The sequence below is a fragment of the Nocardia sp. NPDC059240 genome (genome assembly GCF_042753865.1).
GTDB lineage: Bacteria > Actinomycetota > Actinomycetes > Mycobacteriales > Mycobacteriaceae > Nocardia.
On sequence record NZ_JBHZAC010000001.1, the window covers coordinates 57,336 to 281,382 of the forward strand.

The following is a 224,047-nucleotide window of genomic DNA, read 5'->3' on the forward strand; positions in this document are numbered from 1 at the left end:
GCGCTGGCTCACTGAGCCGGTGCGCCCAGGTACTCCGATTCCAGCACCAGATCCTTGAGTAGCGACTGGTATTCGGTGTGGGTGTGATGCTCGGTCGTGCGCCAGCGAGTGCCCTGAGCCTCCTGCATATAGCGGCGGTAGTCCGGCGCACCCGGGATAGCGACATTGTCGGCGACCACCACGCTGCCCTGATGCAGCCAGCCCGCCTCCAGAATCGTCTTCAGATCCGGCAGGTACGCGCTCTTGTCGTGGTCGACGAACATGAAATCGAGTGTGCCGGGACCGAATCCATGCTCGACGGCCAAGGTCTTGACCGTCTGCCCACCGTCTCCGATGGTTCCGACCACGACGCTCGCCCTGTCCGCCAGCCCCGCATGCGCGATGAGCTCTCGGGCGATCTCGGCATTGTCGGCACTCATCTCGACCGACACCAGCCGGGCGTCCTCGCCGAGCAGGCGGGCGGTACGGATAGCGCTGTAGCCGCAGTAGCCGCCGAGCTCGAGCAGTTGCCGCGGCGCGTACTTCCGTAGTGCCGCATCGAGAATCAGGCCCTTCTCGTCCCCGATGTTCACCAGCAGGCTGTGATTGCGCGCGAAGTCGTCGAACGCGGCCAGCACCGCCTCCGGATCGCCGGCGGGGGAGTGGGCCAGCACATAATCCCTGGCCGCGCGCTCTCGCCCGTCTCCCACCTGCCCCGTTCGCACGAAAGTCGGCCCGCCCAGCAGGAATCGGAGCACCGACCACCGCAGGAACGGCATCCGGTCGCGCAGCGTCCCGGCCATCGACCTGTTGCCCATGGCTCGATTATGGCCCTGTTCAGGGGTGGTAGCGGGCGATAGAAGTAGAAACAAACATACCGTTACGGAAATATGCGCATCTAAACATGAATCACCTTTTCAGACAAAGTCACCTTCGGTGCCCCTCACCTCAAAGACTGCCTAGAGGAGAGGGGCGGTTCGTGAAGGGGAGCGGCTACCAGTTGGAGGGTTCGTAGTCCTTGAGGAAGCAGCCGAACAGATCCTCGCCGGCCTCGCCGCGCACGATCGGGTCGTACACCCGGGCCGCACCGTCGACCAGGTCCAAGGGGGCGTGGAAGCCTTCCTCGGCAAGGCGGATCTTGGTGTAGTGCGGGCGCTCGTCGGTGATCCAGCCGGTGTCGACGGCGGTCATGAGGATGCGGTCGGTCTCGAACATTTCGCGAGCGCTGGTGCGGGTCAACATGTTCAGCGCGGCCTTGGCCATATTCGTGTGCGGATGGCCGGGGCCCTTGTAACCGCGGGCGAAGACGCCCTCCATGGCGGAGACGTTCACGACATACTTGCGCTCGGCGGTCGCGGCGGCCATGGCCGGGCGCAGGCGCGAGATGAGGATGAACGGTGCGACCGAATTGCACAGCTGCACTTCGAGGAGTTCGGTGGCGTCGACCTCGCCGACCGCCTGCACCCAGCTGTTGGTGTGCGCGAGGTCGGGCACGAGTCCGCCCGCGTCGATGGCGACGCCCTGCGAAATGCGTTCGGGGGTGGCCGATCCCGCGACCAGGGCGAGATCGGTGATGTCCGCGGCGGTGAGTCCCGGGGTGAGCGACGCGGTGAGCGCGGTCGGGTGGGCCTGCATGGTCTTGCCGAAGGTGACGACGTCGGGCAGTTCGCCCGCGGGCAGCGGCCCGTTCTCGGCTTCGACGAGTGCGCTGTAGGCGCCGACGCTGCGGCGCACGGTCTGCGCGGCATTGTTGATCAGGATGTCGAGCGGGCCTTGTGCCGCAACATCATCCGCGAGCGCCACGACCTGGGCGGGATCGCGCAGGTCGATGCCGACGACGCGGAGCCGGTGCAGCCAGTCGGCGCTGTCGTGCTGGGCGGTGAAGCGGCGGATGGCGTCATTGGGGAAGCGGGTGGTGATGGTGAGATGTGCGCCGTCGCGCAGGAGTCGCAGTGCGATGTACATCCCGATCTTGGCGCGTCCGCCGGTGAGTAGCGCGCGGCGTCCGTCGAGGTTGGTGGCGGCGTCCCGCTTGGCGTGGCTCTTGGCGGCGCAGTCGGGGCAGAGCTGGTGGTAGAAGGCATCCACACGGGTATAGCGCTGTTTGCATATGTAGCAGGGTCGCGCTTTCAGCAGCGTCCCGGCGCTGGCCCCTGCGGTGGGCGAGCTGATCAGAATTCCGGCGGTTTCGTCGTCGATCCGGTTGGGTGAGCCGGTGGCGGTGGCCGCCACCACTTCCTTGTCGGCCGTGGCGACCGCATCCCGGGCGGCGGTCCGCTTGTTCTGCTTGAACTTCTTGAACATGTGCCCCACGGCCCGCTGCACGGCCACCGAGTCCGGATGGTCCTTGTCGAGCTGCCCGGCGAGTTCGAGTACGCGCAGGCAGGTGGCCAGCTCGTCGGGATCGATGGCCGTTGCGTCGGTCGGTAGTGCCGGGGTCGTCTGGTCGGCCATCGGAGAGAGTGTCGATCCTTCGTGCGGGGGCAAATGACCGACCCATTCTTCCATTAGCTGTGTTCGAGGGATTTCAGGGGTTCGAGCTCGCCGGCGTCGTCGTCGCGGCCGAGTTCGCGGGCGCGTTCGGCGAGGAGTGTCAGGAGGCGGGTGGGGATTTCGTCGCGGACCTGGATGAGGGCCTGCCACACCGCGTTCGGGGTGTCGGGGGTGAGGGCGGAGAGGAATTCTTCGAGGTCGTCCATGCCGTCGAGAATCTCGAGGACGCGGGCGCGGCCGGATTGCTCTTGGGCGAGGGCGATGTCGACGAGGGTGTGGATGTTCTCGCTGCGGGAGGCGGTGAGGACGGCGGTGTGGAGTTGGTCGCGGGTGAGGTCGCCGATGAGGGAGGCGAGGAGGGGTTTGGTGGTGTCGGGGAGGGCGTCGACCAGTGGGAGGGCTTGGGACCAGAGGTCGTGGTCGGCGGTGGCGGTGATGACGGCGGTGAGGACTTCGGGGTCGGTCATGACCGGGAGGCCGGCGAAGCGGCGGCGGTTGTCGTCGGTGAGGGCGAGGGCGACGGGGATCATGGCGGCCCAGAGTTCGGCGGTGTGGGCTTCGCGGATGAGGTCGGTGAGGCGGTTGTCGTCCTGGTCGCCGACGCGGGCGGCGATGAAGGTGAGTTGTTCGGCCGGGAGGTGGGAGGCCAAGGGCAGCAGGTTGATCCATTGGCCGCCGTCGAGGGCGGCGTCCATGATGGCGGCGAGTTTTGTTTCGTCGTGGACGGCGGGGCGTTGGGCGAACAGGCGCAGGCTGTCGGGGCTCATGGCGCTGGTGACGGGCAGCAGGGTGGCCCAGGCGTCTAGTTCGGCGACGGCGGTGATGAGGGAGTCGAGGACCGCGTCGCCGAGTCCTGCGGTGATGTCGCCGATCCAGGCGCGGTTGTGGGGTGCGATGGAGTCGAGCAGGTCGATGCCTTCGGCCCACATGTTTTGTTCGTGGGCGGCGCGGATGACGCCGGCGACGCGGTCGGCGACGATGTGCAGGACGTTGTCGATGGCGGTTTTGTCTTCGAGCAGGAAGCCGATGCGCAGCAGGTCCGGGTCGCTCATGACGGGTGCGGCGGCGCGGAGGGCGGGTTCGGGGACGACGTGGACGAAGCGGCCCATGGTGATGTGGTCGCCGCGTGAGAGTAGTTCGCGTGCAACGTCGGTGACCATTTTCGGGGGCACGGCGGCGATGATGGCGGCGGTGCGGCGGGGGTCGAGTTGCACGGCGCATTCGGCGAGGAATGTCGGCGAGAGGTTCTTGGCGATGTCGACGGCGCGGGTGGGTTCGACGGCGCTGGCGACGGCGGCGCACAGGACGGGTCCGAAGGCGCGTTCGGCCATTTTGGAGCTGATGGCGACGGGCACGATCTTGCTGGCCGAGGCGATGCCCTTCATGCGTTTGGTGTCGCGGTCGAAGAGCAGGTCGGTGACGCGTTCGCGGTAGGCGCGGATGGCGGCGGGTGGCAGGTCGACGAGGTAGTCGAGTTCGGTGGGGTCGGTGATGCCCAGTACGCGTGCGAGTTTGGTGGTCTCGGCGACGGCGGCGAGGTGTTCGCTCATAGTCCGAGTGCTTTCTTGACGGCGGGGCGCATGAGGCGCGGGACGATGTCGAGGGAGTTGCCGATGGCGGTGTCGAGGTTGTCGCCGCGGCGCGCGATGGCGGCCTTCAGCAGGCGGTCGAGGTCGGCCAGGTCGGTGTCGGTGAGCTGGTCGAAGGCGTCGGGCAGGGGTGCCCGCAGGGTGTCGCTGAGTTGGCGTGCTGCGTCTGACATCGGCTGCTTTCCGGTTGTGCGTACTGCCGGTACGGTGATCGATACTGGCAGTACGGTTGGCTGGAATGCAATTGTCCGGTGCGCACTTGTGCTGTGGCTTGTATCACCCGGGTCGGGCGTACCGGCGGTACGTGTATGCTTCGCCCGTGGTTCGTAGCAGTGCCGTCGCGGTGTCCCGGGAGGACATCGTGGACGCGGCGATCCGGGTGATCGATCGGGCGGGGCCGCGTCCGAGCATGGATGACATCGCGCGTGAAGCGCAGATCACCAAGCCGCGGCTGTATCGCCAGTTCGCCGACAAGGGTGATCTTTTCACCGAGATCGCGGCGCGGATGTCGCGGCGGGCGTTCGCGGCGGCGGGTGCGGATATGACGTTGATGCTGCAGCCGCCGCGTCCGGCGTTGCGGCGGGTGTTCTCGGAGTATGCGAACGGAATCCTGGAGCATCCCAACGTGTTCCGGTATCTGGGGCAGGCGCCGCTGTTGCAGCAGTCGGAATCGGGTGTGCTGCAGTTCGATCTGGGCCGGGATGCGGCGCGGCGGCTGGAGAAGCTGGCGCGCTCGGTGGCCGAGGCGGTGCCGTTGGAGACGGCGGGGTTGGACTATCTGTCGCGGGCGCTGGTCGGTGCGGTGGTGTCGATGACGGATCTGTGGTTGGGGGATTCGGCTACCCCCACGTCTGAGCAGACCGAAGAGTTCGTCACGCAGGCGACGGAGTTGGCGTGGGGTCTGATCGATGGCTATCTGCGCCGTCAGGGCATCGAGGCGGAGGCGGACACGCCGATTTTCACGACGTTCGCCGAGGTGAATCAGGCGCGTTCGGTCGACAATTGACGCTTTGTTGACACAACGCCAATAGCCGTGCACGCTGAGGGGCGAGGCGCTGACGCGCACCCGTAGGCAAGCGAAGGATCACACCATGGCACGCCCCGCATGGAGCGACGACGAGGTCGAGGCGGTACGAGGACTGGCCACCACCTTCTTCGAGAAGGAGGTGATCCCGCACGAGGAGAAGTTCATCGCCCAGGGCCATCCCGACCGCGCGCTCTACAACCGCGCCGGCGAACTGGGGCTGCTGTGTGCGTCGATCCCCACCGAATACGGTGGTGGCGGCGGCACTTTCGCGCACGAGGCGGCCATCATCGAGGCCCAGACCCACACCGGCGACGGCGCACTGGGCATGTCGGTGCACTCCTCGATCATCGCGCCCTACATCCACCACTTCGGCTCCGAAGAGCTCAAGACGCGCGTGCTGCCCAAAGCGGCCAGCGGTGAAATGGTGCTCTCGATCGGCATGACCGAACCGGGCACCGGCTCGGATCTGCAGAACATCAAGACCCGCGCGGTGCGTGAGGGCGACGAGTACGTCATCACCGGCTCGAAGATCTTCATCTCCAACGGCTGGCTGTGCGACGGCATCATCATCGCCGCCAAGACCGACCCCACCCAGGGCGCCTCCGGCGTCTCGCTGATCTTCGCCGAGGTCGGCGAGGACACCCCCGGCTTCACCCGCGGCCGCATCCTGTCCAAGATCGGTGGCAAGGGCCAGGACACCGCGGAGCTGTTCTTCGACGGCCTGCGTGTGCCCGCCTCGAACCTGCTCGGCGAGGTCGAGGGCCAGGGCTTTTATCAGATGATGCAGATGCTCGCGCAGGAACGCCTGGTCACCGCGATTCTCGCGGTCGCGATGACCGAGAAGGCCGTCGAGCTGACCATCGACTACACCAAGGGTCGCGAAGCATTCGGCAAGCCGTTGTTCGCGATGCAGAACACCCGCTTCGAACTCGCCGAGTGCGCGACCATCGCCAAGGTCGGGCGCGTGTTCCTGGACGACTGCATCAGCAAGCATCTGCGCGGTGAGCTCGACATTCCCACCGCGGCCATGTCGAAATACTGGTTGACCGATCAACTCGGTAATGTGGTGGATCGCTGCCTGCAGTTCTTCGGCGGCTACGGATACATGACCGAATACCCGATTTCCCAGCTGTACACCGGCGCTCGGGTCCTGCGAATCCTCGCGGGAGCCAACGAGGTGATGAAGGATCTCATTGCCCGCTCACTCTGATACCGACATCGAGCCGACCGCGTCCGAGGACGCCTCGGACGCGCCGTTGCGTCGCCGTCGGCTCGAACCCGACGAACGCCGCGCGCAAATCCTCACCTGCGCGATCGACATGTTCGGTGAACGTCCCTACGCCGCGGTCTCGACCGCGGAGCTCGCACAGCGAGCCGGAGTGGCCCGCGGGCTGATCAATCACTACTTCGGCAACAAACGCGACCTGTATCTGGCGGTGGTGCGGCGCATGGTGACGCTGCCGCGCCCGGAGAAGATGACCGTGCCCGGCGGATCCACCCGGGAGCGGGTGGACGCCAGTGTGGCGTGGCTGCTCGACACCATCAGCGAGCACGGCAGCACCTGGGTGAAGGTCACCGGACACGAAGGCGTGGGCGACGATCCGGAGGTGCAGCGCATCCTGGACGAGGCCGACTACGCCGCCGCCGACCGCATGGTCACGATGATGGGCCTGTCGGAGTCGCTGCACTCGGCCGAATTGCGGGCGCTGGTGCGCTGTTACGGCGGACTGGTCAAGGCCGCCGGGCGCGAATGGATCGTGCGCGGCAGCCTGACCCGCGAGCAGGTGCACCACCTGCTCGCGGACGCCCTGCTCACCCTGGTCGTCGACACCTTCCCGAAGGTCGACGCGGGCAACTAGTTCGATCAGGCGAGCTCCTCGACCTGCCACTTCACTCCCGCGGTGGCGAGCTGGTCGAGGAAGCTCGCCGCTTCGAATGCCTGTGCCGGCGCCAGTGTTCCGGCGGGCGCGCCGTCGGCGACCAGCCGCCGCGCGGCCTCGACCGCGATCACGGCGGTGACGGCGTACGGGTCGAATCCGGTCACCCAGCCGCGTGCGCGACGGCCGTCGACGGCGGTGGCCTCGGCGAGCATGAGCCAATGCGACTCGGCGAGCGCCTGCGGGTCGGGGATCTCCGCAATCGTCTCGGCGACCTCGGCGGTGAGGCTCGCGAACAGGGCACCCGCCGCGGCGCGGATCACGCTGCGTACCTGCGGGGTTCGCACATGGCGGGGCACGGTGTAGATGCCGGGCAGCGCCATCGAGTACACCGCCACCGGGTCGGTCTCGCCGGGCTCGCCGGGCTCGCCGATGGTCGTGGCAGGCTCGCGCACCGGCTGCCACCGACCGTCACGGAATTCGGTCTGTTGATCGATCGTGATCGCGGCCATCGTGCGCGCGGTGCCGCGGGAGGCGGCCCCGGGGCGGCGCAGATCCGCGACCAGCACGTCGCTGATCGGGGCGTCGAGGTGGGCGGCGGTGAGGGCGGCGATCAGATCGCCGGGCACGCCGTCATCGGTGACGGCCGGAATGACCGCGATCCCGGCCTGTTTCGCGGGCTCGTCGAACGTGTCGAGGATGGTGCGCAGGTAGTCGGGTTCGCCGGTGGTGTCGATATAGGGGCGGCGCGCGGCGATCGCGGCCCGCACCACCGGTTCACCCCACAGGGTGAACGGCCCGGCGGCATTGATGACCACGTCACTCTCGGCGAACGCGGCGGCCAGCGCCTCGGAATCGGTGAGCTCGGCGACGCGGATCTCGGCATCGGGGAGACCGGCACGCTGCGCGACGGCGAGCAACCGCGCCGGGTCGCGGCCCACGAGCACGGGGGTGAGGTCGCGGCGGACGAGCTCGGCCACGATGAGCGAACCGGTGAAACCACTGGCGCCGTAGACGGCAAAACGCATGGGAGACAACTCCATCGAGTGAAGGACAGGAGCCGGGAATCGGCTCGCTCTTCACGCTATGAGCGGCGAACCGGACGATCCATGCTCGAAAATCCGGTTCCGATATCCGATCGTCCAGCAACGGCGCGAACGCCGGTACGGTGAAACGGTGGACATACTCAGCGACGCGGTCGCCGCGATGCGATTGGGCACCCCGCACTCCAACCGCACCGTGCACCGCGCGCCCTGGTCCACGTACTTCCCGGCGGCGGGCAACAGCGCGGGATTCCATGTGGTGCTGCAAGGTTCGTGCTGGCTGCTGCCCGACTATGGCGACCCCATCCACCTGCAGGTCGGCGACGTGGCATTCGCGCCACGCAGCCGCGGACACGCCCTCTCCGACAGCCCCACCGGTACGAGCAGGGCCGAGACACCGCGACCCGCCGAAATGTCGAGCGCCGCCGATACATCGAATGCTGCCAATACGTCGAATGCTGCCGATGCTTGGAGTGCCGACACTGCATGGAGTGCCGATGCGGCAGGGCCCGAGACCGTGTTGCTGTGCGGCGCCTACCTTCTCGACGACTCCCGCCCGCACCCCGCCCTGGTCGAGCTGCCCGACGTGATCCACCTGCCCGCGCGGGTCGGGCACAGTCCGCTGCGCGCCGCGATCGATCTGCTCGGCCACGAACTCGACACCCGCGACGGATCCGGGGCGATCGCGCCGCTGCTCGAGGTGCTGCTGCTGTTCATGGTGCGCACCTGGTACGAAGCGCACCCCGCCGAGAGCGGATGGGTTGCCGCACTGCGTGATCCGGCAGTCCATGCCGCGTTGCAGGCCATGCACGCCCAACCGGCCGCGCCGTGGACAGTGGCCGCACTCGCCGCGCAGGCCGGAGTGTCTCGGTCGGTGTTCGCGCAACGCTTCACCGCCACCACCGGCACCGGCCCGCTCAACTACCTCACCTGGTGGCGCATGACCCGCGCGGCACGAATGCTGCGCGAATCCGATGTGCTGCTGCGGGTGGTGGCCGAACAGTGCGGCTACAGCTCCGAATTCGCGTTCGCCAAGGCGTTCAAACGCGAATTCGGTATCGCACCCGGCCAATTCCGGCTCCGAGCCGACGCCGCCTGACCCGAGCCACACCTCCGAAGGGCCGGCCCCACGAAAGGCCGTGGGCCGCCGCCCGCGAACACGAGCAGCGGCCCCGAGCACTGCCATCGACCACGACAGCAGCGATCGGCTAGGGCAGCAGCACCAACCGGCCGCGCACCCCGCCCTTCTCGAACCGCGCGTGCGCGTCGGCGGCCCGCGCGAGCGGATAGGTTTCGGCGACACGCAGACTCAGGGTGCCCGCCTCCACCAGATCCACCAGTTCGGCCAGCCGACGGCCGTCGGGGGACTGCGCCACCGTGGTCACCGTGATACCGCGCTCGGCAGGTGGCGCGAGCGGAGGCAGCAATGCCACGAACGCGCCGCCGTCGCGTACCAGCGGCAGCAGCGTGGCACCCACCAGGGCCGCATCGATGATCGCGTCGATGCGGCCCGCCCCCAGCTGTGACACCAGATCCGCATCGCGCGGCAGGAATTGGCTCGCACCGAGCGAACTCACCAGTTCCGCGTCGTCGGCCCCGGCCACCGCGATCACCGTGGCACCGCGCGCGGCCGCCAACTGCACCGCATACCCGCCGACCCCGCCGGCCGCCCCGGTCACCAGCACCGTCGCGCCGGGCGCGGCGGCCGCGGCCAGATCGGCGGTGATCGCGTTGAGCGGCAACGTCGCCGCCGCACTCAACTCGATACCGCTCGGAGCGGCAGCCACCAGGTCCGCGTCGAGCACCACGTACTCGGCATAGCTGCCCTCGAAGGTCGACAGCCACGGCAGCAGCCCCACCACCGGCTGCCCGATCTCCTTGCGGCTCACGTGCGAGCCGACCTCCTCGATCCAGCCCGCGAACTCGACGCCGGGCACGTAATGATCACGCTCGGGCAGCAACGCGGCGAACGCGCCCGCCCGCGCCCCGATATCGACCGGATTCACCGGTGCGGCAGCGACTTTCACCAACACCTCACCCGGACCCGGGGTGGGCGTGGGCACCTCGAACACCTCGAGGACCTCGGACCCGCCGAAACGGGAGAAACCAACAGCACGCATGACAAATACTCCTGTGATCGGGAAGGAAGGAAGGTCCACCGGTGGAACGCCGCCGCCGATATCCGATCGGCGCGGGGCGTGGTTCCACCGTAGGAGCGCGGGACGGTCTGCGGCCAGTAGGCACCTGAAAGTTCCCAGCTCACCACCCGGAGCGCGGGCCATGACCGAAATCCGCTGGCGCAGGCGGGAATGCCGGGCGCGGCGGGTCGGCTGTAAGAGGGCAGCGATTCGTCGACAGGGGAGCGAGATGACGACCACCACCGCCGGGCAACGCCGCGAACAGGCCAAAACCGACTACAACGCCTTCCTCGCCGCCTGCCCCACCCACAACATGCTCGACACCATCGGCGACAAATGGGTGTGCCTGATCCTGGCCGCACTACGCGACGGCCCGCGCCGCTACGGCGAGATCGGCGCGACCGTCGCCTCGGTCAGCAACAAGATGCTCACCCAAACCCTGCGCACCCTCGAACGCGACGGCCTCGTCACCCGCCGCCTGACTCCCCAGGTCCCCGTGCGCGTCGACTACACCCTCACCCCGCTCGGCGAAAGCCTCGTAGCCGTGGTGTCCCAACTCCAGCACTGGGCCGAAGGCCACATGGACGAAGTCCTCGCCGCCCGCGCCGAATTCGACGAGGCACCCGCGAACGATCCCCGGGAATGACTGCCGCCGCCGAGGTGTTGCTGCCGGACATGACCATCCACGACTTCGGAAAGTTCGGCGTATGGCAGCGATACACGCAGATCACCCCCGAATCCGCGCGTGAAATCGAAGAACTCGGCTACGGCACCGCCTGGCTCGGCGGGTCACCACCCACCGACTGGGACGGCTTCGAGCAACTGCTCGCCGCCACCGACTCCCTCGTGATCGCCACCAGCATCGTCAACATCTGGGCCAGCGCCCCCGACGACGCCGCCGACGACTTCCTACGGCTCGAGGAGAAGTTCCCGGGCCGGTTCCTGCTCGGCATCGGCGCGGGACACCGCGAACACACCGGCACCTACGCCAAACCCTATGACGCACTGGTCGACTACCTCGACGTCCTGGATGCGCGCGGAGTACCGCGCGAAGGCCGAGCCCTGGCCGCGCTCGGTCCGCGCGTCACCGCCCTGGCGCGCGAGCGCAGTGCGGGCGCGCTGCCCTATCTGACCGTGCCCGAGCACACCGCACAACTACGCGAAATCCTCGGCCCCGACGCCCTGCTGGCGGTCGAACACAAGGTGGTTCTCGACGAGGACCAGGCCCGCGCCCGCGCCCTGGGACGGCAGGGGGCCGGTTTCTACGTGGGTCTGAGCAACTACGCCAACAACCTGCGCCGCTGGGGTTTCGACGACACCGACCTCGTCGCCCCCGGCAGCGACCGCTACATCGACGCCGTCGTCGCCCACGGCAACGCCACACAGATCACCGACCGCCTGGCCGAGCATGCGCACGCAGGCGCCGACCACGTGGCCATTCAAGTCCTCGGCGACGACCCACTGCCCTCCCTGCGCACTCTCGCACCCCTGCTGACCGAGCAGCAAGCCTGACCAGGCTCGAATGAACGTCACCGCGCCTCACGTAGTTCCGCTGTGGCGCCGTGCAGATTCGGCACTTCGGCGGCGGCCTGCGCGGCCTCGTAGTTCTCGGCGGCGGTTGCATCGGCGACAGGTGTGCTCGTGGATCGGAAGTCGCCGATCGCCTTGTCCCGGCAGGCCTTGGAGATCCATGCCGAGGGCGACATCCCGGCCTTGGCGGCTTCTTTCCGCGAGGCCCGGCATCGATAGCAATGTGCCGGTTTCAGGGGGATTCGAGCGTCACGACGGCTTTGGACAGTCGCGAAGCGCGTGTTTTCGGGTTGATGGCCCGGTAGAGGTCCAGCACGATCGTGTACTGGCGGGTGCGGTCGAGGGTCTCGTAGGCGGCGCGGGCGGCGGGGTGGGAAGCCAACGCGGCCAGGAGGTCCGGTGGCGGGGTGAAGCTCGATTGCGGGGGATATGCCGCCGCCCAACGGCCGTCGGCCTGTGCGGCCGTTACTTCGGCCAGGCCTGGCGCGCGCATGCGCCCGGCGGCCGTCAGCGCGGCCACTTTGTCGACGTTGACCTGTGACCAGTGGCTGCGTGGGCGGCGGGGGACGTATTTCTGGAGGTAGTGGTCGGCGTCGAAGCTCTTGCGTTGCCCGGAGATCCAGCCCCAGCACAGGCCGACGTCGACCGCCTCGTCCTCGGTCAGTGACGCGATGCCCGAGCCCTTCTTGGCCATGAGGATCCACACTCCCTGGGGGAGTGCATGATTGGCGTGCAACCAGGTGTCGAAGGCGGTGGCGTCGGCGAAGTGGACCGGATCCATGTTCCTACTGTCGCAGAGGGCACCGACAGATCTGTTGCAGAGGACACGGGCAGATCAACCGAACCCCACGACCGAGAATTGTCCCAGACACACCTTGTTTTCGGTGTCGTTCCGCGGTTACCGTGAATCGATGACGACCTCCAGCTCCGCCGCCGACGCCGGACTGCCCACCGGGGTGAGCGGCTGCGCCGACCCCCGATTCGCCTCCGCCGTAAAAACTTTCGCCCGCGTCTTCGCCGGACGCCGCAGCAACGGCGGCGCGCTGGCGGTCTACCAGCACGGCGAGCTCGTCGTCGATGTCTGGGCCGGCGCCTCCGACGCCCACGGCACCCCCTGGACCGCCGACACCGGTGCGATGATCTACTCCGCCTCCAAGGGTGTCTCGGCCACCGTCCTGCACCGCCTCGCCGACCGCGGCATGCTCGACTACACGGCACCGGTCGCCGAATACTGGCCCGAATTCGCCGCGAACGGCAAGGGCCGCATCACCGTCACCGAACTGCTCAGCCACCGCGCAGGCCTCTCGGCGCTCCCGGCCACCAGCGCCGAGGAGGTCCTCGATCACGAACTCATGGAAGCGCGTCTGGCCGCCGCGAAACCCGATCACCTGCTGGGCAAACCGATCTACCACGCCCTGACCATCGGCTGGCTCATGACCGGCCTGGCGCGCGCCATCACCGGCCGCGACATGGCCGCGCTCTACCGCAGCGAAGTCGCCGAACCCCTCGGCGTCGACGGCATCCACCTCGGCCGCCCGCCGCTCGGTGCCCGCACCGTCGGCGCGGACCTGGTCGGCTCGGTGAAAACCCTTGCCGAACGCAACATCCCGGCCCCGGTCGCCACCCTGGTCCCGCGCCTGCCACGCCTGGTGCGCGACCCGCTGGCCTCCCTGTATGTCCCCGGCCTGGAATCCATCTTCCGCGGCCAGGACCCCGCCATCCTGGCCACCTCCCTGCCCGCCGGCAACGCCGTGTGCACCGCGCAAGCCCTGGCCAAGATGTACAGCGCCCTGGCCTGCGACGGCTACCTCGACGGCCGCCCCTACCTGTCGACCAAAACCGTGCGCGAACTCGAACGCATCCGCACCTACCGCCTCGACCACAGCCTGCTGGTCCCCTTCTGGCACTTGGGCTACCACAGCCTCCCCGCCGCCCGAGCCCCCCGCGGCTACGGCCACATGGGCGCCTTCGGCTCCACCGGCTGGACCGACCCCACCTCCGGCATCGCGGTCGGCTTCGTCCACAACCGCATGTCCCTGGCCTGGAGCCCCCTCGACCAAACCTTCGCCGTCCCCCTGCTGCACCTGATCCTGCGCGCCGCCCGAAACCCCGCCGCCTACACCGAACGCCGCACCGCCGGAGCCGCCTGACCGGAAGTCGCTGCCCCGCAGTACTCTCGACGATCGGGAGGGGGATCGATGACAGGTACTGGAACCCGGCCGGGCTACCGCCGTGCGGTGCGCCTGGGCCGGGTCGTCGCAGCGGTGGCGGCGCTGGTCGGGCTGCCACTGTTCGGGATGTATCGGTGTCAGCAATGGCAGGACGTGCCGGTCGAATCGGTGCGGATCGCCCGGCAGGTGCGCGTGGCCGGGTTCGAGCCGGTCGCCGTCGTGAGCTGGTCACCGGGCGACGACCTCCCGGAGGGATTGGCGTATTTCGCTGGGCCGCAACCCTATCCGGACCCTGTCGCGGCGGTGTCGGTGCCCACGATCGCCTTACAGGCCGCCGATTACGTCCCGATGGGTTCGAGCAGCGAGACCCGGACCGCGAGCGGATCGCGCCCCGACCACTGTGCCGCATCGGTGTACTTCAACCCCGACCCATGGGCACACACCCTGGACAAGCAGGAGGTGCGCGCGAAGCTGTCGGATGCCCGCAGCGCCGGGAAGAGCCTGATCCTGGTCGAGATCCGGGGCTGCGGCGTATGACCATCAACGAACAACATCTCGACCGCAGGGCTCAACGCCGCAACACCACCTTCGTGCTGTGCTGGCTGATGGTCGGCCTACTGGTCACTCTGTTCACCGCACTCGTGTCGTTCAGCACTATGGCCAGCTACGAGGACTTCCTCTACGGGGGCAGCGACTGGGATCGATTCACCACGGCCGCATCGAAATCGGAGCCGGCGCAAGCCTGTCTGTGGGTGTCGTGGCTCGTCGCCGGGGTGACCTGCTGGTATCTCGGCGGGCGCGCCATCGAGCGTGACCGGAATCCGCTGTGGGCCTTCGTGATCGCCGTGATCGTCTTCGAGATCGGACTGGATGTGACCTTCGAGATCGCGATGCGGGGAATCGACGCGGCCTACCGGTCTTGAACAAACCTGTCAGGCGCCGTTGTCCTTACGAGCCTTGCTCGGTTGCACCCGCGGCGGTTCGTTGGGCATCTTCGGGTAGACCGGAGGCCACGGGGCGTCCATCAAACCCGCGGCCATGTCCTTGTCCGACATCTCGAGCAGGACGGCGAGGGATTGCGGCGTGCGATCGGCCCACGGGTCACCCAGGTCGGCGACGCGGGCGGGGACCGTGGCGATGGTGAGCTCGTCGGGGACGATGGTTTCCAGGGCTTCCCACGAGATCGGGGTGGAGACCTGGGCGCCGACCTTCGGGCGCACGCACCAGGCACCGAAAACTGTTTTGTGCGGGGCGTTCTGGTTGAAGTCGACGAAGACGCGGGAGCCGCGTTCTTCCTTCCACCAGGCGGCGGTGATGTCGTCGGGATGGCGGCGTTCGAGTTCACGGGCCAACGCGACGGCGGCGGCGCGGACCTGGTAGCCGTCCCAATTCGGTTGCAGCAGCGCGTAGAGGTGCAGGCCGCGCGAACCGGAGGTTTTCACCCGCACATCGATGCCGAGTTCGGTGCACAGGGCACGCACGGCGAACGCGGCGGCACGCAGATCCTCGAAACCGATACCGGGGGAGGGATCCAGGTCGATGCGCAGCTCATCGGTGACACCGGTGGGCGGCAGCACGGTGCCGGCGGCGTCGTGCACGGGCGGGAAGGTGGAGGCGGCCTCGGCGCCGGCGTGGGTGGCCCAGACGTGAAAACCCAAGCAGCCCAGGTTGACCGCCCACAGGATATGCGCCATATCGACAGCCACCAGGGCGTCGCTCTCGGTGCCGTTGGGGGTGGACACGACCGTGGTCTGCAACCAGTCCGGCACCGATTTCGGCACCCGCTTCTGAAACCACGACTTGCCCGACGCCCCATCCGGATAGCGTTCCAGCAGCACCGGCCGACCCCCGATGGTCCGCATGATCGGCTCGGCGACCGCCAGGTAGTAGTTCACCAGATCAAGCTTGGTGTCCCCGCGTTTGGTGAAGTAGATCTTGCCCGGATTGGAGATGGTGACACTGTGCCCAGCCACCTCGATATCCACCGAATCACTCACTGCGGCTTCCCTTTCGCGGCGCGAGCCTCGGCGAAGATATCGGCCAGCTCGGCCGGAGCGACCTCGTCGAGCTGCGCGTAGGTGCACGATTCGGGCGTGCGGTCGCTACGGAAACGCACCAGCCGCCCACCATGACGCAACCGCCCGGCCATCACATGCTCATAGCGCACCTCGGCCACCAACTCCGGCCGCAACGCCTCCCACGACAGATCCTTGCCGCCGGTCCAGCGGCTCACCCCGCCGGGCATCTTCCCGTCGGCCTTGGCCGCCGCGGCCGCATCCGCCCAGGAACGCCACGGGTGATTCTCGAGTGCGTTGTGCCGCAACGGTTCCAGCTCGCCCACGAGCTCCTTACGCCGCGCCGCGGTGAAACTCGACGCCACCCCGACATGATGCAGGCTGCCCTCGTCGTCGAACAACCCCAGCAGCAGCGACCCCACGCCCTCGCCGTCCTTGTGCCAGCGGAATCCGGCGATCACACAGTCGGCGGTCCGCTCATGCTTGATCTTGAGCATCACCCGCTTGTCCTGCAGATACGCCAGATCCGCCGCCTTGGCCATCACCCCGTCGAAGCCCGCGCCCTCGAACCGGGTGAACCAGTCCGCGGCGGTATCGGGATCGGTGGTGATCGGGGTCAGGTGCAGGCGCGAAAACTGGCCGTCGAGTACCGATTCCAGCACCCGGCGCCGCTCGGAGAACGGCCGATCGGTCAGATCCTCATCGCCGAGCGCCAGCAGATCGAAGCCCACGAAACTCGCCGGTGTCTCCACCGCCAGCTTGTTGACCCGCGACGCCGCCGGATGCAACCGGTTCTGCAGCGTGTCGAAATCCAGGCCCTGCTCGGTGACCACGACGATCTCCCCGTCGATCACGCACCGCGGCGGCAGCGCCTGACCCAGTAGTTCCACCAGTTCGGGGAAATACCGGGTCAGGGGCCGATCGTTGCGCGAACCCAGTTCGACCTCGTCGCCGTCACGAAAAACGATGCAGCGGAAGCCGTCCCATTTCGGCTCGTAGAGCAGTCCCGCCTCGCGGGGCAGCTCGGAGACCGATTTGGCCAGCATCGGTTTCACCGGTGGCATGACGGGCAGTTGCACACGGCCTCCTCGGTTCGCGGTGGACCCGCAACCGATCGTAATGCGAACCGGTCAGTTTTCCAGCCACCCGTGCTGATCCGCGAACGCCGTGAGCCGATCGCGGATCGTCACGATCTCCGCCGCCGTCAACTGCGGCGAGGCATCCAGCAGCAGCTCGGTGATCAGCCGCCGATGCTCGTTCGCCGTCATCGCCCCCGTCACACGATGCTTCTCGCCCTTGTGCCGGGGCGGACTCACCTGCTGCCCGGGCACCACCGCCAGGTTGATCGCTTTGGGTCCGCGATCACCCTCGGTCACATCGAATTCGAAAACCCGCCCCTGGCGCAGTTCGTCCTCATCCAGCCCGATGTCATTGACGTGCACGAACACGTCCGGCCCGCCGTCTTCCGGCCGTATGAACCCGAAACCCCGAGAACTGTCGAACGACACCAATTTCCCGATGGACACCTAAACACCCGCTCCTCGTCGCCGCGTCCCTCTCAGACGGCCACTCTAGTCCGCGGGTTGATCATTGTTGGAAGAAAGTGCCTTTTGCAACGAATTGAAGACGGTCAGGCCCTGACCCACCATCCCGTTGACGATCTCGCTGACCCCGTCGGGCCCGTTGAGCACCGTCAGATTCGCCTTCGACAGCCCCAGCGACGCCTGCTTGACGATCTCGGGCAACTGCTCGATCAGCAACTGGTCCAACGCGATCCGGTTGTTGGACGCCGCCGCCTCGGCCTGGATGCGGGTGCGATCGGCCTCGGCGACCGCGAGGATGCGCACCCGCTCGGCCTCGGCTTGGGCGGGCTTGACCACCTCGGTCTGCAGCTGCTGCTCGCGCAGCTCGGCTTCCTTGCGGGCCTGCTCGGCGCGCGCGGCGAGCACCTCCTGCAGGGCGGTGGCCTGCGCGAGCGGACCCGCCTGCGCCGCTTCGGCATTGGCCTTGTCGATATCGCGCTGGTACTGCGCCTTGAGGATCGCGGTCTCGCGCTGATATTCCGCCTGCTTGCGCTGCGACTCCTGCTCGGCCTGGGCGGCGAGCTGCGCGGCGGAGGCCTGCGCGATCTGCGCGTCGCGTTGGATGGCGGCATTGTGCGGGGCGGCCAGGGCGGCGATGTAGCCGAGGTTGCCGTCGTCGATGGACTGGATCTGGAAGGAATCCACCCACAGCCCGATATTGCTCATCTCCACCTTGGAAGCCACCAGCACCTCGTCGGCGAGCTTCTGCCGTTCGCGGATGATCTCCTCGACCGTCATCGAGCCCACGATCGAGCGCAGATGCCCGGAGAAGATGCGCCCGGTCAGCACGCTCATCTCGCGCTGCTGCTCGGACAGGAACCGTTGCGCCGCATTGACGATCGACTGCGTGTCATTGGCGACCTTGAACGCGATCACCGCCCGCACATCCAGCTGGATGGCCTGTTTGGTGACGCAGCGCTCGCCGATCTCGGCCTCGAACATGGCCAGCGACAGATAACTCACCTTGCGGAACAACGGCACCACCCAGGTGCCGTGCCCGATCACCACCCGAAACGGCGTGGACCCGTCCTTGGCGCCGCGCGATCCGCTGACCAGCATCGCCTCATCCGGATCGGGTACGTGGTATCCGAGCATCGCTGTCTCCCTCTACTGGTGAAAGAACTTGACCTATCGATCGCCGGGAAGGGGAATCCACGCAACAACATCGACCACACGCCCCGGATGCACGGCCACGACGAGCACGGTGTCACCGGCGTCGAGGGGCTCCTCGGCCCGCGCGATATAAAGTTCCGTTCCCCCTCGGATGGCGACCAGCACCTCACCGAGAGCTCCCGCCGCCCGGATCGGCGAGGTCAGCGTACCGGTCAATCCGACTACCGGGTCGGTCATCGCGCCGCAACTCCCTGGGATGAATCGCTGAGAACGCCCAGCGTACGCGCGGAGTGCGGATCAACCTGGGACGCCGCAACATTGCTCCACAATTGCTACCGCTCGGTATGATCGGTGGGCTCGGCGCCCCGGCGATTCGTATACCGGGGTGAACCACCGTCCACGACGAGGACGACGGCCGCGCGCCGCCGTCGAAACGAGGTGGCTGCGCATGTGCCGACTCACGGCGATATCAAAAGGTGCTGGTTTCGTGACCGACCGGCTGGCAGGCTGAACCGGTGACCACTCCTCCGGATACGGCGGCGGCCGATTCCGCCGACGACAAACTGGACGCGGGCGTACTGAAAATCGCCGGCGTCGTGGTGCTCGGCGCCATCATGTCCATCCTGGACGTGACGGTCGTGACCGTCGCGATCCCCACCTTCCAGCACGACTTCAACACCACCACCGCCATCGCCGCCTGGTCGATGACCGGCTACACCCTCGCCCTGGCCAGCGTCATCCCGCTGACCGGTTGGGCCGCCGACCGATTCGGCACCAAACGCCTCTACATGATGGCGCTGGTGTTCTTCGTACTCGGCTCGATCCTGTGCTCGACGGCCTGGAACATCGAGTCCCTCATCGCCTTCCGCGTCGTGCAGGGCCTCGGCGGCGGCATGCTGATGCCGCTGGGCATGACGATCATGACCCACGCCGCCGGCCCGCAGCGCATCGGACGCGTCATGGCCGTGCTGGGCGTGCCCATGCTGCTGGGCCCGATCATGGGACCCATCCTCGGCGGCTGGCTCATCGACTCCTTCTCCTGGCACTGGATCTTCCTGATCAACGTGCCCATCGGCGCGATCGCGCTGGCGCTGGCGTTCATCATCTTCCCGCGCGACAACCCCGAACCCTCGCAGACCTTCGACTTCGTCGGCATGCTGCTGGCCTCACCGGGTTTGGCGCTGTTCCTCTACGGCGTGTCCTCGATCCCCGGTGAAGGCACCGTCAAGTCGGCCAAGGTGCTCATCCCGGCGGTGATCGGGCTGATCCTGTTGGTAGCGTTCGTCTTCCACGCGTTGCGCACCGAACATCCGCTCATCGACCTGCATCTGTTCCAGAACCGCTCGCTGCGCTTCGCGGTGCTGACCATGGTGTGTTTCGCCATGGCGTTCTTCGGATCCGGTCTGCTGCTGCCCAGCTACCTGCAGCAGGTGCGCGGGGAATCGACGCTCATGGCCGGTCTGCTCATCGCGCCACAAGGCTTGGGCGCCATGCTCACCATGCCCATCGCGGGCCGGCTGGTCGACAAGATCGGCCCCGGCAAGATCGTGCTCACCGGCATCGTGGTGATGGCCACGGGCATGGCGTTTCTGACCCAGGTCAGCGCCACCACCCCGTACGCGGCACTGTGCGGGGCGTTGTTCGTGATGGGTCTGGGCATGGGCTGCACCATGATGCCGACCATGACTGCCGCCATCCAGACGCTCACCCACGCCCAGGTGGCACGCGGTTCGACCCTGATGAACATCGTCAACCAGACCGCCGGATCCATCGGCACCGCAACCATTTCCGTGGTGCTGACCACCCTGGAAAACCGCGGTGCCAGCCTCTCCGAGCGGGGCGTGCAACTGCCGCCGGGCGCCAAGGATCCCAGCCTGGCCAATGCGGCCATCGGGTCGCGCTACAGCGATCAGCTCGCGCATCTGCCGCAAACGCTGCTCGATGAGGGCTTCGATCTGGCCGCCAAGGCGTTCGCCAACACCTTCGTGGTGTCGCTGTGCATCCTGGTCGCCACGCTGATCCCGGCGTTCTTCCTGCCGCGCAGCAAACCCGCGGTGCCCGCCGACGCGAGCGACGCGCCGATCGTGGTGCACTGACCGCATCCTCGCACCGCGTGAAAATGCGTGTGGCCCATCCGGAGACTCGACTCCGGTTGGGCCACACGGCGTTTCAGGGCAGTTGCGAGCCGGTAGTCGAGAGATGCTCGCCGTAGAAGGCGATCAGTCCGGTCGCCGACGCGATCGCCGAGAGTAACCAGAACCGGATGCTCACCGTCGTCTCCGGCCAGCCCGTCAACTCGAAATGGTGATGGAACGGGGCCATCTTGAACAACCGGGTGCGGGTGGTGCGGAACATGACGATCTGCAAGGCCACCGACAGGATCTCGGCCACGAACAACGCGCCCACCGCGATCATCAACAGCTCGGTACGGCTGGTGATCGACAACCCGGCCAGCAGCCCACCCAACGCCAGGGAGCCGGTATCGCCCATGATGATCTTCGCCGGAGCCGCGTTCCACCACAGGAATCCGACACACGCCGACGCCGCGGCCGCGCACACGATCGACAGATCCAGCGGATCGCGCACCGTGTAGCAGCCGGGCACCGCGCGCGCCTGACACGAATGCGTGTACTGCCAGAACGTGATCAGCACATACGAACCGAGCGCCAGCCCCATCGAGCCCGCCGCCAAACCATCGAGGCCGTCGGTCACATTGACCGCGTTCGACCACGCCACCACCAGCAGGCACGCCGCCGCCAGGAACCCGGTCACCCCGAGTGACACCGTGGAGATGTCCCGCACGATCGACACCTGCCGACTCCCCGGCGTCAGCCCGCCACCACCGCGGAAATGCAACGCCAGCACCCCGAAAATCACGGCGGCACTGAGCTGTCCGACATACTTGCCCGACGCGGTCAAACCCAGACTGCGATGCTTGGACAGCTTGATGTAGTCATCCAGGAACCCGACCCCGCCCAGCGCAGTGGCCAACCCCAACACCAGCAGCCCCGACGCCGAGGGCCCGACGCCGTCGTAATGCGTGCCCACCACGTGCGCGGCCCCGTACCCGGCCCACATGCCGATCAGCAGGGCCAGCCCGCCCATGGTCGGGGTGCCGCGCTTGGCCAGATGGCTGGCCGGACCATCCTCGCGGATCTCCTGGCCGAGGCTGCGGCGCGTGAAGAGCCGAATCAGCAACGGTGTCACCGTGATCGACACCGCCAGCGCCACCATCGCCGCCACCAGAATCTGCCGCATCCGACCCCCTCGAGACCCAATTCGGACACATGCTAGCCGGGTGCGGGACGATGCGGGCGGGCGTCGTTGTTAGCGTGGGGCATGGACAGCGGTGTGCGGCGACGGGAATTGTTGCGAGAGTTCTTGCGCGGCAGACGCGCTCGCGTCACCCCTGAGCAGGTCGGACTGCCCGCCGCCGGACGCCGCCGCACGCCCGGACTACGCCGCGAGGAGGTCGCCGTCGTGGCCGGGGTCGGTGTGAGCTGGTACACGTGGCTCGAACAAGGCCGCGACATCACCGTCTCCCCGGAGGTTCTCGACGCCGTCGCCACCGCCCTGCTGCTCGACGCCACCGAACGCGCCCACCTCTACGTCCTGGCCGGCCTCAACCCACCCTGCCGCGCCGTCGACAGCGGCCCCACCCTGACACCCGAACTACGCAACCTGCTCGACGCCTGGGGTGACCGGCCCGCGGTGTTGCGCGACCGGTACTGGAATGTGCTGGCCTGCAACGACATTGCTCGTACCGTCTTCGGCTACGACGGTCCCGGACACAACTGTCTGATCACCTATTTCACCAACCCCCGCTACCTGGGCATGCGGGAGGTGTGGGCCGCGGCCGCCCCGGCTGTCGTCGCCGCCTACCGCGCCGACACCGCGCTCTGCCCCGACGATCCCGGCTTCCGCACCGTCACCGACGAACTCGCCTCCCGCAGCCCCGAATTCGCCGCCCTGTGGTCACGCCACGACGTCGGCACCGCGCAGCAAGCCCTCAACGCGCTGCAGCATCCGCAGGTCGGTCCCCTCTACTTCGACACCACCACCCTCACCCTCACCGACCAGCCCGACCGCCACATCGTCCTCTACAACCCCAACCCCGCCCACGACACCGCTGCTCGCCTGGCCGACATGCCGCGGCTGCGCCTGGCCCCACCCGCCTGACCGTCCGGGCTTGCAGCCGAAAGCGCTCGCGGGCACGGTGATCGCGGTCAGCGGGCCAGGTCCGGGTGGGCGCGACCGGTGACCACGGGCATCTCGACGAACGTCAGCACACCCGGTTCGGCGGCACAGACGTACGGGATCGAGTTCACGCAGTGCGCCGCGGTCACCACGATGCCCGGATTACGTTGCAGACCGGCCGCCACGCTGCTCGGATGCCATCCGTGAATCGTCACCTGGCAGTCCGGATCACCCTGCACCTCGACCTCGAACCGGACACCACCCTCACCGTAGGTCCAGGGCGGGTCGAGGTGCTGCTCACCCATCAGCCAATTGACCGCCACCCGCACGACCTTGACCTCACCGATGAACGCCTCCCACGCGAAGCGCTGCGCGGCAACCTGCCCCGGCTCGATCACCCCGATCGGCGAGTCGATCGGCGCGGTCGCGACCGCCACCTCGCGGCTGCTGCGGATCTCGGCATCGGCGAAGCCGAGCACATCCAGGCACATCCGCACCGACTGATCGAACCCGTTGTCCAGCAACGCCAGCATCGGACCGCCCATCGCCGCCTCGGGCGACTGACCGAAACCCATCAGGTGGCGCACCACATCGGGGGCGTCGTAGGTGCGGATATCGGAGAACTCCTCACCGCGCACGAACGTGATCGCACTCGAGAGGCCCGTGAAGAACAACGGCTGCTGCTCGGTGGCACCGCCCGGATCGATCCCGGTGCCGTGCAACGTCACCCCGCCCTCGAGCGCCGGCGCCGCCATCCGCTGTTTCTCGTCCTCGGTCGGCCAGAACCAGCCCAGCGGCGTGACCACGTTCTTGCCCGAACGCAACAGCGCCGCTACTTCTTTCGGATTCGGCATCAACGGCGAATACAGCACGCAATCGGCGTCGAGCGCGAGAATCTCCTCGAGACTGTCGGTCGCGGTGACACCGATCGGGCCGATTCCCGCGAGCTCACCGGCATCGCGGCCGACCTTGGCGCGCGAGTGCACCCAGCAGCCGACCAGTTCGAGATCCGGGTGTAGCTGGATCTGGCCGATCGCGGCGCGGCCGAGACCGCCGGTGGCCCACTGGATCACTCGCAACGTCATCGGGCAGCCACGACCTCGGCGGCCACCTCGAGGAACTTCAGGTCGGTGACGGCCGGAACCAGGATGAACTCGTCACACCCCGCCTGTGCCGCGCCGTCGAGAATATCGGCCAGTGCCTCGGGACTCGATGCCCGCGTCGAGGCGGCGACCATATCGGCCAGTTCGGGTCCGAGGAACCCGAGGTAGCGGGCGGTGAAGGCGCGCAATGCTTCCGACGCGTCGGGGACGCCCAAGGCGGTGAAGCAGCCGCCGACCTTGCGCGGGGCCGACCCGCGACCGGCCTCGGCCCAGCAGCGGTCGGCGCGGTCGTTCGTCTTGGCGATCTCCCCGGCATCACCCGCGACGCTGAAGCCGGTGATGCCATCGGCCCACCGTGCCGCCCGCCGCATCGCCTTGGGCCCCATCACCCCGGCGAGAATGCTCGGCCCACCCGGCCGCACACACGCCGGCCCCACTGGATCCGCCCCCTCGAACGGCGGCTCACCGGCCAGCAGCGCCTTCAACTCGGCGACCTTGTCGTCGAGTTGCTGATGCCGCCGGCTGAAATCAGCGCCCAGCGCGCGATAGTCGTGCTCACGACCCCCGACACCGACAGCCACCTCGAGGCGGCCGTTCGCCAGCTGATCGAGCGTGCCGATCTGCTGCGCCACCATCGCCACCGGATGCTGCGGCAGCACGAACAGATTCGCCAACACCCGCACCCGCTCGGTCACCGCCGCACAAGCCGCCAACGTTGCCACCATTTCCGGATTCCCGAACGTCACCCGCTCACCGGCCGAAACACTCGAAAACGGCCCCGCATCGATCGCGCGAGCCCACTCGACCGTCGTCCCCGCCCCGTACCCGAAAGCCATCTGCGGCAGCGCAACACCAATCTCCATCCCTCGACCCTCTCAAACCCACCCGGCCCCGGTCACCGGTTTCCCATTCCCGGCACCGACCACGATCAACCGCGGCAGGGAAAACGATTGGCGGCCACTGCGATACTGAGATTTTCGAACTCTCCCAGGAAGGACCTCCCGGTGGATGCTGCCCCGGTCGTGCCGCTGCACGCACGCCTCGCCCTCGCGGTCGCCGAGGCGATCGGGCGCCTCCGCCCGCACCTGGCGGGGGCCGACCCGGTGCTGCGCCGCTCCGACCGGGCCGACTTCCAATCCAATGCCGCACTGCCCCTGGCCAAACGCCTCGACCTGCCACCGGCACAACTGGCTGCCGAACTCGCCGCCGAGCTCGCGGCAGCAGGTGACCCGGTCATCACCGACGTGGTCGCTTCCGGGCCCGGGTTCCTCAACATCACCGTCACCGACACCGCGCTCTGGACACACTTGGCCGCGCGGCTGCGCGATCCGCGTCTCGGCGTGGGCGAGCCCGCCCGCGGGCAGCGCATCGTCATCGACTACTCCGCGCCGAACGTGGCCAAGGAGATGCACGTCGGGCATCTGCGCACCACCATCATCGGCGACAGTCTCGCGCGCGTGCTGGGATTCCTCGGCGCGGACGTCGTGCGCGCCAACCACCTCGGCGACTGGGGCACCCAATTCGGGATGCTCATCCAATACATCGACGAACACCCCGAACAGCCTTGGCGTGCTGATGATCTCGGGACCGGTTCGACGGTCTCGGCGCTGGACGGTCTCTACCGGGCCGCCCGCGCGGCCTTCGACGCCGACCCCACCTTCGCGCAGCGCGCCCGCACCCGCGTGGTCGCGCTGCAGGCAGGGGAGGCCGCGACCGTGGCGCGCTGGCGGGAGATCGTCGCCGAATCGGAGAAGGCGTTCGCCGCGATCTACGACCGCCTCGGTGTGCTGCTGACCGCCGAGGACTATGCGGGGGAATCGTTCTACAACCCGATGCTGCCCGACACCACCACCGAACTGCTCACCGCCGGGGTCGCCGTCCACAGTGACGGCGCGGTCGTCGTGCAATCGCAGCATGTCGACGGACCCGACGGCACCCCGGTGGTGCTCATGGTCCGCAAGAGCGACGGTGGCTACGGCTACGACAGCACCGATCTGGCCACCATCCGCTACCGCATCACCACCCTGCACGCCGACCGGCTGCTCTACGTCACCGACTCCCGCCAATCCCTGCACTTCGCGCTGATCTTCGAAACCGCCCGCCGCGCAGGCTGGCTCACCGACGCCGTCACCGTCGACCACGTCGCCTACGGCACCATCCTCGGCCCCGACGGCACCCCCTTCAAAACCCGAGCCGGCGGCACCGTGCGCCTGATGGACCTCCTCGACGCCGCCGTAGCCGCCGCCCGCGCGGTAGTAGCAGACAAGAACCCCGATCTGCCTGCCGCCGAACTGGATACGATCGCCGAACAAGCAGGCATCGGCGCAGTCAAATACGCCGACCTGTCCACCAGCCGCGTCAAGGACTACACCTTCGACCCCGCCCGCATGACCGCCTTCACCGGCAACACCGGCGTCTACCTGCAATACGCGCACGCCCGCATCTGCTCGATCCTGCGCAAAGCCGACGATCTCGCCCTGTCGGAGATCGACACCGCCGCGCCCGTCGCCCTGGCCGAACGGGCCCTGCTCCTCACCCTGGACGACTACGCGAGCGTCCTATCCGACGTCGCCACCACCCTCGAGCCACACCGCCTGGCCACCTACCTCTACGACCTGGCACGCACTTTCACCACCTTCTACGACACCTGCCCCGTCCTCGCCGCCCCAGCCCCAGCCCGCACCAACCGAATCGCGCTGTGCCAGTTGACCTCCCACACCCTCGCCCACGGCCTCGCCCTCCTCGGCATCGCCGCCCCCACCCGCCTGTAACCACCCCCTCGACCAAGATCAGGGAGTCCTCAGCGCGGTGAACCGCACAAATTCCCGCACTGAGTACTCCCTGATCGTGAACTGCGCGCGGCACCTACGGTGATCGGGCGGTGTGGGGGAGGATGGCGGTGTGGCGGTGACCCAGCAACTCGCACGGATCTCGCACGGGCAGTTGGTCCGTCTGCAGGAATCCGCGCAGGAGGTCGACCGACTCTGCTCGTTCTCGGCCGCGCCTGCGAGCGACTATTACGACCTCGATTGGGCCGGTCAAGCGTTGCTGCGGGTGTTCGACCTCGCCGGGATGGGATCGGAGCCGCTCAGCACGCTGCGGCACGGGATCGACGGTGGCGACGAACTCAACGCCGACTACCGTGATCACCCCCACAGCATCATGGTGCATCCGGTCACCGTGATCGAGCCCGACATCGTCGCCGAGATCGGGAAAGTACTGCAGGACGTGGATGTCGCACAGACCTTCGCCGCGCTGCCGATCGATGCCGAACAGGCCCGGCAGGCGATCGGCGGGTCGATCACGCAATTGCTGTGGCACCCAGCCGAATACCTGGGCCCACACCTGGGTGCCCTGCGCGAGTTCTATCTCGGGGCGGCGGCGCGGGGGCTGGCCGTTGTCACGTGGTGGGATTGAGATCCCGGGAGCACAGGGCATGGTCGATGAAGGTGGAGGCGGCCGATTCCTGAGCGAGGATGTGCTCAGGGGTATCGCCGAGGGCCTCGGACATCGACACGACGGTGCTGCGGGTGCCGTCGGGGGCGACGCCGTTGAGGGTGATGTAGCCGCCGTCGCCACCCTCGTGGCCGAAATAGATACCGCCACAGGACAACGGGCGTTCGGCCAAGCCGAGGCCGTAGCGGCCGCCGGGCCACATTGGTTGCAGGTCCGTGCTGACGGGGACGGTCTGTTTCATGGCGGCCAGTTGGTGTGGCGGTAGCAGGCGTCCGGAGAGCAAGGCGCGCAAGAAGATGTTCTCGTCGCGGGTGGTGCTGACCCAGGACAAGGTTTCGGGATCGACCGCGATCTGGTCGGTGACGTCGAGTTCTGCACCGGGACCGAAGAATTGGTAGGCCGTGGCGTGCGGGTCGGGCAGGGTGGGGGAGGTGCCGAGCCACCGCGTCCGGTTCATCGCGAGCGGGGTGAGGATGCGGTCCTGAATTTCCCGATGGGAGGCGCGGCCGGTGATGCGCTCGATGAGCATGCTCAACAGCAGATAGCCGGTGTTGGAATACGACCAGCCGGCGCCGGGAGCGAAATCCGGGGCGTGCGACAGGGCGCGGGAGACCAACTGTGCCGAGGTGTAGATGTCGTGACGCTGCCCGTAGTACTCGGCAGCAGTCGTGTAGCCGGGCAGGTCGTCGTGAATTCCGCTGGTGTGCTGCAGGAGTTGGCGGACAGTGATGTGGTCGGCGTCGATCCCGCTGCCGCGCACCACCTCCGGCAGCCAGTGCGCGAGGCTGTCGTCGAGGCTCAGCGTGCCCTCGGCGTCGAGTTGCAGCACCACGGTCGCCACCAGCGTCTTGGCGGTGCTCGCCATCCGGAAGTAGCCCTCGGGATCGACCGGTGCGCCGCTGTGCAACTCCGCGCTGCCGCTGGTGGAGACCAGCTCCCGTCCGTCGGCGGTGATCGTGCGGGCCTGCACACCACTGACGCCGAGGGCATGAATCGCCTCGGCATCACGGTGCAACTGCTCGGCCGGGGACGTCGCAGTGGAGGGGACGCCGCAGGCCACCGCGGTGACCAGCAGTGCCGCGATCAGGCCTTGACCACCTGGGTGCCGTCGGCGAAATTGTCGTGCCAGCCCTGCTTGGTCGGGCTCGCCGAGACCGTCACCGCGATCGCGAGCGCCGCGCAGAACCACAACAGACCACCGATCCACGGAATCACATTCAGCAGCATGTAGGCATTGCGCTTGGCCGAATCAGCCAGGCTCGGTTTGAGAGCACTGTGGGAGCCGTTGACGTGCAAGCCCAGAATCCGCTTACCCGGGGTGGCGCCGGTGAGGACCTCGAAGCCCACGAAGTAGAGGAACCCGAACCCCGCACCGGGCAGGATATCGACCCAGCCCGGCAGGTTCGAGCCGATGTTCAACAGCCAGAACAGGATCGCGCCCACAATCCCGGCGATGATCCAGTCGATGAACCGCGCCGCCGCACGCGACCCGATCCCCGCCGGGGTCACCCCGACCGCCGACCCCAGGTACCCGAACTGCCCGTAACCACCCGTGGTCATCGTTCCTCCTCGTATCGACCACACTTGCCGATTCCATCCTGGCGACACCGACCCCGCGCCCGCATCGGGGACCTCCCTGGAATCGACCCTGATTCGTGCCGGTCAGAACCGGTGCAGAATCCGCGGCGAGAGCGCCGAATTGATCTGCAGGGCAATGATCAGCCCGATGCTCAAATACGTACTCACCGGGCACAGCGCCACACTCACCGCATACAGCATCTGCACCACCACGATCCGATCGCGGATCGCGCGCACGTCACCGGGTTCGGTGGACTCGGCCAGCAGCCCGGCGCGCCGCGCGTAGCGCAGGCTGCCCAACTGCACCAACCCGAGATACAGCAGCCCGACCCAGTACACCCCCAATGCCAGCCGCGACTGCGGAAACGCCGCCAGCAACGCGGTCGCGAACGGCACCATGGCGACCCCGAACAACAGCATCAGGTGAATCCACGCCAACGTGCGGTCGGCGCGCGCGAGCAGATTGAGCTGGGTCTGCTGCCCGATCCAGAACATGCCCAAGGTGAGAAAACCGAGGAAGCAGATCAAGAACTGCGGACCGACATGCGTGAGGGCATGCCACACCGGCTCTTCCGCCGACACCGCCCCCTCGCTCCACAGCACCCGCTCGTGCCAAGCCTGTCCGGCGGGCACATGCAACTCCAACACCAGCAACGTCATGGCGACCGCGAAGATACCGTCGCTCAAAGCCCCCAGCCGACCCAGATCTTGCCCGGCGATGCGGTGATAACGCGTCATGCGCGGCACCCTAACCCGCAAGGGTGGTGGTGACACACCCACCATAAGCACGCACTGTCTACCGATCCCGTACCGCAGCAGGCTGAATGCCATGACACACAACGCATCCCGCTTCGACAACAAGATCGCCCTCATCACCGGCGGCAGCAGCGGCATGGGCCTGGCCACCGCCCACCGCCTGCTCGCCGAAGGCGCCCAGGTGATCATCACCGGCCGCGACAAGACCCGCCTCGACGCCGCCGTCACCGAACTCGGTACGCGCGCAACCGCCATCGCCGGGGACGCCACCGATCCCGAGGATCTCGCCGCCCTGACCCGCATCGTGCGCGAGCAGTTCGGCCGCCTCGACGTGCTGTTCGTCAACGCCGGCATCGGCGCCTTCCAGCCCGTCACCGCCGTCACCCCCGACGAATTCGACCGCGTGGTCGACATCAACTTCAAAGCCGCGTTCTTCACCATCCAGCACGCCCTGCCGCTGCTGAGCGAGGGCGGCGCGATCGTCATCAACGCCTCCTTCGCCCTCTACCGCGGAACCCCGGGCACCGCGCTGTATTCGGCGACCAAGGCCGCCGTGCACAACCTCACCCGCACGCTGGCGGCCGAACTGTCGCCCAAGGGAATTCGCGTCAACTCCGTGAGCCCCGGCTTCATCGACACCCCGGCCTACCGCGCCGAGGTCACCCCCGACGCCCAGGCCGCCGCCTCGACCCTGGTCGCCGCCGGCCGCATCGGCATTCCCGACGAGGTCGCCGCCACCGTCGCCTTCCTCGCCTCGCCCGACGCCTCCTACATCACCGGCCAAGACTTGCTCGTCGACGGCGGCCTCACGACCCTGGTCCCCGCCGCCATGGTGTGAAAGCTTGGCGCCGGAACCGCCCGCGACACCGGACGCGGGCGAGCATACTGGTTCCGCGCGGGCGACAGCGGCTCGAGATCAACTGGCGCACAGCAACTTTCGTGCTGAACCGGCCAGGCTGAGCCTCCCGGGCGGATCGCCGCGCCCGAAAGGAGTATCGGCCATGGCACGCATCAACTCTCCACTGATCAGCGGGCAGATTCTCGTCGCCGAGGATCTACTGGTATCGAGCAACGGCCAGTACGCCGCCTACATGCAGAGCGACGGAAACCTGGTGCTGATCGAGCTCCAGAACAACAACCATCCATACTGGTCGGTCGGCGCCGATGAATCCGGCGGTTACGTCGCGAAGCCCGTTCCCGGCGGCAAATACTTCGTCGCGATGCAAGGCGACGGGAACCTCGTCCTCTACAACGGCACCACCGTCGCCGATGCCGTGGCGAAAAACGCCTACTGGTCATCGCATACGAGCGGGAAAGGAAGCTCCGGCTGGCTGGAGGTACAGAACGACGGGAATCTGTCCATCACCCTGCCCGGACCCGGCAATTCCAGGACCCCCATCTGGAATTCCCACACCTCCTGGGTGAGCATGCGGGTCGACAACGGGGTCACCGCGCTGACGACTAACCAGTGGTTCCGAAACGGAACGTACCTGTTGTCCCCGTTCCACAAATTCGCCGTCCTGCTGCAGAACGACGGGAATCTGGTGGTGTTCCCGACCCTGCCCGAATCGCCGTACACCCCCGACTTCAGCACGCCGCTCTGGTCGGTCTGGCGCGACAAGCTCCCCTTCGTCGGTCAACCGCACGGCGGCAACTATTTCGGTCTCATGCAGAACGACGGCAACTTCGTCCTCTACAACGGCACCGATCCCGCACACATCACCGGTCCGTACTGGGCCACCGACACCGTGCAGAGTGCCCACGGTAATTTCGTCTTCGCGGTCGACGACGGGTTCTTCTCCCCGGAGTACGCGGGCGGCTTCGTCCTGTGCCGGGGGCTTGATCCGACCGGGGACCTGATGCAACGGATCTACCCCTACACCGCCTGGATGGAGGTGATGGGCCCACGCATCGCGAACAAGCCGCTGTACCAAATGGCCATACCGGGAACACACGACTCCGGAACGTACGGGTTGGACCTCACGATGGGGTTCGCGCCGGACTCGGACAGCACCGGGGACATCTTGGACCCGCTGGGGGCGACCACATTACTGTGGGCGAAGGCTCAAGACCACGATATCGCAACGCAATTGAACACCGGTATCCGATTCTTCGACCTCCGCATAGCCGAAACCCTGACCGTTCCGCCGGGCACGAACATGCCCAACCCGCCGTGGGGAAACCGCATCAGGATCGTCCATTCGTTGTACGGCCCGCTACTGGCCGACATCCTCGCTCCGATCGTGAAGTTCGTGGACGCCCACCCCAAAGAATTGGTGATCCTGTACTTCTCGACGAACAAGCAGGGTTTGATGAACAACGAGTCGTGGGCCGGGCTCGCCGAGTACTTGAAGACCGTGTTCACCACCAAGTTGGCGCCCCAGACGGCACAGGGCGCCACCGTCACTCCGAAAGAGCTGTGGGATCAGCATCAGCAGATCATCCTCATCTGGGAGGACGCGAATACGGCCAGTGCGAACGGTTTCTGGTTCGACGGCCACTGCCTGGACAAGGCGTGGTATCACGAAGAAAATCCCAGCCTGGCCAACATGAAGGCCTTCGCTGAGAACGCGTTGAAAGCGCGGACCGACACCAACTTCCTCCTGATACCCGGCGCCATCGGTGCCACCCAAACCCTCATCCTGGCAGGCAAATTCCCCAATATCGACAACAGCAACATGGGACACCCGAAATCGCTCGAGGATATCGCGAAGCAGGTGACACCGGCGGTGTCGGACTGGCTGCGCACCGACTGGGTCGGACTGCCGTGGAACATCATCAGCTGCGACTTCTATGAGCTGGGCAACGAAGTGGACGACGTCCTCTGGCGCAACACCGTCACCTAGACCGACCGAAAGCGGGGCCGATGCCTCCGGCAGCGGCCCCGCGGGTCAGGAGGCGCGCAGATCGGCGGCGGGGTCGGTGGTGATCCGCCCGGAATCGGTGTCGTAGTCGTAAAGCTCGGCGTACCGGCCCCACTCGATGGCCAGATCCAGCTGCCGGCGCGCATCCTCGTCGGAGAACCCGCGCTGCAACAGATCCAGAATGAAATCCGCGCGCACCGTCTCGTTGCTGCTGCCCACCAGCGCACTGCAAATGGTGCGCACCAGCGGGGCACGGCGACGAGCCTGCGCGGCGAAAATGGCCTTACTGGCCTGGATGTCGGCATTGGTGAAGTTCGCGCCCACATTGGTCAGGATCACGTCACCGGATTCCACCAGCAGGAACCCCAGCAGCGCCGCCGCGTCGACCAGCGGCATCAGGTCATCGAGTTCGAAGTTGAGCTCATCGGCCACCACCGGCAGATCCGCGCGACCGCTGTTGCCGTAGACCAGTTCCAGCAGACCCGCGATCCCGCCGACCGACGCATCCGGCAACGGCACCGCGAACGGTGTCGCGGTATCGGTCGGGGTCGCAATGGTTTCGGTGTCGCGCCCGGTGAGCAGCCCGTAGATCTGATCCACCAGCGCCACGAATCCGGGCGCGCGGCGATTGCGCGGGCGCGGCTGCGCGACCGTGACCTCGGCGATGATGCGCCCGGGATTGGAGCCCAGCACCACCACTCGATCCGCCAGCTGCACGGCCTCCTCGATATTGTGGGTGACGATGCAGATGCATTTGGTGGGAAAGTCCTTGGTGGCCCACAAATTCACCAGTTCGGTGCGCAGGTTCTCCGCGGTCAGCACGTCCAGCGCCGAGAACGGCTCGTCCATCAGCAGCAGGTCCGGTTCCAGCACCAGCGCGCGAGCGAACCCGACACGCTGGCGCATCCCGCCGGAGAGCTCCTTGGGGTAGGCGGTCTCGAAACCGTCGAGACCGATCCGGTCGATCGCCTCGAGGGCGCGTTGGCGGCGCGCCTCGGGCGGCACCCCGCGCGCGGCCAATCCCAGCTCCACATTGTCCTGCACGGTCAGCCACGGCATCAGCGCGAAGGACTGGAACACCAGCGCCGCACCGGGATTGGTGCCCCGCAGCGGGCGATCCCGGTAGCTGATCTGCCCGCTGGACGGTGCCAGTAGTCCCGAGATCAGGCGCAGCAGCGTCGACTTGCCCGAGCCCGAACGGCCCAGCAATGCCACGATCTCACCTTCGCGCAGTTGCAGATTCACCTGATCGAGCACGTTGAGTGGCTCACCCGAGGCGCCGGTGAAGGACATGTCGATGTCCTTCAGGTCCATCAGGACCTCGCCGGCGGCAATGGTTTCGGTCATGTGGGGCTCCTCTCAGAGCGAGTAGCGGCGCTGCGCCAGGTCGTAGAGCCGACGCCAGAACAAACGATTGATACCGACCACGAAGGCGCTCATGGCCAGCACGCCGACCAGAATGCGCGGCCAGTCCCCGTCACGGGTGGCCTCGGCGATGTAGGCGCCCAGACCGGTCGCCATCAAGGTGTGCTGACCCGATGACACGATCTCGGCGACGATGGAGGCGTTCCATGCCCCGCCCGCCGCGGTGATCGCGCCGGTGACGAAGCTGGGGAAAATAGCGGGCAGAATCAGCTTGCGCCACCAAAGAAGGCGCGGCAGCCGCAGATTCGCCGCCGCCTCGCGCAGATCGTTGGGCACCGCCGACGCACCGGCGATCACATTGAACAGGATGTACCACTGCGCACCCAGCGCCATCAGCAGGATCGAAGCCCACTGCAAGCTCGCGCCCGTGGCCACCATCACCGCGGCCACCAGCACGAACAGGAAGTTGGCCGGAAAACTGGCCAGTACCTGAACGATCGGCTGCGCCAGCCGCGACACCCGCGGATTGAGCCCGATCCACACTCCGACCGGCACCCACACCACGGTGGAGAAGATCAGCACCACGATCACCCGTGCGAGGGTGATCAAGCCCAGTCCCAGCGCATGCCCGACCTCGCCGAAACCGACCGAATTGTTGATGTAGTCCACGATCGCGACGGTTCCGGCGATCAGACCGGCCGCGACCACGATCGCGAACACCGCGTCCCCGGTACGCCGCCGCGCCGGGGCCACATACAGCGGATGCTCGGCCAGCCCGAACAGACCCATGAACCGGTCGATCGGGTACACCAGCGGCCCGAGCGCCCGGCCCAGCAGCCCGGGAACATGGCTGCGGCGCAACAGATCCAGCATCAGGCTGCGCGGCGCGTCCGCGGATTCGGTGTCCTCCATGCGGAATCGCTCCGCCCACACCGTGAGCGGCCGCCAGAACAGTACATTGAGCCCGATGATCATCACGACCATCACGGCGATGGCCAGCAACACCCGCCCGATCTGCGAATCGGCGTTGGCGGTGGCGACATACGAGCCGATGCCCGGCAATACGTACTGGCGGTTGTTGACGCTGATGGCTTCGGCCGCGGTCAGGAAGAACCAGCCGCCGCCGAAACTCATCATCGCGTTCCACACCAGCGGGAACATGCCCGAGGGGACATCGACCCGCCAGAACCGTTGCCAGCGTGAGAGTCTCAGATTCCGGGCGGCCTCATCGAGTTCACGCGGCTGCGAGACCAGGCTGTGGTGGAACGCGAAGGTCATGTTCCACGCCTGCGAGGTGAAGATCGCGAAGATCGAGGCGCACTCGAGGCCCAGCGAGGAACCCGGGAACAGGGCGATGAACCCCGTCACCGTCACCGACAGGAAGCCCAGGATCGGCACCGACTGCAGAATGTCGAGCAGCGGCAGCAGCACTTTCTCCGCCCGCGGCAGCCGCGCGGCCGCGGTCGCGTAGACGAAGGTGAACAGGATCGACAGTCCCAGGGCCAGCAGCATGCGCAACAGTGACCGCGCGGCATAGTAGGGCAGCTCACCCGGATCGGTGGACACCGTTGTGGGCGCGGAATTCTCGTCGAAGGGCACGTGCATGCCCGCCGAGACCCGCACGATCAGCCAGATCAGAATGGCCGCGCCCGCGAACACCGCGATATCCGCCCACCGCGAGCGCGGCCTATCCAGCACGCCGCGGGTGGGATACGACCGCAGTGACGCGTTCACTGCTCGTCCTCCACCGGCATCGGAACCGTGCGCCACCCGACACTGGTCACCGACGGCTCCAAGCTCAACCGGCTCACCGCCGCCTCCATCTGCCGATCGTCGCGCCGGTCCCCGGTCAACTCCGCACGCACCTGCACCCGCCCGGGTTTGGTGTCGTGGCTCGAGATCGAATTGAGCTGAAAGTCGGTGCGCGTCAACGACTGCACCAGCAGCGCCCGCACATGCGCCTCGTGGTCGTCATCGGTGTCGGCGGTGAACGCATACAGGGCGACCTGCGCCTCGGGACCGTCGGTCACCGGACGATCCACCGTGCGCGCCACCGTGCGCAGCGCGGTGTTCACCACGACCACCGCCACCGTGCCCGCCACCGCGGTCGGATACATACCCGCACCCGCCAACGCGCCCACCGCGGCCGCACACCACAGGGTGGCGGCGGTATTGAGCCCGCGGATATTGAACCCGTCGCGCAGGATGACACCCGCGCCCAGGAACCCGATACCCGAAACGATCTGTGCCGCAACACGAGTCGGATCGGCGTCGCGCCCGCTGAAGCCGTGCGCGGACAACAGCACGAACAGTGTCGCCCCGGCGGCGACGAGCGCGTTGGTGCGCAATCCGGCCATCCGCGCCCGGAACTGGCGCTCGAACCCGATCACCGCACCCAACCCGACACCGGTGCCGAGGCGCAGCAGCATTTCCCACGTGGTCATTGCATTCTCCGAAACAGGGGAGGACGGCGCACGCTACAGATCAGACGCTCCCGATCGGACGCTACAGGGCGTGCGGTAGCGGGCGAGGGATTGCAGCGGTGTCGCCGAGTGAACGATTGGCTAACGGACTTCGATACGGTCCATCGGGCACGACCACCACCTCCTCGGCACAGCGCATACACATGCCAGGGGAGTGGGAACGGCGAAAACCGCCGATTCGGGTACCACCCCTCGTAAGACGTTCAGCACTCCACGGCGTAAACCCACCCGCGGGTGGGAGCCGGTCGGGGCTACCCCTTAACTCGGGGCAACCTGTCCTGATCCGGGGCGTCTCTCGACGTTCGGGATCGCCGGCCTGTATCCGTGAAGGAGCCTCAGCTAACGACGGCACCTTGCGGCGATGAGTAAACACCCGTGCCCGTCGATCGGCAAATCGATGTGACCGCCGTCGCGATGGAGGTGTTCGCGTGAACCAGCTCCCATCATTATTCCGACCGATCGGTCGGATTGTTACGGTGGGCAGGTCCGAACCCCGAACAGAGGAGCTCGCAGATGCCCATCATCAACGTCGGCTACCACCTCGGAGTGGTGGTCAGCGATCTTCGCGCAGCCATGGACGAACTCAGCGAACTGCTGGGCTCCGACTGGGGACCGATCGTGCCCAGCGGGCATCAGTCCGGGCCCGGCGACCCGGCCGATACCGCACCCCGGATGACCATCTCGCGGCAGGGGCCGCCGTATATCGAACTGCTGCAACGCACTCCGGGCACGGTGTGGGATACCCTCGGCCTGCACCACATCGGCTACTGGGCCGCGGACGCGCGAGCCGAATCCGAACGGATGGCCGCGCAAGGCTTCCCTCTCGAGGCGAGCGCCGTCGTGCTGCACGGCGACACCGAGCCCGGTGTCTACTACCACCGCACCGCCGACGGATTGCGCCTCGAACTGGTCGAATTCGGCCGCGGCGGACCGCCACTGGCCCAATATCTCGGCCTGCCCTCCGACTTCGAGATGCCGACCGATGCGGCCTGAACCGGCGTAATTCGCGGACTTCAGCCGCGATACACACCGCGATAGGCGTCGATGGTCTCGACCAGGTGATCCACGATCTGCTCACGCGTGGCGCGCAGCGTGCCGTTGAGCCAGGCCGAGAACATGCCCGCGTTGCCCGAGGCCATGGTGACCGCTGCCAGCCGCCGCTGCACGGGATCGTCGATATGGGCGAAGAGGTGGTCCTGGATCAGCCGGGTGAAGGCGGGCATGACCGCGATCGTGGTCTGCCCCAGCCCCGTCGAGGAATACGGCTCCACCAGGAACAGCCGCGATTTACGCGGATCCTCGAGGACCTTGTCCACCAAGGTTTCCGACAGCATGCGGTCGCGCACCGGATCGTCGACGACGGCGAAGGCGGTCATCGGATCCAGGAACTCCTCGGCGATCTGCCGGTAGAGCACGTCGAGCAGTTCGTCTCGGCTGGCGAAGGATTCGTAGAAGTAGCGGTCGGTCAGGGTGGCGCGGCGGCAGACCGCGCGCATGGTGACCGCGCCCGCCCCGGATTCGCCGATCAGATCCAGTGCGGCCTCGAGCAGCGCGGTCCGGCGCGCCTCACGGCGTTCGGTGAGGGTCGTTCCACCCCAGATGCGGGGCTCGGCGTCGGAGGGCGGTTGCTCGGTCTGCACCGGGTCAAGAGTAATGCCCGGGGCCGGGCGGGCATGCACACCCGGCCCCGGACCGATCGGTATTGATGAGCAGGCGGGTCAGCCGGTGACCACGCAGGCGCTGCCCAGATTGATGCCGGTGCCGACTGTCACCAGCGCCCACTGCGACCCGTTGTAGGACCAGGCCTGCACATAGTGCTGCCCCTTGGCCGTCGGCGTCCAGCTCGAGGTGGCGGTGCCGCCGGTGCCGAGACTGAACTGCTGCGGGTTGAAACTGCCCGACGCGCTGTCGTAGAGCCAGACGTATTCGTTGGGACTGCCGTTCACGGTGACCGTGTAGGAGCAGTTGGTGCCGTAGCCGCCACCGATGCTCGAACCGGTGGCCACCGTGACGCTGGTGACGTACGCCCCGGCGTCGGGTGCGGTGAGCACGAGTGCCGCGCCGGCGGCGGCGAAGGCGGTGAATGCGGTGAGGGCCGACTTCCGTGACCGGATCATCGTCGATCATCTCCCCAGATGAGGGTGAATGCGGGATCTGCGACGCCGTTGGCGCATAAGGGAAGTGTCAGCGTTCAGGGGACCCGACACGCGCGTATCGGACTACTCGTCCGGTAGTGACCGCCGCCGCGGCAGCCGCCATGATCGCCCGCAATCAACGGGTTTCGCCGCAATCGACGCGAAAACCTCGACGCCCCTAACGATCCCCTAATTCGTCCGTCCGATTCGCCGAATAGCTAACGTGCCGCTAACGTTCCGATTGTCCGAATCAGTGGGGAGCGGCAACGCGCAGACGCCCCCGCCGACGGGCACGGCGAGCCGGCTTCCCCGCGGCTCGCACCCGCGTTCCCGCCAGCACAGCGGGTGCCGCGAAACCCGGCGTCGCCGAACCGGACCCGATCCCGCGTTCGGTGACGCCGCCCGCACCGGTACCGGTGGCCGCGCCGATTGTGATCGACCACGATTCCCGCGCAAAGGCTCCGAGATGCGCCCGGCGCTGCCATGATCGACACTGCTCGTACCAGTTTCGATCACCACCGTGAATCCCACTGGCTCCCAGAAACGCTCGCGGTGAGAAGGACCCGCTCATGGCCCGAACTCTCTACGCCGAAGCACCCGCCGCGCCCGAAACCCTCGAACCCTCCGGATGGGGACGGCATCTAGGCGTCAGCGACGACATCGCCGACGGCCTCTACTCCGATCAGCTCGGCGCACTGATCTTCGTGCGCAAACTGGTGCGCTGCGGATACGCGTTCAACGCCGTGATCGCCGTGCTGGTGTGGGCCGGGATCGCCCTGTGGGGCCGCTACTCCGGACCCCGCACCTTCCACGACTGCACCTCGGTGCCGGGCCTGTCGGCCGGGTGCGACCCGGCGGTGCCGGGCTGGATCCTCGGGACCGCCAGCGGATTCGTCTCCGGCGCAGTGCTGTTCGCGTTGATGTCGCTGCCGTGCTTCGTCGTCGGGTACGCCGTGCGCTGGGCCGCGAAAGCGATGGCCGACCGCAACTAGCGTGCGACTAGTCCTGGCCCGGTCCGGTCGCGCCCGCGACGATCTCGCGCAAGGCCGCGATGTGACCGTCGAAGGCGGTGCGCCCGTCCGGGGTGAGGCGGGCGCGGACCTTGCGGCGGCTGCCCTCGAGACGGCGCTCGGTGGCGACATAGCCCGCTTCCTCCAGCGTCGCAAGCTGTTTGGACAGCGCCGAATCCGACAGCCGCAGCCGGTCCTTGAGGAACGCGAACTCCGCCCAATCCGCCGCCGCCAGGGTCGCCACGAGATTCAACCGGGTACTGGGGTGGATCAATTCGTCGAAGCGTGGCGCGGTCATGCGTGCGCCCAGCGGCGCAGCACCCGCAGCAGCTCCGGGCCGCCGAAGCCGATGATCGCCGCGACCACCAGAGCCGACCAGGTGCCGGTGTGCTCGGCTCCGTCGGCATGCAGCGCGAACGCCAGCGCGACGGTGAGGGCGACCAGGCCCAGCAGCATCCCGATCACGACCAGGGGTGTCCGCCGCCCCGCCACATCGGCGCTGACCTGCACCTGACCGGTGCGCCGGCGTCCGTCGAGCCACCGCGAGGCCAGGGCCGAATGCCCCGCGCCGAACGCCAGCGTCGCCACGATGGTCAGCCAGCCGGGCCCGAAGTCGCCGATCATCCCCAAAACCACCCAGCCGCAAGCCATTCCCCACCAGTAGCCGCGTGGCAATCCGACCTCGTCGGCGACCTGTCGTCGGGCGTGCCCGGCCGCGTCGAGCGCGGCGCGGGCCTGGTCCGGAGTGATGCCGTCCATGACTGCTCCTTACTTTCCTACCTGGAAAGTAAGAGTCCACTTTCCAGGTAGGAAAGTCAAGGGTGGGGTGTCAGTCCGCGAAGCGCAGCAGCGTCAGCGAAGGGCGCAGCGCATGACCGATCGGGGTGTCGGCGGCCCAGCGCAGCAGCGGCGACGCCCAGCGCCCGCGACCGCGTGGCGGGATCAGGTCCTGGGCGGCAACGACTCCCGGGATCCGGGCCGCGAGCCGACGGGCCTGCCGCGGGGACTGACTCGTCGGCATCGGCGGGGCGACATAGCTGTCGCTGAGGCGTACCTTGCCGCGCATCGTCATCGCACTGAACAGCCGCGGAATCGAGTCGTAGACCAGGGTGCCGCCGGGGAAGTGGACAGCGAGATCCGTGATCAGCCGGTCGATCTCGGCAGGCGGCAGATACATGAAAAGCCCCTCGGCGGTGATCACCGCCGGACCCGCCGGCACCTGGTCGAGCCAGGAGCGATCCAGCACCGAACACGGCAATCGGGTGATCGCCGACGCGGGCAGCAGTCGCTGCTGGACGGCCACCATCTCCGGCAGATCGAGGGAAAACCACGGCCCGGCCGGCTCACCCAGCCGCCAGTACGTCGTCTGCAGGCCCTCGCCGAGCGCGATCACCGGCCGATTCGGGTGCGCGGCACGGAAATCCGCCACCACCTCGTCGATCACCATCGCCCGCAACGCATGCACCTGACTCGGTGGCCCGAACCGCTCGAAATCCTCCCCGCTCAATGCCCGATACAACCGGACGGCCTCCGCGTCGGCGAACACGGAGTCGGACCGCAGCGCCTCCTCGGCCCGATTGCGCAGCGTCCACAGCGCCGTCTCGGGCACCGCGGTCAATTCGGTTTCCTGCATGGGACTCTCCTCGCTCGGGGATTCGGTGCGCATTCCTGCACTATCGCCGCCGAGGAGGCCCGCTGGATTGGACAAATGTTCCCTGCCGCGATCTCGGTAGCATGGCGGCATGGGGTCCGCGGTGACCGACCTGAACGGCTATCGCTATGCGCACCAAGGGAATGTGGTGAGATCCGGCTCGACCCAGCCCTGCCGCGCCCGCGGCAGGGCTAGCGTCCCCGGACGGTAGAAGCGGTTGAGCAGCCGCTTGTCCAGCAGGGCGCGATGGTGATCGGCGAAGGCCGCGAAATCCTCCTCGCCGGACTCCATCGCGTGATGCCCGACCAACTCCACCCACGCGCGACTGACGGTCACGTGATACTTCTGCGGCGCACCCGCATAGCGCGCCGTGCGCTGAATCCCGTTGCTCACCAACTCGATTGCCGCCGTCACCCCACGGCGTCGCACCGCCAGCCAGGTCAGGTGCACATGCTGGCGATGCCCGAAGCGTTCGGCCTCGGCCATCACCTCGGCCATCAATTCGTCGAATTCGGTGGGTGTTTCGGGATGTGTCGAGGTCATGAGGACACCTCTGTGAGTGCTTGCAGAGCGTCACGCAGTCCTGCCACCGCTTGCGCGGACAAACCGGCCAACGCGCGACGCTCCAATTCGGCCATGCTTTCCCGGATGGTGGCGGCGGTCGTCCGCCCGGACGCGGTGAGTTCGATCAACACGGCCCGGCGATCGCCCGGCCGATTGCCCCGCGTGATGTGGCCGCGCCGCTCGAGCCGATCCAGCACGCTGGTCAGCGTGGTGGGCCGGCTCCCCACGGCGACACCCAGTTCCGACACGGTCCGCCCGCGTCCGTCGGCAAGGTTGGCCAACGCATTGATCTCCGAAGCGGTCAAATCCAGATCGACCAACTCCGCCGCCAGCACCTGCAACGTGGCATGTGTCGCCCGCTGCAACGCCAGCACAGCCGACCATTCGGAAGACAATGAACCAGATCCCACGATTTCGAACTATACGATTTCGTAGTATCTACCGCAAGACCCGTCCCCGCCGGTGAAGGACTTGCGAATCAACGGGATTGAACGCCGGGCTCAGCCGAGCAGTTCGTCCAGGTAGCACCAGCGCCAGGATTCGCCGGGTTCGACGCTGCGCATGACCGGGTGGCCGGTGTTGTTGAAATGGTTGGTGGCGTGGTTGCCGGGGGAGGAGTCACAGCAGGCGACGTGACCGCATTCGAGGCACATGCGCAGGTGGACCCAGACCAGGCCCTCGTCGAGGCATTCGCCGCAGGCGTCGGGGGTATCGGGGGTGCGGACGCAGGGGGCCTCGCGGAGGTGTTCGCAGGCGCCGGGGGTGACGGGAGAACGGAGGGCTACGCCATCGTCGTCGTCGGCTTCGGCCACGCGGTCGATGGTGGATTCCTCGATGTCGAGGGTGGCCATGACCGCCTGCAGGACCTCCTGGTCGATGACGCCGGAATCGCGGACGCGCAGCACGGTTTCGCGTTCGGCGGTGAGCATGGCCAGGCGTAGTCGGCGGTATTCGCCGCTGGGGGTGACGCGCTGGGATTCGGAGCGGCCCAGCAGCTCCCACGCGGATTGGGCGCGCACGACCACACGGTTGCGCAGGGCGTCGACGACATCGGGCGGGGTTTCGGGGGAGATGTTCTCTTCCAGGGCCTTGAGGCCCGCGGTGGTGGCCTGCTGCAGCAGGTTGGCCTCCTGCAGCAGGTCTTCGGCCTGACTGGGGCCGCGCAGGCGCAGCAGCCGCACCAGCGCGGGCAGCGAGAGTCCTTGCAGCAGCAGGGTTCCGCCCACCACGACCACGGCCAGCAACTGCAGGGTCGCCAATTCCGGTGTGTCGCTGGGCAGTAGCAGGGCTGCGGCCAGGGTGACCACGCCGCGCATGCCCGCCCAGCCGACCACGGCGGGGCCGGTCCACTCGGGTTTGGGTTTGCCCTGCCGCCGTCCTTCGATCGCCCAGGCCAGATAGGTGGCCGGGAACGTCCAGACCGGGCGCACCACGATCACCGTCACCAGCACCGCGACGCAGGTCCACACCAGCGTGGTGTGCGGCAGCCCACTGTGCCAGGCAGCCTCGACCAGGTGGCGCACCTGCAGCCCGATCAGCAGGAACACCGCGCTCTCGAGCAGGAACTGGATGGTGCGCCAATTCGTGTGCTCGGCGATGCGCGAGGCCGCGCTCTGCCAATGCGGGGCACCGTGACCCAGGATCAAGCCACAGGTCACCACCGCGATCACGCCCGAGGCGTGCACGGCCTCGGCGGGCAGATACGCGATCCACGGTGCGAGCAGCGACACCGAGGTGTCGAGCACCGGATCGTTGATGCGCCGCCGCAGGAACGCCAGCACCAGGGCCGCCGCTCCACCGATGAGCGCGCCACCACCGGCCGCGCCGACGAAACTGGCCCCCGCCTGCCACATCGTCACGCTGCCCGCCATGGCCGCGACCGCGGTCCGCAACGTCACCAGCGCGGTGGCATCGTTGAACAGGGATTCGCCCTCGAGCAGGGTCACGATCCGGCGCGGCATCCCGACCCGGCGTGCCACCGCGGTCGCCGCGACCGCATCCGGCGGGGCGACGATCGCCCCGATCGCCACCGCCGCCGAGAACGGCACCGGCAGCAGCCAATACACCACACCGCCCACCGCGAACGCGGTGAACAACACCAACCCGACCGACAGCATGGTGATCGAGGTCTTCTTGGGTTTGAAATCGACCAGCGACGCCCGGATCGCGGTCGTGTACAGCAGCGGCGGCAGCAACCCCAGCAACACCAGTTCGGGTTCGATATCGAACTCCGGCACGAACGGCAGATACGAGGCCACCACCCCGGCCACCGTCAGCACGAATGGCTCACCCAACCCCAGCCGTCGCGCACCGGCCGCCAATGCGACCGCCACCGACACCAGCACGACGAGTCCGAAAGCCAACTCCACGCGAATATCCTGCCAGCCGCGACCCCCGAACCCCGCACCGGCTCGCCACGGGCGAACACCCGCGCCCGCAAACCGCGACTAGCGCCCGGAAACCGGAACTATTCGGCGTGCCCGGCGTTGGCCCGCGAGATCGCGAACACCCCGATCCGGGTGATCAACGCCAGCACCCACAACCCGACCCCGACCAGATTCCATTCCGTCCCGGAATTGAAGTACGTGCCCGCGAGGATGGCGACCACCCCCGCACCGAAACTCAAGGCCGTGGCCACATTGCAGACGTTGCGCGTGATGTGCAGGCCGACGGGCAGGCCCGCGGTTGGCTCGATACTGATGGTGAATCTCCCTGCCCGGCTACTGATCTCGACCCGAGGGACCTTAGCGTGTCCTGACCCCGGTTGCCGAGTCGGCTGCAACGGGCGGGTGGGGCAACGATATTCGCGTTCGCCGTCGGCGGACCGACCTGGCGCGATAGTGTGCGCCGCACGCGAACTGCTGCGCGCAGCCAGACCGACGGAGTACCGATGTCCTTGCCACCACAGCGGCGCACGACCGGTCTCGGCGGGCGTGGACTTCGGGTGCTGGGCGTGACGGTGGCGGCGACGCTCAGGCTCGGTCTCCCGGGCCTGGGTGTGGGACCGGCTGCCGCGGAGGCTGATTCGGCGCCGGAATGCGGGGGATCGCACTGGGTCGGGTCCTGGGCGGCCGCGCCCTCGGACTGGTTGGGGCTGGCCGATCCCGCGCTCGTGCCGCAGGTTTCGATCGCTGATCAGACCTACCGGATCGTGGTCACCCCGCATCTGGGCGGTTCGACGCTGCGCATCCACCTCACCAACCGCTATCGCCCGCTGCCGCTCACGATCGGCGCGGTGACGGTCGGGGTGCAGACGAGCGGGGCGGGCGTCGACCCGGAATCGCTTCGCCCGGTGACCTTCTCCGGCCGCACCGGCGCGACCATCGCCGCGGGCGACGACCTGGTCAGCGATCCGATCGAGCTGCCGGTGCAGGCGTGGCAGCGGCTCGCGGTGAGCGTGCACCTGCCGGAGTCCGCGCTGCTGCCGACCGAGCATTTCGACGGCGAGGCCACCAGCTACTACGCGCTGCCCGGTACCGGCGACCACACCGCCGATGCCGCACCCGACACGTTCGCCTTGCGCACGACCGCGGTGCCGCTGGCCTCCGGCATCGACGTGCAGGCTCCCGGTGCGGTGTCGAGCCTGGTCGCCCTGGGTGATTCGATCACCGACGGCTACGTCGCCTCGAATGTGCTGGGCGTCCCGCAGGACTCGGCCGTGGTGGACACCGACTCCCGCTATCCGGACTTCCTGCAGCGCCGGCTCGACGCGGCCGGGCACACGATCTCGGTGCTCGACCTGGGGATCTCCGGCAACCGCGTACTCGCCGGTGGATTCATCCCGCAATTCGGACCCAGCACCCTCGACCGCCTCGACCACGATGTCCTCGCCCAGGCAGGCGTCACCGATGTCATCCTCCTGGAAGGCATCAACGACCTCGGCATCCCCATCGGCGCGGACTACGAGCAGCTCGTCGCCGCCTACACCACGCTGATCGCCCGCATGAAAACCGCGGGCCTGCACGTACATCTGGGCACCCTGACTCCCGCGGCCAACGCGGTGACAGACGGCCTGTCCGCGCCCCTGGCCGATGGTGTGCGCCTGCGTCTCAACGACTGGATCCGCCATCAGACCCTCGCCGACAGTGTCATCGATTTCGCTGCCGCCGTCGCGAACCCGGCCGACCCCAGCACCCTCGATCCGCGCTTCGCCGGTCCGGACAACCTGCACCCCAACCCCGCCGGCTATCAGGCCATGGCCGAGGCCGTCGACCTGAACGTGCTGCACGGCTCCGAGTGCGGCTAGTCGTCCTGATCGGCCGGGAGTTGCATCCCCCGCAGGAGTAGCCCGACCAGTCGGCGCGGGTCGTAGCGCGGATCGTCGTCGCGGCCGATGCAGAGGTTGCCGACGCCGCGCATCAGTTCGAAAGCCTCGGTGCCGGGCGTGATTTCACCGGCCGCCTCGGCGGCGGCGAGCAACTGCGCGCAGACGGGCACCAGCCGGTCGAGGAAATAGGTGTGCAGGGCATCGAAGCCGTCGCTGCGCGGTGCGTCGGCCAGCCCGTGCTTGGTGACCAGGAAATCGATGAACAGATCGATCCACCGGTGCAGGGCGGTCAACGCGGAGTCGTTCTCGGCCAACAGGATCGGGCCCGCGTCCGCGCACGCCTCGACCTGGTGGCGGTACACGGCCACGACCAGCTCCGCCCGCGTCGGGAAATGCCGGTACATCGTCCCGATCCCGACACCCGCGCGGGCGGCGATCTCGCGGATCGGCGCATTGACACCGGAGGTCACGAACACCTCGGCCGCGGCCGCCAGCAACGTCTGTTGATTGCGCACCGCATCGGCGCGTTTACCGCGCCCCGAGGCCTGGTCGGACCCGTCTGTGCTCGACACCGCGCGCACTCCTTCCCACGGACTGTTTACAAAGCGGAACATTGTTCCGTATAGTTCCGGAACATCGTTCCGCTTGTGCAGCTTAGCTCGAGCGGTCACACGATTCAGGGAAGGAATGCAGTCATGAACGAATCACCCTCCGACACCAACCCCGTGGCGGTGGCCTCGGTCGCCCCGGTGGCGCTGGACGCCCCCGGTCGTGCGGTCGATCTGCAGCTGCGGGTCTCCGCGCCCGTCACCGGGAACGACCTGCCGATCGTGCTGTTGTCCCACGGTCTCGGTCACTCCGGCCACCTCTCGTCCCTCGACGGCTATGCCCCGCTCGCTCATTACTGGGCCGCACGCGGCTTCGTGGTGATCCAGCCGACGCATCTGGACTCCATGACGCTCGCCGACCACCCCGCCCTGAAACAGCCTGCGGCCCAAGCAGTTCCGCACTGGCGATCACGCGCCGAGGACATGACGTTCATCCTCGACCGGCTCGAGGCGATCGCCGCCCTGGTCCCGCAGCTCAGCGGCCGCCTGGATCCGAGCCGGGTCGCCGTGGCCGGGCACTCGATGGGCGGGCACACCGCGGGTCTGCTGCTGGGTGCGAGCCTCATCGATCCCGCCGGCGGCAACCCGGTGAGCCTCGCCGAGCCGCGCATCGCCGCGGGCATCCTGTTCGCGGCACCGGGCCGCGGTGACGCGGTCACCGACTTCGTCTCCCAGCACTATCCGTTCCTCGCGACCAGCGACTTCGCCACCATGACGACCCCCGCGCTCGTGGTCGCCGGAGACAAGGACGCCTCACCCCATCTGACCGCGGCGGGCCCGGACTGGCACGTCGACGCCTACACCTTCGCCCCCGGACCCAAATCCCTGCTCACCCTGTACGGGGCCGAACACGGTCTGGGCGGGATCTCCGGCTACGACGTCGCCGAGACCACCGACGAGAATCCCGAACGCGTCGCCACGCTGCAGCGGGTGACCCTGGCCTACCTGCGCTCCGCGCTGACTGGCGACGATTCCGACTGGACGCGAACGCGGGCCGAGATGGCCGACGGATCGCACCCGATCGGCCGCATCGATTCGAAGTAGCCTGACCGAACCAGCCAGGCCGAACTAGCCGGGCCGGGGCGCGGATTCGAGCGGTTTGCCCGCATCCCGCCACGCGGTGAGCCCGCCCGCCAGGCTGAACGCGGCATACCCACTACGGCGGGCCAGGGCCGCGAAACGTAGCGACACCTCACCCACCGGGCACACGAAAACCAGTGGCCGCGAGCGGGAAAACGGCACACCCTGCGCGAACATGTCCTCGAGCTGATCGTCGCGAATGTTCAATGCACCCGGTACGTGTCCGATGCGATAGGCCATCGCGCCCCGGGTGTCGACAATGGTCGGCCGAGATTCGCGGTCCAGCGCTTCGAGGGCGTCGGGGGTGAGGGTCGGGGTGGCGGAAAGCTCACTGCCGGTCGGGGGTTGGGCGCGGCCGGGCTTGCCGAACAGCTCCGGGCGGCGCTTGCGGATGTAGGACAGATACGGTTCGAGCCGGTCGCAGACGATGAACACCGCGACCAGCGGCTCGGTCCGGGGCTCGACGCCGGCCAGGAAATCCAGTGCCGCAGCGTAGGTCGCGCCGCTCGTCGGCCCGGCCAGCACGCCGTGGGTGGTGGCCAGTGCGAGGGTGGCGTCGACCGCGCGCCCGGCCTCTACGGCCAGGATCTGGTCGTAGAAGTCGGGCTGGAACAGCCCCACATCCCACATCTCGGTCTCCGAGCGGATGCCCGGAATGAAGTCGCCGCGTTCGGAGACCACGGCGATCGTCGCGAGATCCGGATTGTGTTTGCGCAGAAAGGTCGCCGTCCCGCGGGTGGATCCGGTGGTGCCGAGCCCGCCGATCAGATAGTCGACACGGGTGATGCCGTCCCGCGAAAGATCCTCGTGGATCTCGCGTCCCGTGCCCTGATAGTGCGCCTCGATGTTCTTCTCGCTCGTGTACTGCGAGGGGTGATACCAAGCCCCCGGCGTACGCGCCATGGTCGATTCGATCACCGAGTAGACGTCGTTGGGCGCGGTCGGATCCGGACATTCCGACAGCCCGGGCAGCTCCTCGATCTCGGTGCCCAACAGCTGCAACAGCTCCCGCACCTCGGCGACCTTGATCCGATTGGTGACCGCCCGCAACCCGACTCCGTGCATCGCCGCCAGAATCCGCAACGCCTTGGCGGTATTGCCGCTCGACGCCTCGATGAGCGTCTTCTTCCCGGCCACGATGTCGTCGAGATCATCGCGGATCATGCCCCACGCCACCCGGTCCTTCACCGACCCGAACGGGTTGTAGAACTCGAGTTTCGCGTACAACTCGACATGCGTGAGCCCGTGCACGGCCGGATCCAGCCGCAGTAGCGGGGTGTTGCCGATCAGTTCGGTGATGTGGTCGTAGCGCATCAGTGCACCTCGTGCCGGTAGTCAACGTCGCGGCACACCCGAAACGTCCCGGACTGTTGCGCCACCGCGAGTTTGGGTGGCACCGAATGCATCGATGCGCGCGCTGCCGATAAATCCATGTGGTAGGCAGCGGTATTGGGGAAGACCAAGAAGTCTCCGGGCGCGGGACAGCGTGGCAGCCACACCTTGTGATTGGTGATCAGGTCCCGTTCCAGGCACAGCCGTCCCGCCAGGAACACCCCGACCGCACCGGAATTCGCGGACTCGGCAGCGGACCCGTTCGCGGGCACCAGGATCGGATCCACCATCACCTCCTGATCGGCCGGTGTGACGGTGTCGCGGCTGAGATCGAGATTGACCAGGGTCGACCCATCGGCGGTCTCCTTCACGAATTCCACCCGCGCCACCGTGATTCCGGCATGATCGACCAGCGACTTGCCCGGCTCCAGCCACACTTCGAGGAGATTCTCCGCCGCCACCGCCGCCAGCCCGCGCCCGCCGTGTGACTCCAGCCCGGTATCGAGCAGATCGGCCAGCATGCGCGCTGCATCCACAGTGTTAGCGTATTTGTGAAAAACCGGTGTCCCGTGTACCGCGCCGTCTTCGAGGTGGAACCCGAAAGTGTTGCCGCCCCAGGTCATCGGCTCCCCGCGACCCAGTAGCGATTCCCGCAGCGCGTGCACGTATGCGTCGAATGCCGTGGCATCGGCAGTGAACACCTGCCGGAAACCGCCACCGATGTTCAGTATCGACGGGGTGAGCCCGGCCGCGTACGCGCGCTCGGTCAACTCCAGGCAACTTTCCACCGCGCGCACCCGCTCGGCCGGTTCCCCCGAGTCCAGGTGAAAGGCGAACCCACGGAACTCGATCCGCTCGCGCTCGGCGGCGAGCACCTTCAGCACGGCATCGATCCGTGCCAGCGGCACCCCGAACCGGCTCACCGGGGTGCCCGCGAAACCGCAGACCCGCACCAGGACCGGTACCCGCGCCCCCGGCTCGGTCAGCGCCGCAATGCGTTCCAACTCCCACGGATTGTCGATATTGATCGTCACCCCGCGCTCGACCAGGTCCGCCACGAACTCCGCACCCTTGGGGCCGGTCACCTCGATACGGTCCGGTGTGAACCCCGCGCCCAGCGCGCTGTCGAGTTCCGCGGCCGAGGCCACATCGATCCCCACTCCGGCGGCCCACGCGGTGAGCACGAACGCCCGCGACTGATTCACCTTGTGCGCGTAGCAGATCCGGAACCCCGGCACCCGCGCCGCCAGCACGCCCCGCAACCCCTCCAGGTTCTCCGCGAACACCTGCGGGAACACCAGATGCGCCGGCGACCCGAACTCGGCGACCGCCGCCTCCACCGCGCCCGGTGACGTCAGGAACGTCCGCACCAGCGCATGCATCTTCGCCGGGAGCCCCGGCGGCGCGGCAGCCGTCATACCGCGGTTTCGCTGGCCGCGGCCGCGGGCGTGACCAGGGTCGGGTTGTAGCCGCCGTCGCGCAAGGCCTCGAAGGCGCGATGCCGGTTGCGGGGACTGCGGAAATCGGCGATCACCCGTTTGCTGACCAGATCGATCTCGGTGACGTCGATGCTCATCGACTCCAGCACCCCGGTCACCGTGCGGATGCAATGCTTGCAGGTCATATCGGGTACGTAGAACACCCGGTCCTCGGTCGCCAGTTCGGCCGTGTCGGAACCGGTTTCGGCCGCCACTTCCGCGACGGTGACCCGGTCCACGATCCGGGTCAACAGGTCGGTGAACTTGTCGATGACCAGCGGCAGGATGCTGTAATGCGCGCCGTCGAGCTGATGCGGCATGGCGGCCAGGCAGGCCGGACGGGTGCCCGGCGGCAGTAGCGCGTACTGACGCGAGATCAGATCCAGTTCGTCGTGATACTTGGCGATCGCCTCGGCCACGCTCAAACCCTCGGCGTGGGTGGCGCGGCGCATGACCCGGTGCGCGTCCTCGATGGTCATGTCCTTCATGGCGCGCAGCGTCGCCACCGTCTCGGCCGAATACCGCACGGTCCCATCGGGTTGGGTGCTCAGGGTGACCGCGATCATGCCGCGCCGATAGCTCGACGCCTGCAACTCCCAGAACCAGCGGGTCGCCACCGCCGAATAGATGCCCGAATCCTTCATCCCGACCGCGAATTCGGCCGGGCTGCGATACGGCGTCCACCGCGCCAGCAACGCGTGCTGGGCCAGCGCGCGGCCCGCCGCCTCGATGCCGACCCGGAAGATCTCGTACGGTTCGTGATCGGTGGTGGTGCCCTCGAGCACCGCCTCGTCGCGCGGGCTCAACTCCGACATGCGCTGCGCCAGCGCGGTATCGGCCTGCAGGGCGTGCCACAGCGTCAGCACCGTCTCGCGCATGGCGATCGGCACGATCGGGCCCAGGCCGCCGCTGCGGAAATGCCCCGTATTGGGGATGCCGTCGCTGTCGGTCCAGGCGATGCGATGGGTGGCGCTGGTGACCTGATCGGCGCGACACGGCCGCATGAACCGCTCCAGATACAGCCGCTGCGACAGATTCAGATGCGAGCCCGGCTCCGGTTGCAGTGCCGCGCAGGTGTATTCGATGCGTCGCGGCGGCGGCAGCACCGGCGGCGCACCCAGCCCGGGACGGGCCAGCACGGCCAGCACCCGCGACGCGGAGCGCCGGTCGTAGCGGGGTTCGGGACCGGTAGTTGTCAAGAGACCTCCTCGGCAATCGTGGCGACACACTCGGTGAACCGGTCGATCTCGTCGAAGGTGTTGTAGAGGTGGGTCGACACCCGCACCGAGTCCTCATCGGTCGGCGCGTGCTCGGCGGGCACGCAGTGTGCGCCGGTGCGGACCAGGAAACCCAGCTCGCTCAGCACGAATCCCAGGTCGGTGGCACTGATCCCGGCCAGCGTGAACGACACGATCCCGTAGCCGGTCTCGCACGGCGCGTACGCGGGCCCGGGCAGGAACTCCAGCCCCGCGATCGGGCGCAGCCCCGCGATCAGCCGCTGCGTCAACGCGCGATTGTGGTCGGTGATGGCGTCCAGTCCCACCTCGTCGAGCACCTCGAGGGCCGCGCCCAGCGCGAGAATGCCGGGAATATTGTGGGTGCCGCCTTCCAATAGTTGCGGCATCGCTCCGGCCAGCAGCCCCGAATCATCCAGCGCCACCGCCGAATTCCCGCCCGGCAAAAACGGCGCGAGTTCGCCGTGGCGTCGGCGGCGGCAGTACAGCACCCCGGTGCCGGGCGCGCCGAACATCTTGTGCGCGGAGAACACCGCGAAATCCGCGTCCAGTTCCTCGACCCGCACCGGCAGGTGCCCGCCGGACTGGCTGCAGTCGAAACACAGCGCGATCGCCGGATCGATGCGCCCGCGCAGCTCTTCGAGGGTGTTGAGCGCCCCGAACACATGATGCAGATGGCTCACGGTGATCAACCGGGTGCGTGCGGTGACGCGGGCGGCAATATCGTCGGTATCGGCCTCACCCAGCGCGGTCACCCGGTACGGCACCAGCGTGACGGTGCGTCCGAACCGTGCCAGCAACTGTCGCACCTGCTGCCACGGATACACATTCGACGCATGATCGCGTGGGCTGTAAAGAATTTCGTCGCCATCGGCAAGATTGGTGAGCGCCCACGACAACGCCACCGCGTTCAGCCCGGCCGTCGCCCCGCCGGTGAACACCACCTCATCCGGTGCGGCCCCGATGAATTCGGCCATCGCCGCACGCACGTCCTCGATGCGGCGGGTCAGGCTCGACGCCCACGGATAGGTGCCGCGTCCGGCGTTGGCGGTGCGCTCGCTGTGATACCCGTGCACCGCGTCGATCACCCGCCGCGGCTTCTGGGTGGTGGACGCGGAATCGAGATACACCTCCGAGGTCGCGCTCAGCGCGGGAAACAGCGAGCGCGCAGCGGCGGACACCGCACTGCTCGACGCTGGTGCAGCGCCGATCGACGCTGGTGCGGAGGCGCGCACCGGTGCCTCCCTCCGAAGAGTTCGCGCTGGACCTCACCAACGATACGCACAATTGCCGCGCGCCTCGAAGGTTCTCGCGGGCAACCGCTTTCGCCGGTACGGCTTCGTTACCGCCTCGAAGAACCGTCGCGGTGCGGGGCCGTCAGCGCTCCGGGCCGCCCGGATTGCACATCGCCGCCACGGTCGCGTCGTAGCCGACGGCGGGTCGCCAGGGCTCGATGTTCCAGCTCGGCTTGTCCGGGGCGACCACGCGGGCCCACTCCCAATGGCAGCGGAATTGGTCGTACATGCCGGGGGTGTCGGCGTCGGGGGCAGCGGTGAGTACCTCTTGCCACGCGCGGCCGAGCGCGGCCGGGAACTTGTCGGTGCGCCCGGCTGCGGTGGGATAGATGTGCAGCCGCCGGCCGTCGATGTCGTCGGTCCACTCGGTGTGGTCGATGAGCGATTGGTCCGGATACGGGTCTGCCGTCGGCACTCCCGCCACCGGCGCGGTGGGCGCGGGCGCGATCGGCGCCGACGATCCGGTGGCGATCGGTGCCGACGACCCGGCCACCGGTGGCGCGCCGGCCGTGCCGGTCTGTGGTGCCAGGGTCAGCGAACTCACCACTACCGGCGCCGACTCCTCGGCCGCACCGCAACCGGTAAGTACCAGTGCCAGCGCGAGCACGGGCGGGCCACCCGCGAGTTTCCAGCGCCGCCGCATGAGCATTGCCCCTTTCGATCCGATCCGTCCCGCCCGGATCCGACGCTACCAGCGGCGATCACAGATACACCGAACCCGCAGGGAGATGGGAACTTCAGCGTTCCGAATTCGCCCTGCGCTGGTGATTGACCCAGACGGCCCCTACGATGGCACGCGCAGGGCGGTTCGTGAAAGAGGGGATCGTCCGGCACCCTTGGTACCGGATGGTTGCTGACTGGTAGGGGCTCAATGAACGCCGCGAACGTGAAATTGCTTGTGTGGGAGTGCGACAACACCCTGTGGGACGGGGTGGTGTCCGACTCGAGTGCCGGTGCGCTGCGCGCCGATGCCGCGCGCTCGCTGCGCATCCTGGCCGAGCGTGGCGTCATGCACGCCATCGCCTCGCGCGGTGAATGGGCCTGGACGGTAGAACAATTGCGCCGCCACGGGGTCGCCGAGCGCTTCGCCGCGGTCGAGGTCGGCTGGGGTCGCAAGTCCGCGGCCATCACCCGGATCGCCGAAACCCTGGGCGTCGGCCTGGACCAGGTCGGCTACATCGATTCCGAGCCGCTCGAGCGCAGCGAGGTCGCCCACGCGTTGCCGCAGGTGCGCTGCTACGCCGCCCGCCACGTGGATGTGCTTGCCGCGCTGCAGGAATTCCGCGCGCCCATCGGTGACGTTCCGCCGCCGACCTCGCCGATGGCTCACATTCACGCCCGCTGAGCGGGACTGTCGGACCACTCACCGGACAGCGAAACGGACCCGCTGAAACCGATCGGCGGGCCCGCTGCTGTATCGAAGGGTGTCAGGCCGGGGTGGACTTGCTCTCGCCGCTGCGGATCTCGACGATCGGCAGCACCAATGCCGCCGGGGCGCTCGCGGGGACCATCGGCTGCTTGGGTGCAATGGGTGCAATGCGGGTGTAGCCCGCGTCCTGTGACGGCCGGGTGTCGGCCTCACCGTTGTTGGGCCACAGCGCCGCGGCGCGCTCGGCCTGCGCGGTGATGGTCAGCGACGGGTTCACGCCCAGGTTCGCCGAGACCGCCGCCCCGTCGACCACGCTCAGCGTCGGGTAGCCGTACACGCGGTGATACGGGTCGATGACCCCGTGGCCGGCATCCGCGCCGATCGCCGCGCCACCCAGGAAGTGCGCGGTCAGCGGGATATTGAACACCTCACCCCAGGAGCCGCCCGCCACGCCGCCGATCTTGTCGGCGACCGCGCGGGTGACCTGGTTGCCCGCCGGGATCCAGGTCGGGTTCGGTTCGCCGTGGCCCTGTTTGGAGGTCAGCTTGCGGCCGAACACACCGCGCTTGGTGTAGGTGGTGATCGAGTTGTCGAGATGCTGCATGACCAGCGAGATGATGGTGCGCTCGCTCCAGTCCTTCACCGACATGAACTGCAGCAGCGTCAGCGGATGCAGCAGCACCGTCCACAGGAACCGCAGCCAGCGCGGCAGCTTGCCGCCGCCGTCGACCATGAGCGTCTGCAGCAGGCCCATCGAATTGGAGCCCTTGCCGTAGCGGACCGGTTCGATATGCGTGTCGGGGGTCGGGTGGATGGAGGAGGTGATGGCCACGCCGCGCGTGAAATCGATGTCCGGGTTCACCTTGCGGGTGGCCGCGCCGACGATGGACTCGGAGTTGGTGCGGGTCAGCACACCCAGCCGCTCCGACAGATTGGGCAGCACGCCCTTGTCGCGCATGGCGAACAACAGCTGCTGGGTGCCGCGGGTACCGGCGGCGAGGATCACGTGCTTGGCGGTGTAGGTCTTGGGCTGCTTGCGCACCCAGGTGCCGGTGCGTTCGGTCTCCACGTCCCAGGTGCCGTCCGCCTGCGGGCGCACGGTGGTCACCGTGGTCATCGGGAACACCTGCGCGCCACCGGATTCCGCCAGATACAGGTAGTTCTTGACCAGGGTGTTCTTGGCGTTGTGGCGGCAGCCGGTCATGCACTCGCCGCATTCGATGCAGCCGGTGCGGCGCGGGCCCGCGCCACCGAAATACGGGTCGTCGACGGTCTTGCCCGCCTCGCCGAAGAACACGCCGACCGGGGTCTGCACGAAGGTGTCGCCCACGCCCATGTCGTCGGCGACCTGCTTGAAGATCTCGTCGGCCGGGGTCATGTGCGGGTTGGTGACCACACCGAGCATCTTGCGAGCCTGCGTGTAGTACGGCATGAGCTCGTCGTGCCAGTCGGTGATGTCACGCCACTGCGGGTCGGCGAAGAACGGCGCGGGCGGGACATACAGCGTGTTGGCGTAGTTGAGCGAGCCGCCGCCCACGCCGGCACCCGCGAGGATCAGCACGTCGCGCAGCGGGTGGATGCGCTGAATGCCGAAGCAGCCGAGCTTGGGTGCCCACAGGAACTTCTTGAGATCCCAGCTGGTCTCGGGCAGCTCGTCGTCGGCGTAGCGCTGACCGGCCTCGAGCACCCCGACGCGATAGCCCTTCTCGGTCAGCCGCAGCGCGCTCACACTGCCGCCGAATCCGGATCCGACGATGAGGACGTCGAAATCGGTGTCGCGTTGGGTCATGGGTTCTCCCTGTGTCGTCGTCGACAGTGTGGCGGCGGTTACGCTAACGCGGACAGTTGCCACTGTCAACGTACGCCGGTAGCGGTATCTATGCTGTTCGCGTGGACCGATACAGCCGACTGCAACTCGCGGAACTCAGCGGGGTCGCCGCCCGCACCATCCGCTACTACCACTCGGTCGGCGTGCTGCCCAAGCCCGGACGCGCGGGCAAGGAAGCCGTCTACGGTCCCGAACATCTCGAACGGCTCTACGCGATCACCGCGATGCAGGCGCGCGGACTGCGACTGGACGCGATCCGCGAGGTGTTCGACGCCGAGGTGCCCGCCGACGGGGACTGGCGTGAGGTCTTCGACCCCCGCTACAGCGGCGACCCGGAGGCCGGAACGGTGCTCGACGACGAGGGCCTGACCGCGTTGCTCGGCGATCGCCGCCCCGAGGTCCTGGAAGATCTGGTCGCCGCGGGCTACCTCGAACCCGACGGTGACCGCTGGCGGGTGCCCGAACCGGCCATGTTGTCGGGCGCGCTCATCCTCTACGACGTCGGTACCGATATCGCGCTGTCGGGCGTGCTGCGCAAGCTGATTCGCACCCACCTCGCCGCCCTGGCCGACGACATGATCCGGGTCATCCGCGAAGCCTCCGGCGCGGAGTACACCGGCGAAGGGGTGGGCTACGACCTCGACCGCTTCCGCGACCGCTTCCGGACAGCGGCGCACGAGGTCGGCGGCGCGACACTGGTGGAGGAAATCGAGCGGGCCGTACGCGAACTGGATCGCTGAGCCCGCCCGCATCAAGGGGCCGGGGTCGCGGTGGGAACGGTGACGGGGGAGTCGCAGCTGGCAGGGGGGTCGACCAGGCGGCAGTCCGCGGGGAAGCGCACCGGCTCATAGGCACTCGGCACGCCACCGGCGGTGATGATCTGGCGGTAGGTGTCCACGCCGTCGGTGGGCTTGCGTGCCAGGTTCGGATCGGTGAGTGCGTCGACGCTGTAGAGGCCGAATCGCGGTGTGTAGGAACCCCACTCGTAGTTGTCGGTGAGCGACCAGTAGTTGTAGCCGACGATGTTCATGCCGTCGGCCTTGGCGCGGGAGAGCCAGTAGACGGTGTCGCGCAGGTGATCGGAGCGGGTGTAGCCGTCGGCGCGCGGCTTGCCGTCCTCGGTCGGCATGCCGTTCTCCACCACCCACAGCGGCTTACCCGGGAACTTCTGTGAATAGTGTTGCAGCGCATAGTAGATGCCCTCGGGCCGGATCGGCAGCTCCCACATCCCGGCCGGCGGTGCGGCCGAGCCGTCGGGCAGGTTCACGGCATTGGATTTCGGCGGGTCGTAGGCGAAGTAGTAATCCACGCCGATGAAGTCGAGCTTGTCGCCGATGCGGTCCATGAGCGGTCCGTTGACCTGCGATTCCGCGCCCGCCACGTAGCCGACATTGCTGGTGACCAGCGCCTTGGGCTGCACCTGGTGGATGTAGTCGTAGATCTGGTTGTGCACCTGGGCGACCTTGTCGAGCATGTCGTCGGCGTTGGTGTCGTTCTGGCGCACCTCGTGCATGATGTAGGCGACCGGCTCGTTCACGGTGACCCACACCGGATTTCGTGAGGTGTAGCGGTCGACGACCTTGCGGGCATTGGCCATCCAGTCCTCGACGATGCCCGGATTGCGCCAGCCGCCGCGGTCGGCCTCCCAGCCGGGATACACCCAATGGTCCAGGGTCAGCATGGGTTCCATGCCGTTGGCCACGATGTCGTCGATGACCTGGTCGTAGAAGGCGAAGCCCTGCTCGTCCCACACGCCCGGTTCGGGTTGCAGCCGCGCCCATTCGATGCCGATGCGGAACACCTTCACCCCGAGGCTCGCGGCCAGCGCGATATCGGTCTGGTAGCGCGAGCGGAAGTCGATGGAGTTGCGGTAGCGGTCCCACCCGGTGTTGGCGTCGATGTAGTGCATCCAGTTGCTGTCGGGCGCATGGCCCTCGGACTGGAATCCCGAGGCGGCCACACCCCACAGGAAATCCGACCCCAGCCCGCCGCGCACGCCGGGCGTGGACGGGGTGGCCGGGGTGGCCTGGGCGACACCCACCGGCAACAGCGTCGCGGCCGCGGCGAGCCCGGCCAGAACGAGGGCGTGCAGGCGTCTGCGCATCGGGGCTTCTCCTCCGGGACGGTGGTCGGAATGTCCCGATTCGGAGCGTAGCTGTCAGTTAGCTGAAATCCGGGGCAGCGCGGGGCGTGTCGCGGGGTGCGATTGCCCGGCCGGTGCGCCGGTCGGAGGACGGATTTCCGGTCCGGAAAACCGGTGCGAGCAACCTACCAGCCGCTTTGCGCGCACTCGTGCGATCGGCGGTGTCGTGGACCACTGCGCCGCGCCTACTGTTCGAGTCGTACCGGCCTGTGGCCCAAGCAGTTCCAGGAGGGGGAGTCACAGTCCGGTGCAAACACTCAGAGAGGGATGGGATATGCCCAGCATCTATGACCGCATCGGCGGCGGCCCCGCGCTCATCGCGGTGGTCGACGACTTCTACCGGCGGGTCCTCGCCGACGCGGATCTGGCCGGCTTCTTCACCGGTGTCGACCTCGAACGCCTCAAACAGCGCCAGGTCGAATACTTCTCGACGGTGCTCGGCGGCCCCGCGGTCTACACCGGGGCGTCACTGCGGCGGGTGCATCAGGGGCTGGGCATCACCCGCCGTCACTTCGACCGGGTGGTGCGGCACCTCACGGCCGCACTCTCCGGCGCCGGGGTGTCGCCGGAGGATGTGGACCTCATTGTCGAGGCGCTCGGGCCGCTGGCCGACGACATCGTGACCACCCGTCCGCCGCGCGGCCGGCACCGCCGCAGCGGATCCCGAATATGGGTGTGGTCGAGCGCGATCGGGAGCTAGTTCGGGGCGGCGACCGGATCGGCGCAGCTGTCGAGGGCGTCGACGAGCGAGCAGGTCGTCGCGGGCCGGGTGGGGAGGTACCCGGCGGGGACGCCGGTGTCGTGGGTGATCGCGCGGTAGGCATCCACGGCATCGGTGGGGTGGCGGGTCAGGGCCGGGTCGGTCAGCACGTCGACGGTGTAGAGGCCGAAACGTGGGGTGTAGGAACCCCATTCGTAGTTGTCGGTGAGGCTCCAGTAGTTGTAGCCGATCACGTTCATGCCGTCGGCCTTCGCGCGCTGCAGCCAGTAGACGGTGTCGCGCAGGTCGTCGGCGCGGGTGTAGCCGTCGGCGCGGGGCGCGCCGTTCTCGGTCGGCATGCCGTTCTCCACGATGTAGAGCGGCTTGCCGGGGAAACGATCGGCGAAGTGGCGCAACGTGTAATAGATGCCGTCGGCCTGCAGCGGCAGCTTCCACAGCTCCGAGGCCGCGAACGCGCTGTACTGGGCCGCGACCGCGGGGGACAGGCCGTAGTAGTAGTCGATGCCGACATAGTCGAGTTTGGCGGCGATGAGATCGAGCATGCCGCCGTTGACGATCGGATCCGCGGCGGGCACGTAGGCGACATTGCTGGTCACCATCGCGTCCGGTTGGCGGGCGTGGATGTAGTCGTAGATGCTGTTGTGCGCCTGGGCCAGTCGCGCCTGCATGGTCAGGATGTCGGTGCTCGGCAGCCCGCCGTTGCGAGTTTCGTTGAGGATGTAGGCGAAGGGTTCGTTGATGGTCACCCACATCGGATCCGCGGCGATGTAGCGGTCCACGACCATGCGCATGTTCGTCAGCCAGTCCTCGACCATGCCCGGGTTTGCCCAGCCGCCGCGATCCGCCTCCCAGCCCGGGTACACCCAGTGGTCGAGAGTGATCATCGGCCGCATGCCCGCCGCACGCACGGCGGCGATCACCTTGTCGTAGAAGGCGAATCCGTTCTCGTCCCACACTCCGGGCTGCGGTTGCACCCGCGCCCATTCGATGCCCAGCCGATAGGTGTTCACGCCCAGATCCTTGGCCAGCGCAATGTCGGCGACATAGCGGTCGTAGAAGTCGACGCTGTCGCCGTAGCGGTCGTAGTCGGGGTGATCGGCCACATAACGTCGCCAATTGCTGTCGGGCGCATGGCCTTCGCTCTGGAAGCCCGACGCCGCCACACCCCAGTGGAAGTCCGCGCCCAGCGCGGGCAGCGATTCCGGCGCGGGACGCGCGGCGGCCGTGCCCGCGAACGACGCGCTCGCGAACAGCGTGGTCGCGGCGACGGTCAGGGCGGCGACAGCGTGGCGGCGGGTGTACGCGCGCATGGCACTCCTCATCCGGCGGAGAGTGAATTGAGCAGGCGACCAGCATTATTGCCGACGTGGGCCCGCCTCAGCCGGGGTTCTCGGGAATCGACCCAGCCGGGCGCGTCGGCCCGTCGGCGCAAGGCTGACGCGGGCGGCGGGCGATGGTGGTTGCCACGGCCGTTGTGGCGACGACGATCTCGGCCCCGTCGCAGTAGCCGCGTAATACGCGAAACCGCGCCCGGCCGTGGCAGGCGGGCGCGGTCTGGTTACCGGATATCGGCACAAATCTCACTCATCGGGCTCGTCGGTGTGCGGTTCCGGGTGGCCGGGGTACACCGGGTGACCCGGGCGGGGCGGCTGATGGCCGCGGCCAGGCGTCAGTGGGCCGGGCGCCAAGAGGTCGGGGCTCGGGGTAAATGCGCCGGGGCCGGGTGCGAAAGGGCCGGGGCCCGGCGCCTGCGGGCCGGGGCCGTGCGGCGGGTGGCCGGGGTTGGCGTGGTCGCCGAAGGGCCAGCCGGGGACCGGCGGCATGCCCGGAATCTGTGGCATCCCCGGCACTTTCGCCCAGTCGGGCAGCTCCGGCATGGGTGGCGGCTCGGGCATGGGTGGCATTTCGGGCATCGGGGGAATCGGGAATCCGCCTGCCGCGCCGCCGAAGCGCTGGAACGCGGCCTGGCGTGAGGTGCCGAAGATGTCGCCGATCTCGGCCCAGGTGCGCCCTTCGTCGCGGGCCTGGCGCACCAGCGAGCGCAGCACGTCGTCAACGACCCCATCCAAGCTGCGAGCCGCGCGCAGGGCCGCCATCACCGAGGGTGCGGCCTTGCCCTCGGCGGGCCGCAGCACCTCGGCGACGAATTCGGCATTGGTGGACAACAGTTTTGCCAGGATCGCGCCCTCGTCGGCGGTATCTCTGTGCGATGGATCACTCATATGTAAATGCTGCCTTTACATGAAACAGCCTGTCAAGAAACGATTTACACCCTCGCGGATACTGGCCATTAGCTGAAAGAGGGGCACCATGTTTGCCCCCGCTATAACGTGTTCGTCAGCGAGCAGGAGGTGCAGGGGTGAGGACACCTATAACATGACCGATCCCGAGAGATATTCGGTCGACCAGGAGCTTTTCGAACTGGTTCGCAAGGCCGGATGTACGGGTCTCGCCTGGAAACTATTGGCGGACAGACTGGTTCGCCACGGGTTGGCGGTGCTCGGGCCGTGGATACGCAGCGGCTGGATTTTCGTGGTGGCCGAGCAGAAGCGCATGCCGCTGCGGCCCACCCCGCAGGAGCGACTCTTGGTGGAGACCCGCTTCGCCGAAGACTTCGTGCAGGAGACCGTCACCCGCGCGCTGGAACGCTTCCGCCGCAACATCATCGACGGCGTCGGGTGGGACCCGGACCAGGGCAGCAGTCTGGCCAGCTATTTCATCGGGGCGTGCGTGCTGGCCTTCGTCGAACAATTCCGGCGCAGCCGCCGCACGGGGGATCTCTACCAGTTCCAGGCCGTCAGCACGGTGTCCATCGTGAGCGAGGACGGCCCGGACCTGATGGCCGTACTGGCCTCCACCGAAGATGTGGCCGGTTCGGTGGTGGAACGGCTGGCCTTCCGCAGCCGCCTCGAGGGGCTGAGCGAACGCGATCGCGGACTGGTGTGGGGCAAAGCGATGGGATTGCGCGGCAGCGAGATCCAGCATCTGTTCGACTTCCCCTCGGTGAAAGCGGTCGAACAGCGCTGGGCCAGACTCAAACGCGACCACGGCTGGATGACCGGCCTCGACGGCAAGGAGGCGGACCGATGAGCTCCGACGCCCCCGACCTGGTGGCCCGCATCGCCGAACTGCTCGAGCGGTCCTCCCTCAACGAGCCCGCCCTGCAACGGCTCTACGAGCGCATCCCGCACCGCATCGTGCCCCCGCCGGCCCCCCGGGACTCGGCGCCCACGGTCGCCCCGGACTTCGCGGTGCGGCTCAACCGGCTCTTCGCGGCCGTGCCCAGCCCCGGCGAACGCCCCCGCACCAACTCCGAGGTGGCCGCCCAGCTGACCGCCTGGGGCCATCCGATCTCCAAGCCCTACCTCAGCCAGTTGCGCGCGGGCACTCGCACCGACCCGTCGGGCGCGACGATTCTGGCTCTGGCACGCTTCTTCCGCGTGCACCCCGATTACTTCGCCGACGAGGACCACGCATCCGTCGCCGAGCAGGACTATCTGCTGTTGACGCGACTGCAGTTCAACAGCCTGCGTGAGCTCTCGACGCGGGCGTTCGACCTGAGTGAGGAATCCCAGAATCTGCTCACCACCATGGCCGATCGGCTGCGCATCACCGAGGGGCTGCCCGAGGTGGGCATCGGCGGGACGGACTGACCGGACCGGCGAAACCGACCAAATGTATTCGATATATCTTCCCGTCGGCGGGTCCCGGGAAAGCGCAGGTCTGGCACTGTAATTGGGTGCCGAACCAGGACCTGATCGATCCCGCCCGCGAACAGACCGCCCCGCTGCCGGGTGCGGTGACGCTGGGTCGTCGGCTGGTCGCGGAATTCGCCGGCACCGCCGCCCTCGCGGCCGTGGTGATCGGTTCCGGCATCGCCGCGGAGCAACTCTCGCCGGGCGATATCGGCCTGCAGCTGCTGGAGAACTCCACCGCCAGCGCACTCGGCCTGGCCGTCCTCATCCTGGCCTTCGCCCCCATCTCGGGCGCTCACTTCAATCCCGTGGTCTCCCTGGCCGATTGGCTCGGCGGCCGCCGCACCCGCACCGGCCTGACCACCCGCGAACTCGGCGCCTACGTGTCGGTGCAATGCGCGGGTGCGGTGCTCGGAGCGCTGCTGGCCAACGCCATGTTCGACCGTCCCGCACTGCAAGTGGCCACCCATCACCGCGTGACCACCGGCCACCTGCTCGGCGAGCTGCTGGCCGCCGCAGGCCTCATCGCCGTCGGCTTCGCCGCCGCCCGCCGCGGCCAAGCCACCACCGCGATCGCCGTCTCCACCTACATCGGCTCGGCCATCTGGTTCACCAGCTCCGGCTCGTTCGCCAACCCCGCCCTCACCCTGGGCCGCATGCTCTCCAACTCCTTCACCGGCATCGCCCCCGCTTCGGTCCCGGCCTTCGTCGCGGCCCAAATCCTCGGCGCTCTAGCCGGTCTCAGCCTCATGACTCTGCTCTATCGTCCAGCTGCGCGATCAGCTCGGTGATGATCTGGACATAGCGCTTCGGGTCGACGGAGTGCAAGCTGTGGGCGGCGTCCGGCAGTGAGATGTAGACGACCGGGTTGCCTGCGGATTCGATGATCCGGCAAGCACTTTGGGCCTGCGGATCGGTGATCGCTCCGAAAAGGCGACCGGTATCGGGATCGATGGTGCGGAAATGGTGGGTGAACCCGACCGGCACGCGGACGTGGGCGAGCATGCTCGCGTGGTCACAGCCGGTGTTCGCGCTGTCGTCGGCCCAGGCCCGAGCCCATTCGGGGTCGTACTCCCGGAGGTTCTGCGGCGCGTCGGGGACCGCGTCGTCGTCGCGCTCCCCGAACATGGCGCTCATTCCGGCGAGCATGTCGGCGGGCAATTCGGTGGGCAGGGCCCGCATCAAACCGGCATAGTCGCCGATCGACCATTGATCGCCCAGCCATTTCGCGCGGACGGCGAACAGCGGGGCGACCGCCTGATACGAGCCCGGCCCGAACTTCGGTGCCGCCTCGGAGGTGAACAGCGGCGGGTCCTCGAGAATGACCGCACGGATCTGACCCGGCTTGGCATAGGCGGCGAGCCACGCGGTGAACACGCCCCCGGCGGAGTTCCCGGCCACCAAGGTCGGGCGGCCGATCACGAGGTCGATGAATCGGACCAGGTCACCGCCGACGTTGTCGATGCTGTAGCGACCGGGCGTCCAGCTCGAGCGGCCATGCCCGCGTACGTCCACCGCGTAAACCTGGAATTCGGGGGACAGCAGGCGAATGGCTTCTTCATACGTCCACCAGGAGTCGCCGTTGCCGGGAACCAGCAACAGCGCCGGTGAGCTCGGGTCGCCTTCGACGACGTAATTCATGCGGACCTCGCCGAGATCGACGATGTGCTCGGCGAAGGCGTGCGGCACGAAAGTGTCGGCGCGGTCCGCGATTTCGAATGTGCGCATCATGGTCGGTCCTCTCGCTGGTTGACCTGCGGTTTCAGGGATCGGCGTACGACACTTACGCTACGAACCAGCTAGGACAGAAACAGTCCTAGCTGCTGCCGGTGAGACGAGGATCGCATCCCGGCCTGTAGTGGACGCCGAGGCTCACCCGCGCCGCGCGAGAATGATTCCCCCGAGTTTGCTCTCGGCCGAGGTGAGGGTTCTGAATGACTCGACGGTGAAACCGGCGTCCTCGAGCCAGGTACACATGCGGTTGACCGGGCGACGATGAACATGAAGGTTGATCGGGTGCCCGCCATAGCCCTGGCTGAGCAGCTGCGACTCGTCTCCGACGTGGAAGCCGAGCAGCAGCGGCCCGCCGGGCGGCAGCACGCGCTGGAAATGCGCGAGGACCGCACCGATCTCGTCATCCGGGATGTGGATTAGCGAATACCACGCGAGCAGCCCCGCCACCGAGGCATCGGGCAGCGCAAGTTCCGTCATGGAGCCGACCTCGAACCGAATGCCGGGATGATCGCGCCGAGCCACCTCGATCATGGCCGGCGACAAGTCGATTCCGAACACATCGACGCCCAGCCGACTCAAATGACCGGCAATCCTGCCTGTCCCACATCCCACATCGGCGACCTCGCCCCGACCCCGCACCAGATCCGCGAACGACGCCAGCACAGCCCGCTCGTCAGGTGTTTCATCCAGCAGATGACGCGTCAGATCCCCGTAACTCTCAGCCACGCTGTCATACGACCACCGCGTATCCTCCAGCCAGGTAACAGATTTCGCTTCGCTCCCCATCATCGCAGGCTACCAACCCCGAACCGGAGCGAGCTCGCGCCCATCGAGGTCGGAAAGGCGATGTGATTATCGGTCGGCGAGACTGGCCAAGGCTGCTGCCATGTGCAGGTTGTCGACGCCGCGTAGGGCGTTGGCGGCGGGTGGCGTGTGGCCGGAGGCTTGGCAGCCATACAGGACGTGGGTGTGCACCGCCCAGGTTAGTAGCGGCGGTTCCGCGAGCAGGGGCAGTAGTGGTTCGATGTGGTCGCCGAGGAGGCGCACCGCCTCGACGCGGACGCTTTCCCGAAGGTCGTTGCGCGCCAACTCGATCAGGCGGTCGTCGAGTTCGCCGGGTGGGGTGTGGGCGGCGCAGGTGGCCAGTGCTTCCCGTCCGCGGGTGCTGGCGACCTCCCCGGAAAGGATCAGATCCCAGGTGAGCGTGGCGATCTCGGGGGAAGGACGCACGAATCGCAAGTCGTAGACCGCGGATTTGCGGACGACTTCGTGCGGGTCCTGGGTCAGGGTGAGCAGTGCATCCACCTCGTTCCAGCTCGATAATGCACGGCAGCACCCTGACCGCACCTGAGGATCCGGGTGGCCGGACAGAAAGGCCGCCAGGGCGGAGCGGTCAGCGGCAGGTATCTCGCTCCAGTGGTCGTGGTGGGGGTGGCCGCTGTGCAGGGCAGCCAGTTTCGGCTGCCACGGGCCGTCGGGATCGGAGTACATGGCGAATATCTCCGCGCTCGACGGCGCGGCGGGTTTGGACCACCGCGGTGCCGGCTGCCCGGGCGTCGGCGCGGCATCGGGTACGGTCGGGCCGAGTAGGTCGGCGACCGGTTCGAGCCACTGCTCGAGTCCCGACCGATGATCCTCGAAATCGCTGAGCAGTCCGGCCGCGGCATCTCGTGCCGCGTCCGCTCGAGCGTCGTCGCCCCGGGCGAGCTCGTGCAACAACCGCAGCGTGGCCCGGCTGCTGTAGTAACGCAGCGAATCGATTGCGGCACAAGCGACCTCGGTGTTGCTTTCGGTGGCGGCCCGGTGCAGGCCCGGCTCGGCAGCCACCGGTTCGTCCCAGCCCAGCTGATAGGCCACGGTCCGCCTGATCGCTGGGTCGGGGTGGTCGAGGGCGGCAATCGAGTACTGCTGCCAGTGCGGTTCCTCAAAGGTGGCGCCGATGCCGATCAGCGCGTACCGATGCAGGACGTGGTTCGGGTCGCGCAGAACCGGTTCGAGCAGGTCGGCTTCCCCGCGAGCAGCCTCTCGCAGCACGCTGGCACGCACTACGTCATCCCCGTTTTCCCACCAGGCGCGCAATTCGGCCCCCTCCGGGAACATCTCGGAGTCCTCCAACGCCCGCAACGCCGCCCGCCGCACCTCGACCGGCCGATCCAGGTCCAGCCCGATCCGGCCCAACGGCACCACCGCGCGCGGGTCCTTGACCTGCGCCAGCGCGTAAACGATCTCCCACCGCTCCGGTTCTCCGACGCCAGGATCGGCAAGCTCCCGAATCAACTCGAAGGTCGCCGACCGATCCTGCTGCTCGGTGATCCGATCCAGTTCCATCCCGATACCCTAGATTCCGCCACTCGACGGCCTACGGATTCGGCTAGGTGGTGCGGGTGGTGGAGGGGACGGCGAAGGAGGTGCGGTCGCCGGACCAGCCGTCGGCGGGGACCAGCTTCTCGAGTTCGGCGAGGTCCTCGGGGGTCAGGTCAACGGTTGCGGCGGTGGCGTTTTCGAGGATTCGGGAGGCGTGCCGGGTGCCGGGGATGGGGACTACGTCGGGGCCCTGAGCGAGGAGCCAGGCCAGGGCCAGCTGGCCGGCGGTGATGCCGAGGCGGGTGGCGAGGTCGCGGAGGGCGGCTACCTGGGTGAGGTTGTCGGTGAGGTGGTCGCCTTGGAAGCGGGGGTCGTTGCGGCGGAAGTCGCTGGTGGCGACGGTGCTCGAGTCGAGGGTGGCGGTGAGGAGGCCGCGGCCGAGGGGGCTGTAGGGGACGATGCCTACGCCTAGTTCGCGGGCTGTGGGAATGATGTCGTGTTCGGGTTCGCGCCAGAGCATCGACCATTCGAATTGAACGGCGGCGATGGGGTGAGCCGACACCGCTTCGCGGAGCTGGGCGGGGGTGGCTTCGGAGATGCCGAGGTGGCGGACCTTGCCCGCGGTGACCAATTCGGCCATGGCGCCGATGGTTTCGGCGACCGGGACCTCGGGGTCGATGCGGTGCAGGTAGTACACGTCGATGATGTCGCGGCCGAGCCGCTGCAGCGAGGCGTCGCAGTAGCCGGCCACGTGCTCGGGCTTGCCGTCGAGGCCGACACCGGCCTCGGTGCGGATGATGCCGAATTTCGTTGCGATGTGGACGTCGGTCCCGGCGAGCGCCTGGCCGACGAGCTGTTCGTTGTGGCCGCGCCCGTAGCTCATGGCGGTGTCGAACAAGGTGATTCCCGCGTCGACGGCGGCGCGGATGGCCGCGGTCGATTCCGCGTCGTCGGCGGCACCGTATCCCTGGGAGAAGCCCATGCAGCCGAGTCCCACGGCCGACACCGTCAAACCGTCTCCGAGCCTGTGTTCACGCATGCCGCCCATGCTGTCAGCATCCGGTCGTCGGCTGCCACTCGATTGCGATGAAAAATGTTGTTCCGCTACCGCATTGGCGCAGCAGGACCCGCCGATGGCGGGCAAGTTCAGCCGGTAGCGAAGCGGGCCGCGATGTCGGCGGCTGTCACCCGGGCCAGATCGACCAGGAAGGGCAGGCGCTCGGGGACCATCAGGGTGGTCGGTCCGCGCAGCCCCAAGGCGAATCGGACGGGGGTGTCGGGGATCAGGATGGGGACGGCCAGCGTGCGGAAGCCCGGATCGAGTTCCTCGTCGTTGTAGGCGTAGCCGTGCTCCCGGGTGATGGTCAGCTCGCGCCGCAATTCGGCTGCGGTGGAGACGGATCGGTCGGTGCCCTCGTCGTAGGGAAGCGCCTCGAGTTCGGTGTCGGAGGCGTCGTTCCACGCCAGCAGGGTCTTGCCGAGCGCGCTCGCGTGCAGCGGCAGTCGCACCCCCTGCAGCCGGTGCCCGTCGGTGTCACGCCAGCGGCTGGTGGCCAGCAATACCGCGTGAATGCTGTGGCGCGAGGCCAGTGAGGCGCTGGCACCGGTGGTAGCCGCGAGCTGTTCGAGCGCGGGCTCGGCCAGATAGATCCGGTGCTGGCGGTAGGCGATCTGACCGTATTCGGCGAGCGCGCCGCCCATGCGGTAGCGACCGGAATCGTCGTGCTTGTCGAGGAATCCGGCCTGCACCAGCGCGGTCAGCAGTCGATGCGTGGTGCTCACCGCGAGCCCCTGCTGCCGCGCCACTTCCGAGACCCCGCGCCATTCACCGTCCCGGAAACAGTCGAGCACCGACAGGGCACGGGCGACGGTCTGCACTCCGGGGGCTTCCACGGCTCGGACGCTAGCACAGCGCCAAGCCATCAGCTTTCCACTATTTGGAAAGCGGAACGCGAAACGGCCATAACGTCTTCGAACAATCCGTGTCAACCCTTCCGATCCTCGGAAAGCATTCCCTCGCCGCGGCCGGTCGCGATCCCTACTGTCCCAGAGCATCGTTGGACAGTTCCGAACGGAAGAGGTGCCCCACCATGTTCCGCACGCGCCGGCCACGCCGTTGGCGTTACGCCCTCGTCTTGGCTCCCGTCGTCGCCCTGGTCGCCGCGTGTGGCTCCGCCTCCACCGACGCGGGCGGGTCCGAGCTGGTGCTCAAGGTCGTCGATCCCGGCAATGCCGGGCCGATGGCCGTCGGCAAACGCGACGGTACCTTCGACAAGGCCCTCGCACCGTTGCACGCCCGCGTCGAATGGGTCACCACCACACCGGGTTTCAGCTCCATGCTCAAGCTGTTCAACACGAGAGAACTCGACGTCTCCGACGCCGCGTTCAGTCCGGTGGTAGGCGCGCTGTCCAAGGACGTCGCCGTGCGCATCGTGTCGGTGTCGGATCCGGCGGGCAAGGATCAGAGCGGCATCCTGGCCGCTGCGGGCTCCGGGATCGCCTCGGTCGCCGATCTGGCGGGTAAGCGCGTCGCGGTGAATCCGGCGGGCAAGGGCGAATACATTCTGCTGCGGGCGCTGGCCCAAGCGGGCGTGCCCGCCGACAAGGTGACCCGAGTTCCGTTGCAGCAGAAGGACGCCGCCACCGCGTTCGCCACCGGCAAGGTCGACGCCTGGGCCTCGTTCCTGGTGCCCTACCAGGAGGCCAAGGCCAATGGCGGCCGCGAGATCGCCACCGAGGCGTCCATCGGCTCCAAGGACAACTCGGTGTTCGTCTTCCGCACCGAGGTCGCCGACAAGCATCCGGATGTCGCGGCCAAGTTCCTGCAGACCGTGCAGCAACTGGTCACCCAGCAGCGCGCCAATCCCGCTGACTTCCAGAACGTTTTCGACAAGACCGGTCCCCGCGCGCTGAGCGGCGACCGCCTCGCCGATGCGATCCGCCTCGGCAGTCAGGCCACCGTGCCGCACCTGCCCACCGACTCCGACGCCGCCGATCTCGCGAGCATCGTCACGCTGTTCCGCGACAACGGCGTCATCGGCCGCGACATCACCGCCGCCGACATCTTCTACGACCTGAAGTCCAAGCTCAGCTCCGAACAGCTGACCGGACTGCAGCCCGGGAGCTGACATGACCGCCTCTTCCGCCACTCGGGCAACACTCCCGGCGCAAAGCGCGCCCGGGGCAAGCGCCGCAGCACATTCCGGCACTACCGACCTCGGGGGCGAGGCCGGTGGATCGGCCGAAGTCCTCGCGTCCGTCGAGAGCATCCCTGCGGACGTGGCAGGCATCACCGACGCACAGGCCACCGTCGACCCAATCGGTGCGGACGTGGCGGGCGTCGTGGACGCCCCGGCCGGGACCGCCGCGCACGCCGACGCGGACGCGACGAGTACGCCCGGGCTGGCCCCGCCGCGCCTGCGTGTCGAACGGCGCAGGCCCGCTTGGCTTTCCGTGCCGCTGCGATTCCTACTGCCCGCCTTGCTCATCGCCGCGTGGTGGATCGGCTCGGCGACCGGTGCCCTGTCCCCGCAGGTGCTGGCCGGTCCGCCCAAGGTGTGGTCGGCGCTGACCGAGCTCGCGCGCAGTGGCCAGCTGGCCGACTTCGCGGCGGCCTCGTTCACCCGCGCCGCGCTCGGAGTCGCGCTGGGGGTGGGGGCCGGGCTGGGGCTCGGCCTGGTCGCCGGACTGTCCACCCTTGGTGAGGAATTGGTGGATTCCACGCTGCAGATCGTGCGCGCGGTCCCGTTCCTGGCGCTGGTGCCGCTGTTCATCGCCTGGTTCGGTATCGACGAGCTGTACAAGGTGCTGCTGATCGCGGTCGCGACTATCGCACCGATGTATGCCTACACCTACCTGGGTGTGCGCAATGTCGACCGCAAGCTGGTGGAGGCCGCGCGCGGGTTCGGGCTCACCGGGCCCCGGCTGGTCCTCGAGGTGATCCTGCCCGCCGCGTTGCCAAGTGTGCTCATGGCCTTGCGAGTGTGCCTGTCCATCAGCATCACCGGGCTGATCGCCGCCGAACAGGTCGGCACCACCGAGGGCGTCGGCTATCTGGTGACCCTCGCGCAGGAATACAACCGAACCGACTACATGGTGCTGTGCGTGGTGCTCTACGCGCTGCTCGGCCTGGTCTTCGACGGCGCGGTCCGCCTGGTGGAACGCTTCGCCATGCCGTGGCGGCGACAGGTGGCCCTGCGATGACCGACGCGCTCGCGGTATCACTCACCGGACTGCGGAAATCCTTCGGCGACAAGGTGATTCTCGACGGCGTCGACCTGAGTATCCGCCGCGGCGAATTCGTGGTGCTGCTCGGCCCCAGCGGTACCGGCAAGACAACCCTGCTGCGCTTGCTGACCGGCCTTGAACAGCCCGACTCGGGCACGGTGCTGGTCCCGCCCGCCCGCACCACCGTCTACCAGGAACCCCGCCTGGTCCCGTCCAAACGCGTGCTCGCGAATGTCACTATCGGGCAACGCCGTTCGCGCGAGAGCCGCGCGGCCGGACTGCGCGCCCTGGCCGAGGTGCACCTCGACGGCAAGGCCCGCCAATGGCCCGCCACCCTCTCCGGCGGCGAGGCCCAGCGTGCCGCGCTGGCCCGCGCCCTGGTCCGCGAACCCGACCTGCTGTTGCTCGACGAACCCTTCGCCGCGCTCGATGCCCTCACCCGGCTGCGCATGCAGGACCTGGTCGGCGACCTGGTGGCCCGCCACCGCCCGGCCGTGCTCATGGTCACCCACGACGTCGACGAGGCGATCCGCCTGGCCGACCGGGTGCTCATCCTCGACCGCGGCCGCTTCGCCGTCGACCAGGTCATCGACCTGCCCCACCCGCGCGACCGCACCGACCCGGCCGCGCTGCGCTACCAGTCCGCGTTCCTCGCCCAGCTCGGCGTCGGCCCCACCGGCATCGACAACCCCAGGAGCACACCATGACCGACACCCTCTGGTACACCCGCTGCCCGGTGCCGACCGCCAGCGGCCTGGCCCACAGCCTGGGCTGGCTCGGCGAGGACGCCGAACGCCACGGCCTGACCTTCGGCGTCCTGCAGGACGCCGGACCCGAACTCGCCGTCCGCCACTTCGACCACGACCTGCCCGGCCTGATCCGCGAGGGCGGCAACGTGCCCGCCCTGGCGGCCCGCGCCAATGGCTCACCCACCCGCCTCATCGGCCTGACCTGGATCGACGAGGCGCAAGCCATTGTGGTGGGCCCGAATTCGCAGGTCTCGACGCCCGCCGAACTCGCAGGGCTGAGGGTCGGCATCCCCGCTTGGGCCCGAGATCAGGCCCGCAGTTTCCCGCGCGCCATGGCCCTGCACGGCTTCGCCAACGCCCTGCGCCTTGGCGGCCTGACCCTCGCCGATGTCCGCGTGACCGAACTCGCCGTGGAGCCGAACCCGCAGGTGCGCACCGAGATCCAGTCCCGTGATCGGAGCGTCACCTGGGGCGTCGAACAACTTCTCGACGGCACGGTCGACGCAATCTACGTCAAGGGCGCCCGCGCCCAGGAGGTCGCCGCCGCGCACGGCCTACGTGTTGCCGTCGACCTCGATGCCACTCCCGCCAAGCGCCTGCGCGTCAACAACGGCACCCCGCGCCCGCTGACGGTCCACCAGCACCTACTCGACACCCGCCCCGACCTCGTCACCGGTTTCCTCGCCCAAACCCTGCGCGCCGCCGACTGGGCCACCACCCACCACGATGACGCCGCCGCGGTGCTGCAGCGCGAAACCCTTTCCGGCCCTGAAGGTGTCACCGCCGCCTACGGTCCCGACTTCCACCTCGGCCTGCACCCGTCCCTGGACGAGGAACGTCTGCACCTGCTCGCGGTCCAGAAGCAATTCCTCTACACCCACGGCTTCCTGCCGACCGACTTCGACCTCGAATCCTGGGTCGCCCCGGAACCCCTCGCCCAAGCCCGCGCCCTCGTCGCCGCCGGATCGGCGGCGGCATGACCGAATTCGTGTGGCGGCTGCCTACCCGCCCGGACGGCCGTCGTGCCGAGCCCGCCCTGCGCAGGCGCGGCGAGTCCGGCCGGTTCGGGCCATTCGACCAGGTGCACCAGGTCGTGAACGCGGCCGAACTGGTCGGCGCGGACGGGGTTCTCGCACCCTACGATCCCGCGGGCGAGGAGTCGTGGATCGTCGCGGGCGGCGCGCTGCGGGCGACCCGGCATGCGCGGGTGATCGTCGAATTCCATCCCGGTTTCGGCACACCCGTGTACGCGGCCAAGGTTTCGGCCACGCTGCAACGACTTTCGGCGGGACGGCTGGGCTGGCATCTGGCGGTGGAGACCGATCCGGAGGAGGCGCGGCGGCGCGGGGACGTGCTCGCGGGTAACGACCGCTACGCGCGAGCCGCGGAATTCCTGACGGTGGCGCGCGGTGTCTGGAACGAGAACGCGGTCGCCCCGGCCGGTTTCGCCGGCACCGGATTCGACTTCGAGGGCGAATACTACGAGGTCGGCAATGGCGGATTCCGGGGCATCCTGTCGGGCCTCCCATTCCCTACGGTCTATCTCAGCGGTGCTTCCGCAGCGGCCCTCGAACTCTCGGCCCACCACGCGGACGTGCACGTCTTCACCGAATCGGCGCAAGGGGTCCACGAGCCTCTCGCGCGATTGCGCGAACAGGCCACCGCGGCCGGGCGCACCGTGCGCGCGGGCATCGAGGTGCCGGTGATCGCCCGCGAGACCGAATCCGAGGCGTGGGCTCGCGTCGAAAGGCAATGGCACGAACTGCATCCCGACGGCCCGGACCCCCACTCGCTGGATCTGGGCGACGGCCGCTGGTCGGGCTTCACCCACCTCGGCTACCCACAGCCCGTCGGGCTGATCGGCAGCTACGAGCAGGTGGCTCAACGGCTTCGAAGCTACACCGACCTCGGCATCGACACCGTCGTGCTCTCGGGCCACCCGCACATCGAGGAGCTCTACCGGGCCGGTGAACACCTGCTGTTCCGCGTCGACCCCACCGGCCGCACCCTGCAGGAGACCACCGCATGACTATCGACATCTATTGGCGCATCGGCATGGAAGGCGATCACGCCTCCCTGCGCACCCCACGCCGCTACAACCGCGGCCACGCCGGCGGCTACGGTCCGGGCAATATCGCCCCGGCCATCCGGGACGGCGCACTCGACGGCTACAGCTATGTCGATCACGCGGCCGCCGTCGCCCGAGCCTCGGAGTCCGCCGGATTCCTGGGCGGGCTGCTGCCGTCGTTCCCGATCACCGAGGACCCGTGGGCGGTGGCCGCCGCCTTGGCGCGTGAGACCACCACCTACCGGTTCATGGTCGCCTTCCAACCCGGCTTCCTGCACCCGGTGCAGGCCGCCCGCATGTCGGCGAGCCTGCAGCGCGCCACCGGCGGCCGACTCGTCTACAACATCATCAGCGGCGGCGGGGGACCGGCCCAACTGTGGTGGGGCGACAAGGTTTCCCACGACGACCGCTACGCCCGCACCAGCGAATTCCTCGACGTGCTGCGCGGCGTGTGGGACGGCGAGCCCTTCGATCATCGGGGCCGGTTCTTCCATACCGAAGGCGCGGCGCTACCGCCGCAGCTGGCGGGCCAGCCGTTCCCGGAGGTGTACTTCTCCGGCTCCTCACCTGCCGCAGTCCAGGCCGCCGGCCGGCACGCCGACTACTACCTGTCCTGGCTGGAATCCTTCGCTGATCTCCGAACCAAATTCGACGGCGTCCGCGCCCGCGCCGAACACAGCGGCCGCACACCGAAATTCGCCGTCCGCATCGACATCGTCGCCCGCCATACCGAGGAAGCCGCCTGGGCCGAGATCGAGAAGGGCTGGGCCTTCGTCGACCGCGACGCCGCCAACCGCGCCGCGGCGGGCGATTCGGTCGGCGCGGCCCGCATCCAGGGCTGGGTGCCCGAAACCATTACCGGCTACCGGGATCTCGAAGTCCAGCCCAATGTCTGGTGCGGCTTCAGCCTGATTCGCGGCGGCCCGGCCTTCGGGCTGGTGGGCAGCTACGAACAGGTCGCCCAGCGCCTCGACGAACTGATCGACCTCGGCGTGGACGCCTTCATCCTGGCCGGAAACCCGCACCTGGAGGAGGCATATCGCGTCGGCGAGGAGGTGCTGCCGCTACTGGGCCGTTCCCGGCTGACCGCACCCGACGGAATTGCGCACGACGACATTCCCCACAACCACCCGGCAATTCACGTACACCAGGAGATTTCATGAGCATCCGCGTCGGCTACTTCCCGCACAACAATTCGCTGTTCGTCCTGCGTCATCGAGGCATCCTCGAGCGCGCCCTGCCCGACGTGGAATGGGTCGACCTGCGAGCGCTGCCCAAGCCGGAGCCGGTCGACGTGAAATCCGCACTGCCGTCCCAGCATTCGGACTGGCTGTTCACCGACGGCGGCTACGACGTCATCGGCACCGGTTTCACCCCGCCCATCACCGCCCTGGGCAACGGCCGCGACATCGTCTACATCGGCATCTCGGGTCCGCGTATCGAGAACGGCCGCCTCGTCACCCTCGCCGACAGCGGCCTCGAGACGGTCGCCGACCTGCGCGGCAAGCGGGTCGGGATCGCCCACGGCTCCTGGCAGACCACGCTGCTGCTGTTCGCCCTCGAACGCGCCGGACTCGGCTGGGCCGATATCGAACCGGTCGACACCGACATCCATGACGGCGCTCAACTGCTGCGCGCCGGGGACCTCGACGCGTGGGTCGGCGCGTATCCCGCGCTGGCCGCCCTGGAATCGGCTGTCGCACTGCGCACGCTGGTCGACACCGAGACCGTGTTCAGCCACCCGTCGCTGTGGTTCACCCGCCGCGATTTCGCCGAGGCACACCGCCCCGAGCTGGAGGCGATCATCGCCGCCCTGCAGGAATCCGACGCCTGGATCGCCGAGAACCCACGTGCCGCAGCGCAATACTTCGTCGACGACCTAGTGTCCCGCGGCGGCACCGCCGATCTCGACGCCTGGGAAGCCGCCCTGCGCGGCCGCCCCTTCGGTCTGGGCCCCGTGACCACCGAATTCCTCGACGAACAACAGCACGCCGCCGACCTGCTCGCCACCAACGGCCTGCTGCCCCGCCGCATCGAGGTTCGCGACGCCCTCCTGCCCTGGATCGCCGACGCGGTGACCGGCAGCCGGGTGGTTGCTGGCTGAGCGTCCGCTCGGTCTCGACGGTTTCGGTGATGCGGGTTAGCCCGGACATGGCTGGTGGTCGGGTGACCAGCTCGCGGTGCGTGGACCTCGGGCTGGGACCGCCGCACCGGGCGAGATCTTCCGGAGCGAGGGTTCGCGGTGCGAATCCCACCGAAATGACGACAGGCGCAGTCGGTTCGAGTTGCGGTTTGCTCACCGATACCGAAAGGTTCGGGGAGACAGAGGATTCTGCTATGGTGGCTCCGCCGATTTCAGGATCGGTCGGACGACAAGAGAATTGATGAATCAAGACACTGCCGTACTGCTTTCCTGGGTTCTTGCCGCCGCGCTACTACTCGCCGCGGTCGGGCTTTTCCTGCTGTGGCGCGCCTTGCGCGCCGAGCGCGAGCGGGTTGCCGCCTTGCTTGCCGAGCAGGTCGACCGCGATGCCGCCGTCGAGGACATGATCGCGAATCTGACCGACAATGTGCTGCCCGCCATCGGAGCCGCCGTAAGACGCTCGGATCCCGACAATCCGACCGTTGACCTGCCCATCGTGCTGGAGCGCACGCGCATCGCGGAACTGGTGTGGCAGTGGACCGCCCGCTGCGGCGAAGAGTTGCTGAAGGTCGCCACCGAGACCCGTGACCGGGTCCGCCGCGAGGGCGAGACCGAGACCCAGCTCGCGCTGGCTACGGTCGAGTCCGAACGGCAGACCGCCGTGGCACAGGCCGAGGAGATGGCTCAGCTCGCCATCGCACGGTCGGAGGAGATGGCGCAGATCACCATCGCTCAGACCGAGGAGATGGCGCAGCTGAGCATCGCCCAGACCGAAGAGGCCGCCCGGGTGGCGATCGCGCAGGCGGGCGAGTCGTCGCGAATGGCGGTCGTCGAGGCCGCCGACTCGGCCCGCACCCAGGTCGAAGGCTCGGCGCGCGAGGCGACTTCGGCGGCCGTGCGTGCCTTCGGCGCCTCCGTGGTGAGCCTGGGCGCGGACGTCAGCCAGGTGCTCAGCGCCGCGCTGCGCAAGCACCGCAATGACGAGACCTTCGAAACCCTCACCCGCATCGACCATTCCGTGCAGCAGATGATCCGTCAGGCGCAGTCCTACGTGATCGTTTGTGGCGGTCTGCCCGGTCGCCGCTGGCCGCAGCAGTCCCTCACCGATGTGGTGGGCGGCGCGACCGGACGTGTCCGCGACTACACCCGCGTGCGTGCCACCGAGCTGGACCGCCCGGTCATCAGCCGCGTGGTGGAACCGCTGGTGCACACCATCGCGACCCTGCTCGACAACGCGCTGCGCTACTCGCCGCCGACCTCCTACGTGGACATCGGTTTCCAGGAGGGTCACCACGGCATCACGGTGATCATCGACGACGCCGGGGTGCGGATGAACCCCGAGCAGCTCGAGGAGACCCGTCGCGTGCTGGCCGGCGACCAGATCGTCGATGTGCACGCGCTGGGGCCCACGCCGCGAGTCGGATTCCCGGGTGTGGCCGCGCTGGCACGCCGCTACGGGTTCTCCGTCTACGTCGACGGACCCAACATGTACGGCGGCATGCGTGCCATGGTCTTCATCCCCGAGACGCTGCTGGCCGCGCCCACACCGGTCGTTGTCGCCGCGCCGACCCCCGTTCCCGTACCTGTCCCGGTGCCCGCACCGGACCCGGAACCCACGCTGGTGGCCATGGAATCGGTACCGCAGGACCTCACCACCGGCGGCCTGCCCAAGCGGCGCCGCCGATCCGCGTCGGTGTCCGCGGCGGCCACCGTCCGCGCGGTCGAAGCGGACTCCGGTTCCGCGCGCACCGATATCGCCGCTGCCTGGCACAGCGGCTCCCAACGCGGTCGAGCGGCCGCGTTCGAGCACTCCGAAGGGATGACATCGTGACCGGCACGCCCGCGACGGCAGTGAGTGAGATCAACCGGTTGGGTTGGTTGCTCGACGATCTCGAAGTGCCCGGAGTCCGGTTCGCCGTCCTGCTATCGGAGGACGGGCTACGCATCGCGCACACCGGCGGCGTCACCATCGACGACGCCGAGCGCTTCGCGGCGGCCGCCTCCGGACTGCGTGCCCTCGGCAAGGCGCTGGCGGAATTCTGCGGCGGCACCGCCGATAACGCGGTGCGCCAGAACATGACCGAGTACGCCGACGGCATGATCTTCATCACCGCCGCCGGAGCCGGTGCGCTGCTGGGTGTTTCGACCACCCAGGACGTGGACGTCAGTCTGGTCGCGCACCGCATGAACGAACTGGCTCTCCGCGTCGGCCGGGAACTCGGCAGTATGTCGCGGACCAGGAACGACCTGCCGCGGTCATGAGTCGGCCGCGGCGCGATCCAGATCTGGTCCGGGCGTATGTGCGCACCGGCGGCAGATCGCGTCCCACCCGGACGCTGGATCTGATCAGTCTGGTTGTCGCGGTGGCCGATCCGGCCCCCGGCGCCTCTCCGGACGCGCGCCGGATCCTGCAGCTCGCCCGCCGCGGCGTGCTGACGCTGGCCGAACTGGCGGCGCATCTGGACCTGCCACCCTCGGTCGTCAAGATCGTGGTGGCGGATCTGCTGGACAGTGGTCACCTGGCCATCCCCACCCCCGTGGAGACGTTGCCGGGCAAGGCCCTCTTGGAGGAGGTACTCGATGGACTCCGCGCTCTCTCCGCATGAGCGCGTCGTCGACTATGTGCCGCAGACCGTCACCCGCACCGTAAAGCTGCTGGTGGCTGGAAACTTCGGCGTCGGGAAGACCACGTTCGTGGGCAGTGTGTCGGAGATCCGGCCGCTGCGCACCGAGGAGACGATCACCGAGGCCAGCGTCGGCGTCGACGATATGGCCGGCCTACCCGGGAAGACGACCACCACGGTCGCCATGGATTTCGGCCGCATCACCGTCAATCCGCGTTTGGCCCTGTACCTTTTCGGCACCCCCGGCCAGCGCCGCTTCGTGCCGATCTGGGAAGACCTGGCCGTGGGGGCCCTGGGCGCCCTGGTCCTCGTCGACACCCGCCGCCTCGACCGCGCCGACGAATCGCTCTCGATTCTCGAAGAACGCGGCGTCCCGTACGCGGTGGCCGTCAACGACTTCGAAGGCGCCCCCCGCTACCCCCTCGACGAGGTCCGGGACGCCCTCGACCTCGACGCCGGCACCCCCCTCATGCGCCTCGACGCCCGAGACCGCACCCCCTGCTTCCACTCCCTCATCACCCTCGTGGAACACCTCCTCGAAACCCGCGTCTGACCCCGGCCGCGTTCAGCGCCGCACAGCCTGGACGCGAATCGTGGGCGGGGCATAAAACCACCGCCGTTCGTCCCGCAATTCCGTCTGCGCGGTTGCGATGACCTCGGGCGAAACACCCAGGGCGATCAAGGATTCGCGCGCCTGCACCCAGGTGAGGTCCCACATGCGGGCCATTGCCGAGCCGCCCCGGAACATGGGGATGTCAGCCTCTGCTCGGATCTCGCCGAGGCCGCGCGACTCCAGGTGAGCAGGCAGATTTCGAGCCCAGGATTGATCGGCCCCCGCGGACTACGTCGAACGGGCGAAGGCCCGCCAGAGCTCGCCGAACGCACCCGGCATTTCGTCGCGAACACCGAGCCCGTCGCCTTCTTCGAGCAGGAGTACGCCGCCGGGTGACAGTGCCCGGATGAGTCGGTCGAGCACGATTTCTCGTTGGGCGATGTGCAGCAGCACGAATCGGGTATGGACGAAATCGAAGGCGGCTACGGGGAGTTCGTCGGTGACCAGGTCGATCCGGGCGACTTCGCCGCCGTGGCCGGGCAGGTCCGTCAGGTGGCGGGGGTCGGCGTCGACGGCGAGCACACGGCCGGTGGGGAGGACTTCGCGGCAGAGCCAGCGTGCGAAGGATCCGCCGCCCGCTCCGGCCTCCAGGCAGCGTGAGCCGGGGCCGATGCCGAGTTGTTGTGCGTAAGTGATGCTTTGGGGGTCGTAGGCCGCGCCCAGGAGTGCGAGGCGTTCGGCGGCGAGATCCCAGTCGTTGGGCAGCGTGTAGTGCGGGTCGCGGGGAGCAGCGGTTGGCGCGGTGCCGGTCATGGCACGACGCTAGGCCGCGGGTGCCAGGGGCGGCGGCGAGACGAGGGGTTCGTGACGCGTATCGCATCCGCGTCGAGTCGGGGTGAAATCTGTTGTACGGTAGGCGATCCTGCAGGTGAAGCGAGAAAGTTTCAGAATGCCGTTTGCGAGCCGGGGGGCCGTCAAGATCCATTACACGGATACCGGTGGTGGGGGACCCGCGGTGCTGCTGGGGCACAGCCTGTTCATGGATCAGGAGATGTTCGCGCCGCAGATGGCGGCGCTCGCGCCCGACTACCGGGTCATCGCCATCGATTCGCGCGGGCACGGAGCCAGCGAGGACGACGAAACACCGTTCAGCTATTGGGATCTGGCACGCGACGCCTGGGCGGTGGCCGACGAGGCGGGGCTGGACCGGGTGGTCGTGGGTGGGGTCGCGCACGGTGCGTTCACGGCCGTGCGGATGGCCCTGCTGGCCCAACCCCGGGTGGCGGGGATGATCCTGATCGGGTCGAGCGCGGACGCCATGACGCCGCAACGGCGACTCGGCTACCGCGAGGTGCTCGACATGTGGATCAGCGCCGCGACACCGGGACCCACCATCAAGATGGTCTGCTCGCTCATGATCGGTGGCAGTGCGCACGATCAGCAACCGTGGCGTGACAAATGGGCGGGTGCGCAACGAGAACGGGTACGGCTGGCCGGCGAATGCCTGGTCAACCGTGAGGCGGTGCGGGAACTGCTCGGCGAGATCCGATGTCCGGCACTGGTGTTGCGCGGGCTCGCCGATCAGGCCAACAGTGCCGAGGAAGTCGACGATGTGGCCGCGGCACTGGGCAATCCGACCAAGGTGCACACGATTGCCGGGGCCGCGATGACGCCGAACTTGACCCACCCCGCGGAGGTCAATGCCCTGCTGCGCGAGTTCCTCGCCACCCTGCCCGCCTGATCAAGACCCTGCCCGCCTGATCAGGCCCCCAGCAACCCGATGAACAACTGGTGCGCCGGGCCCGGCGCGGTCCCGCGATAACGCTGCACCCGCACGTCGAACACCGTGGCCGTGCGCGGATTTCGCAGCGTGAACGTGGGATCGCCCCGGCCGATGTGCACATGCCCGGCGGTCCACAGCCGCCGGAAATCCGCCTGCTCGCCGAGCTCGCGCAGCAGCGGATCGACCTCGGCCCCGGCGGCATAGGCGCGGAAGCGTCCGACCATCAAACGTGCCTCCCGCTCCCATTCCTCGACCACGATGCGCGCCCACGGATCGGTGAACATCCACCGCAGCACGTGCCCCTGCCGCGCCAGCCCCGGCAGCGCCTCGTCGAAGGCACTGTTGCAGGCCACCACGTGCCAGCCGTCGTCGAGGGCGGCGGCCAGATGCGGCAGCAGCGCGTCCAGGGTGGCGCGCACCGCGTCCGCGGCCGGATCGCCGCCGTGCAGCGCCCGCGTGCCGCACGCGGCCGGTCGCTGCTGCGCGAGGTGATAGAGGTGGATGCGCTCGGCCACATCGAGTTCCAGTACCGCCGCGAGCGAATCCAGGATGGCCGGACCGGGATTGAGCGCCTCGCCCTGTTCGATCTTGGCGATATAGCCGAGGCTGGCATGGGTAGCCTCGGCGAGCTGCTTGCGGGTCAGCCCCGCCGGATACCCGCCGGTGGGTCGGGCGCGTCGTTCGCGCACGAACTCCGCCAGTGTGGGCGCGCGCAGCCCGGTGGCGGTGAGCAGCCCGAATTCGTTGTCGGCCAACGGCATCCCTTCGCAGGAGTCGACGTCGCCCCAGCCTAGGCGCACGACCCGGTGCCGGCGGGCCGGAACGACGAGCCGGGGTGCCCGGATCGTCCGGTACCACCGGCGGTGGTGGTGGGGCGAAAACCTGTTTCGCACAGGGGTGCTCGCGAATTCACCCGCTCATCACTGGGGTATCTCAGCGGTTGCCAAGCGGGGAGTTCGCATTCGATATTGGGCCGTGCGAGGGACGGCAGTGGCGCCGGACAGGGGAGTCAGCGGGGTATCGGCGCTAAAGCGAGGAGCGACACCGGAAATGTCCAGCAATTCATTGTCGCGCAATGGATCAGGGGTGCACGACGGATCGGGGTTGCGGTCGCGCCCGATCGTGATCGGGGATGAAACCTTTCCCTACTCTTTCGGTCGCGGCTGCGTCCCCGAAATAGCGGCGGCGATAGGGAATCTCGCACCCGACAAACTGGTCTTCGTCACCGACGACGACGTCCTCGCCCGCTACGGCCGCGAACTCGACACCCTGGCCGGTGCGATCCCGGCTCTGATCCTCTCGCACCCTGCCGGCGAGTCGATGAAGACCCTCGATTGCCTGACCGAGCACCTGGAAACCGCGCTGCGCGCGGGCATCACCCGCCGATCCGTGATCGTCGCCTTCGGCGGCGGCGTCCCCGGCAACCTGGCCGGACTGATGGCGAGCCTGCTGTTCCGGGGTGTGCGCCTGGTGCACGTGCCGACCACCACCATTGCCGCCATGGATTCGGTGCTCTCGCTCAAACAGGCCATCAACAGCGGCGTCGGCAAGAATCACCTGGGCACCTATTACACGCCGGAAGCCGTGTTCACCGACGTCGAATTCTTCACCACCCTGCCCGAACGCGAATTGCGGTCCGGCCTGTGCGAAATGGCGAAGAATTGCCTGGCGATCCAGCCGTCGGCCCTGCCCGGACTGCGCGCGGTCATCGCCGGTGGCGCATTGACGGCACCGGATTCGCTGCTGTGGCTGCTGGAGGCCAGCATTGCCGCGAAATCGGCCGTCACCGTACGCGATACCTTCGAGCGGCGCGCCGGACTGGTACTGGAATACGGGCACACCGTTGGCCATGCGATCGAAATCTGCGATCACCGGGCGCGGGGTGCGGCGGGGTTGCCGCACGGTACCGCGATAGCGCTGGGAATGCTGGTGGCCGCGCATATTTCACACGCGCGGGGGTGGTTGTCGGATGGCGAGGTCGGTGTGCACTACGAGATCGTCACCGGTCTGGGCGTGGAACCCGTACTTCCGCCGTCGGTGCGCATCGACGACGTGCTCGCGGTGGTGGCCGACGACAACAAACGGGGGTATCTGCCGCTGCATGCCGACACGGTGCCGTTCGTGCTGTTGCGTGCGCTCGGCCGTCCGGAGCTGACCGGGGAGCTGCCGCTGACACCGGTGCAGGTGCGCGAGATTCGTGCGGCCCTCGACGTGATCGTTCAGCCGTCGGCCTCCGCGCCGATCGTGATCGGGTAGGCGCGCGGTGCTGGCGATGCACGGCGGCACCCCGGTTCGCGGTCCGCGACCGTGGCCGCGCTGGCCGCAATACGACACCCGCACCGAGACCGAACTGCTTGCCGCACTGCGCTCTTCGCGCTGGTCGGTGAGCTGGTACAGCCCGGACGGCGAGAAGTCGCGCGAGCGGCGCTTCGCCGAGGCGTTCGCCCGCTACACCGGTGCGGCGCACGGCGTCAGTGTCGATCACGGCTCCGGGGCACTGGTCATCGCGCTCGAGGCGCTCGGCATCGGCCCCGGCGACGAGGTGATCGTGCCCGCCATGACCTGGGTCGCGCCCGCCACGGCGGTCCTGCGAGTGGGTGCGCTGCCGGTCCTGGTCGATGTCGACCCCGCCACCGGCTGCCTCACCGCCGAGCACCTGAGCGCCGCGCTGTCGCCACGCACCAGGGCGGTGATCGTGGTCCATTTGGCGTGCACCGCAGCAGAAATCGAGAATATCGCGACGGTCGCCACCGACGCCGGGCTCGCCCTGATCGAGGACTGCTCGCAGTCGCACGGCACCCGCTGGGCCGGGCGCGCAGTCGGGACCTTCGGCGCGATCGGCGTATTCAGCCTCGGCGCGGCCAAGACCCTGGCCGGCGGAGAAGCCGGGGCCGCCATCACCGACGATCCCTCGCTCTACGAGCGAATGCTCATGCTGCGCGCGGATTCTCGCGGCTACACCGCCGTCGCACCCGACCCCGGCGACTACGAACTCGTCGAAGACGGCACGGTCATGGGCGCGAACTACTGCATGTCCGAGCTGACCGCCGCGGTGCTGCTCGATCAACTGCCGCGGCTCGACGACCAGCACGACATTCGCGCGGCCCGCGCGAAGGAACTCGAGGCCGGGCTCACCGACATCCCGGGCCTGGCACCGATCCCGGTACCGGCACAGGTCGATCGGCGTGCCATCTACGAGTACGGAATCCGGGTGCGGCCCGGTGCTTTCGGCGCGATCGGCATCGATTCCGTGGCCGCCGCACTCGCCGCCGAACTGGGCACCAAGGTGTATCCACCCCGTGTGCCGCTGCATCGCAGCGTGCTGCTGCGCCCACAAACCAAACCCCGCTTCTCCGCGGCATGGACCGCGACCGTCGACCGGGCCACCGGCCGCGCCTACCCCGGTGCCGACCACTACCGCGACCACACCCTGCTGATGCATCACAGCGTGCTGCTCGGCGACCACCGCGATGTCGAGGACGTGCTCACTGCACTGGACAAGGTTCGCGCCCACGCCGGCACGCTCGACCCGAAAGGCACACCGTGACTTCCGAACTCATGGCCGACTGGCAGAGCCGCACCATCGACGGCATCCGCACCCGTCGCGCCGTCGAGACCGACTGGCCCGCCCTGCGTGACCGCTACGCCCGGGCGTTCGGCGGGGTGAAGACCCACGACGTGCGAGCCTGGCGGCGGCAGTTCCGGCTCGAGGACATCGCGGTCGTGGAGGACGTGACCGTACCCGGTACACCCCGCCTGGTGGGTACCGCCGCCGTCCTGCGCACCAGCGTGACCGTCCCCGGTGGGGCGCAACTCGAGGTCGCCGCCTGCGCGCAGGGCATGGTGGCCACCACGCACCAGAAGCGCGGCATCTACGCGAAGGTGCAGGCCGAACTCATGACCATTGCCCTGGAGACCGGCGCGGATGTGCTGGCTGCCATGCCGGGACCGGGCGGCAGCTACGCCTACGTGGGCGTCACCACGCACACCCGGCACCTGCGCATCGATCGTGCTCGCGCGAAACTGCGCACCGCACAGTGGGATTCGGCGTCGGTGCGGGAGGCGAACGTCGCCGAATCGGTGGGTGAGCTGCGTGCCGTCTACGCCCGCTGGCAGCGGGCCACTCCCGGCGCGCTCGATCGCGCCGAATCCTGGTGGCCCAGTGCTCTCGACCCGCACGCGTTCGTCATCCTGCACCCGGACGGCTACGTCGTCTACCAGCTGCTCGCGGACACGGTGCTGGTCAAGGACTTCTGCGCAGTGAGTGTGGCCGCGCACCGGGACCTGTTGCGCTGCCTGCTCGGTCAGGGCGAATACGCCGAGATCCGCATGGACACCGCCGTCGACGACCCGACCCCGTTGCTGCTCGAGGATTCCCGCGCGGTCGCCGTGACCGGCGTGGACGAGGGCATGTGGACGTGGATCCTCAACCTGCCCAAGGCGATCGCATGCCGGGAATTCCGGGCGGACTTCCACGGTGTCATCGAGGTCGCCGACCCGTGGGGCCTGAGTACGGGCACCTACCTGCTCGACACCGTCGACGGGTCCTGGACCGCCGCGCCGGACGCCCCACCCGATCTGCGCATCGGCCCGCTGGAACTCACCACCGCCTACTTCGGCGCGCACACCCTCGGCGAACTCGAACGCGCCGGACGGGTCGACGAACTCTCGCCCGGTGCCGTCACCGCGCTCGACAGCGCGCTCGCCGTCGCACGTAAACCGTTCAACACCACGCCCTTCTGAGAACACGCGAGGACCCAGCATCATGACCACACCTGTCGTCGGTACCTCATCGCCGCCCGTGTGCCCGGTCTCGGGCGTCACCCGGGTTACCACCCCCACCGGAGATTCGGCCTGGCTGGCCACCGGCTACGAGTTGGTTCGCGAGCTCTTCGCCGACCCGAGCCTGGGTCGCTCGCACCCGGCCCCGGAAACGGCTGCGCGACTGGGGGAATCGGCCTTCTCCGGTGGCCCGATCGGCGACTTCGACACCGAATTCGCCGATCACGCGCGCATGCGGACGCTGCTGGCACCGCATTTCACCGCCAAACGCATGCGGGCCCTGCGACCGCGCGTCGAACAGCTCACCACCGAATTGCTCGACGCCATCGAGGCGCAGGGTGCGCCCGCCGATCTACAGGCCGACCTCGCGCTGCCGCTGCCGTTGCTCGTCATCTGCGAACTCCTCGGTGTGCCCTATGCGGATCGGAATCGCTTCCGCCGGTGGGTCGATGCGATCGGCAATGTCACCGACCGTGCCGTGGTCGAGCAGGGGGTCGGCGAGTTGTTCGCCTACTGCCTGCACCTGGTGGGGGAGAAGCGGCGCGAACCCGGCGATGACGTGGTGTCACGACTGTGCGCGGTCGAAGGTGTCACCGATGACGAAATCGCCACGCACGCCATGGTGCTGTTGTTCGCCGGGCACGAGACCTCGGCGGTACAGATCGGTGTCGGGGCACGCATGCTGCTCGAGAATCCGGATCAGTGGCGGCTACTGCACGAACGCCCGACGCTGGTGCACTCGGCCGTCGAGGAGTTGCTGCGGGCCTGTGATGCCAGCAGCCTGCCGCGGTATGCGCGCGGCGACCTGACCATCGGCGAAACCGCGATTCCCGCAGGCGATCTGGTGCTGCTGGGCATCGCCTCGGCTAATCACGACCCGTCGGTGTTCACCGAACCGGAGCACGTCGACATCACTCGTCAACAGGCCGCGCACTTCCTGTTCGGCTACGGCCCGCGCTACTGTCTCGGCGCGCCGCTGGCCCGCATCGAATTGCAGGTCGCCTTCGGTCAACTCGTCGCCCGCTTCCCCGGCATGACCCTCGCCGTCGACCCGGCCTCGCTGACCGAACGCGACGAGGTCTTCACCGGCGGCCTGACCGCACTTCCGGTCCAGTGGTGACCACCCCGAGCACCCACGAGGATGCACACGACATGGCACTCGCCACCACCGATTCCGCGCCGCTGGTCATGACCCGCCGCCGGATCTGGTTCATCTTCGCCGCGCTGTCGGCGGGTCTGTTCCTGGCCAGCCTCGACCAGATGATCACCGGCGCAGCCATGCCCACCATCGTCGGGCAGTTGGGCGGCGTGCCGCACATGGCCTGGACCACCACCGCCTACCTGCTGGCCACCACCATTGTGATGCCGATCTACGGAAAGTTCGGCGACTTGTTCGGCCGCCGTCGGCTTTTCCTGTTCGCCATCACCGTGTTCACCGCCGCCTCCCTGGGCGCCGCACTCTCGACCGGATTCTGGGAGTTCATCGCCTTCCGGGCACTGCAGGGCGTGGGCGGCGGCGGGCTGATGATCCTGGCCCAGGCCACCATGGCGGATGTGGTGCCGGCCAAGGACCTCGGCAAATACGGCGCGCCGATGGGGGCGATCTTCGGGCTGACCGCGGTCGGTGGACCCGTACTCGGCGGGGAGTTCGCCGACCATCTGGGCTGGCGCTGGTGCTTCTGGATCAATGTGCCGATCGGGTTGGCGGCCTTGGCCATTGCCGCGCGCTACCTGACCCTGCCGAGTAAACGGCCGAGCGTGCGACCGGACTATCTCGGTGCCGTGCTGATGACCGCCGGGACCGCATTGCTGATCCTGCTCAGCGACTGGGGCGGCAAACGGTACGGGTGGGGATCACCGACCATCCTGGGCATGATTGTGGCTGTGGCCGTAGTGATTTCGGCGTTCATCGCGGTCGAATCCCGAGCCGTCGAGCCGATGCTGCCGTTGCGGCTGTTCCGCAATCGCACATTCTCGACCACCTCGCTGCTCGGATTCGTGATGGGGCTGATCATGTTCGCGTCGGTGGCGTTCGTGCCGACATTTCTGCAGATGGCCACCGGTGTCTCGGCCTCCACGTCGGGTCTGCTGTCGATCCCGATGACCGTCGGCATGTTCCTGTCGGTGTCGATCTCCCTGGGCGCGGTGACCCGCACCGGCCGCTACCGCGTCTACCCGCCACTCGGTGTCGCGATCATCGCCGCCGGGATGACCTGGATGACGCGCCTCGACGCCCACACCCCCGCCTGGATGGTTTCGACCATGCTGTTCGTCATCGGGCTGGGACTGGGCATGGTGATGCAACTGCTTGTCATGTTGGTCCAGAATGCCGTTCCCGCAACCGATGTCGGCACGGCGACCAGCGCCAACAACTACTTCCGTGAAATGGGCGGCGCGCTCGGGGTGGCGATCTTCGGGTCCGTCTTCACCCATCGACTCACCGGCAACCTCGAGGCAGCGTTCCGAGCGCACCCCCGGGAAGTGCTGTCCACCGGCCTGAATCCCGCCGCGCTCCCACCCGCCGTGGTCGACTACCTCCCGGCACCGCTGCGTGACGCCATCGTCGGCTCGTACGCCGACGCCCTGGTCCCGGTGTTCGCGTACATGCTGCCCGGCCTGGCCTTCGCGTTCGCGATCGCGCTGCTGATCCCCCATCTCCCACTCGCCGAGGTCTCCGGCTTGGTGGCGCGGAAGGAGGCCGTCGAGGAAGGGGTATAGGGGACATTTCTTCAAGACGAAGTCCGTTGTCCTGCGGCATCGTAGAGCAAATGATGAACCTTCCCGGCGGTGCCGTCCACGTGGTCACGACCGGTGCGCCCGACACTCGCGCGGTGGTCCTGATCCACGGTCTGGCCGGCTCGACCTCCTGGTGGGATCCGATCATGCCTGCCCTCGAGGATCGCTACGTCATCCGAATCGACCTGTTGGGGCACGGCCGATCCGCCAAACCCGAAACCGGCTACGGCATCCCCGAACACGCTGCCCGTGTCGGTGCGGTCCTCGACCGGTTGGGCGTCACCCGGGCGACCCTCGTCGGTCATTCCACGGGCGGTTACGTCGCCACTGCGCTCGCCGAGCAACGTCGCGCGCTGGTCTCGGCCATCGCACTCATCGACACCGGTCCTCGCGCCGACGCCTTCATCGACAACGGCCGTCTCGGCAACCTTCTGTACAAGCCCGCCATCGGCCGTCGCCTCTGGCCGTTGCTGCCGACGCCCGTCCTGCGCGCCGCGATGAGCAGCGCCTTCACGCTCGACGTCACAATCCCCGACCAATGGGTGGCCGACCTCAACGGCATGACTTACACCAGCCTGACGGCCACCTCCGCGGCCGCCCTCGCCTACTTGAGGGCCCGCCCCGAACCAGCCCGCCTAACCGACCTAGCCCTACCCACCCTCGTCATCTATGGCACCCGAGACCACCGCTGGCAACCATCCTCCTTCGCCGACTACCGCGAAGTTCCCTCGCTCCGAACCGAACCCCTCGACTGCGGCCACACCCCCATGCTCGAAGATCCCACCAGCACCGCCGCACTGCTCTCGAATTGGCTTCAGGGACAGGGTGACTGAGGCCGCCAACCCGGAGGCGGATCCTCACCGACACGGCCGTCGACAGCTTCCCGCAGCAGGTCGGCGTGGCCGGTATGGCGGCCGTATTCCTCGATGAGGTCGCACAGTAGGCGGCGGAGGCTGGCGCGGCGGCCGTCCGGCCAGGCCTCCTGTGTGAGTTGCTCCGGGCCGCCGGTTGCCAAGGCCGCGGCCAGCGTTTCGCGTGAGCGGGCGATCGTGGTGTCCCACAGCGTGTACAGCTCCGCCGGGGTGTCGGCGGATGCCGAGGTGAAATCCCACTCGGGGTCGGACTGCCAATCAACGCTGTCCCACGGCGGGTTGGCCGGGCTCCCGGAGAGTTTCCGCGTGAACATCTCGTCCTCGGCGCGCGACAGGTGCTTCAACAGGCCACCGAGCGTGAGCGCGGAAGCGCCGATCCGAGTATTCAGAGCGGCCGCATCGAGGGCGTCGGTCTTCCAGCGGAATGTCGTCCGCAGCCGCTCGAGCGCGCCGATCAGATGCTCTGCCTCGGTCCCCGCGAGCGGCGGCTCCCAGGGAGTATCGCCGTCGGTCATGGTCCCACCCTAAGCCGCGCATCCGTCGGCGGGAGGCGGCCACGCCCGACGAGCATTCGATGCCTGGATTACTGTGGGGCCGTGGGTATTACGGAATTCAGTCCGGGGGATGTGGTGTGTTTCCCCGAGGGACCCTTCAGCGGGGTTTGTGGTGTTATCCGCTCGGTGGATGTGCGCCGGGCCGAGCTGCGGATCGATTTCAGTGAGGGAACCGTTCATCGTGAGGGCAATGTGCTGCGCGAACGACGCCACAGTTTCACCGTCGGATTCCACGAGGTCGAATTGCTCTAGCGCGCGCCGCGATGCCTGGGCACCTAGTATTTCGCGAGTGTCAGATTCTGTGCGACTAGTCATCCTGATCACCACGCTGCCCGGTCAGGGACACCGGCAGGCGGCGGCGTTCGAGCGTCTTGCGCCCCTGGTGCGCGCCGAACCGGGCTGCGTGCAATACGACCTGCACCGGGTGACGGGAGACCCGGATCAGTTTGTACTGCTGGAGGAGTGGGCCTCGCGGGAAGCGCTCGCCGCCCACGACCTCGCGCCACACATGATCGAGGCCGCAACCACGAACAAGGCCTTCCGGGCCGGGCCCGCACAGGTCATCGAGTTCGCCGCCGCACCGGTCGCCTGATCACCGGGTGATCCGCGCCACAAGGCGCGCAAAGGATGTCACTCTTCCGGCCTGAAAAGTGTCTACGGCTGCGACACCACCATGGGTGAAGGAGCGGACATGACCGGGAACATCAATGTCGTAGTCGTCGGAGGCGGATACGCGGGCGTCATGGCGGCCAACCGCCTGCGCTCGCGTGCGGACCTGTCGATCACCGTGATCAATCCGCGGCCGCGGTTCGTGGAACGAATCCGGCTGCACCAGTTGGTCGCCGGAACCTCGCAGGCCGTGGTCGCGTACGACGAGGTGCTCGGCGACGGGGTTTCACTGATCGTCGACGAGGCCACCGGCATCGACCCGGCACGGCGCACCGTTGCGCTGGCGAGCGGCGACACCATCGCCTACGACTACCTGATCTACGCCGTGGGTAGCCGCAATGCCGCGCCATCCGTACCCGGTGCGGCCGAATACTCCTATGGCATAGCCGAATTCGAGCAGGCCGAGCGCCTGCGCGCAGCCCTCGCCGAAACCGACCCGGCTGCCCCGATCACCGTGGTCGGCGGCGGCCCCACCGGCATCGAAACCGCGGCCGAACTCGCCGAATCCGGCCGCTCCCTCACCCTGGTCTGCGGCGGCCAACTCGGCCCCTACCTGCGCACACCGGCCCGCCGCGCGGTCGCCCGCCGACTGACCGCACTGGGCGTAACCATCATCGACGGCCCCGATGCCAAGGTCGCCGCCGTCCACCCGCACACGGTCACCCTCACCGATGGTCGCGAACTCCCCAGCGAAATCACCATCTGGACAGCCGGATTCACCGTCCCCGCCCTCGCCGCCGACAGTGGCCTTTCCACCGATGCCGTCGGCCGCCTCCGCACCGACGAGACCCTCGTCAGCATCGACAATCCCCGCATCCTCGCCGTCGGCGATGTCGCCGCCCCCACCGATCAACCCCTGCGCATGAGCTGCCAGGCCGCCATCCCGCTCGGCATCCACGCCGCCGAAACGCTCCTCAGTCACCTATCCGACACCGAACCGCGCCTACTGAACATCGGATTCGTCGGCCAGAGCATCAGTCTGGGCCGCCACCAGGCCACCATCCAGCCCGCCCACCGCGACGACACCGCCATGCGACCCTACCTAGCAGGCCGTCTCGCCGCCGCGATCAAGGAAGCGGTCTGCAAGTCCACCATCAACACCCTCCGCAACGAGGCCCGCAAACCCGGCTCCGCCTTCACGATCAAGGGTGGCAAACGCCAACACCGCCTCGCCGCCGCCCGACTTTCCAGCAGCGAAAAGCTGGCGGGGCGGTGATTGTCAGCCGCGCCGAGGTCTGTGGGCCTTACTTGTTCGGGGGCACGAACGGTTGATTGATGGTGGTGAAGTATTGGATGGCGGCGGCGATCGCGATCGGAGCGGTCACCAGTAGCTGGCCGACAACCGTACCCACTGCACCGAATGCGGCGACGCCGCCGAGGCAGCCGGCGAACCCTGCGGGTAGGAACGGCCCGAACAGTCCGACGACGGTGGCTGCTGCGACCGTCGCGCCTGCGATAGCGCCCAGGGCGCAGCCGATTCCGGCACCGCCGACGGTGCCGAGTAGGGTGCCGACGACGGCGCCGACACTGATCGTGCTGACCAGCCGATTCCAGGCCGCCGCCTCGCGGTCGTAGGGACTTTTCCAGGCCGCTGAATCGTCGAAAGGCAGTGCGACAGGCCGGTAGACAGCGTGCTGCAGATCGAGTCGTGGCGTCAGAACAGCAGCATGATCGTGGATCTGCGCATCAATAGGGAAGACGAAATCGTTTACGCGGAAGGATAATTCGGTACCAGCGAGGGTTGTGCCGTCTTCCGCTCTGATCTCGAATACGTTGTTGTCGACGGCAACGGAACCGGTATCGGTGGTGATGATCGCCGACGATTCGGTGGTGCGTGCGGTGTAGGCGACGCCTTCCGTTCCGGGCGTCGGTGTGGCGGCCGCAGTCCCTGCATCGAGACTTGTCACGGTGATCGCGAATGCGGTGATCAGGGCAAACTTGTTGATGTTCATGAGGTTTCCTCAACACAGAAAGTCAGGCGACTTTGGGCGTGGCACGCATGCTCACGTACACGCAAGGGGTGCCGTCGGCCGTGACGGCGAAGACGACGGGGGTGTAGTCCTCGCCGTCGGGTCCGCCGGTGGCGGCGAATACGGTCTGCGAGACGGGAGTCAGCGTTGTCTCGAATGCCGGGGCCAGGTCTTTCATGCCGTCGATGAACTCGTATCGAATACGCGCTCGGCCGGTGTTGTCGTCGACGGTGATCCGCACGCCTTCGCGTTGGTAGGCACCGACGAGGACGGTCATATCGACCTCGGGCGGGTCGGCGGGAGGAGCGAACGGTGCGGGCATGCGTACTCCGGCGAGCTCTGCGAGCAGTTCGCCGACCAGATCCGAATACAACCGGGTGAATTCGCCGCCGTTGATGAGCAGGGCGATCGCCACTCCGGCGGAGGGGACGACGCGCAGGTAGGAGTGCTGGGTGACCGCACTGCCATCGTGACCGAAACCGGTGGTCCCGTCCCAGTCGTAGAGCGCCCAGCCCAGCCCCCAGCCATCGGCGGACATGGTCCACTTGTCCGGGGTGTCGACCTGGCGCCGCTGCATCGTCGCCACGGCCTCTGTCGACAGCAGGCGAGTGCCGTCGGGGGCGATGCCTCCGTCGAGGTGCATCCGAGCCAGGCGCACGACATCTGCCGCAGAGATGATCACCCTGCCGTACGGCCCGGCCGATCGCGGCATCAGGTCCCACTGTGGTGCTGGTTCCGGATTCGGACCGGTCGTGTGACCCATGGCCACGCGAAAGCGAAGGGCCTGCTCCGGCAACGTCATCGAGCGTTGCAGGCCCAGCGGTGTGAAGATCATGTCCGTGAGCGCGCGGTCCCAGGTCGTGCCGGTGACCACCTCGACGATGCGGCCGAGCACGACATAGCCGAGACTGCCGTAGGAATACGCGGTGCCGGGCGGCAGATCCAACGGCACCGAGCGTGCGGCTTCCACATATTTGGCCAGGCAGTCGTCACCGCGGCCGGAGTCGTAGTTGAAGTCATTGGTGACTCCGCCTGTGTGGCTGAGCAATTGGCGAATGGTTATCCGCTGCGTGGCTTGCGCGTCGGGAGTCGCGAACTCCGGAAGCAGACTCACCACCGGCGCGTCCAAGTCCAGCTTTCCGGCATCGGCGAGCTGCATGACGAGGGTGGCCGTGTAGACCTTCGCGGTCGAGCCGGACAGGAACACCGAGTCGGTCGTCACGGCCACACCTGTCGCGGAATTCAGTACACCGCTGGCCAATTCGTGGATCGTGCCGTCGGTCAGCACCGCCAGCGAAGCGCCCGGAACGTGGTGTTCGGCGCACAGTTCGTCGAGGCGGTCTTGCCATGCGGCAATATCGAAGCTCATCGGGCTTCTCCTTATGTGGGCGTGGGGCATCGCGGGCACCCATCAGGTGTCCGTGAACCGGTGATCAGGGAAGTGGGATTAAGTGGTCGGCAGCGTGCCCGCAGCGCGTAGTTCGTCTCGGTGAACCTGCCATTCGGCAGCGATCGCCGGCATGCGCTCGGTGATGAACTCGGCGAAGGCGCCCGCCTCTGCCAGACGGGCCCGGCGCGGGCCGGGCGAATCGTGCAGCAGGTCGAGTCCGCGCTCGACGATCGCGGCCAGCATGCGGTATTCCTCGCTCTTGTCCAGCAGCCGCAACCAGATCCCGGGGTCGAGGTTGATCCGATCCACTCGTTCCCCGGCGGTGCGCGCACGTTGCACCCACGACCACTCTTCGAGCTGAGTGACCGCGGCGGCCACCGCGCTGCGGCTGACCCGCAGCGCCTCGCTCATTTCGGCGATGGTCTGCTGGGCCGGATCGCAGATCAGCAACCATCCGATCACGCGGCCGGTCATGGGCGGCAGACCGTTCTGACGTGCGAAGTGCCGTCCGATCCCATCGACGAAATTGAGCTCATCATCCAGCGGCATACCAAGACGGTAGCACCACGGTTCCTGAAATGACAGGAATTCCTGTTATTTCAGGAGCGTTGCCTCACGCTGCGCCGAGTCCATGCCCCAGGCACCACGGCGTCTAGTCGGCGAAGCGGAAGCTGGAACTTGGCCGGACCCGAATCACGTTGTGTCAGAGAAGATCCGACTGGTAGCGCTGAGTAGCAATGGTGCACGTTCCAGGGGCCGGCCGTTGAACATGCATCGGTTTCGTCGGCCAGAGCATCAGCCTGGGCCGCAAGCGCCAACAACGCCTCGCCGCCGCGCCCGTCCGGCAGTGACCGGTGACTATGCCTCGGCGAGGAATTCGACGGTCGCGGTGGTGAGTTCGGGTGCGAGGAACGCGCTTCCGTGGTCGCCTGGGACGCGGACGAAACGACTGTTCGGCAGGAGCGTTGCCAACTGGTCGGCATCGGAACGGTTGTCTTGGTCACCGATCGCCACGAGCGTCGGCACGGAGATTCCCCGCAGTGCAGGCTCGGGGGTTGGAACAAGCGAGTCGAGCACACCCAACATCATCCGCGGCTCCGCACCGGTCATCGTGATCGCGCGTGCCGTTCTCGCATCGGCCGATTCCGGTTCGATCGCGGTTCCGTTGACGAGGGCGGTGAGTACTCGGTGATTCGCGCCGACTTGCTGGGGTCCGCTGACCTTCGCCAGGCCTTGCCCGGCCACGATTGCGCGGCCCGGAATGGCGCCTCGTGCAAGCATGCGCACGACGATTCTTGCCCCGAGCGAATAGCCGCCGAGGTCGTAGTCGCCGTCGCGGAGCCCTAGGAACTCGACGAGTGCGAACCCGTCATCGGCGAGGACATCAGGGGAGAAGGTGGTGGAGCCGTTCGGGGTTGCGCTGTCGCCGTAGCCGCGGAAGTCCGGAAGTAGAACCCGGTAACCCTTTTCGGCGATCCGGACCACGAGGTCGAACCCGAGCAGACGCGAGCCCAGTCCGCCGAAGCCGGGCAGGAAGATCAGTGGTCGACCGGATCCGGTCTCGTGCCAGGCCAGTTCCGTGCCGTCGCGGCCGGGGAATCGATGAGTAGCCATACCGCTACAACCCTAGCTTCGTGACGTCCCGACGGCGACAACCGCGTCCTGTTTCGGCAGGGCGCGCTCGGCCTGAGTTGTTCCCACTCAGCGTGATTCGTGGAGGAGGGCGGCGAGTTCGGCTCGGGTCGCTACGCCGAGCTTCGGGTACGCCTTGTAGAGGTGGTAGCCGACGGTGCGGGGGCTGAGGAAGAGTTGGCCGCCGATGTCACGGTTGGACAGTCCTTGGGCGGCGAGGCGGACGACCTGAAGTTCCTGGGGCGTAAGCAGATCCAGGACCGAGGTGGTGGGTCGGCGGCCGGTGGTGTCGCCGGTGGCACGCAGTTCGGCGCGGGCGCGGTCGGCCCACAGGTGCGCGCCGAGCCGGTCGAAGGTTTCCGCGGCGATGCGCAGGCGGGTGCGGGCCTCGGCCTTGCGTTGGTCGCGGCGGAGCCATTCGCCGTAGAGGAGGGCGGTGCGGGCGCGTTCGAAGGGGCGGCCGCCCTTCTCGTGCAGCCGCTCGGCGGCGTTGTACCGATCCTCGGTTTCATCGGTCGGACCGGCCAGGGCCAGGCAGCGCTCGTAAACCGCTTGTGTGCACGAGGATCCGCTGGCGGCCGCCCACCTGCGGAATCGGTCGAGCGGTTCGGCGAGATGGTCGGTCCGGCCGACGCGTACGGCGGCCTCCACGCGTAGCGGGGTGAACGAGACGGATCCCGTGAAGGCCGCGGCCACGAACATCGGTTCGCGGGCGGCGGATTCGAGGCGATCGAAGACCAGGTCGTAGCGGCCCGCGCCGAGGTCGAGCATGGCCAGGGCGGTGGTGGCGAGTGCGGCTGTCGCCGATTCGCGGCGGTCGAGCGCGGCGGCGAGGGCGGGCTCGGCAAGGTCGCGGCAGCGTGTCGCGTCGCCGGTGAGTGCAGCGCCCCACGCGAGTACGCAACGGGGGCCGTCGATTTGGTGGTGCAAGCCGATGGATTGTGCGAGGGCGAGGGCTTCCTCCGCGTGTACGATGGCGTCGCGGGTATGGCCGGTCGCGTATTCGGCGGAGGCCAGATAGTGCAGGCGCAGCGGCAGGGTGCCGAGTGTGGATTGTTCGCGTGCCTCGGCGACGAGGGTTTCGAGCAGGTCGCGGGCTTCGTCCTCGAAGCCGGTCATGAGACCCATGGCGGCGCCGTTCATTCGCTCGTCCTGGGTGAGTTCCGCAGCGTGCGCGTGTGCGTGCTCGGCGCAGGCGCGCAGCCGCGGCAGTGCGAATTCGTCATCACCGCTGAGCATTCGGGCCAATCCGAGCAGCCCTTCGGTGATCAGGTTGGCGCCGTAGCGCTGGTGCAGCAGGCCGGCTGCGCGCATGGTGAGGTCGGCATCGCCGACCAGAAAGCCATGACGCACCGCATCGACCAGCATCGGGGCCGCAGCCTCGGCAGGCGCGCGGTCGGCAGCGTCGATGAGCAGACGCGCGGCGGTGTGGCGGGATCCGAATTCGGCCTCGACGACGGCACGCAGCGAGGCGAGCCGCGGGGCGTCGGTATCGCTGACCGCCCTGCGGCCGGCCCGGCGTACGAGCACATCGGTGCGGTGCAGATCGCCGGCGACCGTTGCCGCTCCAGCGGCGGCGATCAAGCGTCGGGTGCTGGTCGAAACGGCGACGCTCAACTCGGCGGCACGCTCCATCGCCGCAGACGACGCGGCATGATCCGCGCGTTCGAACGCCCGACCGGCGACGGCCTCCAGATCGTCGGCGAGGCCGTCATCGGAACCGGTCGAGGCCGCGGCACGGTGCCACACCGCCCGGTCGACAGCCTCGGGGCTACCGGTTCGGAGCAGCGTATCGGCGAGCGCGTTGTGGACCGCCAGCCGCCGGTGCAGCGGTGCGTCGCGCAGTACAGCGGCACGCGCCAACGGATGCCGGAAGCTGACCTGATCACGTTGGCGCACAAGCAATCCCGAGTCCTCGGCGGCGGCCAGGTCGGCGGTGCTCGCGCCGAAGGTCGCGGCGGTGTCCAGCACGACCGACAGTTCTCCGGTCGGCTCGGCCGCCGCGACGAGCAGGAGGGTGCCCGCGGTTTCGTCGAGCCGGGCGGCGCGGGCGCCGAACGCGGTCTGCACTCGCGCCGAGAGCGGGAGCATGGCGAGGTCGTAGGGCACGGTGGGCTGTTCGGCGCTGAGTGCGGACGGCAGTTCGACCAGCGCGAGTGGGTTGCCCTCGGTTTCGGCGAGCATGCGAGCCCGCATCGGCGGGGTGAGTTCGGGGTAGCGCTCATCCAGGAGGGCCGCGGCGGCCGCGTGGTCGAGTGCGGCGAGTTCATGCACGGTGATCCCGGCCATGGGCTGGGCGACACCGCGCACGCCGAACAGCAGCAGCACGCCCTCGTGATCGAGCCGGCGGGCCGCGAAAGCCAAAGCCTCCGCGGAGGATCGGTCCAGCCATTGGGCATCGTCGACGAGGCACAGAACCGGTCCTTCCTCGGCGAGTTCGGCCAGCATGGACAGGACGGCGAGGCCGATCAGGAAGCGGTCGCCGGTCTCGGCCGCGGCCAGGCCGAAGGCGCCGCGCAGGGCGGCGGCCTGTGGGTCGGGGAGGGCGTCGAGGCGATCGAGGACCGGGCGCAGCAGCAGATGCAGTCCGGCGAAAGGCAATTCCGCCTCGAGTTCGATTCCGGCCACGCGAATCACCCGCAGTCCGCCGGCTTGGGCCGCGGCGTAGTCGAGCAGGGCGGTCTTGCCGATGCCGGGCGGTCCGGTCAGCACCAGCGCTCCGCTGCGGCCCGCGCTCGTCTGCGCCAGGAGTCGATCGATCAGCGCCAACTCGTCCGCACGCCCATGTAGCACTCGACGGACCCTACTTAACCGACATGACAGATCAAGGACCAGTCGATCGACTGAATCCTTTCGCCGCATCCCGCAATAGCGTTCTCACCAGCTAATTCACACCGAATACAGGAGCTGGCATGTCCCCGAATTACTCGCTGGGCGAACGCGATCGACGCTGGGCACTGGCCCGGGAGCTGATGGACGAGCAGGGCGTCGACGCACTGGTGATCTACGGCGAACACGAGAACGGCGGCCCCGCATCGTTTTCACCCGACGTCTATTTCACCAATGAGCGCCCGGGCGCGATCGTGGTGTTTCCCCGAGACGCCGACCCCATTTCGCTGGTGTGGTCGCCCATGCATATCGCCGACCATATCGAGGCCCGCCGCCGCGGCGAGGCGTGCTGGACCGAGCCGCAGAACATGCGGGTGGCCAAGCATGCGCAAGGCGTGGTCGACGTCCTGAAAGAGCATGGGCTGGAACGGTCTGCGGTGGGCGTGATCGGCCTCGAGCCGTACCCGCCGTTCCACTTCAACCCGATCATGCCCTACACGCTGTGGACCGCGGTCCAGCAGCAGCTGCCACAGGTGAACTTCAAGCCGACATGGTTCCCGTTCCTGCTACGCACCCTCGCCCAGTCCGCGGAAGAGCTTGCGGTACTGCGGCATTCGGCCGAGATCGGCGAGGCCATGGCGGCCGCCATGCTGAAGGCCACCGCGGCGGGTGTCACCGAGGCCGACGTGTACGCCGCCGGTATGACCGAATCGTTCCGGCTCGGTACCGTCGCACCGGGCATGCTCATCCAGTCCGGGCCCGGCTTCGCCTGCTGGGGGCCGCCGGTCTGGTCCTACCGGCCGCAGGCCCCGCGCGTCATCGAGGACGGCGATCTGATCCTGGCGGAAGTGTTCTGCCAGTTCGGCATGCGCGAAACCCAGCATCAGGTGGCCATCGCGGTGGGGGACGTGCATCCGGATATCGAGGCGGCGGCCCAGGTGGCGCGCGCCTCTTACGAGGCCGGGCTGGGCGCGCTGCGGCCGGGCAACACCTTCGGCCACGTGGTGGACGCCATGAAGGCGCCACTCGACGCGGCCGGCGGCTGGAACATCCATCCGCTGGTGCACGGCATGAATCCCTATGGCACCGTGTGCGGTTTCGGCCGCGGGATGCGTGAGCTGCCCGAGGCCGCCGCGTACGGGCTGCTGGCCGAGGTGCCGACCATCGGTACGGATCTGCCGCTGGTCGAGGGCATGACCTTCGCCTTCGAACCCAACTGCGTGATCAACGGGAAGCTCGCGAATATCGGCGGCACCGTCGTCGTCGGATCCGACGGCGCCGTGGAGCTGAATTCGCTCACCACCAACTTGCTGCGGGCCTGACCATGACTCCACGACGTCTGGTGGTCGGCATCAGCGGCGCCACCGGAATCGCCTACGGCATGCGGATTCTGGAACTGGCCCGCAAAGCCGACGTCGAAACCCATCTGGTGGTGACCTCCGCCGCACAGCTGACCCGCCTGCACGAAACCGATATCAGCGCAGGCGATCTGGCGGCGATGGCCGATGTCACGTACCGCCCGGCGGAGATCGGGGCCGCCATCGCGTCCGGATCCTTCCGCACCGCGGGCATGATCGTCGCGCCCTGCTCGGTGCGGACGCTGTCGGCGATCGCCTATGCCAACAATGACAATCTGCTCACCCGCGCCGCCGACGTCACCCTCAAGGAACGCCGCCGGCTCGTGCTCATGGTGCGCGAAACCCCGCTCACCATGGCACATCTGCGTGCGATGACCGCGGTCACCGAATCCGGCGGGATCGTCATGCCGCCGGTGCCCGCGTTCTATCTCGGGTCCGAATCCGTCGACGACATCGTCGAGCACACCGCCGGGCGGGCGCTGGATCTACTCGGCATCGACGTACCGGACCTGCCGCGCTGGGGCGAAGACCCGGCCCCGCGCACGGAAGCCTCGAAGAACCAGGAATCATTGATATGGAACACCTGAAGAGCCTGCGGGAGTTCATCACCGCACTCGAAGCCATCGGTGAGATCCAGACCATCGAGCACGAGGTCGACTGGCAGCTCGAGATCGGCGCGGTCATCCGCCATTCCTACGACTTGCGTGCGCCCGCACCACTTTTCACCAACATCACCGACTACCAGGACAGTGGCTTCCGGGTGCTCGGCGCACCCGGAGCCCTGAGCGCACCCGAACATCAGCTGGCCCGCATCACCCTGGCGCTCGGCCTGCCCGCGGACGCCACCGGTCAGGAATTGATGGAGGCACTGGTCGCCGCGCGGGAGAAGCCGGGCATTCCACCGGTTGAAGTGACGCGCGCCGACGCGCCGTGCAAACAGAACATCCTGCTCGGCGACGACATCGATCTGCTGAAGTTCCCCACCCCGTGGATCCACGGCAATGACGGTGGCCGCTACATCCAGACCTGGGGTTTGAATATCGCTCGCACCCCGGACGGTTCGTGGACGAGCTGGTCGGTCAACCGCATGATGATCCACGATGCCAAGAGCCTGGCCTGCCTGATCGCACCGGTGCAGCATCTCGGCGTGGTCCGCACCGCTTGGGCGGAGCTGGGCAAGCCCATGCCGATCGTGCTGGCCCTCGGTGTCGAACCGGGGCTGCCGTTCGTGGGCGGCATGCCGCTGCCGGACCACGTCTCCGAAAGCGATTACATCGGAGCGTATTTCGGCGAAGGCATCGAAGTGGTTCCGGCCGAAACCGTCGAGCTGATGGTCCCGGCGACAGCCGAGATCGTGATCGAGGGCTTCATCAGCCTCGACGAGACGGTCATGGAAGGCCCGATGAACGAGTTCCCGGGCTACAACGCCACCGCCTCCTCACCCAAACAGCTGTTCACCGTCACCGCGATCACCCACCGCGACAACGCGATCCTGCCGGTTGTAGCCGCGGGCCCGCCCGTCGAGGAGGACCACACCTGCACCGCCACCATGCACGGCGCGGAACTGCTCTACCAGATGCGGCAGGCCGGGCTGCCGATCACCTCGGCCTGGCACACGCCTGAAGCGGCCATGCACTGGCTCACGCTCTCGGTGCGCCAGGATTGGCATGCGACGCTGGGGATTTCGTCGGCCGAACTCGTGCAGCGGGTCGCCGATGTCGCCTTCACCGGTAAGGCGTCGGTGAACGCACCGAAAATCCTCCTCGTCGAAGACGACGTCGATATCACCAACCTCGACGAGGTGGTGTGGGCCTTCGCCACCCGCTCGCATCCCGACGCCGAACGCGGCGAATTCCACTTCCCGCACAAGCTTTCCGACGACCTGCCCATCTACCTCGACGAGGCAGAAAAGCACACCTACATGGCGGGCAAGGTCATCTACAACTGCCTGCTCGCCGACCTCTACCCGGACGGCAAACGCCCGGTGAAGGGCAGCTTCGAAAACGGCTGGCCCACAGACATCCAAGAACGAGTGCTCGCCAACTGGCGCGCCTACGGCTACCGATAGGAACACGAAAATGTATCGCACACTGGACTTTCTGGCGATCCTCTCCGCAGCCATGCTGGTCGGCCTGATGACCACCCTGCTGACCGTCATGCGCGGTCTGTGGAACGAGCAGCCCGAACTCGAAGCGGCCCGTAACTTCCAAGCCTTCCTTCAGCACGCGGGCACCAACCGAATCCTCTCTACCCTCACCATCATCCCCATCATCAGCGCCGTCTGGATGGCCTTCCTCCACGCCCCCAGCACCACCGCCAAAGTCTGCGCCCTGACCGGCGGAGGCGTCTTCCTCCTCGGCTTCTTCCTCTGGACCGCCATCTTCAACCTGCCGATCTACAAGGCAGTAGCCAAATGGAACCTCGCCGAAGCCACCCCGCCCGACGTCCGCACCCAGATCCGTCACTTCCACACCTCGAACCTCGGCCGCCTCACCGCCGCCCTCGCCACCACAGTGCTGTTCTTCGTGGCGACCTTCTGATCCGTCCATGGCGCTGACCGTCAGGTCGGCGCCATGAGGACATATCCGAAGGTCCGAGACATCGGCAAGACTCAGAAAGAAGGAAGATCAATGGCGAAGATCGGATTCCTCGGCGCCGGACGGCTGGCACGCGCGCTGGGTGGCCGGCTCGAAAAGGCCGGGCATACAACCGCGTACGCGGACGTCGACGGAGGACATGAGCAGGCAGTTGCCGGGGCCGATGTGGTGGTGCTGGCGATGCCGTTCCACAGTGTCGCCCGGGCGCTGGACGATGCACCATCGCTGGCGGGGCGGGTGGTGTGGTCGTGCGTGAACGCGATGACCGTGGACCTGTCCGGGCTGGCGGTCGGGTTTGAAACCTCGGGCGCCGAACAGATCGCAGCCCTGGCACCGGGGGCTCGGCTGGTGGCGGCCATCCCGCCCTTCGCGGCCGAAATCGCTCGCCCGGCTTTCGATTTCGACGAAGGACTGGCCCCATCGGCATTCGTCTGCGGAGACGACACCGAGGCCAACCGCATCGTCTCCGGGCTGCTGAACGATATCGGCGTACAGGCCGTCGCCGCCGGCCCGCTGATCCGTGCCCGCTATGTCGAGCCCGCGATGATGCTCATGGTCAATCTGGCCTACGACGGACCGGTGCCACGTCATCTCACTCTGCGGCTGCTCGAACGCACCCGCCGGCCGGAGTAGGCGCCAGCCAATACCGGTGGTACTACAGGCCGAGTTTGGTGACGGCGTTGTCTTCCAAGGGGTTTGCGGTGCGGATGTAGCCGTGGACGGTGCGGGGGTTGGACCAGCGGCCCTGGCGCATGATTTCGCGGTCGCTGGCGCCGCCGAGGGCGGCTTGGGTGGCGAAGCCGGCGCGCAGGGAGTGGCCGGAGAAGAGGGTGGGGTCGAGGCCGGCTCGGGCGGCGTAGCGCTTGACGAGTTCGGCGACTGCGCGGCCGGACATGGCGGTGGTGGCGAGGCCGCCGTGGCGTGAGATCGACGGGAACAGTGGGAGATCCGGGGTGGTGAGGGTGGTTCCGGTGAAGCCGTGGCAGCGGTGGATGTGCGGGTCGGGGGCGGGGGTGGTGGTGAGCCAGGTGCGGAGGTCGGTGGTGGTGTGGGCTTCGCGCAGGCGGGTCCAGTCGGCGAAGGCGCAGACCGGGCAGGTGTGGGGGCGCTGGCCGCGCGGGAGGGCCACGCGTTGTTCGGAGACGCCGGTGGGGTCGGTTTTGGTGGTGGGCAGTTGGATCAGCAGCAGTGGTTCGCCGGTGGCGTGGTCGGTGGTGACCGTGACATCGCCGACCTGCAGCGCCGCGATCTCACTGCGCCGCAACGCTCCCGCGAATCCGACCAGCAGCAGCAGATTGTCGCGCCGGCGCGCCGGTTCGGTGGGCCAGCCGGGGGCGGGCAGCTCCGCGAGCAACTGGTCAAGGGTGTGCAACAGCACCGGCCGTTTGCGGCGGGGCGAACTGCGCCGGGTGCGGCGGATACCGCGCAGCGTCAACCGCACCACATCCGCGCGGGTGGGGGACGGGAGTCCGTTGGCGGCGTGGACGGCGGCCAGCGCGGCCGCCTTCCGCTCCAAAGTCGAGGCGCTGAAGGCCCATTCGCCGTTGTCACGGCGCGCATCGGCCGCCGCGGCCAGGTAGACCGCCACGTCGAGGGCGTCGGCGGGCAACGCCTGCCGCGACTCCGCCGCGCACCAGGCCGCCCACGCGATCCAATCGGTTCGATAGGCGCGCAACGTATTCGCCGACTGCGACGCCTCCAGATACCGCCGCAGCGACCCCGCCTGCGTCTCGTCGAAGCGATCTCGCACCAGCCGCAGAGCCGCAGCGTCCACCAGCACACTGCGGACTCCGCGCCGCAATTCGCCGCGCACCTGTTCGGGCACCGCGATCACCGCGCCCGCGTCCTGCGGCGACTCCGGGCTGAACTCCGACGGCTCTGGCATACCCCGACCCTAGATCGAACTCGCGTTCCCGTTGCGCCGGACTCCGATTCGCGTGTCCGAGCGGCCTAGCCGCGGGTCAAAGCGACGACGGGAATCTCCCAGTCGAGCTTCGCCTGGAATTCGGCCAGTCTCGGCGAGACCACGAGCTGCCGCTCCCACAAGCGGGCCCGATCCTCGCCGCTGATCACGCTCGCGGTGACCTCCCACGATTCGGTGCCGACCTCGACCGTCCCCACCGGGTTCGCCCGCAAGTTGTGATACCAGCCCGGCCGGGTGCCCCGACCCCCGTTGGCGGCGAACACGACCAACCGTTCGCCGTCGGCCTGAAATGCCAGCGGCCACGTCCGGGCGGCCCCCGTATGCGCACCGGTGGTGGTCAGCAACAGCAGTGGCGTCTGGGCGAACTGCCCGCCGACATGCCCACCGCCGGAGCGGAATTGCCGGATGATGTCCTCGTTGAGCTGCTGGCGCGCGATATCGGTCACGCGCGCATTCAACCAGGTCTGTCGGCGGGCTATTCCTTGCCCGGCAACCGGATTCGGGTCAGGGCTGCAGCCGCCAGCTGGCATCCGGCTTCGGCAGCGGCCAGGTCCAGCCGTAGCGGGTGCGCAGTTCCAGCAGTTGCTGCCGCCGCGCACACGACTGCTCGCAATCGCCGTCACCCTCGATGCAGTTGCGGTGGATCCACAGCATGGCCTCCACCGTGCCCGAGAGCCGCATCGCGTCATGCTCGGGCATACGATGATGCTTGAGCACCGACGGCGTGTCCGACATGGCCCAATCATCCCCCAGTGCGGCCGTGCTGTCGTGCGGTCCGGGTGTTCTCGCTGCTCGCGAGAGGAGTCGTAGATGTGTCGGCTGTTCGGATTATCGGCCGCCCCGCAGCGGGCGCGAGCTACCTTCTGGCTGTTGGACGCTCCCGACAGCCTGGCCCGGCAATCTCACCGCGAACCCGACGGCGTCGGGCTGGGCACCTTCACCGCGGCGGGCGCGCCGCTGGTCGAGAAGCAGCCGATCGCCGCCTACGAGGACCTGCTGTTCGCCCACGAAGCCCGCGACCGTGAGTCCGAGACCTTCGTCGCGCACGTACGCTTCGCCTCCACCGGCGGCCTGACCGTCCGCAACACCCACCCGTTCGAGCAGCGCGGCCGCCTGTTCGCGCACAACGGGGTGCTGCAGGGGCTCGACGAACTCGAGACCGAACTGGGCGAGTATCGCCGACTCGTCCACGGCGACACCGATTCCGAGCGCTTCTTCGCCCTCGTCACCCAGCGCATCGACCATCACGCGGGCGACATCGGCGCGGGCATCACCGACGCGGTGACCTGGATCGCCGACCGGCTTCCGGTCTATGCCCTCAACCTGATCCTCACCACCGCCACCGAGCTGTGGGCGCTGCGCTACCCGGATACCCACGACCTGTTCGTCCTGGAACGCGCCGTCGGTGGGGCGGCGGGCGACCGCAGCCTCGACCATGCCACCGGCACCGGCATCCACACCCGCAGCGAGGCCCTCGCCGAGCACCCCGCCGTCGTCATCGCCAGCGAACGCATGGACGACGATCCGGGCTGGCGGCCACTGGCTTCCGGGGAATTACTGCACGTCACCGGGCAACAGCAGGTCAGATCCGGCATCGTGCTGAATTCACCGCCCCGGCACCAGCTTTCGCTGGCGCACCTGGGCACGGCCGCCGCGGCCTCGCAGACCGCCCGCTGAGATTCCTACTCCGCCCGCGAGGCGCGCGCCAGATCCACAGTGGCCGAACGCAACTGAGCGATCGCGTCGATCGGTTCCAGATACCCGATCCGGGTGATCGCGATGCCGCGCGGCGTGGTGACCCGCAGATCGAGACCGAGGCGGTCGGCCCGCTCGCAGACCGCGCCCGTCGCGTCCGGGTAGCCGCCGCGCACGCGAGCCATGTCCAGCAACGCGTCGGCATGATCGTCGTTGAGATGCGTGATGGCCCGCGCCGCGGCCGGAATGATCGGATCCGCGACGGCGGCGGCATATTCCTCGGCGCTCGCCGAATCCATGCGCCCGTAGCCGCCGACCCAGCGCGCCCGCTGCACCCGCAGCACCCACACCGTGAAATCACTGAAATCGATATAGGTCTTGGCCGACGGCACCGCGGCCAGATGCGCTTCCCGCGCCGCCTCCGCCTCTTCGCCCACGGGCCGTTCGACCGTGCCCGCCAGCGTCAATCGGGTGCCCGCCAGCGGATCCGACGGCAGGTCCGGTGCCACGATGGACACGCTCGCGCGCGGGTCGGCGGCCAGGTTGCGGCCGTGCTCGGCCAGCCGCGAGACGCACAGGACCGGTTGTCCCGCAAGCAATCCGTAGGTGACGAAGCTGGCCCAGGGCCCGCCGTCGGTCGAGAGGGTGGCCAGCGTCGCGGTATTCGCCGCGGCGGCAACCGTTCTGGCCTCATCGGCCGGGGTGGGGCGGGTGGTGATCGCGATCGGAGTCAGCGGTGGGGGAGTCGAGGGCGCATCGCCCGGATCGCCGTGGTCGAGAGCCATGCGACACAGGCTACCCGCGCCGACTGGCGGGTCAATCGGGCAGGATCGGGACCGACAGGCCCTCGCCGCGCCGCAGCAGGGCCGCGCGGGTGACGGTGCCCGCACCGAAGCGATCGCGCAGCGCGTCCAGGGTCGTATCGAGGGTGGATTCCGCGCGGGCTTCGAACGGCAGCGACATCTGCATGGTGTCGGCATTGTCGAGATTGGTGAGCGAGAGCCCGATCAGGGTGAGCCCGCCACGCTCGTGGATCAGCGGCAGCGCGGCATCGAGCAGGGTGCGGGCCGCGCGCAGGATCACCTCCCCGCTGTCGGTCGCCTCGGGCAGCGTGTGTGAGCGGGTGGCCCGGCCGAAATCGTCGAAACGCATGCGCAGCACCAGGGTTCGGCAGACCCGCCGGGCCGTGCGCAGCCGATGCCCGAGGCGATCGGCCAGGCCGTGCAGATACGCCTCGATCTCGTCGTCGCCGCGATGGCGGCGGCCGAGTGCGCGCTGCGCACCGATCGAACGGCGTCGCTTCCCGGTATCAACGCGCCGCGGGTCCCGTGCCCACGACAGCGCGTGCAGATGCCTGCCGACCGCCGGCCCGAGCACCGCCGCCAGCGGCCCCTCACCCAGCTCCGCCAACTGCCCCACCCGCGTGATCCCGCGTTCATGCAACTCCCGCGCAGTCACCGCTCCGACGCCCCACAGCCGCTCCACCGGCAGCGGGTGCAGAAACTCCAACTCCCGATCCGGCGCAACCTCCAGTAGCCCATCGGGTTTGGATACCGCGCTCGCCACCTTGGCCAGGAACTTGGTGCGCGCCACCCCCACCGAGATCGGCAACCCCACCTCCGCGCGCACCCGCGCCCGGAGCCGCTGCGCGATCTCGACCGGTTCACCCGCGATCCGCCACAGCCCCGCCACATCCAGGAATGCCTCGTCGATCGAGATGCCCTCGACCTCCGGCGTGGTATCCCGGAAGATCTCGAAAACCTGCTTGCTGGCCTGCGAATACGCCGACATGCGCGGCGGCACCACGATCGCGTGCGGGCACAGATTCAGCGCCGCACGCACATTCATCGGCGTCCGCACCCCGAATGCCTTCGCCTCATAACTGGCCGCCAACACCACCCCACCCCCGACCAATACCGGCCGCCCCCGCAACCGCGGATGGTCCCGCTGCTCCACCGACGCATAAAAAGAGTCCAGGTCAGCATGCAAAATCGCCGCCCGCTCGGGCCGCTCATGACTCCTCGCAACAGAATCGGACACGAACATATGTTCGCATACCCATCGGTCTGATGCGTCGAGGTCCCTGGATTCCGGGGGCGGCTCGTTGCCGAACGCCGGGTCGGTTTCCCGCCAGTGTTGCGAGATCTTTGCCGCCATCCTCGAAGCGAAGGTCTTTCGAGACAAGACATCCGGAGAGGATTTGGCGTGGCTGAGATTGCGGTGGTGACGGGGTCGACTCGGGGCATCGGTTACGAGACGGCGCTGGCATTGGGATTGTCGGGATACACCGTCGTCGTGACGGGACGGTCCGAGGAGGCGGCAGCTGTAGCGGCAAAGCAACTCGGGGAGCGAGGTGTCGACGCGCATGGGCACGGCCTCGACGTCACCTCGTTCGCCTCCGTGCAACGCCTCGCCGATACTCTCGCGCACGGCTACGGGCAATTGAATGTGCTGGTGAACAACGCGGGCATCGCCGCCGAATGGGCTGCGCCCGAGTCTGTGGAATACGCACATCCGGAGTCGGTGCGACAGACATTCGAGACCAATGTGCTCGGCGTGTTCCACACGGTGGAGGCCTTGCTCCCGCTGCTGCGCCGCAGCACCCCCGCCCGCATCGTCAACGTCTCCTCATTCGTCGGCTCACTAACCCTGCAGTCCCAAGCCGATCCATCCGATATGACGGTCCCCGCCTACCAAGCCTCCAAAGCGGCCCTCAACAGCCTGACCATCACATTGTCGAAGGCCCTCGCCAACACCGACATCAAGGTGTTCTCCGTTGACCCCGGATTCGTCCAAACCGACTTCTCACCCATCAACCGCACGCATGCACCCCTCACCGCCGCCCAAGGCGCTGAGCCCATAGTCGCGGCCGCAATGCTGAAGACCGACGCCCCTTCCGGCTCCTTCATCGGCCGCGACGGCGCAGTCCCTTGGTAGCTCTTGCGGCGCTTGGCTATTGCGGGGTGGGGTCGGGACGGACCGTGCCGGTGAGGATGGCAGTCAAACCGGCGGTGAAGCGGCGGTCGCGTTCGCCGGTCATGATCGAGATGGTGTCGCCGGTGCGGTTTGCGCGGGGGAAGTGGGCGGTGAGGGCGGTGACCAGGGGTTCCCATTCGCCGGTGCGCTCCAGTTCCAGGTAGGCCTGTTCCTCGATGACGAAACCTGTTGTGTAGGAACGGAGGGCGGATTGGATGTCGCCCGGGTGGAACGGGGGCTGGACGACGCCCTGGAGTAGTCGCATGAGGGTGCCGGAGAGGGCGAGGGTGGCGGCGAAGGGGGAGTAGGAGCCTGCGACGATGCGGCCGCCGTCGCGGAAGGTGAGCATGGCCGCGCGCATGCGTTCGCAGCAGGTGATCACCTGGGCGACGGTGGGAGTGTCGGTGTCGATATCAGTGAGGTCGATGGTGGCGTAGACGGCATCGGACATGGCGCGCTGCAGGTCTCGGCGATCCTTCAGATGCTTGTAGAGCGCGCCGGGGGTCACCTCCGCCGCGCTCGCCAGGCGGCGCATGGTGAGCGCGTCCAAGCCGTTCGCCGCCACATACTCGTGGGCGATCTCCACCAGTCGATCCCGATTCAATCCACGTTTGACCATCGGTGCAGAGCCTAATAGCCTCGGCGTGGTGAACAATGTTTACCACGCCGAGGTTGTCATTGCCGGTGCCGGCCCGACCGGACTGATGCTGGCCTGTGAACTGCGATCCGCCGGAATCGAGGTGATCGTGGTCGACGCGCTCGCGCAGCGGACCGGCCAATCACGGGCGGGCGGTATCAATGCCCGCACCATGGAGATCCTCGATCAGCGCGGCCTGGTGGAACGCCTACTGCCACACGGCTTCGTGTACAACGGCAAAGGGCCGGGCCACTTCGCCGGACTGCCCATGGTTTTCGGTGACCTCGGCACCCGTCACCCCAACGGGCTCGTCATCACTCAAGCCGAATTCGAAACCCAACTCGACCGGTACGCAACCGAACTCGGCGCGTCCGTGCAATGGGGGTCGCCGGTCATCGGGCTCGGGCAGCACGCAGATGCGGTCGAGGTGAGCATCGGCGGCGGCGAGCCGCGCACGCTGCGCGCCTCCTACCTGGTCGGCTGCGACGGCGGCCGCAGTACCGTCCGCAAGCTGGCGGGAATCGGATTCACCGGTACCGAGGCGACCATGCTCGGCATGATCGCCGACGCCGAACTCGCCGACCCGCCGCCGGGCTGGGTGCTGACCCGCCGCCGCGGCCCCGGCGACTTCTCGGTACTTCCCTTGCGGCCCGGCTGGTTCCGCCTCATGGTCAACCGTCACGACCGCGTCCTCGACCACGCGACCGAACCCACCTTCGACGATTTCCGCGCTTCCTTCCTCGACGTCGCAGGGACCGATTTCGGGATGCACAGCCCGCGTTGGGTCTCCCAGTTCGGTGACGCCGCCCGCCTCGCCGACCACTACCGCAGCGGCCGCGTATTCCTCGCGGGCGACGCGGCGCACATCCACTTCCCGGCGGGCGGTCAGGGCCTCAACACCGGCGTGCAGGACGCCGCCAACCTCGGCTGGAAACTCGCCGCGGTCCTCCGTGCCCGCACCTCCGAATCCCTGCTGGCCACTTACGAATCCGAACGCCGCCCCGTCGCCGCCCGAGTCCTGCAGAACACGCGAGCCCAGACCGCCCTGATGCGCCCCGGCCCCCATACCGAAGCTCTCCGCGAAACCTTGTCGGGTCTCTTCGATATCGACCAGGTCCGCACCCGACTCGCCACCATGCTGTCGGCCCTCGACCTCCGCTACGACGTCGGCCACGACCACCCCCTGTCCGGCCACCGCGTCCCCGACGCCGACCTGACCACCCCCGCCGGCGCCATCCGAATTCACGAGTTGCTCCGCCACGCCCGCCCGGTCCTGTTGTCCCTCAACGGAACCCGCCTCGACCTTGCCGCCCGGCCCGAGCACCTCGACCTCGTCGCCGCCCACTGCGAGGCCACCCACTGGTCCGTCCCCGGCCTCGGCGAGATCGCCACCCCGTCCGCCCTCCTGATCCGCCCCGACGGCCACGTCGCCTGGGCGAGCCGCGATACGAACACCGCACGGCTGAGTGAGGCACTCTCCAGCTGGGTAGGCGAGGCGCTGTAAGTGCCCCTGAGGGAAGCGAACCCTACGGTACTGTTCGTCGGAGTTCGGCTTGATTCACGGGGGATCGCATGACAGTGCAGGAATACGACGAGATCGATCTGGCCGCGGTCGGCGCGGATGGGCAGATGGTGCTCAATATGCGGGAGGATCGCACCTCGGACGAGGTCGATCCGGCGGTGCTACGGGAGGACTTTCGCCGCAAGCTGGCGGCATATGTGCACGCCATTCGATCGGGGTACGCACGGGATCTCGCGGCGCGACAAGGACACGGCGAGATCACCGGCTATCGCATCGAGCTGTCGAGTTGGGAGCAACCCGATGCCGAGGTGATGGCACTGCTCGAGTCCGTCGGCAGCGCGGTGCCCGAGGTTCCCGTCACCGGGGGCTGGGTCGATTTGGGCAATGTCAGCCTGGAGGTCGTCGAGAATGCCCTGGTCACCGCGGTGACCGAAAGTGTGCCGCCGGGGTGGAAATCGTTGCGGCTGTGGGTCGTTGCGGTCGGTGAATTCGGCTATGGCCAGATCGAAGCCAAATACGGCCTGCTGAAGACACGGCAGTTCGATATCTCCGAGAACCTGTGGGCGTTTCTCGCCGAGCACAAGCGCAGATCCTATGACGAACACGCCGGCGCCTGGCTGAGCGGTCAGATACTGGTCGACCGCAACGACACCCAGGTCAACTTCCGCAAAAACGATGTCGCCGGGGATTTTCCGGTTATCGATCCGGCCGAGTGGCGTCGTGAATTCGAGCTCTACCCGCGCGCGGCCGGGCAGATCCCGGAGGCGATCAGGAATGCGGACGGCTCCACGCTGATGCTGCGTCCCATCCTGGCCGACGGCCCGATACGCACCGCTCACGCCAAACCCGAATCCGAGGACGAGACCCTCGAGCTCGACATGCTGAAGGTCGTCATGCCGATGCTCCCGGGCGGCTGGACCTTCGTCATGGTGTGGTTCTCCATGGTCGGCGGCGAGGGGCATGCGGGCATCTCGGTCATGATCGACGAGAAGACCGTGCAGAACCTGAATCCACCGCAGGAGTTGTTGGGCGTCCTGACGGCGTCCAAGGAAGCCGCGTACGATCCGATCCGCGGCACCTGGTTCAGCGGCAAACTCGAATTCCGCCCCGACTCCACGTATCGCTCGACGTTCTCCAATTCCGAAACCCCCGAATGGGTTCCGGCCCCCACGGTCGAGGAATACCGGCGTGAATTCACCAGTTATCCGCGTGACCCGGCCGAGATTCCCGCCCACATCCGCGACCTGCTGACCTGACGGCGGAACTCAGCGCAGGTGGAAGCGGAAGAAGTTGCCCAGGCCCTGCCGCTTCCAGTCCCGGGCCATTCGCAGGGTGGGGAGCCAGAACGGATCGGGCAGTGGGAGATTCCAGGGTCCGGGGCGCAGGAGACCGAGGCGGCCCGCCCGGCGTAGGAGCGGCAATATCGGGACGTCCGGCTGGTAGTCGTATTCGAGTCGGCCGACCCCGAGGAGTTCGCTGATGAGCCGCGACATCTGTGCGGGGGAGCGGGTGATGCCCCGGACCTCCGGGTTCGCGCGCTGCCAGTCCGCCGCAGCAGCCTCGGAGGCGAAGAAACTGTTGTAGTCGCACCAGCCGACCACACGGTGGGGCATCTCGCGCAGCGGATATCCCAGGTGCACACGCAATGTCGCGGGCGAATAATCGATCAGGACGCCGTCACGCCCGACCAGCCGGACCCGTTCCCCGGTCTGCCTGCACACAGAATCGACCACCACTTCCGCGCCCGGGAACTGTCCGGAGATGGCGCACGCTTCGACCGCGCACTCCGCGAACCAGCGCTGTTCACCGTCGACGCTCACCCGGTAGTGATTAGGGAAGGTCGCGAACGGGCGCGCATAGACCAGCTCGCCCAGCGGCGGCTGCGGCGCGGGCAACGGTGTGCCTTGGAATGTAGGACTTTCGGCATGCTCTGCGTCTTGGCATGCCACGCAGATCGCACCCTCGAGTGTGCGCAGATCGGTGGCGAGTTCGGTCTCGGTGAGCTGGAATTCGTCGCGCAGTTCGCGCAGCGCGGGAGCGGTGCCCGTACGCCGGATCTGATCCATGATCCGGTGGCGTAGGGCGCGTGCACGATCGGAGAGCTCGGCCATGACGGCCTCCCTGGGATCGACGGGGCTATTGCTCCGCGGTCAGCAAGAACACGAGTCCGAGTTGCCGCACGGTGTGCTCGGCACGGTCGGGATCGTTGCCGGTGACGGCGTCGATCAGCGTGCGCTGCAGCGGAAGGGATTTGGTGGCGATATCGTGCCGCCAGGCGGCATCGGTCAAGTCCTGCGATGTGGCGGTGTCAAGGTGGTGATAGAGCTCGGCGAGCAGCGGATTGCCCGTGGTCGCGGTCATGCCGTGGAACAAGGCGATCGCCGCGGGCAGCCATTCGTCGAGGGATTTCGCTTGCGCGGTGGCCTGTTCCAAGTTTTCCAGCAGCGCGCGCAACTGCCGGGCATCGGCGGGGGTGCAGCGCTGCGCGGCCAGGCGGGCGGTGTGCTGTTCGAGCATCGCGCGGATCTCGAGCACGTCGCGCACCTCGGCCTGTTCGATGCGTTCCAGCAGTGCGAATTCCAGTGCACTGTCGGAGCGCACGTAGGTGCCGTCGCCGGCGCGGGCCTCGAGCATGCGGGTGTGCACCAGCGACCGCAGTGCCTCGCGCACCGTGCTGCGGCTGACGCCGAGCATGGCCATCAACTCGGGTTCCGCCGGGATCTTGGTGCCCACCGGCCAATCACCCGCGACGATCCGGGACCGCAGCTCATCGGCGATCTGCTGCGAAAGGGTCGCATTGCGAACGGGTTTGGCCAGTTCGGCCACGTCGGACCTCCGGGTCGTGGGGTGCGATTGCCGCCGCTACGCTCCGCGCGCCCGGCAGACGAAGAGTCCGTGGAAACCTACCTCGCACGAGGCCCCCGCAAAGGTCAGGCGCGGCCCGAACGTCCCCTGCTCATTGGCCACCTGACTGAAATCGGGATTGCCGCCAGGCAGTGTGAAGGGCTGACTGAAGTCGTAGGAGGGATGCGAGCCGCCGGCATCCCAGAGCCGTTGCGGCGCGGGCACGCTGATCGGCAGTCCACCGCCGATGGGGAGCGACCCGACGCCAACCATCTGCCAGCCGTCGCAACCGACGATGCCGTCGGGGGTGATCGCGCAGTTCTTGCCTTCGTGGTTGAAATAGACCGAGCCGGGCGGGGCCGCCTGCGCGGTGGCGGTGGCCAGGGGAAATGCCATGACGGCGGTGATTCCGGCGATGAGTACAGCAGTGGAACGCTTCATGTCGTCACTCCTGGGTCGCAGGTAGCTGATTGATTGCTAACTGAGCTCACGATCATGCAAACGTCAGACGTTTGTCAACGTGATGTGAGCGGCGACACAGGTCGGGGGCTCGGCGGAAACGACGATGCCCACCCGGTTCGGGAACCGGGTGGGCATCGTGAGCGCGGATCAGTGCGGCGCGACCGTCAAGTCATAGACAGCCAGGTCACCGAACTTCTGAGTGCTCGTGTAGTGCGCGGTCACCCAGTCGAGGATCTGCTTGTTGCCCGCGGGCCGCCAAAGGCCCCGGTTCGGGTCGGCAGGCTTGGCCGGGTCGGAATCCGCCGGTTTCGGATCGGTCCGCCACGTGTCGGGCAGATGGATCTCCGGGACCAGGTAGTAGGTGATCTCGTGTTTGCTGACCATGTCCTGGAACTGCGGCAGGGTCGGCACCGGGTCGGCGGAGGTGAACCCGCCGATGGCGAGCACCGATGTGCGGCTGGCCAATTCGAGGTTCGCGGCGGGCGAGGACCGATCGATGGCCGCCGACCAGCGCGTATTGGTGGTCTGCAACAGCGCGACCAGGTCCGGATCGGTCTGGCCGCCGAAGAGCATCTCGAGCTCCTTGCGGAACGGGTTGGGCGCCTCGTCCTTCTTCTTCGGGCGCGGCGGACCCACCACCGGGCTGCCGCCGGTGTGTGACTGCGGCAGGGTGGCAGCGGCGTATGCGGTCGAACCGGCCAGCCCCGCAATCACACCCACCACCAGCAGCAGGGTGGTCGCGCGGGCGCGCAGCCGTTCCCAGCGTGCGGCGGGCGGCAGGGCCAGCGCCAGCAGACCGGCCGCCGACACCACCACGAATGCGAGGATGGTCCACCGCAGCCACTGCTGCCAGTCCGTATTGCGTTGCAGCAGGACGAAACCCCAGATGCCCGCGGCGAGAATCAGGGCCGCGCCGCCGATCCGGCCGAACGCCTCGGCGCGGCGACGCCACATCTCGTGCACACCGAGCGCGAAGCACCCGGCGATCGCGGGCGCGATGGCCAGCGTGTAATACGCGTGCATGCCCGACTTCATCGCCGCGAACAGCACACCGTCGATGACCAGCCACAGCCCGAACACCAGTGCCGCACCGCGCATCAGATCGGTCCGCGGCCGCCGACCACGCGACACCAGCACCAGCACGAACGCCAGCAGCGCCGCGGGGAGCAGCCACGAGATCTCGAATCCGATCTCGCCGGTGAACAATCGGTCGGGCCCGTTGCCGAACCCGCCGGGTCCGAACGCGCCCTGCCGGACGGACTCCGGAACCTGATAGCCCTCGGGCATGCCGAACGGGTTGCCCGGACTGCCGCCCATATGGTTCTTGCCCAGGTAGCGGGCGAAACCGTTGTAGCCCAGCACCAGATCCATGAAGGTGTTGTCCTTGGAACCGGCCAGATAAGGCCGGGAATCCGCAGGCCACAGGATGGTGAGCACCACGAACCAGCCGGAGGAGACGATCAGCGTCCCCAGCGCCGCCAGCGAATGCAGCAGCCGCTTGCCCAGCGTCGTCGGGGCGACGATCACGTAGGCCAGCCCCAGCGCGGGCAACACCATCAGACCTTCGAGCATCTTGGCCAGGAACGCGAAGCCCAGGGCGACACCGGCCAGCGAGATCCACAGCAGGCTTGCCCGTGCCAGCGCCCGCACCGTGCAGTAGGCGGCCGCGGTCATCAGCAGCACCATCGCCGCATCGGGGTTGTTGAACCGGAACATCAACGCCACCACGGGAGTCACCGCGAGCACCACACCGGCCAGCAGTCCGGCCCCGCGGCTGAGCGTCACCCGGGTGACCGCGCCGTACATCAGCGCGACCGCGCCGACCGCCATGATTGCCTGCGGTGCAAGCATGCTCGCGCTGCTGAATCCGAACAGCTGCCCGGACACGCCCATGACCCATTGCGACACCGGTGGTTTGTCGACGGTGATGAAGTTGCCCGGATCGAGTGACCCGAACAGCACCGCCTTCCAGTTCTGCGATCCGGACCAGGCGGCCGCGGCATAGAAGCTGTTGCCCATCGCATTGACGGTGATGTTCCACAGGTAGGCGACGGCGGTGCCCACGAGCAGTAGTGCCAGCGCGATTCGCTCCCAGCGACGCGCAGGTGGAAGGCCGCCGGAGCTTTCTATCGGCGGGGTGGTCGGTTCGGACGGGGCCAACTCGGCAGTGGTCACGCTCACCGCGGGAGTGTGTCTGCCCAGACAGTGAGGACCCTGGCCCCAGCCTGGGAGATTCCTGTGAACGATGATCTCTCTATGCTGGTCGGATGAGCCCAGCTACGGCAGCATTGGTGCGAATCGACCACGACCTCGACACGGTGACCACGATCGGAGTCGAATCCGAGCCTGCCGCCGCCGGACTCGATCGACGCGATATCGACGCGATCTGGCAGTCGGTGCAGGACTGGTATCGCCTGGGCACCACCCCCGCCATTCAGGTGTGCCTGCGGCATCGCGGGCATGTCGTGCTGAACCGGGCCATCGGGTACGGCTGGGGCAACGCACCCAAGGATGCCGCCGACGCGGACAAGCGCCTGGTCACGCCCGATTCACCGTTCTGCGGATTCTCCACGGCCAAGGGTGTTTCCGCGGCGTTGATGTTCATGCTCATCGAGCAGGGCGCGTTCGCGCTGACCGACCCCGTGTGCGCCTACGTCCCGGAGTTCTCGAGTCACGGCAAGGAGCGCATCACCATCGGCGATGTGCTGTCGCATTCCGCCGGAGTCCCTTTCATCACGCCACCGCATCGCGGCGCGGATCTCGTCCTCGACGAGGAGCTCGCCGTGCAAGGGCTGGCCGACATCGTCCCGAGCTGGCCGCCGGGCCGTTTCCGCGTGTATCACGCCCTCACAGGCGGGTTGATCCAGCGGCTGCTGGTACAGCGCGCGACCGGCAAGTCCATGCGCGAGCATCTGCGCGAACAGGTCCTCGACCCACTCGGCTTCCGCTGGACCAACTTCGGGGTGCGCCCCGAGGATGTCGACGCCGTCGTCCCGAGCGTGAAGGTCGGCCCCGGACCGTCCAAGGTCTGGCGGCACGTCGCGGGCCGCGCCCTCGGCGGCGGCCTGTCCGGCCCCACCGATGAAGCCGCCGCCCGCGCCTTCCTCACCGCGGAACTCCCCTCCGGCAACCTCGTCACCACCGCGACCGAACTCTCGCGCTTCTACGAGATCCTCACCCGCGGCGGCGAACTCGACGGCGTGCGCATCATGCGCCCCGAGACCTTGTCGGCGGCAACCCAGCCCGCCCGCTGGCTGCCCGGCATCGCGGGCCGGGTCTCGGTGGGCGGCTACGAGTTGGGCGCACGCCGCTCCAAATTCGGCCGCGACACCCAATCCCATTTCGGCCGCAGCGGCCTGACCACCCAATACGCCTGGTCCGATCGCGCCCGCTCCCTCTCCGGCGCGATCCTCACCAGCGGCAAGGCACAAGCGGACCTGGCCCGCCCCACCCAGTTGGTCGCCCAGATCTCCGAAACCCTGCGCCCATGACCGGCGCTACTGAGGCGTCAGCGGCTGCGCAGCAGGAAAAGCCCACTCGCCGTTGAGAATCGACGCCTGCGGACGGTAGAGCCGAACCATGTAGTTCCAGCCCGGCATGGTCGGCAGGCAGTTCGGGATCTGGCCGTCGCACCCGCCGAACTGGATGGTGACCGAACCATCCGTGCCACGAATCGCGGTCACATTGTTGACCGTGTACGCATTCAGCGGATTCGGCTGGAGTTGGCCGGCCGGGTTGTAGAGGCTGACCGACCAGAAGCCGTCCACCGGTACGTCTTTCACACGCAGACGGTAGGCGACCGCACCCGTATTGTCCGGCGGCGTCACATTCAGGTAGACGGCGTCCTGTCTCGGGTTGCCACCCCAGGCCGAGGCCGCGCCAAGCAGGTGATGGATCGGATCCACCTGGTCTCGCGGCCCGAAGGCGCCGGTCATGTCGGGCAGAGTGGCGGCCAAGGTGAGCAGCGCGGAGCGAACCGTCTGCTGACTGCCCGGATCCCACTGCGGTATCTCGAATTTCCCCGGAGCGGGCTGCGTCGCCCGGATGCCGTCCTGGAGCGTGTGGACGGTGGCGAGATCGGCCGGATCGCCAGGATCGACGAAGGTCCGCACCGCGAGCAGCACGTACCGGGTGCCGATGCGGTCACGGTCGTAGGTGTAGCTACCGGGCTTGTAGAGGACTTCGGGCGTGTATTCGTCCTCGGTGACCACCTGCAGGGACATGAACCGCTGCCCGGCATCGGGCAACGTGACCGTCACCGGTCCCGCATCGAGATCGAAGACCGCGGACGAATACAGCGTGTCGCGATTGGGACGAACCACCGTCTGATGGTCGATCGGCATCGGCTCACGCAGGTGATGGAACTCGCCGAGCCCGCCCTGTGCGACATTCAACGCGAACTCCCTGTCGGTTTCCGCGCGAACGAAGTTGTCGACCGTCACCGTCACCGGCCGATCCAGCGGATATTCCGGTACCGGCGGCTGCGTAGCGCGTGCACCGGAATCATTCGCACGGTTCTCACTCGAATCGTTCGTGCTGCACGCGCTCAGTAAGGCGACAACGGCAAGCCCGGCCCCAACGGCCATCCGTCGGCGGCGTCCGCCTCGAAAAGGATGGCTCCACAGTGAATTTGGCATCTTGTGCTCCTTATCAGCCGGTGTCTCACGTGACGTAGTGAGTGTTCGGCCGATGGGTTGCGGCGCGCCTCGCCTGCCAGGTGTGAACCCACGGCTGCGGTGCGCGGAACGGGTTATCCGTCAACCCATCCGTCATCACCTGGCGTAGCGGTGGTGGCGCGGCTGACCATGGGGAGGCAGTGGAGGGCCGTCCGCCCGATCCAGAACCATGCACAACCGCCACCTGGACGGCCATCTCCGCCGCGCGGTCAGCGCGTCACGGCGTGAGTCGGAAACCGTGCTCGAAGTCGACCTTGGCCAGCTCCTCGCGGCGGGCCAGCCCGAGTTTGGGGAACACATTCGAAAGGTGGTGGCCGACCGTCCGTGGACTGATCAGCAGCCGCGCCGCGATCTCCCGATTGGTGAGACCGGTCGCGGCCATCTTGGCGACCTGTAGCTCCTGGGCGGTCAGCGGCGCCGCCGGGGTGCCGCCGACGGGTTCGCCGGTCGGTCGTTCCCCGGTCATCGCCAGTTCCCGCGCGGCGCGGGCGGCCCACGGCCCGGCGTCGACCTGTTCGAATATCCGCTGCGCCGAACGCAATTGCTCCTGGGCGTCCTTGCGTCGGCGCGCCCGCCGCAGCCACTCGCCGTACAGCAATCGGATTCGGGCGGTGGCGAGCGGGCGACTGACGGGGACCAGGTCCAGGGCCTCGGCGAAGTGGTTGCCGGCGACCGTGCCGCTCGCGGATTGTGCCCGGCCGCAGGCCAAATCGGCCGCGGCCCACGCCGCCCCGGTCCGTTCGACGTGGTCGCGGAGCAGTGTCAGATGTCGTTGCGCGCGATCGGCGCGTCCGGAGCGCACGGCCGCCTCGATCGCATCGGCGGCCGAGAGCACCGCAAGGGTCGGGTGATGTGCGGAATCGCCCGGCGTCGCGATCCGGTCCAGCAGTTCGTAGGCGCGGTCGGGTCGCTCGGCGGTCAATTCACTGAGCGCACGACACCACTGCGCCATGGCGGTGACCGGGAGATAGTGCCGCGGTTGCGAGAAAGCCAGTGTCTGCGCGGTGTATTCGGTCGCGATGGTTTCCTCGCCCCGCATGGCCGCGATGAATCCCAGCGCCACCTGGCTGTCGGCGACGGTCTTGCGGCCGGTGAAGTCGGGCGCCAGCCGCAGCGCCTCGGCGGCGTCGGTGGTGGCGTCATCCCAGCGGCCCAGGACGAAATTCAGGATGGCCCGCTGTCCGAGCGTATAGCCGAGCCAGCTGATCGGTCCGTCGGCGCGCATCCGCTCGATTCCCGAGGTGAACAGTTGCAGTGCATGGGTTTCGGTGCCCAGGGCGAGCACCATATCGAGCATCGGGAGCAACCACGGCGGCAGTTCCGCGCCGCTGTCGCGATCGCGTGCGGCCAGTTCGTCGTTTTGCCGGTCGGTGAGTGACGCTCCGGTGGCCCACTCGGCCCGCAACTCGGCATGTTGGATCTCGCGCCGGAAGCGCGGGTCCACCCGTTCGGCGTCCGCGCGCAGTACCTGCTGGGCCCGCGCTGGATTGCCCTGGCCGAGTTCGAGCAATCCGGCCAGCCCTCCGCCCGCGGCCGCCACCACGCCCGCGTCCGCCCGCCCGTCGGCCGCGCTGAGCAACTCGCGCGCGGTCTCCACATCACCGCTGTCCCAGGCCGCCCGCGCGGCCCGTGACAAACGCACCGCCGCCGCTCCCGCATCGGGTGACAGCCCGGCCGCGCGGCGCAGTGTCTGCGCGGCCGAGGTCGACCCGCCGCGTGCCCAAGCACGTTCGGCGACGGCGTCGAGCATCGCGGCGATCTCCTCGTCCGGTTGTTCGGCCGCCGCGGCGAGATGCCACGCCCGCCGATCCGGATCCCGGGCGGCGAAGACTTCCGCCAGCGCGGCATGCGCCACCCGGCGCTCGTCCGGGGTGGCCGCTTCGTAGGCGGCGGCGCGAATCAACGGATGGCGCACCACGATTCGCCCGTCGGCGATCCGCATCAGCCCCGAATCCTCCGCGGCCAGCCAGTCCACGGCCGATACGCCCACCAGCTGGGCGGCCTGTTGCACGACCACCGCGTCGGCACCGTCGGCCGCGGCCGCGACCAGCAGTGCCGTCCGCTGCACGGCCGTCAGACGAGCCAGTTCGGCGTCGAAGGCCGCGCGCAACCGCGGCCCGAGCGCCAGCCGGGGGTCGGCGGCCGGGCCGAGACTGCCGACCGCGGTCCGGCCGAGTTCCCGCAGTGCGAGCGGATTTCCGGCGGTGAGATCGATGAGCCGCCGCGTCCGCAAGGGGCTCAGGCCCGGATTGTCCTGGGCCACCAGCTGTTTGGCGCTGTCCTCGTCCAGACCGGCGACGATTCGGGTCGGCAGCGTGCCGGGCGCGGACCCCGCGGCACCCGGATGCGTCGCGAACAGCATGAGTATCGGATCCGCGGCGGTGCGGCGGGCGACGAAGGTCAGGCAGTTGCGGCTGGGTGCGTCCAGCAGTGGCAGATCGTCCACGACGACCAGTAGTGGCTGCTGCTCGGCCAGCTCGGACAGCAGCGTGAGCACGGCGACGCCGATCAACATCCGGTTGCCCCGCGCCGCGCCCAGCCCGAGCGCGCCCCGCAGGGCCACCGCCTGCTCACCGGGTAGTCCGTCGAGGCGATCGATGACCGGCCAGAGCATTTCGTGCAGTCCCGCGAACGCGAGCTCCGTTTCGCCAGGCACCCCGCGACAGCTCAGCACCCGGAAACCGGTGGCCCGGTCGGCGGCGTAGCGCAACAGGACGGTCTTGCCGATGCCCGGTTCACCCACGAGCACCAGCGCGCCGCCCGTGCCCGCGCGAGCGGCGCTCAGGAGCCGATCGAGCTCCGCCTGCTCGGCTTGTCTACCGACCAGCGTCTCCGGCGATCTGCCGTGCCGCGCCATGCTCGAATGCGCTCCCATCGGGGTCGGTTGCCGCCGGATCGGGTGGAGCTCGGTTTCGAGCCCATCATGCCCGACCTCGACCAGCGCGTTCCGGGAGGTCGACTCGGTGCGTTGCTCGGAAGGCGGGTCCGGGTGATGACTTTCCAGGATCATCGCGGCGGGCAGGCGGGCACTCGCCCGGAGCGGGTGATCCCATGCGGTTGTCACAGCAGCCCGACCGCGCGGGCTCGTGCGATGGCCTCCACCCTCGATCGTGCGTCGAGTTTGCCGTAGAGCCCGCGCAGGTGCGTTTTCACGGTGTTGATCGAGACGCCGAGGTCGGCGGCGATCTGTGTCCCGGTGCGCCCCGACGGAAGGTGTTTGAGCACAATCATTTCCGACTCCGTGAGTGCGGGGGCGGCGTCTGTGCGCAGCGCCGAGGGATGGTGGCGCACCACTTCCGCGAAGGCGTCACCGCGCCCGAACTGCCCGGCGTAATGGTCGAGCAACTCGATGGCGGCGGGGTGGTTGAGCCAGGGCAGCAGCAGTCGTTCGGGTTCGGCGAGGCGCAGCGCGGCTTCGAGCGCCTCGACCGTGCGTGCGGGCATGCCCAGCCGATGCACCGCCGCGGCGTACACGAGCCACGCGGTGAGTTCGGTCGCCGGGTGGGCGTGGCCCGGCTGCCGCAGAAACGGTTCCAGCAGTGCGCGGGTCGAACGCGGCTTCCGAGCAGCCTCGGTGATCAGAGCCTGCGCCACAACGACTTCCGGTGTCTCGCCCAGCGCCGTGCGGGCCTCGGTGAGAAGCCCCTCGGCGGTGTGGAATTCGCGCAGCCGCACGAGCATGCCGACCGTCGAACGGACCAGCAGGCCGACGCCGAGCGCGGGCATGGGGCGGCGGCGGAGCAGGTCGACCAGTCCCGCCCGCAGCTGATGCACAGCGGCGTGCTTGTCGTCGGCCACCACACACATCAGCACCCGCCAATCGACTTCGGTCGGCAGCCCGTCGCGGGGCATACCCGGCGGTTCCGGCAGCGACCGTGGTGCCGCGGGAAGTCCGACGATCCCCGTGTCCCACGTATCGCCCTGGATATGACCCGCGAGGGCGACGGCCAGATGCGCCCGGGTCACGTCCGGAGACGCGAGAATGCCGTGCACGCCCGCGAATTCGATGGCGCGTTCGGCATACGCACGCATGGCGGTGATCCCACCCCGGTACCCGAGTCCGATGGCGAGCCGGGTCATGGCCTGGACGGCCAGTCGATCGCGCGCGAAGTGCTCGCAGAGCGCGACACCGGACCGCAGTAGCTCCACGGCTCGGTCGAAGTCTCCGCGCAGGAGCATCGCGGTGCCGGATTGCACGCATACATAGCAGTCGATGTCCGGATTGCCGGTGGCGGCGAGGGTATCCGGCATGTCGAGGGCCGCGATGCCGGTGCCCGCCGCGATGGCGGCGTCGGCGGCAATGGCGTGGTCGAGCACCTCCAGCCATTCCGGCGGCACGCACGATGACCGGGAGTTCGGTTGCGTGCGTGCGAAGTTCAGGTACGTCGTGGCCGTCCCGTCCGCACCCACGGTGAGGGAGTGGATCGTGCGCAATCGCCACAGGTAGGGGTCATCGGCACTGGGCGCACCGACCGCGTCGAGCTCGGCGAGCAGTCGTTCACCATGTCCGTCGAGGATCAGCCCGAGACCGTGCTCGCGCACGAACTGTTCCAGGTGCCGCCGATCGGCGACCCGCGCGATCAGAGGCAGCGCCTCGTCGGGCAGGCCCGCCCCGGACAGCCAGCCGGTCGCGCACACCCGCAATCGCTGGAGTTCGGCCTCGTCGCGGGATCGGATCTCGCTCAACAGGAACGCGCGCAGCAGCGGGGGATAACCGAACCAGAGGCGGCCGCCCTCGCTGGTGCGGGTGAGCGGAATTCCGAGCCGCGTGAGTTCCTCGATCAGGTCGTGTGCCCGCTCGCCGTGTAATGCGTCCGCGAGTTCCGCGCTGAATCGTTCGGGGACGGCCGTGCGTAGCAGGAATTCGAAGGCGGGCCAGGGCATGTCGCGCAATACCTCGCCGGTGAGGAAGTCGATGACCGGTTGCGCGGGCGTGGCGAGTTCGGCCAGTGCCGTGCTGCGATCGGTGCCGGCCATCCGCAGCGCCGTGATCGCGACCGGTGCGGCCCAGCCGCCGGTGAGGGTCATGACGGTATCGAGGTCGGCGTCGGATAGCGCGCATCGATGCCGCTGGAACACCTGTGCCGCTTGATCTCTGGTTAACCTCAGCTCGTCGGGTGCAACGCGCGAGAGCCGATCCTGCACATCGAGGCTGTGCCAGCGCAACGCCGGTTCGCTGCGGCCCGCGAGCACGATGGTCACGGTCGGGGGCGCGTGCCGGACCAGGTATTCGACGGCGGCCAGGAGCATCGAATTCGTCAGCAGATGCGCGTCGTCGATGACCAGAACGGCCGGGGTTGCCTGCGCAATGAGTGCGTCGACGAGGTGGGCGGCGAAGCGAGCAGGCTTGATGCCAGCCGGCGGGAGCGGCATGTGGAGGACGTCGGCCAGCGCCGACGCCGTGGCCTGCCAATGGGTGGAATCGCGATCGAAGGCGGGCGTCGCGATGAGCCAAACGACGTGGGCGTGCGGCGTACCGCCACGCCGGGCGAGCCAATCCTGCATCAACGCCGTCTTGCCGCTACCCGCCGGCGCGCACACCATGACGATCCGGGCGGCCGAGACCGCAGGATCTTCGAAGTAGTGATCGAGCTCTGATCGCGTGACCGCATCGCACACCGGAGCCGGAATCCGGCCTGGCGCACTGCGTTCGAGAACCGATCGGGGACAATCCGTTGTTCGCTGTGACGTGGTCACCGAGCCTCCAGGCCAAGTGCGAACCACCCACAACCGCCGCTGGCAACGCTACCGCAAATCTCAGTGAGCGGGCTCTCGGATGACGTGGTTCACACTGCTCAGCCTGAGCAACTGCTCGGCATTCGTCTCCAGAATGGCCCGTGCGTCATGGGGTGACACGGTCGGGTCGTTGATGTAGTCGACGGCCCGGGCGAACACGGCATCGTTCTCATAGGGAAAGTCGGTGCCCAGCAGCAGCCGATCCGCACCGAAGGAGTCGATGGCAGCGCGCAGCGCGGGCAGATGGCCGTGGCCGACCGTGTCGTACCACATCATGCGGGCCACCTTGCTCGGCAGTTCGGGCGCATCCGGTGTCTCCCAGCGGTATTGGTTGTCGGCGCGCTGTAGCAGCATCGGCAGCGCACCGCCCAGGTGGGAGTTGATGATCCGAATGTTCGGGTAGCGCAGCGGAATTCCGTGGGTGATCAGCTGCATGACGCTGATCGTGTCCTCGATCGGTGCGCCCGCCATCCAGGTGAGCCGGTAGTTGCTGATCAGCGGCGAACACGCGCTGTTGCCGGCCGGATGCAGGTACAGCACCGCGCCGCGCCCGTCGAGGTCGGCCAGGATCGACGCGAAGCCGGGCTCCACCAGGGCGCGGCCGATGATCGAGGTGTTCATCGCGACGCCTGCCATTCCGAGTTCGTCCAGCGCGCGGGCGGTTTCGGCCAGCGACTCCTCGAGATGCGGCATCGGGGTCGAGGCGAAGGCCAGGAACCGGCCGGGATGGCGCGCCACCACCGCCGCGTACTGATCGTTCACGAACCGCGCCGCGGCCACCGCCTGCTGCCGATCCACGCCGTAGGGCATTTGCGGTGCGGCGGAGAGCACCTGCATGTCGACCCCGGTGCGGTCCATGAGCCGCAGGCGAGCGTCGAGTTCCTTTCCGTCGCCGGCGCCCATGTTGCGCTGGGTATCGGTGTCGGTGTGGCCGAGTCCGACCAGCATGTCCAGATATTCGTCGGTCCAGAAATGAGCATGTACGTCGATTCGCATCGAACCGCTCCTGTCCGTGTCCGGACCGGTCCTGGCGCGTACCCGGTGTACCCGCCGGTGTTCCGATCGCTACCGCACACCACGCTAGGAGTCGTGGCGCGGTGCCGACCCCGCCCGTCGCGGGTGAAGGCGTACCGGGTGACCGGACCGAAGCCACATGAAATAGTGTCGTTTCGCAAACTTGGAGACGTGTGGCCGTCAGTGGGAGAAAACGCTTGAGACACATGCGGATTGCCGCCGTTGTCGCCCTTGTCGTCGGTGCCGCCGGACCGGGTATCGGAGCGGCGGGCGGTGCGCCCGACATCGGGCTGACCCGCTATTCGCTCGCACACGGCTGCGTCACGATCGACACTCCGGCGGGACCGCTGCTACCGGACGCCGGGCCGTACCGGATGCAGCCGACGGCGCTCGGTGAGTATCTGCTCTACAGCCATGACGGCGAGGTACTCGACGCGGCGACAGGGTCGATCCATCCCGTCCAGACCCCGTCGCAGACCACGGTGTGGCGCGTGGACGGTTCCGCCGCCGACGGTTTCACGCTCACCAACGCCGCGACCGGCACCGCCACGCCCGCCACGTTCACCCCGGCCACGGGCTGCGCGGATTACCCGGAGGCCGAGGTCGGCGCGACGGGAACGCCGGGGTCCAGCATCGCGCCCGACGGCTCGGTCATCGGAACGATCGACGCGCACGTCCACGTGACCGCTTTCGAATTCCTCGGTGGTGACTTCCACTGCGGTCGGCCCTGGCATCCGTACGGCGTCACCTTCGCGCTGCCCGATTGCGCGCCCTATCGCACCGGGTCGAACGGACTGGTCGCCAACTTCCTGGATTACGGTGCGCCCGTGCACGATTCTGACACGCGCGGGTGGCCGAGCTTTCGGGATTGGCCGCGTCCGTCCAAGCTGTCCACCGAGGGCACGTATTGGACCGGTATCCAACGCGCCTGGCTGGCTGGCCTGCGCATGATGACCATCGACGTGGTCGACAACGAGTCGCTGTGCGCGATGATGACCGATCGCCGAAACCCCTGCGACGACATGGCTTCCGTGCGCACCCAGATCACCGACCTGTATGCCCTGCAGGATTACATCGACGCCCAGGCCGGTGGTCCCGGACTCGGCTTCTTCCGCCTCGTCACCGATCCCGCCGAGGCGCGGCGGGTCGCGGGCTCCGGGAAGCTCGCGGTGGTGATCGGCATGGAACTGTCTGACCCGATGGGGTGCGGCGTCGTACAGGATCGACCCAAATGCGATGCGGCCGACGTGGATCGCTGGCTCACCGAATTGCGGCGACTCGGCGTCACCAGCTTCTTCCCCGTGCACAAGTTCGACGATGCTTTCGGTGGCACGAAGATGGACGCCAACACCACCGGGTTGCTGGTCAATATCGGCAACTATCTGCAGACCGGCACGTTCTGGAACATCCAGACCTGCCCGGGTTCCGAGCACGACAACACCCAGTACCCCATTCCCGGCTTCTATCCGGTCGGCCCGGACTGCAATACCCGGGGCCTCACCGACCTCGGAAAGTACCTGATCAACAAGATGATCGACCTGGGCTTCCTGATCGAGATCGATCATATGGACGAGGCGACCGCCGACCAGGCCCTCACCATCATCGAGAGCCGGCACTACCCGGGTGTGCTGTCCTCGCACGGTTGGGATTCCACCCGCACCACCCAACGCGTCTACGCCGCAGGCGGTTTCGTCACGCCTTATGCGGGTAGCCCCGCCGCCTTCGTGCAGAAATGGCGGGACGCTCGCGTCATGTCCAAACCGACGACCGACGTCGGGTTCGGCTACGGCTCCGATATGAACGGGCTCGGTGCGCAGGGCGCGCCTATCGGCGGCAACCTGGTCAGCTACCCGTTCACCTCGATCGACGGCCAGGTCACCTTCGACAAGGAACGTTGGGGCGACCGGACTTTCGACATCAATACCGACGGTGTCGCGAGCTACGGCACCTACGCCGATTGGCTCGAAGCGCTGCGCATCCTCGGCGGCCCGGACCTGACCACCGAGATGATGCACGGCGCGGAGAGCTATCTTCGCCTCTGGCAACAAGTCCGCTCCTGACAGCCGCAACTCGCTCGCCATTGTCGTGCCGTACATCTGCCGGACAGAAATACCGCCCAGTCTGTCTCCGGCAATTTCAGTGTGCGAGAAGTGGGTAGATCATGGTGGTCGGACGAATCCGTTCGACGTGGAGTGCGCTACGCCGGAGTCGATTCGGCGGGCTTGTAGCGCTTCTGGTGGTGGCGGTCGGTATCGCGATGGGCATCGGATCGGGGACCACGGCGTTCGCCGGCGGCGGACCCTCGACCGCGGCACAGGAGAAGGGGATGTCGGTGGGGCGGCCGCTCGCGGATCCGCCCGAGGAGAACGAGCGGACCCTCACGCTCGACGCGGCGCGCGGGCGCGTCGACGTGGGCGGGGCGAAGGTGCTGGCGGAGACCTACAACGGCCGGTTCGCCGCGCCGACACTGCACGCGAAACCAGGGGAGACGCTGACGCTGACGCTGGTCAATCACCTTCCGGTGGCGACGAATCTGCACTTCCACGGCCTGCACGTAGCGCCGACGGGGGACAGTGACGACCCGTTCGTCTGCGTACCGCCCGGTGCCACCCACGTGTACCGACTGGCCATTCCGGCGAATCACCCGGATGGCACCTACTGGTATCACAGCCACGCCATGGGCACCTCCTGCCCGGATCGTGATGACGCGATGGCCGCGATGTTCATGCCCGGCGATGTCGAGAATCAGATCTTCGACGGCCTCTCCGGCGCGTTGATCATCGGTGACAACCGCGACCGGCTGCCCGAGGGACTGCGCCACATCAAGGCGCACACCCTGGTGCTCAAGGACGTTCAGCTGGAGAAGAACGACAAGATCGTCCAGAGCGGCAAGAAGACCTCCATCGACTCCAACGCCGATACCGTGCGCCTGGTGAACGGGCAGCTGCGCCCGACTCTCACCATGCGGCCGGGCGAGACCCAGCTGTGGCGATTCGTCAACGCCGGCGCGGATATCTTCTACAACCTCGCCCTGGCGGGCTTCCACTTCTCGTTCATCGGCGAGGACGGTATTCCGGTCACTCAGGTGACCTCCGGTGACAACGCCCTGTTGCCGCCGGGCAAGCGGTACGACGTGCTGCTCACCGCGCCCGCCCACACCGGCACGGCATGGCTGGACACGATGGCGTACAGCAATGGCCCGCAAGGTGATTCGTATCCCGAGGTCAAGCTGATCAAGGTCGACGTCGCCGGTGAGGCGGCACCCGCCGCACCCGCGCTACCGACCACCATGCCCGGCGCACAGCCGGACCTGACGAGTGCGTCGATCGCCCAGCAGCGGACCCTGCAGTTGTCCGAGGACTCGGCGGGCACGTCGTTCTTCCTGAACGACAAGCAATTCGCCATGAACAGCTCGGTATTCGCGACCCCGGCTCGCCTCGGCACCGTCGAGGAATGGACGCTGACCAACACCGCCGGTGAAGACCACCCGTTCCATCTGCACACCACGTCCTTCCAGGTGATGTCGATCAACGATGCGGCGCAGCCGTATACGCATCGCCAGGACATCGTGCTGGTGCCGCACGCGGTGAACGGCGTCCCCGGCAAGGTGACGATCCGGATCCCGTTCGACGACTTCGCCGGACGCTGGATGTTCCACTGCCACATCGCCGCTCACGAGGACAACGGCATGATGAGCTACATCGACGTCCAGCGCTAGGCACGCACCCCGGCGGTGGTTCTCAGCTCTTGCCCGTCCCCAACCGGGTGCGGGCGGCTGCGAACCACGCCTGGGTGCCGGTCAGGCCCGAGGCGATCTCCTTGCGTGCGCCCTGGAACCCGTACAGGTCGCCCGCGAACCTGGTCAGAATCGAGCCTTCGGGCTCCTCGAGCTCTTCGAGGACCGCGGTGTCGCCGAGCAGATAGGCGACAGCAGCCATTTCACCGGGGGTCCACACCTCACGGAAGGGGTCCCAGCCCTGCTCCCGGACCGCGCGGGCCCGCTCGAGCAACTCCGCTTGCAGAGCATCGCGTTCGGCGTCGGTGGGCTGCCGCGGTTTGAGGTGGTCCCAGCTCACGGGAGTGGTATCGGACATGGAGTGAGTATCCGCCACAGTTCGGCGGTACCTTCCAACAGGGCGAGCGAGCGCGCTTCGATGCTCGCGTCACGCACCGCCAGACGCTCGAGCACCTCGTTCCAGCGGCGCGTATCGCGGAACTCGGCCATGAGAATGCCCAGGGCCGGGATGCCGTATCCGGCGCGGCGCAACTGGTGCACGATGCGGGCATCCCGGACGTCGGCGGGGGAGTAGGTGCGCTCGTCCCTGAGCTTCGTGCGCCCGGGTGTCACCAATCCGGTTGCGTCCCAATGCCGCAGCGTCGAAGCCCGGATGCCGAGCGCGTCGGCGAGTTCGGAGATGGTCATCGCATCCGAGCCCCGCACCTCGGCGATCGGTTCCTCGCTGATGTGCCGCGCGGCCTTGCGGGTGGCCTCGAGTTCACGCCTTTCGGTGTCCAGGCCCGCGTGCGCGGCATCGAGCAGTGCGAGCATGCCCGCCGGCGCATCCCGATGGGCCGCCCGCACAATCGCCTTGGCCTCGACCGGACCGACCGCACCCGCCAGCGCCCGGTAGGCACAGGCCGCGACCACATGAATCTCCCGATACGCCCGGTAACCGGCGGGACTGCGCACGGCAGCGGGCAACACCCCGTCACGTTCCAGATTGCGTATCTGCTGCACCGAATACCCGGCCAGACCCGCCACCTCGGCCGTCCGCAAAGACCCCGACTTGAGACTTTCGCGCACCCGAGCTCCCATTTCGATCCCCAAGTCTCCACAAGCACCTTAAGTTCACGATAGAACTCATGGAAATCGAAGAAATCACCGAGTTCATCGAAACCCTCGGCGGAGTCCTCACCCTCGCCCCCGCCCCCGGCTCCCCCTTCCCCGAAATAGCCTGGGGCGACCGCTTCTTCTACTACGCCCCCGACGCCCAAATCCCCACCCGAACCCAACCCTTCGCCACCATCATCACCAAGAACTACCCCGACGACACCACCTCCGACCTCGACCGCCCCGAAGCCTTCCGCCTCAACATCCACGCCGGCCGAGACGCCTTCGTCGAAAGGCTCGGCCACACGCCTCGCGAGACCCCGGCCCACCCAACCGACGCCGCCCACCGCGACACGTTGATCGCCCACCCTGTCTATGCCACCGCCGGTTGGCTAGCAGTAGTGAACCCGGCAACCAGCACCGAACCCGCCGTCCGGGAACTCCTGACTGCGGCCCACGCTCGCGCCCGAACCAACTACCTTCGCAACGGCTCATGACGCCCGGGTCGCGGTGAAGACTTCCAGCCGTACCGGTTCGAGGAGGCCGTGGGGTTCGAGAGGGCGGAGGGTGTCGGCTACTTCCTGTTCGAAGTCGGCGCGGCGGTTGCCGAGGAGGCGGCGTAGAGGGAGGGAGGTGGAGTAGAGGTAGCCGATGACCTGGTGGGTGGTCCATTGGCGGATGAATTCGTAGATTGATCGATTCACCTGGGGGAAAGGTGAATTCGCGAGAAAGTCGTCGTGTGGCTGGTGGTCGGCGGGGGTGTCGAGGCGGCCGGGTAGGGTGTCGGCGGGGAGTTGTTGTGGTGGGAGGTAGCGGTATTGGATGGCTTCGACGGACTGCTGCCAGGGGGTGGTGGGGCGGATGAGGCAGCTGTCGTTGGCGAGCACGATGACGCCGTGCCGATCGACCATCGCGTCGAGAGACAGCAGGACTTGTTCGCGATCCATCCAATGGAACGAGCGGCCCATCGTGACCATGCGGAAACGGCCGAACTCGCCTGGGAGATCGGTGGAACCGGCTTGGTGCCAGACAGTATTGGTGACACCGGCCTCCTCTGCGCATCGGGCGGCTTCGGTGAGCATTCCGGGCTCGGGGTCCAGGCCGATGACTTCGGCAACATGGGCTGCCAGCGGGATCGCCAGTTGCCCCGTGCCGCAGCCCAGATCCAGAAGTCTGCCGGTGCCGTCGAGTTGATACCGGGCTACGAGATCGTCGATGAACACTTGCGGGTAGTCGGGTCGATAGCGTGCGTAATGCCATGCGGCGCCTTCGAACAGTCCGCCGGATGGCTCGGGAAAATCGTTCATCTGCAACGGATATCACGGTGCGGCAAACGTTTTCGGGTGGAAGGGCTGGCACGTTCGGCCACCTTTGTGGCTTGTATAGCCCCACGCGCGCCGAGACAACGGCTCGTAGGGTCTCCAATGTCATCGCCCGAATCTGAATGATCAGGATTGCCGGATGTCTTTGAACCCCGTCATGCTCGGCGTTCGCTTTCTCCTCGAACTGACCGCCGTGGTCTCCTTCGGAATCTTGGGGTGGCGAGCGTTCGACACCCCCTGGCGCTTCCTACTCGTGGTGATCCTGCCCATCGCCATAGCCGCGATCTGGGGAACCTTCGCCGTCCCAGGCGACCCGAGCCGTAACGGCGAGGCGACGGTAGCCGTCCCCGGCGCGGTACGCCTGGTCGTCGAAGTCCTGGTGCTCGGCGGCGGCGCGCTCTCCCTGTGGGGTGCCGGATTATCAACGGCGGCCTTGATATCCGTGATCGTGCTGGTGATCTATCAGGCTCTCGCGTACGACCGCATCACTTGGTTGCTCGCACACTGACCTCCACCGGCGTGAGGTCACAGTCGGCGCATCGACGGCCACATCAGCGACCACGGCTGCCTGGGGCCGGTGCAGTCCCAGATCGTGATGTCCCGGGTGATGCCGGGAATCCCGAGCGGATTACCGATGTGGCCCACCGGGACAACGGAACTGAACCACTGGCTCAGGTCCACCTGGGTACCGCCGATGTAGACGACCGTTTCAGCGGTGTCGGGCGGGGTACCGAAATAGCCGAAGCCGCGATTCGGACTGAAGATCGGCGGCAGGGCTGTTGCCGGGCGATCGTGATCGAGGGCGGCTGCCTGGACGTACCACTCCGTGACTACCACGGCGGCGTTCTGTTGTTGTGGTGGTAGTCCGCGGTAGGCATCGGCGGTTGCCGCTGACAATGCTGGCCATCCGAGTTCGCTGTAGGCCGAAGGCCCCACTGCGGCAGCTCGATTGGGGGCGGGGGAGTACTGCGATGCGGACCGCCACGGTGTCGCGTACACAGCGGCTGCCAGTATCGACAAGGCGACCGTGGGCACCGCGGCGATGGTCAGCCAGCGCACGCGGGTGGCGGTCAGTCGGACGGCTCCGGCCGCTATCACCATCGGGTAGGCACCTGCGCCATAGTCGTTGCGCCCGCCACTGATCGCGACGACCGCGACCACTAGAACGAGGGCGACGCCCAGAAATCGGTAGGGGCGCAGAAGCGCCGACCGGAACAGCTGCCACAGTCCGAACATCAGCGCGATCGCACCCAGCAGGCCCCACCCCCGCAATGTCAACGGCACGAACCACAGCGAACCCGCGACACCACCGGTCTGGCCGCGGATCACCGCCCCCATGGCCAGTTGCGGCCACCCGTGCCGGGCCTGCCAGATCAGCCCCGGCAGGGCAGTCAGCACCACGATGCCCGCACTCCACCACAGTGCTGGTCGCCGCAACAACTCTTTCGGCCCCAGCCAGGCCGCGGCGATGATCACCGCGATCCAGAATGCCGGGACCAGCCATTTGACCTGTAGGTCCACGGCCGTGACGAATCCCGCTGCCAGCAGCAGTGAATCGTGACGAGTCCGCACCCAGCGCACCAGCAGCCAGGTCAGCACCACCCACAGCAGGGTGTCGATGACGCTGGTCGACAGGGTCTGAGCCTCGCCCAGCGCGAATACCGAGGTGGCGCAGGCGGTCGCCGTCAGTACCTGTGCTGGTCGAGCGCCACCGAGTTCACGGGCGATGACAGCGCTCAATGCCACCACCGTTACCGACGCCACGATGGCCGGAATGCGCAGTGCCACCAGCGATCCGGGGAACAACCAGTCCATCGATCGCGCCAGCAACGGTACCAGTGGGCCCTGGTCGACATATCCGAACGAGGGCCGCTTGCCGGCCGCGATGAAATACAGCTCGTCGTAGTAGTAGCCGTACCGCGTCGCCGACAGTGTTGCCACCACACCGAAAACCACGGCAACCACCCCGACCGCGCCCCCCGCGAGCGGCGGGCGCGGGTCATCGGTCGTAGAAGAAGATCGAGCTGCGTCGACGACCACCCCTGTCACGGTGGCAGACGCTACCGGTCCGAGAGTGAAATGGTAAGCCGCGCAGTTGATCCGAACCCATGTCCTATCCGGGTAGGCGGACAGGCATGAGCACATACCTGAGGTCGTGGTGTTCTTCGGAACCGGCGGCTCGCAAAGTGGCGGCACGGGTGGGTCCGTTGAGGGCGATCTCGACATATTCGGTATGTGTGGCGGTGAGGCCTTCGAGTAGATAGCGAGGATTGAAAGCGACGGTTACCGGGTCGCCGTCGAATTCGGCGGGGATGGTCTCCTCGGCGTTGCCCTCGTTGCCGCCACCTGCGGAGAGGCGGGCTTTGGTTGGGGTGAAGGTCAATTCGATCTGGTGGCCGCGAGGCGACAGGAGCGAAACTCGCTTGATCGCCTCGGCCAGTGCGGCACTCGCGAGGCGGGCCGTCGCGGTTCGACGGTCTTCGAGGTAGCGCTGATAGGGGGCATAGGGCAGGTCGAGGGTGCGCAGTGTGTGGTGCTGCCCGACGGTGCTGAGGCCCAGGATGGTTCGGTTTGGGCAGGCCGCGATGTCGATGTGCGGGCCCGACAGGGCTTTCGCCGTCTCCGCGAAGGCGCGCGCCGGGACGAGCAATCCGGTGGGTGGCTGGTCGTCGATCGGGGTGATCGGCTGCCAGTCCAGGTCGCGAATCGCGATGCGGAAGCGGTCGGTGCTGACCAATCTCAGGAATGCGGGATGAAATTCGACGTTGATCCCGGTCAGCATCGGCAGGGTGTCGTCGCGGCCCGCGGCAATGGCGACCTGGTTCACGGCGTCGCGAAGCTGCGCACAGTCGACGGTGCCCATTGTCGGCGGTGCGGCAGGGAGCTCCGGGTAGTCCTCGACGGCCATCAGCGGCAGCTCGAATCGTGTCGGCCCGCAGACGATTTCGAGCCGGGCGTCGTCGGCGAACAGTTCGACCGGATACGCGGGGAGGGCGCGGGCGATCTCGGTGAGCAATCGCCCCGAAACCAGCACGGTTCCGGGCTCGCCGACCTCGGCCCCGCCGATGCGGGACTGCGCGGAGACCTCATGGTCGAACCCCGCCACCGACGCCGAATCCGCTTCCGCCCGTAGCCGAATCCCCGCCAGCACCGGAATCGATGGGCGGCGCGGAACCGCCGCTGCTACCGCTGATAACGCCTCGGTGAGTGCGTCGCGTTCGACACGAAGTTTCATCGGTTTTCTTCCTCGTCGATCGTTCGATATTCCAGGCGGCGGTGCAGTGCGCTCGCCCGCGCGTGAGCGGCTTGCTTGGATCGGTGCCCGAACGCCTCGGCAATCCAGCTCCAGCTGTTGCCGTGTTCGCCGGCGGCCCGCATCAACTCCAGTTCCAGCCGATCCAGTTCGGTCCGTGCCGCCGTCAATTGCATGACCGCCGCATAGATCACGCGATGCGGCAGCTCGATGCCGTCATCGCCGCCCAGCCGATCCAGCACCGCGCGCACGGCGGCGGCCGGATTCGCCTGGACAGCATCACGTGACGCGGGCGAGGTGGCGTGCAACCACTCCGCGAGTAGCGCCGCATCCGGCCCTTCAGGGTCTGCCATGCTCTGAACTCTATCCCATCGTCAAAATAATTTTGACGATGCCGCAAGTCCGATCGAACCCTTGACAGTTAGTAACCGATCGGTTGCAATGTTGATGTGGGCTACGACACGATCATCAAGAGCGGCCGCTGGTTCGATGGCGCCGGATCTCCTTCGGCCATACGCCATCTCGGGTTGCGCGGTGAACGCGTCGTCGCGGTGTCCGCGGCACCACTCGACGAAACCGATTGCCCGAGAATCATCGAGGCCGAAGGCAAATGGGTGATGCCGGGCATGATCGACATCCACACCCACTACGACATCGAGGTGCTGAAGGCCCCGGAACTGTCCGAGTCGCTGCGGCACGGAATTACGACGGTGATCCTCGGTTCGTGCTCGCTGTCCACGGTGCACGCCGAAGCCAACGATGCGGGAGATCTGTTCGGCCGGGTCGAGGCGATTCCACGCGAACACGTCATCGAAGCGGTCAAAGCGAAGAGCTGGAACTCCGCCCGCGAATACGTCGCCGCGCTCGAGGATCTGCCGTTGGGGCCCAATCTGGCCGCGATGATCGGACATTCGGACATCCGGACCGCGCTCATGGGCCTGGATCGGGCGACCCGCAAGGAGGTCAAGCCCACCGATGCCGAACAGGCGGCGATGGAAGCCGCACTCAGCGAGGCACTCGACGCCGGATTCGTGGGGATGTCGGCGCAGCAACTGCTCTTCGACAAACTCGACGGCGAGGTCGCGCGATCGCGCACCCTGCCGTCGACCTATGCGGGTGCGCGGGAACGACGGCGGCTCAACGCGATTCTGCGCCGACGCGGGCGAGTCTTGCAGGGCGGGCCCGATGTCACGTCGCCGCGCAGTATCGCCGCCATGACCTTCAGCAGCGTCGGACTCTTCCGCCGACGTTTGAAGACCACGCTGATCTCGGCGGCCGACCTGAAAGCGAATCCGCTGCTGGTGCACCTGATGGGCGCCATCACCCGCGTGGTCAACGGGCTCGGCGGCGACTTCCGCTGGCAGCATCTCCCGATTCCGTTCGAGGTGTACGCGGACGGCATCGATCTGGTCATCTTCGAGGAGTTCGGTTCCGGCGCGGCCGCACTGCATCTCGCCGACCAGGTGGAACGCAACGCACTCATGCGTGACGAGTCCTACCGCCGGCGCTTCCGCAGGGATTACGACTCCAAGTTCGGAATCCGGGTGTGGCACCGGGACTTCTTCGACGCCGAAATTGTCGGCTGCCCCGATGCGGATGTCATCGGCAAGACCTTCGGGCAGGTGGGTGCCGACCGCGGCGGTCTGCATCCGGTGGACGCATTCCTGGATCTGGTGGTCGAGCACGGCACCAAATTGCGTTGGCGCACCACGATCTCCAACCATCGACCCGCCATGCTCAACAAGCTCAGCGCTCACCCCGGCGTGCAACTGGGGTTCTCCGACGCGGGCGCACACCTGCGCAATATGGCCTTCTACAACTTCGGCCTGCGCTTCCTGCGGCGCGTCAAGGATGCCGAAGCATCCGGCAATCCATTCCTCACCCTGGAACACGCCGTGCGGCGAGTGACCGGCGAACTAGCCGACTGGTACGGCCTCGACGCCGGATACCTGCGTGAAGGCGACCGCGCCGACCTGCTCATCGTCGATCCGGCCGGCCTCGACGAATCACTCGAGGCGTACGCCGAGTGCCCCGTGCCGACCTACGGCGGCCTGCCACGTATGGTCAATCGCAATGACAAAGCCGTGTCGGCCGTATTCGTCGGTGGCCAGTACGTCTTCGGCGATGGTGTACCCGCCGAGACCCTGGGCGCCGACCGGATCGGCCGATTCCTGCGAGCTGGAGGGTAATTGACGACCGCGCGACGAACTCAGGCCGAGCGCCGCGCCACCACCATCGCCAAACTCGTCGATGCCACCATCGAGGCCATCGCCGAGATCGGCTACCACAATGCCTCACTCGGCGAGATCAGCAGTCGCGCAGGCGTATCCAAGGGCGCGGTCTTCCGCCACTTCGACTCCCGCACCGACCTGGTCGCCGCCGCCGCGGACGAGGTCCGCCGCCGCCACATGCTCGTGGCGGCGGAAATCCGCAACGCCGAGAACACGACCCAGCCGCTGGACCTCACCGCAATTCTGCGCTTGGTCCGCGGCGAGATTCGCGACACCACCAACACGGTCTGGTTCGAACTGCTGGTAGCCGCCCGCACCGAGCCCGAACTACGCACCCGCCTCGAACCTGTACTCCGCGACATGATGCGCGAAGTCGAAGACCTCGCCATCACAGTCCTGGGCCCCGACATCCCCTCGGACGCCGCCCGCCTCCTGATCACCTCCGTGATCCACATGTTCGACGGCGAGGCGATCATCCGCCACACCTACCCCCGCCCCGACCTCGAGGAAGCCCGCATCGAGCAGGTCGCCTCGGCCTTCCGCCAGCTGACGACCGGCCAGTAGCCCGACTTTGCAGCGGTGCAGGCACGGCCCAGTTGCGAAGGCCGCCAACGCCTGTCAGCATCGACCCTCATGATTGGAAGAATCGAGTTCTCCCCCGCGCGGTGAGTGAGTTCACCGGCTCGGACCAGACCGGCCGCCACACCACCTTCTACGAGCACGCGCTCGCTCTCGCCCGCAGTCACCCGGACATCCCTCTTCCCGAAGAGGGCAAACCGTATCCGGATGCCAACCGTCGAGGCATTCGCCGGGGGAGTGACGACAGGTCTGATTTCCAGGGCGTTCGCACCACCCGGCTCATCGACGAATTCTTCAGCACGCCAGCGGAACACCGCGACATCGCAGAGCTCTGCCGCAAGGTCATCGAGTACGACATCGAGATTGTTCTGTGGCCCTCGATGGCGGCCGCGATCAGCCGCGCGCACCCCGATGAGGTCCGCGAGGTAGGCCGCCACCTCGCGCGTACCAGCGTCGACATGAATCCGACAGTGCTCGGCATGGCCATGCTCGCAGTCGTCGGAACCGAAGCGGACGTCCCCCTGATTCAGACCATCGGCCTACTCGCCGACACCTTCGGACACCTTGCCGCCAAGGCTCTCACCCGCCTCCCTGACGCGACCACCAACCTCATCTGGCTCGCCGACCGCACCGCAGCCTGGGGTCGGGTGGATCTCGTCTATGCCATCTGCGAGCTCGGAGACCCCCCAGCCGAACCCTGGTTACTCCGAAAGCCCTGCGATGGCCACTATCTCAACGGCGAATTCGCCTACAAGGTTGCCTGCGCCGCCCCGATCCACTCGGCACTAGCCGCACCGAATGCCGACGAGGCTCTCGTCGACCACACCGGAGACCTCCTGGCCACCCTGGTCTGGTGCGACGGCATGGGCGGCACCATCTGGGACTACAAGCACGCCGAACAGGTTCTCGCCGACTACCTCTCGCACACACGCCGACTCGCACCGAACCCGGATCGGTACCACTCGGTGTGGGTCCTCGCCCGCTTTCTGGATGGCCAGGACCACCCTCCGCCGAACTGGGCAACCTTGGAATCGCTGCGAACCGGCTACCAGTCGCTCCTGACCACACCGTCCTGGCACTCCGTCTCACCGACCCAACGTGGCTGACCAACATCGCGGCGTGGATTCCAGACCGGGGGCACAGTCTGATGTTCTCACCTACACGAATTGTGTTACCGCGTAAGTGAATACGATGAATGTCAATAGGGTGTGCCGTATGCGATCGATGAGCACGCGATTCGGTGCTGCCGGGATGGCTGCTGCGGTGCTGGTGGGGATGGTGTCGGGCGCGGTTGCGCAGGCCGCCCCGGCTTCCGAGTGCGACGGCTGGCGGATGGACACCCTGGCGCAGGGGCTGGGCAACCTGGAGAATCTCGAAAGCGATGGGAATGGTGGGTTCTTCGTCTCCGGTTTGGAAGCGCACAAGCTGTTCGACATCGACGCTGTTGGCACTGTCATTGTCGTGCGCGACGATTTCAGTTCCGGACCGGGCGGGTTGCAGCGGGACGGCAGCACGTTGTATGTCGGGGGCGGCGGCATGGCCGACGGTGCCGTAGGCGTGCACGCGCTGGACACGGCGACCGGCGCGGTGACCCACGTGACCGATCTCAGCGGCAACGGCCTGCTGCGGTTGCCGAATGGGGACATGCTGGCCACCTGGATAGGCACCGAGGGCACTCCGCCGACCGGTGTCAGCGCCTACCACCACGACACCGGTGTGGTGCAACCTGATTGGAGCCCGGTTCCCCGCTCCGAAGGACTGGCGCTGAGCCCCGACGGCACCACGGTCTACACCGACGACCTGTTCACCGGTCAGATCTACCGCATCCCGCTCGCCGATCCCGGCCGTTGGACCATCGCGGGCCGGATCGGCGGCATCGCCCCCGGCGACGACGACCTCACCATGACCCAGACCGGAATCCTGTACGTAGCAGCCCATATCAGCGGCTCGATCGACCGTTTCGACCCGGCGACCGGCGCCACCTGCTCGATCGCGACCGGCATCTCCTGGGGCTGGACCGGCCCGTCGTCGGTCCGCATCGGCCGGGACGGTGACAGCTGGGCCCTCTATGTCACTGCCTTCGACGGCACGTTCCGTCGCATCCGACCCCCGGCTGGTGTCGATCTCACTCCGGTCCTGACCGACTGACGGCGGCCAGCACTTCAAGTGAGACCCCCACAGGCACCCCTTCTCATGAACTGAGAAGGGGTGCCTAGTTTTTGATGGGTTTCGTCATAGTTCCGTTGCGTTGTGTGCGACCAAACGGAAACGGAATTAATCCGACGTGCCGGGGGAGAAGCGGGCTGGCTGACCGCCGATAACGTTCACTTATCGGGGGTCAGGTGGGAATGAGTTGATTTGGGGCGGTGGGGGTTTCGTTTCGTGTTGTTGCGTTGGAAATAACGGAACCAACGCTACGATTCTCCGGTGTCGAGCATCTGTAACTACCCGGGCTGTATCAAACCGATTACTCGCGCCGGAGGGCCGGGGCGGCCGTCGGAATACTGTGAGCACCCGGACCACACGCGGTGGAGGGCGTGGCGGGAGCGGCAGCGGCAGCAACAGGCGGAGGGGGAAACCTCGGTTGCGAACGTCACTGTGACGCAACAGGGTCCGGTGACTGTGGCTCGGCTGCGGGCGGATGAGCTGCTTGGGCAGTTTCGGATTTTGACCGATCAGCTGGGGAATACGTTGACTGCCGCGGTGGCGGAGTTGTCTACGCTGGCGGATCCGGCGGTGGCGGAGGCGCAGGTCCAGGCGGTGCAGGCGGATGCCGCGCGGCGGATTGCGGAGGCGGAGATGGCCACCGTGGCTGCCGAGCAGAAGCGGCGGGAGGCCGAGGAGGCCAGGGCGGCAGCGGAATCGGCGGCCGAGGATGCGGCCTTGGCCGCCGAAGAGGCGGAGGCTCGGATCGCGGAGGCGCTTGCTGCCCGCGATCACGCGCTCAAAGAGGTTGAGCATGTCACCAAGCAGGCCGCCGATGATGTCTTCGCCGCACGCGCGGACGCGGAGGCCGAGATCCGCACGGTGCGCAGGGAAACCGCGGACGACGTCGAACGTGCCCGGCAGCAGGCCGGCGAGGATATCGAACTGGCCCGCGCCAAGGCTGCGGCCGAGATCGAGCAGGTCCGTCGCGATTCGGGGCAGCGCATCACCGCCGCGGGCGCGGAACGCGACCTTGCCGTCCAGCGGGCGGCGGATGCCGAGCGCGCCATCGAGCGCGCGGAAACCGCAGTCGCGGAACGTAACCAGGTGGTCGCTGAAACCCGCGAGGAACTCAAGCAGGCGCGAACCGACCTGGATCGAGTCCGCACCGAGAGCGCCGAGGCGCGCCGGCAGGCCGCCGCCGATCTGGCCGACGTGCGGAAAGACTCGGCAGCCGCGCTCGACAAGGCGCGTCAGGAGGCAGCCGAGCGCCTGGCCACCCTCGATGATGCTCGCGCTCAAACTCTCGCCCGCGCCGAACGAGCCGAACAACAACTGGATGCGCTCTTGGCGCAACGCGTCACGACCACCACCGCGAGTCACTGAGCGCGACCAGATCGATAAGCATTCCTCCTCGATCGATAAGCGGCCCCCAGAACTAGGGGCGTCGACGCCGATGACTTCCCCCCTGTCCGAGCCTTAGTGTTCCGACAGGGGGTGTTCATCCCCCTGAATTCGTGTCGACCGGTTCTGTGGTGAATCGGCGAAAGTTGTTGTGGTGCAGCCGATGAGTCGGGGCTGGGGCTGCACGCTCAGGAGGATTGAATGTCCGCTGTGGCGGAAGGGCGCGCGCGCCTTCAGGTGGTTACTCGTGTCGCGGTATTGCTGATGGCCCCGATTGTCGTGCTGGCGGCGGGCTGTTCGAGCGACTCGGGCAAGTCGAACGTGACGGCGAAGATCTCCGCGACCACCACGGTGGCGGCCACGACGAGTCCCGGTGCGTCCGTGACAAGTTCACCCGCGGTGCAGCCCGGCGGCGGCAACCCGGGGTCGCAGCCGTACCAGGGCGGAAATACGCAGGGCGGGAACAACCCTCAGCAGCCGAACCCGGCGGGGGATCAGCCCGGACCTGCCCAGGATCCGGGCACGCCCGCTCCCACCCCGGTGAAGTGCACCGATCAGATCAACTATGCCGGGGACCCGCGCTCGAACGCCGAGATCAACACTCTCGGTGACCAGTTGGGTCACTGCCCGGATCCGATCCCGGCCACTACCACCACGGTGGCACCGACCACCACGACCACCACGACGGTGGCACCCACAACCACCGATACCGGAACCACGGCGCCGGTGACTACCACCCAAACCGCCGCTCCCGCACCGACAACCACCACGGTGGCACCCACGACCACCGTCGCGGCCCCCACCACGACCGCCACGAATTAGGCCCGATTCGTCATATCGGCCGGGTGGCGGTGATCATCGTGATCACCGAAGATTTCCTGGTGGGTAGCGGTATCGTCGGTGTGGAAAGAGGGGTGTGTGCGACTTGAACATCAACGCCATGCGGCAGCGGCAGTCTCGGCCGAGTGTGGCACGCGTGTACAGTTATGTGCTCGGCGGGCGCGATAACTACGGTGTCGACAAGGATCTGGGTGATTACTTCATCGAAGATCTTCCCGGGTCCGAGATGCTGGCCATCACCAACCGGGATGCGGTGCTGCGTGCCACCCGGTTGATGGCCGAGTCGGGTATCCGCCAGGTGATCGATATGGGCTGCGGGCTGCCGGCGAGCGTCAATGTGCACCAGGTCTTGCGGCAGACGCATCCGGATGGCCGCGTGATCTATGTGGACGATGACCCGTTCGTGGTCGCGCACGGTCGCGCACTGCTCGCGGTGGATGAGTCGATTGCGGTGGTGGAGGCCGATATTCGCGACCCCGGCAGCATCGAGAAGCACGCCGATGTGCAGCGGCTGATCAACTTCGACGAGCCGGTCGGCATCCTCTTCGGCATCACGCTGAGCTTCGTCAATGACGAAGAGGATCCGGCGAGTGTGGTCCAGCACTGGACCGACCGAATGGCCGACGCGAGCCAGGTGTACCTCTCGCATTTCCGCACCGGCACCACCCGGCAGGCGGTCGCCACCGCGAACAAGATCCTCGAAGCCTTCGGCCGCGGCCGTTTCCGCACCGACGCCGAAATCGTTTCCTGCTTCGGCACTCTCACCCTCGACCCCGAGGGTCTGCGGCCCTGTGCCCAATGGCACGTCGACCCCACCGACGCCGACCCCGACAAGCCCGACCTCACCATCTGGGAAGAACTCGTGGTCGGCGGCCTGGCGCGAAAACAGTAGATCGGTGCTGCCCCTGGCGGTTTCGCCAGGGGTCCGGTCAGTGCAGCAGCACCTGCAGGTGTTCTTCGGTGACTTGCCAGAGTCGCTCGGCGGCGTCGGCGTCGAGGGCCCACGGGGCGTAGCCGCTGCGCTCGCCCGGCACATTGGGTTCGGCTTCTCTGCAGTCCTCGAAGTAGCGGCCGCCCACACCGTCGAGCAGGGGTGAGGTGGCGACGAGGACCGTGGTGGCGGCACCTTGTTCGGGAGTTTTGGTCTGAACGGATGCGACCTGCGCGGAGCTCTGAATCTGGGCAGCGCTCGGGGCGATTGCCGCCACATGGCGCTGCAGGCCGGTGGCCGGGATGACGCCCGGGTGCACGGCGTTCGCGGTGATGCCTTCGGCCGACCAGCGCTGGCTGGCCGCCACTGCGAACAGCGTGTTCGCGGTCTTGGACTGCGCGTAGGCGACCAGCGGGTTGTAGGGCGTGCGCTGGAAATGGAGATCGTCCCACTGGATATCGGACAGTAGGTGTGCACTCGAGGACACCGAGATGATGCGTGCGGCACTCGATTCCGCCAGCGCATCGTGCAGCGCGATGGTCAATGCCGCATGGCCGAGGTGATTGGCGGCGAACTGCGAGTCCCAGCCGAGGGTGGTGCGGGGATCCGGTGGCATCATCACTCCGGCGTTGTTGATCAGGACGTCCAACGGCCCGCGCCACTGCTGCGCGAATGCCTCGATCGACGTCGGATCGGTGAGTTCGACCGCTGCGGCCTGCACATAATTGCCGGTGGCAGCGGTGATTTCCTGTGTGGCTGCTTCGGCGGCGGCGAGTGTACGGGCTGTGAGGGTGACCGTGGCACCCGCGCTCGCCAGCACGCGGGCGGTCTCGGCGCCGATGCCGGACGCGCCGCCGGTGACGATGATCCGCTTGCCGGACAAGTCGGTACCGGCGACCACTTCGGTGGCGGTGGATTCTGCGTTGAACACGGTTTTGATCACTGGTCCGCATCCCCGTTGTAGCGGGCGGCGACGGCGGTGAACGCTGTCTTGGGTTCCCACGTCATGTCCGGGTAGGCGGTGCCGTGGCGGTCTTCGAGCACCTTGACGATGCCCAGGCTGGCACGGTCGAGGTCGTCGCGGGGGTCGCCGTCGGGGCGGTGGGGGTGACTGTGCAATGCGAACAGGAACACGAAAGTGCTGTCTACGCCTGCATTGTCGAAGATTTCGAGTAGTTCGCTGAGGTAGGCGGCCTGGCCGGCCTCGTCGCGGGCGTAGTCGCCGTTCAACCGGATCGCAGCGCCGGTGGCGGGGTCGTATTCGACGATCTCATTGCTGCGGGGCGCGATGTCGGCCGCGCCGCGCCAGGTGGCCGTGCCGAAACCGGTGATGGCCAACGGTTTTCCCTGTGCGACCAGGTCGCGTACACCCGCGGGGAACTGGTCGGCTACTTCGGCGGAGCGGATGAGTTCGATCGACATGATGTCGAACGGTGTCCAGTCGATGCGTTCGAAAGGGATGGCGCAGTAGGTGAGTTTGCCGCCGAAGTGCGCACGGACGACGGTAACTGCTTCGGCCAGGAAGGCGTTGAGCCGCGCGACCAGCTCGCCGACGCGCTCGTTGCGGGCATACGGGTCGCCGAGCAGAGACTCGAGCCGCTCCCACACGGTGTCGCCGGGCAGGAATTCCGGATTCATCAGGCTCAGCTCGACGCCGGTCACGAATACGACCTCGGCCCCGGCCTGCCGCAGCCGCTCGGCCCGGCGCGCGCAGTCGGCGAACAGCGACAGGATCTCGGTGTTCGACAGTTCCAGCGGATAGGGCGAGAACCACACCTCGAGCCCTAGTTCGGCGGCGAATCGAGCCGCCAGTTCCAGCCGATCGGCATCGCCTCCCACGATCTGAACGGCATTGCAGTGCAGATCATCTCGGATGATGGTCAGCTCGCGCCGGACAGTCTCGGGGTCGAAGTCCGTCCTCGATGCCTGGCCATTGGACAGAAAACCCGTGTCATAGGTCATCCCCTTGGCTCGCATGTGCATGGTCCTTTCGTCGATCTGGTCGGTCGACGCCACGCTAGCGCGAAAACATGCGTGTACGCAATATTGCGTATGCGCATTTTATGTGGCAAGATCGGAGCGTGACACCGAGACCGGCAGGATTGCGCGAGCGCAAGAAGCAAGCCACGCGCGAGGCGCTGCGGGAAGCCGCACTGCGCCTGGCCCTCGAACATGGACCGGACAACGTGCGTGTCGAAGACATCGCCGACGCGGCAGGTGTCTCACCGCGGACCTACAACAACTATTTCTCCAGCCGCGAGCAGGCGATCGTCGCCGCCGTCACCACCGACCGCGAGGAGCGAGTCGCCGCGGCGGTCGCGGCGCAGCCGACGGAAGTAGGCCTCGCAGAGGCCGTCGTCGAAGCCGTGGTGGCGCAGTACGACGATCCGGGTGAGCATCGTCGTGACGCCCTCTTGCTGATCAATACCCACCCGGCACTCCGTGCGACGTTCCTTGGTGACACCGCCGCGATCTCGAAGCCGCTGACCGCCGCGATCGCCGAACGTCTCGACGCACCAGGCGAATTCACCGCCCCGGTACTCGCGGCCGCAGTGGCCGCGGCCATCCACGTCGCCCTGGAACAATGGCTGCAGCCGACCACATCTGCGTCCGCCGGCTTCGTCGTCGTGACCGCGTCGCTGCCCGACCTACTCCGCGCCGCGCTCGCCCCCCTCGTCCCGGCGCTCGACGCGGCCGACGCCCGCTAAACGGTATTCCCGACTCCGACTTCGGCGCACTTTTCGTCCTCCTCGAGCGACCCTCCGGCGATTGCGATCGCACCGACGACCACCCCGTCGCGTCGGATCAGCCGGGCGGCCCCGCCCGCCACTATGGGTGTTCCGGCTACGTCGACTATCTGCGCGAACACCGCAGGGAAAGCCTCCTGCAAGCGCATCAGGTCGTTGCCGTCGCGACGAAACATCGCAACGCTGGAGGCTTTCGCCGGGGCGATACGAGCCGACATCGGCGATGCACCATCCATGCGATCGAGAACCTGTAGGTGCCCGCCGTCGTCGACGATGGCGATCGTGACTGCCGCGCCGAGTCCGATGGCGTGTTCGCGGACCCGGTCGCTGACCGCCCGGGCTTCGTTCAAAGTTAGTGCCATTGCGCTACTTCCAATATCTTGGGCCGACCAAGCTTGGTCCACCCAAGAATAACAAGGATTCTTGGTCGCACCAAGAGATTGGCTAGACTGCGCACATGGAAATGGGCGAAGCGCCGACTCGCCTGCGCAGCAAACCGAGCTGGCTGCTCAACAAGGTTGCCGCGCGGGCACATCGGGTCATCGGAGAAACGATGGCCGGTTTCGATGGGCACGCCCATCACTTCGCGATCCTCGCCGCGCTCGACGAATTCGGCCCGGACAGTCAGGTGCGGATCGGCCAGCGGTGCGGAATCGACCAAAGCGACATGAACACGATGCTCAATGAGCTGACAGCGCGCGGTCACGTCGCGCGCACCCCAGACCCCGATGACCGCCGCCGCAACCGGATCACCCTGACTGCCGCCGGACAACGACGGCTCGAAGAGCTCGACACGACACTCACCGCGGTCCAACACGACATCCTGAGTGCCTTATCGGCCAAGGAGCGCGACACGCTCACCCGGCTGCTCACTCGCATCCTCGAGTGAACGTGCTTTTCGAACACCGCCTAACGGGGGTTGCGCCACATCGGCCACAGGGGCGGGCCGCCCTCGGTGACGTCGAGGGTTCCGTTGTCCTCGAAGCCGAATCGTTGGTAGTACGGCACGTTGTCGGATTTGCTGGATTCGAGGTAGGCAGGGATGCCGTCGGCGTCGCAGCGGTCGAGACGGGAATTGAGTAGGGCTTGGCCGTAGCCGTGGCCGCGGACGCCGGGGAGGGTGCCGATGACTGCCAGGTACCAGTGCGGTTCCCGTGGGTGGGCGGCCATCATCCGGTCGGCGAACCGGCCTGCGGCGAACAGGCGGTGGCGGAAGGCGCGCACCAGGCCGGGTAATTGCCGGTAGGTGGCGGCGTCGTCGGCGTGCCAGTGTCCGGGTGGCGCCCAGAGTGCCGCGCCCACAATGGAATTCGCGTCGTTGCACACCACCTCCACCCCGCCGAGCGGGATGAAGTGGTGGCGGGCCTGGACGGTCCATAGGTCGGCGGTGCGGCGGGCGCGGGTGGCATCGTCGCGGATCAGCCATGAGACGATCGGATCATCGGCGAAGGCGATGCCCAATACTCGTGCCAATTCGGGGACATCGGACATCTGCGCAGGGCGCACGCTCATCGCCATGCGCTCACCGTAGCGGTTCGGCTGCCTCCGCACCCGGCGCGGCGAGGTGCAATGCCGCATCGTGATCATGGGTGGGGATAACTCTCAGTACCCGCTGTGCCAGGTGCAGCCGATGCAGCGTCTTGAAGGTCATTTCCCGGTCGTTGTCGACGAAAATGCCTGGGAAACCGGACTTCTGGCGAACCTTCTCGACTTGCAGCGCATGCCAGGCCGCATCGCCTGCCAGCAACACCCAGCCGCGGGCGGTATAGGCGAGCACGCCGATGCTGCCGGGCGTGTGCCCCGCGAGGTCGACGAGCACGACACTGCCGTCACCGAAGAGATCACGACTGCGGGTGAAGGTGAGCACCGGCGGCCCGTCGAGGTCGTATTCGACCACCGGCCGATCCACCAGCGAGTCCCGCACCCCGCCGACCGGAGCCACCGGACCCGCCATGGCCCACTGCCTTTCGACGCTGTGCAGGTGCACGGGCAGACCGGGTAGATCCAGCAGGCCGCAGACATGATCCCAATGCGCGTGGGTCGGCAGCGCGAAGTCCAGTGCGGGCAGGTCGGTTTCGGCCTGCAGTGCGGTGATCGTGGGAATGGTGTCGGCGGGCGGGCGCACGGCCGGCCGGAGCAGCGGCGCCAGTTGCGAGATGGCACGCTCTTCGGCGTCGAGGCAGAAGCTGGGATCGACGATGAAGGTGGCCTCGGGATGCTGCACCACGAACGAGGTCAGCGAGCTGCCGATGCGCCGCGGCGTGAAGACACCCTCGACCACGGCCGCGGTCGGCACCGAGCGCGCCGTCTGCGCCAGCGCCCGCACTCGCACCGTGCGCTCGGGCACCGGCAGCCCCGCATCGGTAATGGACCGCAGAAACCGCTGGTCGACAGGCCGGGGCCGGACCACGCCGGCGATCGAACTGGTTGCCGCGGCACAGCATTGGAGGAAGCTGGGATTGCGTACTGGTTCGGACATGCCCGAACGCTAATACTTAAGGTCGACATGAAGTAAAGGGGTGAATCGTGACGACAGTCCAGGACATGAGGATCGGTGACGCCGCCGCCGCGCTCGGCGTGGAGACGCACGTGCTGCGGCATTGGGAGTCGATGGGATTGCTCTTCCCGCCGCGCAGCTCGTCGGGGCACCGCAGCTACAACGAGCACATTCTCGATTACGCGCGGGTGATCCAGAAGTTGCAGCGCACCGGACTGTCCCTCGATCAGATCCGGCAGCTCGGTATCGGCGAATGCGACGATCGCCTGGCGATGCTGGCCGAGCGGCGGGCCGAGGTGCGGGCGCGAATCACCCTGTTGGAGGCCACCGATCGGTTCCTCGAGCATCTGGCCGAATGCAGTCATCCGATCATCAGCGAATGCGCCGAGTGCTCGGAGTTCGCGGCTCGCGGTCACATTCCGACCGGTCAGGGCGATAGATCAGTGGGGACGCCGGGTCGCGTCCGTTGAGTTGTTCCGAACGGGGAGGAGTTTGGGAATGCGCGTCCATGCCGAAATTTTCGCGGTGAGCGCCGTGGTGTTGGCGGTGGTCGGCTGCTCGTCGACCTCGACTACCACGGTCCCACCGACCGTGGTTCCGACCGCCTCTGGCGTGACCAGTATCGCGGGCGCGGTCCCGTCGGCCACTTCACCGGCGGCACAGCATGTTCCGGTCACCGCCGACCTCGCCGGCTGCGGTAGCGGGCAGGTTGATGTCACCGGTGAAGTGATGTCCCCGGCCACCGGTCACCGTGGCGTCAAACTCACATTCAGCCTGGCCGCAGGCTCCGCACCGTGCACGCTGACCGGGTACCCCGGCGTCGACAGCGGTGCGGGCGGTCCGCTGCTGCACGCGGATCGCACCCCGCGCGGATTCATGGGCGGCCTGCCGCAGGGCAGCGACGAACCGCCCACGGTGACACTGGATTCGGGCCACCCCGCCACCGCCGTGGTGGAGGGTCTGGCCTTCAACGCCGATGGCAACGGCTGCTCACTGTATTCGAATCTGCTGGTGACGCCGCCCAATTCGACCGATACCCGCACTGTCACAGTGACGATAGACAGTTGTGCCCTGCACGTGCACCCGGTCACCGGGTAGCGGCCGCTACACCGGCACCACGGTCTCGGCGGTCACCACCACGGGCGCACCGTTCGCCGGAATATGCGTGATGTTGCGGACCTTCGACGGCTCGCTGCCGGTCCCGGCGGGCAGCGAAAGCCGGTAGCGCGTCAGGATTTCCCGCAGCACGGCCGTGCCCTCCATGAGCGAGAACCCGGCCCCGATGCAGCGCCGCACGCCGCCGCCGAACGGCAGCCAGGTGTTCGCCGCGACCTCGCCTTCCAGGAATCGCTCGGGCCGGAAGGTCAGCGCGTCGGGGAACGCCGCCGTGCGCTCGTGGGCCAGCAGGATCGAGGTCGACACCACGGTGCCCTTGGGCAGCTCGATGCCGCCGATGGTCATGTCGCGGGTCAGTTTCCGTCCGGTCGCGGCGATCACGGTGTGCAGGCGCATGGCCTCCTTGAGCACCGCCTCGAGGTACTTCTCATCGCCGTCGTGTGCCGCGCGCCGGGCCTGCGCCTGGATCTCCGGGTTCGCGGCCAGCTCGTGGCACGCCCACGACAGCGCGGAGGCGGTGGTCTCGTGCCCGGCCAGCAGCAAGGTCACCAGCTGATCGCGCAACTCCGCGTCCGACAGCGGTGCGTCGGTAGGGTTTTCCCCGGACCCGGCCGCCAGTAGCCGCGACAGCACGTCGGTGCGCGCGTCCACATCCGGATGCGCTCGCCGCTCCCGGATCTCGCTGTAGAGCAGCTCGTTGATGGCGTTCTGGTTGTCGTCGAACCGTTTCCACGGTCCGCGCTGCTGTAGCCACGGGTACTTCCAGCCGAAGAACATGATCGGATTGACGTTCACGATTCGGCGCAGGCGCGGGGCCAGCTGATCGCGGCGGCGTTCGTCGGTCATGCCGAACACCACCTGCATGATGACATCGAGTGTCAGTTCGTTCATCCGGTCGAGCGTGTGCACGGTCGACCCGGATTCCCACCGGTCCACATGTTCCTTGGCGATGGCGTCGACCAGTGACCGATACCCGCGCAACGAGGAACCCACGAACGCCGGCATGAGCAGCCGCCGTGCCCGCGCGTGCTCGTCCTCATCGGTGAGTAGCAGGGAATGCTCGCCCATGATGTTGACCAGCAGCCGATTACCCTCCCCAGCATGCAGATCGGCCGGGTCGGCGGCGAAGATCTCCCGAATGTGCTCGGGCCGCGAGAACACGACGACGTTCTCGGAATAGGGCGGCACCAGGTGCAAGGTGAAGACATCCCCGTAGCGCCGGGCCGCCGCCCGCAGCATCGCCCCTCGCCATCGGGCGTAGAAGATGGTCTGTACGGTGCGCGGCACCGGCGGTCCGGGCGGATAGGCAGTGCTCACGATGCCGGTCCCTTCACATGTGCCGCTCCGTCGCGGCTGAAACTCTTGTCCTACAGAGTAGAACGAACGTTGTACCGAGCGGAACCGTTGTCGGCACCGGACACGGACGGGATCACCTCAGGCGGGCAGTACGCGGACGCCGAGGGCGGTCGCGAGCACGATCGCCTGATCCGGGTCGATGATCGCGCGCGTGATCGTGGTGGTCAGCGGATCGAGCGCGGTGATATCGCTACCGCGCAGGTCGGCTTCGGTGAAGTCGGCCTTGCTGAGCCACGCCCCGGACAGATCCACGCCCCGGAACGCAGCCTTCTGGCAGCGGGCGAAGGTCAGGTCGATCTCGCGCATACGCAGTTCGGAGAACGTGGTGCCGCGCAGGTCCGCGCCGGGTAGACCGACGAACGACCAGTCTCCGCCGGTTGCCTTCAGCAGCGTGAACGTGCAGCGATCGAACATGCTGCCGGTGAGCTTGCAGCTCGTGAACTCGGTCTCGAAGAACCGGCAGGCGGTGAAGGTGCAGTTCAAAAAGCCGGCACCGGTATGGACGGCCTGCGCGAAGCTCACATTGCGAAAGGCGCATTCGGTGAAAACCGTATTCCGCGTAGTGATTTCGCTCATGTCGACATCGAGGAATTCGACGCGGGTGTACTGATCGCCGCTCAGCTCCCGGCCGTACCAATCCTCGCCGCGGACCGTGCTCTCGGTCGGCGGCGCCAGCTCGCCGTTCCTACGATCGGCCAAGGCGCGACCCGCATTCCGACATCATGAGCTCACCGTAACGGCGCGTACCGACATGCTCGGACTGGTGGAGATCGAAGATCGAGCCACGATGTAGGACAGAAATTGGCCTACTCGATCCTTAGGGTAGGGGCATGACGGTTTTCGAGCCCTTCCGAATCCACATCTCCGACAACGATATCGAGGATCTGCGTACCCGGCTGGCACAAACCCGCTGGCCTTCGGAGCTGGCCGACGTGGGCTGGAGCTATGGCATTCCGACCGCCTATGTGCGCGAACTGTGCGAGTACTGGGGGAGCGGCTACGACTGGCGGTCCCGGGAGGCCGCACTGAATGCGCATCCGCAGTTCCGCACCGAGACCGACGGGCAGAGTCTGCATTTCACGCATGTCCGCTCGCCCGAGCCCGGCGCCTTGCCGCTGGTGCTGGTGCACGGCTGGCCCTTCGAGGACTTCACCGACCTGATCGGTCCGCTTACGGACCCGCGGGCGCACGGCGGCGACCCGGCAGACGCATTCCACCTGGTGATCCCGACCTTGCCCGGATTCGGGTTCTCCGGCCCGACCCGGCGTGCCGGTGACGCCGCCACCTCGCGCAGCGCCGAATTGATCGCGAAGCTGATGGCCGCCCTGGGGTACGAACGCTACGGCGCCCAGGGCGGTGACGCCGGCTCGTTCATCGCGCCGCAACTGGGTCGCATCGCCACCGATCACGTAGTCGGCGTGCACCTCAACGACCCGATCACCATCCCGGGCTGGGATGTCGACGGATCCGGTTTCAGCGCCGACGATCAGGCGAAGCTGGCGAGCATGAAGGATTGGAACAGCAAGCAGACCTCCGGCTACGCCGGTATGCACTCCACCCGCCCGCAGACCCTCGCTCCCGCGATGTCCGATTCGCCTGCGGCGTTGGCGGCCTGGGTGCTGGATGTCGTGAACACCTTCAAAGATCCGGCGAAGGCGACCCCGACCGACGCCATCGATCGCGACATGCTGCTGACCAATCTCTCGGTGCTGTGGTTCACCGACACCGCCGGTTCGTCCATGCGCTTGTACAAGGAAGCCCAGGCGTGGGGTGCGAGCCTGCCGGATTCCGGCGTCCCCACCGGGGTGGCGGTGTGCCCGGGCAACAACACTATTCGTGGCATCGCCGAACAGCAGAACACCCTGGTGCACTGGTCGGAGTTCGATCGCGGCGGCCATTTTGCGCCGATGGAGGTCCCCGATCTGATGATCAGCGATCTGCGTGACTTCTTCCGAAAGCTGCGTTGATCGACTGAATGGCACACCGCCGCAACCACTTCCGCCGCTATCCGGCCGGGCTCTGGCAGGATAGCGGCATGGCGGAGATCCACGAGACGACCGTGAAGCCCGGGAAGCTGGAATTGCTGGCGCGGTGGCTGCCCACGCGGCACTGGTACATCGGCAGTGATGCGCCCGACCTCATCAAGTCGGGCGGCTTCCGCCTCGACGATCCCGCGGGTGCGGTCGGTATCGAACTCATCGTGGTCACCGATGTCGCCGGGGCCGCGCCCGTCGTGTACCTGATGCCGATGACCTATCGCGGCGCGCCTGTCGAGGGCCTGGACCATGCGCTGATCGGCACCGCCGAACACGGTGTGCTGGGCCCGCGCTGGTTCTACGACGCCGCGCACGATCCGGTGTTCATCGAGCAGGCCGCGCATCTGCTCGCGGGCAAGGCCACCCCGCAGGATCAGAACGCCAGCGACACCCCGGACCTGACCGTGCATCTGGTGCCCGGCGACATCCTCACGCCCGCACCGGGATTCCGGCCCACCGTGATCGACACCGACGCGCACACCGATATCGCCTTCGACTCCGACCGCTCCGCCAACGCGGGCGCGGAGCTGATCCGCCTGCACCGCCGACTGCATACGGGCCCGGCCCGGGAACGCGACCGCAGCCATGTCGAAGCCCTGTGGTCGGCAGCCGACGGCACCCAGGTGCGCGGCATCTTCCTCAGCGCCCCATAGCTTCCGGACCGAACGCGTCCCGGAACGGACCGTCCTGCCTCAGACGGTGCCTTCCTGTACCGGATAGTGGATGACCACTACACCGCCGGTGGCGTAGTTGACGACATCGGCGCTCGCCCGTCGGCCGTACTCCGACTCCTGTGCCGCGACCATGGCGGCAGCGTCAGCGAAGTCGGCTTCGAAGACCGCGAAATACGGCGTGTCTCCCCTTACGGCTGCCACGTCGAAGCTGTAGCGCCAGGCAAGCAGACCGGGCCATTGCACGACCAGCGGAAGGTGTTTGGTCACGTAGTAGTCGCGGAAGTGCTCGGGGTCGACGGGCTCGGGATAGAGGACCACCAATTTATGCATGACTGCCTCCTGCATCTACCACGGTCGCTTGAATCGTCATAGGTGCAGGTTAGGGCTTGATGTGTGGTCGAGGGAAAGAGCGGTACGGGATAGACTCAGAACGGATCGTTATCAATCGACGGGGAGGGCACGTGGCGCCGGATACGGTGAGCCTGAGGTACTTCCTGGTGCTGGCGCAGGAGCTGAACTTCACTCGCGCGGCCGCCCGGATCGGAATCGCGCAGCCCGCGCTCAGTGCCCGGATGCGACGATTGGAGGCGGAGCTCGGCACGAGCCTGCTGGTTCGCAGCACGCGGAGCGTCGTATTGACCACGGCCGGTGCGGCTTTGGCGGAGTCCGCGCCGCCCGCGCTGGCGGCACTGGACCGGGCTTGGGACATCGCCCGGAAGGCGGGAGCCGGCGAACTGGGCACGCTGCGCATCGGATACAGCCTCAGCGCCGGGGCCGAAACGGCACCGGCCCTGGTGGACAGGCTCATTCGCAGCAGTCCGGGACTCGAGGTCGGCGCGGTCCCGATGGCGACGCCGGAGATCTCCCCGGCGGTCGCCGACGGCCGCATCGATGCGGGGATCACCCGCGGTGAACAGCCGGGTCGTGGCGTGCGCCGGTACCTGCTGCGGCAGATGCGCGTCGGGGTCCAATTGGTGCAGCATCATCCGCTGGCCGAACACCCGGAGATCGAGATCGCCGATGCGGCCGCGTATCCGCTGCGACTCCCGGACCGTGCGACCAACCCGGTGATCCACGACGAGTTGGCCGCACTGTTCCGCGATACCCGGCCACAACCCCGATTCCGTACGCCCGCCGTCTCTTTCGACATGTCTCAGCGCGACCTACGCGACGGGCTCACCCTCGCCCCATCCGGTGAAACCGCGATCATCACACAATCGGCCGGTCTCACGTGGCGACCGCTGCGGGGCGCACCGGCCATGACGATGCACTTGGTCCTGCCGCGCGTGCAGTCACCACTGCACCGCCGCATCCGTGCCGTCGCCCAAACCCTGGCACTCGAGCTGCACTGGCTGCCGGACTGACGCGCAGCAAGGTCAAGCGAGACGGACGCGAGGCCGACGATCTCGCGGTCCTGCGACGCGCCGGACGACCCTCGATCAGCCAAACGTCCAGTTACCTGGGCATTCGGCCCATATCATGAATGAATGCCCGCCAATCGGATCGTGGGGCGAACGGACGTATTCGCCGACTGGGCTTGGCAGTCGCTGGTGGCGACCGGCGGCTGTTCGGTGATTCTGGGTGTCGTGCTCATCGCCTGGCCCGACAAATCCGAGACCGTGGCGGCGATCCTCTACGGGCTGGCCTTGATGGCCACGGCGGCCGTGCAGCTGATCGTGGCGTTCGGGGCGCACATCCGCACCCCACTGCGACTGATCGAGGTCGCGAGCGCGATCCTCGCACTGGCCCTGGCCTTCTCGTCGTTCCGCAGCGGGGATTCGGTGGCGCTGCTGTCGTTGTGGGTCGGCATGGCCTGGACGGTGCGCGGCATCGTGGCGGCGATCGTCGCGGTGTGGTCGGATCAGTTCCAGGGTTCGGGCCGGCAGGAGCTGGTCGGACTGGCCACGATGGTGGCTGGCATCGCGATCGCGGCGGCCCCGTTCGTGTCCATGACGACGCTGTCGATCACGGTCGGCCTCGCGATCATCGCCATCGGCGCCTCGGAGATCCTGCTCGGCGCCCGCGTGGAACGCGGCACCGTCGAAGCCTTCTGACACTCTCCAAAGTCCGTTTGGCAAATCACATCAACGAAAAATGGATTGCTCTCACAGGCCTCCGGCCGCCCACACGGGCCAATTGCCCAAAATTTGCCGGTAGGTTCGGACTGTTCGTGTGCTCGGCTCATCGATCGCGCGACGCAGGCCGCGACACGGTGAGAGGTAAGGGTAGATGGGGCGAGAGCACAGCACCGATGTGGTGGACGGCGAGCTGACCGAGGCGCTCATCCGCTCGCGGCGCTTCTTCACCCGCACCGAGATGTCGCCGGACCTGCGCAGCGAATACCTGCGCGGTGGAAGGCAAGCCGACGACTTCTATCGCGACCGCTGGTCCCACGACAAGGTGGTGCGCTCCACGCACGGCGTCAACTGCACCGGTTCGTGTTCCTGGAAGGTGTATGTCAAGGACGGCATCATCACCTGGGAGACCCAGGCGACGGACTATCCCAGCACCGGCCCGGACCGCCCCGAGTATGAGCCGCGCGGCTGTCCGCGCGGGGCCGCGTTCTCCTGGTACACCTACTCGCCCACCCGGGTGCGCTACCCCTACGTGCGCGGGGCGCTGCTGGAGTTGTACCGAGAAGCCAAGGCGCGCACCGGGGATCCGGTGCTGGCGTGGGCGTCGATCGTTGACGACCCGGACAAGACCCGCGCCTACAAGAGCGTGCGCGGACGGGGCGGGCTGGTGCGGGCCACCTGGGAGGAAGCCGTCGAGCTCATCGCCGCGGCCCATGTGCACACGGTGAAAGCCTTCGGCCCCGACCGAATCGCGGGTTTCTCGCCGATTCCGGCCATGTCCATGGCTTCGTTCGCGGCCGGGTCCCGCTTCATGTCCCTGGTCGGCGGCTGCATGCTGTCGTTCTACGACTTTTATGCCGACCTGCCGGTGGCCTCGCCGCAGGTCTTCGGCGACCAGACCGACGTCCCCGAGTCCGGAGATTGGTGGGACGCGGGCTATCTCGTGATGTGGGGCTCGAATGTCCCGGTGACTCGCACCCCTGACGCGCATTGGATGGCCGAGGCGCGCTACCGGGGTCAGAAGGTCGTCTCCATCGCGCCCGACTATGCCGACAACGTGAAGTTCGCTGACGAGTGGCTGGCCCCGCATCCCGGCACCGACGGTGCGCTGGCGATGGCCATGGGACATGTGATCCTGCGGGAGTTCTTCGTCGATCGGCAGGTCCCGTACTTCCAGGACTACGTGCAGCGCTACACCGACCTGCCGTTCCTGGTGCGACTGGAGCAGGGCGAGAACGGCTTCCGGCCGGGCAAGTTCCTCACCGCGGCCGATCTGCCCGAATTCGTGGGCGAAGAGAACGCCGAGTTCAAGACCGTCCTGCTGGACAGCGAGGGAAAGCCCTTGGTGCCCAACGGTTCTCTCGGCTTCCGCTACGGCGACGACGGTCTCGGCAAGTGGAACCTGAACCTCGAGGGCGTCGATCCGATGCTGTCGATGGGCACCGCGGGCGCGGTCACGGTCACCCTGCCCCGCTTCGACACTCCCGACGGCACGGCCGGTCACCTCGAGCGTGGCGTCCCGACCCGCACCGTCGGCGGGCACCTGGTCACCACGGTCTTCGATCTGCTGCTGGCCCGCTACGGAGTCCACCGGCCCGGCCTGCCGGGTGAATGGCCCGGCGGCTACGACGACGCCACCCACCCGGGAACCCCAGCCTGGCAGGAGACTATCACCGGCGTTCCGGCCGACAGCGCCGCCCGCATCGGACGCGAATTCGCTGCCAACGCAGAGGAATCCAAGGGCCGGTCGATGATTCTGCTGGGCGCGGGCACCAACCACTGGTTCCACTCCGACACCATCTACCGCGCGTTCCTGGCGCTGACCACGCTGACCGGCTGCCAGGGCGTCAACGGCGGCGGCTGGGCACACTACGTCGGCCAGGAGAAGCTGCGGCCGCAGACCGGGTGGGCGCAGGTCGCCATGGCGCTGGACTGGACGCGACCACCTCGGCAGATGATCCAGACCGCGTACTGGTATCTGCACACCGATCAGTTCCGCTATGACCCGTTCAATGCCAACGAGCTGACCACCACCAACGGTAAGGGGCGTTTCGCGGGTAAGACGACCGCGGACCTGCTCGCACAGACCGCCCGCATGGGCTGGATGCCGTCGTTCCCGACCTTCGACCGCAACCCGCTCGACATCGTCGACGAAGCCGAGGCGGCCGGGGTCGATCCCTCGGATTACGTTGTCTCTCAGCTGAAATCCGGGGAGCTGGGCTTCGCTGGTACGGACCCGGACAATCCGCAGAACTTCCCGAGGCTGCTGACCATCTGGCGATCGAACCTGCTCGGGTCATCTGCCAAGGGCAACGAGTATTTCCTCAAACATCTGCTGGGCGCGGACAATTCGCTGCGTGCCGAGGACGCTCCACCGGAGAATCGCCCCGAGGATGTGGTGTGGCGCGAGGAAGCACCCGACGGCAAGCTGGATCTGCTGGTGACCCTGGACTTCCGGATGACCAGCACCACGGTGTTCTCCGACGTGGTGCTGCCCGCCGCCACCTGGTACGAGAAGCACGACCTGTCCTCCACGGACATGCATCCCTACGTCCACTCCTTCAGTCCCGCCATCGCGCCGCCGTGGCAGACGCGCACCGACTGGGACGCGTTCATGACCATCGGCGAGGCGTTCAGCAAGCTGGCGCGCAGGCACCTGGGTGTCCGCAAGGACCTGGTCGCGACGCCGCTGCAGCACGACACCCCGGACCAGATGGCCAATCCGCACGGCGTGGTCAGGGACTGGAAAGCCGGTGAATGCGAACCGATTCCGGGCAAGACCATGCCACGCCTGACAGTCGTGGAACGCGACTACCCGGCCGTGTTCGCCAAGATGGGTGCGCTCGGCCCGCTGCTGGAGAAACTGGGCGCGACCACCAAGGGCATCACCTACGACGTCGAGCGCGAGATCGACTACCTGCGCGCCAAGAATGGGATCGTGCACGGCGGCCCGGCAGACGGGCGACCCTCGCTGAAGCGCGATGTCGACGCCTGCGAGGCGATCCTGGCCATGTCGGGAACCACGAACGGGCACTTGGCGACCCAGGGTTTCAGGAAGCTCGAGCAGCGCACCGGCACACAACTGGCCGACCTGTCCGCCGAGCACGAGGGCAAGCAGGTCACCTTCGCCGACACCCAGGTCGCGCCGGTGCCGGTGATCACCTCGCCGGAATGGTCCGGTTCCGAGACCGGCGGTCGCCGCTACTCACCGTTCACGGTCAATGTGGAGCGGAACAAGCCCTGGCACACGCTGACCGGACGCCAACACTTCTTCCTCGATCACGACTGGATCGAAGAGGTCGGCGAGCAGCTGCCGGTGTACCGGCCGCCGCTGAACATGACCGCCCTGTTCGCCGAACCGCCGCTGGGCGAACACGGCGAGGCCGGGCTGACGCTGCGTTATCTGACCCCTCACTCCAAGTGGTCGATCCATTCCGAGTACCAGGACAACCTGTTCATGCTGAGCCTCTCGCGCGGCGGCCCGCACATCTGGATGTCGAACCTGGATGCCGCGAAACTCGGTATCCGCGACAACGACTGGATCGAGGCCGTCAACCGCAACGGTGTGGTCGCGGCCCGTGCCGTCGTCACGCACCGCATGCCCGAGGGCACGGTCTACATGAACCACGCCCAGGACCGGCTCATCGACGTCCCGCTGGCGGAGACCTCCGGCAAGCGTGGCGGCATCCACAACTCGCTGACCCGGCTGCTGATCAAGCCGACCCATCTCATCGGCGGCTACGCCCAATTGTCCTTCGCCTTCAACTATCTGGGCCCCACCGGAAACCAGCGTGACGAGGTGACGGTCATCCGCCGCCGCACCGACCAGGAGGTTCGATACCGATGAAGCCCATGGCGCAACTCGCGATGGTGATGAACCTCGACAAGTGCATCGGCTGCCACACCTGCTCGGTGACCTGCAAACAGACCTGGACCAATCGGGCCGGCGTCGAATATGTCTGGTTCAACAATGTGGAAACCCGCCCGGGGCAGGGATATCCGCGCACCTACGAGGATCAGGAGCGGTGGCGCGGTGGCTGGGAACTCAACCGTAAGGGCCGGTTGAAGCTGCGCGGCGGCAGCCGGTTGCGCAAGCTGGTCACCATTTTCGACAATCCACTGCTGCCGGAGCTCGAGGACTACTACGAGCCCTGGACCTACGACTACGAGACGCTGACCACCGCGCCCGTGCAGCAGCACACCCCGGTGGCCCGGCCCAAGTCCTTGCTCACCGGTCAGGACACCAAGGTCACCTGGTCGGCCAACTGGGACGACAACCTCGGCGGCGCACCGGAACTGGCGACCGCCGACCCGATCGTGAAGAAGCTCGGCGACAAGGTGAAGTTCGAGTTCGAGCGCACCTTCATGTTCTATCTGCCGCGCATCTGCGAGCACTGCCTCAATCCGGCCTGCGCGGCGTCCTGTCCGTCGGGCGCGATCTACAAGCGCGCCGAGGACGGCATCGTGCTGGTGGATCAGGACCGCTGCCGCGGCTGGCGGATGTGCGTGTCGGGGTGCCCGTACAAGAAGGTGTTCTTCAATCACCGCACCGGCAAGGCCGAGAAATGCACGTTCTGCTTCCCGCGCATCGAGGTCGGGCTGCCGACGGTGTGCGCGGAGACCTGCGTCGGGCGGCTGCGCTACATCGGAGTGATGCTCTACGACGCCGACACGGTGGCGCAGGTGGCGGCGACACCGAACGAGCAGGATCTGTATGCGGCGCAACGGGATGCGTTCCTCGATCCGTTCGATCCGGAGGTCATTGCCGCGTGCGAGCGGGAGGGCATGCCGCGCGACTGGATCCAGGCGGCCCAGAACTCGCCGGTCTACGCACTGATCCGCAAGTACAAGGTGGCACTGCCGCTGCATCCGGAATACCGCACGGTTCCGATGGTTTGGTACATCCCGCCGCTGTCGCCGGTGGTCGACGCGCTGCGCGACACCGGCCACGACGCCGAGGACCACGGCAATCTCTTCGCCGCCATCGAGGCGTTGCGCATCCCGGTCGAGTATCTCGCCGAGCTGTTCACCGCCGGTGACACCGAGACCGTCAACGGCGTGCTACGCAGGCTGGCCGCGATGCGCAGCTACATGCGCGACGTGAACCTCGGCCGCGACACCCGGCCGGAGATCGCCGCCAAGGTCGGCATGACCGAGGCGGAGATCTCCGAGATGTTCCGGCTGCTGGCGGTCGCCAAATATGCCGAGCGCTATGTGATTCCGGCCGCGCACGCCGAACAGGCGCACGGGCTCGAGGAGCTCGTCACCGCTTGCAGCCTCGACGGGCTCATGTCCGAGAACGGGACCGACCGCACATGAGGCGCGGAACCGCACAGCCCATCCTCGGCGAGTCCGAAGAACGTGCCGCCTGGCAGGTGCAATCGCTGCTGCTCGGATATCCCGATGCGGCGCTGCTGGATTCACTTCCCATGCTGGCGCGGGTCGCCTCGGCACTGCCCGTGGCGGTCGGTGCACCTTTGCAGCGCATGCTGACCTATCTGGAGACCACCCGGCCGCTCACCACCGCCAGCGCGTACGTCGACACCTTCGACCAACGGAAGCGCTTCAGCCCGTACCTGACCTGGTTCTTCTGCGGCGACACCCGCAGACGCGGGATGGCCCTGCTGAAGATCAAACAGGTCTATCTCGCCGCCGGACTCGCGCCGGGCGACGACGAACTGCCCGACCATCTGGCGGTCGCGCTCGAATTCGCGGCGGCGCATCCGATCCCGGGACGGTCCCTGCTCGAGGAACACCGCGCGAGCATCGAGGTCATGCGGATGGCCTTGCGGGACGCCGATTCTCCCTGGGCGGGCGTGCTGGAGTCGGTGTCGGCGACCCTGCGCCCGCTGCACGGCACCGAGCGTGAGGCCGTGGTCCGACTGATCGCGGACGGCCCCGCGGACGAGGGCGTCGGATTGGAACCGTTCGCGCCACCGGTACACCAGCCGGACATGCTCGGCATGCCGCAGATGATCGGAGGACGCCGATGACTCTCACCGCCGTGGATCACCTGCTCTGGGTGGCCGTCCCGTACATCGCGCTCGCGACCTTCCTCGTCGGCCTGGTCTGGCGGTATCGCTTCGACAAGTTCGGGTGGACGACCCGCTCCTCGCAGGTCTACGAGAACCGGCTGTTGCGACTGGGTTCGCCGCTGTTCCACTTCGGCATCATGATGGTGTTCTTCGGGCACGTGATCGGGCTGTTGATCCCACAGGGGTGGACCGACAAGATCGGGATCAGCGAAAGTACTTATCACGCGGGCTCGTACAGCATGGGCGCGATCGCCGGTTTCGCCACGGTGGCCGGGCTGATCATCCTCATCTATCGACGCCGCACCGTCGGCCCGGTGTTCTCGGCCACCACCCGCAACGACAAGATCATGTATGTGCTGCTGGCCTTGACCCTGACGTTGGGCCTGAGTGCCACGTTGTACGGCAACCTGACCGGCAATCCGCACAACTACCGCGAGGACATCGCGCCCTGGTTCCGGTCCGTCTTCTGCTTCCAGCCCCAGCCGGACCTGATGGTCCACGCGCCCTTCTTGTTCAAGCTGCACATCCTGTCCGCGTGTGCGCTGTTCGCGTTCTGGCCCTTCAGCCGCCTGGTGCACGTCTTCTCCGCGCCGGTCGGATACCTGACCCGGCCGTACGTGGTCTATCGCAGTCGTGACACCGGGCAACTGGGGGAGTCCGCGCCCAAGCGCGGCTGGGAACGAGTCGGGCACTAGACAATTCACTCGATGAAGTCGCGCACGAGCTTCACCAGCTCGTCGGGCTTCTCGAACATCGGCATGTGCCCGCAGTCCAGCTCCACGTAGGAAGAGTCCGGGATGGCGGCGGCCAGTTCGCGCGGATTCTCCACGGAGACCACCGCATCCCGGGTGCAAGCGATCGCCAGCGTCGGAGCCTGGATCAGGGGGAGGTGGTCGCGGGCATCGAGCCGCTGCACCAGCTCCATCTGCCGCAACCGGCCCGGCGTCGGTCGATAGGCCAGCGCCAATTCCTCGACCGCGGCCCGATCCAGGGTCGCGAGGTGAGTTCGACTGAAGGCGACCAGCATCGCGAACCGGGCGAAAGTGTCGGGGGCGTCCGCCAGTTCGCGCCACACGGTCATGACGTTGCGGAAGTATTCATCGCGCTGACCCGCGACACCGGTGACCAGCACCAGTCGGCGGACCAGATCGGGCCGCACCGCCGCCAGCGCGGCGACCACCGGCGCACCCATGGAGTGGCCCACCACATCCGCAGGCTCCGAACCCACCGCCTCGATCACCGCGGCCACCTGCTCGGCCAGGAGTTCCAGCGTCAGCTCGCCACCGTCATCTCGCGCTGCGTCGCTGCCCGAAAGATCCGGCAGCACTACCGTTCTGATGTCGGTGAACGCCCCGGCCACCCCGTCCCAGTTGCGTGATCCCGCGCTCGTCCCGTGCACCAGCACCAGCGGTCGTCCGGTGCCCTGCACCCGATACGGCACGTGTGCGTTTCCCACCGTGATCTCGTTCATGTCGCTCTCCTGTCTGCTTGCTTCGACGAGATCGACGATGCCAGCGACGGATGGCGATGAGGAGCGGAGAGTGTCCCCTAGGAGCGGCCGTCCTAGCCTGTCCGATCGGCGCGGCCGACGCTCGCCAGGTCCGCGCTCGGTGCGCGGTGATGCTTGCGGAAAGTGTTGGGGGGCACATCCTTCCAGCGAATGAAGGCGCGACGGAAGGCACGGGCGTCGGCGTAGCCGATCCGGGCGGCGATGACATCGACGGGCAGTTCGGTCTCCCGCAACAGCCGGGTCGCCTGCTCGAGGCGGACCGAGTCGAGGGCGTCGCGCCAGGTGGTGCCGCGTTCGTGCAGACGGCGCTGCAGGGTGCGCGGGCTGATCGACATGCGATGGGCGACATCGTTCAGTTCGATCGAGCCGTGCGTGAGCGATCCGTGGATCGCGTTGCGCAGCAGCCCGTCCCAATCACCATGCACCCGGAACGAGGCCAGCTGGAGTTCGGCATGGTGGCGGTAGATCCGCGCCAGGTGCGGGTCGCTGCAGGTGGGCAGGCGACCGACGTCGATGAAGGTGAGCGCGGAACAGGGGGCGTCGAATTCGATTCGCGCGGTGCCGAATTCCTCGATCAGGCCGCGATGGTTGCGGGGCGAGGGCTGGGTGAGCGCCACCCGGACGGGGACGAGGTGCTCGCCGGTCGCCTCGCGCATGCGGCGCAGGACCAGGCCGAGCAGGAACACCTCCATGGCCGGGATGACCTCGGTGACAGCGGAGGATGTGGTGTCGTAGACGGTGAGAATGCCCCCGTCGACGACGGTGGAACTGCCGACCGAAGGCGTCGACACCACCGATTTCAGCTCGCACATCGTATGCAGGCTCTCGGCCAGGGTCGGACCGCTCGAGAACAGGTAATCCCACACCCCGAGGCGGCCGCGTTCGGCCGTGTCGACAACGAGCCGGCCCGCCGTGGGGCCCTCGGCCGCGTCGAGCAACTCCCAGATCCGCCATACCGCTCCAGAAGAGATCCGCAGCGACTGCTCGGTGAACAGACCCGGATCCAGTCCCGGGATAGCGCTCAGCTCAACGGGAGACAGACCCGCGCGCAGCGCTGCGGCGTGGACCAGTGCGGCCGTGCGCGCGGGGAGAGTGCCTTCGAACATTTGCCGAAGATTACCCGGGCCTCGGTATGAGAGATCGTTGTGGAAGCGCTAATGAAGTGGACAGGAATGGCCGGTTCCGGGGTGACGGCGGTGTTCCTATTCGGATTCGATCGCTAGCGTCGCAAAATATGAAGCGGGACTTGATCTATCGATTCCGCTACGCGGTGATCGGTGTCGTAGTGGGTGGGCTGCTGGCCCTGGGCGCTTACGGGCTGGGACTCCAAGACCATCTCACCACGGGCGGTTTGGACGATCCGACCTCCCCGTCGGCGCGGGCCGCGCAGCTGAAGGACAAGACCTACGGGCGCGACCATATTTCGGATGTCCTGCTGCTCTACACCGCGCCCGCGGGCAGCAGCATCGACGATCCGGCGTTCAGCAAGAAGATCGTCGACAACCTCAACAGCCTGCCCAAGGACCATCCGGACCAGATCAGCAAGATCAACGGCGCCTATTGGAAGACCGACACCGGTGAATTCGCCCCGAAGGTGACGGGTACCGCCGACAAACAGCATGCTTTCGCCTCGGTCGCGATCAAAGGTGACGACGACGCCACCACCATGCGCCATTTCCGGGAGGTCGAGAACGCCTTCTATATCCCCGGCGTCACCGTGCAGGTCGCCGGATTGCAGCCGGTCGCCGGCACCCTGTTCGACACGATGAATCAGGACCAGCGCCGAATGGAAGAGCTGGCGCTGCCCGCCGTGGCGATCCTGCTCGTCCTCATTTTCGGCGGCCTCGTCGCGGCCTCGCTGCCGCTGATCGTCGGCGGGCTCACCATTGTCGGGGCCACCGGGATCGTCATGGTGATCACGAAGTTCACCGAGGTGAATTCGTTTGTGAGCGCCGTCGTTTCGATGATCGGCTTCGGTCTCGCGATCGACTACGGGCTGTTCATCGTCAGCCGGTTCCGGGAGGAACTCGCCGAAGGCTACGACACCCGTGTCGCGGTGCGCCGCACCTTGATGACGGCCGGGCGCACGGTCGCCTCCTCCGCCACGATGATCATCGTCGCCAGTTCGGGCATGCTGTTGTTCCCGCAGGGATTCCTCAAATCGGTGGCCTACGGCACCATGGCGGCCGTGCTGCTGGCAGCGGTCACCGCGGTCACCCTGCTGCCGGCCATGCTGTCGGTGCTGGGCCCGCGCGTGGACAAGTTCGGGTGGAAACGACTACGCAAGACGAAGACCGCTGCGGAAGTGGAGAACGGATTCTGGGGCCGACTTACCACCTGGGTGATGCGAAATCCCGTCAAAGTTCTAGTCCCGCTGACGATTCTGCTGCTGCTCCTGATTATTCCGGTGAAGAATCTGGCGTTCGGCGGGCTCAATGAGACCTACCTGCCACCGACCAACGCGACCAGGGTGGCGCAGGCCGACTTCGATCGGCTGTTTCCGATCCGCACGGCCGATCCGATCGAATTGGTGATCACCACCGACAATCCGCGCAATGTCGGCCCGATCCTCGACCAGGCCAACAAGGCCCCGGGCCTGGCCCCGAATGCCATCTTCAAGATCGCGAACACGCCGCCGAGCGGAACCGACGTCTGGGCCACGTCGGCGGCACTCGCCGACAATGACAAGGCCGCGGCGACGATCGAGTATCTGCGGTCGATCGACATACCCGATGGCACAACGGTTCTCGTCGGTGGGCAGCCCGCCATTCAACAGGACAGCATCGACTCATTGCTGAGCCGAATGCCGCTGATGATCGGGTCGGTCGTGCTGGTCACGATGGTGCTGATGTTCCTCACCTTCGGTTCGGTGGTGCTGCCGATCAAGGCCGCACTGATGAGCGCGCTCGGGCTCGGCTCCACCCTCGGGATCCTGACGTGGATATTCATCGACGGGCACGGGGCGGCACTGCTGGGGTTCACTCCGCAACCGATCACCTCGCCGGTGCTCGTGCTGATCCTCGCGATCATCTTCGGGCTGTCGATCGACTACGAGGTATTCCTGTTGTCCCGCATGGTCGAAGCCCGCGCTCGCGGCGCGAGCACCACCGAGGCGGTGCGGATCGGCACCGCGCAAACCGGCCGCATCATCACCGCGGCCGCCCTCATCCTGCTGGTGGTCACCGGTGCGTTCGCTTTCTCGGACCTGGTGATGATGAAGTACATCGCGTTCGGCATGGTCTCGGCCTTGATCATCGACGCCACGGTCCTCCGCATGCTGCTGGTGCCCGCCACGATGAAGTTGCTGGGTGACGACTGCTGGTGGGCGCCAGCCTGGTTGAAGAAGCTGCAGCACCGCTTCGGGCTCGGCGAGCCGATTCTCGACGATGAACTTCCCGGTGGCGGCGAGATGCCGGATCTGGTCGAGACCACGCCGGTCACCGATCCGATCACCGAGCAGATCGCGCTACTGCCCGACGGCCGACCCGCGACCCGGCCACGGCCCGCTCGCCGCCCGCGCAGAATCACCAGCGACGCACCGACCGTCCGCCTCGGTGACGGTGTGAAAGAAGTTGCGGGGAAAGATGGTTGATCATGGCCATGGATCGGGAGAAATTGGCGGACTTTCTGCGGCGTTCGCGCGAGCGGCTCGGGCCCGACGAGGTGGGGCTGGAGGTGGGGCCGCGGCGACGGACGCCGGGACTGCGGCGCGAGGAGTTGGCCCAATTGGCCGGGGTGTCGGCCGATTATGTGATGCGAATCGAGCAGGCGCGGGGGTCGCAGCCGTCGACGCAGATTCTGGCGGCGCTCGCCCGGACCTTGCGGTTGAATGCGGACGAGCGGGATCACCTGTACCTGCTGGCGGGGCATCGCCCGCCCGAGGGGCCGCGGGCGGGGGAGGAGATCCGGCCCGCGCTGTTGTATCTGCTGGATCGGTTGGGGGACACGCCGGCTCAGCTGCTGACCGATCTCGGTGACCTGCTGGCTCAGAACGCGTTGGCCGAAGCGCTGTTCGGATGCGTGTGCGACCTCGCAGAACGTGATCGCAATATCGCCTGGCGCTGGTTCACCATGCCGTCCGTGCGAGCGGCCTACCCCGCCGAAGAGCACGACGATCTCAGCCGCGAACGGGTCGCGGATCTGCGTGCGGCCGCCACCCGTCGCGGCTACGACCGGGCTTCGACCGCACTCGTCGACGAACTCACCACCGCCAGCCCGGAATTCGCCGACCTGTGGCAGCGGCACGAGGTCGCCGTGCGACGCCGCAGTCGCCTGCGCATCGTGCACCCGATCGTCGGGCCGATCGAATTCGACTTCGAGATGCTGCGGACCGACAGCGAGGATCAGCGGCTGCGCATGTTCACGCCGCCGCCGGGATCGGCCGGTGTCGAAGCGCTCGAACGACTCCGGGCGCTCGAGATCACCCACGCCGGGTGTCGGTGAATCAGGGCGCGGGCGTGAGCCATTCGGCGACGTTGTCGCAGACCCAGGCGGCATCGTCGAGGGGCAGATCGTGCCCGGCGGCGTCGTGCAGGCGCAGCGGGGCCGCGAAGCGCGCGGCCAGGCGCTCCGACATCTGATAGGGAGCGAGGCGGTCGGCGCGGGAGGCCAGGATCAGCAGCGGGACCGGGACACGCCGGGGGAGACGGAAAGTCGCGGCGGCCATGAGCTGACCCAGAATGCTGGCGGGCAGGGGGCGCGCATCGGCCTGGTACTGCGCCCAGGTCCGAGCGAGCGATGCCACATCGAGGGCCGGACTGTTGGCGGTCAGGCCCAGCACTGCGGATTCGTGCGCCAGATCCGTGCGCAAGGCGCGGCCCGCGAAGACGGGCAAGACGCCCCAGTTGAATTCGTGCGGGCGGAAAAGTGCGGGGCCGCTGGTGTTCACGACCACGCAGCGTTCGAAATCGCTGGGATAGCGGGCGCACCAGTTCATCGCCATCATGCCGCCCAGCGAAATGCCGAGCACCGACCATTGCTCGCCGCCGGCGTCGAAACGCGCGCGAATATCGTCGACGATCTCCGGTATCGAGCGCGGTGAGGGCCGGGCGTGCTCGGTGCCGAAACCCGGCGGATCGATGGTCTCCACCCGCGCGCCGAGCGCCTCGGACAGCTGCTGCGGAAACTCACCCCAATGCCGCTGATCGCGGGTCAGACCGCGCAGCAGTAGCCAATTCGTCATCCCGATCCCCAATGCTCGATTTCGGAGCCTATCGGGAAACTCGTTTCGTCGGGCCGGACCGGTCTCGGTAGGGTGCGGTCGTGGCGAGGATTGCGTTTCTTGGGTTGGGTCGGATGGGTGCGGGGATGGCGGCGCGGATGGTCGCGGCCGGGCACGAGGTGACGGTTTTCAACCGGTCGGCGCAGAAGGCGGCCGAATTGGTGTCGACGGGCGCGACTTTCGCCCCGACACCGCGCGAGGCCGTGCACGGGGTCGACGCTATTTTCGCGATGGTGGCCGATGACGACGCCTCGCGGGCGGCCTGGCTGGGTGCGGACGGCGCGCTGGCGGGGGAGTACGCGCCGAACGCGTTCGCGGTCGAGTTCTCCACCATTTCCCGGCCGTGGGTGCTGGAGCTGGCGAAACAGGCTACGGCGCACGGACTCCGGTATCTGGATTCGCCGGTTACCGGGCTGCCGGATGCGGCCGCGGCGGGACAGTTGATCCTTTTCGTCGGCGCGGACCCTGTCGATCTGGACGCGGCCCGCCCGCTGCTGGCACCGCTGTGCGTCGATATCGTTCACTTCGGCGCGGTCGGAGCGGGGGCGAGCTACAAGCTCATCCAGAACCTGCTGGGCTCCATCCAGATCGCGGCCACCGCCGAAGCATTGCGCACCGCCGAACTGGCGGGGCTGGATCTGGACACCGTCGCCGCGATGTTGTCGCGCAGTGGTGCGGCCAGCCCGACGGTGATCCGGATGTGCACCGAAATGCTTGCCGGAGCACACGATCGCGATATCGCGTTCACGGGCACACTGCGTCTGAAGGACACCCGGATCGGTGTCGAGCTGGCCGATGCGGTGGGCAGTCCGGCCACGCTCGGGCACACCGCGCAGGACATCTTCGAACGATTGGTCGCGGCCGGGCACGGCGAACTGAACGAGACCAAGGTCATCGACCTGCTTCGGGAGTCGAATCAGCATTGAGCCCAAGCGAATTCGGATACGCTGACGGGCGTGTCGGAACTCGATCGGCTGTTGGGGGTCAGCCGGGTCGCGCGCGCCGACATCGAGGCGCTCGGGGAACTCGACGAGGGGCAGTACGCGGTGCTGCGGGCCGCGTTCGAGCGGGCCCGCGATCGGCGCGAACGGGAATTGAGCGCGGCCATCGACAGCGGTCTCACCCTCATCCCACCGTTACTGCGGCCGGTCGCGCGCCGCATGCTGTTCTTCTGAGGTGCTGATGACGAGTCTGGCCGCCCGTGCCGAAGTGGTGAAGCTGGCTCGCGAATTACAGGTCGCGCCCGCGGATCTCGGATTCCTGCTGGAGAGCGATCCGGCCGCCGTACGGCGAGTTCGGCAGGGGATGTACCGGGCGCTGGACGCACCGTATCGGCCCATGTTCGGGCGTTTGGCCAAGGTCAGCGGGCTGATTCCGAACAGTCTCGCGATCGCCATCGCGACGCGGTTCTTCGGGCCGATGCTGTGCGGGATGGTCGCGAGCTCGCTGTCGCCGGAACGCGCGGCGGCGCTCATCGGGCATGTGCCGTTGCCGTTCCTGTGTGATGTGGCGCCTTATGTCGATCCGGATGCCGCTACCCCGATCGTGCAGTGTTTCGATGTGGACGTCATGGTGCCGGTGTTGCGGGAAATGCTGCGCCGCAAGGACTACGTGACGCTGGCCAGATTCATCGTGGCGGCATCGGATGCACAATTGCGCGCCGTGCTGCCGTATGTCGAATCCGGCGAGGACATGCTCATGGTGGCGTTCAATGCCGAACTCGACGCCGTGGCAGATCGATTCGATCTGGTGCTCATGGAAATGCCCGACGACCGCATTCGCGGGGTGCTGCAAACAGCACACGAACAGGATCTCTTCGCCGAGGCGCTCACCTTCCTCGCGGTGCTCAGCGCGCGAACCTTGGCCCGCATCGCAGACTTGGCCGCCGGGATGGGACCGGAGGTGCTGACCCACATGGTCTCCGCCACCGAGCGCGAGAATGCCTGGGCGGATCTACTGCCCGTCGCCGGTGCTATGTCGAAGGAAAGTTTGCAGCGGCTGCTGGAACTCGACGTCTGGACCGCCGAGAAGCTCACCGCCATCGCGACCGCCGCCGAGCAGAGCGGACAGTTCGACGAACTGTGGCGACAGCTCACGGAAGCGAGTGAACGGCTCGCGTGACCCGTGGGGATGACTGTGTATCGCTGTCAATACCGCTGAGGTCGCACGGGAATCAGGGTCGGCGATGGATGTGGCAGGCAGGTGCCCGGACCTAGCGTGAGGACCATGTCGGAGGAGGTCGTCACGCAGGTGTCCGGGGTGGTGCCGGATCGACGGATCGGTGTCGTCGACAGTCTGCGAGGCTTCGCGCTGTTCGGGATCGTGGTCACCAATACCTCGGTGGCGACGCTGCTGTGGTCGTCGCCGGGCACGGGTGACGAGCTGCGGCCGATCTTCGACGGCACCGCCGACCGATTCGCGTACGCGCTGGTCGACGGATTCTTCCTGGGAAAGTTCTACCTACTGTTCGCGTTCCTGTTCGGATACTCGTTCACCCTGCAGATCGCGGCCGCGCAACGTGCGGGCGCAGCGCCGGTACCTCGACTACTGCGCCGCTGCCTCGCCCTGTTCCTCGTCGGATTGGCGCATGTGCTGCTGCTCTGGCTGGGCGACATTCTCACCCTCTACGCCGGGCTGTGCCTGATCCTGGTGCTGCTGCGCGGGATTCGCCCGCGTCCCGCATTCATCACCGGACTGGTGTTGTACATCGCGTTCGCGTCGCTGGCGTTCGTGCCCGGCAACGGCGGCATGTCGGGTTTGGGGCAGATCTTCGATTTGCAGCGGATGCATGATGGCTACACCGGCAATTTCCGTGAAACCTTGTCCGCTCAGCTGACATTCGGGCCGCAGTTCATGCTCTTCACCTTGCTCGGCCAGGGCATTCCGGCACTGGGCATGTTCCTGATCGGACTCGCGGCCGGCAAGCGGCGGATCTTCGAAGACGCGGAATGGATCAGCCGCTGGCTGCCGCGCGCACTGGCCCTCGGTTTCGGTGTGGGACTGCCGGTTTCCACGGTCAGCGTGATCGTGCAGACGATGCACGGATCGACGCCGGCGTACTGGTACGGCGTGCAGGAGCTCGCGAATCCTCTTCTGAGCCTGGGTTATGCGGCGGGCATCGTGTGGCTGACCCGGTATCGCTGGGCAGGCCCGGTGGTCTGGCTCGCGCCCGCAGGCCGCATGGCCGCCTCCAACTACATCGCCCAGTCGGTCGTCATGATGCTGATCTACACCGGATACGGCCTGGCACTGGCCGATCGGATACCACCGGCCGGTGTCGTCGCGCTCGCCATCGCGACCTACCTGGCGCAATTGCAGGTAAGCGTCTGGTGGCTACGACGACACCCCTACGGTCCGGTGGAATGGCTGCTGCGCGCCGCAACCTACCGATCGGTGCCCGCCTGGCGCACCGCGTCCATTCAGGCCAGGTCGTAAGCCGTCGGATGCCGAGGCTGATACAGCCCGATCTCCCCGGCCCCCGGCACCCGCAACCGAGTGAGCAGCCCCCACCCGGCATTACTGACCTCAGCGGTGAATTCGACCCCCTTGGACCGCAACTCGTCCACAGTGGCGAGTAGGTCATCACACATGAGATAGAACTCGGCCCGCCCACTGTCATCGGGCTCAGCCGGATGAACCGCAATCTCGGCCGGCGGCGACTTGAAGATCAGCCACCCATCATGCGCATCCACATTCGCCAACCCGAGCACATCCCGAAAGAAGGCCCGAGCCGCCACGGCATCCTCGGCATAAATGACCGTATGCGCGCCAGTGATCATGCCCCCGACGCTACCGCGTCCTCAAAGCGCCGCCAGGCAGGCACGAGCCACCTCCACATCCTGATCAGCGGTCCCCCCGGAAACCCCGACCGCCCCGATCGCGCGCCCATCCGAATCAGCGATCGGCAGCCCACCGCCAAACGAGACCAGCCCACCATTACTCCACTCGATCCCATAAATCGGCCCATCCGGCCGCGACATCCCACCAAGCGTCGCGGTAGGAATATGAAAAAGAATGGCCGTCTTGGCCTTTCGCTGCGCCAGATCGATACACCCAAGCAATGCATCGTCCCGCCGGCTGAAGTACAACAGATGCCCGCCCCGATCAACGACCGCGATATTCATCGCGACGCCGATACCTTCGGCAGCCTTGTGCCCGGCGGCGGCAAGCCGGGCTGCGATTTCCATGGAAAGCATTGTCATGCCATCAAGATTCGTCCCTGGAAGCCCGCCGAACCAGGAGGCGTCGTAGCGGGGGCCCGCGTTCCCGGGGGCGACACCACCAGGAACCGTGCGGACCGATGCGTCCGGGCTACAACAGAGAATGACACCGGCAGCAGTGCCCGTCCCAACGCTGGTCAGGGATCTCACGAACCAGCCGTGTAAAACTGGACGCGGACTTCACCAGATTGGGTCGTTGATCTTTCGCGGGAGGATGCCGACTGCGCTGGAACGCGCGGGTCGCGGCATGAGGGGATGTCTCTGGGCAGGACCTTCAGGGCGCTGAAGGCACTATTTATCGAGGCGGCGGATCTGATCGGAGCGCGCACTGAAGGTCAGGATGGTCGCGCCGGTTCCCTCTTCCGGGTAGTCGAGCTCGAACTCGTCGCTGGTGTACAGGTCGAGAATGAAGCAGATTGCGCCGCGCGGCACGCCGAGACCCTCGAAGTCGTCGGTGGTGACCACAACACGGTCGAATTGGTTGAACACGATGCCTCCCCATTGGGATTTGATCGAGGCGGAGTCTATTAACGGCCCACTAGCGCAGGTGCGGTGACACGCTCATCGGCAGATCAGTGTTGTGCGTTGCCAGTGAAGCAGTCCGGGATGTGTACGTCAGAAGAAGAACCAGACGAGGTCCCGACGCTCCTTCAGGCACTCAGATGCCCACTCCGACAGTTCACCAACTGTTTCGAGCACGTCGGAATCGACATCTGCGGATAGTGCCTGTTCCATCTCCTCATGCATCTCGGCCATTGCCTCGAACTCGATGCATCCGGCGATCGGGAAGGGGAACGCGCGGGGCAGCGGCAATTCCGTGGCGCCCGCGAAGTATTCGTTCGGCTCGCAGCACACGCCTGCAGCGTCGAGCTCTTCTTCCACGGTGGCGAGCCAGTCGGAGCTCATGGTGTATGCGCCGCTGTCGAGCGATGTGCCGTAGTGGTCGCACAGCATCTTGAAGACGTAGATGTATATCGCGGCATCGTTGGAAAGCTCGGGAATGCCGGCAGCGTAGTTGGGCTCGAGAATCATCGCCGTCAGCGCGTTCCGAGCGGAAGCCAGTTCTCCCCAGGCCTTGGCGGCAACATCCAGATGGTCGAGTTCAACTGCGAGTTCATTCAGCAAGCCATCCAACAACTTTCGGTCAGCACTGCCGATCATCCGACCCAACGCCCTCGCATCGACGCTATAGGCCTGCATGCTGGCACCCACGATTTCCCCGTCCCTTCGGTAACCGGACCAGACCGTAGCACCTGCCTCCGACACGACCTGAAGGCGCTGGAAGCCGATGGCACTGTAACCCTCCGTGATCGGGGCCGAAGCTCCACCTGCACCAATTCGGCACGCTGCATTCGGCCACGCGGGTGCATCCGGTCGTCCGGGAGCTGCGGCGGGCTGAAGATCGAAAACGTTCTGCCCCAGCGATCTTCGGCGCCGACCGTTCGGCCGTTGCGAACCGCGCGCCTCGCGGCAGACTAGGACGCTCCGGCATCCGGCCGACCCCCACCCCTCCCGCCGACACCAGCATCGTAATCGCCAGCAACGGACGATATTTCGTCGCCGAGTGGCACATTCTGGAGGGGTTTGGCCCGGTTTGTCCTGTTTTTTGTGCCACTCGGCATTCGGCATTACCGTGCATCGCCGAAGGTCGAGCGGCGTTCACTCCGTGGCGTTTTCGACTCGATGACCGGCTGAGTCCAACCGGAGACTGAGCAGGGCGAAATCGCTGTACCGCGATGGCCATGGGCTGGTCTGATGGCGGCATGGCAGGTATGAGGATCATTGTGTGTCTTCCCTCGCGCGAGGCCACGCGGGTGGAAGACGCAGTAGAAGAAGCAATGGCACCATTCGAACGCGACTACCGCCGAGGCGAGGACCTGGATATTTGGGATACCTGGCGAATCACAGAAGGTTTGCCCGTTCTGTCAGGCTTCGAACGCGACAGCAGGCTCGTCCATCATTCTCCGACTGCCCATCACACCGATGGCAGGACAACCACGTTGGAGACCATACCCAGCGAATACGGCTGGTGCGCAGGCGGTCCCCGCGCCCTCCTCGATCTACCGACGTCACAGGTCCATCTGGAGCAGACACGGGCATTGGCAGACGCTATCTGGCAACGGTGGCACGAACTCGCCACAGAGCTGCCGGCCGCACTTGCTCGAGACTCCTTCTACGAGAGCCACTTCTGCGATATCGACGCAGATACGTGCGAGGCCTGCGAACGGATATCGGTAGGCTACTCCGCGCAGCCCCTTGTCCGTGCCTTCGGAGACTACCTGGGCACGTTGTCCACCACGCGCGGATTGGGCGGGCCCGCCGGTACGTATGATCCGGTCATTACGATAGATCCCGTCACCCGCGATGAATTCGTCGGACGAGCTGTGAAATATGCTCTCCCGCAACGCAATATCTTATCTCTCGACGGCTGGTGGTACGAGGACGGCTGGACAGGTATCCACGGCGCCTGCCACAGCCCCGCCGACTGCCCGCACACCCCGGACCTGGCCCCAGGCTACGAACACATTGCCGACTATCTGGCGTCCTTGCCAGCCGATACGCTGCTGTTCAACGTCCGCTGCCACGTCTGAGCATCCCCATCGCGCGGCCGTACCCGAGCAGTCAACGGGCGACCTGAACAAGCCCAGGCTCGCACATCGGCTAGTTAAGACACTGGTGTCAGGGTCGGATCGATCGAGCCCGTCCGTCAACCTCACCCCCTCGAAGCCTGCCAAGATCTTGACGCAAGACGCAGTGATGGGTCGTCGCGGCGACATCGGCCTACATGGACGGCACCGTACTCGTCGAGCAGCCAGCCGGTGCGGGCCGGCCCGCCATGCGGTCGTCGATCCAGCGCAGGGCTGCGGGCGTCCCGGTGACCGCGAGGCTGACGTGGTCGCTCAATTGGTCTCGCATATAGGTGATTTGCGCCCCCGCCGCGCACCACTGTGCCACCGCCTGATCGCTCACCGCGATGTCGACGATTTCGTCGTGCACGGCGTGATAGTGGAGCATCGGCGTGGTCGGTACTACCGGGCCGAAGTCGAGATCGGCGAACAAGGGCTGTACCTCCTCGAGCAGTTGCGAGAAGGGGATCGTCAGGTAGTCGTCCATGCGCAGGAACGGATGCCGGCCCACGTTCGGCGTCGCGCATTCGCTGTCACCCGCGGCCATCATGGCCTGCCCGGCGGGCGTCAGATACTTGTCGAAAACGGCCGCCAGACGCGGATCGGCGCGCATCATGCCGGGCAGGATCGCCGGCATGAAACCGGAGAACGGACCGGAATCCAGTTCCTTCAGATAGCTGCCGAAGTCCGTTCGCCAACCGCCGAGGACGGCCCCGGTCAGGCGTAGTTCGGGCGCGTAGATCGGTTGCATCTGCGCAGCCGAACTGGTACCGAGCGACCCGCCGGAGTAGCCCAGCGCGGCGACCGGAGTATCGGTGCCGGGCAGGCCGAGCGGCTCGAAACGCTCGGCTGCGCGCACTCCGTCGAGTGTGAGGTAGCCCGGCTGTCTCGCGGCGATCAGCGTCCCCTTCGGCCCCTCCCAGTCGGGGATGGAAATCGCGTGACCCGTCGACAGCACCTGCTCGATCGGCATGAGATCCAGGCTGGAGTCGTACTTGTTGTCGACCGGTGCTCCCTGCCGCAGCACGAACGAGGGCGCGCACTGTGGAGCCGAGGCGTCTTCGGCGGCCTGATAGGAGATCAGACCTTTGACCTGCCCGTTTCGCGGGCGCAGCACCGTCGTCACGGTCGCCATGGGGTTCCCGTCGACATCGGTCGTTCGATACAGCAGCTGCCAGGCGTCGGCGTCCTGCGCCTGCGGCCCCATCGAGGCCACCTCGACAGGTCGCGAATTCAGAATGGTGCCCGGAGCCTGCGAGTCCCACCCGGCGGGCGGGGTATAAAAGGGGTCGCTCTGCGGAGTCAGCACCGGATCGGCAGTGCCGACCGCCGTCGGTGTTCCGGCCAAGTACAACACGGCCGAAGCCGCGATCAGGGCCGAGCGCAGCTGGCTGCGCTTGATCGCCGAACTCGTTGCGCCACAGCTGGATACGGCACCGTCTACCACTTGACTTCCCCTCCCCGGAGGGGGCGATTCCCTGAGCCCCCAAGATGGCAGTCACGGTACCTCCTCAAACTGGAACAGGTGTCAGGAACGGCGGCAAAGATCGCTCGGCTGGTGTCCTGTTCGAACCTACCGAGCCAGCCTTTTCGACGAGCGATCACCGGCAGAAGGGGATGTTGAGGAAGCCGTTCCCGACGGACGGAGTAGGGCCGAGACGCGGGCTATTTGACGACGACACCGGCGGGTGGGGGCGTGCCGTGTTCGCGGAACTCGATCAGTTCCGAGGTGTATTGCGCCACGGCCCAGGGGTTGGTGAGCGGGGTCCAGTGGCCGATACCGACGGTGCGCCGCCACAGGGAGGGCACCGCGTTCTCGAGGCCGTTGAAGTACACCGGGGTGACGAACGGATCGATCGACGGGCGGATCTGCTGCACGACCGGGACCTCGACGTGGTCGTAGGTGGGGTGGAACAGTCGCTGGAACATGTTGGCGCGGTACAGGTTTGTCTGGGCCGCGCCATCGCGGGCACTGTACGCCTCGTGCTGTCCGCCTTCGAGGCCGACATAAGCCTGCATCACCTGCGCGCCGAGCCCCGAATTCCAGAACGCCTCCGGCAGTGCGGGCAGGTAGTTGAACGGGACGTAGCTCGAGGCGAGGGCCTGGTAGTAGAGGGCGGGCCAGGCGGTGAAGTCCCCGAATTCCCGTTGCAGCGAACCCGAGAGCAGGTCCAGGCTGGGGCCGGAGATGAAGGTGAACGATGAGAACCTCTCCGGGATCCGGGCGGCTGATTCCCACGTCTGGATGGCGCCCCAATCATGGGCCAGTACATGGACTTTCGTGCCGGGGGCGGTGCGGTCGATGACCGCCTCGAAGTCTTCGGAGAGCTTGGGTAGCTCGTAGTCCGATACCGCGCCGGGATGATCGCTTGCTCCCGAGCCGCGCGGGTCGTAGTTGACGACGTGGTAGCGGTCGGCGAGAAGCGGGATGACCTTGCTCCAGACGTCGGAGTTGTCGGGCCAGCCGTGCACGAGCACGACGGTCGGAGCCTGGTCGTAGGCGGGCCCGTACTCCTTGACCGAGATCGTGGTCCCGTCGGCGGAAACGACCGAGGACTCGATGGGTTGGTCGAGAACATCTGCGATGGCGGCGGGTGCGGGCAGCCCGGGAGCGAGGAAGGTGAGCAGGCCGACCGAGGTGGCCGCTCTCAGAATGGTGCGGCGTTGAATGCGATGCATGAGAACCCCTCGGTGAACCTAGCCGGAACTTACCGATGGGTAAGATACTGGCGCCGCGATGGCCCCGCCAATCGGTTGGATTGCGCCGGTGTTCCTGAAAGCTCCTGCGCCTCAGGCGCTCCCGGCCTGCTCACGGCCCAAATCTGCGGGTTCACGGTTGAATCGAACCGGTTCGCAAGCGATGGAAAAAGTGATAAACATCAATGTTTTCTGCCGCAAGTTCGTCCTGTGCGACACAGTCGGGACCAACGCGAACTCACACGTTCGCCATCTGTCGACCTGCCGCGGCCGATCCCACGGGCAACTCGATGAGGCGACACCACGGGCACCGAACTCCGCACGATGTTCGGCAATGCAGGACGTTCCGCCGACCTCAGATCACCTCGGCCGCTTGACCTTCGCGAGCGTCGTGCCGGCCGCTCGGGTCAGCGCGACCTGCGGCATGAGCGGCTAGCGGCCGACGCGGCGGCAGTGTCGCCTGGCAGGCGAAGCATGCTGCGTTAGAAAGCAGACTTGCCCGCGTCCGCATCCGTCTCGTAGGTCACCCGCAATGATTGAGGGTTGCCGTCGAAATCAACCGAAGTCGGCGCCTGCATCAGCAAGACACGGCCTGAGTAGGGGTCGAATTCGTAGTCGACGGAGCGCCGCAAAATCGTCGTTGCCAGTATCACGCCCGGCTGATGCCGGTCGCGGACAACAACCTCGACCTTCTCGGTGCCGTAAATCGCATTGGCTTTGCTCACCGCGAACGGCCCAGACGTGCCCTGACACGGAAACTCGTCTACCTGCTGCCGAACGCTGCTCATGGCTCAACGTCTACCCGACACGAGGCCCTGGCGTCCAAACAATGAAGAGCTGAAATGCATCGTTGGTGAGACGTCCATGTGCGGGCAACGGTTTGCAACGGACGATCGTCCTATGCTCGGCAATGCAGGACGTACGGCGAGGCGAGATGATTTCTGCCCGTTGGCCTTCCATACCCCGCGCTGGCCGACCTGAACCGCGCGGCTCGCGGCAAGACAGTGCGTTTCGAGACAAGCCCTATGGAGCGCGCCGCGCCGGTGATGCATACGCAGTTGACGAGCACCGCTCAGGCAAGATCGAGGAATACGACCCGGGCTTTGCAGAGCAGAAGGGAACAGCGTGTGATTTCGCGGCGAGCTTTCCTGCTGGCCAGTGGAGTTTACCTGGCCCTTGTCATCGTCGGACTCGCGCTGCCCAGACTGGTCACGGCGGGGCCCACCGGCATAATCGGCTGGACGATAGCGATAGTCGCGCTCGTGTCCTGGTTCGTCTTTGCCGTCCTGAGGTCGCGCTCATCCGAAACAGTGAGTCTCTGACTCCGAGCCCCAGCACCGCCGTTCGGCCAGCGCGGTCAGCGGCAGGAGAGTGCGTTCTTCCGCCCATCTCGCGCAACGCGGTGGCAGCGACTGTCGGGGGTTTCAGCTACGGTTCGGCTCGCTGTTGATCACGATGGGCGGGGATGGAGTTCGGCGTGGGTTGGAAAGTGAACGGGCTGATCGTTGAGGGATCGGTCGATCCAGGTCGGCTTCCAGGTCGACCGCGCGACACGGGCGAGGCCCTCGATATCGACGCCGTGTACGAACGTCCCTGCGACTACGGCATTGCCGTGGTCGGCGGATGGACCTTTATCGCCGACCCCGAGTTTCATGTGAGCTTCAACGACGTTGCGGTGCTGGAGATTTCAGGTAGGGGTCGAGCTCTGGCATGGGTGACCAACAGCGTTTCGACGCTGCACGGGTTCGCGTGGTACGTCGACGGAGTCCCGGTGCGTCGTGTCGTCTTTGCAGAGGGCGAAGTTGTCGATGAGAGCGGGGAGCGACTTCCCGAGGAAGCATCGGCGCCGGAGCCGCTGAGTGAGGACTATGTCTTCGAGATGATCGGGCGATTGACCGGAAAAGACTGGGGCGACGGTGTCGATGCCGCGTATCGCATCTGGACGTGCACTGAACAGGTCACTGCCGAGGACTGAGGTCTCTGACGAACCTCTCTCTGCTGTTGACACGCTCGTCGGAAGGACAGTGCGTTCGGGTCGACGCCGGGGCGGTGGGCTTGAGATCAAAACTGGTCGGCCCCAGCGATCTTCAGGGCCGACCGATTGGCCGCTTCGAACCGCGCGGCTCGCGGCATGACCGGATATCTTCCGCCACCGGGCATGTGCAGGCCAGCCGACATAAGCACCCTCACGGCGGACGTGTTCTGCTTACTCGGAGATAGTGCCGCGGACCGGCCCGCCGCTGATATCGACCTCCCTGCGCCTGTACTTGCTCGACAAGGTGGGGTCACGGGCGCACAAGAAGTCGGTGATGCGCTCGGATAGCACAAACGTATAGGTCTTAGCGAAGTCATCGACACCTGGTTGACCGGTGATCTGGAGTGCGTACACGCGTGGGAAAACCAGAGTCGAAGGGTCAAGGCCATAGTCGTTGGGGAATTCCGTGGGTTCGGTCGTGGCAGGAGCCAGGCGGTACCCGGTGAAGTCGGTCGCGGCCAACGCTTCCGCGAGTGGCTCCGTCACACCGGTGAGACGGCCGAGCCCAGAGGCGAAAATCTCGGTTTCGATCGGTGCCACCATCGAGAACACCGCGCTGACCAGCGTGCGAGGATCGGTGGTGGTGTCCCAGGTTTTACGTGCGTTGTCCGCGGGAACGGGCAGATTCAGATTGAACCAACGCATGGCAGGCACTACCTCCTCGCGGCATCGATGCGTAAACAGGACCTGACTTAGTCACGGTCAGATTGTCGCGGGACGGGTGCGCCAACCAAGGACTGACTCACCGGCGATCCCATCCGAAACTCGGCAGTGCCGGACGTTCGGCCGACCTCGGACCGACACCGCCACTCGATCTCCCGCTCGCCGCGCTGGCCGGTTCAGTCAGCGCGCTCCGCGGCAGTGCAGGATGTTTGACGTGCCCCAGAGCAGTACTTGGGGAGTGGGTCTCAATTCCTGGCGCCCTGGCAGCGGTGCGGTTGGATCGGACGCTGAGCGCTACAGTCGAAATGAGATGCGAACCAAGTTGAGGAAGTGAATGTCTTTCCCTGTCAGTGATATCACCGACCATTGGGGGCAGCCGACGTCCTCCGCGGCGGTTCCGGCCGAGACATTCGACAGGTATGCCGATCTCGCGCCGGGTTTTCTGCTCGAGCTGTGGCGCGAACTGGGTTTCGCAGGGTTCCGTAAGGGGATGCTGTGGCTGTGCGATCCGGTGCAGTGGCAGGACACCGTGGATGACTGGACCGTGGGCCTGCGACTGCCCTCCGGTGACGATTCATGGATCGCTGTGACGCGGTCGGCATTTGGCCGGATGACGTTGTGGGGCCGACGAACTGGACTGAGCCTGACCGTGGTGCCCGATCGCGGATGGGTGTTCGCCAACGACCAGTCGCATGAGATGGCCACCGACTTCGACCGCGACGTCCAGTTGTACGCCTCGCTGCTGGCAACGAGCGAAGATACGCTCGACCCCGAGGCTGACGACGACAAACCGCTCTTCAAACGTGTCCTGAAGAAGCTGGGTCCGGTTTCTCATGACACCATGTACGGATTCGTTCCTGCCATGGCGCTCGGTGGCCCAACGCTCCCCAACCACGCCGAGATCGTCGACGCCGCAGTGCATATGCAACTACTCAGTCAGCTGAACCCGCGGGCCATGATGGCCGACAACCCTTACCGGTAGACCGTTCGCTCACACGTCGATCTTCGTGGATCGGCGTCGCTGCGCCGTACGCTCATCGGCATGTGCGGACACGGCGACGGCCCCGAGATGCCCCGGGGCCGTTGATCTTCAGCTAGGTCACGCTGGCCACCTCGGACCGCGCGGGAAGCGGCATGACAGTGTGTCGTGCGTCGGCCGGGACAGCTACTGTCGCACCGTGGTTGAAACCGCTCTACTGCATGCACTTCCAATGCCCCACCAACTGCGACACAGGTCCCGTGTACTGGCGCTGTTGGACTGTGTTCTAGGCGGCAGGGCACACGCTCATCCGACTCGGACGTTCCGTTACGTCGAGGAATGGCGTCCAGGACAGCATCTGGCCTCGATGGACAACGGTGCGGGCGACGAATACTCCATCGTGTTCAACAGTGCCGGGGTGTACGTGCGAGGGTTCGACCACCATTCCGAACTGAATACGTACGGTCAGAACGACACCGGTGAGCTGTGGCCGGGGCTGACCGACGGGCTCCCCACGCCCTTTCACCCCTACGTCACCGATGCGGCCTTCCGGTTCGACGAAGAACCGACGATGACCGTCTGCCTCTGGCGCCTGTCCACCGACAGCGAGTGGCACACAAGCCAGACCATTCACCCTGCTGTAGAGAATTTGAACGGCGATGGCTCGGATTGGCTGTTCGACCAACTCATCGACTGGTCCGCAGAGACCAAAGCCGACCACTACCGCCGCTATTTCGACCTGCCTGCCAATCCTGACCAGGCTGCGCTGCAGGAGATTATGGAGGGCAGACAGATCACGGCCGATCTCGTCTATCGGTTGAATTCTGGCATCGACCTTGCCATCGTGACCGAAGAGGCCGCGATCTCCGGGATTCCGGTCGGTTTCTGACGGGCGCCATTACAGAAGGCCACCTACGTCCAGGCAACCAACCATCAGCTTGACGGTGCACTCGTCGCCGGGCCCACGGCCGGGTGCCGGAACGAGCGGGTCGCGGCAGTTGAGGATGTTCCCTCCAACCTCGTGGTGGGCACGTGTTCTGTCGGAGCGGCCTGCCGCGAATTACGCTCGCTGCCATGGATGTCGATGAGGCATTGCGCCTATACGCCAACCGTCCACGATCAATTGTCCTTGAGCGGGTGAAGGAGTTCCTCGGAATCTATGTCCACGACTGCGACGGGTGGGAGGACCTGCGCGAGCAGTTGACTTCAACCTCTCGGGATTTACGCCCGTACGCCGACGCATTGACCGTGTTGCTCAACGAACCTCAGCCCGCCGGGACGCTGTCCTACATCGTCGCCGTCGACGCCAACTGGTCACTGGATGACGGGGGTTCTGACACCGACGCGGCCGCTGCCCTCGCCGAGATCGCCGAGATCCTCCACGCTGTCATCAACCGACCCGAATGACCGGTCAGGCAAAACCACAACGCCTACACCCGCTCGAGCTACGTTGACCGGGTTGGCCAGCGCGGGATGCGGCAGAAGCGGATGTTGGTAACAGCGCTCGTGGTCCGCAGAGCATCATCGTCAGCTTCGACCGGGCGGAGGAGTCGGGGCACCGTCGGGAAGGCCAGATCGCCGACGACTGCCTATGCTTCCTCCCAGGTCGGTGTAATGGGGCGGTCGCTCGAAGCCCTTTTCGGCGCAACCGAATCCGCACGTCAGCAGTGAACGCGACTTCGGGCAGTCACAGGCTGGTCGAGGTCATTGCGCGGGCTGGTGGTGGGTGCTGCCGGAGTCGAGGGCGATGAGGAGGTTGGACAGCGGGTTGGGCAGTCCGGTGCTGCTGCCACTGCTTCCCGCGCTGGCATCGATCGGGGTAGCGGCCGGGACCTGAGGGGCGGCCTCGGCGGCGGCCGGGCCGGCGACGGCGCTGACGGCGGCGGTCACGGCCAGCGTCAGCAATCCAGCGCGCAGGGTGTTCTTGCGAGTGAGCATGCCAGGCATCATATTTGGAATGTAGATATTTCAAATAAGTAGCTGCGCCCCCAATTCCCGGGGCCCGGTTACGTCCGGTCGCGGATCGCACGGGAAGCGGCATTGCAGGGTGTTGTTAAGGTAGTTGGAGTCGCTGCCCTGTTTCGGTGACCGGGTGGGGTTGTTTGATGGCAAGGGCTGCATGCGGTTTCGATCGCGTCGGCGGTGATGGTGAAAGATCAACGGCGTGGTCACCTTCGATGCCGATGTCACACCGTACGAACCAGCCCAGTTCGCCGACTTCCGTGACGGATTGGGCTGGCAACTCGAGCCCGATCGTTGCGCAGTCCTTGTGCATGACCTGCTGCCGTATTACGCGAGCGTGCTCGCCGAACAGACTCGGGCAACAGTCGTGGGCCAGTGCCGAACGCTCGTGGAATGGGCCTTCAGTCGGAGCGTGCCGGTCATCGCTTCAGCTCCACGGCCTGCGACGGTGGTACAGCAGCGCGGTCTGGGCGGCCTGCTATGGGGGAAGGGCCCGAACGCGACCGAGGTGAGGCAGTCGTGCTTGGACGGGATGGACGAGCCTGCTGTTCCGTGGATCCGCAAGCGATCCCTGAGCGCGTTCTACGCCACGGATCTGGCCGTAGAACTGAGCCGACAGGGCAAGGATCAGCTTGTGGTCTGCGGCGTTTTCGCGTCCCAGGGGATCGTCGCAACCAGCTTCGACGCGCTGGCGAGGGATGTCCAACTCTTTGTCGTGTCCGATGCGGTAGCCGATTACAACGCCGTCTTACACGAGCTGGCTCTGAGACAAATTGCTCGATCCACCGGACAAGTCATCTCTACGGCCGATTTGACCACAAACTGAGTCGGGCGACCATCTCGGTGCGTGTACAGGGAACTTCGCATTTCGATATTCGCAAATACTCGGTCATCGGCATGAGCGTGCACTCGGCCCGGCCCGGGGCCGCGCCGATTCCAAGCGCCCTTGGGGGCCACAGGCTGGCCTGACAACGGGTCTCTCAGCGTGCGGCAAACGACGCTCAGAGCGCTCGCCAGGTCCAGGGCTTCGGCACCAGTCCGCGGAGGCACGCGATACGGTGCTCAGCTTCGGCGGCGGCTGCTCTTCGCGTGTCCGATCGGCCAAGCGCGAATGCGGCCCATCGGAACTCTTGAATGTTGGCAAGTACTCGATAGCCCGGCCAACGGGTCACGTCATAGCCTCCGTAAGCGTCAACGAAGCTTCGATATTGATCGTTCGTGATTCTCTGGAAGTCGGTGTAGTCGACCGCCAGCTGAACGAGATCCCATTCACGCCAACCCACGGATACTTTGTCGAGGTCGAGCACTATGGGCTCACCGGAGGGCGGTACCACGAGATTTCCTTGCCAGGCGTCGCCGTGGATGACGCAGGGCTGCGATGGTTCGTCGAGTTCGTCGTACAGGTCGTGCAGACGCGCGTACTGCTCCAGGAGCCAGGAGCGGTCATCTTCGGTGATTGTGGTTGCGGACTCGATGTGTTCTCGGACGCCGTCGAATGGCGCATAGCTTGGCAGCGGGAACTCAGTCGGGGGTGGCAATGCGTGCAATTGGCGGAGCATCGTGCCCAGTTCTTCGGGTGTGGACGGCCGGTGATCCGGGATCAGGGTCCACCAGGTGACGGGACGCTCGTCCACGAGCGTCGGTTGTGGGATCGAGTTCACCGCTTCGACGGTCGCGATCCCATTCATGTTGAGCCACTGCGAGATACGCAGCTCTCGCTGCGCCGTCCGATAGCTGTGCGGCTTGCCGATCCGCGCCACGATGCCGTTTGGCAACTCGAAGATCGCGTGTGAGCCGTCGCGGACGGTCACCGCTCCCTGAGCATCAACGTTGCTGAGTTTCGCCGCCCGGGTCAGCACCTCGGCGGCCGGCTGGCCGGACTGGCTCATTCGGATACCTCGGACATCTCAGAGTCGTCGGTAAGCACGCTGTACAGACCGTTGACCTCGGGGACGGCAAGGTGTTTGATCGAGGCGCGCGACAGCACCTGCAATTCATCGCGAATACGTTGGGAGTGAAGGGGTTTCGATTGGGTCGCGGCTTGCATGCCGAGCTTGGCCGCTTTCTTGGGGTCGCCTATCCGCATGGTCAGCGTGGCCAATCGTATGAGCGAAAAGGTCCGGGACCGTGGATAGCTTTGGCCCTGCCGTCGGATGGCTTGGCCGATTCGTGGCGCGGCCAACTCCATTTGGTTTCGCGCCAGCGCGACCGGGATCAGTGCCTTACCGGTGCTACCCAAATGCTCGGCTTCGTCGTAGTAGCACATCCAGGGCGGATCTTCGCCGGGCGTGCTGTCGGCGAAGTAGTCGTCTGAGCGTGCGACCTCGGCCAGCGTTTCGTCAGTGCGCCCAAGTGCGGCAAGGAACTGTGCGCGTAGCGCGCTGAGCATGGCGCGGGTGGTGGCTGAGAGTCGGTCGGAGCGAACTTGGGCGAGTTCGATGAGTGACAGGGCGTTGTCCGCGCCGCTGGTGTAGGCCGTCATTCGGGCCATGTCGGCGAGCGTGCTCGCTCGTAGTTCCCACGATCCGGCGGCGTCTGCGCACCAGAGGGCGAATCGGGAGTGCTGGTCTGCGGTAACGAAGTCGGCGATATCGAAGGCGGCAAACGCAGCGACGCCGCTCAGGTTGCCAACCGCTTCGAACAACGCCTGTCGCGTGTCGGATGCGGCCCTTCCTCGCACGAGCGGTGCGAACGCGTAAAGCTGTTGACTGGCAGCAGTATTGGCAGATCCGCCGCCGTGAAGGTTCTCCGCGGTCGCGGCACGGCGAGTGGCTTCTTTCACCTGCTCGACATCGGACCACGCCACGGCTCCGGCACACCCCAGCTCAGGTATGTACTCGGCGGGCACGGATTCGAGATTGAACGGGCTGAACACATTGGCGGTGAGCGACTTGCCGGGCTCGTCCGTGGTGGCGAGTGAGGTTGCGGCGGTACGCCGCCTCGCCTGCCGATCGCCGTCCGCCTGGGCGCGAAGGGCGACAAGCGCACCGTTTGCCTCTAGCGCATTATCGATTGCGGCAATGACCTCGGGCGAAGGGAGATTGGAGTCTTCCCACTCCGTCATGGTGACGTACTGGCGCGAGTAACCGATCATCGACGCCAGCACACGCTGAGATATGTCCGCCTCTTTCCGAAGGCGCTTGACCTCGCGTGCCAGTTGATCAGCAACCGTTGGCGGTCGCCGGTCGGGTTCGATCGTCGGGTCACCCTCACCCCTGGTCATGGCTTCATTCTGGTCTACCGCACGGGTATGGCAAGTCCACTTTCGTAGCGACTTGCCATCTTTCTTGCCTTGCCGATGCCGGGGTTTGCTCGTTGTGAACGCACCGCGAACCGCGCGGCTCGCACCTAGTCGACCAGGGGGAACTGTGGCTGATCAGCCTCACGATCCGCCGGACCAGGCGGAGGAACCCACACCGCGTACACGGTTGTTCCAGTTCTCCGGCGGCGTGTTCGAACTCCAGGCCAGCGGAGACGAGCCCGAGGACTATGGCGGGTTCTATCTCGAGTTCCAAGACTTCTACGCACTCGACGGACATGACGACAGAGGGGCGGTAATGCGTTACAAGCCAACGTGTTTGGGCTATATCCGAATTGACGTTTCCGGGGTGGCTCAACTCTGGGATCAGACGCAAATCCGTAAGCTCGCAACACGTTTGGGCTACGACTTCGCCGACATGGTGATCTACGATCCCCGTTTCGGGCGGCCCCCGTTGGCGCGTTTGAAGGCGCAGGCGACGCGGTTGGACGCGGAAGCGGTCATAGTCCCCAGCCCCGAACATTTCGAGGGCGCGGAGATACCGGGGACGTTGGTGCAGCAACTCGACGTGATCACCGTAACCCCGGAACAGACCTACGCCCGCCGCATGATGCCGCCGGTTCGGGACCTCCCGCCTGCTCGAGCGAACGGCGCATAGGCAGGCCGGACCGGCCCCTGAAAGCCATTCCGATGCTCGGGACCTTGAGAGGGGGTGGTTGATCGACGTACCGATTCAGAACTATTTGATGGCGTTGTTCCACAACGCATTTCGCGATGGACCCTCGGCCAGCCGCAACCGTGCCGAGGGTTTCCGCATCCCAAGGGGATGGGTCCCAGCCCACCGCGCGTTGACCTGGATCGCCCACCGGTCCGCTGGCCGCGACCCTCGGGCGCCGAGCCGCCTGAACCGCGGGGGTTCCTGGGGATGGCACCACCAGGAACCGACATGGTGGCGATGCCAGACTGGAGGGTGTGAGTGAGCTCGGGGAATTCTTGAAGGCCAAGCGGGCGGCGGTGGCGCCTGAGGATGTTGGTCTGCCTGCGGTGGGGAATCCTCGGCGGGTACCGGGACTGCGGCGGGAGGAGGTGGCGCTGCTCGCCTCGGTGAGTGTCGACCACTACACCCGCCTTGAACAGGGGCGGGTATCGGCAGCATCTGAGAACCTCTTGTCCGGTATCGCTCAGGCACTCCGGCTCAGCCGGGAGGAACACGAGTATCTCCGGATGTTGGTGCAGGCGCGGCCGCGGCGGGGGCGAGCCGGAGATGCGGAAGTTGCTGCGCCGCTGCGGGATCTGCTTGCCTCCCTCACTACTCCGGCGCTGGTTTTGGGGCCGCGAACCGATATCCTGGCGTGGAATGCCGAAGCGGTTGCGTTGTTCTTCGACTTCGCCGAGATCCCGCCGCCGCAGCGGGCCTTGGTTCGAATGGTGTTCCTGGAGCCCAGGTTTCGTGGGTTGTTCGTGAACTGGAGTCAAGTCGCTGCCGAGGCTGTCGACCGTCTGCGCGTGGTCGCCGCACGCACTCCTGGCGATCCGCGATTGAACCAATTGGTCGGCGAATTGTCTGTGCACGACTCCGACTTCCGTCGGTGGTGGGCCGGTCACGGGGTCCGCACGCTCGCTGGCGGCCGCAAGCACCTCAACCATCCGGTAGTCGGGGAGTTGGAACTGGATTGGCAAGTCCTGCAGGTTCTCACCGCGCAAGACCAGACGCTGGTTACCTATACCGCTCCCGCAGGTTCGCCCAGTCATGAAGCGGTACGGATTCTGTGCTCTTGGAATGCTGCGATTCCCGTAATGGGGGGAAACCCTGAGGCGGGGGACAGCTACTCTTCGGCACACTCACTGGATGGAGACACTGCATCTCACTGATTTTCCTGCGGCTGCCGAGACCCTCCGAACCGTGCTCGACCGATCACCTGACCATGCGGCCGACGCGGCGGAATGGTTTCCCGAGGACTTCAGCGAAGGACCATTGGAACCGGACAGCGTTGCGGTACGCCACGAATGGTGGGCGTGGTGGCGGGATATGGTGGCCGCGCAGACCGGCGAGAATCCCGAAGGTCTTGCGAGGTTCGGCGAGCTGACTTCCTTCTGGGAGAAGGTCGACGCCGCCGACCACGTGGTGGTCTGGTACAGCCGGGACAGGGCCGGCGAGTGGGCGTTCTTTCACGCGGTACGCCACCGGCTCGCGGACAGGCCCTTCGATGTGGTCGAACTTCCGCTCCCGGTCGTCACCTATACCGCCGACAAGCTTGCTGGGCATCTCGACAGCAAACGACCCATCACGCAGCGCGAACGCGACGCCACCTGTCGCACGTGGGAGCGACTTCGGCACGAGAACCAGACCTTTCGAGTCATTCGCGACGGCGAACTGGTGTCCGCCCCCGCGGACCACTACGACGCAGCGCTCGTCGGCGCCGCGACCGAAGGGTGGTCGCCCATCGTCCAGATCGTTGCCCCGGTGATGGCAGACATGAAAGTTGGTGACTCACCATTGTTCTGGCGGGTGAAGTCGCTGGTCGAAGCAGGAGCGCTCATTGCTGACGGCGATCCTTGGCTGCCGCGGCAAACCCGTATCAAACGGGCGCAATCACGTCTGCTCTGAATCGAGAAATCTCTACTACGCTCCGTCGTTTTGGGCCTAGGATGAAGTGGCAGGGCATTCACGAAGGGGAGATGGCGTATGCGAGCATTCACGCGAATTTGGAACTACCTCAAGGTGTTCGGACGGGCTCGGCGGAATCAGGCCGATCTGGTGGGGTGGTTGATTCGGCGGCCGTTGCTGTTGGTGAGTACGGCGTTCTATGAGTCGATGTTGCTGTTCTCGAATCGGGTGGATCCGCGGTTGAAGGAATTGGCGGAGTTGAAGACTGCGGCGCTGGTCAACTGCGAGTTCTGTCTGGATATCGGGTCCGCGTTGGCGCATCACAGCGGGCTTACCGAGGCGCAGATCCGTGACCTGCCGAAGTATCGGGACAGTGACGCCTACAGCGAGCTCGAGAAGCTCGTCATCGGTTATGCCGAAGCCGTCACGCTCACTCCGACCTCGCTCGATCTCGAGGAGTTGCGCACGCAGCTGCTGACCCACCTCGGCAAGGCGCAGCTCGCGGAACTGGCGGCCGCGATCGCCTGGGAGAACCAGCGGTCGCGGGTGAACCAGGCGCTGGGGGTGCGGCCGACGGGCATGGCGGACGGGATGACCTGCGCGCTGCCGGAGCCGCGTCGCGCGGCTGAGTAGAACCTTCGAGCATTGCCGTTCGCGCCGCGATGAATTCGGGGCGGTCGTACGGTCATAAGAGGTGTCCGTGTCGCTTACCCGCTTGGAGCAACCATGACCTCGACCGCACCCGTCACCTCCGGAACCCTCGCGGTGCCGGACGGCACCCTCTACTACGAAGTCCGCGGCAGCGGACCACTCATCGCATTGGTCGGCGCCCCGATGGATTCCGGTCCGTTCACGCCGCTGGCCGACCTGCTCGCGTCCGATTACACGGTGCTGAGCAGTGATCCGCGTGGCCACGGCAAGAGCGTCCTGAACAACACCGACGAGGACTCGACGCCGGAACTTCGGGCCGACGACCTGGCCCGGATTCTCACTCACATCGGCAAGGGCCCGGCCATCGTGCTGGGCTCCAGCGGTGGCGCGATCACCGGTCTCGCCTTGGCCATCGCCCGGCCCGACCTGGTCTCGACCTTGATCGCGCACGAGCCCCCGCTGCGCGAACTGCTCGACAATCGCGTCGAGTTGCGGGCTCAGACCCAAGAAGTCATCGACGTCTACAACACCGGTGACGCGCTGGGCGCGATCCGTAAGTTCTTCGCCATGACCGGCCTCTTCATGCCGGAAGAAGTGTTGCAGCAGATGTTCGGCGGCGAACGCGACCCGCACGCAGTCGAATCCGACGACTTCTTCTACCGCCACGAACTGCACACCACCTCCGGCTGGGAGCCCTCGCTCGACGCCCTGCGCGCCACCCCGACCACCATCCTGATCGGTATCGGCGACGAGTCCGCGGACAAGTTCTGCGATCACACCTCCCGCGCGCTGGGCCGGGAACTCGACATCGAGCCCACGCTGTTCCCCGGCGGCCACGGCGGTTTCATGGAGCAGCCCGACGCCTTCGCCAAGCGCCTGCGCGAGGTGCTGGAGTCCTGAGGAGTCAGGCGCCGGAAGTGCTGAGCTGGAAGGGATGCCAGGTTTCCCCGAGAAGCCGAATACCGTTCTCGTCCAGCTCTTCTGGGGCCTCCCCGGACCGGGATTGCAATACCGCGCGGGCTCGCCGGGCGAACACGGGGTCATGAAACAGCGTCGTGAGGAACCGAGTCTTCTCGTCACCGACAATTTCTCGGGCCAGCACGTGTTCGGCCCGTCCGCGGTACAGCAGGCGGGCCTTGCCGCTCGCGCGGAGATTTCGTGCCCACGCGGTATCGCCTTGCATGGTCATCACGTAGCGCTCGCCGTCGATCACGGCGACCCGCACCGGCACTTCATAGGTCCGGCCGGAGACACGACCGTCCACCTGCAGGGTTCTGAGCAGGTCGGCATCGCTTCCGCCGACACCGATACCCAGCCGAACGAGGAAGCGTATGACGGGGTTCACGTATCGGTAGAAGCCCTGTCGGCGGGAAGCGGGCGGCGGTGCAGAACCGGACATCAGCATGTCTTCCTGTTCGGGCGGTGGCGAAGCCGCCTTCCACGATAGTGACCGAGGTGCCAGATACGGCGTGAATCCCGTTGTTGTGCAGATGGATTCCCGAGCCGTCCGCAGCGTGACTCCCGCAGCGAGGCCGCCATGAAAATGGCTCGAAGGTTGCGGGGAGAGTGCTCTAGCATCGCGCCGGTGATGGATACGGTGAATCGGCAATGGGTGGTGCGGCGACGGCCGGAAGGTGCTGTGCGGGTTGAGGATTTCGAGCTGAGGACGGTTCCGGTACCCGAGTTGGGGCCCGGTGAAGCGCTGATCAAGGTGCACTGGCTGGGGATCGACCCAACCCAGCGTGGCTGGCTCAACGATGCCGACAATTACATCGACGCGATACCGCTCGGCTCGGTGATGCGCGGCGGCGGTGTGGGACAGGTTGTGCGGTCGCACAATTCGAACTATCCCGTCGGCAGCTGGGTCGCGGGCATGGTGGGCTGGCAGGACTATGTCGTCGCGTCGGAGGGCGGCCTGTTCGGGCTGAACGTGGTGCCCGACGGCGTGCCCGCACGATTGATGCTGAGCATGTTCGGTGCGCCCGGGCTGACCGCATACTTCGGCATGACCGACATCGGCCGACCCGAGCCGGGGCAGAAAGTGCTGGTGTCAGCGGCCGCAGGAGCGACGGGATCGCTGGCCGGCCAGATCGCGAAAGCCATGGGCTGCACCGTTATCGGGATCGCCGGTGGACCCGAGAAGTGCTCCTGGATCACCGAGCAGGCAGGCCTGGACGCCGCGATCGATTACAAACACGACGACATCGACGCCTGCCTGACCCGCCTCGCCCCGGACGGCATCGACGTCTTCTTCGACGGCGTCGGCGGCCGCGTACTGGAACACGGTCTGGCACACCTGGCGCGCGGCGCCCGCGTCGTCCTCGCCGGAGCTATCTCCTCCGGCTACCAAGGCGCCGATCCGGAGTACGGCCCGCGAAACTACATGCGCCTGGCCCTCGACCGAGCGCGCATGGAGGGATTCATCTTCCTCGACTACCTCGACCGCTTCCCGGAAGCATTCACCGCCCTTCGCGACTGGCACGACCAAGGCAAACTCACCGTCGCCGAAACCATCAGCAGCGGACTGGAATCCGCGCCGGATGCGCTGCGCTCGGTGTTCGAAGGCCGCAACCTGGGCAAGCAACTGGTCCAGATCGCCGATTCCTGACGCCGCCGATACCTGCACGACCCCGCCGGGCGGGACCGGTCATGAAATGGATCGGAGCCGCCCATGCGGTTGGCGGAGCTGCTCGACCGCCTGATCCGTCTGCGCGTCGACAGGATGGAACACCACGAGTTGCTGTTCGTCCATTGGGAGTTCGAGAGTCTCGCGGAGCAGTCGAAGCGTGTGCCCGGCAGGGTGCTCGAGCCGAAGGATTCCCCGTCGCGGCACCACGTGCTGGTTCAGGCGGCGAGTGAACTCGGAGCCTGCGACCGGCGTGAGTTCGCCGGTGAGCCACTCGAGGTTCTCCAGGGACGGCGCGAGCCACAGATCGAAGGTCTGTTCATCGGCGATGTCGTCCCAGTCGAGGAAGAACGCACGGGCGCGAGGGTCGGTGAAAACGTAGCGGGTAAGGTTCGGCACGGCCCCCTCGAGCAGCCCGGTCTCGCCGGTGATCGACTCGAAAGTGCCGGTGCGAGCGAGGATATCGCCCAGCCTGTTGGTCACGATCGCGATACCAGGCTCCAGGAGCCCGAGCGTCCGCAACACCGCAGGACGCACCTCCCGCGCCGGCGCGACAGGCCGAATCTGGACCGCGCACACCCCAGCGGTGATCTTCGCCAGATAACGCAGATGGTTGCGCTCCGAGGAATCCAGCGCGAGCGCATCCGCGAGCGCGGTGACAACGGTCGGCGACGGGTTGCGGTCACGCCCCTGCTCGATCCGGGTCAGGTATTCGACGCTGACATCCGCCCGGGTGGCGAGATCCTGTCGGCGCAGCCCCGGCGTCCGGCGGCGGCCGCGACTCGGAAGACCGAGGGACTCCGGCTGAATGCCGTCACGCTTGGCCCGAATGAAATCTCCCAATGGCGTCCCCATGTGCTGCAGCATAGGGCGATTCGCGTCCGCGACGACGGTGCGTAGCGTGGCCCTGCGGGGGCCAGCCTGAGTTCGGCCTGGTTGCCGGCCCGGCGCGATTCGATCGTGATGGGCATGGAGAAATCGAGATCGCGCTCCGGCCAGGCGTTGCTGGTCTGGGGCCTGCTGGTGGTGGCGGCAAACCTGAGGGCGAGTTTGACCGGCGTCGGGCCATTGCTGGATCGCGTGCAGGCCGAGCTGCACTTGACCCCGGCCGTCGCGGGGATGCTGAATACGGTGCCGCTGTTGGCCTTTGCTGTCCTGTCCCCGGCGGTGCCGCGTCTGGCGGCACGATGGGGATCCGAGCGGTTTCTCGGCGGCGCACTCGTCGTGCTGACCGTGGGGATCGTGGTGCGATGGCTGCCGTCGGCCGTCGGTTTGTTCGTGGGCACGACATTGATCGGCGCGGGCATCGCCGTGGGAAACGTGTTGCTGCCCAGCCTGATCAAACGCGATTTCCCGACCAGGATCGGCCTGCTCACCAGTGCGTACGCGACGGTGATGGGTGGTGTCGCCGCGGTGGCCTCGGGAGTTGCGGTGCCGCTCAGCCGGATCGCACCCGGCGGCTGGCACACCGCGTTGGGGTGCTGGATCCTGCCCGCATTGATCGCCATCGTGCTGTGGCTTCCGCAGCTGCGCGCGCCGCGCACGGTCCCGGGGACGGTGCGCGGGCAGCGGCTGCCGTGGCGGTCACCGGTGGCGTGGGCGGTCACGGCGTTCATGGGATTGCAGTCGCTGGGCTTCTACGCCGTCGTCACCTGGCTGCCACAGGTGTTCCAGGACAAGGGTGTCAGCGCGACCGCGGCCGGATGGCTGTTGTTCCTGTTCCAGGTGGTCGCGGTGCTGACCAGCCTCGCGATGCCCGCACTGCTGCGACGAACCCGCGATCAGCGCCTGTCGGCGGCGGTCGCCTCGGCGGTCCTGCTGCTCGGCTATCTGGGGCTGTTGGTGATGCCGGGCTGGGCGATGCTGTGGAGCGTCGTCCTGGGACTCGGCGGCGGCGCGTGTCTGGTGCTGGCCTTGGCCTTCCTCAGCCTGCGCGCAGCGGACGCGGCCGGGGCGGGTGCGCTCGCGGCCATGGCGCAGTCGATCGGATACCTGCTGGCCGCCGCGGGTCCGGCGCTCTTCGGACTGCTGCATGCCGTCGGTTCCGGTTGGCGCGCACCGATTCTCATGCTGTGCGTCGCGGCGGCATGCCAGACGATCGTCGCGTCGGTGGCGGGCCGGGGCACGGTGCGTCCGCCCGAGGACCAGGCACCCGACTATTCCGTGGGCGGGATCACCCAGCGGGCGTAGGTATTTTCGGGGCTGACGGTGATGATGTCGGCGATCTGGACGAGATCGTCGGGGATGTGGCCGCCGAGATGGGCGAGGCTGGGCACGATCACCGCATCGGCTTCGAGGCGCGAGAGGGCGGTGCGCACGCGCAGCATCGGTCGGTCGGTCTCGGGACCGAAGATGAGGGTCTTGCACAGGTCGTAGCCGAGGCGGCGGGCCAGATGCTGAATCTGGGCCTCGTCCCACTGCTGTTGCGCCCCCGACACATCGTGCCGGAGGAATCCGATCGCTGCCGGTTGTGGCCGCATCTCGCCGCTCTCTTGACTGATCCGCTTTGCGCCGAAGACAACGCTACGGCGAACATCTCGCGCGCATAGGGTGATCCGCCGAGAAACTACGTGTCGCAAACGTGTCGCGATCCCGGTGTCCTACGTCACGCTCCGGCCAACGGGACCGAAAATGATTGGTATGCAATGCATTACCTAAATTCGGTGAGCCTTTCTTTGCTGGCGGGAAACCGAGTGAAGCATTACCGTTCCCCTGGTGAGGGACGATTTCGAGGGGTCGGTGGCCATCGCGCATGCGGCCGAGCCGCATGCAACAGGACTGGCGACGCGGTTGAACTGGCTGCGCGCCGGCGTATTGGGAGCGAACGACGGAATCGTCTCGGTGGCAGGCATCGTGGTGGGTGTGGCCGCGGCCACCAGCAATAGCACCGCGATCATGACCGCGGGCGTGGCGGGACTCGCGGCGGGTGCGGTCTCGATGGCCCTGGGCGAGTACGTCTCGGTGAGTACGCAACGCGACAGCGAACGTGCCCTGCTGGAAACCGAACGCCGTGAGCTGGCCGAACAGCCCGAGGCCGAACTGGCCGAGCTGGCGGCGATCTACCGGGCGAAGGGGCTGTCGGCGGCGACCGCGCAGACCGTCGCGGAAGAACTCACCGCCCGGGACGCGTTCACCGCGCACGCCGAGGCCGAGCTGGGAATCGATCCGGACGAGCTGACCAATCCGGTGCACGCGGCGTTCTCGTCGGCACTGTCGTTCACGCTGGGCGCGCTGCTGCCGTTGCTGGCAATCCTGACGCCACAGGCGATTCGGGTGCCGGTCACCATGGCCGCGGTGCTCGCCGCGCTGGCGATCACGGGAGCGGCGGGCGCGCATCTGGGGCAGGCCCCGGTAGGCCGGGCGACCGTGCGGGTGCTGGCAGGTGGCGCACTGGCGATGATCACGACCTATGTGATCGGGCATCTGGTCGGCGTCGCGATCTGAGCTGTTGTCGCGGAACGACTCTCAGCCGATCGGGGTGGGGGAGTCACCGGCCAGCAGCATTTGCGGCACCTGCGCGAAATTCCATCCGGTGCCGCTGCGGGTGAAGACGTACACGATGTCGAAGCGGTCATCGGGCCAAGTCTTGGGCGGGGTCGGCGTGATCGTACCGAGCTGACCGATGATCGCCCCGATGTTCTCGTGTTGCCAGCTGATCAGGACCGGCCCGGCCGCACCCGCGAGTGCCGCCACCAGTTGCGCCTCCTGACCTTTGGGGATGTGGCTGTCGATGGTCAGGTTCAGCGCGGCGGCCAGCGGCGTCACCGTCTGCCCGGGTCGCTTGCTGCCCTTGCCGCCCGGATCGGATGCGAAAATCGTTGCGGGCCTGGCTAGTCCGGCCCGCAACTGGGCGGGCTTGCCGTCGGAGGCGCGCGGGTCGAACAGTTCGACCAGCGCGCCCGCGCGCGTCCAGCCGCGGACGGTCAGCGACTCCTCGTCGCGTTCGCCGTCCTCGGTGAGGCCGTACGGCTTGCCCGAGCCGGTGGGCTTCTCGGCGTGACGAATGATCATCACGGTGTCCGGGAGCGGTCCACCGGTGGGCGGCGGGGCGACCGGGGAGGTCGTCGGCTTGTCATGCTTTTTCTTACCGCCGCCGCAGGCGGTCAGCACGGCACTCACCGCGACCGCCGAACCCAACCCCAGCAGTGATCGTCGCCCCAACTCTGCATCCACAAGAGTCGAACATACGGGAGTTGATCACCAGGGCAGCGGACCGTTGATGTCGAAGTAGCCGCCGGTCGGTCCGTCCGCACCGATCTGAGCCATCCGGACGATGATCTCCGCGGCCTCCTCGACGGTCTGATGGCCACTGTTCAGGTTCAGATCGGTCTTGGTGTAGCCGGGCTCGACCGAGTTGATCCGGATGTTCGGGAAAGCGCTGGCGTATTGAATGGTCAGCGCGTTGACGACCGTCTTCGACGCCGGATAGGCGACGCCCGGGTAGTGGTGCGCGGAGGTCCCGGCCTGCGCCGTCAGCGTCAGCGAAGCCAGTCCGCTGCTCACGTTCACCACCACCGGGGCCGACGCCTCCTGCAGCAGGGGCAGGAAGGCGTGCAATACCCGGACGGTGCCGAAAACGTTGGTCTCGAACGTGTTTCGCATGATGTCCGCCGTGAGATCGGCCGCCCCGACCACCGAACCGTCCGCATTCATCTCGGCCTGGATGCCCGCATTGTTGATCAGCACATCCAGCCCGCCCTCGGCGCGGATCCGCGCCGCCGCCGCATCCACCGAGGCGTCATCCTCGATATCGATCTGAATTGCGTTCGCCCCCAACTCCGCAGCCGCCCGCTCCCCGCGCGCGGCATCACGACTTCCTAGATAAACGGTGTGTCCCTCGGCCAGCAACCGCCGCGCGGTCTCGAAGCCGATTCCCTTGTTGGCTCCCGTAATCAAGATTCTGCTCATGCCACAAAACTAGATTTTGGAGTGCACTCCAGGTCAAGACCCCGGTTCGGGGATCAGTGTCCGTCCGCCGGCTCCGAGGCGGTGAGCGCGCGGTGGCGACGCTGCTCGAGTTCGATGAATCCATCGATCAACGTCGTGTAAGCACTTTCGACAATGTCCGGCTCCACCCCGTTCCGAGCCGCCAACTCCCGCAACCGCACCATCATCGTCGCGCGCCGCTGCGGCGCCCGCACCTCTTCCTCGTCGCGCTTGAACGCGGCCGCCCGCATCACCAATTCCTGTCGCGCACCGAGCAATTCAACGATCCGCGCATCGATCTCATCGATTTCGCGCCGGACTTCTTCCAAAGACATGCCTCGACCCTATCCGCGCGGCACCTGCGAGAGCACCGCGCGGTCGAGGATGTCATCGAGCGGGCCCGACGCTCCGGCACGCATGCCTTCCTCGGCGAACCACTCCCACCGGAACAGCCGGGCCTGAATCGGTGGGGGAATGCGGCGCAGGGTGCGGGCAATCCGCGCGAAGCGGCTGCGGCCGTCCAGGATCGACCGGTGCTCGGCGAGCGCGCTCATCCGCTGTGCGGTGAAGGCGCCGACGTCGATGCGATGGGTGATGTCCGCGCGAGCGGTGTAGCCGTCGCGAATTGCAGTGGCGTCGTAGCCGAGCCAATGGGCCGGGGTGGTCAGGCCGCGGAACAACTCTCGGGGCATTGTCGCGTTCAGCACTCGGGAGACCCCGGCCATTTTCGCGGCGAGGAGACCGACTTCGTGGACACGAACGTGGTCGCGATGGCCGTAACCGCCGTTGCGGTCATAGCTCAGCAGCACATCCGGGCATTCCTCCGCGAGGATTGCCGCCAACCGCGCTGCCGCCTCGTCGACCCCCGCCCGGACGAACCGCGTTCGTCCGGGCGGATCCGGGTACAAGATCGGCCCGTGTCCACTGTCGGCATATCCCAGGTGCTCGACCCTGGCCACACCGAGAACTGCTGCACTGGAACGCAATTCCCGCAGGCGCGGCGCGATCGAACCCTCGAACGGCTCCACGTGCCCGTCGCACGCGACGACGATCACCGTCCGGTGACCCGCATCAGCCAATTTCGCCAAAGTCCCACCGGTGAGCGTGATCTCGTCGTCAGGGTGAGCATGCAGAGCCACGACCGTCGCCATTCGGCCACCCTCTCACGAAGCGGCGGTTGCGGCGTGGACTGCGGCGGCGAGGCGGTGGTGTTCGGGGTAGGACCAGGTGGAGGAGAAGCGGCGGCGGGCGTAGCCGAAGGTGATGCCGCTGTGCGGGTCGGCGAAGGCTTCCGAGCCCGCGGACCCGTTGTGGCCGAAGGCGCGGGCGCTGAGGAACGGATATTGCGGGCCTTTGGCCTGGAACCCGAGGGCGTAGTGCTTGTCCTCGCCGGCGACGAGGTCGAAGCCGGTGGAGTGGAGCATGGTGAATTCACCGAGGGTGTCGGGTTTCAGCAGCGGCGGTTGTCCGTTGAGGCCGTATACCGCGGCGGTGTAGAGGCCGGCGAGTCCACGGGCGTTGCCGACCCCGCCGGCGGACGCCGGGCCGAGCGCGCGGACCCGCCGGGTGTTGGCGAAGGCCACCTGATCGAGAGGTGGGTTCGAGTTGAGGGCGTAACCGATTCCGGTGAGGCTGTGCGGCCCGGGACCACCCGACCAGGACGCGGCCAACTCGTCGGGACTGGCCAGGCCCGGCTCGATCTCCCGGAAGCGAGGCTCCTCAGCCTCGGGTAGCCCGAGGTAGAGGTCGAGCCCGTAGGGGGATCGGATGCGCTCGTCATAGATGTCTTGCAGTGCATGCCCCGTGCACCTGCGGACCACCTCGGCCACGATCGCGAATTCGACGAACCCGCTGTACCCCATGGCCGAACCGGGCTTCCAGTACGGGCGCTGACTGGCCAAGCGAGCCGCGATCACCGCATCGTCGGCGAGTTCGTCCGCGGTGAACCCATCGTCGATGCCGATGACACCGGAACGGTGGGTGAGCACATCGCGGACGGTGATTCCGTTCTTCCCGGCGGCGGCGAACTCTGCCCAGCGTGCCGCGATGGGCTCGTCCAGATCCAGCGTTCCATCCTGCACCAGCAACGCCACCACCAAGGTGGCGGCGCCCTTGGTGCAGGAGTAGACGCCGGTCAGGGTGTCGCCGGTGACCTCGTCTCCAAACCACAGGTCGACAACCTGCCTGCCGTGCACGTACACCGCGAGCTGGGCACCGGCCTCGCCGGCCTCATCGGCGACCGCCGTGGTGAGGAACTCAGCTCGAACCGCGTCGAACTCCTCAGTCACCGTCCCGTGCACAATCTTTCGTTCACTCATACGGTCGAGCGTGGCCTGAGCCCGGCGCGGCGTCCAACACCGGCTGGGTGGGCAGCAATACCGCTGAGGTATCGATCCACGAAACCAGCCGCATGGCGGTGACTACTGCTGCGGGCCCATCTGGTCGGCGATGATGCCGCCACCGATGGCGCCGACTACGGCGGCCGGAATGCCCACCACGGCGGCACCCACCGCACCACCCACAACGGCACCGGCGAGTGCCCCGGCACCCGCGCCGACCACGCCGCCGATGGCCGCGCCGACCGCGGCGGCGACCGGGGCGGTGGCGCCGGCCGCGATGAACGGCAGCAGCGGCAGGATGGGCAGGGCGGCCAGGGCCGCGCCGCCGGTCGGTGCGGCGGCAACGGTTTCGGCGATGATGCCGCCCACGGTGGCCAGGGCGGCCGCGCCGGCCGGAACCGTCACGGTGCCGACGAGTGCGCCGACACCCGCGCCCGCGACCGCGCCGACCGCACCGCCGACGAGACCCGCGCCGACCGCGCCGATTCCGCCACCGATCACCGCACCCGGGATGCCCACCAGCGCGGCGCCACCCAGCGCACCCGCGGCGATGCGGGTGGCGCGTTCCTGGTCGATGCCGGCGGCCGCGCCGAGTTCGGCGACCTGTGACTGCGCCTGATCGGCGACACCGTTGATGCCGTCACTGACCGCGGCGGGCAGCACGGGCGAGGGCAGCGGGGCGGCCGAAGCGATGCCCGCTGCGGCCACGACGGCGGCGACGGGGAGCGCAACGACGGCGGCATGGAACGACTTGCGGGTGATCGACATCGGTCTTCGGATTCCTTCATCGGTTCGTGCGGGCCAGAGCTGGCCGATTGACGATCGAAAGAATATCGAGACCACAGAAATTCACTTGCTGTGGGGTAGCTATGTAGTGGATAAAGGTGCAGCAGAAACGCATTTCGGCCCGTGAAAGCCACTTAATTATGGAGGCCGATCAATTCGGTCTCTATTGCTCGTGATTCGGGTTACTTCGGATTGATGACCTCGGTGGGGAAGTCCCGATCGGGAGTCACCGTGTGACCGTCCGCGCCCAGGGTGAGGGTGACGATCACCGGTCCACCGGTGGGGCAGCAACTGGCGTCCTTGGCCGCGAGCCAACGGTATTCCACCTGGACACTGCGATCGGACGAGCCGGACACCGAGGTGTAGGCGGTCCAGTGCGACGTCGCGGTGCCGAGGAAGCCCGCGTGATTGAACAACATCAGATGCCACGGCGAACTGGCCGTGCCGCCTGCAGTGTCGGCGAGCACCCACAGCAGCGCCGGGCACGAACCAATGGATGCATCGGTCCCGCTGTAGGCGACAAAGGCATTACCGCCCACACTCTTTCCGATCTTGCCCAGCGCGGCGGTAACCACGGGCGACTTCAAATCCACGCACTTCCCATTGCCCGCCGTGGCCGGCGCACCGTCACCACCCGCCGTGGTCCCCGGCACCTGCGTGCCCACACTCGGCTGCACCGCCCCCGGCACCGTCCCGGTGGTAGTCGCCGCACCGACCGGCGTCGGCACAGAATTCCCATCCTGACAAGCGGTCAGCAACGCCACCGCCACCGCCGCCATCAATACGCCCGCGATCCGCTTCATGAGTCTTCCTCTCCCCGTGGCTACCGCGAGTATTTCGCGAATCGCCCGCGAACCGTTGCACTCCGCACCCCACCAGCATCACACCGATCCCCGATCAAAAAGCAGAAACCGCCTGCACTCGCGGGGTAACCGTCACCGTCGGCGTGTACGCAGCACTCCCGTCGCCATCGGCAGCGTGAATTCGCCGCAGGCTGTCTCCGGCGCGGCCGACAGATAGCCGCGGATTCGGCCGAGCGTGGCCTCTCGTTCTCGGTCAGGCATGACCAATATCCCTGCGCGCGTGGCGATTGTCGCGACGAGAGTGTTGGCGGTGCGGCGTTGCGTGTGCGCGAACTCGGCCTGCTCGGGAGCGCGAAACCAAGCGGGCACCCCGACTCGGGAAGGTGCAGACCCGCCGTCGCTGCCCGCCAACTGCTGATTCGACCGCGATCACATCGGCCCCCAGCGCGACCAGCCCGCCGGTGAGCTTCCCCGTTCCGGCCCCGAGGTCGAGTACTCGCGAACCCCGCGCCGACCCCAGCGCCCACCGCACTGCGGCAAGCGCATAGTCGGGTCGATGTGCGGCGTAGGCAGCTGCCGCTGCACCGAAAGCGGAAGAATGGCGTTGCCGCACATCCTGTTCCATGGATCCAGCGTAGACGTCAGGGCGTCGGGTGGCAGCAGTCGCTGTCGGCGGGAAGTCCGAAGAACTGCGCGAAGCATCGGTCTCGTGCCCTGCGGCTCCGCTGGCGCCTGCCGTGAGAACTGTTCTCCACCTGGATAATTCGACCGTTCCCCCTAGATTCGCGCGGCGAGCCAGTCCAGAACTGTGGTCGTGATCGCCTCGCGCTCGGGCTCGTTGAAGAGCTGATGGTAGAGACCGTCGAACAGCACCAGCGTATGGTCGGCCGAACCGATGTGGTCGTCGATGTAGATGCTGTTGGCACACGGAGCGATCGCATCGGCGGTACCGTGCATCAGCAGCATCGGCACTGTAACCGTGGGCAGTTGCGTGTGGAGTCGATGAATGGCCGCCAGCGATTGCGCCGCGGTGGTAGCGCGGATACGTCTGCGGTATACCAGTTTGTCGGTGTGGAAGGCGCGCGCAGCTGCAGGGTCGCGGGTGGCCAGCTCGAACGGGAGTTTGCGGGTTCCCAGGCTGGGCAGGACGTGGGCCAGCGTTGTCGCCGCTGCTCGCTGGGCTGCGGGGATGGGTCGGGAGCTACCCGCGGTGGCGGCCAGTACCATTCCCGACAGGCGTCGTTGATGCTGTGCCGCGTAAGTCAGGGACACCAATCCACCCCAGCTGTGACCGACGAGAAATGTTGGTAACTCCGGGTTCTCGGCCTGGGCGAGACTCACCGATGCAGCGAGATCGGCCACCACGTCGCGGAATCGGTGGATAGTTGCCCGCGGCCCGTCGGAGTAGCCGTGGCCGCGCTGGTCGAGTGCGTAGACGGCGTAGCCCGCGCGGGCGAGGATGGTGGCGAGCCGGTCGTGGCGTCCGACGTGATCGCCCAATCCGTGCACGATCTGGACAACCGCGCGCGGCGCGGGGCCGGTCAGCCAAGACTGCCAGTGCAACAGCGTGCCGTCGCAGCCACGGATGAACCGATGCTTCACCAGCACCTCACTATTTGCCGACGTCACACCGCACCGCCGATCCGTGCGATTGCCTCGATCTCCACCGGACTGCCCAGCGGTAGAGCGGCGACGCCTACCGCAGACCGGCTGTGCCTGCCGGCCGGCCCCATCAGTTCGGTGAGTAGCTGGGACGCCGCGTCTGCGACAACGTGCTGACTGGTGAAGCCCGGATCACTGGCGACGAAGATGGTCAGCTTCACGAATGTGTCGACCTTGTCGAGACCGCCTGCGGCAGACCTGATCTGGGCGAGCACATTGAGCAGGCAGGCCCGTGCGCACTCACGGGCGGACTCGATGTCGACGTCGCGGCCGACAAGGCCGGTCGCAACGAGTGCGCCGTCGCGAATCGCGATCTGCCCCGCCGTGAACACCAAGTCATCGATCACGGTGAACTGGTGGTAGGCGCCCGCCGCGGCGGCCGGAGCCGGAATGATCCGATCCCACTGCTCGGGGCTCTCAGCCCCACTGAATGCGCTTGTCCCCGAAGGGTTGTGGGTCCTCACAGGTCGTCCTTCAACGTGTCGGCGAATCGGGCCAGGTCGTTGTCGCGGTTGTCGAGTACGGGTCCGTGCCCAAAACACACCGTGGCTGGGTTCAGCGCGGCGAGACGACGGATGGATTCGCGGTTTCGGCCGGGGTCGAGGGTGAAACCCCGCGGTGGTTCGTGCAGGCCGGGACGCCCGGTGATCTCGCTTTGACCGAACAAGACGTCCCCTACGATCAGCACCCGGTCGCTGTCCCGCCAGAAGCACACCGACCCCGGGGAATGCCCCGGGGTCTCCAGCACGGTGAAGCCGCCGACCACATCTCCTTCTTTCAGGCGGCGGGCCACTGGATGCGCCGGCCCCACCCAGAACCGCATCTGCCACCGCGTAACCGGATTGACCGGAGCCAATGACGCGAAGTCTCCGGATTCCATCGCATCCGCGTCCCCGTCGCCGCACAGCAGTGGGATGTCGAATTCCGCACATACCCGGTGGCTTGCCCCTTGATGGTCCGGGTGGGCGTGGGTGACGGCGTGAGCGGCCAATGGCAGGTCTTTCATCTGGCGCAGGATCCGGTCTGCCGCATAGCGGGTCCCGGCATCGATCAGAACATCGCCGACGAGATAAACGTTGATCCCGTACCGCGGCCTCCCGTCCAATATCGACAGGTCATCGGCGATTTGCAGCATCGGCATCCCCTTCGGGGTTCGCGGCCTTCGTACCTTGCGGTATCAATACTGTCCGGTATTGATACCGTGAAGTATTAACGCGCCGGGAAGGGTCTGTCAATACCGTGCGGTATCCTCGGCCCGTGAGGCGTCCCAATGACTCCCGGCTCTCAGCACAAGACTGGGCCCGCGCTGCCATGGAGGCGATGGCCCAGGGCGGGCTGTCGGCGGTCGTCCTCGATCCACTGGCACGCAGCCTGGGCGTGACCAAAGGCAGCTTTTACGCGCACTTTCGTAACCGTGAGGAACTCATCGACGCCGCCCTGGCGTACTGGGAGAATTCGCACGGAGCGCCCGGCCTGGCGGCCGTCGCCGCAATCCCCGATCCTGCCGAACGCCTCCAACTGCTGTTGCGCAGTGCGATCGACTTCAGTCGAAGCCTCGCGCCGTCGGTACACGTTCATTTACTCGGCGAGCTCAGCAATCCGCAGGTGCGTGCTGTCGTGCATCGAGTCACCGAGGACCGGATCGCTTTGGTGGCGAGAACATTCGAAGAACTCGGCTACGACAGCGAACGCGCGCGCCATCGAGCACAGCTCGCGTATTCCGCTTACGTGGGTCTACTCTTCCTGGCGCGCGAGACACCGGACAGCCCACCCGATCCGGCTGCGGCCCAAGCCTTTCTCGCTGAGGCCTCGAGCGTCCTTATCGAGAGCTGACCGCCACACCGACCTGGGCTCGGTTGAATATGGAAAGGCCCGCTGCGGGATTCGCAGCGGGCCTGAGAATGCTGACGGGGTTAGTGGGTGAAGACTGCGGCGTTCTTTGCCAGGTCGAGGAGGGGTTGGGGGTAGATGCCGAGGATGAGGGTGGCTGCGGCGGTGAGGGCGATGATGGTGCTGGTCATCGTCGGGTAGACGAGAGTTGGTGGGGTGGTTGGGGGGTCGGTGAAGAACATGAGGACGATGACGCGGATGTAGAAGAAGGCTGCGATGGCGCTGGAGATTACGCCGACGATGACCAGGGTGGCTGCGTCGCCGCCGGTGGCGGCGGCGAAGACGCCGAACTTGGCGATGAAGCCGCTGGTGAGGGGGATGCCGGCGAAGGAGAGCAGGAACAGGGAGAAGATGGTGGCCAGCCAGGGGGAGCGGCGGCCCATGCCTGCCCAGGAGGCGAGACCTGTTGCTTCGTCGCCGTTTTCGTCGCGGACCAGGCTGACGATGGCGAATGCGCCGAGGGTGCCCAGGCTGTAGACGACGAGGTAGAACAGGACCGAGGAGACGCCCGCGGTGGTGGCCGCGACGAGCGCGGTCAGGATGAAGCCGGCGTGGGCGACCGAGGAATACGCGAGCATGCGCTTCATGTCGGTCTGGGTGACGGCGAGGATCGCGCCGACGACCATGGTGGCGATGGCGACGGCCGCCAGCACCGGTCGCCAGTCGTTGCGCAGGTCCGGCACCGCCACGTACAGCACCCGCAACAATGCACCGACTGCCGCGATCTTGGTGGCGGCGGCCATGAATGCGGTGATCGGTGTGGGCGCGCCCTGGTAGACGTCGGGCACCCAGGACTGGAAGGGCACCGCACCGATCTTGAACAGCAGTCCGACCGCGAGCATGGCGACACCGAGAATGGCCAGGATGTGCGAGTTTCCGGCATCGCGGGTGACTGCCTCGGCAATACCTTCCAGTCGAACAGTGCCTGCGTACCCGTACAGCAACGCCATCCCGTAGAGGAAGAACGCCGACGAGAACGCCCCCAGGAGGAAGTATTTCAGCGCCGCCTCCTGCGAGAGCAACCGGCGACGCCGCGCCAGCCCGCACAGCAGATACAACGGCAGCGACAGCACTTCCAGCGCCACGAACATGACCAGCAGATCGTTGGAGGCCGGGAACAGCATGAGCCCGGCGATCGCGATCAGCGTGAGCGGGAAGACCTCGGTGGTCGCGACTCCCGCTTTGGTGGCGGCGATTTCATCCGAGCTACCGGGAGTGGAGGCCGCCTGCGGGGTGAAGGCGTCCACACCGCCACGAGATGCGGTCAGGCTCCAGGTGCCCGGTCCCTCGCGCCGCACCGGCATGCGGTCGGCGCGACGTTCGGCGATGAACAGCAGTCCCAGGATGCCCACCACGAGGATGGTGCCCTGCAGGAACAGCGAAACCCCGTCGATGGCAACGGCTCCCACCACGGCGGTGTCGCGCACGTCGCGCAGCCCGATCACCGCGCCCAACGCCACGGCGAGTCCGCCGAGGCCGAGCACCAGGTGCGTCCCGTACCGGAACTGCCTGGGCGCGAATGCCTCCACGAGTACGCCCGCGACGGCGACCCCGAACACGATCAGCATCGGTGAGAGATACCGGTATTCGATGCTGGGTGCCGGGACTGTCGCGGCGAGCAGCAGACCTCCACTCATTTGTGGGCACCTCCGGTGTTCGTCTGGGCGGCTTCCGGCTGGACGGCCGGTGCCGGATTGTGCTGGCCGATGGTGGTGAGCGTCTTGGCGACGGCCGGATCGATCCGGTCCAGCACCGGTTTCGGGTATGCGCCGAGGAACAGCAGCGCGGCGATGAGCGGTACGACAACCACCATTTCGCGCGGCAGCAGATCGTAGAGGCGCTCGTTGCCCTCCTTGACCGGGCCGGTCATCATCCGCTGGTACATCCACAGGATGTACAGCGCCGCCAGCACCAGCGCGGAGGCAGCGAAGATGGCCGCCACCGGGTAGCGGGTGAATGTCCCGATCAGAACCAGGAATTCACTGATGAATGGTGCCAGCCCGGGCAGCGACAGCGTGGCCAGGCCGGAGATGAAGAAGGTGCCCGCCAGGATCGGCGCGACCTTCTGCACCCCGCCGAACGCGGCGATGGCCCGAGATCCGCGGCGCGACACCAGGAATCCGGCGATGAGGAACAGCGCCGCCGTGGAGATGCCATGGTTGACCATGTACAGCGTCGCCCCGGTCCCGCCCTGCGTGGTGAGCGCGAAGATGCCGAGGATGATGAATCCGAAGTGCGAGATCGAGGTGTAGGCGATCAACCGCATGACATCGGTCTGCCCGATGGCCAGCAGCGCTCCGTAGATGATCCCGATCACCGCGAGCACGCTGATCAGCGGCGCGTAAGTGGCTGTGGCGGAGGGGAACAGCAGCAGGCAGTAGCGCAGCATGCCGAAGGTTCCGACCTTGTCGACCACCGCCATCATGAGTACCGCGCTGGCCGGTGTGGCCGCGACTGCGGCGTCGGGCAGCCAGGTGTGCAGCGGCCACAGTGGAGCCTTCACCGCGAACGCGAACATGAAGCCGAGGAACAGCGCGTTGAGCACCGCCGGTGTCGCGCCGAGCTGCCCGGAGTTGGCGGCCTGCATGACGGTCCGGAAGTCGAACGTCCCGCCGCCATCCGTGCCCAGCTTCTCCCGCGCAGTGATGACGTAGAGCCCGATGACCGCCGCCAGCATGATGAGCCCGCCGAACAGGTTGTACAGCAGGAACTTCACCGCGGCCCGCGACCGCTGCTGCCGCACCGCCGGATCCCCGGTCTTGGGTCCGAACCCGCCGATGAGGAAGTACATCGGGATGAGCATGACCTCGAAGAACACATAGAACAGCAGAATGTCCAAGGAGGTGAACGAGATCAGCACCATGGACTCGACGACCAGGGTGAGCGCCACGTAATAGTGCGCCACCCGCGGCCCACTACCGACCTCACGCTCGTCCTGCCATCCGGCGAGCAGCAGCAGCGGCACCAGTCCGGCGGTCAGCAGCACCAGAACCAGTGCGATGCCGTCCATTCCGAGCGTGTAGCCCGCCCCGAAGGCCGGGATCCATTCCCGCTTCTCGACGAACTGGTACTGCTCGCCACCGCTCTTGAACTGGGTGGCCAGATAGATCCCGATACCGAGCGTGCTGACGGAGACCAGCAGCGCGAAACTCCGCACCCCCGTACGCCAGCTACCCGGGAACAGCAGTGCCAGCGCGGCCCCGGCCAGCGGAACCGCCCACAGCACAGTCAGCCAAGGAAAGTCGCTCAAAACAACCTCACCGCCAGCAGGGCGGCGACCACCAGGGCCGCGCCGGTGAACATGGACAGGGCGTACGAGCGCACGAACCCGGTCTGTACACGCCGGATTCGAGCGGACAATCCGCCGACGATCGCGGCCGTCGTATTGACCAGACCGTCGATGCCGCGGTTGTCGACGAACACCAGCGACCGGGTCAGGTGCTGACCGGGCCGCATGAACGCGGCTTCGTTGGCGGCGTCGCCGTAGAGATCGCGGCGGGCGGCCTCGACGAGCGGCGTTGCGGCGGGCGCGGTTTCGGGGATCGGGTTGCTCGCGTACTGGTCGTAGGCGATCCAGATGCCCGCCGCCACGACCGCGAGGGCGAAGAAGGTGATCGCCCAGGCCGGGATGAACGGTTCGCCGTGGTCCACGCCGACGACCGGCGCGAGCCAGTTGGTGAGCGAGGAACCGTAGGCGAACAGCATGCCGGAGAACACCGAACCGAAGGCCAGCAGAATCATCGGGCCCGTCATCGAGGCCGGTGCCTCGTGCGGATGCGTGCCCTCACGCCAGCGCTTTTCACCGAAGAACGTGAAGATCATGACGCGGGTCATGTAGAAGGCGGTGACGCCCGCACCGCACAGTGCCGCGATTCCGGTGACGATGCCACCGAATCCGCCGTGCATGAACGCCGCCTCGATGATGCGGTCCTTGGACCAGAACCCCGCGAACGGCGGAACCCCGAGGATCGCAAGGTATCCGAGCCCGAAGGTGGCGTAGGTGACCGGCAGCAGCTTGCGCAGCCCGCCGTAGCGGCGCATATCGGTTTCGTCGTTCATGGCGTGCATGACCGAGCCCGCGCCGAGGAACAGTCCGGCCTTGAAGAACCCGTGGGTCAGCAGGTGCATGATGGCGGCCGCGTAGCCGACCGGCCCGAGTCCGGCGGCGAGCACCATGTACCCGATCTGGCTCATGGTCGAGGCTGCGAGGGCCTTCTTGATGTCGTCCTTGGCGCAGCCGATGATCGCACCGAACACCAAAGTCACTGCACCGACTGCCATGACGGCAGCCTGTGCACCGGGCGCGAGATCGAAGATCGGGTTGGACCGCGCGATCAGGTACACACCGGCCGTGACCATGGTGGCCGCGTGGATGAGCGCCGACACCGGTGTCGGGCCTTCCATCGCGTCCCCGAGCCAGGACTGCAGCGGCACCTGCGCGGACTTACCGCAGGCCCCCAGCAGCAGCAACAGCCCGATGGCCGTGAGGGTTCCGGTGCTCGCGTGCCCGGCGGCCCCGAAGACGGTCCGGAAGTCGATGGACCCGAACGTCGCGAACATGATCATCAGCGCGATGGCCAGCCCCATGTCGCCGACCCGGTTGACCACGAACGCCTTCTTGGCCGCCGTTGCGGCGGACGGCTTCTCGTACCAGAACCCGATCAGCAGGTAGGACGCCAGGCCGACGCCTTCCCAGCCCAGGTACAGCACCAGGTAGTTGTCGGCGAGGACCAGCATCAGCATGGCGGCCAGGAACAGGTTGAGGTAGGCGAAGAATCGCCGCCGCCCCGGATCGTGGGCCATGTAGCCGACGGAGTAGATGTGGATCAGCGATCCGACCCCGGTGATCAGCAGTGCGAAGCAGATCGACAGCTGATCCAGTTGCAGCGCGAAGTCGATCTTCAGCCCGTTGACCGGAGCCCACTCGAACAGCGTGTAGTGCAGGGCCCGTTGCGCATTCGACCGGCCCAGCATGTCGTTGAACGCCCACGCCGCCACCCCGAACGAGGCCAGCGCCATGAGGGTCCCGAGCAGGTGTCCCCATTTGTCGCTGGCCTTGCCGAGCAGCAGCAGGATCACGGCACCGGCGAGGGGCAGCGCCGGCAGCAGCCACAACATCATCTGTGAGGTGTCCATGTCAGTACCGCAGCAGACTTGCGTCGTCGACCGAGGTCGAGCGGCGGGCACGGAAGATGCTCATGATGATGGCCAGGCCCACCACGACTTCCGCGGCGGCGACCACCATGGTGAAGAAGGCGAACACCTGTCCGTCGAGGTTGCCGTGCACGCGCGCGAAGGTGACGAAGGCCAGGTTGACCGCGTTGAGCATGAGCTCGATGCACATGAACACCACGATGGCGTTGCGCCGCACCAAGACTCCGGCCGCGCCGATGGTGAACAGCAGCGCCGAGAGGTACAGATAATTATCCGGGTTCACCGCAAGCCTTCCTCGGGGGAGTCGTTGCCGTCACTGTCGTTGTCGCCGTTGCCGTCTCCGACGGTCAGCACCACGGCCTCGGTGTGGGCGCGGTCGCGGCGGTGCCGCAGAATGCTGCTGACCGACAGCTCCTCGAAGGTGCCGTCCGGCAGTCGCGCGGGCGAGTCGACGGCATTGTGGCGGGCGTACACGCCGGGCGTCGGCAGCGGGGTGACCCGGGTGCCGACGCGGAAGCGTTCCTTCGACAGCGTGCGCTGATCGGTCGGCGGACCGAACCTTTCGCGGTGTGCGAGCACCATCGCGCCGATGGTGGCCGTGATGAGCAGCGCACCGGTCAGCTCGAACGCCCACACGTAGCGCACGAAGATGAGTTCGGCCAGCGCCCCGATGGTGTCGTTGCCGCCGAGCCCGGGCCCGGTCTCGGCGACCGACTTTCCGCGGACACCGCTCGCGATGCCGCCGATGAGCAGCATGCCGAATCCGATGCCCACCACGATGACCGCGAGCCGCTGTCCACGCAGCGTCTCCCGCAGCGACTCCGCGGAATCCACACCGACGAGCATGAGCACGAACAGGAACAGGATCATGACCGCGCCGGTATAGACGACGATCTGCACGATGCCCAGGAACAGCGCGCTCTGCGCGATGTAGAACGCCGAGAGCGTGATCATGGTGGCGGCCAGGCACAGTGCCGAGTGCACGGCCTTGCGCGCGCAGACCATGCCGAGCGCGCCGAGCACCGCCACCACCGCGAGGATCCAGAACTGGACGGCCTCACCGGTGGAGGTGTGGGTGACGATCTGCTGGCCCTGCTGGGCAATGTTGTTGGTAGCCAACGGATCGATCATTTCTTGACCCCTTCGGCTCCGGCGAGTTCGCTGGGCGCACCGGGAACTTCACCGCGGTAGTAGGAGCCCTCGTCCGCACCCGGGTACATGGCGTGCGGCGCGGCCACCATGCCGGGCTCCATCGGCGCGAGCAGATCCTGCTTCTCGTAGATGAGGTCGGCTCGGTTGTCGTCGGCGAGCTCGTACTCGTTGGTCATGGTCAGCGCCCGCGTCGGGCACGCTTCGATGCACAGGCCGCAGCCGATGCAGCGCAGGTAGTTGATCTGGTAGACGCGGCCGTAACGCTCACCGGGCGAGAAGCGTTCGTCCTCGGTGTTGTCGGCACCTTCGACGAAGATGGCGTCGGCCGGGCAGGCCCACGCGCACAACTCGCAGCCGATGCACTTCTCGAGACCGTCGGGATGCCGGTTGAGCTGGTGCCGGCCGTGATAGCGCGGCGCGGTCGGCGTCTTGACCTCGGGGTAGAGCTCGGTGTTCGGCTTCTTGAACATGGTGGACGCGGTGACGTAGAAGCCGCCGAGTGGTTCCAGCAGACCGGGTTTCGGCGTGGCCGCCATCGGTTCGGCGGGCATCGGCGGCACCGGGAATTCCGAGTACGCCCGGGTGGAGTCGGGATCCGGCGATGCCTTGCTGCGGTCGTCGCCCGCGTGCCCGGCCCGGATCACCAAGCCCAGCATCGCGACCGAGACCACGATGCCGCCGATCACCATTCCGGCCGTCTGAATGTGGGTCCCGTTGTCCTGCAGCACCTTCAGGGTCGCCACGAACATGACCCAGGCCAGCGACACCGGGATCAGCAGCTTCCAGCCCAGGTTCATGAACTGGTCGTAGCGCAGTCGCGGCAGCGTGCCGCGCAACCAGATGAACACGAACAGGAACGTCCACACCTTGGCGACGAACCACAGCATCGGCCACCAGCCGGAGTTAGCCCCCGCCCACAGGCTGATCGGGAACGGCGCGTGCCAGCCACCGAAGAACAGCGTGGTGGCGAGCGCGGAAACCGTTGCCATGTTGATGTATTCGGCCATCATGAACATGGCGAACTTGAGCGACGAGTACTCGGTGTGGAAGCCGCCGACCAGCTCACCCTCGGCCTCGGGAAGGTCGAAGGGCGCGCGGTTGGTCTCACCGACCATGGACACCGCGTAGATCAGGAACGACGGCAGCAGCAGGAACACATACCAGGTTCCGTACTGTGCCTTGACGATTGCCGAGGTGGACATGCTGCCCGAGAGCAGGAACACCGCCGCAAAGCACAGCGCCATGGCGATCTCGTAGGAGATGACCTGCGCGGTAGACCGCAGCCCGCCCAGCAGCGGATAGGTCGAACCCGACGCCCAACCCGCCAGCACGATGCCGTACACGCCGACCGACGCCATGGCGAGGATGTAGAGCACACCCACCGGCATATCGGTCAGTTGCAACGGTGTGCGGTGCCCGAACATGGTGACCGTCGGCCCGAACGGGATGACAGCGAACGCCATCACGGCCGGGATGAGCGAAATGACCGGCGCGAGAATGAAGATCGGCTTGTCGACGATCGCCGGGATGATGTCCTCCTTGAGGAGCATCTTCACGCCGTCGGCGATGGACTGCAGGCTGCCGCGCGGCCCGACCCGGTTGGGTCCGACACGCATCTGCATGAACGCCACGATCTTGCGTTCCGCGTACACCGCGAGCATCGGGATCAGCAGCAGGAAGACGAAGATGCCGACCGATTTGACCAGCACCAGCCACCACGGGTCGTGGCCGAACATACTCAGATCACTCACGGTGGTCCTCCCGTCGGATGCGAACGATGTGGCCGGGTGTGGTTCCGAGCTGCACCAGCACGTCGGACCCGGGGGAATTCATGGGCAGCCACACCACGCGGTCGGGCATCTCGGTGACGACCAGTGGCAGGGTGATGTGGCCGTGGTCGTTGCCGACCGTCACCGGATCGCCGGTGGTGACGCCGATTTCGGCGGCGGTGTGCGCAGACAGCCGCACCACGGGGGTGCGGGCTGTGCCGGCCAGGTTGGGTTCGCCGTCCTGCAGTCGACCGCGGTCGATGAGCATGCGCCAGGAGGCGAGCACCGCGGTGCCCGGATTGGGCTGGGCGATCGGGTGCGGACGGTGCACCGGGGTGGCGGCGGCCGGGCCGTCCCACACCCCGAGATCGGCCAATTCGGCACGGGCACTGGCCGCGTCGGGCAAGCCCAGGCGCATGCCCATGTCGGCGGCGATGGCGTCGAGCACCCGGTATTCCGGCATGGGCGCGGCCTCACGGCGCACGGTGGAGTCGCGCAGCGCGGCATCGAACTGCCGGTGCCGGCCTTCCCAGGTGAGGAAGGTGCCCGCCTTCTCCATGGCCGAGGCCACCGGGAACACGACATCGGCGCGGTCGCTGATATCGCTGCGGCGCAACTCCATCGACACCACGAAGGACGCGGCGTCGATGGCCCGCAATGCGGCGTGCGGGTCGGGCATATCGCCGACCTCGACACCGCCGATGAGCAGTGCGCCCAGTGTCGGTGCGGCGGCCAGGATGGCGGAGGTGTCGCGGCCCGGTGTCATGGGCAGGTCACCGATACCCCAGGCGTCCTGAACCTGTTTGCGCGCAGAGGGATCCGCGACGGGTCGACCACCCGGCAGCAGTACCGGGAGTGCACCCGCCTCGAGCGCGCCACGCTCACCGGCACGACGCGGGACCCACGCGAGGGCCGCGCCGGTCTCGTCGGCCAGGCGGGCCGCGGCGGACATGCCGCCGGGGATGCCACCCAGGCGTTCGCCGACCAGGATGATCGCGCCGGGTTCCCGCAGCAGCGACGCCACCTCACCCAACCGGGTGTAACCGGCTGTGGTGTCATCGGTTTCGCCGGTACGGATGGATTCGAGCACATGCGGCTCCGCGCCGGGCGCGGTGAGCAGCAGCGTCCCCGACATCCGTTGCAGGCCGCGGGTCACATACGGGGCGAGCGAGTAGATCGGAGTCCCGTTGCGTCGTGCGGCCTTCCGCAGCCGCAGGTACACCATCGGGGATTCCTCTTCGGCTTCGAAGCCGACGAGCAGCACGAACGGCGCGCGTTCCAGGGCCGCGTAGTCGACCGTGACGCCCTGTCCGGCAATGCGGGCGGCCAGGAAGTCGGCCTCCTCACCGGAGTGCTCGCGGGCCCGGAAGTCGATGTCGTTGGTGTTCAACGCGACTCGCGCGAACTTCGAGTAGGCGTAGGCGTCCTCGAGGGTGACACGACCGCCGAGCAGGACGCCTGCATTGCCGCGCGCCGAGGCCAGCCCGCGCGCGGCCGCATTGATCGCCTCCGACCAGGAGGCGGGCTGCAGCGTCCCGTCTTTCCAGCTGCGCACCATCGGCGTGGTGAGGCGGTCGCGTTCGGTGACGTAGGCGAACGCGAATCGGCCCTTGTCGCAGTTCCATTCCTCATTGACCTGCGGGTCGTCACCGGCCAAACGGCGCATCACCTTGCCGCGCCGGTGATCGGTGCGCTGCGCGCAACCCGAGGCGCAGTGCTCGCACACCGCCGGGCTCGACACCAGGTCGAAGGGCCGTGCGCGGAACCGGTAGGTGCTGCCGGTGAGCGCGCCGACCGGGCAGATCTGCACGGTATTGCCGGAGAAGTAGGAGTCCATCGGCTCCCCGGCGGCGATCCCGACCTGTTGCAGCGCACCACGATCCATCAGTTCGATGAACGGGTCACCGGCCACCTGCTGCGAGAACCGGGTGCAGCGCGCGCACAGCACGCACCGCTCACGATCCAGCAGCAGTGCCGAGGACAGCGGAATCGGCTTGGGGTAGGTGCGCTTCTCGCCGTCGAAGCGCGATTCGGCACGACCACTGGACATGGCCTGGTTCTGCAGCGGGCACTCGCCGCCCTTGTCGCATACCGGGCAGTCCAGGGGGTGATTGATGAGCAACAGCTCCATCACCCCTTCCTGGGCCTTCGCAGCGGCGGGGGAGGAGAGCTGGGTGTGGATCACCATGCCCTCGGCCACGGTCTGGGTGCACGAGGCGACCGGCTTGCGCTGGCCCTCGATATCGACCAGACACTGGCGGCAGGCACCGACCGGATCCAGCAGCGGATGGTCGCAGAAGCGCGGGATCTGGGTGCCGATCAGTTCGGCGGCCCGGATCACCAACGTGCCCGGCGGGACGGAAACCGTTGTGCCGTCGATGGTTACGGTCACCATGTCGGCGGGTGTCACGCCGCCGCTGGTACTGGAGCTCACTGTGGATGTCATCGCGCACCTTCCGCCCAGACGGTGGACCGGGCCGGATCGAACGGGCAGGCGCCGAGGCGGATGTGCTCGGCGTACTCGTCGCGGAAGTACTTGAGGGAGGAGAAGATCGGGCTGGCCGCACCGTCGCCGAGCGCGCAGAAGGACTTGCCGTTGATGTTGTCGGCGATGTCGGCGAGCTTGTCCAGATCCGTCTCGTGGCCCTGGCCGTGCTCCAGCCGCTCGAGCAGCTGGACCAGCCAATAGGTCCCCTCACGGCACGGCGTGCACTTGCCGCAGGATTCGTGGGCGTAGAACTCGGTCCAGCGCAGCACCGCCCGCACCACACACGTGGTGTCGTCGAAGATCTGCAACGCCTTGGTGCCGAGCATGGAACCCGCCGCCGACACACCCTCGTAGTCGAGGGCGACATCGAGGTGTTCAGCGGTGAAGATCGGGGTCGACGAACCGCCCGGGGTCCAGAACTTCAGGGTGTGGGCCTTGCGGACGCCGCCCGCGTATTTCAGCAACTCCCGCAACGTGATTCCGAGGGGGGCTTCATACTGGCCCGGTCGCGTCACGTGACCCGAGAGCGAGTAGAGGGTGAACCCCGGCGACTTCTCGGTACCGAAGGACCGGAACCACTCCACGCCATTGGCGAGGATGGACGGCACGGACGCAATGGATTCCACATTGTTGACCACGGTCGGGCACGCGTAGAGACCCGCGACCGCCGGGAACGGGGGACGCAGGCGCGGCTGACCGCGGCGGCCTTCCAAGGAGTCCAGCAGCGCGGTCTCCTCGCCGCAGATATAGGCACCCGCACCGGCGTGCACCACGATCTCGAGATCGAATCCCGAGCCCTGGATATTGCGGCCGAGATAGCCTGCGGCATAAGCCTGTTGGACGGCGGCCTGCAACCGGCGCAGCACCGTCACGACCTCGCCGCGCACGTAGATGAAGGCATGCGAGGCGCGAATGGCGTAGGCGGCGATGATGACGCCCTCGATGAGGGTGTGCGGGGCCGCCAGCATGAGCGGAATGTCCTTGCAGGTACCGGGTTCCGACTCGTCGGCATTGACCACCAGGTAGTGCGGTTTGACGGTGCCGTCGGGACCGGGCCCCTGCGGGATGAAACCCCATTTCATGCCGGTCGGGAAGCCCGCGCCACCACGGCCGCGCAGACCGGAGTCCTTGACGGTGGCGATGACGTCGTCCGGCTGCATCTTCAGGGCCTTGGACAGCCCCTGGTATCCGCCCTGACGGCGGTAGGCCGCCAGGGTCCAGCCGTCCGGGTCGCCCCAGTGCTTCGAGAGGACGGGTGTCAGAGCAGTCGTCACCGAGCACCTCCGGTCGAATCCTGTTCGGCGACCTGCAGACCGGCGAGCGTCGCGGGTCCCGCCGCGCCGTCGGTGGCTCCGGGCCGCTGGTCCTCGTAGCCGGCGAGAATGCGGGCGGTCTCCCGGAAGGTGCACAGCGGAATGCCGCTGCGCGAGCCGGTGACCTGCTCGCCGCGCCGCAGCGAATCCACCATCGCCTTGGCCGATTCCGGGGTCTGGTCGTCGAAGAACTCCCAGTTGACCATCACCACGGGCGCGTAGTCGCAGGCGGCATTGCACTCGATGTGCTCGAGGGTGACCGCGCCGTCGGCGGTGGTCTCCCCATGCTTGATCCCCAAGTGCTGCTTGAGCTCCGCGAAGATCTGATCCCCGCCCATGACTGCACACAGTGTGTTCGTGCAGACACCGACGTGATAGTCACCGGTCGGCGTGCGCCGGTACATCGAATAGAAGGTCGCGACCGCCGTGACCTCGGCATCGGTCAATCCCAGCTGCTCGGCACAGAATTCGATGCCGGTCCCCGAGACGTACCCCTCCACCGATTGCACGAGATGCAAAAGGGGAAGCAGTGCCGAACGCGAATGCGGATAGCGTTCGATGATCTCCTGGGCCTCGACTTGCAGCCGATCGCGGACCTTCTCCGGGTAGGGGATGGGCCGCACGGTCAGGTTGAGCAGGATCTCGGTCAACGGTCGACACCACCCATCACCGGGTCGATGGAGGCGACGGAGGCGATCACGTCGGCGACCAGGCCGCCCTCGCACATCGCCGCCACCGCTTGCAGATTCGTGAAGGACGGGTCGCGGTAGTGGACCCGGTAGGGCCGGGTGCCGCCATCGCTGATCATGTGCACGCCCAGCTCGCCGCGCGGCGATTCGACCGCCACGTACACCTGGCCGGGCGGCACCCGCAGGCCCTCGGTCACCAGCTTGAAGTGGTGGATGAGCGCCTCCATGGAGGTCCCCATGATGTTGCCGATGTGCTTGGGCGAGTTGCCCAAGCCGTCCGGCCCGAGCTGCAAGTCGGCAGGCCATGCAATCTTCTTGTCCGCCACCATGACCGGGCCCGGCCGCAGCTTGTCGAGGCACTGCTCGACGATCTTGACCGACTCCTTCATCTCGTTGACGCGGATGAGGTAGCGGCCGTAGCAGTCGCAGCCGGTGTCGACCTGGACGTCGAATTCGTAGTTCTCGTAACCGCAGTACGGCTGGGTCTTGCGCAGATCGTGCGGCAGGCCGGTGGAGCGCAGCACCGGGCCGGTGATGCCCAGCGCCATGCAGCCGGTCAGGTCCAGGTACCCGACATTGCGGGTGCGGGCCTTCCAGATGGGGTTCTCGTTGAGCAGCAACTCCATGTCCCGCAGCCGCTTCGGCAGCAGATCGAGGAGTTCGCGCACCTTCTGCACGCCGTCGTCCGGCAGATCCTGGGCGATACCGCCGGGGCGGATGAACGCGTGGTTCATGCGCAGACCGGTGATGGTCTCGAACACATCCAGGATCAGTTCGCGCTCACGGAAACCGAACAGCATCGGGGTGAGCGCACCCAACTCCATGCCGCCGGTGGCCAGCGCCACCAGGTGCGAGGAGATGCGGTTGAGTTCCATGAGCAGCACGCGAATGACGCTGGCGCGCTCGGGAATATCGTCGGTGATATCGAGGAGCTTCTCGACCGCCAGGCAGTACGCCGTCTCGTTGAAAAACGGCGACAGGTAGTCCATGCGGGTGACGAAGGTGGTGCCCTGCACCCAACTGCGGTACTCGAGATTCTTCTCGATGCCGGTGTGCAGGTACCCGATGCCGCAGCGGGCCTCGGTGACGGTCTCACCCTCGATCTCGAGAATGAGCCGCAGCACCCCGTGCGTGGAGGGGTGCTGCGGGCCCATGTTCACGACGATGCGCTCCTCGGCGACCCCGTCGAGCGCACTGCGAATCTCGTCCCAGTCATTGCCGACGACGGTGACCGCGCGTTCTGGCCGTTCCGAGGTGGCGGGCTGGGACTTGGTGTCGATGTCATTCATTACGAGTACGACCTCCGCTCATCGGGCGGTGGGATGCGCGCGCCCTTGTATTCGACCGGGATTCCGCCGAGCGGATAGTCCTTGCGCTGTGGGTGGCCACGCCAGTCGTCGGGCATGGCGATGCGGGTCAGCGAGGGGTGACCGTCGAACAGGATGCCGAAGAAGTCGTAGGTCTCCCGCTCGTGCCAGTCATTGGTCGGGTAGACCGAATACAGCGACGGCATATGCGGATCGGCGTCCGGCACCGAGACTTCCAGGCGCACCCGACGGTTGTGGGTAATGGAGATCAGGTGGTAGAGCGCATGCAGTTCGCGCCCCGTGTCCTCTGGATAATGTGCGCCGCTCACGCCCAGGCACAGTTCGAAACGCAGGGCCTCGTTGTCGCGCAACGTCTTCGCCACCCGCACCAGGTGCTCGCGGCGGATGTGCAGGGTCAGCTCGCCCCGGAAGACGACGATCTTCTCGAGCGCCTCCTCGAACGTCTCGGCCAGGGCCAGGCGCAGGTGCGCGATGATCTCGTCGAAGACCGGGCCGTAGGGCGGCGGCGTGCTGCCGGGCATATTGATGGTGCGCACCAAGCGGCCGTAGCCGGAGGTGTCACCGGTGCCCGTGACCCCGAACATGCCCTTGCGCACGCCGATCACTTCTTCGGCGGGCGCTGCGGGTTCGCGCTGTTCGGTTGACTCGGATTCTGTTGTCTCCGGGGTGTTTTCCTCGGGTACCACGGCCGCCTCCGGGGGGCTCTCCGTACCGGTGGGTGCATCGAAACTCATCGCAGCAGCCCCTTCAGCTGAATGGTCGGGGTGCTGGCGAGCGCGGCGCGCTCGGCCTCGCGAATCGCTTCCTCGCGATTGACGCCCAGCGGCATTTCCTGAATCTTCTCGTGCAGCTTCAGGATCGCGTTCAACAGCATTTCCGGCCGCGGCGGGCAGCCGGGCAGGTAGATGTCGACCGGCACGATGTGGTCGACGCCCTGCACCACGGCGTAGTTGTTGAACATGCCGCCCGAGGATGCGCAAACACCCATGGCGAGCACCCATTTGGGTTCGGTCATCTGGTCGTAGACCTGACGCAGGACCGGGGCCATCTTCTGGCTCACCCGGCCCGCGACGATCATCAGATCGGCCTGGCGCGGGGAGGCGCGGAACGCCTCCATGCCGAAGCGGGCGATATCGAATCGCCCGCCGCCGGTGGCCATCATCTCGATCGCGCAGCAGGCCAGGCCGAACGTCGCCGGCCACAGCGAACTCTTGCGCAGGTAGCCGGCCATATCTTCCACCGTGCTCAGCAGGAACCCGCTGGGCAGTTTCTCCTCGAGACCCATGTCGGACTACATCTCCCGGATCGGGACGCCCCGGCGAGGCCGGGGCGTCTTGAGTGAATTGGCTTGTGCGCCAATCAGTCCCAGCTGAGCCCGCCGCGCCGCCATTCGTAGGCGTAGGCGACGGAGACGTTGAAGATGAACAACGCCATCGCCGCCAGCCCGAACACTCCGAGCGCATCGAAGTGCACGGCCCACGGGTAGAGGAACACGATCTCGATGTCGAAGATGATGAACAGCATGGCGGTGAGGTAGTACTTCACCGGAAAGCGTTGGCCCGCAGCATTACCCGGCCCACCGCCGACGGCGTGAGGGGTGGGTTCGATGCCGCACTCGTAGGCTTCGAGCTTGGACCGGTTGTAGCGCTTGGGGCCGATGAGGGCCGCCAAGAAGATCGAGAACACCCCGAACGCGGCGGCAACCGCACCGAGGACAAGGGTCGGCACTTCTAGGTTCACAACAGAACTACCCCTCCTGCGAGCTGGACAACGCATAACGGATGGCAGCAGCGAGTGAGGCGGCGGCGTCATTGATACCGATGTCCATTGATACCGGAGCCCGCGCTCGTGTGAGCTACGGCACAGATTACAACCCGGACCAGAAGATACATGACGATTGGCGATTGCGTTTGATCGAATTCGGAACGGTCTTTTATGACCGAATCGACGCAATCACCAATGTCACGTGACGTGGAAACGCCCTGATCACAGGGCGAAGGAAGATCGGCCCGAGATCAGGCCGCGAAGCTATTACCGAGCACACCCAGCACGGCGTCGGTCAGCCGGATCGGATCGATGGGGTGCGAGACCGCCGCCTCGGCGCGCGACCAATTGGCCAGCCACGCATCATCGGGGCGGCCGGTCAGCACGACAATCGGTGGGCAGTCGGCGATTTCGTCCTTCAACTGCTTGGCCAGGCCCAGCCCGCCGGTCGGGGCCGACTCACCGTCGAGGATCAGCAGATCCAGACCGCCGGCATCCAGGCGCTCGACGACGACCGGACCCGTGGCCACCTCGAGGTACTCGATGGGCGGCAACTCCGGGTGCGGCCTTCTGCCCAGCGCCAGCATGATCTGGCTCCGGGTATCGGCGTCATTGCTGTACACGAGAACCCGCACCGCGGCGGGACGTTTGGCATCGGCCACGTTCCGCATGCTACGTCCCAGGTAGGGGACCGCGGGGCAGCTTCGCCCGAACTGGTGCGCGCGTCGCCCGATCACCTGTCGGGCAATAAGTCGATGGCAGTCGATCGGTAAGACACGACCGGTAGCATCCCGCAAATGAGGGGAGACATCACGCAACGCCTCATCGAAACCGACGTCTGGACCGACGAATTGGTGGGGCGGGCGGGGATTCCGGTCATCGATGTGCCGCTGGTGACGGTGGGCAGCGGGCTCGGATCGTTCACGGTTTTCGACGCGTTGCGGATCTACGGGGTGCCGGGGCGGGCGATGGCGGTACTGGGACCGCAAGAGGTGCCGTGGGGGTCCTATGAATACCTGACCCGGGTGTCGCAGATTCCACGCTCGGAACGACTGCGCAGTGACTCCGGGGGGATGCCGGACAATCTGTGGGGGTTTCCGTCGTATGCGGTCAGAGAGGCGATAACAGACAAATCGCTGAGGCCACTGTGGAATGTGTTGACCGAGCCCGTTTTCACCGAGTTCTACACTCCGCGCGCAGGACAGGTGTTCACCGCGCTGGAGCGGGAATTCCATCGTGTCGACTTCGCGCGATCGTTGCACCGAGGGCAGGTACGCATGGTGCGCAGACGCTTCGGGGGTGGCTATTTCACCATCCTCACGCCGCCCGAGGGGCGCTCCGCCACCAAGCGAATCGCATTCCGCAGCAGCTACGTTCACATCGCCGTCGGCTATCCCGGGCTGCGGCTGCTGCCGGATCTGCAGGAGTATCGCGAGCGCTATCGCGACCCGACCCGGGTGGTGAACGCCTACGAGCCGCACGAGCACGTGTACGAGGCGTTGCAACGTCGGCCGGGGACGGTGATGGTGCGCGGCAGCGGGATTGTTGCCAGCCGTGTGCTGCAACGGTTGATCGACGATCGAGACCGGTTGCGGCTCAACACCCAGATCCTGCATCTGTTCCGGAACTTCGTCGCGGGGCCGCACGGTCCCGCCGGGCTCGCGCGCCGACCGGGCGGCGACGGGTGGGCGTATCAGGCGTTCAACTTCCCCAAGGCCAGCTTCGGCGGTCAGCTCAAACAGAAGCTGCGCACCCTGGAAGGGCGTGAGCGGGCCGAGGCGCTGAAGACCATGGGCGGCACCACGACACCGCCACACAAGACCTGGCAGGCGCAGCTGGCCCGCGGGCGGGCGCAAGGGTGGTATCAGATCATGGTGGGGTCGGCACGCAACCTCCGGCCGGATCGGGGCAGGCCCGGCGTGGTGACCACCGTCGTGCCGGAATCCGATCCGACGCTGCCGTTTCCGTCGGCCGACCGTCCGATCGACACGCATGCCGACTACATCATCGACTGCACCGGACTGGAGGCCGATATCCGCGAGCATCGGCTGCTGGCCGATCTGCTCGATCACGCGGGCGCGGGGCGTAATCCGCTCGGCCGGTTGGATGTCGACCGGACCTTCGAATTGCACGGGACGCGAAGTGGCAACGGACGCATGTATGCCTCGGGCAGCGCCACACTCGGCGGCTACTTCGCGGCGGTCGACTCGTTCCTCGGCCTGCAGTACGCGGCGCTGGAGATCGCCGACGATCTGGCGGCACTCGGCTTCTGCGGGCGGCTGACGGCGGCGCGGTCGGTGCGGCAGTGGTGGCTATGGGTCAACAATCGGAAGATCCCGGCATGACCCTTCGGAAGATCTCGCTATGACACCGACGCTCAACGGCCGCATCCAGACCCGGGTGCTCGTACTCGCCGTCATCGGGCTGCTGGTGGCGTTGCCGGTGACACCACTGTTGCCGATGGGGCGGATGTCGCTGCTGCAGGGTTACCGGGTCACCCTGACGGTGCTGCTCGCGGTGATACTGGTGGGTGTGGGGTGGGAGCTGCTGTACCACGGGCTGCAACAGTTCCGGTGGGACAAGGACTGGCCGACGCTGTTCGGACTCGTCACCATCGTGAACGAGGGGCTGCTCATGTGGCTGCTGGTGCGCTACACGACGATCGTGTTGCCGCACGGATTGCGGCCGTCCGCATTCGCCTTCGGCGTCGACTTCACGCTGACCTGGCTGACGTTCTGGCTCTTCGTCAACGGCCCGATCCGGGTGCTGCTGCCACGCTGGCGGTTCCGCGGAGGCCGGGTGATATGACCGGCCGGGTGGAGGTGGTGCCCGGACGGCACCTGGTGGCCAGCATCGACGGGGTGGTCGTGGTTGTCGCGCACCGCGATTCGAGCGTGCTGACCGCCGACTCCGAGGCCGTCGCGACGCTGGACAAGGTGCTCGAACTGGTCGCCGAGGCGGCGTCGCGGGAGACGCGGCGCACCGGACGCACCTTCGCGCGACTGGTCAGCACCTGGCTGATG

Annotated in this window: 231 protein-coding genes and 1 riboswitch (2 of these 232 only partly in view); of the genes, 105 read left to right on the top strand and 126 right to left on the bottom strand. The window is 67.0% G+C overall.

What is annotated here, in order from left to right:
• A protein-coding gene (locus tag ACFXHA_RS00250; protein WP_379351809.1) for an RNA polymerase sigma factor crosses the window boundary here: on the top strand, positions 1-15 show its end. Its footprint begins 1,272 nt before the window's first position; 15 of the gene's 1,287 nt are visible here — the last part of the coding sequence; its start codon lies beyond the left edge, outside the window; it ends in the stop codon at positions 13-15.
• On the opposite strand, the gene ACFXHA_RS00255 is transcribed toward ACFXHA_RS00250, so the two are convergent.
• The 4 genes from ACFXHA_RS00255 to ACFXHA_RS00270 all read right to left on the bottom strand — a co-directional run bounded on the left by ACFXHA_RS00255 (position 9) and on the right by ACFXHA_RS00270 (position 4,234).
• Positions 9-797 carry an O-methyltransferase gene (locus ACFXHA_RS00255; RefSeq protein WP_379351810.1) on the bottom strand — a complete coding sequence of 263 codons (789 nt, stop codon included), beginning with the start codon at positions 795-797 and terminating at the stop codon, positions 9-11. The genes ACFXHA_RS00250 and ACFXHA_RS00255 overlap by 7 nt on opposite strands.
• A 175-nt stretch (positions 798-972) precedes the next feature.
• The gene (locus tag ACFXHA_RS00260) at positions 973-2,433 is read right to left on the bottom strand and encodes an SDR family NAD(P)-dependent oxidoreductase (protein ID WP_379351811.1); all 1,461 of its coding nucleotides are present in this window, start codon (positions 2,431-2,433) and stop codon (positions 973-975) included.
• A gap of 53 nt (positions 2,434-2,486) precedes the next feature.
• Positions 2,487-4,022, bottom strand: a complete 1,536-nt coding sequence (locus ACFXHA_RS00265; RefSeq protein WP_379351812.1) for a hypothetical protein — start codon at positions 4,020-4,022, stop codon at positions 2,487-2,489.
• Positions 4,019-4,234, bottom strand: coding sequence for a hypothetical protein (locus ACFXHA_RS00270; RefSeq protein ID WP_379351813.1), 216 nt, complete (start codon positions 4,232-4,234; stop codon positions 4,019-4,021). The genes ACFXHA_RS00265 and ACFXHA_RS00270 overlap by 4 nt, the downstream gene beginning before the upstream one ends.
• Positions 4,235-4,380: 146 nt before the next feature.
• On the opposite strand from ACFXHA_RS00270, the gene ACFXHA_RS00275 reads away from it, so the two are divergent.
• From ACFXHA_RS00275 to ACFXHA_RS00285, 3 genes are all read left to right on the top strand, one after another.
• Positions 4,381-5,067, top strand: a complete 687-nt coding sequence (locus ACFXHA_RS00275) for a TetR/AcrR family transcriptional regulator (RefSeq protein WP_379351814.1) — start codon at positions 4,381-4,383, stop codon at positions 5,065-5,067.
• A gap of 85 nt (positions 5,068-5,152) precedes the next feature.
• Positions 5,153-6,298 carry an acyl-CoA dehydrogenase family protein gene (locus ACFXHA_RS00280; RefSeq protein ID WP_379351815.1) on the top strand — a complete coding sequence of 382 codons (1,146 nt, stop codon included), beginning with the start codon at positions 5,153-5,155 and terminating at the stop codon, positions 6,296-6,298.
• Positions 6,282-6,947 carry a TetR/AcrR family transcriptional regulator gene (locus ACFXHA_RS00285; protein ID WP_379351816.1) on the top strand — a complete coding sequence of 222 codons (666 nt, stop codon included), beginning with the start codon at positions 6,282-6,284 and terminating at the stop codon, positions 6,945-6,947. The genes ACFXHA_RS00280 and ACFXHA_RS00285 overlap by 17 nt, the downstream gene beginning before the upstream one ends.
• Before the next feature lie 5 nt (positions 6,948-6,952).
• Here ACFXHA_RS00285 and ACFXHA_RS00290 read toward each other — a convergent pair whose 3' ends face one another.
• On the bottom strand, positions 6,953-7,993 hold the full coding sequence (locus ACFXHA_RS00290; RefSeq protein ID WP_379351817.1) for a saccharopine dehydrogenase family protein: 1,041 nt from the start codon (positions 7,991-7,993) through the stop codon (positions 6,953-6,955).
• A 148-nt stretch (positions 7,994-8,141) separates the two neighbouring features.
• Between ACFXHA_RS00290 and ACFXHA_RS00295 the strand changes: the two genes are divergently transcribed.
• The gene (locus ACFXHA_RS00295) at positions 8,142-9,107 is read left to right on the top strand and encodes an AraC family transcriptional regulator (protein ID WP_379351818.1); all 966 of its coding nucleotides are present in this window, start codon (positions 8,142-8,144) and stop codon (positions 9,105-9,107) included.
• A gap of 109 nt (positions 9,108-9,216) precedes the next feature.
• Here ACFXHA_RS00295 and ACFXHA_RS00300 read toward each other — a convergent pair whose 3' ends face one another.
• Positions 9,217-10,128 (bottom strand): NADP-dependent oxidoreductase, encoded by a 912-nt coding sequence (locus tag ACFXHA_RS00300; RefSeq protein ID WP_379351819.1) that lies wholly within the window; start codon positions 10,126-10,128, stop codon positions 9,217-9,219.
• 247 nt (positions 10,129-10,375) lie between these two features.
• On the opposite strand from ACFXHA_RS00300, the gene ACFXHA_RS00305 reads away from it, so the two are divergent.
• Together ACFXHA_RS00305 and ACFXHA_RS00310 are read left to right on the top strand one after the other, a co-directional pair.
• Entirely contained in the window at positions 10,376-10,792 is a 417-nt protein-coding gene (locus tag ACFXHA_RS00305; protein WP_379351820.1) for a winged helix-turn-helix transcriptional regulator, read from the top strand.
• Positions 10,789-11,658: an LLM class F420-dependent oxidoreductase gene (locus tag ACFXHA_RS00310; protein WP_379351821.1), complete on the top strand. Its 870-nt coding sequence runs from the start codon at positions 10,789-10,791 to the stop codon at positions 11,656-11,658. Before ACFXHA_RS00305 ends, ACFXHA_RS00310 begins: the two co-directional genes overlap by 4 nt.
• Positions 11,659-11,675: 17 nt before the next feature.
• Here the strand turns inward: ACFXHA_RS00310 and ACFXHA_RS00315 are convergent, their stop codons facing one another.
• Positions 11,676-11,852 (bottom strand): hypothetical protein, encoded by a 177-nt coding sequence (locus ACFXHA_RS00315; RefSeq protein ID WP_379351822.1) that lies wholly within the window; start codon positions 11,850-11,852, stop codon positions 11,676-11,678.
• A 56-nt stretch (positions 11,853-11,908) separates the two neighbouring features.
• Positions 11,909-12,457 carry a YdeI family protein gene (locus ACFXHA_RS00320; RefSeq protein WP_379351823.1) on the bottom strand — a complete coding sequence of 183 codons (549 nt, stop codon included), beginning with the start codon at positions 12,455-12,457 and terminating at the stop codon, positions 11,909-11,911.
• Positions 12,458-12,587: 130 nt separating this feature from the next.
• Between ACFXHA_RS00320 and ACFXHA_RS00325 the strand changes: the two genes are divergently transcribed.
• The 3 genes from ACFXHA_RS00325 to ACFXHA_RS00335 are packed head-to-tail and all read left to right on the top strand — an operon-like array spanning position 12,588 to position 14,770.
• Positions 12,588-13,826 (top strand): serine hydrolase domain-containing protein, encoded by a 1,239-nt coding sequence (locus ACFXHA_RS00325; protein ID WP_379351824.1) that lies wholly within the window; start codon positions 12,588-12,590, stop codon positions 13,824-13,826.
• A gap of 48 nt (positions 13,827-13,874) precedes the next feature.
• Complete coding sequence (locus ACFXHA_RS00330; protein ID WP_379351825.1) at positions 13,875-14,384, top strand: hypothetical protein; 510 nt, start codon at positions 13,875-13,877, stop codon at positions 14,382-14,384.
• A complete protein-coding gene (locus ACFXHA_RS00335; RefSeq protein WP_379351826.1) occupies positions 14,381-14,770 on the top strand; it encodes a hypothetical protein in 390 nt (129 codons plus the stop codon). The genes ACFXHA_RS00330 and ACFXHA_RS00335 overlap by 4 nt, the downstream gene beginning before the upstream one ends.
• Before the next feature lie 9 nt (positions 14,771-14,779).
• On the opposite strand, the gene ACFXHA_RS00340 is transcribed toward ACFXHA_RS00335, so the two are convergent.
• Genes ACFXHA_RS00340 through ACFXHA_RS00360 form a run of 5 tightly spaced genes read right to left on the bottom strand, consistent with a single transcriptional unit; the run spans position 14,780 to position 18,795 of the window.
• Positions 14,780-15,844 (bottom strand): DNA polymerase domain-containing protein, encoded by a 1,065-nt coding sequence (locus tag ACFXHA_RS00340; RefSeq protein WP_379351827.1) that lies wholly within the window; start codon positions 15,842-15,844, stop codon positions 14,780-14,782.
• Positions 15,841-16,941 (bottom strand): ATP-dependent DNA ligase, encoded by a 1,101-nt coding sequence (locus ACFXHA_RS00345; RefSeq protein WP_379351828.1) that lies wholly within the window; start codon positions 16,939-16,941, stop codon positions 15,841-15,843. Before ACFXHA_RS00345 ends, ACFXHA_RS00340 begins: the two co-directional genes overlap by 4 nt.
• A gap of 51 nt (positions 16,942-16,992) precedes the next feature.
• Positions 16,993-17,388, bottom strand: coding sequence for a cold-shock protein (locus ACFXHA_RS00350; protein ID WP_379351829.1), 396 nt, complete (start codon positions 17,386-17,388; stop codon positions 16,993-16,995).
• A gap of 45 nt (positions 17,389-17,433) precedes the next feature.
• A complete protein-coding gene (locus ACFXHA_RS00355) occupies positions 17,434-18,540 on the bottom strand; it encodes an SPFH domain-containing protein (RefSeq protein ID WP_379351830.1) in 1,107 nt (368 codons plus the stop codon).
• A gap of 33 nt (positions 18,541-18,573) precedes the next feature.
• Entirely contained in the window at positions 18,574-18,795 is a 222-nt protein-coding gene (locus ACFXHA_RS00360) for a hypothetical protein (RefSeq protein ID WP_379351831.1), read from the bottom strand.
• Positions 18,796-19,073: 278 nt separating this feature from the next.
• Between ACFXHA_RS00360 and ACFXHA_RS00365 the strand changes: the two genes are divergently transcribed.
• The gene (locus ACFXHA_RS00365) at positions 19,074-20,654 is read left to right on the top strand and encodes a DHA2 family efflux MFS transporter permease subunit (protein WP_379351832.1); all 1,581 of its coding nucleotides are present in this window, start codon (positions 19,074-19,076) and stop codon (positions 20,652-20,654) included.
• Between the two features lie 73 nt (positions 20,655-20,727).
• On the opposite strand, the gene mraY is transcribed toward ACFXHA_RS00365, so the two are convergent.
• Complete coding sequence (mraY, locus tag ACFXHA_RS00370) at positions 20,728-21,816, bottom strand: phospho-N-acetylmuramoyl-pentapeptide-transferase (protein WP_379351833.1); 1,089 nt, start codon at positions 21,814-21,816, stop codon at positions 20,728-20,730.
• An 81-nt stretch (positions 21,817-21,897) separates the two neighbouring features.
• On the opposite strand from mraY, the gene ACFXHA_RS00375 reads away from it, so the two are divergent.
• Positions 21,898-22,737 (top strand): helix-turn-helix transcriptional regulator, encoded by an 840-nt coding sequence (locus ACFXHA_RS00375; protein WP_379351834.1) that lies wholly within the window; start codon positions 21,898-21,900, stop codon positions 22,735-22,737.
• 47 nt (positions 22,738-22,784) lie between these two features.
• Here ACFXHA_RS00375 and ACFXHA_RS00380 read toward each other — a convergent pair whose 3' ends face one another.
• Positions 22,785-23,840 (bottom strand): dihydrodipicolinate reductase, encoded by a 1,056-nt coding sequence (locus tag ACFXHA_RS00380; protein WP_379351835.1) that lies wholly within the window; start codon positions 23,838-23,840, stop codon positions 22,785-22,787.
• Complete coding sequence (locus ACFXHA_RS00385) at positions 23,837-24,721, bottom strand: LLM class flavin-dependent oxidoreductase (RefSeq protein WP_379351836.1); 885 nt, start codon at positions 24,719-24,721, stop codon at positions 23,837-23,839. The genes ACFXHA_RS00380 and ACFXHA_RS00385 overlap by 4 nt, the downstream gene beginning before the upstream one ends.
• A 141-nt stretch (positions 24,722-24,862) precedes the next feature.
• Between ACFXHA_RS00385 and argS the strand changes: the two genes are divergently transcribed.
• Both argS and ACFXHA_RS00395 read left to right on the top strand, forming a co-directional pair.
• Entirely contained in the window at positions 24,863-26,629 is a 1,767-nt protein-coding gene (gene argS, locus ACFXHA_RS00390) for an arginine--tRNA ligase (protein ID WP_379351837.1), read from the top strand.
• 130 nt (positions 26,630-26,759) lie between these two features.
• Positions 26,760-27,275: a hypothetical protein gene (locus ACFXHA_RS00395; RefSeq protein WP_379351838.1), complete on the top strand. Its 516-nt coding sequence runs from the start codon at positions 26,760-26,762 to the stop codon at positions 27,273-27,275.
• On the opposite strand, the gene ACFXHA_RS00400 is transcribed toward ACFXHA_RS00395, so the two are convergent.
• From ACFXHA_RS00400 to ACFXHA_RS00410, 3 genes are all read right to left on the bottom strand, one after another.
• Positions 27,259-28,374, bottom strand: coding sequence for a serine hydrolase domain-containing protein (locus ACFXHA_RS00400; RefSeq protein WP_379351839.1), 1,116 nt, complete (start codon positions 28,372-28,374; stop codon positions 27,259-27,261). The genes ACFXHA_RS00395 and ACFXHA_RS00400 overlap by 17 nt on opposite strands.
• A gap of 23 nt (positions 28,375-28,397) precedes the next feature.
• Positions 28,398-28,874 carry an RDD family protein gene (locus ACFXHA_RS00405; protein ID WP_379351840.1) on the bottom strand — a complete coding sequence of 159 codons (477 nt, stop codon included), beginning with the start codon at positions 28,872-28,874 and terminating at the stop codon, positions 28,398-28,400.
• Between the two features lie 102 nt (positions 28,875-28,976).
• On the bottom strand, positions 28,977-29,630 hold the full coding sequence (locus ACFXHA_RS00410) for a TMEM175 family protein (RefSeq protein WP_379351841.1): 654 nt from the start codon (positions 29,628-29,630) through the stop codon (positions 28,977-28,979).
• Positions 29,631-29,721: 91 nt separating this feature from the next.
• Between ACFXHA_RS00410 and ACFXHA_RS00415 the strand changes: the two genes are divergently transcribed.
• Both ACFXHA_RS00415 and ACFXHA_RS00420 read left to right on the top strand, forming a co-directional pair.
• On the top strand, positions 29,722-30,486 hold the full coding sequence (locus ACFXHA_RS00415; protein ID WP_379351842.1) for an SDR family NAD(P)-dependent oxidoreductase: 765 nt from the start codon (positions 29,722-29,724) through the stop codon (positions 30,484-30,486).
• Positions 30,487-30,649: 163 nt separating this feature from the next.
• On the top strand, positions 30,650-32,494 hold the full coding sequence (locus tag ACFXHA_RS00420) for a hypothetical protein (RefSeq protein ID WP_379351843.1): 1,845 nt from the start codon (positions 30,650-30,652) through the stop codon (positions 32,492-32,494).
• 45 nt (positions 32,495-32,539) lie between these two features.
• Here ACFXHA_RS00420 and ACFXHA_RS00425 read toward each other — a convergent pair whose 3' ends face one another.
• The 3 genes from ACFXHA_RS00425 to ACFXHA_RS00435 are packed head-to-tail and all read right to left on the bottom strand — an operon-like array spanning position 32,540 to position 36,321.
• On the bottom strand, positions 32,540-33,859 hold the full coding sequence (locus ACFXHA_RS00425; protein ID WP_379351844.1) for a nitrate/sulfonate/bicarbonate ABC transporter ATP-binding protein: 1,320 nt from the start codon (positions 33,857-33,859) through the stop codon (positions 32,540-32,542).
• A gap of 12 nt (positions 33,860-33,871) precedes the next feature.
• Positions 33,872-35,611: an ABC transporter permease gene (locus ACFXHA_RS00430; protein ID WP_379351845.1), complete on the bottom strand. Its 1,740-nt coding sequence runs from the start codon at positions 35,609-35,611 to the stop codon at positions 33,872-33,874.
• Entirely contained in the window at positions 35,608-36,321 is a 714-nt protein-coding gene (locus ACFXHA_RS00435; protein WP_379351846.1) for an MgtC/SapB family protein, read from the bottom strand. The genes ACFXHA_RS00430 and ACFXHA_RS00435 overlap by 4 nt, the downstream gene beginning before the upstream one ends.
• 219 nt (positions 36,322-36,540) lie before the next feature.
• A riboswitch (M-box (ykoK) riboswitch) is annotated at positions 36,541-36,714 on the bottom strand.
• A 159-nt stretch (positions 36,715-36,873) separates the two neighbouring features.
• Here ACFXHA_RS00435 and ACFXHA_RS00440 point away from each other — a divergent pair.
• Positions 36,874-37,353 carry a VOC family protein gene (locus ACFXHA_RS00440; RefSeq protein WP_379351847.1) on the top strand — a complete coding sequence of 160 codons (480 nt, stop codon included), beginning with the start codon at positions 36,874-36,876 and terminating at the stop codon, positions 37,351-37,353.
• Positions 37,354-37,373: 20 nt separating this feature from the next.
• On the opposite strand, the gene ACFXHA_RS00445 is transcribed toward ACFXHA_RS00440, so the two are convergent.
• On the bottom strand, positions 37,374-38,000 hold the full coding sequence (locus ACFXHA_RS00445; RefSeq protein ID WP_379351848.1) for a TetR/AcrR family transcriptional regulator: 627 nt from the start codon (positions 37,998-38,000) through the stop codon (positions 37,374-37,376).
• 78 nt (positions 38,001-38,078) lie between these two features.
• Complete coding sequence (locus tag ACFXHA_RS00450) at positions 38,079-38,477, bottom strand: hypothetical protein (RefSeq protein WP_379351849.1); 399 nt, start codon at positions 38,475-38,477, stop codon at positions 38,079-38,081.
• A gap of 587 nt (positions 38,478-39,064) precedes the next feature.
• Between ACFXHA_RS00450 and ACFXHA_RS00455 the strand changes: the two genes are divergently transcribed.
• Positions 39,065-39,487, top strand: coding sequence for a hypothetical protein (locus ACFXHA_RS00455; RefSeq protein WP_379351850.1), 423 nt, complete (start codon positions 39,065-39,067; stop codon positions 39,485-39,487).
• A 7-nt stretch (positions 39,488-39,494) separates the two neighbouring features.
• Here ACFXHA_RS00455 and ACFXHA_RS00460 read toward each other — a convergent pair whose 3' ends face one another.
• The 7 genes from ACFXHA_RS00460 to ACFXHA_RS00490 form a co-directional block, all read right to left on the bottom strand.
• A complete protein-coding gene (locus tag ACFXHA_RS00460) occupies positions 39,495-39,803 on the bottom strand; it encodes a winged helix-turn-helix domain-containing protein (protein WP_379351851.1) in 309 nt (102 codons plus the stop codon).
• A complete protein-coding gene (locus ACFXHA_RS00465) occupies positions 39,800-40,264 on the bottom strand; it encodes a hypothetical protein (protein WP_379351852.1) in 465 nt (154 codons plus the stop codon). Before ACFXHA_RS00465 ends, ACFXHA_RS00460 begins: the two co-directional genes overlap by 4 nt.
• Positions 40,265-40,334: 70 nt before the next feature.
• Positions 40,335-41,138, bottom strand: a complete 804-nt coding sequence (locus tag ACFXHA_RS00470; RefSeq protein WP_379351853.1) for a class I SAM-dependent methyltransferase — start codon at positions 41,136-41,138, stop codon at positions 40,335-40,337.
• Between the two features lie 144 nt (positions 41,139-41,282).
• Complete coding sequence (locus tag ACFXHA_RS00475) at positions 41,283-41,699, bottom strand: hypothetical protein (RefSeq protein WP_379351854.1); 417 nt, start codon at positions 41,697-41,699, stop codon at positions 41,283-41,285.
• Complete coding sequence (locus ACFXHA_RS00480) at positions 41,696-42,130, bottom strand: MarR family winged helix-turn-helix transcriptional regulator (protein ID WP_379351855.1); 435 nt, start codon at positions 42,128-42,130, stop codon at positions 41,696-41,698. The genes ACFXHA_RS00475 and ACFXHA_RS00480 overlap by 4 nt, the downstream gene beginning before the upstream one ends.
• Positions 42,131-42,220: 90 nt before the next feature.
• A complete protein-coding gene (locus ACFXHA_RS00485) occupies positions 42,221-44,089 on the bottom strand; it encodes a Na+/H+ antiporter (protein ID WP_379351856.1) in 1,869 nt (622 codons plus the stop codon).
• Positions 44,090-44,187: 98 nt separating this feature from the next.
• On the bottom strand, positions 44,188-44,358 hold the full coding sequence (locus tag ACFXHA_RS00490; protein WP_379351857.1) for a hypothetical protein: 171 nt from the start codon (positions 44,356-44,358) through the stop codon (positions 44,188-44,190).
• Positions 44,359-44,610: 252 nt separating this feature from the next.
• Between ACFXHA_RS00490 and ACFXHA_RS00495 the strand changes: the two genes are divergently transcribed.
• The gene (locus tag ACFXHA_RS00495; RefSeq protein ID WP_379351858.1) at positions 44,611-45,966 is read left to right on the top strand and encodes a GDSL-type esterase/lipase family protein; all 1,356 of its coding nucleotides are present in this window, start codon (positions 44,611-44,613) and stop codon (positions 45,964-45,966) included.
• On the opposite strand, the gene ACFXHA_RS00500 is transcribed toward ACFXHA_RS00495, so the two are convergent.
• The gene (locus tag ACFXHA_RS00500) at positions 45,963-46,559 is read right to left on the bottom strand and encodes a TetR/AcrR family transcriptional regulator (protein WP_379351859.1); all 597 of its coding nucleotides are present in this window, start codon (positions 46,557-46,559) and stop codon (positions 45,963-45,965) included. The two genes, ACFXHA_RS00495 and ACFXHA_RS00500, sit on opposite strands and share 4 nt — an antisense overlap.
• 123 nt (positions 46,560-46,682) lie before the next feature.
• Between ACFXHA_RS00500 and ACFXHA_RS00505 the strand changes: the two genes are divergently transcribed.
• A complete protein-coding gene (locus ACFXHA_RS00505) occupies positions 46,683-47,639 on the top strand; it encodes an alpha/beta hydrolase family protein (protein ID WP_379351860.1) in 957 nt (318 codons plus the stop codon).
• A gap of 24 nt (positions 47,640-47,663) precedes the next feature.
• On the opposite strand, the gene ACFXHA_RS00510 is transcribed toward ACFXHA_RS00505, so the two are convergent.
• The 5 genes from ACFXHA_RS00510 to ACFXHA_RS00530 all read right to left on the bottom strand — a co-directional run bounded on the left by ACFXHA_RS00510 (position 47,664) and on the right by ACFXHA_RS00530 (position 53,658).
• Positions 47,664-48,989, bottom strand: a complete 1,326-nt coding sequence (locus tag ACFXHA_RS00510) for a pyridoxal-phosphate dependent enzyme (RefSeq protein ID WP_379351861.1) — start codon at positions 48,987-48,989, stop codon at positions 47,664-47,666.
• Positions 48,989-50,425, bottom strand: a complete 1,437-nt coding sequence (locus ACFXHA_RS00515; protein WP_379351862.1) for a decarboxylase — start codon at positions 50,423-50,425, stop codon at positions 48,989-48,991. The genes ACFXHA_RS00510 and ACFXHA_RS00515 overlap by 1 nt, the downstream gene beginning before the upstream one ends.
• Complete coding sequence (locus tag ACFXHA_RS00520; RefSeq protein WP_379351863.1) at positions 50,422-51,684, bottom strand: heavy-metal-associated domain-containing protein; 1,263 nt, start codon at positions 51,682-51,684, stop codon at positions 50,422-50,424. Before ACFXHA_RS00520 ends, ACFXHA_RS00515 begins: the two co-directional genes overlap by 4 nt.
• Positions 51,681-52,901, bottom strand: a complete 1,221-nt coding sequence (locus ACFXHA_RS00525; RefSeq protein ID WP_379351864.1) for an aminotransferase class V-fold PLP-dependent enzyme — start codon at positions 52,899-52,901, stop codon at positions 51,681-51,683. Before ACFXHA_RS00525 ends, ACFXHA_RS00520 begins: the two co-directional genes overlap by 4 nt.
• Positions 52,902-53,097: 196 nt before the next feature.
• Complete coding sequence (locus tag ACFXHA_RS00530; RefSeq protein WP_379351865.1) at positions 53,098-53,658, bottom strand: DUF2599 domain-containing protein; 561 nt, start codon at positions 53,656-53,658, stop codon at positions 53,098-53,100.
• A 243-nt stretch (positions 53,659-53,901) separates the two neighbouring features.
• Here ACFXHA_RS00530 and ACFXHA_RS00535 point away from each other — a divergent pair, with 243 nt between their 5' ends.
• Positions 53,902-54,360 carry a hypothetical protein gene (locus ACFXHA_RS00535; protein WP_379351866.1) on the top strand — a complete coding sequence of 153 codons (459 nt, stop codon included), beginning with the start codon at positions 53,902-53,904 and terminating at the stop codon, positions 54,358-54,360.
• A gap of 82 nt (positions 54,361-54,442) precedes the next feature.
• Here the strand turns inward: ACFXHA_RS00535 and ACFXHA_RS00540 are convergent, their stop codons facing one another.
• Complete coding sequence (locus ACFXHA_RS00540; RefSeq protein WP_379351867.1) at positions 54,443-56,173, bottom strand: GMC oxidoreductase; 1,731 nt, start codon at positions 56,171-56,173, stop codon at positions 54,443-54,445.
• A 101-nt stretch (positions 56,174-56,274) separates the two neighbouring features.
• Here ACFXHA_RS00540 and ACFXHA_RS00545 point away from each other — a divergent pair, with 101 nt between their 5' ends.
• Positions 56,275-56,952: a MerR family transcriptional regulator gene (locus ACFXHA_RS00545; protein WP_379351868.1), complete on the top strand. Its 678-nt coding sequence runs from the start codon at positions 56,275-56,277 to the stop codon at positions 56,950-56,952.
• An 11-nt stretch (positions 56,953-56,963) separates the two neighbouring features.
• Here the strand turns inward: ACFXHA_RS00545 and ACFXHA_RS00550 are convergent, their stop codons facing one another.
• Complete coding sequence (locus ACFXHA_RS00550) at positions 56,964-58,316, bottom strand: family 1 glycosylhydrolase (protein WP_379351869.1); 1,353 nt, start codon at positions 58,314-58,316, stop codon at positions 56,964-56,966.
• Positions 58,317-58,629: 313 nt separating this feature from the next.
• Between ACFXHA_RS00550 and ACFXHA_RS00555 the strand changes: the two genes are divergently transcribed.
• On the top strand, positions 58,630-59,055 hold the full coding sequence (locus ACFXHA_RS00555; protein ID WP_379351870.1) for a group 1 truncated hemoglobin: 426 nt from the start codon (positions 58,630-58,632) through the stop codon (positions 59,053-59,055).
• Here ACFXHA_RS00555 and ACFXHA_RS00560 read toward each other — a convergent pair.
• The 3 genes from ACFXHA_RS00560 to ACFXHA_RS00570 all read right to left on the bottom strand — a co-directional run bounded on the left by ACFXHA_RS00560 (position 59,052) and on the right by ACFXHA_RS00570 (position 61,298).
• Complete coding sequence (locus ACFXHA_RS00560; protein WP_379351871.1) at positions 59,052-60,386, bottom strand: family 1 glycosylhydrolase; 1,335 nt, start codon at positions 60,384-60,386, stop codon at positions 59,052-59,054. The two genes, ACFXHA_RS00555 and ACFXHA_RS00560, sit on opposite strands and share 4 nt — an antisense overlap.
• Before the next feature lie 67 nt (positions 60,387-60,453).
• Positions 60,454-60,651, bottom strand: a complete 198-nt coding sequence (locus ACFXHA_RS00565) for a hypothetical protein (RefSeq protein WP_379351872.1) — start codon at positions 60,649-60,651, stop codon at positions 60,454-60,456.
• Positions 60,652-60,656: 5 nt separating this feature from the next.
• On the bottom strand, positions 60,657-61,298 hold the full coding sequence (locus ACFXHA_RS00570) for a hypothetical protein (protein WP_379351873.1): 642 nt from the start codon (positions 61,296-61,298) through the stop codon (positions 60,657-60,659).
• Between the two features lie 154 nt (positions 61,299-61,452).
• Here ACFXHA_RS00570 and ACFXHA_RS00575 point away from each other — a divergent pair, with 154 nt between their 5' ends.
• The 3 genes from ACFXHA_RS00575 (at position 61,453) to ACFXHA_RS00585 (ending at position 63,562) form a co-directional block, all read left to right on the top strand.
• Complete coding sequence (locus tag ACFXHA_RS00575) at positions 61,453-62,166, top strand: RNA polymerase sigma factor (RefSeq protein WP_379351874.1); 714 nt, start codon at positions 61,453-61,455, stop codon at positions 62,164-62,166.
• A gap of 107 nt (positions 62,167-62,273) precedes the next feature.
• On the top strand, positions 62,274-62,729 hold the full coding sequence (locus ACFXHA_RS00580) for a helix-turn-helix domain-containing protein (protein ID WP_379353389.1): 456 nt from the start codon (positions 62,274-62,276) through the stop codon (positions 62,727-62,729).
• 86 nt (positions 62,730-62,815) lie between these two features.
• Positions 62,816-63,562 (top strand): aquaporin, encoded by a 747-nt coding sequence (locus ACFXHA_RS00585; RefSeq protein ID WP_379351875.1) that lies wholly within the window; start codon positions 62,816-62,818, stop codon positions 63,560-63,562.
• Here ACFXHA_RS00585 and ACFXHA_RS00590 read toward each other — a convergent pair.
• The 5 genes from ACFXHA_RS00590 to ACFXHA_RS00610 all read right to left on the bottom strand — a co-directional run bounded on the left by ACFXHA_RS00590 (position 63,519) and on the right by ACFXHA_RS00610 (position 68,702).
• The gene (locus tag ACFXHA_RS00590; RefSeq protein WP_379351876.1) at positions 63,519-64,502 is read right to left on the bottom strand and encodes an alpha/beta fold hydrolase; all 984 of its coding nucleotides are present in this window, start codon (positions 64,500-64,502) and stop codon (positions 63,519-63,521) included. The two genes, ACFXHA_RS00585 and ACFXHA_RS00590, sit on opposite strands and share 44 nt — an antisense overlap.
• A 141-nt stretch (positions 64,503-64,643) precedes the next feature.
• A complete protein-coding gene (locus ACFXHA_RS00595) occupies positions 64,644-65,291 on the bottom strand; it encodes a class I SAM-dependent methyltransferase (protein ID WP_379351877.1) in 648 nt (215 codons plus the stop codon).
• Between the two features lie 66 nt (positions 65,292-65,357).
• Positions 65,358-66,833 (bottom strand): HEAT repeat domain-containing protein, encoded by a 1,476-nt coding sequence (locus ACFXHA_RS00600; protein ID WP_379351878.1) that lies wholly within the window; start codon positions 66,831-66,833, stop codon positions 65,358-65,360.
• A gap of 43 nt (positions 66,834-66,876) precedes the next feature.
• Positions 66,877-67,848, bottom strand: a complete 972-nt coding sequence (locus tag ACFXHA_RS00605) for an aldo/keto reductase (protein ID WP_379351879.1) — start codon at positions 67,846-67,848, stop codon at positions 66,877-66,879.
• A gap of 107 nt (positions 67,849-67,955) precedes the next feature.
• Complete coding sequence (locus ACFXHA_RS00610; RefSeq protein ID WP_379351880.1) at positions 67,956-68,702, bottom strand: IclR family transcriptional regulator; 747 nt, start codon at positions 68,700-68,702, stop codon at positions 67,956-67,958.
• A gap of 197 nt (positions 68,703-68,899) precedes the next feature.
• Between ACFXHA_RS00610 and ACFXHA_RS00615 the strand changes: the two genes are divergently transcribed.
• The 11 genes from ACFXHA_RS00615 to ACFXHA_RS00665 all read left to right on the top strand — a co-directional run bounded on the left by ACFXHA_RS00615 (position 68,900) and on the right by ACFXHA_RS00665 (position 79,173).
• A complete protein-coding gene (locus tag ACFXHA_RS00615; RefSeq protein WP_379351881.1) occupies positions 68,900-69,937 on the top strand; it encodes an NrtA/SsuA/CpmA family ABC transporter substrate-binding protein in 1,038 nt (345 codons plus the stop codon).
• Between the two features lie 214 nt (positions 69,938-70,151).
• Positions 70,152-71,012 (top strand): ABC transporter permease, encoded by an 861-nt coding sequence (locus ACFXHA_RS00620; RefSeq protein ID WP_379353391.1) that lies wholly within the window; start codon positions 70,152-70,154, stop codon positions 71,010-71,012.
• A complete protein-coding gene (locus tag ACFXHA_RS00625) occupies positions 71,009-71,743 on the top strand; it encodes an ABC transporter ATP-binding protein (protein WP_379351882.1) in 735 nt (244 codons plus the stop codon). Before ACFXHA_RS00620 ends, ACFXHA_RS00625 begins: the two co-directional genes overlap by 4 nt.
• On the top strand, positions 71,740-72,765 hold the full coding sequence (locus ACFXHA_RS00630) for an ABC transporter substrate-binding protein (protein ID WP_379351883.1): 1,026 nt from the start codon (positions 71,740-71,742) through the stop codon (positions 72,763-72,765). Before ACFXHA_RS00625 ends, ACFXHA_RS00630 begins: the two co-directional genes overlap by 4 nt.
• Positions 72,762-73,814 carry an LLM class flavin-dependent oxidoreductase gene (locus tag ACFXHA_RS00635; RefSeq protein WP_379351884.1) on the top strand — a complete coding sequence of 351 codons (1,053 nt, stop codon included), beginning with the start codon at positions 72,762-72,764 and terminating at the stop codon, positions 73,812-73,814. Before ACFXHA_RS00630 ends, ACFXHA_RS00635 begins: the two co-directional genes overlap by 4 nt.
• Entirely contained in the window at positions 73,811-75,016 is a 1,206-nt protein-coding gene (locus tag ACFXHA_RS00640) for an LLM class flavin-dependent oxidoreductase (protein WP_379351885.1), read from the top strand. The genes ACFXHA_RS00635 and ACFXHA_RS00640 overlap by 4 nt, the downstream gene beginning before the upstream one ends.
• Positions 75,013-75,957 carry an ABC transporter substrate-binding protein gene (locus ACFXHA_RS00645; RefSeq protein WP_379351886.1) on the top strand — a complete coding sequence of 315 codons (945 nt, stop codon included), beginning with the start codon at positions 75,013-75,015 and terminating at the stop codon, positions 75,955-75,957. Before ACFXHA_RS00640 ends, ACFXHA_RS00645 begins: the two co-directional genes overlap by 4 nt.
• Before the next feature lie 280 nt (positions 75,958-76,237).
• Complete coding sequence (locus ACFXHA_RS00650) at positions 76,238-77,827, top strand: ATP-binding protein (RefSeq protein ID WP_379351887.1); 1,590 nt, start codon at positions 76,238-76,240, stop codon at positions 77,825-77,827.
• Positions 77,824-78,258 (top strand): roadblock/LC7 domain-containing protein, encoded by a 435-nt coding sequence (locus ACFXHA_RS00655; RefSeq protein WP_379351888.1) that lies wholly within the window; start codon positions 77,824-77,826, stop codon positions 78,256-78,258. Before ACFXHA_RS00650 ends, ACFXHA_RS00655 begins: the two co-directional genes overlap by 4 nt.
• Positions 78,255-78,602, top strand: a complete 348-nt coding sequence (locus tag ACFXHA_RS00660) for a DUF742 domain-containing protein (protein WP_379351889.1) — start codon at positions 78,255-78,257, stop codon at positions 78,600-78,602. The genes ACFXHA_RS00655 and ACFXHA_RS00660 overlap by 4 nt, the downstream gene beginning before the upstream one ends.
• A complete protein-coding gene (locus ACFXHA_RS00665; RefSeq protein ID WP_379351890.1) occupies positions 78,577-79,173 on the top strand; it encodes an ATP/GTP-binding protein in 597 nt (198 codons plus the stop codon). Before ACFXHA_RS00660 ends, ACFXHA_RS00665 begins: the two co-directional genes overlap by 26 nt.
• A gap of 12 nt (positions 79,174-79,185) precedes the next feature.
• On the opposite strand, the gene ACFXHA_RS00670 is transcribed toward ACFXHA_RS00665, so the two are convergent.
• Both ACFXHA_RS00670 and ACFXHA_RS00675 read right to left on the bottom strand, forming a co-directional pair.
• Positions 79,186-79,347, bottom strand: coding sequence for a hypothetical protein (locus ACFXHA_RS00670; RefSeq protein WP_379351891.1), 162 nt, complete (start codon positions 79,345-79,347; stop codon positions 79,186-79,188).
• 114 nt (positions 79,348-79,461) lie between these two features.
• Complete coding sequence (locus ACFXHA_RS00675) at positions 79,462-79,986, bottom strand: class I SAM-dependent methyltransferase (protein WP_379351892.1); 525 nt, start codon at positions 79,984-79,986, stop codon at positions 79,462-79,464.
• A 136-nt stretch (positions 79,987-80,122) separates the two neighbouring features.
• Between ACFXHA_RS00675 and ACFXHA_RS00680 the strand changes: the two genes are divergently transcribed.
• Positions 80,123-80,914 (top strand): alpha/beta fold hydrolase, encoded by a 792-nt coding sequence (locus ACFXHA_RS00680; RefSeq protein ID WP_379351893.1) that lies wholly within the window; start codon positions 80,123-80,125, stop codon positions 80,912-80,914.
• Between the two features lie 20 nt (positions 80,915-80,934).
• Here ACFXHA_RS00680 and ACFXHA_RS00685 read toward each other — a convergent pair whose 3' ends face one another.
• The gene (locus ACFXHA_RS00685) at positions 80,935-81,711 is read right to left on the bottom strand and encodes a helix-turn-helix domain-containing protein (protein ID WP_379351894.1); all 777 of its coding nucleotides are present in this window, start codon (positions 81,709-81,711) and stop codon (positions 80,935-80,937) included.
• Positions 81,712-82,006: 295 nt separating this feature from the next.
• On the opposite strand from ACFXHA_RS00685, the gene ACFXHA_RS00690 reads away from it, so the two are divergent.
• Genes ACFXHA_RS00690 through ACFXHA_RS00715 form a run of 6 tightly spaced genes read left to right on the top strand, consistent with a single transcriptional unit; the run spans position 82,007 to position 89,307 of the window.
• Positions 82,007-83,212: a 2-deoxy-scyllo-inosose synthase gene (locus ACFXHA_RS00690; protein WP_379351895.1), complete on the top strand. Its 1,206-nt coding sequence runs from the start codon at positions 82,007-82,009 to the stop codon at positions 83,210-83,212.
• A gap of 16 nt (positions 83,213-83,228) precedes the next feature.
• Positions 83,229-84,503 carry a DegT/DnrJ/EryC1/StrS family aminotransferase gene (locus tag ACFXHA_RS00695; RefSeq protein WP_379353393.1) on the top strand — a complete coding sequence of 425 codons (1,275 nt, stop codon included), beginning with the start codon at positions 83,229-83,231 and terminating at the stop codon, positions 84,501-84,503.
• A complete protein-coding gene (locus ACFXHA_RS00700) occupies positions 84,500-85,699 on the top strand; it encodes a GNAT family N-acetyltransferase (RefSeq protein ID WP_379351896.1) in 1,200 nt (399 codons plus the stop codon). Before ACFXHA_RS00695 ends, ACFXHA_RS00700 begins: the two co-directional genes overlap by 4 nt.
• 22 nt (positions 85,700-85,721) lie before the next feature.
• Entirely contained in the window at positions 85,722-86,858 is a 1,137-nt protein-coding gene (locus ACFXHA_RS00705; RefSeq protein ID WP_379351897.1) for a cytochrome P450, read from the top strand.
• Complete coding sequence (locus tag ACFXHA_RS00710; protein ID WP_379351898.1) at positions 86,855-88,456, top strand: MDR family MFS transporter; 1,602 nt, start codon at positions 86,855-86,857, stop codon at positions 88,454-88,456. The genes ACFXHA_RS00705 and ACFXHA_RS00710 overlap by 4 nt, the downstream gene beginning before the upstream one ends.
• A 50-nt stretch (positions 88,457-88,506) precedes the next feature.
• Positions 88,507-89,307, top strand: a complete 801-nt coding sequence (locus ACFXHA_RS00715; RefSeq protein ID WP_379351899.1) for an alpha/beta fold hydrolase — start codon at positions 88,507-88,509, stop codon at positions 89,305-89,307.
• Here ACFXHA_RS00715 and ACFXHA_RS00720 read toward each other — a convergent pair.
• A complete protein-coding gene (locus ACFXHA_RS00720) occupies positions 89,289-89,861 on the bottom strand; it encodes a DUF664 domain-containing protein (protein WP_379351900.1) in 573 nt (190 codons plus the stop codon). The genes ACFXHA_RS00715 and ACFXHA_RS00720 overlap by 19 nt on opposite strands.
• 81 nt (positions 89,862-89,942) lie before the next feature.
• Between ACFXHA_RS00720 and ACFXHA_RS00725 the strand changes: the two genes are divergently transcribed.
• The 3 genes from ACFXHA_RS00725 (at position 89,943) to ACFXHA_RS00735 (ending at position 91,785) form a co-directional block, all read left to right on the top strand.
• Positions 89,943-90,152, top strand: a complete 210-nt coding sequence (locus ACFXHA_RS00725) for a hypothetical protein (RefSeq protein WP_379351901.1) — start codon at positions 89,943-89,945, stop codon at positions 90,150-90,152.
• A 37-nt stretch (positions 90,153-90,189) separates the two neighbouring features.
• Positions 90,190-90,492 (top strand): putative quinol monooxygenase, encoded by a 303-nt coding sequence (locus tag ACFXHA_RS00730; RefSeq protein ID WP_379351902.1) that lies wholly within the window; start codon positions 90,190-90,192, stop codon positions 90,490-90,492.
• A gap of 99 nt (positions 90,493-90,591) precedes the next feature.
• Positions 90,592-91,785: an NAD(P)/FAD-dependent oxidoreductase gene (locus ACFXHA_RS00735; protein ID WP_379351903.1), complete on the top strand. Its 1,194-nt coding sequence runs from the start codon at positions 90,592-90,594 to the stop codon at positions 91,783-91,785.
• A gap of 28 nt (positions 91,786-91,813) precedes the next feature.
• Here ACFXHA_RS00735 and ACFXHA_RS00740 read toward each other — a convergent pair whose 3' ends face one another.
• From ACFXHA_RS00740 to ACFXHA_RS00760, 5 genes are all read right to left on the bottom strand, one after another.
• A complete protein-coding gene (locus tag ACFXHA_RS00740) occupies positions 91,814-92,521 on the bottom strand; it encodes a hypothetical protein (RefSeq protein WP_379351904.1) in 708 nt (235 codons plus the stop codon).
• 22 nt (positions 92,522-92,543) lie between these two features.
• The gene (locus ACFXHA_RS00745) at positions 92,544-93,908 is read right to left on the bottom strand and encodes a serine hydrolase domain-containing protein (protein ID WP_379351905.1); all 1,365 of its coding nucleotides are present in this window, start codon (positions 93,906-93,908) and stop codon (positions 92,544-92,546) included.
• 78 nt (positions 93,909-93,986) lie between these two features.
• Positions 93,987-94,478, bottom strand: coding sequence for a GbsR/MarR family transcriptional regulator (locus tag ACFXHA_RS00750; RefSeq protein ID WP_379351906.1), 492 nt, complete (start codon positions 94,476-94,478; stop codon positions 93,987-93,989).
• A gap of 309 nt (positions 94,479-94,787) precedes the next feature.
• A complete protein-coding gene (locus ACFXHA_RS00755) occupies positions 94,788-95,543 on the bottom strand; it encodes an alpha/beta fold hydrolase (RefSeq protein WP_379351907.1) in 756 nt (251 codons plus the stop codon).
• Positions 95,544-95,630: 87 nt separating this feature from the next.
• Positions 95,631-98,354 (bottom strand): AAA family ATPase, encoded by a 2,724-nt coding sequence (locus ACFXHA_RS00760; protein ID WP_379351908.1) that lies wholly within the window; start codon positions 98,352-98,354, stop codon positions 95,631-95,633.
• Between the two features lie 119 nt (positions 98,355-98,473).
• Between ACFXHA_RS00760 and ACFXHA_RS00765 the strand changes: the two genes are divergently transcribed.
• From ACFXHA_RS00765 to ACFXHA_RS00785, 5 genes are all read left to right on the top strand, one after another.
• Positions 98,474-99,712, top strand: coding sequence for a M24 family metallopeptidase (locus tag ACFXHA_RS00765; protein WP_379351909.1), 1,239 nt, complete (start codon positions 98,474-98,476; stop codon positions 99,710-99,712).
• 2 nt (positions 99,713-99,714) lie between these two features.
• A complete protein-coding gene (locus ACFXHA_RS00770) occupies positions 99,715-100,335 on the top strand; it encodes a UbiX family flavin prenyltransferase (RefSeq protein WP_379351910.1) in 621 nt (206 codons plus the stop codon).
• Positions 100,323-101,816 (top strand): UbiD family decarboxylase, encoded by a 1,494-nt coding sequence (locus tag ACFXHA_RS00775; RefSeq protein WP_379351911.1) that lies wholly within the window; start codon positions 100,323-100,325, stop codon positions 101,814-101,816. The genes ACFXHA_RS00770 and ACFXHA_RS00775 overlap by 13 nt, the downstream gene beginning before the upstream one ends.
• Positions 101,817-101,826: 10 nt before the next feature.
• Positions 101,827-102,288, top strand: a complete 462-nt coding sequence (locus ACFXHA_RS00780) for an anthrone oxygenase family protein (protein WP_379351912.1) — start codon at positions 101,827-101,829, stop codon at positions 102,286-102,288.
• 90 nt (positions 102,289-102,378) lie between these two features.
• Positions 102,379-102,978 carry an NADPH-dependent F420 reductase gene (locus ACFXHA_RS00785; protein WP_379351913.1) on the top strand — a complete coding sequence of 200 codons (600 nt, stop codon included), beginning with the start codon at positions 102,379-102,381 and terminating at the stop codon, positions 102,976-102,978.
• Positions 102,979-103,000: 22 nt separating this feature from the next.
• Here ACFXHA_RS00785 and ACFXHA_RS00790 read toward each other — a convergent pair whose 3' ends face one another.
• The 3 genes from ACFXHA_RS00790 to ACFXHA_RS00800 all read right to left on the bottom strand — a co-directional run bounded on the left by ACFXHA_RS00790 (position 103,001) and on the right by ACFXHA_RS00800 (position 105,004).
• Positions 103,001-104,230, bottom strand: coding sequence for a site-specific integrase (locus ACFXHA_RS00790; RefSeq protein WP_379351914.1), 1,230 nt, complete (start codon positions 104,228-104,230; stop codon positions 103,001-103,003).
• A 65-nt stretch (positions 104,231-104,295) separates the two neighbouring features.
• Entirely contained in the window at positions 104,296-104,715 is a 420-nt protein-coding gene (locus ACFXHA_RS00795) for a nitroreductase/quinone reductase family protein (RefSeq protein WP_379351915.1), read from the bottom strand.
• Between the two features lie 58 nt (positions 104,716-104,773).
• Positions 104,774-105,004: a hypothetical protein gene (locus ACFXHA_RS00800; RefSeq protein ID WP_379351916.1), complete on the bottom strand. Its 231-nt coding sequence runs from the start codon at positions 105,002-105,004 to the stop codon at positions 104,774-104,776.
• Between the two features lie 75 nt (positions 105,005-105,079).
• Here ACFXHA_RS00800 and ACFXHA_RS00805 point away from each other — a divergent pair, with 75 nt between their 5' ends.
• Positions 105,080-105,946 carry a class II glutamine amidotransferase gene (locus ACFXHA_RS00805; RefSeq protein ID WP_379351917.1) on the top strand — a complete coding sequence of 289 codons (867 nt, stop codon included), beginning with the start codon at positions 105,080-105,082 and terminating at the stop codon, positions 105,944-105,946.
• 5 nt (positions 105,947-105,951) lie between these two features.
• Here ACFXHA_RS00805 and ACFXHA_RS00810 read toward each other — a convergent pair whose 3' ends face one another.
• The gene (locus ACFXHA_RS00810) at positions 105,952-106,749 is read right to left on the bottom strand and encodes a HugZ family protein (RefSeq protein WP_379351918.1); all 798 of its coding nucleotides are present in this window, start codon (positions 106,747-106,749) and stop codon (positions 105,952-105,954) included.
• A 31-nt stretch (positions 106,750-106,780) separates the two neighbouring features.
• Positions 106,781-108,010, bottom strand: coding sequence for a DNA polymerase IV (gene dinB / locus ACFXHA_RS00815; protein WP_379351919.1), 1,230 nt, complete (start codon positions 108,008-108,010; stop codon positions 106,781-106,783).
• Positions 108,011-108,169: 159 nt separating this feature from the next.
• Between dinB and ACFXHA_RS00820 the strand changes: the two genes are divergently transcribed.
• Positions 108,170-108,901, top strand: a complete 732-nt coding sequence (locus ACFXHA_RS00820; RefSeq protein WP_379351920.1) for an SDR family NAD(P)-dependent oxidoreductase — start codon at positions 108,170-108,172, stop codon at positions 108,899-108,901.
• 16 nt (positions 108,902-108,917) lie between these two features.
• On the opposite strand, the gene ACFXHA_RS00825 is transcribed toward ACFXHA_RS00820, so the two are convergent.
• Entirely contained in the window at positions 108,918-109,559 is a 642-nt protein-coding gene (locus tag ACFXHA_RS00825) for a TetR/AcrR family transcriptional regulator (protein ID WP_379351921.1), read from the bottom strand.
• 28 nt (positions 109,560-109,587) lie between these two features.
• Between ACFXHA_RS00825 and ACFXHA_RS00830 the strand changes: the two genes are divergently transcribed.
• Together ACFXHA_RS00830 and ACFXHA_RS00835 are read left to right on the top strand one after the other, a co-directional pair.
• The gene (locus ACFXHA_RS00830) at positions 109,588-111,081 is read left to right on the top strand and encodes an FAD-dependent monooxygenase (protein WP_379351922.1); all 1,494 of its coding nucleotides are present in this window, start codon (positions 109,588-109,590) and stop codon (positions 111,079-111,081) included.
• Between the two features lie 68 nt (positions 111,082-111,149).
• Positions 111,150-112,355: a hypothetical protein gene (locus ACFXHA_RS00835; RefSeq protein WP_379351923.1), complete on the top strand. Its 1,206-nt coding sequence runs from the start codon at positions 111,150-111,152 to the stop codon at positions 112,353-112,355.
• 9 nt (positions 112,356-112,364) lie between these two features.
• Here the strand turns inward: ACFXHA_RS00835 and ACFXHA_RS00840 are convergent, their stop codons facing one another.
• The 4 genes from ACFXHA_RS00840 to ACFXHA_RS00855 all read right to left on the bottom strand — a co-directional run bounded on the left by ACFXHA_RS00840 (position 112,365) and on the right by ACFXHA_RS00855 (position 116,586).
• Entirely contained in the window at positions 112,365-113,210 is an 846-nt protein-coding gene (locus ACFXHA_RS00840) for an alkylmercury lyase family protein (RefSeq protein ID WP_379351924.1), read from the bottom strand.
• Positions 113,211-113,235: 25 nt separating this feature from the next.
• Positions 113,236-113,925 carry a FadR/GntR family transcriptional regulator gene (locus ACFXHA_RS00845; RefSeq protein ID WP_379351925.1) on the bottom strand — a complete coding sequence of 230 codons (690 nt, stop codon included), beginning with the start codon at positions 113,923-113,925 and terminating at the stop codon, positions 113,236-113,238.
• Between the two features lie 36 nt (positions 113,926-113,961).
• Positions 113,962-114,384, bottom strand: coding sequence for a hypothetical protein (locus ACFXHA_RS00850; protein ID WP_379351926.1), 423 nt, complete (start codon positions 114,382-114,384; stop codon positions 113,962-113,964).
• 168 nt (positions 114,385-114,552) lie between these two features.
• Positions 114,553-116,586, bottom strand: coding sequence for an ArnT family glycosyltransferase (locus tag ACFXHA_RS00855; RefSeq protein WP_379351927.1), 2,034 nt, complete (start codon positions 116,584-116,586; stop codon positions 114,553-114,555).
• A gap of 86 nt (positions 116,587-116,672) precedes the next feature.
• Here ACFXHA_RS00855 and ACFXHA_RS00860 point away from each other — a divergent pair, with 86 nt between their 5' ends.
• On the top strand, positions 116,673-117,896 hold the full coding sequence (locus tag ACFXHA_RS00860; RefSeq protein WP_379351928.1) for a serine hydrolase domain-containing protein: 1,224 nt from the start codon (positions 116,673-116,675) through the stop codon (positions 117,894-117,896).
• A 6-nt stretch (positions 117,897-117,902) separates the two neighbouring features.
• Here the strand turns inward: ACFXHA_RS00860 and ACFXHA_RS00865 are convergent, their stop codons facing one another.
• The 4 genes from ACFXHA_RS00865 to ACFXHA_RS00880 form a co-directional block, all read right to left on the bottom strand.
• A complete protein-coding gene (locus ACFXHA_RS00865; protein WP_379353395.1) occupies positions 117,903-118,847 on the bottom strand; it encodes a DUF1254 domain-containing protein in 945 nt (314 codons plus the stop codon).
• Positions 118,848-119,298: 451 nt separating this feature from the next.
• Positions 119,299-122,145 carry a helix-turn-helix transcriptional regulator gene (locus ACFXHA_RS00870; protein ID WP_379351929.1) on the bottom strand — a complete coding sequence of 949 codons (2,847 nt, stop codon included), beginning with the start codon at positions 122,143-122,145 and terminating at the stop codon, positions 119,299-119,301.
• Entirely contained in the window at positions 122,142-124,700 is a 2,559-nt protein-coding gene (locus ACFXHA_RS00875; RefSeq protein WP_379351930.1) for a LuxR C-terminal-related transcriptional regulator, read from the bottom strand. The genes ACFXHA_RS00870 and ACFXHA_RS00875 overlap by 4 nt, the downstream gene beginning before the upstream one ends.
• A gap of 138 nt (positions 124,701-124,838) precedes the next feature.
• Positions 124,839-125,813 (bottom strand): amidohydrolase family protein, encoded by a 975-nt coding sequence (locus tag ACFXHA_RS00880; protein WP_379351931.1) that lies wholly within the window; start codon positions 125,811-125,813, stop codon positions 124,839-124,841.
• Between the two features lie 224 nt (positions 125,814-126,037).
• Between ACFXHA_RS00880 and ACFXHA_RS00885 the strand changes: the two genes are divergently transcribed.
• The gene (locus tag ACFXHA_RS00885; RefSeq protein WP_379351932.1) at positions 126,038-127,891 is read left to right on the top strand and encodes a peptidase; all 1,854 of its coding nucleotides are present in this window, start codon (positions 126,038-126,040) and stop codon (positions 127,889-127,891) included.
• A gap of 197 nt (positions 127,892-128,088) precedes the next feature.
• Positions 128,089-129,549 carry a multicopper oxidase family protein gene (locus tag ACFXHA_RS00890; protein WP_379351933.1) on the top strand — a complete coding sequence of 487 codons (1,461 nt, stop codon included), beginning with the start codon at positions 128,089-128,091 and terminating at the stop codon, positions 129,547-129,549.
• Positions 129,550-129,571: 22 nt separating this feature from the next.
• On the opposite strand, the gene ACFXHA_RS00895 is transcribed toward ACFXHA_RS00890, so the two are convergent.
• The gene (locus ACFXHA_RS00895) at positions 129,572-129,925 is read right to left on the bottom strand and encodes a hypothetical protein (RefSeq protein WP_379351934.1); all 354 of its coding nucleotides are present in this window, start codon (positions 129,923-129,925) and stop codon (positions 129,572-129,574) included.
• On the bottom strand, positions 129,904-130,635 hold the full coding sequence (locus tag ACFXHA_RS00900) for a MerR family transcriptional regulator (RefSeq protein WP_379351935.1): 732 nt from the start codon (positions 130,633-130,635) through the stop codon (positions 129,904-129,906). The genes ACFXHA_RS00895 and ACFXHA_RS00900 overlap by 22 nt, the downstream gene beginning before the upstream one ends.
• Positions 130,636-130,694: 59 nt before the next feature.
• Between ACFXHA_RS00900 and ACFXHA_RS00905 the strand changes: the two genes are divergently transcribed.
• Positions 130,695-131,159, top strand: coding sequence for a DUF6194 family protein (locus tag ACFXHA_RS00905; protein WP_379351936.1), 465 nt, complete (start codon positions 130,695-130,697; stop codon positions 131,157-131,159).
• Here the strand turns inward: ACFXHA_RS00905 and ACFXHA_RS00910 are convergent.
• A complete protein-coding gene (locus ACFXHA_RS00910; protein ID WP_379351937.1) occupies positions 131,154-131,969 on the bottom strand; it encodes a class I SAM-dependent methyltransferase in 816 nt (271 codons plus the stop codon). The genes ACFXHA_RS00905 and ACFXHA_RS00910 overlap by 6 nt on opposite strands.
• A 154-nt stretch (positions 131,970-132,123) precedes the next feature.
• On the opposite strand from ACFXHA_RS00910, the gene ACFXHA_RS00915 reads away from it, so the two are divergent.
• Positions 132,124-132,492, top strand: a complete 369-nt coding sequence (locus ACFXHA_RS00915; RefSeq protein ID WP_379351938.1) for a YrdB family protein — start codon at positions 132,124-132,126, stop codon at positions 132,490-132,492.
• 17 nt (positions 132,493-132,509) lie between these two features.
• On the opposite strand, the gene ACFXHA_RS00920 is transcribed toward ACFXHA_RS00915, so the two are convergent.
• From ACFXHA_RS00920 to ACFXHA_RS00930, 3 genes are all read right to left on the bottom strand, one after another.
• Positions 132,510-133,940 (bottom strand): ArnT family glycosyltransferase, encoded by a 1,431-nt coding sequence (locus tag ACFXHA_RS00920; protein WP_379351939.1) that lies wholly within the window; start codon positions 133,938-133,940, stop codon positions 132,510-132,512.
• A 157-nt stretch (positions 133,941-134,097) separates the two neighbouring features.
• Positions 134,098-135,219 carry a DNA polymerase III subunit beta gene (gene dnaN / locus ACFXHA_RS00925; protein ID WP_379351940.1) on the bottom strand — a complete coding sequence of 374 codons (1,122 nt, stop codon included), beginning with the start codon at positions 135,217-135,219 and terminating at the stop codon, positions 134,098-134,100.
• Complete coding sequence (locus tag ACFXHA_RS00930; protein ID WP_379351941.1) at positions 135,216-135,590, bottom strand: hypothetical protein; 375 nt, start codon at positions 135,588-135,590, stop codon at positions 135,216-135,218. Before ACFXHA_RS00930 ends, dnaN begins: the two co-directional genes overlap by 4 nt.
• Before the next feature lie 96 nt (positions 135,591-135,686).
• Between ACFXHA_RS00930 and ACFXHA_RS00935 the strand changes: the two genes are divergently transcribed.
• The 7 genes from ACFXHA_RS00935 to ACFXHA_RS00965 all read left to right on the top strand — a co-directional run bounded on the left by ACFXHA_RS00935 (position 135,687) and on the right by ACFXHA_RS00965 (position 143,328).
• A complete protein-coding gene (locus tag ACFXHA_RS00935) occupies positions 135,687-137,426 on the top strand; it encodes an amidohydrolase family protein (RefSeq protein ID WP_379351942.1) in 1,740 nt (579 codons plus the stop codon).
• Positions 137,427-138,032 carry a TetR/AcrR family transcriptional regulator gene (locus ACFXHA_RS00940; protein ID WP_379351943.1) on the top strand — a complete coding sequence of 202 codons (606 nt, stop codon included), beginning with the start codon at positions 137,427-137,429 and terminating at the stop codon, positions 138,030-138,032.
• A gap of 101 nt (positions 138,033-138,133) precedes the next feature.
• The gene (locus tag ACFXHA_RS00945) at positions 138,134-139,153 is read left to right on the top strand and encodes a hypothetical protein (protein WP_379351944.1); all 1,020 of its coding nucleotides are present in this window, start codon (positions 138,134-138,136) and stop codon (positions 139,151-139,153) included.
• A gap of 118 nt (positions 139,154-139,271) precedes the next feature.
• A complete protein-coding gene (locus ACFXHA_RS00950) occupies positions 139,272-140,195 on the top strand; it encodes an SMP-30/gluconolactonase/LRE family protein (protein ID WP_379351945.1) in 924 nt (307 codons plus the stop codon).
• Between the two features lie 519 nt (positions 140,196-140,714).
• On the top strand, positions 140,715-141,578 hold the full coding sequence (locus tag ACFXHA_RS00955; protein ID WP_379351946.1) for a hypothetical protein: 864 nt from the start codon (positions 140,715-140,717) through the stop codon (positions 141,576-141,578).
• Between the two features lie 219 nt (positions 141,579-141,797).
• The gene (locus tag ACFXHA_RS00960; protein ID WP_379351947.1) at positions 141,798-142,418 is read left to right on the top strand and encodes a hypothetical protein; all 621 of its coding nucleotides are present in this window, start codon (positions 141,798-141,800) and stop codon (positions 142,416-142,418) included.
• 94 nt (positions 142,419-142,512) lie between these two features.
• The gene (locus ACFXHA_RS00965; protein WP_379351948.1) at positions 142,513-143,328 is read left to right on the top strand and encodes an SAM-dependent methyltransferase; all 816 of its coding nucleotides are present in this window, start codon (positions 142,513-142,515) and stop codon (positions 143,326-143,328) included.
• Between the two features lie 37 nt (positions 143,329-143,365).
• Here the strand turns inward: ACFXHA_RS00965 and ACFXHA_RS00970 are convergent, their stop codons facing one another.
• Together ACFXHA_RS00970 and ACFXHA_RS00975 are read right to left on the bottom strand one after the other, a co-directional pair.
• On the bottom strand, positions 143,366-144,310 hold the full coding sequence (locus ACFXHA_RS00970; RefSeq protein ID WP_379351949.1) for an SDR family NAD(P)-dependent oxidoreductase: 945 nt from the start codon (positions 144,308-144,310) through the stop codon (positions 143,366-143,368).
• Entirely contained in the window at positions 144,307-145,344 is a 1,038-nt protein-coding gene (locus ACFXHA_RS00975; RefSeq protein WP_379351950.1) for a hypothetical protein, read from the bottom strand. The genes ACFXHA_RS00970 and ACFXHA_RS00975 overlap by 4 nt, the downstream gene beginning before the upstream one ends.
• A gap of 104 nt (positions 145,345-145,448) precedes the next feature.
• Between ACFXHA_RS00975 and ACFXHA_RS00980 the strand changes: the two genes are divergently transcribed.
• Complete coding sequence (locus ACFXHA_RS00980; RefSeq protein WP_379351951.1) at positions 145,449-146,075, top strand: TetR/AcrR family transcriptional regulator; 627 nt, start codon at positions 145,449-145,451, stop codon at positions 146,073-146,075.
• Here ACFXHA_RS00980 and ACFXHA_RS00985 read toward each other — a convergent pair.
• The gene (locus tag ACFXHA_RS00985; protein ID WP_379351952.1) at positions 146,072-146,518 is read right to left on the bottom strand and encodes a heme-binding protein; all 447 of its coding nucleotides are present in this window, start codon (positions 146,516-146,518) and stop codon (positions 146,072-146,074) included. The genes ACFXHA_RS00980 and ACFXHA_RS00985 overlap by 4 nt on opposite strands.
• Before the next feature lie 59 nt (positions 146,519-146,577).
• Between ACFXHA_RS00985 and ACFXHA_RS00990 the strand changes: the two genes are divergently transcribed.
• A complete protein-coding gene (locus ACFXHA_RS00990) occupies positions 146,578-147,003 on the top strand; it encodes a MarR family winged helix-turn-helix transcriptional regulator (protein ID WP_379351953.1) in 426 nt (141 codons plus the stop codon).
• 20 nt (positions 147,004-147,023) lie between these two features.
• Here the strand turns inward: ACFXHA_RS00990 and ACFXHA_RS00995 are convergent, their stop codons facing one another.
• Together ACFXHA_RS00995 and ACFXHA_RS01000 are read right to left on the bottom strand one after the other, a co-directional pair.
• Positions 147,024-147,632, bottom strand: coding sequence for a GNAT family N-acetyltransferase (locus ACFXHA_RS00995; RefSeq protein ID WP_379351954.1), 609 nt, complete (start codon positions 147,630-147,632; stop codon positions 147,024-147,026).
• Between the two features lie 4 nt (positions 147,633-147,636).
• Positions 147,637-148,593 carry an MBL fold metallo-hydrolase gene (locus ACFXHA_RS01000; protein WP_379351955.1) on the bottom strand — a complete coding sequence of 319 codons (957 nt, stop codon included), beginning with the start codon at positions 148,591-148,593 and terminating at the stop codon, positions 147,637-147,639.
• Positions 148,594-148,640: 47 nt separating this feature from the next.
• Between ACFXHA_RS01000 and ACFXHA_RS01005 the strand changes: the two genes are divergently transcribed.
• Positions 148,641-149,081, top strand: a complete 441-nt coding sequence (locus ACFXHA_RS01005) for a MerR family transcriptional regulator (RefSeq protein WP_379351956.1) — start codon at positions 148,641-148,643, stop codon at positions 149,079-149,081.
• Between the two features lie 28 nt (positions 149,082-149,109).
• Complete coding sequence (locus ACFXHA_RS01010) at positions 149,110-149,709, top strand: DUF4232 domain-containing protein (RefSeq protein WP_379351957.1); 600 nt, start codon at positions 149,110-149,112, stop codon at positions 149,707-149,709.
• Between the two features lie 6 nt (positions 149,710-149,715).
• Here the strand turns inward: ACFXHA_RS01010 and ACFXHA_RS01015 are convergent, their stop codons facing one another.
• A complete protein-coding gene (locus tag ACFXHA_RS01015; protein WP_379351958.1) occupies positions 149,716-151,044 on the bottom strand; it encodes a cytochrome P450 in 1,329 nt (442 codons plus the stop codon).
• A gap of 117 nt (positions 151,045-151,161) precedes the next feature.
• Positions 151,162-151,782, bottom strand: coding sequence for a pentapeptide repeat-containing protein (locus ACFXHA_RS01020; RefSeq protein ID WP_379351959.1), 621 nt, complete (start codon positions 151,780-151,782; stop codon positions 151,162-151,164).
• A gap of 131 nt (positions 151,783-151,913) precedes the next feature.
• On the opposite strand from ACFXHA_RS01020, the gene ACFXHA_RS01025 reads away from it, so the two are divergent.
• Together ACFXHA_RS01025 and ACFXHA_RS01030 are read left to right on the top strand one after the other, a co-directional pair.
• The gene (locus ACFXHA_RS01025; protein ID WP_379351960.1) at positions 151,914-153,050 is read left to right on the top strand and encodes an epoxide hydrolase family protein; all 1,137 of its coding nucleotides are present in this window, start codon (positions 151,914-151,916) and stop codon (positions 153,048-153,050) included.
• Between the two features lie 68 nt (positions 153,051-153,118).
• On the top strand, positions 153,119-153,772 hold the full coding sequence (locus ACFXHA_RS01030) for a 1,4-alpha-glucan branching protein (protein ID WP_379351961.1): 654 nt from the start codon (positions 153,119-153,121) through the stop codon (positions 153,770-153,772).
• 39 nt (positions 153,773-153,811) lie between these two features.
• Here ACFXHA_RS01030 and ACFXHA_RS01035 read toward each other — a convergent pair whose 3' ends face one another.
• Positions 153,812-154,123 carry an EthD family reductase gene (locus tag ACFXHA_RS01035; RefSeq protein ID WP_379351962.1) on the bottom strand — a complete coding sequence of 104 codons (312 nt, stop codon included), beginning with the start codon at positions 154,121-154,123 and terminating at the stop codon, positions 153,812-153,814.
• 131 nt (positions 154,124-154,254) lie between these two features.
• Between ACFXHA_RS01035 and ACFXHA_RS01040 the strand changes: the two genes are divergently transcribed.
• The 6 genes from ACFXHA_RS01040 (at position 154,255) to narI (ending at position 162,598) form a co-directional block, all read left to right on the top strand.
• Complete coding sequence (locus ACFXHA_RS01040; protein WP_379351963.1) at positions 154,255-155,157, top strand: LysR family transcriptional regulator; 903 nt, start codon at positions 154,255-154,257, stop codon at positions 155,155-155,157.
• Between the two features lie 123 nt (positions 155,158-155,280).
• Positions 155,281-155,847 carry a DUF308 domain-containing protein gene (locus tag ACFXHA_RS01045; protein ID WP_379351964.1) on the top strand — a complete coding sequence of 189 codons (567 nt, stop codon included), beginning with the start codon at positions 155,281-155,283 and terminating at the stop codon, positions 155,845-155,847.
• Between the two features lie 175 nt (positions 155,848-156,022).
• Positions 156,023-159,715 (top strand): nitrate reductase subunit alpha, encoded by a 3,693-nt coding sequence (locus tag ACFXHA_RS01050; protein ID WP_379351965.1) that lies wholly within the window; start codon positions 156,023-156,025, stop codon positions 159,713-159,715.
• Positions 159,712-161,187, top strand: a complete 1,476-nt coding sequence (gene narH, locus ACFXHA_RS01055; protein WP_379351966.1) for a nitrate reductase subunit beta — start codon at positions 159,712-159,714, stop codon at positions 161,185-161,187. Before ACFXHA_RS01050 ends, narH begins: the two co-directional genes overlap by 4 nt.
• The gene (narJ, locus tag ACFXHA_RS01060) at positions 161,184-161,861 is read left to right on the top strand and encodes a nitrate reductase molybdenum cofactor assembly chaperone (protein ID WP_379351967.1); all 678 of its coding nucleotides are present in this window, start codon (positions 161,184-161,186) and stop codon (positions 161,859-161,861) included. The genes narH and narJ overlap by 4 nt, the downstream gene beginning before the upstream one ends.
• Positions 161,858-162,598 carry a respiratory nitrate reductase subunit gamma gene (gene narI, locus ACFXHA_RS01065; protein ID WP_379351968.1) on the top strand — a complete coding sequence of 247 codons (741 nt, stop codon included), beginning with the start codon at positions 161,858-161,860 and terminating at the stop codon, positions 162,596-162,598. The genes narJ and narI overlap by 4 nt, the downstream gene beginning before the upstream one ends.
• 5 nt (positions 162,599-162,603) lie before the next feature.
• On the opposite strand, the gene ACFXHA_RS01070 is transcribed toward narI, so the two are convergent.
• Positions 162,604-163,374: an alpha/beta fold hydrolase gene (locus ACFXHA_RS01070; RefSeq protein ID WP_379351969.1), complete on the bottom strand. Its 771-nt coding sequence runs from the start codon at positions 163,372-163,374 to the stop codon at positions 162,604-162,606.
• 92 nt (positions 163,375-163,466) lie between these two features.
• Positions 163,467-164,519 carry a helix-turn-helix domain-containing protein gene (locus tag ACFXHA_RS01075; RefSeq protein WP_379351970.1) on the bottom strand — a complete coding sequence of 351 codons (1,053 nt, stop codon included), beginning with the start codon at positions 164,517-164,519 and terminating at the stop codon, positions 163,467-163,469.
• A 128-nt stretch (positions 164,520-164,647) separates the two neighbouring features.
• Here ACFXHA_RS01075 and ACFXHA_RS01080 point away from each other — a divergent pair, with 128 nt between their 5' ends.
• Positions 164,648-167,005 (top strand): MMPL family transporter, encoded by a 2,358-nt coding sequence (locus ACFXHA_RS01080; RefSeq protein WP_379351971.1) that lies wholly within the window; start codon positions 164,648-164,650, stop codon positions 167,003-167,005.
• Between the two features lie 8 nt (positions 167,006-167,013).
• Entirely contained in the window at positions 167,014-167,856 is an 843-nt protein-coding gene (locus ACFXHA_RS01085) for a helix-turn-helix transcriptional regulator (protein ID WP_379353397.1), read from the top strand.
• Between the two features lies 1 nt (position 167,857).
• On the opposite strand, the gene ACFXHA_RS01090 is transcribed toward ACFXHA_RS01085, so the two are convergent.
• The gene (locus ACFXHA_RS01090) at positions 167,858-168,595 is read right to left on the bottom strand and encodes an alpha/beta fold hydrolase (protein ID WP_379351972.1); all 738 of its coding nucleotides are present in this window, start codon (positions 168,593-168,595) and stop codon (positions 167,858-167,860) included.
• Between the two features lie 80 nt (positions 168,596-168,675).
• Between ACFXHA_RS01090 and ACFXHA_RS01095 the strand changes: the two genes are divergently transcribed.
• The 4 genes from ACFXHA_RS01095 to ACFXHA_RS01110 all read left to right on the top strand — a co-directional run bounded on the left by ACFXHA_RS01095 (position 168,676) and on the right by ACFXHA_RS01110 (position 172,069).
• The gene (locus tag ACFXHA_RS01095; protein WP_379351973.1) at positions 168,676-169,560 is read left to right on the top strand and encodes an NAD(P)-dependent oxidoreductase; all 885 of its coding nucleotides are present in this window, start codon (positions 168,676-168,678) and stop codon (positions 169,558-169,560) included.
• Between the two features lie 30 nt (positions 169,561-169,590).
• Positions 169,591-169,809, top strand: a complete 219-nt coding sequence (locus ACFXHA_RS01100) for a hypothetical protein (RefSeq protein ID WP_379351974.1) — start codon at positions 169,591-169,593, stop codon at positions 169,807-169,809.
• A gap of 7 nt (positions 169,810-169,816) precedes the next feature.
• The gene (locus ACFXHA_RS01105; RefSeq protein ID WP_379351975.1) at positions 169,817-170,755 is read left to right on the top strand and encodes a hypothetical protein; all 939 of its coding nucleotides are present in this window, start codon (positions 169,817-169,819) and stop codon (positions 170,753-170,755) included.
• A 105-nt stretch (positions 170,756-170,860) separates the two neighbouring features.
• A complete protein-coding gene (locus ACFXHA_RS01110; protein WP_379351976.1) occupies positions 170,861-172,069 on the top strand; it encodes a DUF418 domain-containing protein in 1,209 nt (402 codons plus the stop codon).
• Here the strand turns inward: ACFXHA_RS01110 and ACFXHA_RS01115 are convergent.
• From ACFXHA_RS01115 to ACFXHA_RS01130, 4 genes are all read right to left on the bottom strand, one after another.
• Complete coding sequence (locus ACFXHA_RS01115) at positions 172,054-172,413, bottom strand: VOC family protein (protein ID WP_379351977.1); 360 nt, start codon at positions 172,411-172,413, stop codon at positions 172,054-172,056. The genes ACFXHA_RS01110 and ACFXHA_RS01115 overlap by 16 nt on opposite strands.
• 21 nt (positions 172,414-172,434) lie before the next feature.
• Positions 172,435-172,836, bottom strand: a complete 402-nt coding sequence (locus tag ACFXHA_RS01120; protein ID WP_379351978.1) for a heme-binding protein — start codon at positions 172,834-172,836, stop codon at positions 172,435-172,437.
• 309 nt (positions 172,837-173,145) lie between these two features.
• Complete coding sequence (locus ACFXHA_RS01125; protein WP_379351979.1) at positions 173,146-173,343, bottom strand: hypothetical protein; 198 nt, start codon at positions 173,341-173,343, stop codon at positions 173,146-173,148.
• 126 nt (positions 173,344-173,469) lie between these two features.
• On the bottom strand, positions 173,470-174,066 hold the full coding sequence (locus tag ACFXHA_RS01130; protein WP_379351980.1) for a hypothetical protein: 597 nt from the start codon (positions 174,064-174,066) through the stop codon (positions 173,470-173,472).
• Positions 174,067-174,596: 530 nt separating this feature from the next.
• On the opposite strand from ACFXHA_RS01130, the gene ACFXHA_RS01135 reads away from it, so the two are divergent.
• Positions 174,597-175,445: a hypothetical protein gene (locus tag ACFXHA_RS01135; protein WP_379351981.1), complete on the top strand. Its 849-nt coding sequence runs from the start codon at positions 174,597-174,599 to the stop codon at positions 175,443-175,445.
• A gap of 190 nt (positions 175,446-175,635) precedes the next feature.
• Here ACFXHA_RS01135 and ACFXHA_RS01140 read toward each other — a convergent pair whose 3' ends face one another.
• The 3 genes from ACFXHA_RS01140 to ACFXHA_RS01150 all read right to left on the bottom strand — a co-directional run bounded on the left by ACFXHA_RS01140 (position 175,636) and on the right by ACFXHA_RS01150 (position 178,966).
• On the bottom strand, positions 175,636-176,928 hold the full coding sequence (locus ACFXHA_RS01140) for a lipase family protein (RefSeq protein WP_379351982.1): 1,293 nt from the start codon (positions 176,926-176,928) through the stop codon (positions 175,636-175,638).
• A 218-nt stretch (positions 176,929-177,146) separates the two neighbouring features.
• Positions 177,147-178,160, bottom strand: coding sequence for an alpha/beta fold hydrolase (locus tag ACFXHA_RS01145; protein ID WP_379351983.1), 1,014 nt, complete (start codon positions 178,158-178,160; stop codon positions 177,147-177,149).
• Positions 178,161-178,660: 500 nt separating this feature from the next.
• Positions 178,661-178,966 (bottom strand): hypothetical protein, encoded by a 306-nt coding sequence (locus tag ACFXHA_RS01150; RefSeq protein WP_379351984.1) that lies wholly within the window; start codon positions 178,964-178,966, stop codon positions 178,661-178,663.
• Positions 178,967-179,643: 677 nt separating this feature from the next.
• Here ACFXHA_RS01150 and ACFXHA_RS01155 point away from each other — a divergent pair.
• Positions 179,644-180,153 carry a hypothetical protein gene (locus ACFXHA_RS01155; protein WP_379351985.1) on the top strand — a complete coding sequence of 170 codons (510 nt, stop codon included), beginning with the start codon at positions 179,644-179,646 and terminating at the stop codon, positions 180,151-180,153.
• A gap of 231 nt (positions 180,154-180,384) precedes the next feature.
• Here the strand turns inward: ACFXHA_RS01155 and ACFXHA_RS01160 are convergent, their stop codons facing one another.
• Positions 180,385-180,858: a hypothetical protein gene (locus tag ACFXHA_RS01160; RefSeq protein ID WP_379351986.1), complete on the bottom strand. Its 474-nt coding sequence runs from the start codon at positions 180,856-180,858 to the stop codon at positions 180,385-180,387.
• A gap of 352 nt (positions 180,859-181,210) precedes the next feature.
• Here ACFXHA_RS01160 and ACFXHA_RS01165 point away from each other — a divergent pair, with 352 nt between their 5' ends.
• From ACFXHA_RS01165 to ACFXHA_RS01175, 3 genes are all read left to right on the top strand, one after another.
• Positions 181,211-181,858, top strand: a complete 648-nt coding sequence (locus ACFXHA_RS01165) for a GAD-like domain-containing protein (RefSeq protein WP_379351987.1) — start codon at positions 181,211-181,213, stop codon at positions 181,856-181,858.
• 364 nt (positions 181,859-182,222) lie between these two features.
• Complete coding sequence (locus ACFXHA_RS01170) at positions 182,223-182,744, top strand: hypothetical protein (protein WP_379351988.1); 522 nt, start codon at positions 182,223-182,225, stop codon at positions 182,742-182,744.
• Between the two features lie 185 nt (positions 182,745-182,929).
• Positions 182,930-183,262 (top strand): hypothetical protein, encoded by a 333-nt coding sequence (locus ACFXHA_RS01175; protein ID WP_379351989.1) that lies wholly within the window; start codon positions 182,930-182,932, stop codon positions 183,260-183,262.
• A gap of 297 nt (positions 183,263-183,559) precedes the next feature.
• Here ACFXHA_RS01175 and ACFXHA_RS01180 read toward each other — a convergent pair whose 3' ends face one another.
• On the bottom strand, positions 183,560-183,793 hold the full coding sequence (locus tag ACFXHA_RS01180; protein ID WP_379351990.1) for a hypothetical protein: 234 nt from the start codon (positions 183,791-183,793) through the stop codon (positions 183,560-183,562).
• 226 nt (positions 183,794-184,019) lie between these two features.
• Between ACFXHA_RS01180 and ACFXHA_RS01185 the strand changes: the two genes are divergently transcribed.
• Positions 184,020-184,643, top strand: coding sequence for an isochorismatase family protein (locus tag ACFXHA_RS01185; protein ID WP_379351991.1), 624 nt, complete (start codon positions 184,020-184,022; stop codon positions 184,641-184,643).
• Positions 184,644-184,818: 175 nt separating this feature from the next.
• Here the strand turns inward: ACFXHA_RS01185 and ACFXHA_RS01190 are convergent, their stop codons facing one another.
• Together ACFXHA_RS01190 and ACFXHA_RS01195 are read right to left on the bottom strand one after the other, a co-directional pair.
• A complete protein-coding gene (locus ACFXHA_RS01190; protein WP_379351992.1) occupies positions 184,819-185,706 on the bottom strand; it encodes a phosphotransferase enzyme family protein in 888 nt (295 codons plus the stop codon).
• The gene (locus ACFXHA_RS01195; RefSeq protein ID WP_379351993.1) at positions 185,703-187,040 is read right to left on the bottom strand and encodes a helix-turn-helix transcriptional regulator; all 1,338 of its coding nucleotides are present in this window, start codon (positions 187,038-187,040) and stop codon (positions 185,703-185,705) included. The genes ACFXHA_RS01190 and ACFXHA_RS01195 overlap by 4 nt, the downstream gene beginning before the upstream one ends.
• Positions 187,041-187,185: 145 nt before the next feature.
• Here ACFXHA_RS01195 and ACFXHA_RS01200 point away from each other — a divergent pair, with 145 nt between their 5' ends.
• The 5 genes from ACFXHA_RS01200 to ACFXHA_RS01220 all read left to right on the top strand — a co-directional run bounded on the left by ACFXHA_RS01200 (position 187,186) and on the right by ACFXHA_RS01220 (position 191,235).
• Positions 187,186-187,734, top strand: a complete 549-nt coding sequence (locus tag ACFXHA_RS01200) for a hypothetical protein (protein WP_379351994.1) — start codon at positions 187,186-187,188, stop codon at positions 187,732-187,734.
• Positions 187,735-188,048: 314 nt separating this feature from the next.
• Entirely contained in the window at positions 188,049-188,948 is a 900-nt protein-coding gene (locus ACFXHA_RS01205; RefSeq protein ID WP_379351995.1) for a helix-turn-helix domain-containing protein, read from the top strand.
• Complete coding sequence (locus tag ACFXHA_RS01210; protein ID WP_379351996.1) at positions 188,926-189,684, top strand: DUF3658 domain-containing protein; 759 nt, start codon at positions 188,926-188,928, stop codon at positions 189,682-189,684. The genes ACFXHA_RS01205 and ACFXHA_RS01210 overlap by 23 nt, the downstream gene beginning before the upstream one ends.
• 78 nt (positions 189,685-189,762) lie before the next feature.
• Entirely contained in the window at positions 189,763-190,317 is a 555-nt protein-coding gene (locus ACFXHA_RS01215; protein ID WP_379351997.1) for a carboxymuconolactone decarboxylase family protein, read from the top strand.
• Between the two features lie 93 nt (positions 190,318-190,410).
• Complete coding sequence (locus ACFXHA_RS01220) at positions 190,411-191,235, top strand: alpha/beta fold hydrolase (protein WP_379351998.1); 825 nt, start codon at positions 190,411-190,413, stop codon at positions 191,233-191,235.
• Positions 191,236-191,239: 4 nt separating this feature from the next.
• Here the strand turns inward: ACFXHA_RS01220 and ACFXHA_RS01225 are convergent, their stop codons facing one another.
• The gene (locus ACFXHA_RS01225; protein ID WP_379351999.1) at positions 191,240-191,740 is read right to left on the bottom strand and encodes a nitroreductase/quinone reductase family protein; all 501 of its coding nucleotides are present in this window, start codon (positions 191,738-191,740) and stop codon (positions 191,240-191,242) included.
• 183 nt (positions 191,741-191,923) lie between these two features.
• On the opposite strand from ACFXHA_RS01225, the gene ACFXHA_RS01230 reads away from it, so the two are divergent.
• Positions 191,924-192,943 (top strand): NADP-dependent oxidoreductase, encoded by a 1,020-nt coding sequence (locus ACFXHA_RS01230; RefSeq protein ID WP_379353399.1) that lies wholly within the window; start codon positions 191,924-191,926, stop codon positions 192,941-192,943.
• A gap of 39 nt (positions 192,944-192,982) precedes the next feature.
• Here ACFXHA_RS01230 and ACFXHA_RS01235 read toward each other — a convergent pair whose 3' ends face one another.
• Positions 192,983-193,816: a helix-turn-helix transcriptional regulator gene (locus ACFXHA_RS01235; protein WP_379352000.1), complete on the bottom strand. Its 834-nt coding sequence runs from the start codon at positions 193,814-193,816 to the stop codon at positions 192,983-192,985.
• A 114-nt stretch (positions 193,817-193,930) separates the two neighbouring features.
• Between ACFXHA_RS01235 and ACFXHA_RS01240 the strand changes: the two genes are divergently transcribed.
• Positions 193,931-195,151 carry a CynX/NimT family MFS transporter gene (locus tag ACFXHA_RS01240; RefSeq protein ID WP_379352001.1) on the top strand — a complete coding sequence of 407 codons (1,221 nt, stop codon included), beginning with the start codon at positions 193,931-193,933 and terminating at the stop codon, positions 195,149-195,151.
• On the opposite strand, the gene ACFXHA_RS01245 is transcribed toward ACFXHA_RS01240, so the two are convergent.
• Positions 195,118-195,441 carry a hypothetical protein gene (locus tag ACFXHA_RS01245; RefSeq protein WP_379352002.1) on the bottom strand — a complete coding sequence of 108 codons (324 nt, stop codon included), beginning with the start codon at positions 195,439-195,441 and terminating at the stop codon, positions 195,118-195,120. The genes ACFXHA_RS01240 and ACFXHA_RS01245 overlap by 34 nt on opposite strands.
• A 235-nt stretch (positions 195,442-195,676) precedes the next feature.
• Here ACFXHA_RS01245 and ACFXHA_RS01250 point away from each other — a divergent pair, with 235 nt between their 5' ends.
• Positions 195,677-196,405, top strand: a complete 729-nt coding sequence (locus ACFXHA_RS01250) for a VIT family protein (RefSeq protein WP_379352003.1) — start codon at positions 195,677-195,679, stop codon at positions 196,403-196,405.
• 21 nt (positions 196,406-196,426) lie between these two features.
• Here ACFXHA_RS01250 and ACFXHA_RS01255 read toward each other — a convergent pair whose 3' ends face one another.
• The 6 genes from ACFXHA_RS01255 to ACFXHA_RS01280 all read right to left on the bottom strand — a co-directional run bounded on the left by ACFXHA_RS01255 (position 196,427) and on the right by ACFXHA_RS01280 (position 200,994).
• Positions 196,427-197,134: a hypothetical protein gene (locus ACFXHA_RS01255; protein ID WP_379352004.1), complete on the bottom strand. Its 708-nt coding sequence runs from the start codon at positions 197,132-197,134 to the stop codon at positions 196,427-196,429.
• 24 nt (positions 197,135-197,158) lie between these two features.
• Entirely contained in the window at positions 197,159-197,869 is a 711-nt protein-coding gene (locus ACFXHA_RS01260) for an SDR family NAD(P)-dependent oxidoreductase (RefSeq protein WP_379352005.1), read from the bottom strand.
• Between the two features lie 53 nt (positions 197,870-197,922).
• A complete protein-coding gene (locus tag ACFXHA_RS01265) occupies positions 197,923-198,222 on the bottom strand; it encodes a chorismate mutase (protein WP_379352006.1) in 300 nt (99 codons plus the stop codon).
• A 9-nt stretch (positions 198,223-198,231) separates the two neighbouring features.
• Positions 198,232-199,038, bottom strand: a complete 807-nt coding sequence (locus tag ACFXHA_RS01270) for a PIG-L deacetylase family protein (RefSeq protein WP_379352007.1) — start codon at positions 199,036-199,038, stop codon at positions 198,232-198,234.
• Positions 199,039-199,050: 12 nt separating this feature from the next.
• Positions 199,051-200,205 carry a serine hydrolase domain-containing protein gene (locus ACFXHA_RS01275; RefSeq protein ID WP_379352008.1) on the bottom strand — a complete coding sequence of 385 codons (1,155 nt, stop codon included), beginning with the start codon at positions 200,203-200,205 and terminating at the stop codon, positions 199,051-199,053.
• Between the two features lie 102 nt (positions 200,206-200,307).
• Positions 200,308-200,994 carry a hypothetical protein gene (locus ACFXHA_RS01280; RefSeq protein WP_379352009.1) on the bottom strand — a complete coding sequence of 229 codons (687 nt, stop codon included), beginning with the start codon at positions 200,992-200,994 and terminating at the stop codon, positions 200,308-200,310.
• On the opposite strand from ACFXHA_RS01280, the gene ACFXHA_RS01285 reads away from it, so the two are divergent.
• Positions 200,984-201,139 carry a hypothetical protein gene (locus tag ACFXHA_RS01285; protein WP_379352010.1) on the top strand — a complete coding sequence of 52 codons (156 nt, stop codon included), beginning with the start codon at positions 200,984-200,986 and terminating at the stop codon, positions 201,137-201,139. The genes ACFXHA_RS01280 and ACFXHA_RS01285 overlap by 11 nt on opposite strands.
• 55 nt (positions 201,140-201,194) lie before the next feature.
• Here ACFXHA_RS01285 and ACFXHA_RS01290 read toward each other — a convergent pair whose 3' ends face one another.
• The 5 genes from ACFXHA_RS01290 to ACFXHA_RS01310 form a co-directional block, all read right to left on the bottom strand.
• Positions 201,195-201,815 (bottom strand): LppP/LprE family lipoprotein, encoded by a 621-nt coding sequence (locus ACFXHA_RS01290; RefSeq protein WP_379352011.1) that lies wholly within the window; start codon positions 201,813-201,815, stop codon positions 201,195-201,197.
• A 132-nt stretch (positions 201,816-201,947) separates the two neighbouring features.
• Positions 201,948-202,076: a hypothetical protein gene (locus ACFXHA_RS01295; RefSeq protein ID WP_379352012.1), complete on the bottom strand. Its 129-nt coding sequence runs from the start codon at positions 202,074-202,076 to the stop codon at positions 201,948-201,950.
• A gap of 516 nt (positions 202,077-202,592) precedes the next feature.
• Entirely contained in the window at positions 202,593-203,444 is an 852-nt protein-coding gene (locus ACFXHA_RS01300) for an alpha/beta hydrolase (RefSeq protein ID WP_379352013.1), read from the bottom strand.
• Entirely contained in the window at positions 203,441-203,941 is a 501-nt protein-coding gene (locus tag ACFXHA_RS01305) for a RidA family protein (RefSeq protein WP_379352014.1), read from the bottom strand. Before ACFXHA_RS01305 ends, ACFXHA_RS01300 begins: the two co-directional genes overlap by 4 nt.
• A complete protein-coding gene (locus tag ACFXHA_RS01310; protein ID WP_379352015.1) occupies positions 203,938-204,612 on the bottom strand; it encodes an MBL fold metallo-hydrolase in 675 nt (224 codons plus the stop codon). The genes ACFXHA_RS01305 and ACFXHA_RS01310 overlap by 4 nt, the downstream gene beginning before the upstream one ends.
• 122 nt (positions 204,613-204,734) lie before the next feature.
• Between ACFXHA_RS01310 and ACFXHA_RS01315 the strand changes: the two genes are divergently transcribed.
• Positions 204,735-205,310: a TetR/AcrR family transcriptional regulator gene (locus ACFXHA_RS01315; protein ID WP_379352016.1), complete on the top strand. Its 576-nt coding sequence runs from the start codon at positions 204,735-204,737 to the stop codon at positions 205,308-205,310.
• Positions 205,311-205,390: 80 nt separating this feature from the next.
• Here the strand turns inward: ACFXHA_RS01315 and nuoN are convergent, their stop codons facing one another.
• The 14 genes from nuoN to ACFXHA_RS01385 all read right to left on the bottom strand — a co-directional run bounded on the left by nuoN (position 205,391) and on the right by ACFXHA_RS01385 (position 221,695).
• Entirely contained in the window at positions 205,391-207,004 is a 1,614-nt protein-coding gene (nuoN, locus tag ACFXHA_RS01320; RefSeq protein WP_379352017.1) for an NADH-quinone oxidoreductase subunit NuoN, read from the bottom strand.
• On the bottom strand, positions 207,001-208,617 hold the full coding sequence (locus tag ACFXHA_RS01325) for an NADH-quinone oxidoreductase subunit M (protein ID WP_379352018.1): 1,617 nt from the start codon (positions 208,615-208,617) through the stop codon (positions 207,001-207,003). Before ACFXHA_RS01325 ends, nuoN begins: the two co-directional genes overlap by 4 nt.
• Positions 208,614-210,503, bottom strand: coding sequence for an NADH-quinone oxidoreductase subunit L (gene nuoL, locus ACFXHA_RS01330; protein WP_379352019.1), 1,890 nt, complete (start codon positions 210,501-210,503; stop codon positions 208,614-208,616). Before nuoL ends, ACFXHA_RS01325 begins: the two co-directional genes overlap by 4 nt.
• A 1-nt stretch (position 210,504) precedes the next feature.
• The gene (nuoK, locus tag ACFXHA_RS01335) at positions 210,505-210,804 is read right to left on the bottom strand and encodes an NADH-quinone oxidoreductase subunit NuoK (RefSeq protein ID WP_379352020.1); all 300 of its coding nucleotides are present in this window, start codon (positions 210,802-210,804) and stop codon (positions 210,505-210,507) included.
• Positions 210,801-211,652, bottom strand: coding sequence for an NADH-quinone oxidoreductase subunit J (locus ACFXHA_RS01340; protein ID WP_379352021.1), 852 nt, complete (start codon positions 211,650-211,652; stop codon positions 210,801-210,803). Before ACFXHA_RS01340 ends, nuoK begins: the two co-directional genes overlap by 4 nt.
• Complete coding sequence (nuoH, locus tag ACFXHA_RS01345; protein ID WP_379352022.1) at positions 211,649-213,424, bottom strand: NADH-quinone oxidoreductase subunit NuoH; 1,776 nt, start codon at positions 213,422-213,424, stop codon at positions 211,649-211,651. The genes ACFXHA_RS01340 and nuoH overlap by 4 nt, the downstream gene beginning before the upstream one ends.
• Positions 213,417-215,888: an NADH-quinone oxidoreductase subunit G gene (locus tag ACFXHA_RS01350; RefSeq protein ID WP_379352023.1), complete on the bottom strand. Its 2,472-nt coding sequence runs from the start codon at positions 215,886-215,888 to the stop codon at positions 213,417-213,419. Before ACFXHA_RS01350 ends, nuoH begins: the two co-directional genes overlap by 8 nt.
• Positions 215,885-217,204, bottom strand: coding sequence for an NADH-quinone oxidoreductase subunit NuoF (gene nuoF, locus ACFXHA_RS01355; RefSeq protein WP_379352024.1), 1,320 nt, complete (start codon positions 217,202-217,204; stop codon positions 215,885-215,887). The genes ACFXHA_RS01350 and nuoF overlap by 4 nt, the downstream gene beginning before the upstream one ends.
• Positions 217,201-217,893, bottom strand: a complete 693-nt coding sequence (gene nuoE, locus ACFXHA_RS01360) for an NADH-quinone oxidoreductase subunit NuoE (RefSeq protein WP_379352025.1) — start codon at positions 217,891-217,893, stop codon at positions 217,201-217,203. Before nuoE ends, nuoF begins: the two co-directional genes overlap by 4 nt.
• Positions 217,890-219,221, bottom strand: a complete 1,332-nt coding sequence (gene nuoD, locus ACFXHA_RS01365) for an NADH dehydrogenase (quinone) subunit D (RefSeq protein WP_379352026.1) — start codon at positions 219,219-219,221, stop codon at positions 217,890-217,892. The genes nuoE and nuoD overlap by 4 nt, the downstream gene beginning before the upstream one ends.
• A complete protein-coding gene (locus ACFXHA_RS01370) occupies positions 219,221-219,994 on the bottom strand; it encodes an NADH-quinone oxidoreductase subunit C (protein ID WP_379352027.1) in 774 nt (257 codons plus the stop codon). The genes nuoD and ACFXHA_RS01370 overlap by 1 nt, the downstream gene beginning before the upstream one ends.
• On the bottom strand, positions 219,991-220,545 hold the full coding sequence (locus tag ACFXHA_RS01375) for a NuoB/complex I 20 kDa subunit family protein (RefSeq protein WP_379352028.1): 555 nt from the start codon (positions 220,543-220,545) through the stop codon (positions 219,991-219,993). The genes ACFXHA_RS01370 and ACFXHA_RS01375 overlap by 4 nt, the downstream gene beginning before the upstream one ends.
• Positions 220,546-220,619: 74 nt before the next feature.
• Complete coding sequence (locus tag ACFXHA_RS01380) at positions 220,620-221,000, bottom strand: NADH-quinone oxidoreductase subunit A (RefSeq protein ID WP_379352029.1); 381 nt, start codon at positions 220,998-221,000, stop codon at positions 220,620-220,622.
• A gap of 275 nt (positions 221,001-221,275) precedes the next feature.
• Entirely contained in the window at positions 221,276-221,695 is a 420-nt protein-coding gene (locus tag ACFXHA_RS01385) for a hypothetical protein (protein ID WP_379352030.1), read from the bottom strand.
• Between the two features lie 126 nt (positions 221,696-221,821).
• On the opposite strand from ACFXHA_RS01385, the gene ACFXHA_RS01390 reads away from it, so the two are divergent.
• The 3 genes in view from ACFXHA_RS01390 to ACFXHA_RS01400 are tightly spaced (at most 19 nt apart) and all read left to right on the top strand, a layout consistent with a single transcriptional unit that may run on beyond the window.
• Complete coding sequence (locus ACFXHA_RS01390) at positions 221,822-223,369, top strand: hypothetical protein (protein ID WP_379352031.1); 1,548 nt, start codon at positions 221,822-221,824, stop codon at positions 223,367-223,369.
• A 19-nt stretch (positions 223,370-223,388) separates the two neighbouring features.
• On the top strand, positions 223,389-223,832 hold the full coding sequence (locus tag ACFXHA_RS01395; protein ID WP_379352032.1) for a hypothetical protein: 444 nt from the start codon (positions 223,389-223,391) through the stop codon (positions 223,830-223,832).
• Positions 223,829-224,047, top strand: partial view of an FHA domain-containing protein gene (locus ACFXHA_RS01400; RefSeq protein WP_379352033.1) — the start only. 915 nt of this gene lie beyond the right edge of the window; the window shows 219 of its 1,134 coding nt (coding positions 1-219); its start codon is at positions 223,829-223,831; its stop codon lies off the right edge, out of view. The genes ACFXHA_RS01395 and ACFXHA_RS01400 overlap by 4 nt, the downstream gene beginning before the upstream one ends.

Excerpts from the sequence above, each read along its gene's own strand:
- ACFXHA_RS00255 (WP_379351810.1), bottom strand. The coding sequence starts at position 797 with ATGGGCAACAGGTCGATGGCCGGGACGCTGCGCGACCGGATGCCGTTC.
- ACFXHA_RS00260 (WP_379351811.1), bottom strand. The coding sequence starts at position 2,433 with ATGGCCGACCAGACGACCCCGGCACTACCGACCGACGCAACGGCCATC.
- ACFXHA_RS00265 (WP_379351812.1), bottom strand. The coding sequence starts at position 4,022 with ATGAGCGAACACCTCGCCGCCGTCGCCGAGACCACCAAACTCGCACGC.
- ACFXHA_RS00270 (WP_379351813.1), bottom strand. The coding sequence starts at position 4,234 with ATGTCAGACGCAGCACGCCAACTCAGCGACACCCTGCGGGCACCCCTG.
- ACFXHA_RS00280 (WP_379351815.1), top strand. The coding sequence starts at position 5,153 with ATGGCACGCCCCGCATGGAGCGACGACGAGGTCGAGGCGGTACGAGGA.
- ACFXHA_RS00290 (WP_379351817.1), bottom strand. The coding sequence starts at position 7,993 with ATGCGTTTTGCCGTCTACGGCGCCAGTGGTTTCACCGGTTCGCTCATC.
- ACFXHA_RS00300 (WP_379351819.1), bottom strand. The coding sequence starts at position 10,128 with ATGCGTGCTGTTGGTTTCTCCCGTTTCGGCGGGTCCGAGGTCCTCGAG.
- ACFXHA_RS00305 (WP_379351820.1), top strand. The coding sequence starts at position 10,376 with ATGACGACCACCACCGCCGGGCAACGCCGCGAACAGGCCAAAACCGAC.
- ACFXHA_RS00310 (WP_379351821.1), top strand. The coding sequence starts at position 10,789 with ATGACTGCCGCCGCCGAGGTGTTGCTGCCGGACATGACCATCCACGAC.
- ACFXHA_RS00315 (WP_379351822.1), bottom strand. The coding sequence starts at position 11,852 with ATGTCGCCCTCGGCATGGATCTCCAAGGCCTGCCGGGACAAGGCGATC.
- ACFXHA_RS00320 (WP_379351823.1), bottom strand. The coding sequence starts at position 12,457 with ATGGATCCGGTCCACTTCGCCGACGCCACCGCCTTCGACACCTGGTTG.
- ACFXHA_RS00325 (WP_379351824.1), top strand. The coding sequence starts at position 12,588 with ATGACGACCTCCAGCTCCGCCGCCGACGCCGGACTGCCCACCGGGGTG.
- ACFXHA_RS00330 (WP_379351825.1), top strand. The coding sequence starts at position 13,875 with ATGACAGGTACTGGAACCCGGCCGGGCTACCGCCGTGCGGTGCGCCTG.
- ACFXHA_RS00335 (WP_379351826.1), top strand. The coding sequence starts at position 14,381 with ATGACCATCAACGAACAACATCTCGACCGCAGGGCTCAACGCCGCAAC.
- ACFXHA_RS00355 (WP_379351830.1), bottom strand. The coding sequence starts at position 18,540 with ATGCTCGGATACCACGTACCCGATCCGGATGAGGCGATGCTGGTCAGC.
- ACFXHA_RS00360 (WP_379351831.1), bottom strand. The coding sequence starts at position 18,795 with ATGACCGACCCGGTAGTCGGATTGACCGGTACGCTGACCTCGCCGATC.
- mraY (WP_379351833.1), bottom strand. The coding sequence starts at position 21,816 with ATGCGGCAGATTCTGGTGGCGGCGATGGTGGCGCTGGCGGTGTCGATC.
- ACFXHA_RS00375 (WP_379351834.1), top strand. The coding sequence starts at position 21,898 with ATGGACAGCGGTGTGCGGCGACGGGAATTGTTGCGAGAGTTCTTGCGC.
- ACFXHA_RS00380 (WP_379351835.1), bottom strand. The coding sequence starts at position 23,840 with ATGACGTTGCGAGTGATCCAGTGGGCCACCGGCGGTCTCGGCCGCGCC.
- ACFXHA_RS00385 (WP_379351836.1), bottom strand. The coding sequence starts at position 24,721 with ATGGAGATTGGTGTTGCGCTGCCGCAGATGGCTTTCGGGTACGGGGCG.
- ACFXHA_RS00405 (WP_379351840.1), bottom strand. The coding sequence starts at position 28,874 with ATGACCACGGGTGGTTACGGGCAGTTCGGGTACCTGGGGTCGGCGGTC.
- ACFXHA_RS00410 (WP_379351841.1), bottom strand. The coding sequence starts at position 29,630 with ATGACGCGTTATCACCGCATCGCCGGGCAAGATCTGGGTCGGCTGGGG.
- ACFXHA_RS00415 (WP_379351842.1), top strand. The coding sequence starts at position 29,722 with ATGACACACAACGCATCCCGCTTCGACAACAAGATCGCCCTCATCACC.
- ACFXHA_RS00420 (WP_379351843.1), top strand. The coding sequence starts at position 30,650 with ATGGCACGCATCAACTCTCCACTGATCAGCGGGCAGATTCTCGTCGCC.
- ACFXHA_RS00425 (WP_379351844.1), bottom strand. The coding sequence starts at position 33,859 with ATGACCGAAACCATTGCCGCCGGCGAGGTCCTGATGGACCTGAAGGAC.
- ACFXHA_RS00435 (WP_379351846.1), bottom strand. The coding sequence starts at position 36,321 with ATGACCACGTGGGAAATGCTGCTGCGCCTCGGCACCGGTGTCGGGTTG.
- ACFXHA_RS00440 (WP_379351847.1), top strand. The coding sequence starts at position 36,874 with ATGCCCATCATCAACGTCGGCTACCACCTCGGAGTGGTGGTCAGCGAT.
- ACFXHA_RS00450 (WP_379351849.1), bottom strand. The coding sequence starts at position 38,477 with ATGATCCGGTCACGGAAGTCGGCCCTCACCGCATTCACCGCCTTCGCC.
- ACFXHA_RS00455 (WP_379351850.1), top strand. The coding sequence starts at position 39,065 with ATGGCCCGAACTCTCTACGCCGAAGCACCCGCCGCGCCCGAAACCCTC.
- ACFXHA_RS00460 (WP_379351851.1), bottom strand. The coding sequence starts at position 39,803 with ATGACCGCGCCACGCTTCGACGAATTGATCCACCCCAGTACCCGGTTG.
- ACFXHA_RS00465 (WP_379351852.1), bottom strand. The coding sequence starts at position 40,264 with ATGGACGGCATCACTCCGGACCAGGCCCGCGCCGCGCTCGACGCGGCC.
- ACFXHA_RS00470 (WP_379351853.1), bottom strand. The coding sequence starts at position 41,138 with ATGCAGGAAACCGAATTGACCGCGGTGCCCGAGACGGCGCTGTGGACG.
- ACFXHA_RS00475 (WP_379351854.1), bottom strand. The coding sequence starts at position 41,699 with ATGACCTCGACACATCCCGAAACACCCACCGAATTCGACGAATTGATG.
- ACFXHA_RS00495 (WP_379351858.1), top strand. The coding sequence starts at position 44,611 with ATGTCCTTGCCACCACAGCGGCGCACGACCGGTCTCGGCGGGCGTGGA.
- ACFXHA_RS00505 (WP_379351860.1), top strand. The coding sequence starts at position 46,683 with ATGAACGAATCACCCTCCGACACCAACCCCGTGGCGGTGGCCTCGGTC.
- ACFXHA_RS00510 (WP_379351861.1), bottom strand. The coding sequence starts at position 48,989 with ATGCGCTACGACCACATCACCGAACTGATCGGCAACACCCCGCTACTG.
- ACFXHA_RS00515 (WP_379351862.1), bottom strand. The coding sequence starts at position 50,425 with ATGACGGCTGCCGCGCCGCCGGGGCTCCCGGCGAAGATGCATGCGCTG.
- ACFXHA_RS00530 (WP_379351865.1), bottom strand. The coding sequence starts at position 53,658 with ATGCGGCGGCGCTGGAAACTCGCGGGTGGCCCGCCCGTGCTCGCGCTG.
- ACFXHA_RS00540 (WP_379351867.1), bottom strand. The coding sequence starts at position 56,173 with ATGACCCAACGCGACACCGATTTCGACGTCCTCATCGTCGGATCCGGA.
- ACFXHA_RS00550 (WP_379351869.1), bottom strand. The coding sequence starts at position 58,316 with ATGCGCAGACGCCTGCACGCCCTCGTTCTGGCCGGGCTCGCCGCGGCC.
- ACFXHA_RS00555 (WP_379351870.1), top strand. The coding sequence starts at position 58,630 with ATGCCCAGCATCTATGACCGCATCGGCGGCGGCCCCGCGCTCATCGCG.
- ACFXHA_RS00560 (WP_379351871.1), bottom strand. The coding sequence starts at position 60,386 with ATGCGCGCGTACACCCGCCGCCACGCTGTCGCCGCCCTGACCGTCGCC.
- ACFXHA_RS00570 (WP_379351873.1), bottom strand. The coding sequence starts at position 61,298 with ATGAGTGATCCATCGCACAGAGATACCGCCGACGAGGGCGCGATCCTG.
- ACFXHA_RS00575 (WP_379351874.1), top strand. The coding sequence starts at position 61,453 with ATGACCGATCCCGAGAGATATTCGGTCGACCAGGAGCTTTTCGAACTG.
- ACFXHA_RS00590 (WP_379351876.1), bottom strand. The coding sequence starts at position 64,502 with ATGATGCGCACATTCGAAATCGCGGACCGCGCCGACACTTTCGTGCCG.
- ACFXHA_RS00595 (WP_379351877.1), bottom strand. The coding sequence starts at position 65,291 with ATGGGGAGCGAAGCGAAATCTGTTACCTGGCTGGAGGATACGCGGTGG.
- ACFXHA_RS00600 (WP_379351878.1), bottom strand. The coding sequence starts at position 66,833 with ATGGAACTGGATCGGATCACCGAGCAGCAGGATCGGTCGGCGACCTTC.
- ACFXHA_RS00605 (WP_379351879.1), bottom strand. The coding sequence starts at position 67,848 with ATGCGTGAACACAGGCTCGGAGACGGTTTGACGGTGTCGGCCGTGGGA.
- ACFXHA_RS00615 (WP_379351881.1), top strand. The coding sequence starts at position 68,900 with ATGTTCCGCACGCGCCGGCCACGCCGTTGGCGTTACGCCCTCGTCTTG.
- ACFXHA_RS00625 (WP_379351882.1), top strand. The coding sequence starts at position 71,009 with ATGACCGACGCGCTCGCGGTATCACTCACCGGACTGCGGAAATCCTTC.
- ACFXHA_RS00630 (WP_379351883.1), top strand. The coding sequence starts at position 71,740 with ATGACCGACACCCTCTGGTACACCCGCTGCCCGGTGCCGACCGCCAGC.
- ACFXHA_RS00635 (WP_379351884.1), top strand. The coding sequence starts at position 72,762 with ATGACCGAATTCGTGTGGCGGCTGCCTACCCGCCCGGACGGCCGTCGT.
- ACFXHA_RS00640 (WP_379351885.1), top strand. The coding sequence starts at position 73,811 with ATGACTATCGACATCTATTGGCGCATCGGCATGGAAGGCGATCACGCC.
- ACFXHA_RS00645 (WP_379351886.1), top strand. The coding sequence starts at position 75,013 with ATGAGCATCCGCGTCGGCTACTTCCCGCACAACAATTCGCTGTTCGTC.
- ACFXHA_RS00650 (WP_379351887.1), top strand. The coding sequence starts at position 76,238 with ATGAATCAAGACACTGCCGTACTGCTTTCCTGGGTTCTTGCCGCCGCG.
- ACFXHA_RS00660 (WP_379351889.1), top strand. The coding sequence starts at position 78,255 with ATGAGTCGGCCGCGGCGCGATCCAGATCTGGTCCGGGCGTATGTGCGC.
- ACFXHA_RS00665 (WP_379351890.1), top strand. The coding sequence starts at position 78,577 with ATGGACTCCGCGCTCTCTCCGCATGAGCGCGTCGTCGACTATGTGCCG.
- ACFXHA_RS00670 (WP_379351891.1), bottom strand. The coding sequence starts at position 79,347 with ATGGCCCGCATGTGGGACCTCACCTGGGTGCAGGCGCGCGAATCCTTG.
- ACFXHA_RS00675 (WP_379351892.1), bottom strand. The coding sequence starts at position 79,986 with ATGACCGGCACCGCGCCAACCGCTGCTCCCCGCGACCCGCACTACACG.
- ACFXHA_RS00680 (WP_379351893.1), top strand. The coding sequence starts at position 80,123 with ATGCCGTTTGCGAGCCGGGGGGCCGTCAAGATCCATTACACGGATACC.
- ACFXHA_RS00690 (WP_379351895.1), top strand. The coding sequence starts at position 82,007 with ATGTCCAGCAATTCATTGTCGCGCAATGGATCAGGGGTGCACGACGGA.
- ACFXHA_RS00695 (WP_379353393.1), top strand. The coding sequence starts at position 83,229 with ATGCACGGCGGCACCCCGGTTCGCGGTCCGCGACCGTGGCCGCGCTGG.
- ACFXHA_RS00705 (WP_379351897.1), top strand. The coding sequence starts at position 85,722 with ATGACCACACCTGTCGTCGGTACCTCATCGCCGCCCGTGTGCCCGGTC.
- ACFXHA_RS00715 (WP_379351899.1), top strand. The coding sequence starts at position 88,507 with ATGATGAACCTTCCCGGCGGTGCCGTCCACGTGGTCACGACCGGTGCG.
- ACFXHA_RS00720 (WP_379351900.1), bottom strand. The coding sequence starts at position 89,861 with ATGACCGACGGCGATACTCCCTGGGAGCCGCCGCTCGCGGGGACCGAG.
- ACFXHA_RS00735 (WP_379351903.1), top strand. The coding sequence starts at position 90,592 with ATGACCGGGAACATCAATGTCGTAGTCGTCGGAGGCGGATACGCGGGC.
- ACFXHA_RS00740 (WP_379351904.1), bottom strand. The coding sequence starts at position 92,521 with ATGAACATCAACAAGTTTGCCCTGATCACCGCATTCGCGATCACCGTG.
- ACFXHA_RS00745 (WP_379351905.1), bottom strand. The coding sequence starts at position 93,908 with ATGAGCTTCGATATTGCCGCATGGCAAGACCGCCTCGACGAACTGTGC.
- ACFXHA_RS00750 (WP_379351906.1), bottom strand. The coding sequence starts at position 94,478 with ATGCCGCTGGATGATGAGCTCAATTTCGTCGATGGGATCGGACGGCAC.
- ACFXHA_RS00755 (WP_379351907.1), bottom strand. The coding sequence starts at position 95,543 with ATGGCTACTCATCGATTCCCCGGCCGCGACGGCACGGAACTGGCCTGG.
- ACFXHA_RS00765 (WP_379351909.1), top strand. The coding sequence starts at position 98,474 with ATGTCCCCGAATTACTCGCTGGGCGAACGCGATCGACGCTGGGCACTG.
- ACFXHA_RS00770 (WP_379351910.1), top strand. The coding sequence starts at position 99,715 with ATGACTCCACGACGTCTGGTGGTCGGCATCAGCGGCGCCACCGGAATC.
- ACFXHA_RS00775 (WP_379351911.1), top strand. The coding sequence starts at position 100,323 with ATGGAACACCTGAAGAGCCTGCGGGAGTTCATCACCGCACTCGAAGCC.
- ACFXHA_RS00780 (WP_379351912.1), top strand. The coding sequence starts at position 101,827 with ATGTATCGCACACTGGACTTTCTGGCGATCCTCTCCGCAGCCATGCTG.
- ACFXHA_RS00785 (WP_379351913.1), top strand. The coding sequence starts at position 102,379 with ATGGCGAAGATCGGATTCCTCGGCGCCGGACGGCTGGCACGCGCGCTG.
- ACFXHA_RS00790 (WP_379351914.1), bottom strand. The coding sequence starts at position 104,230 with ATGCCAGAGCCGTCGGAGTTCAGCCCGGAGTCGCCGCAGGACGCGGGC.
- ACFXHA_RS00800 (WP_379351916.1), bottom strand. The coding sequence starts at position 105,004 with ATGTCGGACACGCCGTCGGTGCTCAAGCATCATCGTATGCCCGAGCAT.
- ACFXHA_RS00805 (WP_379351917.1), top strand. The coding sequence starts at position 105,080 with ATGTGTCGGCTGTTCGGATTATCGGCCGCCCCGCAGCGGGCGCGAGCT.
- ACFXHA_RS00810 (WP_379351918.1), bottom strand. The coding sequence starts at position 106,749 with ATGGCTCTCGACCACGGCGATCCGGGCGATGCGCCCTCGACTCCCCCA.
- dinB (WP_379351919.1), bottom strand. The coding sequence starts at position 108,010 with ATGTTCGTGTCCGATTCTGTTGCGAGGAGTCATGAGCGGCCCGAGCGG.
- ACFXHA_RS00825 (WP_379351921.1), bottom strand. The coding sequence starts at position 109,559 with ATGGTCAAACGTGGATTGAATCGGGATCGACTGGTGGAGATCGCCCAC.
- ACFXHA_RS00835 (WP_379351923.1), top strand. The coding sequence starts at position 111,150 with ATGACAGTGCAGGAATACGACGAGATCGATCTGGCCGCGGTCGGCGCG.
- ACFXHA_RS00840 (WP_379351924.1), bottom strand. The coding sequence starts at position 113,210 with ATGGCCGAGCTCTCCGATCGTGCACGCGCCCTACGCCACCGGATCATG.
- ACFXHA_RS00850 (WP_379351926.1), bottom strand. The coding sequence starts at position 114,384 with ATGAAGCGTTCCACTGCTGTACTCATCGCCGGAATCACCGCCGTCATG.
- ACFXHA_RS00860 (WP_379351928.1), top strand. The coding sequence starts at position 116,673 with ATGAGCCCAGCTACGGCAGCATTGGTGCGAATCGACCACGACCTCGAC.
- ACFXHA_RS00880 (WP_379351931.1), bottom strand. The coding sequence starts at position 125,813 with ATGCGAATCGACGTACATGCTCATTTCTGGACCGACGAATATCTGGAC.
- ACFXHA_RS00885 (WP_379351932.1), top strand. The coding sequence starts at position 126,038 with ATGCGGATTGCCGCCGTTGTCGCCCTTGTCGTCGGTGCCGCCGGACCG.
- ACFXHA_RS00890 (WP_379351933.1), top strand. The coding sequence starts at position 128,089 with ATGGGCATCGGATCGGGGACCACGGCGTTCGCCGGCGGCGGACCCTCG.
- ACFXHA_RS00895 (WP_379351934.1), bottom strand. The coding sequence starts at position 129,925 with ATGTCCGATACCACTCCCGTGAGCTGGGACCACCTCAAACCGCGGCAG.
- ACFXHA_RS00905 (WP_379351936.1), top strand. The coding sequence starts at position 130,695 with ATGGAAATCGAAGAAATCACCGAGTTCATCGAAACCCTCGGCGGAGTC.
- ACFXHA_RS00910 (WP_379351937.1), bottom strand. The coding sequence starts at position 131,969 with ATGAACGATTTTCCCGAGCCATCCGGCGGACTGTTCGAAGGCGCCGCA.
- ACFXHA_RS00915 (WP_379351938.1), top strand. The coding sequence starts at position 132,124 with ATGTCTTTGAACCCCGTCATGCTCGGCGTTCGCTTTCTCCTCGAACTG.
- dnaN (WP_379351940.1), bottom strand. The coding sequence starts at position 135,219 with ATGAAACTTCGTGTCGAACGCGACGCACTCACCGAGGCGTTATCAGCG.
- ACFXHA_RS00930 (WP_379351941.1), bottom strand. The coding sequence starts at position 135,590 with ATGGCAGACCCTGAAGGGCCGGATGCGGCGCTACTCGCGGAGTGGTTG.
- ACFXHA_RS00950 (WP_379351945.1), top strand. The coding sequence starts at position 139,272 with ATGAGCACGCGATTCGGTGCTGCCGGGATGGCTGCTGCGGTGCTGGTG.
- ACFXHA_RS00960 (WP_379351947.1), top strand. The coding sequence starts at position 141,798 with ATGTCCGCTGTGGCGGAAGGGCGCGCGCGCCTTCAGGTGGTTACTCGT.
- ACFXHA_RS00975 (WP_379351950.1), bottom strand. The coding sequence starts at position 145,344 with ATGCGAGCCAAGGGGATGACCTATGACACGGGTTTTCTGTCCAATGGC.
- ACFXHA_RS00990 (WP_379351953.1), top strand. The coding sequence starts at position 146,578 with ATGGGCGAAGCGCCGACTCGCCTGCGCAGCAAACCGAGCTGGCTGCTC.
- ACFXHA_RS00995 (WP_379351954.1), bottom strand. The coding sequence starts at position 147,632 with ATGGCGATGAGCGTGCGCCCTGCGCAGATGTCCGATGTCCCCGAATTG.
- ACFXHA_RS01000 (WP_379351955.1), bottom strand. The coding sequence starts at position 148,593 with ATGTCCGAACCAGTACGCAATCCCAGCTTCCTCCAATGCTGTGCCGCG.
- ACFXHA_RS01010 (WP_379351957.1), top strand. The coding sequence starts at position 149,110 with ATGCGCGTCCATGCCGAAATTTTCGCGGTGAGCGCCGTGGTGTTGGCG.
- ACFXHA_RS01025 (WP_379351960.1), top strand. The coding sequence starts at position 151,914 with ATGACGGTTTTCGAGCCCTTCCGAATCCACATCTCCGACAACGATATC.
- ACFXHA_RS01030 (WP_379351961.1), top strand. The coding sequence starts at position 153,119 with ATGGCGGAGATCCACGAGACGACCGTGAAGCCCGGGAAGCTGGAATTG.
- ACFXHA_RS01035 (WP_379351962.1), bottom strand. The coding sequence starts at position 154,123 with ATGCATAAATTGGTGGTCCTCTATCCCGAGCCCGTCGACCCCGAGCAC.
- ACFXHA_RS01045 (WP_379351964.1), top strand. The coding sequence starts at position 155,281 with ATGCCCGCCAATCGGATCGTGGGGCGAACGGACGTATTCGCCGACTGG.
- ACFXHA_RS01050 (WP_379351965.1), top strand. The coding sequence starts at position 156,023 with ATGGGGCGAGAGCACAGCACCGATGTGGTGGACGGCGAGCTGACCGAG.
- narH (WP_379351966.1), top strand. The coding sequence starts at position 159,712 with ATGAAGCCCATGGCGCAACTCGCGATGGTGATGAACCTCGACAAGTGC.
- narJ (WP_379351967.1), top strand. The coding sequence starts at position 161,184 with ATGAGGCGCGGAACCGCACAGCCCATCCTCGGCGAGTCCGAAGAACGT.
- narI (WP_379351968.1), top strand. The coding sequence starts at position 161,858 with ATGACTCTCACCGCCGTGGATCACCTGCTCTGGGTGGCCGTCCCGTAC.
- ACFXHA_RS01070 (WP_379351969.1), bottom strand. The coding sequence starts at position 163,374 with ATGAACGAGATCACGGTGGGAAACGCACACGTGCCGTATCGGGTGCAG.
- ACFXHA_RS01075 (WP_379351970.1), bottom strand. The coding sequence starts at position 164,519 with ATGTTCGAAGGCACTCTCCCCGCGCGCACGGCCGCACTGGTCCACGCC.
- ACFXHA_RS01080 (WP_379351971.1), top strand. The coding sequence starts at position 164,648 with ATGAAGCGGGACTTGATCTATCGATTCCGCTACGCGGTGATCGGTGTC.
- ACFXHA_RS01085 (WP_379353397.1), top strand. The coding sequence starts at position 167,014 with ATGGATCGGGAGAAATTGGCGGACTTTCTGCGGCGTTCGCGCGAGCGG.
- ACFXHA_RS01090 (WP_379351972.1), bottom strand. The coding sequence starts at position 168,595 with ATGACGAATTGGCTACTGCTGCGCGGTCTGACCCGCGATCAGCGGCAT.
- ACFXHA_RS01105 (WP_379351975.1), top strand. The coding sequence starts at position 169,817 with ATGACGAGTCTGGCCGCCCGTGCCGAAGTGGTGAAGCTGGCTCGCGAA.
- ACFXHA_RS01110 (WP_379351976.1), top strand. The coding sequence starts at position 170,861 with ATGTCGGAGGAGGTCGTCACGCAGGTGTCCGGGGTGGTGCCGGATCGA.
- ACFXHA_RS01115 (WP_379351977.1), bottom strand. The coding sequence starts at position 172,413 with ATGATCACTGGCGCGCATACGGTCATTTATGCCGAGGATGCCGTGGCG.
- ACFXHA_RS01120 (WP_379351978.1), bottom strand. The coding sequence starts at position 172,836 with ATGACAATGCTTTCCATGGAAATCGCAGCCCGGCTTGCCGCCGCCGGG.
- ACFXHA_RS01135 (WP_379351981.1), top strand. The coding sequence starts at position 174,597 with ATGGGCTGGTCTGATGGCGGCATGGCAGGTATGAGGATCATTGTGTGT.
- ACFXHA_RS01145 (WP_379351983.1), bottom strand. The coding sequence starts at position 178,160 with ATGCATCGCATTCAACGCCGCACCATTCTGAGAGCGGCCACCTCGGTC.
- ACFXHA_RS01150 (WP_379351984.1), bottom strand. The coding sequence starts at position 178,966 with ATGAGCAGCGTTCGGCAGCAGGTAGACGAGTTTCCGTGTCAGGGCACG.
- ACFXHA_RS01155 (WP_379351985.1), top strand. The coding sequence starts at position 179,644 with ATGGAGTTCGGCGTGGGTTGGAAAGTGAACGGGCTGATCGTTGAGGGA.
- ACFXHA_RS01160 (WP_379351986.1), bottom strand. The coding sequence starts at position 180,858 with ATGCGTTGGTTCAATCTGAATCTGCCCGTTCCCGCGGACAACGCACGT.
- ACFXHA_RS01165 (WP_379351987.1), top strand. The coding sequence starts at position 181,211 with ATGTCTTTCCCTGTCAGTGATATCACCGACCATTGGGGGCAGCCGACG.
- ACFXHA_RS01170 (WP_379351988.1), top strand. The coding sequence starts at position 182,223 with ATGGACAACGGTGCGGGCGACGAATACTCCATCGTGTTCAACAGTGCC.
- ACFXHA_RS01175 (WP_379351989.1), top strand. The coding sequence starts at position 182,930 with ATGGATGTCGATGAGGCATTGCGCCTATACGCCAACCGTCCACGATCA.
- ACFXHA_RS01180 (WP_379351990.1), bottom strand. The coding sequence starts at position 183,793 with ATGCTCACTCGCAAGAACACCCTGCGCGCTGGATTGCTGACGCTGGCC.
- ACFXHA_RS01190 (WP_379351992.1), bottom strand. The coding sequence starts at position 185,706 with ATGAGCCAGTCCGGCCAGCCGGCCGCCGAGGTGCTGACCCGGGCGGCG.
- ACFXHA_RS01195 (WP_379351993.1), bottom strand. The coding sequence starts at position 187,040 with ATGACCAGGGGTGAGGGTGACCCGACGATCGAACCCGACCGGCGACCG.
- ACFXHA_RS01210 (WP_379351996.1), top strand. The coding sequence starts at position 188,926 with ATGGAGACACTGCATCTCACTGATTTTCCTGCGGCTGCCGAGACCCTC.
- ACFXHA_RS01215 (WP_379351997.1), top strand. The coding sequence starts at position 189,763 with ATGCGAGCATTCACGCGAATTTGGAACTACCTCAAGGTGTTCGGACGG.
- ACFXHA_RS01220 (WP_379351998.1), top strand. The coding sequence starts at position 190,411 with ATGACCTCGACCGCACCCGTCACCTCCGGAACCCTCGCGGTGCCGGAC.
- ACFXHA_RS01225 (WP_379351999.1), bottom strand. The coding sequence starts at position 191,740 with ATGCTGATGTCCGGTTCTGCACCGCCGCCCGCTTCCCGCCGACAGGGC.
- ACFXHA_RS01230 (WP_379353399.1), top strand. The coding sequence starts at position 191,924 with ATGGATACGGTGAATCGGCAATGGGTGGTGCGGCGACGGCCGGAAGGT.
- ACFXHA_RS01235 (WP_379352000.1), bottom strand. The coding sequence starts at position 193,816 with ATGGGGACGCCATTGGGAGATTTCATTCGGGCCAAGCGTGACGGCATT.
- ACFXHA_RS01240 (WP_379352001.1), top strand. The coding sequence starts at position 193,931 with ATGGAGAAATCGAGATCGCGCTCCGGCCAGGCGTTGCTGGTCTGGGGC.
- ACFXHA_RS01245 (WP_379352002.1), bottom strand. The coding sequence starts at position 195,441 with ATGCGGCCACAACCGGCAGCGATCGGATTCCTCCGGCACGATGTGTCG.
- ACFXHA_RS01260 (WP_379352005.1), bottom strand. The coding sequence starts at position 197,869 with ATGAGCAGAATCTTGATTACGGGAGCCAACAAGGGAATCGGCTTCGAG.
- ACFXHA_RS01265 (WP_379352006.1), bottom strand. The coding sequence starts at position 198,222 with ATGTCTTTGGAAGAAGTCCGGCGCGAAATCGATGAGATCGATGCGCGG.
- ACFXHA_RS01270 (WP_379352007.1), bottom strand. The coding sequence starts at position 199,038 with ATGGCGACGGTCGTGGCTCTGCATGCTCACCCTGACGACGAGATCACG.
- ACFXHA_RS01275 (WP_379352008.1), bottom strand. The coding sequence starts at position 200,205 with ATGAGTGAACGAAAGATTGTGCACGGGACGGTGACTGAGGAGTTCGAC.
- ACFXHA_RS01280 (WP_379352009.1), bottom strand. The coding sequence starts at position 200,994 with ATGTCGATCACCCGCAAGTCGTTCCATGCCGCCGTCGTTGCGCTCCCC.
- ACFXHA_RS01290 (WP_379352011.1), bottom strand. The coding sequence starts at position 201,815 with ATGAAGCGGATCGCGGGCGTATTGATGGCGGCGGTGGCGGTGGCGTTG.
- ACFXHA_RS01295 (WP_379352012.1), bottom strand. The coding sequence starts at position 202,076 with ATGCCTGACCGAGAACGAGAGGCCACGCTCGGCCGAATCCGCGGCTAT.
- ACFXHA_RS01310 (WP_379352015.1), bottom strand. The coding sequence starts at position 204,612 with ATGCTGCAAATCGCCGATGACCTGTCGATATTGGACGGGAGGCCGCGG.
- nuoN (WP_379352017.1), bottom strand. The coding sequence starts at position 207,004 with ATGAGTGGAGGTCTGCTGCTCGCCGCGACAGTCCCGGCACCCAGCATC.
- nuoL (WP_379352019.1), bottom strand. The coding sequence starts at position 210,503 with ATGGACACCTCACAGATGATGTTGTGGCTGCTGCCGGCGCTGCCCCTC.
- ACFXHA_RS01340 (WP_379352021.1), bottom strand. The coding sequence starts at position 211,652 with ATGATCGATCCGTTGGCTACCAACAACATTGCCCAGCAGGGCCAGCAG.
- ACFXHA_RS01350 (WP_379352023.1), bottom strand. The coding sequence starts at position 215,888 with ATGACATCCACAGTGAGCTCCAGTACCAGCGGCGGCGTGACACCCGCC.
- nuoD (WP_379352026.1), bottom strand. The coding sequence starts at position 219,221 with ATGAATGACATCGACACCAAGTCCCAGCCCGCCACCTCGGAACGGCCA.
- ACFXHA_RS01370 (WP_379352027.1), bottom strand. The coding sequence starts at position 219,994 with ATGAGTTTCGATGCACCCACCGGTACGGAGAGCCCCCCGGAGGCGGCC.
- ACFXHA_RS01375 (WP_379352028.1), bottom strand. The coding sequence starts at position 220,545 with ATGGGTCTCGAGGAGAAACTGCCCAGCGGGTTCCTGCTGAGCACGGTG.
- ACFXHA_RS01385 (WP_379352030.1), bottom strand. The coding sequence starts at position 221,695 with ATGCGGAACGTGGCCGATGCCAAACGTCCCGCCGCGGTGCGGGTTCTC.
- ACFXHA_RS01390 (WP_379352031.1), top strand. The coding sequence starts at position 221,822 with ATGAGGGGAGACATCACGCAACGCCTCATCGAAACCGACGTCTGGACC.
- ACFXHA_RS01395 (WP_379352032.1), top strand. The coding sequence starts at position 223,389 with ATGACACCGACGCTCAACGGCCGCATCCAGACCCGGGTGCTCGTACTC.